The 230,686-nt window shown below is 36.9% G+C and carries 209 protein-coding genes, 2 tRNA genes and 1 other RNA gene (2 of these 212 running past the window's edge); 114 read left to right on the top strand and 98 right to left on the bottom strand.

Annotation, left to right across the window (positions count from 1 at the left end; all coding sequences use genetic code 11):
- From QGN23_RS09450 to QGN23_RS09400, 11 genes are all read right to left on the bottom strand, one after another.
- On the bottom strand, nt 1–1,230 hold the 5' portion of the coding sequence (locus tag QGN23_RS09450) for a hypothetical protein (RefSeq protein ID WP_282904074.1). 570 nt of this gene lie to the left of the window's left edge; only the first 1,230 of its 1,800 coding nucleotides appear in the window; its start codon is at nt 1,228–1,230; its stop codon lies beyond the left edge, outside the window.
- 1 nt (nt 1,231) lies between these two features.
- Complete coding sequence (locus QGN23_RS09445) at nt 1,232–1,804, bottom strand: LptE family protein (protein ID WP_133439355.1); 573 nt, start codon at nt 1,802–1,804, stop codon at nt 1,232–1,234.
- Nucleotides 1,804–3,075: a sigma-54 interaction domain-containing protein gene (locus QGN23_RS09440; protein WP_282904073.1), complete on the bottom strand. Its 1,272-nt coding sequence runs from the start codon at nt 3,073–3,075 to the stop codon at nt 1,804–1,806. Before QGN23_RS09440 ends, QGN23_RS09445 begins: the two co-directional genes overlap by 1 nt.
- A 26-nt stretch (nt 3,076–3,101) precedes the next feature.
- The gene (locus tag QGN23_RS09435) at nt 3,102–3,311 is read right to left on the bottom strand and encodes a PDDEXK nuclease domain-containing protein (RefSeq protein ID WP_282904072.1); all 210 of its coding nucleotides are present in this window, start codon (nt 3,309–3,311) and stop codon (nt 3,102–3,104) included.
- Between the two features lie 390 nt (nt 3,312–3,701).
- On the bottom strand, nt 3,702–5,135 hold the full coding sequence (miaB, locus tag QGN23_RS09430) for a tRNA (N6-isopentenyl adenosine(37)-C2)-methylthiotransferase MiaB (protein WP_282904071.1): 1,434 nt from the start codon (nt 5,133–5,135) through the stop codon (nt 3,702–3,704).
- Between the two features lie 294 nt (nt 5,136–5,429).
- Nucleotides 5,430–5,921 (bottom strand): energy transducer TonB, encoded by a 492-nt coding sequence (locus QGN23_RS09425; RefSeq protein ID WP_282904070.1) that lies wholly within the window; start codon nt 5,919–5,921, stop codon nt 5,430–5,432.
- A gap of 222 nt (nt 5,922–6,143) precedes the next feature.
- The gene (lysA, locus tag QGN23_RS09420; RefSeq protein ID WP_282904069.1) at nt 6,144–7,343 is read right to left on the bottom strand and encodes a diaminopimelate decarboxylase; all 1,200 of its coding nucleotides are present in this window, start codon (nt 7,341–7,343) and stop codon (nt 6,144–6,146) included.
- Between the two features lie 210 nt (nt 7,344–7,553).
- Complete coding sequence (locus QGN23_RS09415; protein WP_282904068.1) at nt 7,554–8,780, bottom strand: 3'-5' exonuclease; 1,227 nt, start codon at nt 8,778–8,780, stop codon at nt 7,554–7,556.
- Nucleotides 8,781–8,817: 37 nt separating this feature from the next.
- On the bottom strand, nt 8,818–11,607 hold the full coding sequence (locus QGN23_RS09410) for a DUF4236 domain-containing protein (RefSeq protein ID WP_282904067.1): 2,790 nt from the start codon (nt 11,605–11,607) through the stop codon (nt 8,818–8,820).
- A 14-nt stretch (nt 11,608–11,621) separates the two neighbouring features.
- Nucleotides 11,622–12,155 carry a hypothetical protein gene (locus tag QGN23_RS09405; protein WP_282904066.1) on the bottom strand — a complete coding sequence of 178 codons (534 nt, stop codon included), beginning with the start codon at nt 12,153–12,155 and terminating at the stop codon, nt 11,622–11,624.
- Nucleotides 12,156–12,164: 9 nt separating this feature from the next.
- Nucleotides 12,165–13,688, bottom strand: coding sequence for a helicase HerA-like domain-containing protein (locus QGN23_RS09400; protein WP_282904065.1), 1,524 nt, complete (start codon nt 13,686–13,688; stop codon nt 12,165–12,167).
- A 132-nt stretch (nt 13,689–13,820) separates the two neighbouring features.
- Here QGN23_RS09400 and QGN23_RS09395 point away from each other — a divergent pair, with 132 nt between their 5' ends.
- From QGN23_RS09395 to QGN23_RS09330, 14 genes are all read left to right on the top strand, one after another.
- Complete coding sequence (locus tag QGN23_RS09395) at nt 13,821–14,183, top strand: hypothetical protein (RefSeq protein ID WP_282904064.1); 363 nt, start codon at nt 13,821–13,823, stop codon at nt 14,181–14,183.
- Nucleotides 14,184–14,299: 116 nt separating this feature from the next.
- The gene (locus QGN23_RS09390; RefSeq protein WP_282904063.1) at nt 14,300–15,163 is read left to right on the top strand and encodes a hypothetical protein; all 864 of its coding nucleotides are present in this window, start codon (nt 14,300–14,302) and stop codon (nt 15,161–15,163) included.
- 124 nt (nt 15,164–15,287) lie between these two features.
- Nucleotides 15,288–17,279, top strand: coding sequence for a TonB-dependent receptor plug domain-containing protein (locus tag QGN23_RS09385; RefSeq protein ID WP_282904062.1), 1,992 nt, complete (start codon nt 15,288–15,290; stop codon nt 17,277–17,279).
- A gap of 94 nt (nt 17,280–17,373) precedes the next feature.
- Entirely contained in the window at nt 17,374–17,817 is a 444-nt protein-coding gene (locus QGN23_RS09380) for a hypothetical protein (protein ID WP_282904061.1), read from the top strand.
- A 76-nt stretch (nt 17,818–17,893) separates the two neighbouring features.
- Nucleotides 17,894–18,700 (top strand): sulfite exporter TauE/SafE family protein, encoded by an 807-nt coding sequence (locus QGN23_RS09375; RefSeq protein WP_282904060.1) that lies wholly within the window; start codon nt 17,894–17,896, stop codon nt 18,698–18,700.
- Nucleotides 18,697–19,080 (top strand): hypothetical protein, encoded by a 384-nt coding sequence (locus QGN23_RS09370; RefSeq protein WP_282904059.1) that lies wholly within the window; start codon nt 18,697–18,699, stop codon nt 19,078–19,080. The genes QGN23_RS09375 and QGN23_RS09370 overlap by 4 nt, the downstream gene beginning before the upstream one ends.
- A 77-nt stretch (nt 19,081–19,157) precedes the next feature.
- The gene (locus QGN23_RS09365; RefSeq protein ID WP_282906383.1) at nt 19,158–20,567 is read left to right on the top strand and encodes an MBL fold metallo-hydrolase; all 1,410 of its coding nucleotides are present in this window, start codon (nt 19,158–19,160) and stop codon (nt 20,565–20,567) included.
- Nucleotides 20,567–20,941, top strand: coding sequence for a rhodanese-like domain-containing protein (locus QGN23_RS09360; RefSeq protein ID WP_282904058.1), 375 nt, complete (start codon nt 20,567–20,569; stop codon nt 20,939–20,941). The genes QGN23_RS09365 and QGN23_RS09360 overlap by 1 nt, the downstream gene beginning before the upstream one ends.
- The gene (locus tag QGN23_RS09355; RefSeq protein ID WP_282904057.1) at nt 20,938–21,237 is read left to right on the top strand and encodes a cupin domain-containing protein; all 300 of its coding nucleotides are present in this window, start codon (nt 20,938–20,940) and stop codon (nt 21,235–21,237) included. Before QGN23_RS09360 ends, QGN23_RS09355 begins: the two co-directional genes overlap by 4 nt.
- A 17-nt stretch (nt 21,238–21,254) precedes the next feature.
- Entirely contained in the window at nt 21,255–21,866 is a 612-nt protein-coding gene (locus tag QGN23_RS09350) for a methyltransferase domain-containing protein (RefSeq protein ID WP_282904056.1), read from the top strand.
- On the top strand, nt 21,863–22,075 hold the full coding sequence (locus QGN23_RS09345; RefSeq protein WP_282904055.1) for a DUF6132 family protein: 213 nt from the start codon (nt 21,863–21,865) through the stop codon (nt 22,073–22,075). Before QGN23_RS09350 ends, QGN23_RS09345 begins: the two co-directional genes overlap by 4 nt.
- Complete coding sequence (locus tag QGN23_RS09340) at nt 22,068–22,379, top strand: rhodanese-like domain-containing protein (RefSeq protein ID WP_282904054.1); 312 nt, start codon at nt 22,068–22,070, stop codon at nt 22,377–22,379. Before QGN23_RS09345 ends, QGN23_RS09340 begins: the two co-directional genes overlap by 8 nt.
- Nucleotides 22,376–22,576, top strand: coding sequence for a hypothetical protein (locus QGN23_RS09335; RefSeq protein WP_282904053.1), 201 nt, complete (start codon nt 22,376–22,378; stop codon nt 22,574–22,576). Before QGN23_RS09340 ends, QGN23_RS09335 begins: the two co-directional genes overlap by 4 nt.
- 48 nt (nt 22,577–22,624) lie before the next feature.
- A complete protein-coding gene (locus QGN23_RS09330; protein WP_282904052.1) occupies nt 22,625–22,924 on the top strand; it encodes a thioredoxin family protein in 300 nt (99 codons plus the stop codon).
- Between the two features lie 2 nt (nt 22,925–22,926).
- On the opposite strand, the gene QGN23_RS09325 is transcribed toward QGN23_RS09330, so the two are convergent.
- A complete protein-coding gene (locus QGN23_RS09325) occupies nt 22,927–23,685 on the bottom strand; it encodes an amidohydrolase (protein ID WP_282904051.1) in 759 nt (252 codons plus the stop codon).
- Between the two features lie 130 nt (nt 23,686–23,815).
- On the opposite strand from QGN23_RS09325, the gene QGN23_RS09320 reads away from it, so the two are divergent.
- The 3 genes from QGN23_RS09320 (at nt 23,816) to QGN23_RS09310 (ending at nt 25,856) form a co-directional block, all read left to right on the top strand.
- Nucleotides 23,816–24,259: a DUF6646 family protein gene (locus QGN23_RS09320; protein ID WP_282904050.1), complete on the top strand. Its 444-nt coding sequence runs from the start codon at nt 23,816–23,818 to the stop codon at nt 24,257–24,259.
- 111 nt (nt 24,260–24,370) lie between these two features.
- Entirely contained in the window at nt 24,371–25,708 is a 1,338-nt protein-coding gene (rseP, locus tag QGN23_RS09315) for an RIP metalloprotease RseP (RefSeq protein ID WP_282904049.1), read from the top strand.
- Between the two features lie 74 nt (nt 25,709–25,782).
- Nucleotides 25,783–25,856: transfer RNA gene (locus QGN23_RS09310), tRNA-Asn, on the top strand.
- 107 nt (nt 25,857–25,963) lie between these two features.
- Here QGN23_RS09310 and QGN23_RS09305 read toward each other — a convergent pair.
- The 3 genes from QGN23_RS09305 to pepT all read right to left on the bottom strand — a co-directional run bounded on the left by QGN23_RS09305 (nt 25,964) and on the right by pepT (nt 28,735).
- A complete protein-coding gene (locus QGN23_RS09305; protein ID WP_282903905.1) occupies nt 25,964–26,908 on the bottom strand; it encodes an ISAon1 family transposase in 945 nt (314 codons plus the stop codon).
- Between the two features lie 28 nt (nt 26,909–26,936).
- Nucleotides 26,937–27,290: an ISAon1 family transposase N-terminal region protein gene (locus QGN23_RS09300; RefSeq protein ID WP_282903875.1), complete on the bottom strand. Its 354-nt coding sequence runs from the start codon at nt 27,288–27,290 to the stop codon at nt 26,937–26,939.
- Between the two features lie 185 nt (nt 27,291–27,475).
- Complete coding sequence (gene pepT / locus QGN23_RS09295) at nt 27,476–28,735, bottom strand: peptidase T (RefSeq protein ID WP_282904048.1); 1,260 nt, start codon at nt 28,733–28,735, stop codon at nt 27,476–27,478.
- A 186-nt stretch (nt 28,736–28,921) separates the two neighbouring features.
- On the opposite strand from pepT, the gene QGN23_RS09290 reads away from it, so the two are divergent.
- From QGN23_RS09290 to QGN23_RS09280, 3 genes are all read left to right on the top strand, one after another.
- On the top strand, nt 28,922–29,770 hold the full coding sequence (locus tag QGN23_RS09290) for a hydroxymethylglutaryl-CoA lyase (RefSeq protein ID WP_282904047.1): 849 nt from the start codon (nt 28,922–28,924) through the stop codon (nt 29,768–29,770).
- A 29-nt stretch (nt 29,771–29,799) separates the two neighbouring features.
- Nucleotides 29,800–30,207: an OsmC family protein gene (locus tag QGN23_RS09285; protein ID WP_282904046.1), complete on the top strand. Its 408-nt coding sequence runs from the start codon at nt 29,800–29,802 to the stop codon at nt 30,205–30,207.
- 140 nt (nt 30,208–30,347) lie between these two features.
- Nucleotides 30,348–30,752 (top strand): OsmC family protein, encoded by a 405-nt coding sequence (locus QGN23_RS09280; protein WP_282904045.1) that lies wholly within the window; start codon nt 30,348–30,350, stop codon nt 30,750–30,752.
- A 40-nt stretch (nt 30,753–30,792) separates the two neighbouring features.
- Here the strand turns inward: QGN23_RS09280 and QGN23_RS09275 are convergent, their stop codons facing one another.
- The 4 genes from QGN23_RS09275 to QGN23_RS09260 are packed head-to-tail and all read right to left on the bottom strand — an operon-like array spanning nt 30,793 to nt 32,524.
- Nucleotides 30,793–31,119, bottom strand: coding sequence for an SUF system Fe-S cluster assembly protein (locus tag QGN23_RS09275; RefSeq protein WP_133439105.1), 327 nt, complete (start codon nt 31,117–31,119; stop codon nt 30,793–30,795).
- Nucleotides 31,120–31,133: 14 nt separating this feature from the next.
- Nucleotides 31,134–31,832 carry a 3'-5' exonuclease gene (locus QGN23_RS09270; RefSeq protein ID WP_282904044.1) on the bottom strand — a complete coding sequence of 233 codons (699 nt, stop codon included), beginning with the start codon at nt 31,830–31,832 and terminating at the stop codon, nt 31,134–31,136.
- 25 nt (nt 31,833–31,857) lie between these two features.
- Entirely contained in the window at nt 31,858–32,199 is a 342-nt protein-coding gene (locus QGN23_RS09265) for a tRNA-binding protein (RefSeq protein ID WP_282904043.1), read from the bottom strand.
- 13 nt (nt 32,200–32,212) lie between these two features.
- Entirely contained in the window at nt 32,213–32,524 is a 312-nt protein-coding gene (locus QGN23_RS09260; protein ID WP_282904042.1) for a cytochrome C, read from the bottom strand.
- Between the two features lie 236 nt (nt 32,525–32,760).
- Between QGN23_RS09260 and meaB the strand changes: the two genes are divergently transcribed.
- Nucleotides 32,761–33,744, top strand: a complete 984-nt coding sequence (gene meaB, locus QGN23_RS09255; RefSeq protein WP_282904041.1) for a methylmalonyl Co-A mutase-associated GTPase MeaB — start codon at nt 32,761–32,763, stop codon at nt 33,742–33,744.
- Between the two features lies 1 nt (nt 33,745).
- Here the strand turns inward: meaB and QGN23_RS09250 are convergent, their stop codons facing one another.
- On the bottom strand, nt 33,746–34,273 hold the full coding sequence (locus tag QGN23_RS09250) for a DUF4251 domain-containing protein (protein ID WP_282904040.1): 528 nt from the start codon (nt 34,271–34,273) through the stop codon (nt 33,746–33,748).
- A 101-nt stretch (nt 34,274–34,374) separates the two neighbouring features.
- Between QGN23_RS09250 and QGN23_RS09245 the strand changes: the two genes are divergently transcribed.
- Both QGN23_RS09245 and QGN23_RS09240 read left to right on the top strand, forming a co-directional pair.
- Nucleotides 34,375–35,184 carry a M48 family metallopeptidase gene (locus QGN23_RS09245; RefSeq protein ID WP_282904039.1) on the top strand — a complete coding sequence of 270 codons (810 nt, stop codon included), beginning with the start codon at nt 34,375–34,377 and terminating at the stop codon, nt 35,182–35,184.
- 73 nt (nt 35,185–35,257) lie between these two features.
- Complete coding sequence (locus QGN23_RS09240; RefSeq protein ID WP_282904038.1) at nt 35,258–35,584, top strand: hypothetical protein; 327 nt, start codon at nt 35,258–35,260, stop codon at nt 35,582–35,584.
- A 39-nt stretch (nt 35,585–35,623) separates the two neighbouring features.
- On the opposite strand, the gene QGN23_RS09235 is transcribed toward QGN23_RS09240, so the two are convergent.
- The 9 genes from QGN23_RS09235 to lon all read right to left on the bottom strand — a co-directional run bounded on the left by QGN23_RS09235 (nt 35,624) and on the right by lon (nt 46,291).
- The gene (locus tag QGN23_RS09235) at nt 35,624–36,241 is read right to left on the bottom strand and encodes an outer membrane beta-barrel protein (protein ID WP_282904037.1); all 618 of its coding nucleotides are present in this window, start codon (nt 36,239–36,241) and stop codon (nt 35,624–35,626) included.
- Nucleotides 36,234–37,043 (bottom strand): ABC transporter ATP-binding protein, encoded by an 810-nt coding sequence (locus tag QGN23_RS09230; RefSeq protein WP_133439096.1) that lies wholly within the window; start codon nt 37,041–37,043, stop codon nt 36,234–36,236. Before QGN23_RS09230 ends, QGN23_RS09235 begins: the two co-directional genes overlap by 8 nt.
- On the bottom strand, nt 37,043–37,795 hold the full coding sequence (locus QGN23_RS09225; RefSeq protein ID WP_282904036.1) for an MlaE family ABC transporter permease: 753 nt from the start codon (nt 37,793–37,795) through the stop codon (nt 37,043–37,045). Before QGN23_RS09225 ends, QGN23_RS09230 begins: the two co-directional genes overlap by 1 nt.
- A 36-nt stretch (nt 37,796–37,831) precedes the next feature.
- A complete protein-coding gene (locus tag QGN23_RS09220) occupies nt 37,832–39,205 on the bottom strand; it encodes an exopolysaccharide biosynthesis polyprenyl glycosylphosphotransferase (protein ID WP_282904035.1) in 1,374 nt (457 codons plus the stop codon).
- A 34-nt stretch (nt 39,206–39,239) separates the two neighbouring features.
- Nucleotides 39,240–39,872: a 7-carboxy-7-deazaguanine synthase QueE gene (locus tag QGN23_RS09215; protein ID WP_282904034.1), complete on the bottom strand. Its 633-nt coding sequence runs from the start codon at nt 39,870–39,872 to the stop codon at nt 39,240–39,242.
- Nucleotides 39,865–40,749 (bottom strand): bifunctional 5,10-methylenetetrahydrofolate dehydrogenase/5,10-methenyltetrahydrofolate cyclohydrolase, encoded by an 885-nt coding sequence (locus QGN23_RS09210; RefSeq protein WP_282904033.1) that lies wholly within the window; start codon nt 40,747–40,749, stop codon nt 39,865–39,867. The genes QGN23_RS09215 and QGN23_RS09210 overlap by 8 nt, the downstream gene beginning before the upstream one ends.
- Before the next feature lie 29 nt (nt 40,750–40,778).
- Nucleotides 40,779–42,419: a glucose-6-phosphate isomerase gene (gene pgi / locus QGN23_RS09205; RefSeq protein WP_282904032.1), complete on the bottom strand. Its 1,641-nt coding sequence runs from the start codon at nt 42,417–42,419 to the stop codon at nt 40,779–40,781.
- Between the two features lie 281 nt (nt 42,420–42,700).
- Nucleotides 42,701–43,828: an AI-2E family transporter gene (locus QGN23_RS09200; RefSeq protein WP_282904031.1), complete on the bottom strand. Its 1,128-nt coding sequence runs from the start codon at nt 43,826–43,828 to the stop codon at nt 42,701–42,703.
- Nucleotides 43,829–43,885: 57 nt separating this feature from the next.
- Entirely contained in the window at nt 43,886–46,291 is a 2,406-nt protein-coding gene (gene lon, locus QGN23_RS09195) for an endopeptidase La (RefSeq protein WP_282904030.1), read from the bottom strand.
- A gap of 235 nt (nt 46,292–46,526) precedes the next feature.
- On the opposite strand from lon, the gene QGN23_RS09190 reads away from it, so the two are divergent.
- The 10 genes from QGN23_RS09190 (at nt 46,527) to serS (ending at nt 57,033) form a co-directional block, all read left to right on the top strand.
- The gene (locus QGN23_RS09190; protein ID WP_282904029.1) at nt 46,527–48,668 is read left to right on the top strand and encodes a SurA N-terminal domain-containing protein; all 2,142 of its coding nucleotides are present in this window, start codon (nt 46,527–46,529) and stop codon (nt 48,666–48,668) included.
- A 128-nt stretch (nt 48,669–48,796) separates the two neighbouring features.
- Entirely contained in the window at nt 48,797–49,747 is a 951-nt protein-coding gene (locus tag QGN23_RS09185; protein ID WP_282904028.1) for an MlaD family protein, read from the top strand.
- An 11-nt stretch (nt 49,748–49,758) separates the two neighbouring features.
- Nucleotides 49,759–51,087: a (Fe-S)-binding protein gene (locus QGN23_RS09180; RefSeq protein WP_282904027.1), complete on the top strand. Its 1,329-nt coding sequence runs from the start codon at nt 49,759–49,761 to the stop codon at nt 51,085–51,087.
- A 61-nt stretch (nt 51,088–51,148) separates the two neighbouring features.
- Nucleotides 51,149–51,931 (top strand): (Fe-S)-binding protein, encoded by a 783-nt coding sequence (locus QGN23_RS09175; protein WP_282904026.1) that lies wholly within the window; start codon nt 51,149–51,151, stop codon nt 51,929–51,931.
- A complete protein-coding gene (locus QGN23_RS09170) occupies nt 51,931–52,107 on the top strand; it encodes a hypothetical protein (RefSeq protein WP_282904025.1) in 177 nt (58 codons plus the stop codon). The genes QGN23_RS09175 and QGN23_RS09170 overlap by 1 nt, the downstream gene beginning before the upstream one ends.
- A complete protein-coding gene (locus QGN23_RS09165; protein WP_282904024.1) occupies nt 52,097–52,588 on the top strand; it encodes a hypothetical protein in 492 nt (163 codons plus the stop codon). The genes QGN23_RS09170 and QGN23_RS09165 overlap by 11 nt, the downstream gene beginning before the upstream one ends.
- A 99-nt stretch (nt 52,589–52,687) precedes the next feature.
- Nucleotides 52,688–53,812 carry a glycosyltransferase family 4 protein gene (locus tag QGN23_RS09160; RefSeq protein WP_282904023.1) on the top strand — a complete coding sequence of 375 codons (1,125 nt, stop codon included), beginning with the start codon at nt 52,688–52,690 and terminating at the stop codon, nt 53,810–53,812.
- Nucleotides 53,813–53,938: 126 nt separating this feature from the next.
- Entirely contained in the window at nt 53,939–55,186 is a 1,248-nt protein-coding gene (locus QGN23_RS09155) for an oligosaccharide flippase family protein (protein ID WP_282904022.1), read from the top strand.
- 15 nt (nt 55,187–55,201) lie between these two features.
- Nucleotides 55,202–55,696, top strand: a complete 495-nt coding sequence (locus QGN23_RS09150; RefSeq protein ID WP_282904021.1) for a hypothetical protein — start codon at nt 55,202–55,204, stop codon at nt 55,694–55,696.
- A gap of 68 nt (nt 55,697–55,764) precedes the next feature.
- Nucleotides 55,765–57,033 (top strand): serine--tRNA ligase, encoded by a 1,269-nt coding sequence (gene serS, locus QGN23_RS09145; protein WP_282904020.1) that lies wholly within the window; start codon nt 55,765–55,767, stop codon nt 57,031–57,033.
- A gap of 106 nt (nt 57,034–57,139) precedes the next feature.
- Here the strand turns inward: serS and QGN23_RS09140 are convergent, their stop codons facing one another.
- The 8 genes from QGN23_RS09140 to QGN23_RS09105 form a co-directional block, all read right to left on the bottom strand.
- Nucleotides 57,140–57,883: a sulfite exporter TauE/SafE family protein gene (locus tag QGN23_RS09140; protein ID WP_282904019.1), complete on the bottom strand. Its 744-nt coding sequence runs from the start codon at nt 57,881–57,883 to the stop codon at nt 57,140–57,142.
- A complete protein-coding gene (locus QGN23_RS09135; protein WP_282904018.1) occupies nt 57,874–58,329 on the bottom strand; it encodes a FixH family protein in 456 nt (151 codons plus the stop codon). The genes QGN23_RS09140 and QGN23_RS09135 overlap by 10 nt, the downstream gene beginning before the upstream one ends.
- An 8-nt stretch (nt 58,330–58,337) precedes the next feature.
- Nucleotides 58,338–59,786 (bottom strand): cytochrome c oxidase accessory protein CcoG, encoded by a 1,449-nt coding sequence (ccoG, locus tag QGN23_RS09130; protein WP_282904017.1) that lies wholly within the window; start codon nt 59,784–59,786, stop codon nt 58,338–58,340.
- 90 nt (nt 59,787–59,876) lie between these two features.
- The gene (locus tag QGN23_RS09125) at nt 59,877–60,752 is read right to left on the bottom strand and encodes a c-type cytochrome (RefSeq protein ID WP_282904016.1); all 876 of its coding nucleotides are present in this window, start codon (nt 60,750–60,752) and stop codon (nt 59,877–59,879) included.
- A gap of 19 nt (nt 60,753–60,771) precedes the next feature.
- Complete coding sequence (locus QGN23_RS09120; protein WP_133439077.1) at nt 60,772–60,963, bottom strand: cbb3-type cytochrome oxidase subunit 3; 192 nt, start codon at nt 60,961–60,963, stop codon at nt 60,772–60,774.
- Between the two features lie 22 nt (nt 60,964–60,985).
- Nucleotides 60,986–63,265 carry a cytochrome-c oxidase, cbb3-type subunit I gene (ccoN, locus tag QGN23_RS09115; RefSeq protein ID WP_282904015.1) on the bottom strand — a complete coding sequence of 760 codons (2,280 nt, stop codon included), beginning with the start codon at nt 63,263–63,265 and terminating at the stop codon, nt 60,986–60,988.
- A gap of 5 nt (nt 63,266–63,270) precedes the next feature.
- Nucleotides 63,271–63,492 carry a cbb3-type cytochrome oxidase assembly protein CcoS gene (gene ccoS / locus QGN23_RS09110; RefSeq protein WP_133439075.1) on the bottom strand — a complete coding sequence of 74 codons (222 nt, stop codon included), beginning with the start codon at nt 63,490–63,492 and terminating at the stop codon, nt 63,271–63,273.
- A gap of 120 nt (nt 63,493–63,612) precedes the next feature.
- On the bottom strand, nt 63,613–66,000 hold the full coding sequence (locus QGN23_RS09105; RefSeq protein ID WP_282904014.1) for a heavy metal translocating P-type ATPase: 2,388 nt from the start codon (nt 65,998–66,000) through the stop codon (nt 63,613–63,615).
- A 91-nt stretch (nt 66,001–66,091) separates the two neighbouring features.
- Between QGN23_RS09105 and QGN23_RS09100 the strand changes: the two genes are divergently transcribed.
- The 4 genes from QGN23_RS09100 (at nt 66,092) to QGN23_RS09085 (ending at nt 68,958) form a co-directional block, all read left to right on the top strand.
- Nucleotides 66,092–66,805, top strand: a complete 714-nt coding sequence (locus QGN23_RS09100) for a Crp/Fnr family transcriptional regulator (protein ID WP_282904013.1) — start codon at nt 66,092–66,094, stop codon at nt 66,803–66,805.
- Between the two features lie 172 nt (nt 66,806–66,977).
- The gene (gene panB / locus QGN23_RS09095) at nt 66,978–67,793 is read left to right on the top strand and encodes a 3-methyl-2-oxobutanoate hydroxymethyltransferase (protein WP_282904012.1); all 816 of its coding nucleotides are present in this window, start codon (nt 66,978–66,980) and stop codon (nt 67,791–67,793) included.
- Nucleotides 67,774–68,622, top strand: coding sequence for a carboxylesterase family protein (locus QGN23_RS09090; protein ID WP_282904011.1), 849 nt, complete (start codon nt 67,774–67,776; stop codon nt 68,620–68,622). Before panB ends, QGN23_RS09090 begins: the two co-directional genes overlap by 20 nt.
- 3 nt (nt 68,623–68,625) lie before the next feature.
- Nucleotides 68,626–68,958 (top strand): hypothetical protein, encoded by a 333-nt coding sequence (locus QGN23_RS09085; RefSeq protein ID WP_282904010.1) that lies wholly within the window; start codon nt 68,626–68,628, stop codon nt 68,956–68,958.
- A 73-nt stretch (nt 68,959–69,031) separates the two neighbouring features.
- On the opposite strand, the gene QGN23_RS09080 is transcribed toward QGN23_RS09085, so the two are convergent.
- The 9 genes from QGN23_RS09080 to QGN23_RS09040 all read right to left on the bottom strand — a co-directional run bounded on the left by QGN23_RS09080 (nt 69,032) and on the right by QGN23_RS09040 (nt 78,469).
- The gene (locus tag QGN23_RS09080) at nt 69,032–69,490 is read right to left on the bottom strand and encodes a heme-binding domain-containing protein (protein ID WP_282904009.1); all 459 of its coding nucleotides are present in this window, start codon (nt 69,488–69,490) and stop codon (nt 69,032–69,034) included.
- Entirely contained in the window at nt 69,487–71,193 is a 1,707-nt protein-coding gene (locus QGN23_RS09075) for an Ig-like domain-containing domain (protein WP_282904008.1), read from the bottom strand. Before QGN23_RS09075 ends, QGN23_RS09080 begins: the two co-directional genes overlap by 4 nt.
- A gap of 28 nt (nt 71,194–71,221) precedes the next feature.
- Nucleotides 71,222–72,481 carry a serine hydrolase domain-containing protein gene (locus QGN23_RS09070; RefSeq protein WP_282904007.1) on the bottom strand — a complete coding sequence of 420 codons (1,260 nt, stop codon included), beginning with the start codon at nt 72,479–72,481 and terminating at the stop codon, nt 71,222–71,224.
- Between the two features lie 80 nt (nt 72,482–72,561).
- Nucleotides 72,562–73,497 (bottom strand): 2-hydroxyacid dehydrogenase, encoded by a 936-nt coding sequence (locus tag QGN23_RS09065; RefSeq protein WP_282904006.1) that lies wholly within the window; start codon nt 73,495–73,497, stop codon nt 72,562–72,564.
- Between the two features lie 104 nt (nt 73,498–73,601).
- Nucleotides 73,602–74,114: an acyl-CoA thioesterase gene (locus QGN23_RS09060; protein WP_282904005.1), complete on the bottom strand. Its 513-nt coding sequence runs from the start codon at nt 74,112–74,114 to the stop codon at nt 73,602–73,604.
- A complete protein-coding gene (locus QGN23_RS09055; protein WP_282904004.1) occupies nt 74,081–74,845 on the bottom strand; it encodes an HU domain-containing protein in 765 nt (254 codons plus the stop codon). The genes QGN23_RS09060 and QGN23_RS09055 overlap by 34 nt, the downstream gene beginning before the upstream one ends.
- 118 nt (nt 74,846–74,963) lie before the next feature.
- Nucleotides 74,964–77,081: a TonB-dependent receptor gene (locus QGN23_RS09050; protein ID WP_282904003.1), complete on the bottom strand. Its 2,118-nt coding sequence runs from the start codon at nt 77,079–77,081 to the stop codon at nt 74,964–74,966.
- A 221-nt stretch (nt 77,082–77,302) separates the two neighbouring features.
- Complete coding sequence (locus QGN23_RS09045) at nt 77,303–78,061, bottom strand: WG repeat-containing protein (RefSeq protein ID WP_282904002.1); 759 nt, start codon at nt 78,059–78,061, stop codon at nt 77,303–77,305.
- Between the two features lie 33 nt (nt 78,062–78,094).
- On the bottom strand, nt 78,095–78,469 hold the full coding sequence (locus tag QGN23_RS09040; RefSeq protein WP_282904001.1) for a DUF2752 domain-containing protein: 375 nt from the start codon (nt 78,467–78,469) through the stop codon (nt 78,095–78,097).
- A 780-nt stretch (nt 78,470–79,249) separates the two neighbouring features.
- Between QGN23_RS09040 and QGN23_RS09035 the strand changes: the two genes are divergently transcribed.
- Nucleotides 79,250–81,526: an aconitate hydratase gene (locus QGN23_RS09035; protein WP_282904000.1), complete on the top strand. Its 2,277-nt coding sequence runs from the start codon at nt 79,250–79,252 to the stop codon at nt 81,524–81,526.
- Between the two features lie 124 nt (nt 81,527–81,650).
- Nucleotides 81,651–83,843: an outer membrane beta-barrel protein gene (locus QGN23_RS09030; protein WP_282903999.1), complete on the top strand. Its 2,193-nt coding sequence runs from the start codon at nt 81,651–81,653 to the stop codon at nt 83,841–83,843.
- A gap of 187 nt (nt 83,844–84,030) precedes the next feature.
- On the opposite strand, the gene QGN23_RS09025 is transcribed toward QGN23_RS09030, so the two are convergent.
- The 6 genes from QGN23_RS09025 to QGN23_RS09000 all read right to left on the bottom strand — a co-directional run bounded on the left by QGN23_RS09025 (nt 84,031) and on the right by QGN23_RS09000 (nt 89,048).
- Nucleotides 84,031–84,708, bottom strand: a complete 678-nt coding sequence (locus tag QGN23_RS09025; RefSeq protein ID WP_282903998.1) for an RluA family pseudouridine synthase — start codon at nt 84,706–84,708, stop codon at nt 84,031–84,033.
- Between the two features lie 69 nt (nt 84,709–84,777).
- Nucleotides 84,778–85,290: an NUDIX hydrolase gene (locus QGN23_RS09020; protein WP_282903997.1), complete on the bottom strand. Its 513-nt coding sequence runs from the start codon at nt 85,288–85,290 to the stop codon at nt 84,778–84,780.
- On the bottom strand, nt 85,287–86,195 hold the full coding sequence (gene xerD, locus QGN23_RS09015; RefSeq protein WP_282903996.1) for a site-specific tyrosine recombinase XerD: 909 nt from the start codon (nt 86,193–86,195) through the stop codon (nt 85,287–85,289). The genes QGN23_RS09020 and xerD overlap by 4 nt, the downstream gene beginning before the upstream one ends.
- A 23-nt stretch (nt 86,196–86,218) precedes the next feature.
- Nucleotides 86,219–86,644, bottom strand: a complete 426-nt coding sequence (locus tag QGN23_RS09010) for a deoxycytidylate deaminase (RefSeq protein WP_282903995.1) — start codon at nt 86,642–86,644, stop codon at nt 86,219–86,221.
- 34 nt (nt 86,645–86,678) lie between these two features.
- Complete coding sequence (locus tag QGN23_RS09005; protein ID WP_282903994.1) at nt 86,679–87,446, bottom strand: enoyl-CoA hydratase/isomerase family protein; 768 nt, start codon at nt 87,444–87,446, stop codon at nt 86,679–86,681.
- Between the two features lie 111 nt (nt 87,447–87,557).
- On the bottom strand, nt 87,558–89,048 hold the full coding sequence (locus QGN23_RS09000) for a catalase (RefSeq protein WP_282903993.1): 1,491 nt from the start codon (nt 89,046–89,048) through the stop codon (nt 87,558–87,560).
- A gap of 90 nt (nt 89,049–89,138) precedes the next feature.
- Between QGN23_RS09000 and QGN23_RS08995 the strand changes: the two genes are divergently transcribed.
- The 5 genes from QGN23_RS08995 to QGN23_RS08975 all read left to right on the top strand — a co-directional run bounded on the left by QGN23_RS08995 (nt 89,139) and on the right by QGN23_RS08975 (nt 93,789).
- Nucleotides 89,139–90,092 carry a hydrogen peroxide-inducible genes activator gene (locus QGN23_RS08995; RefSeq protein WP_282903992.1) on the top strand — a complete coding sequence of 318 codons (954 nt, stop codon included), beginning with the start codon at nt 89,139–89,141 and terminating at the stop codon, nt 90,090–90,092.
- A 188-nt stretch (nt 90,093–90,280) separates the two neighbouring features.
- A complete protein-coding gene (gene metK, locus QGN23_RS08990) occupies nt 90,281–91,561 on the top strand; it encodes a methionine adenosyltransferase (protein WP_282903991.1) in 1,281 nt (426 codons plus the stop codon).
- Nucleotides 91,562–91,632: 71 nt separating this feature from the next.
- The gene (locus QGN23_RS08985; RefSeq protein ID WP_282903990.1) at nt 91,633–92,124 is read left to right on the top strand and encodes a hypothetical protein; all 492 of its coding nucleotides are present in this window, start codon (nt 91,633–91,635) and stop codon (nt 92,122–92,124) included.
- A 176-nt stretch (nt 92,125–92,300) separates the two neighbouring features.
- Entirely contained in the window at nt 92,301–92,891 is a 591-nt protein-coding gene (locus QGN23_RS08980; protein WP_282903989.1) for an RNA polymerase sigma factor, read from the top strand.
- 202 nt (nt 92,892–93,093) lie between these two features.
- Nucleotides 93,094–93,789 carry a YjjG family noncanonical pyrimidine nucleotidase gene (locus tag QGN23_RS08975; protein ID WP_282903988.1) on the top strand — a complete coding sequence of 232 codons (696 nt, stop codon included), beginning with the start codon at nt 93,094–93,096 and terminating at the stop codon, nt 93,787–93,789.
- A 50-nt stretch (nt 93,790–93,839) separates the two neighbouring features.
- On the opposite strand, the gene trpS is transcribed toward QGN23_RS08975, so the two are convergent.
- From trpS to QGN23_RS08935, 8 genes are all read right to left on the bottom strand, one after another.
- Nucleotides 93,840–94,808: a tryptophan--tRNA ligase gene (trpS, locus tag QGN23_RS08970; protein ID WP_282903987.1), complete on the bottom strand. Its 969-nt coding sequence runs from the start codon at nt 94,806–94,808 to the stop codon at nt 93,840–93,842.
- A gap of 200 nt (nt 94,809–95,008) precedes the next feature.
- Complete coding sequence (locus QGN23_RS08965; protein WP_282903986.1) at nt 95,009–95,647, bottom strand: lipoprotein signal peptidase; 639 nt, start codon at nt 95,645–95,647, stop codon at nt 95,009–95,011.
- Nucleotides 95,647–95,847, bottom strand: coding sequence for a DUF2683 family protein (locus QGN23_RS08960; protein ID WP_282903985.1), 201 nt, complete (start codon nt 95,845–95,847; stop codon nt 95,647–95,649). The genes QGN23_RS08965 and QGN23_RS08960 overlap by 1 nt, the downstream gene beginning before the upstream one ends.
- Before the next feature lie 7 nt (nt 95,848–95,854).
- A complete protein-coding gene (locus tag QGN23_RS08955; protein WP_282903984.1) occupies nt 95,855–96,097 on the bottom strand; it encodes a DUF6576 domain-containing protein in 243 nt (80 codons plus the stop codon).
- 82 nt (nt 96,098–96,179) lie between these two features.
- Entirely contained in the window at nt 96,180–96,560 is a 381-nt protein-coding gene (locus tag QGN23_RS08950; RefSeq protein WP_133439039.1) for a TraR/DksA family transcriptional regulator, read from the bottom strand.
- A 48-nt stretch (nt 96,561–96,608) separates the two neighbouring features.
- Nucleotides 96,609–100,109: an isoleucine--tRNA ligase gene (ileS, locus tag QGN23_RS08945; protein WP_282903983.1), complete on the bottom strand. Its 3,501-nt coding sequence runs from the start codon at nt 100,107–100,109 to the stop codon at nt 96,609–96,611.
- A 92-nt stretch (nt 100,110–100,201) separates the two neighbouring features.
- The gene (locus QGN23_RS08940; RefSeq protein WP_282903982.1) at nt 100,202–101,653 is read right to left on the bottom strand and encodes a sensor histidine kinase; all 1,452 of its coding nucleotides are present in this window, start codon (nt 101,651–101,653) and stop codon (nt 100,202–100,204) included.
- 68 nt (nt 101,654–101,721) lie between these two features.
- Nucleotides 101,722–102,222 carry a DUF2062 domain-containing protein gene (locus tag QGN23_RS08935; RefSeq protein ID WP_282903981.1) on the bottom strand — a complete coding sequence of 167 codons (501 nt, stop codon included), beginning with the start codon at nt 102,220–102,222 and terminating at the stop codon, nt 101,722–101,724.
- Between the two features lie 127 nt (nt 102,223–102,349).
- Between QGN23_RS08935 and topA the strand changes: the two genes are divergently transcribed.
- The 19 genes from topA to QGN23_RS08840 all read left to right on the top strand — a co-directional run bounded on the left by topA (nt 102,350) and on the right by QGN23_RS08840 (nt 126,400).
- Nucleotides 102,350–104,923, top strand: coding sequence for a type I DNA topoisomerase (gene topA / locus QGN23_RS08930; protein WP_282903980.1), 2,574 nt, complete (start codon nt 102,350–102,352; stop codon nt 104,921–104,923).
- Between the two features lie 427 nt (nt 104,924–105,350).
- Entirely contained in the window at nt 105,351–108,458 is a 3,108-nt protein-coding gene (locus tag QGN23_RS08925) for a T9SS type A sorting domain-containing protein (RefSeq protein ID WP_282903979.1), read from the top strand.
- 82 nt (nt 108,459–108,540) lie between these two features.
- Entirely contained in the window at nt 108,541–109,617 is a 1,077-nt protein-coding gene (locus QGN23_RS08920) for a formimidoylglutamase (RefSeq protein WP_282903978.1), read from the top strand.
- Nucleotides 109,618–109,680: 63 nt separating this feature from the next.
- Complete coding sequence (locus QGN23_RS08915) at nt 109,681–111,222, top strand: hypothetical protein (RefSeq protein WP_282903977.1); 1,542 nt, start codon at nt 109,681–109,683, stop codon at nt 111,220–111,222.
- Nucleotides 111,223–111,226: 4 nt separating this feature from the next.
- Complete coding sequence (locus QGN23_RS08910; protein WP_282903976.1) at nt 111,227–112,216, top strand: glycosyltransferase family 2 protein; 990 nt, start codon at nt 111,227–111,229, stop codon at nt 112,214–112,216.
- 40 nt (nt 112,217–112,256) lie between these two features.
- Entirely contained in the window at nt 112,257–113,363 is a 1,107-nt protein-coding gene (locus QGN23_RS08905; RefSeq protein ID WP_282903975.1) for an EpsG family protein, read from the top strand.
- Nucleotides 113,364–113,368: 5 nt separating this feature from the next.
- Nucleotides 113,369–114,490, top strand: coding sequence for a glycosyltransferase family 4 protein (locus QGN23_RS08900; protein ID WP_282903974.1), 1,122 nt, complete (start codon nt 113,369–113,371; stop codon nt 114,488–114,490).
- 113 nt (nt 114,491–114,603) lie between these two features.
- Nucleotides 114,604–115,386: a polysaccharide biosynthesis/export family protein gene (locus QGN23_RS08895; protein ID WP_396127302.1), complete on the top strand. Its 783-nt coding sequence runs from the start codon at nt 114,604–114,606 to the stop codon at nt 115,384–115,386.
- 1 nt (nt 115,387) lies between these two features.
- Entirely contained in the window at nt 115,388–117,874 is a 2,487-nt protein-coding gene (locus QGN23_RS08890; RefSeq protein ID WP_282903972.1) for a polysaccharide biosynthesis tyrosine autokinase, read from the top strand.
- A gap of 155 nt (nt 117,875–118,029) precedes the next feature.
- Nucleotides 118,030–118,950, top strand: a complete 921-nt coding sequence (gene porG / locus QGN23_RS08885; protein ID WP_282903971.1) for a type IX secretion system protein PorG — start codon at nt 118,030–118,032, stop codon at nt 118,948–118,950.
- 3 nt (nt 118,951–118,953) lie between these two features.
- Nucleotides 118,954–119,706, top strand: coding sequence for an isoprenyl transferase (locus QGN23_RS08880; protein WP_282903970.1), 753 nt, complete (start codon nt 118,954–118,956; stop codon nt 119,704–119,706).
- Between the two features lie 28 nt (nt 119,707–119,734).
- Nucleotides 119,735–122,272 (top strand): BamA/OMP85 family outer membrane protein, encoded by a 2,538-nt coding sequence (locus QGN23_RS08875; protein ID WP_282903969.1) that lies wholly within the window; start codon nt 119,735–119,737, stop codon nt 122,270–122,272.
- An 11-nt stretch (nt 122,273–122,283) separates the two neighbouring features.
- Nucleotides 122,284–122,895, top strand: a complete 612-nt coding sequence (locus tag QGN23_RS08870; protein WP_282903968.1) for an OmpH family outer membrane protein — start codon at nt 122,284–122,286, stop codon at nt 122,893–122,895.
- A 71-nt stretch (nt 122,896–122,966) separates the two neighbouring features.
- Nucleotides 122,967–123,461 carry an OmpH family outer membrane protein gene (locus tag QGN23_RS08865; RefSeq protein WP_282903967.1) on the top strand — a complete coding sequence of 165 codons (495 nt, stop codon included), beginning with the start codon at nt 122,967–122,969 and terminating at the stop codon, nt 123,459–123,461.
- A 62-nt stretch (nt 123,462–123,523) separates the two neighbouring features.
- Nucleotides 123,524–124,012, top strand: coding sequence for an acyl-CoA thioesterase (locus tag QGN23_RS08860; protein ID WP_282903966.1), 489 nt, complete (start codon nt 123,524–123,526; stop codon nt 124,010–124,012).
- Complete coding sequence (gene rfbD, locus QGN23_RS08855; protein WP_282903965.1) at nt 124,012–124,881, top strand: dTDP-4-dehydrorhamnose reductase; 870 nt, start codon at nt 124,012–124,014, stop codon at nt 124,879–124,881. The genes QGN23_RS08860 and rfbD overlap by 1 nt, the downstream gene beginning before the upstream one ends.
- Nucleotides 124,878–125,555 (top strand): hypothetical protein, encoded by a 678-nt coding sequence (locus tag QGN23_RS08850; RefSeq protein ID WP_282903964.1) that lies wholly within the window; start codon nt 124,878–124,880, stop codon nt 125,553–125,555. The genes rfbD and QGN23_RS08850 overlap by 4 nt, the downstream gene beginning before the upstream one ends.
- 15 nt (nt 125,556–125,570) lie before the next feature.
- Nucleotides 125,571–126,290, top strand: a complete 720-nt coding sequence (gene bshB1 / locus QGN23_RS08845; RefSeq protein ID WP_282903963.1) for a bacillithiol biosynthesis deacetylase BshB1 — start codon at nt 125,571–125,573, stop codon at nt 126,288–126,290.
- A gap of 34 nt (nt 126,291–126,324) precedes the next feature.
- Nucleotides 126,325–126,400 (top strand) — tRNA-His (locus tag QGN23_RS08840).
- Nucleotides 126,401–126,741: 341 nt separating this feature from the next.
- Here the strand turns inward: QGN23_RS08840 and QGN23_RS08835 are convergent.
- Together QGN23_RS08835 and QGN23_RS08830 are read right to left on the bottom strand one after the other, a co-directional pair.
- Complete coding sequence (locus tag QGN23_RS08835; RefSeq protein WP_282903962.1) at nt 126,742–127,077, bottom strand: DUF3276 family protein; 336 nt, start codon at nt 127,075–127,077, stop codon at nt 126,742–126,744.
- A gap of 113 nt (nt 127,078–127,190) precedes the next feature.
- Entirely contained in the window at nt 127,191–128,852 is a 1,662-nt protein-coding gene (locus tag QGN23_RS08830) for an ABC transporter ATP-binding protein (RefSeq protein ID WP_282903961.1), read from the bottom strand.
- Nucleotides 128,853–129,052: 200 nt separating this feature from the next.
- Here QGN23_RS08830 and nusB point away from each other — a divergent pair, with 200 nt between their 5' ends.
- Genes nusB through yajC form a run of 3 tightly spaced genes read left to right on the top strand, consistent with a single transcriptional unit; the run spans nt 129,053 to nt 130,779 of the window.
- Nucleotides 129,053–129,958 carry a transcription antitermination factor NusB gene (gene nusB / locus QGN23_RS08825; protein ID WP_133439010.1) on the top strand — a complete coding sequence of 302 codons (906 nt, stop codon included), beginning with the start codon at nt 129,053–129,055 and terminating at the stop codon, nt 129,956–129,958.
- Nucleotide 129,959: 1 nt separating this feature from the next.
- Complete coding sequence (locus tag QGN23_RS08820; RefSeq protein WP_282903960.1) at nt 129,960–130,439, top strand: DUF1573 domain-containing protein; 480 nt, start codon at nt 129,960–129,962, stop codon at nt 130,437–130,439.
- Nucleotides 130,440–130,452: 13 nt separating this feature from the next.
- Entirely contained in the window at nt 130,453–130,779 is a 327-nt protein-coding gene (yajC, locus tag QGN23_RS08815; protein ID WP_133439008.1) for a preprotein translocase subunit YajC, read from the top strand.
- Between the two features lie 147 nt (nt 130,780–130,926).
- Here yajC and QGN23_RS08810 read toward each other — a convergent pair whose 3' ends face one another.
- From QGN23_RS08810 to QGN23_RS08795, 4 genes are all read right to left on the bottom strand, one after another.
- Complete coding sequence (locus QGN23_RS08810) at nt 130,927–132,615, bottom strand: putative transporter (RefSeq protein ID WP_282903959.1); 1,689 nt, start codon at nt 132,613–132,615, stop codon at nt 130,927–130,929.
- Nucleotides 132,616–132,720: 105 nt separating this feature from the next.
- Nucleotides 132,721–133,983 carry a DUF2851 family protein gene (locus tag QGN23_RS08805; RefSeq protein ID WP_282903958.1) on the bottom strand — a complete coding sequence of 421 codons (1,263 nt, stop codon included), beginning with the start codon at nt 133,981–133,983 and terminating at the stop codon, nt 132,721–132,723.
- A gap of 59 nt (nt 133,984–134,042) precedes the next feature.
- On the bottom strand, nt 134,043–135,176 hold the full coding sequence (gene bshA / locus QGN23_RS08800; protein ID WP_282903957.1) for an N-acetyl-alpha-D-glucosaminyl L-malate synthase BshA: 1,134 nt from the start codon (nt 135,174–135,176) through the stop codon (nt 134,043–134,045).
- A 47-nt stretch (nt 135,177–135,223) separates the two neighbouring features.
- The gene (locus QGN23_RS08795) at nt 135,224–136,954 is read right to left on the bottom strand and encodes a glycoside hydrolase family 3 protein (protein ID WP_282903956.1); all 1,731 of its coding nucleotides are present in this window, start codon (nt 136,952–136,954) and stop codon (nt 135,224–135,226) included.
- Between the two features lie 109 nt (nt 136,955–137,063).
- Here QGN23_RS08795 and QGN23_RS08790 point away from each other — a divergent pair, with 109 nt between their 5' ends.
- Both QGN23_RS08790 and deoD read left to right on the top strand, forming a co-directional pair.
- Nucleotides 137,064–137,582, top strand: a complete 519-nt coding sequence (locus QGN23_RS08790; RefSeq protein WP_282903955.1) for a hypothetical protein — start codon at nt 137,064–137,066, stop codon at nt 137,580–137,582.
- Nucleotides 137,583–137,733: 151 nt separating this feature from the next.
- The gene (gene deoD, locus QGN23_RS08785; RefSeq protein ID WP_282903954.1) at nt 137,734–138,441 is read left to right on the top strand and encodes a purine-nucleoside phosphorylase; all 708 of its coding nucleotides are present in this window, start codon (nt 137,734–137,736) and stop codon (nt 138,439–138,441) included.
- Nucleotides 138,442–138,445: 4 nt separating this feature from the next.
- Here deoD and ribA read toward each other — a convergent pair whose 3' ends face one another.
- The 9 genes from ribA to QGN23_RS08740 all read right to left on the bottom strand — a co-directional run bounded on the left by ribA (nt 138,446) and on the right by QGN23_RS08740 (nt 145,829).
- Nucleotides 138,446–139,048 carry a GTP cyclohydrolase II gene (gene ribA / locus QGN23_RS08780; RefSeq protein WP_282903953.1) on the bottom strand — a complete coding sequence of 201 codons (603 nt, stop codon included), beginning with the start codon at nt 139,046–139,048 and terminating at the stop codon, nt 138,446–138,448.
- A gap of 11 nt (nt 139,049–139,059) precedes the next feature.
- On the bottom strand, nt 139,060–139,515 hold the full coding sequence (locus QGN23_RS08775; protein WP_282903952.1) for a hypothetical protein: 456 nt from the start codon (nt 139,513–139,515) through the stop codon (nt 139,060–139,062).
- Nucleotides 139,508–140,122 carry a DUF4254 domain-containing protein gene (locus tag QGN23_RS08770; protein WP_282903951.1) on the bottom strand — a complete coding sequence of 205 codons (615 nt, stop codon included), beginning with the start codon at nt 140,120–140,122 and terminating at the stop codon, nt 139,508–139,510. The genes QGN23_RS08775 and QGN23_RS08770 overlap by 8 nt, the downstream gene beginning before the upstream one ends.
- 10 nt (nt 140,123–140,132) lie before the next feature.
- Nucleotides 140,133–140,339 (bottom strand): Sec-independent protein translocase subunit TatA/TatB, encoded by a 207-nt coding sequence (locus QGN23_RS08765; RefSeq protein WP_133438998.1) that lies wholly within the window; start codon nt 140,337–140,339, stop codon nt 140,133–140,135.
- A gap of 34 nt (nt 140,340–140,373) precedes the next feature.
- Nucleotides 140,374–141,957 (bottom strand): peptidoglycan DD-metalloendopeptidase family protein, encoded by a 1,584-nt coding sequence (locus QGN23_RS08760; protein ID WP_282903950.1) that lies wholly within the window; start codon nt 141,955–141,957, stop codon nt 140,374–140,376.
- Nucleotides 141,954–142,748, bottom strand: coding sequence for a DUF4292 domain-containing protein (locus QGN23_RS08755; RefSeq protein ID WP_282903949.1), 795 nt, complete (start codon nt 142,746–142,748; stop codon nt 141,954–141,956). Before QGN23_RS08755 ends, QGN23_RS08760 begins: the two co-directional genes overlap by 4 nt.
- Before the next feature lie 96 nt (nt 142,749–142,844).
- Nucleotides 142,845–143,873 carry a sugar phosphate nucleotidyltransferase gene (locus QGN23_RS08750; protein WP_282903948.1) on the bottom strand — a complete coding sequence of 343 codons (1,029 nt, stop codon included), beginning with the start codon at nt 143,871–143,873 and terminating at the stop codon, nt 142,845–142,847.
- A gap of 71 nt (nt 143,874–143,944) precedes the next feature.
- Nucleotides 143,945–144,376, bottom strand: a complete 432-nt coding sequence (dut, locus tag QGN23_RS08745) for a dUTP diphosphatase (RefSeq protein WP_282903947.1) — start codon at nt 144,374–144,376, stop codon at nt 143,945–143,947.
- A 1-nt stretch (nt 144,377) separates the two neighbouring features.
- A complete protein-coding gene (locus QGN23_RS08740) occupies nt 144,378–145,829 on the bottom strand; it encodes a lipopolysaccharide biosynthesis protein (protein WP_282903946.1) in 1,452 nt (483 codons plus the stop codon).
- Nucleotides 145,830–146,178: 349 nt separating this feature from the next.
- On the opposite strand from QGN23_RS08740, the gene QGN23_RS08735 reads away from it, so the two are divergent.
- From QGN23_RS08735 to QGN23_RS08720, 4 genes are all read left to right on the top strand, one after another.
- Entirely contained in the window at nt 146,179–147,513 is a 1,335-nt protein-coding gene (locus QGN23_RS08735) for a dihydroorotase (protein ID WP_282903945.1), read from the top strand.
- 133 nt (nt 147,514–147,646) lie between these two features.
- Complete coding sequence (locus QGN23_RS08730) at nt 147,647–150,574, top strand: M16 family metallopeptidase (RefSeq protein WP_282903944.1); 2,928 nt, start codon at nt 147,647–147,649, stop codon at nt 150,572–150,574.
- A 413-nt stretch (nt 150,575–150,987) separates the two neighbouring features.
- The gene (locus QGN23_RS08725; protein ID WP_282903943.1) at nt 150,988–151,869 is read left to right on the top strand and encodes an SDR family oxidoreductase; all 882 of its coding nucleotides are present in this window, start codon (nt 150,988–150,990) and stop codon (nt 151,867–151,869) included.
- Nucleotides 151,870–152,010: 141 nt separating this feature from the next.
- The gene (locus QGN23_RS08720) at nt 152,011–152,364 is read left to right on the top strand and encodes a hypothetical protein (protein WP_133438989.1); all 354 of its coding nucleotides are present in this window, start codon (nt 152,011–152,013) and stop codon (nt 152,362–152,364) included.
- A gap of 295 nt (nt 152,365–152,659) precedes the next feature.
- Here QGN23_RS08720 and QGN23_RS08715 read toward each other — a convergent pair whose 3' ends face one another.
- The 6 genes from QGN23_RS08715 to QGN23_RS08690 all read right to left on the bottom strand — a co-directional run bounded on the left by QGN23_RS08715 (nt 152,660) and on the right by QGN23_RS08690 (nt 158,298).
- Complete coding sequence (locus tag QGN23_RS08715; protein WP_282903942.1) at nt 152,660–153,247, bottom strand: serine acetyltransferase; 588 nt, start codon at nt 153,245–153,247, stop codon at nt 152,660–152,662.
- Nucleotides 153,237–154,400, bottom strand: coding sequence for a glycosyltransferase (locus tag QGN23_RS08710; protein ID WP_282903941.1), 1,164 nt, complete (start codon nt 154,398–154,400; stop codon nt 153,237–153,239). Before QGN23_RS08710 ends, QGN23_RS08715 begins: the two co-directional genes overlap by 11 nt.
- A gap of 4 nt (nt 154,401–154,404) precedes the next feature.
- Nucleotides 154,405–154,965 (bottom strand): acyltransferase, encoded by a 561-nt coding sequence (locus tag QGN23_RS08705; protein ID WP_282903940.1) that lies wholly within the window; start codon nt 154,963–154,965, stop codon nt 154,405–154,407.
- Between the two features lie 241 nt (nt 154,966–155,206).
- Nucleotides 155,207–156,346: a glycosyltransferase gene (locus QGN23_RS08700; protein ID WP_282903939.1), complete on the bottom strand. Its 1,140-nt coding sequence runs from the start codon at nt 156,344–156,346 to the stop codon at nt 155,207–155,209.
- Between the two features lie 5 nt (nt 156,347–156,351).
- On the bottom strand, nt 156,352–157,371 hold the full coding sequence (locus QGN23_RS08695) for a glycosyltransferase family protein (RefSeq protein WP_282903938.1): 1,020 nt from the start codon (nt 157,369–157,371) through the stop codon (nt 156,352–156,354).
- Between the two features lie 105 nt (nt 157,372–157,476).
- Entirely contained in the window at nt 157,477–158,298 is an 822-nt protein-coding gene (locus QGN23_RS08690; RefSeq protein ID WP_282903937.1) for a glycosyltransferase family 2 protein, read from the bottom strand.
- Nucleotides 158,299–158,403: 105 nt separating this feature from the next.
- On the opposite strand from QGN23_RS08690, the gene QGN23_RS08685 reads away from it, so the two are divergent.
- Nucleotides 158,404–159,399, top strand: a complete 996-nt coding sequence (locus QGN23_RS08685; RefSeq protein WP_282903936.1) for a glycosyltransferase family 2 protein — start codon at nt 158,404–158,406, stop codon at nt 159,397–159,399.
- Nucleotides 159,400–159,413: 14 nt separating this feature from the next.
- Here QGN23_RS08685 and QGN23_RS08680 read toward each other — a convergent pair whose 3' ends face one another.
- The gene (locus QGN23_RS08680; protein WP_282903935.1) at nt 159,414–160,529 is read right to left on the bottom strand and encodes a glycosyltransferase; all 1,116 of its coding nucleotides are present in this window, start codon (nt 160,527–160,529) and stop codon (nt 159,414–159,416) included.
- 111 nt (nt 160,530–160,640) lie between these two features.
- Here QGN23_RS08680 and QGN23_RS08675 point away from each other — a divergent pair, with 111 nt between their 5' ends.
- Nucleotides 160,641–161,492: a glycosyltransferase family A protein gene (locus tag QGN23_RS08675; RefSeq protein ID WP_282903934.1), complete on the top strand. Its 852-nt coding sequence runs from the start codon at nt 160,641–160,643 to the stop codon at nt 161,490–161,492.
- On the opposite strand, the gene QGN23_RS08670 is transcribed toward QGN23_RS08675, so the two are convergent.
- The 9 genes from QGN23_RS08670 to QGN23_RS08630 are packed head-to-tail and all read right to left on the bottom strand — an operon-like array spanning nt 161,482 to nt 170,566.
- On the bottom strand, nt 161,482–162,642 hold the full coding sequence (locus tag QGN23_RS08670; RefSeq protein WP_282903933.1) for a glycosyltransferase family 4 protein: 1,161 nt from the start codon (nt 162,640–162,642) through the stop codon (nt 161,482–161,484). The genes QGN23_RS08675 and QGN23_RS08670 overlap by 11 nt on opposite strands.
- Before the next feature lie 27 nt (nt 162,643–162,669).
- A complete protein-coding gene (locus QGN23_RS08665) occupies nt 162,670–163,554 on the bottom strand; it encodes a glycosyltransferase (protein ID WP_282903932.1) in 885 nt (294 codons plus the stop codon).
- A gap of 3 nt (nt 163,555–163,557) precedes the next feature.
- Nucleotides 163,558–164,388 carry a glycosyltransferase gene (locus QGN23_RS08660; protein ID WP_282903931.1) on the bottom strand — a complete coding sequence of 277 codons (831 nt, stop codon included), beginning with the start codon at nt 164,386–164,388 and terminating at the stop codon, nt 163,558–163,560.
- Nucleotides 164,388–165,239: a glycosyltransferase family 2 protein gene (locus QGN23_RS08655; protein ID WP_282903930.1), complete on the bottom strand. Its 852-nt coding sequence runs from the start codon at nt 165,237–165,239 to the stop codon at nt 164,388–164,390. Before QGN23_RS08655 ends, QGN23_RS08660 begins: the two co-directional genes overlap by 1 nt.
- The gene (locus QGN23_RS08650) at nt 165,239–166,078 is read right to left on the bottom strand and encodes an FkbM family methyltransferase (protein WP_282903929.1); all 840 of its coding nucleotides are present in this window, start codon (nt 166,076–166,078) and stop codon (nt 165,239–165,241) included. The genes QGN23_RS08655 and QGN23_RS08650 overlap by 1 nt, the downstream gene beginning before the upstream one ends.
- Before the next feature lies 1 nt (nt 166,079).
- Nucleotides 166,080–167,306 carry an ABC transporter ATP-binding protein gene (locus QGN23_RS08645; RefSeq protein WP_282903928.1) on the bottom strand — a complete coding sequence of 409 codons (1,227 nt, stop codon included), beginning with the start codon at nt 167,304–167,306 and terminating at the stop codon, nt 166,080–166,082.
- Nucleotides 167,307–167,362: 56 nt separating this feature from the next.
- A complete protein-coding gene (locus QGN23_RS08640; protein ID WP_282903927.1) occupies nt 167,363–168,211 on the bottom strand; it encodes an ABC transporter permease in 849 nt (282 codons plus the stop codon).
- A gap of 36 nt (nt 168,212–168,247) precedes the next feature.
- Nucleotides 168,248–169,225, bottom strand: a complete 978-nt coding sequence (locus QGN23_RS08635; protein WP_282903926.1) for a hypothetical protein — start codon at nt 169,223–169,225, stop codon at nt 168,248–168,250.
- Nucleotides 169,226–169,255: 30 nt separating this feature from the next.
- Entirely contained in the window at nt 169,256–170,566 is a 1,311-nt protein-coding gene (locus QGN23_RS08630) for a UDP-glucose dehydrogenase family protein (protein ID WP_282903925.1), read from the bottom strand.
- Between the two features lie 188 nt (nt 170,567–170,754).
- On the opposite strand from QGN23_RS08630, the gene rimP reads away from it, so the two are divergent.
- The 21 genes from rimP (at nt 170,755) to QGN23_RS08525 (ending at nt 207,241) form a co-directional block, all read left to right on the top strand.
- Entirely contained in the window at nt 170,755–171,222 is a 468-nt protein-coding gene (gene rimP / locus QGN23_RS08625) for a ribosome assembly cofactor RimP (RefSeq protein ID WP_282903924.1), read from the top strand.
- 108 nt (nt 171,223–171,330) lie between these two features.
- Nucleotides 171,331–172,578, top strand: a complete 1,248-nt coding sequence (gene nusA, locus QGN23_RS08620) for a transcription termination factor NusA (RefSeq protein ID WP_282903923.1) — start codon at nt 171,331–171,333, stop codon at nt 172,576–172,578.
- A gap of 75 nt (nt 172,579–172,653) precedes the next feature.
- Entirely contained in the window at nt 172,654–175,527 is a 2,874-nt protein-coding gene (gene infB / locus QGN23_RS08615; protein WP_282903922.1) for a translation initiation factor IF-2, read from the top strand.
- Nucleotides 175,528–176,345: 818 nt separating this feature from the next.
- Nucleotides 176,346–179,225, top strand: coding sequence for a SusC/RagA family TonB-linked outer membrane protein (locus QGN23_RS08610; RefSeq protein ID WP_282903921.1), 2,880 nt, complete (start codon nt 176,346–176,348; stop codon nt 179,223–179,225).
- A gap of 47 nt (nt 179,226–179,272) precedes the next feature.
- On the top strand, nt 179,273–180,811 hold the full coding sequence (locus QGN23_RS08605; protein WP_317622299.1) for a RagB/SusD family nutrient uptake outer membrane protein: 1,539 nt from the start codon (nt 179,273–179,275) through the stop codon (nt 180,809–180,811).
- A 307-nt stretch (nt 180,812–181,118) separates the two neighbouring features.
- On the top strand, nt 181,119–184,049 hold the full coding sequence (locus QGN23_RS08600) for a SusC/RagA family TonB-linked outer membrane protein (RefSeq protein ID WP_282903919.1): 2,931 nt from the start codon (nt 181,119–181,121) through the stop codon (nt 184,047–184,049).
- A gap of 9 nt (nt 184,050–184,058) precedes the next feature.
- Complete coding sequence (locus tag QGN23_RS08595) at nt 184,059–185,606, top strand: RagB/SusD family nutrient uptake outer membrane protein (protein ID WP_282903918.1); 1,548 nt, start codon at nt 184,059–184,061, stop codon at nt 185,604–185,606.
- 315 nt (nt 185,607–185,921) lie between these two features.
- Nucleotides 185,922–188,732 (top strand): SusC/RagA family TonB-linked outer membrane protein, encoded by a 2,811-nt coding sequence (locus tag QGN23_RS08590; RefSeq protein WP_282903917.1) that lies wholly within the window; start codon nt 185,922–185,924, stop codon nt 188,730–188,732.
- Between the two features lie 18 nt (nt 188,733–188,750).
- Entirely contained in the window at nt 188,751–190,187 is a 1,437-nt protein-coding gene (locus QGN23_RS08585) for a RagB/SusD family nutrient uptake outer membrane protein (protein ID WP_282903916.1), read from the top strand.
- A gap of 455 nt (nt 190,188–190,642) precedes the next feature.
- Nucleotides 190,643–193,507 carry a SusC/RagA family TonB-linked outer membrane protein gene (locus QGN23_RS08580; RefSeq protein WP_282903915.1) on the top strand — a complete coding sequence of 955 codons (2,865 nt, stop codon included), beginning with the start codon at nt 190,643–190,645 and terminating at the stop codon, nt 193,505–193,507.
- An 11-nt stretch (nt 193,508–193,518) separates the two neighbouring features.
- Nucleotides 193,519–194,703, top strand: coding sequence for a RagB/SusD family nutrient uptake outer membrane protein (locus QGN23_RS08575; RefSeq protein WP_282903914.1), 1,185 nt, complete (start codon nt 193,519–193,521; stop codon nt 194,701–194,703).
- Between the two features lie 209 nt (nt 194,704–194,912).
- Complete coding sequence (locus QGN23_RS08570) at nt 194,913–195,215, top strand: hypothetical protein (protein ID WP_282903913.1); 303 nt, start codon at nt 194,913–194,915, stop codon at nt 195,213–195,215.
- Between the two features lie 292 nt (nt 195,216–195,507).
- Nucleotides 195,508–197,436: a putative porin gene (locus tag QGN23_RS08565; protein WP_282903912.1), complete on the top strand. Its 1,929-nt coding sequence runs from the start codon at nt 195,508–195,510 to the stop codon at nt 197,434–197,436.
- 9 nt (nt 197,437–197,445) lie between these two features.
- A complete protein-coding gene (bshC, locus tag QGN23_RS08560) occupies nt 197,446–199,032 on the top strand; it encodes a bacillithiol biosynthesis cysteine-adding enzyme BshC (protein WP_282903911.1) in 1,587 nt (528 codons plus the stop codon).
- Between the two features lie 36 nt (nt 199,033–199,068).
- A complete protein-coding gene (locus QGN23_RS08555) occupies nt 199,069–201,009 on the top strand; it encodes an amino acid ABC transporter substrate-binding protein (protein ID WP_282903910.1) in 1,941 nt (646 codons plus the stop codon).
- A 56-nt stretch (nt 201,010–201,065) separates the two neighbouring features.
- On the top strand, nt 201,066–201,944 hold the full coding sequence (gene fabD / locus QGN23_RS08550; RefSeq protein ID WP_282903909.1) for an ACP S-malonyltransferase: 879 nt from the start codon (nt 201,066–201,068) through the stop codon (nt 201,942–201,944).
- 11 nt (nt 201,945–201,955) lie between these two features.
- The gene (locus QGN23_RS08545) at nt 201,956–202,852 is read left to right on the top strand and encodes a GYDIA family GHMP kinase (RefSeq protein WP_282903908.1); all 897 of its coding nucleotides are present in this window, start codon (nt 201,956–201,958) and stop codon (nt 202,850–202,852) included.
- A gap of 128 nt (nt 202,853–202,980) precedes the next feature.
- Nucleotides 202,981–204,585 (top strand): phosphoenolpyruvate carboxykinase (ATP), encoded by a 1,605-nt coding sequence (pckA, locus tag QGN23_RS08540; protein ID WP_282903907.1) that lies wholly within the window; start codon nt 202,981–202,983, stop codon nt 204,583–204,585.
- A gap of 406 nt (nt 204,586–204,991) precedes the next feature.
- A complete protein-coding gene (locus QGN23_RS08535; RefSeq protein ID WP_282903906.1) occupies nt 204,992–205,648 on the top strand; it encodes a hypothetical protein in 657 nt (218 codons plus the stop codon).
- A 266-nt stretch (nt 205,649–205,914) separates the two neighbouring features.
- Nucleotides 205,915–206,268 carry an ISAon1 family transposase N-terminal region protein gene (locus QGN23_RS08530; protein WP_282903875.1) on the top strand — a complete coding sequence of 118 codons (354 nt, stop codon included), beginning with the start codon at nt 205,915–205,917 and terminating at the stop codon, nt 206,266–206,268.
- Between the two features lie 28 nt (nt 206,269–206,296).
- Complete coding sequence (locus tag QGN23_RS08525) at nt 206,297–207,241, top strand: ISAon1 family transposase (RefSeq protein WP_282903905.1); 945 nt, start codon at nt 206,297–206,299, stop codon at nt 207,239–207,241.
- A 113-nt stretch (nt 207,242–207,354) separates the two neighbouring features.
- On the opposite strand, the gene ssrA is transcribed toward QGN23_RS08525, so the two are convergent.
- Nucleotides 207,355–207,753: a transfer-messenger RNA gene (gene ssrA, locus QGN23_RS08520) on the bottom strand.
- A gap of 456 nt (nt 207,754–208,209) precedes the next feature.
- On the opposite strand from ssrA, the gene QGN23_RS08515 reads away from it, so the two are divergent.
- The 4 genes from QGN23_RS08515 to QGN23_RS08500 all read left to right on the top strand — a co-directional run bounded on the left by QGN23_RS08515 (nt 208,210) and on the right by QGN23_RS08500 (nt 211,381).
- Nucleotides 208,210–209,007, top strand: coding sequence for a hypothetical protein (locus QGN23_RS08515; protein ID WP_282903904.1), 798 nt, complete (start codon nt 208,210–208,212; stop codon nt 209,005–209,007).
- Entirely contained in the window at nt 209,007–209,771 is a 765-nt protein-coding gene (locus QGN23_RS08510) for a carboxypeptidase-like regulatory domain-containing protein (protein ID WP_282903903.1), read from the top strand. The genes QGN23_RS08515 and QGN23_RS08510 overlap by 1 nt, the downstream gene beginning before the upstream one ends.
- Nucleotides 209,768–210,535 carry a carboxypeptidase-like regulatory domain-containing protein gene (locus tag QGN23_RS08505; RefSeq protein WP_282903902.1) on the top strand — a complete coding sequence of 256 codons (768 nt, stop codon included), beginning with the start codon at nt 209,768–209,770 and terminating at the stop codon, nt 210,533–210,535. Before QGN23_RS08510 ends, QGN23_RS08505 begins: the two co-directional genes overlap by 4 nt.
- Nucleotides 210,536–210,649: 114 nt before the next feature.
- Complete coding sequence (locus QGN23_RS08500) at nt 210,650–211,381, top strand: SIMPL domain-containing protein (RefSeq protein WP_282903901.1); 732 nt, start codon at nt 210,650–210,652, stop codon at nt 211,379–211,381.
- Between the two features lie 52 nt (nt 211,382–211,433).
- On the opposite strand, the gene QGN23_RS08495 is transcribed toward QGN23_RS08500, so the two are convergent.
- Nucleotides 211,434–211,946 carry a GNAT family N-acetyltransferase gene (locus tag QGN23_RS08495; RefSeq protein WP_282903900.1) on the bottom strand — a complete coding sequence of 171 codons (513 nt, stop codon included), beginning with the start codon at nt 211,944–211,946 and terminating at the stop codon, nt 211,434–211,436.
- Between the two features lie 42 nt (nt 211,947–211,988).
- Complete coding sequence (locus QGN23_RS08490; RefSeq protein ID WP_133438939.1) at nt 211,989–212,210, bottom strand: PspC family transcriptional regulator; 222 nt, start codon at nt 212,208–212,210, stop codon at nt 211,989–211,991.
- 526 nt (nt 212,211–212,736) lie between these two features.
- Between QGN23_RS08490 and QGN23_RS08485 the strand changes: the two genes are divergently transcribed.
- From QGN23_RS08485 to QGN23_RS08465, 5 genes are all read left to right on the top strand, one after another.
- Nucleotides 212,737–213,267, top strand: a complete 531-nt coding sequence (locus QGN23_RS08485) for a hypothetical protein (protein ID WP_282903899.1) — start codon at nt 212,737–212,739, stop codon at nt 213,265–213,267.
- Nucleotides 213,268–213,365: 98 nt separating this feature from the next.
- Nucleotides 213,366–213,872 carry a hypothetical protein gene (locus QGN23_RS08480; protein WP_282903898.1) on the top strand — a complete coding sequence of 169 codons (507 nt, stop codon included), beginning with the start codon at nt 213,366–213,368 and terminating at the stop codon, nt 213,870–213,872.
- 319 nt (nt 213,873–214,191) lie between these two features.
- On the top strand, nt 214,192–214,485 hold the full coding sequence (locus QGN23_RS08475; RefSeq protein WP_282903897.1) for a type II toxin-antitoxin system HigB family toxin: 294 nt from the start codon (nt 214,192–214,194) through the stop codon (nt 214,483–214,485).
- On the top strand, nt 214,463–214,822 hold the full coding sequence (locus QGN23_RS08470) for a helix-turn-helix domain-containing protein (protein WP_282903896.1): 360 nt from the start codon (nt 214,463–214,465) through the stop codon (nt 214,820–214,822). The genes QGN23_RS08475 and QGN23_RS08470 overlap by 23 nt, the downstream gene beginning before the upstream one ends.
- A gap of 131 nt (nt 214,823–214,953) precedes the next feature.
- Complete coding sequence (locus QGN23_RS08465; RefSeq protein WP_282903895.1) at nt 214,954–215,670, top strand: AAA family ATPase; 717 nt, start codon at nt 214,954–214,956, stop codon at nt 215,668–215,670.
- 84 nt (nt 215,671–215,754) lie between these two features.
- Here the strand turns inward: QGN23_RS08465 and QGN23_RS08460 are convergent, their stop codons facing one another.
- Together QGN23_RS08460 and tilS are read right to left on the bottom strand one after the other, a co-directional pair.
- A complete protein-coding gene (locus QGN23_RS08460) occupies nt 215,755–217,827 on the bottom strand; it encodes a protein-disulfide reductase DsbD family protein (protein WP_282903894.1) in 2,073 nt (690 codons plus the stop codon).
- A gap of 40 nt (nt 217,828–217,867) precedes the next feature.
- The gene (gene tilS / locus QGN23_RS08455) at nt 217,868–219,169 is read right to left on the bottom strand and encodes a tRNA lysidine(34) synthetase TilS (RefSeq protein ID WP_282903893.1); all 1,302 of its coding nucleotides are present in this window, start codon (nt 219,167–219,169) and stop codon (nt 217,868–217,870) included.
- 89 nt (nt 219,170–219,258) lie between these two features.
- Here tilS and QGN23_RS08450 point away from each other — a divergent pair, with 89 nt between their 5' ends.
- The 5 genes from QGN23_RS08450 to QGN23_RS08430 all read left to right on the top strand — a co-directional run bounded on the left by QGN23_RS08450 (nt 219,259) and on the right by QGN23_RS08430 (nt 223,349).
- Nucleotides 219,259–220,095, top strand: coding sequence for an OmpA/MotB family protein (locus QGN23_RS08450; RefSeq protein WP_282903892.1), 837 nt, complete (start codon nt 219,259–219,261; stop codon nt 220,093–220,095).
- Nucleotides 220,096–220,190: 95 nt separating this feature from the next.
- Nucleotides 220,191–220,838, top strand: a complete 648-nt coding sequence (locus QGN23_RS08445) for an O-methyltransferase (protein ID WP_282903891.1) — start codon at nt 220,191–220,193, stop codon at nt 220,836–220,838.
- A 16-nt stretch (nt 220,839–220,854) separates the two neighbouring features.
- Nucleotides 220,855–221,565 (top strand): C40 family peptidase, encoded by a 711-nt coding sequence (locus tag QGN23_RS08440; protein WP_282903890.1) that lies wholly within the window; start codon nt 220,855–220,857, stop codon nt 221,563–221,565.
- Between the two features lie 48 nt (nt 221,566–221,613).
- A complete protein-coding gene (locus QGN23_RS08435) occupies nt 221,614–222,099 on the top strand; it encodes a hypothetical protein (protein WP_282903889.1) in 486 nt (161 codons plus the stop codon).
- Nucleotides 222,099–223,349, top strand: a complete 1,251-nt coding sequence (locus QGN23_RS08430; RefSeq protein WP_282903888.1) for a 3-deoxy-D-manno-octulosonic acid transferase — start codon at nt 222,099–222,101, stop codon at nt 223,347–223,349. Before QGN23_RS08435 ends, QGN23_RS08430 begins: the two co-directional genes overlap by 1 nt.
- A gap of 13 nt (nt 223,350–223,362) precedes the next feature.
- Here the strand turns inward: QGN23_RS08430 and QGN23_RS08425 are convergent, their stop codons facing one another.
- Nucleotides 223,363–223,974, bottom strand: a complete 612-nt coding sequence (locus QGN23_RS08425) for a deoxyuridine 5'-triphosphate nucleotidohydrolase (protein WP_282903887.1) — start codon at nt 223,972–223,974, stop codon at nt 223,363–223,365.
- Nucleotides 223,974–224,726, bottom strand: a complete 753-nt coding sequence (locus QGN23_RS08420; RefSeq protein WP_282903886.1) for a glycosyltransferase family 2 protein — start codon at nt 224,724–224,726, stop codon at nt 223,974–223,976. The genes QGN23_RS08425 and QGN23_RS08420 overlap by 1 nt, the downstream gene beginning before the upstream one ends.
- A gap of 96 nt (nt 224,727–224,822) precedes the next feature.
- On the opposite strand from QGN23_RS08420, the gene leuS reads away from it, so the two are divergent.
- The 5 genes from leuS to QGN23_RS08395 form a co-directional block, all read left to right on the top strand.
- Nucleotides 224,823–227,636, top strand: a complete 2,814-nt coding sequence (leuS, locus tag QGN23_RS08415) for a leucine--tRNA ligase (protein WP_282903885.1) — start codon at nt 224,823–224,825, stop codon at nt 227,634–227,636.
- A 255-nt stretch (nt 227,637–227,891) separates the two neighbouring features.
- Nucleotides 227,892–228,761: a MotA/TolQ/ExbB proton channel family protein gene (locus QGN23_RS08410; protein ID WP_282903884.1), complete on the top strand. Its 870-nt coding sequence runs from the start codon at nt 227,892–227,894 to the stop codon at nt 228,759–228,761.
- Nucleotides 228,762–228,838: 77 nt separating this feature from the next.
- Complete coding sequence (locus tag QGN23_RS08405; protein WP_282903883.1) at nt 228,839–229,441, top strand: ExbD/TolR family protein; 603 nt, start codon at nt 228,839–228,841, stop codon at nt 229,439–229,441.
- Nucleotides 229,442–229,448: 7 nt separating this feature from the next.
- Nucleotides 229,449–230,018: an ExbD/TolR family protein gene (locus tag QGN23_RS08400; protein ID WP_282903882.1), complete on the top strand. Its 570-nt coding sequence runs from the start codon at nt 229,449–229,451 to the stop codon at nt 230,016–230,018.
- A 31-nt stretch (nt 230,019–230,049) separates the two neighbouring features.
- Nucleotides 230,050–230,686: the 5' portion of an energy transducer TonB gene (locus QGN23_RS08395; RefSeq protein ID WP_282903881.1), read on the top strand. Its footprint extends 203 nt past the window's final position; only the first 637 of its 840 coding nucleotides appear in the window; its start codon is at nt 230,050–230,052; its stop codon lies off the right edge, out of view.

The following is a 230,686-nucleotide window of genomic DNA, read 5'->3' as shown; positions in this document are numbered from 1 at the left end:
TGAAATTAAAGCATCGGGAATGTTGGTTGAAAATGACATTGGCTTCCAAACAGGTTTATCTTCTTGAGTGGATCCACTTTCATGTTCAATTATGTTTGGGGAAATTTCAATGGGTTGAATTTCTGTTTTTTCTTTAATTAAAGGTTCTGTTTTTTGAGTGTTTTCTATAGCTGCGCTCTTTTCTTTTTCAGATTCTTCACTATCAGATTCTTCTGTTTTTTCGATTTCAAAACTTTGAGTTTCAGAAAAATTAACTTCGGCGCTTTCGGAAGATTCGTCTTTTGTTTGTGACGAAACTTTCTGCTTTTTCGAGGCTTTCATTTTTTCCTCCACTTCGGCAATCAGGCGTTTCATTTCTTCTTCATGTTTGTTCAAAGCAGGTTTTGCCATTTGCTGAATTTCCGCTTTTTCTTGATTTGAAGCTATTTTGACGTCGGGTAAAAAATCATCTGTAGCATGAAAACTTAACGTACTTGCATCTTCCACGCCGGGTTTTTCCTGCAAAATAAGATCTTCCTCAACAATAATTTCTTTGCTGAAGGATTCAGAATCCGAACTTTCTTCGGATTCCTGAACTTCTTTAGTAATGGTCTTCGGTTCCACTTTAGCATCAGGTAGAAATTCTGCCGTTTCGTGAAAACTAAGTTCAGAAGAGTTTTCAATGATCGCTTTTTCTTCGGAAATAATCTCTTCTTTAATAATAGTTTCTGTGCTGAAAGTTTCGGTATCACTGACTTCGGAAAACTCTTGTTTTTCCGCTGGATTAGTTACAATCTGGCCCGCTTCCAGAGAGGATTCTAAATCGATGGTTTCGGTCTCTCTGTCGAGAAAATCTTCTTCCCCTTCAAATAAAATTCTGTTCAATTCACCATTTACATAAACTGCTTTTGGAGTTTCAGTTACTTTAGATTCAATTTCGGTGAATTTGTTTTTCGGGTCGGTTTCGGTTTCTTTTTGGATTATGGGTTCAGAAATACTTTCAACAGAAGGTTTAGTTTCTGTCACCGCATTAATCAACTGATAAAGAATTTTTTTATCCGTGGTGTAAGCCGCAGTTATGGAAAGTTCATTCGAATAGTTTTCTGGCTGCAGGCGATGCGTCCCTAAAAGGTGCAACGCCCGCAAACTTTGAATATAAGGATGTTTGTTGATCTCACTGCTCAGCAGTTCCAAATCTTTGATTTGAAACTGGTCTGGGTTTTTTGCTAATTCTAAAATTCGTCCGTTCATTTTACCAGTTGGCTACAATATCATTAAAAATTTTATTGATGATCCGCTCATTCACCACTTTAACTTGGGAGGTTTCGATGGTGTTGATATCTAAGTCGCTGCTGAAAACCGCTTCGTCAGAATAAACCCGGTCGAAACTTTTGTTTTCCTCATTAGGAACATGGTTTTCATAGTGTACTTTCACGGTAATGGTCAGTTTATTTTGGGCTGCCTGGATATTTCCACCCGGCGCATTTACCGAACTGGAAATGGTCGTTGGCGTAATGGAGTAATCTGTAATTTCTCCCTCAATTAAAATGTCCGGCTTTTCTTTTGTCCCTTTTAAGGTTGTTCGCTGCAAAAACCTGTTTTGGATCGCTGTGGAAAATTCCTGCGATAAACTGGCATTCATCAAAGGTGCATTATTAGGGAAATCGCGTATTTCAATCGTTTTAGTTTCGGGGCTTAATGATGATCCGGTGAAACTGTAACAACTGGTTAGAAGAGCCAGGGAAAAGGAGCCAAGGAAAAAGAGCCGGATGAAGCGGGTTTTCTCGGCTTGCAATGTAGGTTTTGCTGTTTGAAATCTCTTCATTAGTCTTCTAAATTATATTGTTTAATTTTTCGGTACAGGGTTCTTTGGGAAATTCCCAGTTCATCTGCCGCTTTATTCCGTCTGCCTTTGTGTTTTTCTAAGGCCTTTACAATCAGTTCTCTTTCGTTGTTTTGAAGCGATAAGGAATCTGCTTTTGTTTCTTCAATTTCGATATCTTCTACATCGCTGTATTCTTCCTCTGTTTTTGAAATAATCGGGTTTTGATATTGATTTTGATTTTCGAAATAGAGCATTGAATTCGGATTCTGAACCTGAGTTTCAGGCGTGAAAACACGGTTAATCAGATTTTTTTCCTGATGACTGAAATCGCTGTTTTCACGATTTTTTATCAACTCTGAAGTTAAGGATTTTAAATCATTAAGGTCATTTCGCATGTCGAAAAGGATCTTGTACATAATCTCCCGCTCCGAATTAAAATCGTTTGACGATCGGCCGCTTCCATTTTGGATCACTGCTGGAAGTTGGGTCTGGATCGGAATGTATTCTGCTAACTTCACAGAGTTGACCGTTCTTTCCTGTTCCACAACTGTCATTTGTTCTACCAGATTTCGCAGCTGACGTACATTTCCAGGGAAAGGATAGTTTTCTAAATAATTAATGGCGTCGTCGGTAAGAACCAATTCCGGCATTCTGTATTTTTCCGCAAAATCGATGGCGAATTTTCTGAAAAGCAAGTGGATATCACCTTTTCTTTCACGCAAAGCCGGCATGTCGATTTGTACGGTATTTAATCTGTAATATAAATCTTCGCGGAATCTGCCGTCATTGATGGCGTTCAGCATATTCACGTTGGTTGCGGCTACAATTCTTACATTGGTTTTTTGGACCTGGGAAGAACCCACTTTCATAAACTCGCCACTTTCTAAAACACGTAGAAGACGGACTTGCGTCTGAACAGGCAGTTCGCCCACCTCATCCAGGAAAATAGTTCCGCCATCTGCGACTTCGAAATATCCTTTTCGGGTAGAAGTTGCGCCGGTGAAGGCTCCTTTTTCATGGCCAAATAATTCTGAATCAATGGTTCCTTCCGGTATTGCGCCGCAGTTTACCACGATATATGGTTGGTGTTTCCTTCTGGATTCCCCGTGAATGATTTTAGGAATAAATTCTTTTCCCACACCACTTTCTCCCATTACCAAAACTGAAATGTCTGTTGGCGCAACTTGAATTGCTTTTTGTAATGCCCGATTAAGGACCGGATAATTTCCGATAATTCCAAAGCGTGTCTTTATGGATTGTAAGTCTGTCATTTTTAATAAATTTTAGATGCCTGGCATCAGATTTCAAATGTGTTTTCCTCTAATAATTTTTTCAATGATTCTTTGCTTGGCAAAACGGTTAAGTATTTACTGGCAAATATCTGCTCATTGTTTTCTGGTAATGTATAGCGTACCAAGGCTTCGCTTTTATCTTGACAAAGAATGATTCCTATGGTCTTATTCTCGTCCTCTAATTTTACTTCTCTGTCGTAATAGTTTACGTACATCTGCATCTGCAGTTTGCGGAATTTGCATTTTTTTAAGTTTATTGGAACTTATTTCCTGTAAAATTATTTTTTATTCTAATAATGAATTTACTAATACTATAAAGCTTACTATAAAAGGAAAATTAAAAAGTAACAGAAGGCTTGATGTGACAAATTCTTTTCGATTTTCTATAAAAACTAAAGTCAAAATCAATAAAAAAATTAAAGCTGTCAGATTGATTACTGCATTAAATGCAACAGCAAAAAACCAGAATATCATAAAACTATCTTCTTTATAAAAGCCAAAAAAATAAATAAAGATTCCTAGAATCCAACTTATTGAAAAGTAAATTAATACCGCTTTATTGATTTTAATTTTTTTCGTCATTAAAAAACTTGATGCTGGTAACTCTAAACCGTTTTCCCCAAAAGCGTTCCCTGTGTATTGCCATGAACGAAAACAGTCACAATGTCGCCTAATTTCTGGCCATCGAGTTTATCGAAAACACAAACTGCATTCTGAGAATTTCTGCCTTTCCACTGGTTGGGATTCTTTTTAGAAGTTCCTTCAATCAGAATTTCGTGATTTCGGCCCACATAACCCTGCATTCTTTTTCGGGAAAGTTCACCTTGTAAAGCAATCACTTCTGCCAGTCTTCTTTGTTTAACATCAGCAGGAATATCATCTTCCATTTTTTTCTCTGCCGGAGTTCCCGGTCGTTCAGAATAAGAGAACATATAACCATAATCATATTCTACTTCGCGCATTAAACTTAATGTTAACTGGTGGTCTTCCTCGGTTTCGCCACAGAATCCGATAATCATATCCTGTGAAAATGATACTTCCGGAATCAGCTCTTTTGCTTTATTAATTAAAGCCAAATATTCTGCACGGGTATGTTGACGGTTCATTTTTTCCAGCATTCTATCGCTTCCACTTTGTACCGGAAGGTGAACATATTTGCAGATATTGTCATATTTCGCCATTACCTTAAATACATCTGTGCTCATGTCGTGCGGATTAGAAGTCGAGAATCTTATCCGCATTTGCGGAACTGCTACGGCTACCATTTCCATTAATTGTGCGAAATTAATTGCTGTCAACTGCTGAATTTCAGTAGCTTTTTTAAAGTCTTTTTTAGCGCCGCCTCCAAACCAGAGATACGAATCTACATTTTGTCCGAGAAGCGTAATTTCTTTGTAACCATTGGTCCACAATTCTTTGCATTCTTCGATAATCGAATGTGGATCACGACTGCGCTCACGACCACGTGTAAAAGGAACTACGCAGAACGTGCACATATTATCGCAACCACGGGTAATCGTCACGAAAGCGGTAACGCCGTTTCCGCCTAAACGGACCGGGCTGATATCGGCGTACGTTTCTTCTTTGGATAAAATAACATTGATGGCATCTCGGCCGTCTTCGGTCTCTTTTAATAAGTTTGGTAAATCTCTGTAAGCATCGGGGCCGACAACTAGATCTACCAAATGTTCTTCTTCTAAAAACTTGGTTTTTAATCGTTCGGCCATACAACCTAAAACGCCCACTGTTAAATTGGGTTTTTCTTTCTTCAAATTTTTAAACTGAGAAAGTCGCATCCGAACGGTTTGTTCTGCTTTTTCACGGATTGAACAGGTATTTAATAAAATTAAATCGGCTTCTTCCGGAAGTAAAGTTGTGTTGTAACCTTGCTCGTTCAAAATCGAGGCAACAATTTCCGAATCAGAAAAATTCATCTGGCAGCCGTAGCTTTCCAGAAACAATTTTTTAGAGTTTTGCGGTTTTTCTGCGATGGCAAAGGCTTCCCCTTGTTTGGTTTCGTCTATATATTTTTCTTGCACAGTATAAAATTTTAGATTTTGAATTTGATATTCAAAATAAGAGTGCAAAGATACAAATTTCTGTGACAGAATGGCAGGGTTTGTTCCGCATAGTAATTAACAGAAAACCGATCCGACCCAATATTCTGGATTTATAGCAATTCCATGGAAGAAAGGAGATTTCATTTTTTGTTTACGCAGATTTGGCCATCAGAATCTATAAAAAAACCAAGGTAAATTTCCCGCTGACTCTATATAAACAGAAAAAACTTTGCGGTTACCCACAAAGTTTTTAAAGATATATTTAAATTGTCTTTAAATATCAGCACTTTCTGTGACGAAATTTAATTTAATCCGGATTTTAGAATCTACCGGCACATTATTGCATTTTGAGGGCGTCCAGGTTTTTTTGATTTTTTTGACTGCGAATTTCAAATCACGTAAAAATCCTTCGCTGTTTGCAACTTTCGGCGTGACTTCCAGATTGGTGACTTTTCCATCTTTATCGATATTGAGGTGAAGAAAGAAAATCCCGTTCACCACATAAATTTCTTTATCTACATAAGCCGAAATATATTTGAATAATTCTCTGTTAAAAGCGGCATCACCGCCTTCGAATTGTGCTCTTATAAATTGCGAGTCCTCGGAACAAGAGGTTACTTTGTAGTAATCGTAAGGTTTCTTAATATCAACTCTGAAGAAATTCTTGCTGCTTTCAGAGAAAAAAAAACCTTCCTGCAAATCTTCTATTTCTTGGGCATAAGAAAAAACAGAAGCAAAAATTAAGAGGAAAAATATTTTTTTCATGGTTTGAAATTTTAATAGTGAAAGTTAATTCATTTTTAAAATAAAAACAAAACAAAAGAGATATTAGTTGTTAAAACTGATTGAAATTAGCTGACTTCCCGATTGGCGCTGCCCTTTCAGCTGGCCGGAGCCAAAAAAATCCGACAGAGTATCGGATTTTTGTATAAAGTCGAATGACTGAAATTAGGGAATCAATTTCCGTCAGTTAATTTTGAATGCTTTTTATATAACCTCGATTTGATTTTTCAGCAAATCATCGAATTCTTCTCTTCTTCTGATCAGATGTGCTTTACCATCAAGGAACAGAACTTCTGCAGGTTTTAGGCGGGAATTAAAATTAGAGCTCATTTCAAAACCGTAAGCGCCGGCGTTTCTGAAAACTAAAATATCATTTTCCCGCACTTCATTTAATTTTCTGTCCCAGGCAAAAGTATCGGTTTCACAGATGTTTCCGACAACGGTATAAATTCTTTCCGCTCCTTTTGGATTTGATAAGTTATCGATAATGTGGTGAGAATCGTAAAACATCGGGCGGATTAAATGATTGAATCCTGAATTAATTCCAACAAAAACAGTGGCTGTTGTTTGTTTGATGACGTTTGATTTTACCAAAAAATGACCGCTTGTGCTCACCAGATATTTTCCTGGTTCAAACCACAATTCGAATTTGATTCCGCTTTCTTTATGGTATTCCGCCAGAACTTTTTCTACTTTTTTGCCCAAAGTTTTCACGTCGGTTTCCATATCGCCTTCCTGGTAAGGGACTTTGAAGCCGCTTCCCATATCGATATATTTTAAGTCCGGGAAATGTTCGGCCAGTTCAAACATGATCTCGAGTCCCTGGATAAATACTTCCGGATCTTTAATTTCACTTCCGGTATGCATGTGAAGTCCTTCTATCAAAAGGTTTGTCGATTTCATTACTCTGGTAATGTGACGAAGTTGGTGAATAGAAATTCCAAATTTAGAATCGATATGACCAGTCGATATTTTGTGATTCCCACCTGCATAAATATGCGGATTGATCCTCACAAAAATCGGATAGGTATTTCCGTATTTGGTGCCAAACTGCTCCAGTATTGAAATGTTATCGATATTGATATGAACTTTTAATTTCATCGCTTCTTCGATTTCCAATAAATCGACACAGTTTGGGGTGAAGAGAATATTGTTGTGAGTGAATCCCGCTTTCAAACCTAATTTCACCTCGTTGATCGAAACGCAATCTAAACCGGCTCCTAAATTTTTAATATATTTTAAAATATTAATATTCGTCAAAGCTTTTGCAGCATAAAAAAAGCGCGTGCTTTTATGAAACGATGTGGTTAGTTTTTCGTAATGATTTTTGATGCTTTCTGCGTCATAAACGTAAGTGGGCGTTCCGAATTCCTCGGCGATTTTAATTAAATTTTTATCTGTCATATTATTTATTTTTTACATTAAAAAAAGCAGACCCCAAAAGAGCCTGCTTTACAATATTATTAAAATATCTGCTCTTAATCCACGGAGTTTGCTTTAGAGAAAAACTTTTTCCCCTTAGAAGCATCCTTTTTTATAGATTTTTGAACTTTCATTATTTTGTTTTGTCAAATTTCGGTCAAAATTAAAATTTTTAATTTAATTCTGCGCTATTTATTTTAAAGGAGTTGCAATTATTTCAAAATCACCACGCAAAAGACCTATTTTCAAATCATTTTCCAAATCTAAAGTCGGGAAATCGATGTCAATTTTTAAACTCGATAACTTCTTCAAAGATTCGATTTGGGTATATAATTCGTAAAAACCGTAAGCAATTAATTTTCCTTTTTCAAATTGTAAGAATGATTTTTCGCCAAGAATTCTACCAGTAGAAAGCCAAAGTTGATCTATTTTATTGATGGTTATCAACTCTTTGAGATTTTGAATTTCCTTTAATTCCTTTCTGTTATTAATGAAACTCACGGCTTTTATTCCCTGGGTAAAAGATTTGAATTTCAATAAAGGTTTATCAGTTTTCTGATTATTGATTTTATCGACAAAATATTTATCGTTTTGATGATAAAGACCGAATAGCAAAGATTCTTTCTTTTTCAAACCTTTGGTTCCCATCATTAATTTTGCCAGAATATCATTTCCGGTTAATTCGTATTGAATTTGCTCAACTTCTTCCTGAATCGTTATCCAACGTTTTGATTTGGAGTGGAAAATGTTTTTGGAAGATTTATTGAGATCATCAACGAATTCTGAATAGATGATTTTCCCATCTTGATCCTGAAAATAGAGAATCCCTTTTTCTGCGGGCAAATCTTGCGTTAAGTTTCGGATTTTATTCAGATAAGATTTTGCATTTACCTCATCGTGATGTTGCTGAATGATTTCTGAATCTTTGTCTTTAATCATTAATAATTTAAACAATTCCAAAGTCGCCTTCGCATCTCCAGACGCACGGTGTTGATCAACCAACGGAATTCCTAATGACTTTACCAGTTTTCCCAAATTATAACTTTCGGCCGTGGGAATTAATTTTTTTGCTAAAGGAATCGTATCTATCGTATTGATTTTGAACTCATAACCTAAGCGTTTGAATTCCTGTCGAAGCATTCGGTAATCGAATTCGATATTGTGGCCGACCAAAGTGGTGTGTTCGGTGATTTCTACAATTCTTTTTGCGATCTCATGGAATTTGGGAGCTGTTCTCACCATTTTCGGGGAGATGTGGGTTAACTTCTGAACAAATGGCGTGATATCACTCTCCGGATTGACCAAAGAAATAAATTGGTCGATAATCCGGTGGCCGTCATATTTATATACGGCGATTTCGATGATGCTTTCTTTACGGAAAGGGGCACCGTTACTTTCTATATCTATTACTGAATACATTCTTTATTGATATTTATCAAGAATAATATGTAAAATACTATTCAGGTATATCTTCTTCATTTATTTGTGTTAAAATATCCCTGGTGAGATTTATTTCTTTAGCAATTCTATTTGCTTGATTTTCTAATGTTTTTTCAAAAACATTTCTAACATATCGCCCATTGCCAAATGTCATATCTCTTTGTGAATATGAATTTTCAAATAATAATTTGAGTTTTTCTTTAGCATTATCTGATAAATGATAATCTAATTTTTTACAATTGCTTTCAAATATTTCATATAATTCATCAACATTATAGTCAGGGAATTCGATAAACCTATTAAATCTTGATTTAAAGCCGGGATTCGTGTTTATGAATAACATCATTTCATCGGTGTAGCCAGCTAAAATTACAATTAATTTATCGCGATCGTCTTCTATTCGCTTGATTAAAGTAGCAACTGCTTCTTTGCCAAAATCATCTTTGTTTTCCCCTACCAAAGCATAAGCTTCATCAATAAAAAGAATGCCATCTAAGGCAGAATCTACGGTTTTATTTACTTTTACTGCTGTTTGACCCGAATATTCGGCTATAAGTCCTGACCGATCAGTTTCTACAATATGACCTTTTTTCACAATTCCCAACAGTTTGTAAATTCTTGCCAATAATCGTGCTACTGTTGTTTTTCCTGTGCCAGGATTTCCAGACAAAACCAAGTGATATGAAAGTGCTGTTGATTTAAGTCCAGCATCTTCCCTTGCTTTTTGAACTTTGATAAAATTCATTAGTGAAATAATCTGTTCTTTTACTTCTTTTAATCCAATTAATGAGTTTAGTTCCTGTAAGACATCTTCCAAGGTTTCCGTTTCATTAGATGGATTGATAATTTTTGATTCTGTTGTTTTTGATTCTTGCAAGTCAACCATCGGTTTATGGGTTAATTCAAATATTTCTGTTAACTTTTTTTCTTCGTCAACGGAAACGGTATTGTCGGCCTTAACAATAATGTTTGCGAATTGATATAATACTGTGGCATACTCGTCCAATAAATCAGAATCGTTTACTTTCAATATAATAGGCAAAGCTAAATAATTTTGCTCCTTCACCAAATCGTTAGTTGGATTTGATTTTGAATAGGCTGTAACATGGACAGGATTATCTTTTTTTTCGAAATCGCTCAATATTGTAAGTAATTTATCGACATAATTCGAATTGTAAATATTTAAAAAAGCAGAATGGTTTAATATGAGATTTCCTTTAATATTATCATTTAATAAACTTCCTGTTATTAAAGCTATTCCCCAACTTTCGCTGGTATTTTTCGTTAGAACTTCGCTTGAAATTAATCTGGATATCTTGAGTAAATCATAAATGATTAGGGATTTGATTGATTCGTGAATTTCGCTTTCCTCTTTATCCTCAACTTTAAATAATTCTAAGATGAATTTCTTTTGTCCTAACTTTGAAATAATTTCGAACAAAGTGGGGACGAAGTCTCTAATCAAGTTAAAATAATTTTCAGAAAGAGGATTCAAATTATCAAATTCAGATTTGTTTTGACTATTTATCGGGTGAATAATCTCGCTAACTGTATTTTTTGTACCATTAACAATTGATAAATAATTATTTGCCATTGAGACAAAGTTGGATGCAGACTGTGAGTTACTTATGATGTAAGATGATTTATCATTCCAAATTCTTAATTCGTAATAATTGACACTGTAAATTTTTGGATTATCTGAGTATCTTAAATCCGGGCTCCCATCTTTGTTTTGATGACGATAAAAATGCCCGGTAACTTCACTATCATTAGGTGGGAACTGTTTATCATAATGTATTTTAATTACCCCTTCAACTTTAAAGTCTTTTAATGGAAAAAGTTCAAATTGTGTTGACGATTTCGCTTTTATAACAAATTTAGGATATAAATAATAATGATTTTCTTCGCTATCTGGCAAGATTGGAACCTGAAAATCCCGGGAAATACCACTAAAACTCCCAACAGTAAATCTTATTTCTTTCCGACCACCCGTCAATCCCTGCAAAATAGACGAAAACTCGCCATTGTTAAACCAGATTTTTTCAGATTGGCTCATTACAACAAAGTTATAAACCATTTGCTCGAAAGCCTGTTTCTCCGTGTCATTTAATGTTGCATCAATATTATATTGAGCAGAAAGTTGGTTATTTTCAAGAACTGATATTTCTTTATCTAAAATATCGATCTCCTGTAAAAATTTTTGATTGGTTTTCTTAGCGTTTTTTGCTTGTAAGCTTTTTATTTTTGATAATTTTATTTCAATCTGTTTGCTAATTTGTAAATCATTGATGTAACATTTTAAAATTTCGTTTTTAACTGAATCAGTGGACTTTGCTATTTCTTCTTTTGCAGAGTTTATTAAGGTATCATAAACTAAAAGTTCATTATTTTGTGTTGTAGAGAACAAACTTTTACTGAATAATGCAAGTAAAGAAATAGCAATTATTATGGAAACAGTTCGGCTTAAAAAAACAAGAGTAGGATTTTCAAAATCTACTTTGTATAAGAAAATAAATAAAGCAATTAGCACAATTATGGTAATTATTCCACACCCATTATCCTTTTGAATATTGGTATTCTGTTGTAATTTATTTTGCGGACTTGAAATATTAGGCGGTGTAACGCCGGATATTCTTTGCCGATTATATATTCCTGTTCCCGGAATTCCTGTGTTTAAATATGTCCCGCTTTTGCCAAAAGTAACATTTGCACCTCTAACACCAACTGATGTGCTTATACCACTTTTGCTGAGATTAATTTTTACACCTGGTGCAATTTTGATCCTTCTTCTGAATTGCCATGCCATATCAAATTATATTTTCATCTTAAATTAACAGTATTATCTAAATCATCAAGATGTGCTCCTCGGTCTACTGTTTTTTTTATTTCAGTAACAGATAATTCTTGGTATTGATCATAGCTTAAATCGAAAAGCTCTTGTATGCCAACATTTAAAAGGGCTTCTGTTGAATTTACGACATTATCTTCGTATATTTTATGTAGTTGTCTATTTAAAATTTCTTGTATTTTATCTTTTCTTAAACTATAAAAATCTCCTTCTTTTAATTTAAATATTCTCTTTAATTGTTTTAAATTTTTCAATTCTATATCAGTTAAGATATCATCTATCAAGATGATGTTTATGTAATATAAAAGGAAATCTAGAGACTCTTCTTTAATATCACTACTTCTTTCTACATCATATTTGGCTAAAATAGCGTCTCGTAATTCTATTGTAAATTCATCATTCACGATGCTGTTCGCTATTTCCTTTATATATGGCTGAAATATATTTAAGTCTTTTCTGAAAATTCTTTGAAAATTTTCATCATTAAAGTCGAGTGGTGAATACATATTTGTTTTTTATCTTCTTTTTTTCAAGCCAATCATTCCCATAAAAGCATTGGTTGCTTCTCGCACAATCATTGTCGTAAAGGTTCTTCCAGCCCTTGATTTCATTACAGATTCAAATACTCCCGGTTCTTCTTTTACAGAGCGGGTTGGTTGAGTAGGAGGTGCATTCTGTACAGCCTGTTCCATTCTGCTGGTCAACATTTCGTAAGCGGAATCTTTATTCACGGTTTGCTCATATTTTGCCACCAACGCTGAACGTGATGTTAAATCTGAAACTTCAGCATCGTTCAGGATATCCATTCTTGACTCCGGAGAAATCAGATAAGTATGAACCAATGGTGTTGGAATTCCTTTTTCATCCAGTGCAGTGATAAAAGCTTCACCAATCCCAAGATTCTGGATGAGTTGGTCTGCCTTATAATATTCTGTAATAGGATAGTTTTCAACAGCTTTTGAAATTTCTTTTCTGTCTTTTGCTGTAAATCCGCGGAGTGCATGCTGAATTTTTAATCCAAGCTGCGATAAAACGTTTTCAGGAACATCTCCGGGAATTTGAGTGATAAAATAAATCCCAACCCCTTTGGAACGGATCAGTTTTACCATTGTTTCTATCTGATTCAGCAGTGCTTTGGAGGCTTCATTAAAAATTAAATGCGCTTCATCGATAAACAGTACCAGTTTGGGTTTTCCGGAATCCCCTTCTTCAGGAAAGTTCATATAAATTTCTGCAAACAATGAAAGCATGAATGTTGAAAACAGTTGAGGTTGATTTTGGATATTGCCAACTCTTAGGATGTTTACCACTCCTTTTCCGTCTCTTTGTTTCAGCAAATCTTCAACATCAAAGCTTGGTTCCCCAAAAAACTGCGCAGCTCCCTGTTGCTCCAAAGCTACAATAGAACGGAGAATGGCGCCCAGTGAAGCGGGTGCGATAGATCCGTAATTATTGGATAAATCAGCTTTTCCCTGAGGGTTATCAGTAACGTATTGCAGCACTTTTTTCAAATCATCCAGATCAATTAAAGGCAAACCTTTGTCATCACAATATTTAAAAACGATCGAAATAATGCTTTGTTGCGTGTCATTAAGATTAAGGATTTTCGATAATAAAAGCGGGCCGAATTCGGTAACGGTTGCTCTTAATTTAATTCCTTTTTCTCCTGAAATCGACATGAGTTCTACAGGAAAAGCCTGTGGTTGATACGGTAGTTTTGTCTTGGCATATCTTTCATTAATAATGGCGTTTTCAGTTCCGGGTTCTGCAATACCCGAGAAATCACCTTTAATATCCAGAACCAAAGAGGGGATTCCGGCGTGGGAAAGTTGTTCTGCAAAAACCTGAACTGTTTTTGTTTTTCCGGTTCCTGTGGCACCCGCGATTAATCCGTGGCGGTTGATTGTTTTTAATGGAATGGTTACATCTACTTCGGTCACCACTTCACCGTCGAGCATGGCTTTTCCTAAAGTGATGAATTCGCCTTTTGGGGCATATCTTGTAGAAAGTTCCTGAACGAATTTTGCTTTATCTGCCATCTTTAATATTCTTTGAGAGGTTAAAGATAAAAAATAATAGAGATAAGGAAATGGGTTCGGTGAAAAATTCCCTGATTTAGATGATGAAAATCATTTTTAATTAAGATAAATAAGTCTTAATTTTGACTTGTCATGAAATCCATAATAACAATCATATTATCAATGATCATTTTTGGAGCAAGTTTTCAGAACTCGCTTTTTATGATTGATTATAAGATTAATCAGGATTTCTACGAAATTCACTGTGTCAATAAAGCGAAACCGGAGCTTAGTTGTCACGGAAAATGCCAGATGAAAAAAGAAAGTGAGAAAACCACGAATCCTTTTAACTTGGTAAAATACGCTTTTGAGTTTAATATTTTGCCGTCAGCGCCGGTTGATTATTTTATTGAGAAACAAAATTTCGCACATTCAAAATCTGCGGATTTCATCTACGAAGAACTTTTCATTCCTGAGATTTCTCTGCGTATTTTACCACATCCGCCACAAGTCTAATTTGATTTCTATCGCTAGCTTCTTCTTCTTTTTCAAAATGAAACAGGAGGGGTTTGCCTGTCTCTTTTTAAAAGAGAAAAAATCTTCAGTCAAATTATCACTTAAATTTAAAAGAAATGAAATTTTCATTCAAAACTATACTTGCCTTGTTGGCAATGGCATTCCTTGTAACCTCCTGTAGAACATCTGGTGATGATCCAATCGAACCCACAAATCCTAATACTGAAATAGAGGGTTTATTAAAAATTAAAGAAGTTGCCAACGATACTCATATTATCGAATTGTATTCTAAATCCGGAGCAGCCGGTTTAGGATATAATGATATTAAACTTCGGATTAAAAATAAATCGACCAATCAGTACGAAAAAAATGCTACCATTACCTGGAAACCATTAATGCACATGACCATGATGGCGCATTCCTGCCCGAACTCAAACGTGCAGAAAGTCGCCGCTGATGGGTCTTTGTATTCTGGATATATCGTTTTCCAAATGCCTGGTAACGCGACCGAATATTGGGATTTAAAAATCGATTACACCATTGGGACAAATAATTATACGGCAACTACAGTAATTGATGTTCCTGTTGAAACTAAAAAAACAGTCAACTCTTTTACGGGAAGCGATAATGTAAAATATGTGGTGGCATATATTGAACCGAAATCTCCAAAAGTTGCCATTAATGATATGGTTGTGGGAGTTTGGAAAATGCAGGATATGGAGACTTTCCCTGTTGTAGATGGATATACTGTAAAAGTTGATCCAAGAATGCCCGGAATGGGAAATCACAGTTCACCAAATAATGTGAATGCCACACAAACCGCCGCCGGTAAATTATATAATGGTAAGCTTTCTCTAACCATGACCGGTTACTGGAAAATCAATTTACAGCTGGCGAAGGCAGACGGAACCGTTTTGGCTGGAGAGGAAGTGACCACAACCAATCTTGCCAGTAACATCTTTTTCGACATCGATTTCTAATTATTTATTACAAAAAAATATCATGACTAATTGATTGAAATAATATTGATTAGTCTTGATTTCTCGGATGCTGAACCTTTTTAAAAAAGGTTGAGAGGTATTCTGTTAACCAAAACGCTTTATCATGAAACGAATCCTACTTATGACTATTTTCCTCTTTCTGTTTACCAATAGTTTTGCGCAACAATATTCATCAGATTCTACCAAATCACAACATATTCAGGAAGTCATCGTCATTGGAACATCCAAAATTTCCAGCAAAGAAAATAAACCATTAGGTTCAATTGACGAATACCTGCAAAAATCTGCAAAAGTAGATATGATTAAACGTGGAGCTTATGCGTGGGAACCGCTTATTAATGGCATGCCGACGGAAAGAACTTTAATTACCATTGATGGAATGCGGATTTTCGGTGCGTGTACCGACAAAATGGATCCCATTACTTCTTATATTGAAGTTTCCAATTTAATGGAAGCCAGCATCAGTTCCGGTCAGGAAGGTTCTTGTCACGGAAATACGATCGGTGGGTCCATCGATTTGAAAAGGAATAAAATGATGTTTGGTCAAAAGAAATGGAACTTTAATGTCAACAGTGGATATGAAACGGTCAATCAGCAAAAAATCTTTGGTGCCGGAACCAGTTTTAAGAAAGAAAAATTCTACACTGATGTTAATTTTATGACACGGGATGCGGAGAATTATAAAGCCGGCGGCAATATTGAAATTCCCTATTCACAATTTCGGAAGATTAATATTTCAGGAATTTCCGGAGTAAAACTGGGGGAAAACAAATTATTAGAGGCATCTGTAATTTATGACAAAGCAAATGATGTCGGTTATCCTGCCTTGCCTATGGATGTTTCAGTCGCAGAAGCGTTGATTGCCTCATTGAAATTTCAGATGTTGCCCGAAAGTGATTTCCTGAAAAGTTGGGAAACAAAAGTTTATTTTAATACGATCATGCACAGAATGGATGATACCAAAAGACCCAATGTTGCGATTCACATGGATATGCCGGGTTGGAGCAAAACTTTTGGATATTATTCTCATCTTAAATCGGTTATTAATCAACATCATTTTTTGTTGAATATTAATGGATTTTACAATAAATCTTCCGCAGAAATGACCATGTATCCAGCGGACAAAAGTGAGAAATTAATGTTTATGCTGACTTGGCCAGATGTGAGAACTTTGGCACAGTCATTTTATCTGGAAGATCAAATCAGCCTTAATCAAAATTCAAGCGTGAGATTATCTGCTTCCGTCACCATGCATCAAAATAAAGTAGAAAGTGAATTTGGTTTAAACAGTTTACAGATTTTTTACCCTGAAATGAATGCTGAAAAAAACAGAATTCTGAAAAGTTTCGCAGCCAATTATCAGTTTGATAAAAATGGATTCCAGGCAGGTTTTGGTCTAGGATATGGTGATCGTGCGCCGTCCGTTTCAGAAGGCTACGGATTTTATTTGTTCAATAGTTTTGAGAAATACGATTATATTGGAAATCCGTATTTAAAGAATGAGTCTTCCCTTGAAGCCAATGCATTTATTGGTTTGAAAAAAGAAAAATACAACGCTAAAATTTCATCGTCTTATTTTCATATTTCAGATTATATTGTAGGGAAAATCATTCCTCATCTTGTTCCGATGACCATTGGTGCAAATGGGGTGAAAACTTATACGGCTTTAGATTATGCAACTTTATTTAATGTCAGTTTATCGACAGAGTTGCGGATTGTAGAACCGTTGAAATGGACAACTCAATTCGTTTACACGTGCGGAAAAGATAATGAACAAGGCAATTTACCATTTATGAGTCCATTCAGTTACCAAACCGCCTTGCGCTATGAAAGAAATAAATTTTCTTCGGAAATTTCGGTTTTTGGAAATACAAAATACCGGGATTTTGCACCCCAATATGGAGAATCTGAAACGCCGGATTATGCGGTTGTAAATGCAAATTTAGGCTATTCATTCCCGCTTGGAGACGCTAAAATGCATGCGAAAATTGGCGTGGAGAATATTTTTGACCGGTACTACACCACGTATTCCGATTGGAATAATATCCCGCAACCCGGAAGAAATTTATTTATCAATCTCAATTTTAGTTGGTAGAAAGAAGGGTTTAAACCTGCTAAATGTTGGCTGTTTTACAAAAGAAGTTCCGGGAAAATTTCTGTAAATTTGTTAGATCACAAAATCGGAAATCATGAAAAGAGCAGATATCATCACCATTATTATTGAAGAACAGAAAGTAGTAATAGACAGTTTAAAACAAACAGTGGACCGTTACAAAACTGCCTCTGACATGGATGAAGAGAGCACGCATGATCCGGAAGATTTTTCGCAGCAGACGCAAGCAAAGGATATGCAGCTCCGTTACGAGAAAACGTTGAAAGAAGCGGAACAAAATCTTGCCTTTCTGGAAGGTGAACTTAAGACTTCACACGATAAAATTGAAAGGGGAGCCCTGATAGAAACTGATCAGAGTTTTTTATTCGTTGGAATTTCTGTGCCTGTTTTCAAATTTGAAAATAAAGATGTTATTGCTTTTTCTGACCATGCCCCTGTTTTCCAAAATATAAAAGGAAAAAACAAGGGCGATAGCATAGAAGTTGGCCCAAAATCACTCCAAATTATTGATTTTTGTTAAATGAGTGATTTGCCTTCTGTAACCTGGGTTACTTTTTATGAAAAAATTAAAGAGTATTTTTGCTGAAATTATTTCAATGGAGTTATTAGGATATTTTTCAGCAGTCGTTATTGGTCTCGTGATGGGATTAATTGGTGGTGGCGGAAGTATTTTGAGTGTTCCGGTTTTTGTTTATGTCTTTGGTTTTGATCCAATGACTGCAACTACGCTTTCGCTTTTCGTGGTCGGCGTTACCAGTTTGGTTGGCTCTGCCGGTTTTGTAAAAGAAAGAATGATTGATTTTCAAACGGCTTTCGTTTTTGGGATTCCTTCCGTTTTGGGCGTGCTGTTTTCGAGAAGGCTGGTTCTGCCACATTTGCCCGAATACATTATCAATCGCTGGGGGATTACCATGACCAAAGACATGTTTTTGCTTTTTTTATTCGCAATCCTAATGTTGATCGCTTCTGCTAAGATGATCAGGAAAACCGAAAGACCTTCTGGAAGAAAACAAAACGAAAACAATTACACCTTATTAATATCACAAGGACTTTTAGTCGGAATAATCACAGGTTTAATTGGAGCAGGCGGTGGATTTTTAATTGTACCTGCCTTAGTTATGTTAATCGGATTGCCAATGAAAAGAGCCGTAGGAACTTCGCTTTTTATTATCGCACTGAATTCGCTTCTTGGTTTTCTCAGTACCATGAAGATGGTTGCACACGACTGGACTTTCCTCATTATCTTTTCCTCGTTATCGGTAGCCGGAATTTTTATCGGAATAGTACTGGCCAAGAAAATGGATGGTCGGAAATTAAAACCCCTTTTTGGTTGGCTCGTCCTGTTTATGGGATTATTTATCATTATTAAAGAAATATTTATTAAACAACAAATAGCAATATGAAGAAGTTATTGATTTTTACCTTAGGATTGTTTTTAGTGACAGCGTGTGACAAAGAACAGGCAAAAACCCTAAACACCGCTGAGGTTTCTGCAAAAGATCCGAAAGAAGTGAGTTTGGTGCAGGAAACCACAAAGTTGAAAAATGACAAAGGGGAAGAGATGAACGTTACTTATTTTGCTCAGGGAGATGATATTGCCGTGAAGTTGGAGCAGGACGGTAAAAAAGAAGAGATACTGATTGCAAAAAAAATCAATACCAAAGGGGAGCCTGTTTTCGCCAATGAAAAAATGATGTGGGAAGGAGCTCTTGGCGCCGGAGGAAAACTGACGGATGATCAAGGTAACGCAACACAATATAGGGAAATAGAGGAAATTAACTAAACCTTATTTTTTTTAATTAAGACGAAAATACCTTTACATCTTATTTAAAAAGTGTAAAGTCGAAAAAATTGAATATGATGAAAATAGAGCAAATTTATACAGGATGTCTCGCTCAGGGAGCATACTATATTGTTTCAGAAAATGAGGCCGCAATTATCGATCCGTTACGGGAAACAAAACCTTATACCGACCGGTTAGAAAAAGATGAGGTCAAATTGAAATATATTTTTGAAACCCATTTCCATGCAGATTTTGTTTCGGGGCATGTCGATTTATCCAGAAAAACGGGTGCGCCAATTGTTTACGGACCGACAGCAAATCCAGATTTTGATGCCATCATTGCAGAAGACGGACAGATTTTTGAAATCGGAAAAATTAAGATTAAAGTTTTACATACTCCAGGTCATACCATGGAAAGTTCCACCTATCTTTTGATTGATGAAAACGGAAAAGAAACTGCGATTTTCAGTGGAGACACGCTTTTCTTAGGCGATGTCGGAAGACCCGATCTGGCGCAAAAAGCAGCCAGTATGACTCAGGAAGAACTGGCCGGGATTTTATATGACAGTTTGCAAAATAAGATCATGCCTTTGTCTGATGATATCACAGTTTATCCGGCACATGGCGCCGGTTCTGCCTGTGGCAAAAATATGCAGAAAGAAACAGTTGACACTTTGGGAAATCAGAAGAAAACCAATTATGCACTGAACCAGCCAAACAAGGAATCCTTCGTCAGAGAAGTTCTGGATGGTTTATCTGCGCCGCCAAAGTATTTTGGAATGAATGTCGCTCTGAACAAAGGCGGTTACGAAGATTTTGATGTCATTCTTAAAAAAGGATCGCATCCTGTTTCTGCCCAGGATTTTGAGGCGGTTGCAGAAGATAGCGGAGCATTGATTTTAGATACCAGAAATGCTGCCGGTTTCCATAAAGGATTTGTGCCCAATTCAATCAATATTGGTTTACAGGGCGATTTTGCACCCTGGGTTGGAGCCATGATTTATGATGTAAAACAACCACTTTTATTGGTGACTGATTTGGGAGCCGAAGAAGAGGCAATTACGCGTTTGTCAAGAGTGGGTTTTGATAATGTGATTGGTTATTTGAAAGGCGGTTTTGAATCATGGAAAAATTCCGGAAAAGAAATTGATCAGGTTAACAGAATTTCTGTCCAGACTTTTTCAGAAAAATTCAAAGAAGATGCGAAAATTATCGATGTAAGAAATGAAACCGAATATGCCGCGGAACATGTGAATGAAGCGTACAGCAGACCTTTGGTTGATATCAATGAATGGGCGTCAACGTTGGATAAAGAGGAACATTTCTTTTTGCATTGTGCCGGTGGTTACAGAAGTATGATCGCTGCAAGTATTTTAAATTCCAGAGGGATTAGAAATTTCACAGAAATCGAAGGTGGTTTTAATAAAATTAAAGAAACTAATGTTCCCACAAGTAATTTCGTTTGTCAGACAAAAACTTTCAAATAATGAGTTTAAGAAAGATTTTTATTGTAGCGGTGATTTCAATGATTTCATGGTCCTGTAAAACAGCAGCGCCAGTTTCAGAGGTTTCCCGTGCAGAAATCAAAAAAATGGTCACCAGTTCGGAAACCACTTTGGTTGATGTAAGGATTCCGGAAGAGTTTTCAGAAAAAACAGCCGAAGGCGCAGTTAATATTCCTTTAGCAACGATTGAAGAAAATCTCGATTTTTTCCGAAAGCGAAAGCAAGTGGTACTGTTCTGTAACAGAGGAAGACAAACAGAAGAAGCCATTAAGATTTTAAAAAAGAACGGAATAACCAACGTGTACAGCGGGAAAACTGTTCAGAATATCAATGCAATAAAAAGCGAAAAGAAATGAAAAATATTATAGAAAACATAGAGTTTAGTACAGAGAAAGCAAATGTTTTTCCGATTAAGAAAAGTGATGATATCAAATATTTCGCGGTGGCTCTTGGGAAAGGTGCGGTATTAAAAAAACATATAGCTCCAGTTCCTGCAACCTTGGTGGTTTTAAAGGGTGAAATCAATTTCTTGATTGAGAACGAGGAGATCAAATTGAAACAGTTTGATGTTTATGAAATCCCGGTGAATGTGGAGCATGAAGTTGTGGGTCTTACAGAAGAAAATCTTTTTTCAGTTGCTCAGGAATTATAGTTAAAATATGTCTACCTATGGAAACCTTTTCTGACCTGTCCCACCTCGATAAAAACTATTGGGAAACGCGGTGGCAAAATAAAAAAACCGGTTGGGATATTGGTTTTTCCTCACCTGCAATTGTAGAATATATGCTGCAGTATCAAAATAAGGATGCGAAAATTTTGATTCCCGGTTGTGGAAATGCTTACGAGGTTGAATCACTTTATAATCTTGGCTTTAAAAACATTACCGTTGTTGATATTTCAGCAACAGCAGTTGAAATTTTAAAAGAAAAATACAAAGATACGGAAGGTGTGAAGGTAATTTGCGAAGATTTCTTTAATCATAAAGGAAATTACGATCTAATTATTGAACAGACTTTTTTCTGTGCAATTTCTCCTTTGTTAAGAACTCAGTATGCACAAAAAATGCATTCATTATTAAATGAAAACGGAGGGATAATCGGAGTATTGTTCAATAAAGTTTTTGAGAAAAACGGACCGCCTTTTGGTGGAACTGTTTCGGAATATCAGACTCTTTTCAGCGAAAATTTTGATATTCAAAAAATGGAAGAATGCTATAACAGCATCGAACCCAGAAAAGGAAGCGAAGTTTTCATTAATTTAAAAAAGAAGAAAGTAATATGATATCTGTTTTAAAAAAATATAAAATTACATTGATCGGAATCCTGGTCGGCGGAATTCTGGGTTATGCTTATTATCACTTTATTGGCTGCGAAACGGGAACCTGTGCGATAACATCCAAACCCTTTAACTCAACCGTTTACGGAATGGTGATGGGGTATTTAATGTTTTCGGTATTTCAGAAATCAAAAACAAAACAAGAACATGCTTAATTTTATTAAAAATATTTTTGGGGCCAAAAATGTCGATTATAAACAGCTTTTTATAGCTGGTGCGCAAATAATTGATGTGCGGACTCCTGCTGAATTCAGTAACGGTCATATTAAACAGTCGACGAATATCCCTTTGCAACAACTGCAAAGTGAAATGAAGAAACTGGATTTGAAAAAACCAATCATCACCTGTTGTGCAAGCGGAATGAGAAGCGCTTCTGCCAAAACAATTCTTCAGCAAAATGGTTTCGAAGCGTATAACGGAGGCGGATGGAGTTCTCTTCAGAATAAATTAAACAAATGAAAAGTTTATTTCAGAATTGGACATTAAGCAGATTCCTGTATTTGGCTGGTGGAATATTTTTTGTACTCATCGCAGCAAATGACCGTGTTTGGTTGATGATTCCTTTCGGGCTGTATTTCATGGCGATGGCAATTTTCAAATTGGGTTGTGCTGCCGGCGCTTGTGAAATACCACGAAAAGAGGAAAAAAACATTTAAACTAAAGTTTTAGTTGAGTTATTTTATTAACTATTTTATTTAAAAGTGATGTCACAAAAATTTAAAGAACTTATAGATTCAGAACGTCCTGTATTGATTGATTTTTTTGCCACCTGGTGCGGTCCCTGCAAAGTGCAGTCTTCTGTTTTGACAACTGTTAAAGAAAATATTGGTGATCTGGCCAGAATCGTAAAAATAGATATTGACCAATTTCCTGCGATTGCCGCACAATATAATGTACGTGGAGTTCCTACTTTAGCCGTTTTCAAAAAAGGCGAAATGCTCTGGAAGGAAAGCGGTGTTCATGATGTTAATACTTTGACAGATCTGTTGAAAGGATTTGCTTAGTATTATTTTAATATAAATTCATCACGGTCTGAAAGAAAAGGAAATTTCGTTCTATATTTCTCCAGTTTTTCTGCTTCAAAAATAGCGGATATGATATTGTTATTTGTCGTTGAGGTTTCACCTCCGTCAGCAAAATAGCAATAAGAACTTTCCGGATATTCTAAATCATTGCCATCAGTTCCGATTCTGTTTAAACCAAAAACATAGGCTTGGTTTTCAATTGCTCTGGCTTTTAATAGAGTCTGCCAGCCGTCGATTCTGCTTTTCGGCCAATTGGCAACATATAAGATGGCATCGTAATCATCATTGTTTCTGGAAAAAACAGGAAACCGCAAATCGTAGCAAACCTGCAGCAAAATTCGCCATCCTTTATATTGAACGATCACCCGTTCATTTCCTGAACTGTATTTTTTATCTTCACCGGAGTAAGAAAAAAGATGCCTTTTGTCGTAGAAAAAATATTCGCCATTGGGTTTTACAAAATAAAATCGATTCAGGTATTTTTCATTTTCATATACAGAAGCGCTTCCGCAGACAGCTGTGTTTTTTTCTTTTGCGAAATTTTTCATCCATTGCAGTGTTTCTTCTTTTTGGTCTGCTATTTCCTCAGGCTTCATATAAAAGCCCGTCGAAAACATTTCGGGAAGAATAAAAAGATCTGCGGAGATTTCTTTAAAGGCCAATTCAATTTGCTTAAAATTTTCACTTTTGTTTTTCCAGGCGATATTTAAATTTAACCCACTAACTATTAAATCATTCATGATTGTTATTTTATAAAAAGAACTTCAATATACATATTTTTTCTTAAAAAAAGTTAATAAAATCATAAAGTGGTCCCATTTTTGAATGGTGAAAAGCATTATTATAAATTAACATTAAAATTTTAACATTATGAAAAAGTTATTAGTAGTTTGCTCATTATTCTTTTTAGGACAAATGGCATTTGCGCAAGCATGGCAAGGAAAAGGAGATCAAAAAATCCAGGTAGGATTAAATGGTTGGGGTTACGGAACAGGGATTACTGCAACTTATGATTACGGTTTGTCTAAACTGATTTCAATAGGAGCAGGTGCGAATTTCTTTTTTGATCACAACAATGAAAAATACAGAAATGATGACTTTGGCGTATTTGGGAGATTGAATTTCCACCTACAGGAGCCATTAGGATTGCCATCTAAATGGGATATTTATCCAGGTGTTGACTTAGGTCTTTTGGGTAAAAGTGGAACGTATTTCGGGGCGCATTTAGGAGTTAGATATTTCTTCAACAATAATGTCGGTATTTTCCTTGAAGCAGGGAATAACGGAAGCATCGGGGTTTCTTTCAACTTGTAAGAAATTCAGGCATATAAGACAAAAGGTTCTCATTTTGAGGACCTTTTTTGTTTGGCATACTTTTGATAATTTGTATCTTCGCAAATCTTTAAAATAATTTAAAAATATTCAATGACATTAATACAGTTATTTCAATTTATATTGAGCATCTCAATTCTTGTAATCCTCCACGAACTGGGACATTTCATTCCCGCTAAACTTTTCAAAACAAGAGTTGAAAAATTTTATCTTTTCTTTGATCCATGGTTTTCTTTATTTAAATTAAAATTCCGCGGTACAGAATACGGAATCGGTTGGTTGCCGTTTGGCGGTTATGTGAAAATCGCAGGAATGGTTGACGAAAGTATGGATACCGAGCAATTGAAGCAACCTGCTCAGCCATGGGAATTTCGCAGTAAGCCGGCGTGGCAGCGGTTAATCATCATGATGGGTGGAGTTACCGTGAATTTCTTTTTAGCATGGTTCATCTATTCGTCATTAAGTTATTTTAAAGGGGAAACCTATCACGATAATGCCAAGTTTGAAAACGGAATTTCAGTTTCGGCTGCAGGTCAAAAAATGGGCTTGAAAAACGGAGATCGAATTTTGAAAATCGATGAAAAACCGGCAGAAAGAATGGAGACTTCTACTATTAACATGCTTTTCGCTAATCATGTCACCGTTTTAAGAGAAGGTAAAGAAGTTACTTTTCCTGTAAACGAAGATGGTGTCGCAGATGTATTGGCAGAGAATGAAGCAAAACTGTATTTCGGGCCACGTTATCCTGTGGTTATTGACAGTCTTGCACCGAAAGGCAATGCTGAGTTGGCCGGATTGCTGAAAGGCGACAGAATCGTTGGGATTAATGGCAAGTCGGTGAAATTTTTCGATCAGCTGGCACCTGAACTGTCTAAGTTGAAAAATCAAGAAGTCGTTTTAGACATTGAAAGAAATAATCATCTTGAAAAAGTGAATGTAAAAGTAAGCAGCGAAGGCAAACTTGGATTCGCAAATGACCTGTCAATCGCTCAAAAAGAATTTGAGAAGACACAGGTGAACAGAAAGTATTCTCTTGGCGAAGCAATCCCGAGAGGGTTAACCAGAACGGTTGATGTTTTGACGATGCAGATCAAGCAGTTTAAAATTGTTTTCAACACCAAAACGCAAGGGTATAAAAAAGTTTCCGGACCTATTGGAATTATCAAACAGATGCCTGAGACGATTAATTGGGAGTTTTTCTGGAGCTTTACAGCGATGTTTTCCGTTTGGCTGGCTTTCCTTAATTTGATTCCAATTCCGGGATTAGACGGTGGGCACGTGGTTTTCACACTTTGGGAAATGATCACCGGAAAACCGGTTCCGCAGAAAGTTTTAGAAAATGCACAAATGATTGGCGTGATTTTCCTAATGGGACTCATGGTTCTGATCTTCGGAAACGATATTTTAAAATGGATTACCGGAAAATTTTAAAATATTTTTAAAATTATTTTGGTAGTATAAAAAAAGTTTCTATATTTGCACACGCTTAAAGCAAAGAGCTACACTCCTCTTTAGCTCAGTTGGTTAGAGCATCTGACTGTTAATCAGAGGGTCCTTGGTTCGAGCCCAAGAAGAGGAGCAAAACCATCACAGAAATGTGGTGGTTTTTTTGTGTTTTTACTCCAGAGAATTAGGGTCAAGCTCAAAACGGATCAGGGATCAGGGATCAGTATCAAAACTTGGGGACTACGCAAAAATTTTGGATAATCTGAAAAGGAAAAATGATTTGTCTCTTACCCCTCGAAGTTGTAATCTGAAGTTTTTTATTTTCGCATTAAAAGATTCGGCCGACGCATTGGTGCTTCTTTGGTCAAAATAATTGAGAATGTCATTGTAATGATTCATAATGGTCTTCATGAGTACTGAAAATGATTTAAACCCACATTCTTCTACTTCTTTGAACCAATGTGCTAATTTTAGGATTGCTACAGACTTTTGAATATTTTGATTGTAAATTTTCCTCAGCCCGTCTGATAAATTATACGCTTTTTCTAAATCAGGATAGTGATAGAACAGTATTTGTGCTCTTTCATTTTGTGTTGATGTCCACTTTTCCCTGGTCTTGTAGAGTAAATATCGGCTTCTTGCCAAGAGTTGCTTTCTGGTATCACCATTTTCAAAAATTTCAATTTCAGGAGTTTTCTTCTTTTCTTTTGCTTCTGTCAAACAGTTGTTTTCCAATTCAATGGCTTGCCACCGATGTTGTATCCTGAGGTCTTGCAATGCTTCTGTGGCGAGCTTCTGAACATGAAAACGGTCGATGACCTGAATGGCATTGGGAAAACATCTTTTGGCAATGAGTTTCATTGAACCTGCCATGTCGAGCGTGATCTCTTTAACTTTCTGTCGGAATTTTCTGCTGATTTTCAGAATCTGTTCAATGACTTTATCGCTTTGAGTACCTTTAATAATGGCTACGATGCTTCCTTTTTTGCCTTTCGCTTTCTTGGAAGTAAGAACGGTGTATAATTCCCCGTCTGAAAGAGCGACTTCATCTAAAGAAAGCTGGTCAGAGAGGTTTTCAGTATATAAGATCCAGTCTTCAGCGTGTTGTTTTTGATCCCAGTCTTTAAAATCGCTGATGCTTTTTTTATATTGTCTTTGAAATTTCTTTCCATTTACGCCATACATTTCTGCTATGGTCTTACAGGGAAGCGCTTTAGTATCGGCTGATTTTTTTTAAGAACTCCGCAAAATCATGTGTCATGCGAGTTCCTTTGGCGATGAGATTCCAGTCTCTTTGAATAATGTTTGCGGATTTTACATCCGTCCATCTTCGGCGTTTGATATGCAGTTTCACGGACTTTCCGCGCAGTGGAAAATCATCTACCATTATTTCCGGCAGAAAACCCTTTGACTGCAAAGTAAGAGAAGAAAACTCCTTTGGAATCGTATTTTTTTCTTCAAAATAAAGATGTAGCACTTTACTTACTTCTTCGAATTTCACAATCTCAAAATGGTCAATTAAAAATTCAGGTAATAAAAATTTGAGGACTTCTGTTTCATTTAGCATCTAACAAAATTATTAAATTTATCTTTTCTCCCCAAGTTTTGGGATTGATCCAAAATTTTGGATAATCTGAAAAGGAAAAATAGTGGGGACTTGCTTATTTTTATTCAATGACCAATAGATAGATTTCAACTTATAAAAAAACCACCACTAATCATAGTGATGGCTCTGATAAGGATTGTTCCGGCTTATCTCTTCTTGAAAGCTTTCGCAATGTTCACAATTACTTTCACCGCTTTTTCCATTGATTCCAGGCAAACATATTCATAAGGCCCGTGGAAGTTTAATCCGCCCGCAAAAATGTTCGGACATGGCAATCCCATATAAGAAAGCTGTGCGCCGTCTGTACCGCCCCGTATGGCTTTTATTTTCGGTTCGATATTGGCATCTTTCATTGCCTGTTCAGCAATATCTACAATATGCATTTTCCCCTCAAACTGCTGTTTCATATTGAGGTACTGCTCTTTGATTTCAATTTCGGCAGTTCCGGCTCCAAATTTTTTGTTGAATTCTCCGACGACATCGCTCATGAATTTTTTTCTTGCTTCAAATTTTTCATGATCGTGATCACGAATGATATACTGAATTTTCGCCTCTGAAACTTCAGATTTTAAATCGGTTAAATGATAGAAACCTTCAAATCCTTTTGTAGTAGAGGGAGTTTCGTTTTCAGGAAGCATTTTAATAAATTCTGCTGCAAGTAAAGAAGCATTCACCATTTTCCCGAAAGCATAACCGGGATGCACGCTCAAACCGTGGATTTTCACCACTGCTCCGGCGGCATTGAAATTTTCATATTCCAGTTCTCCAACTTCGCTGCCGTCCATGGTGTAGGCCCATTCTGCGCCGAATTTTTTCACATCAAATTGATGTGCACCTCTTCCGATTTCTTCATCAGGGGTAAATCCGATGGCGATTCGGCTGTGTTTAATTTCCGGGTGTGCCAATAAATATTCCGCCGCGGTAACGATTTCTGCAATGCCTGCTTTATCGTCAGCGCCCAGTAAAGTTGTTCCGTCTGTCGTAATTAATGTTTTGCCAACGTAATCTTTTAATGTTTCAAATTTTGAAGGAGAAAGGGTAAATCCGGTTTCATTATTCAAAACCAAGTCGCCACCGTCGTAATCATCCCAAATTTGCGGTTTCACATTTTCTCCGTTAAAGTCTGGAGAGGTGTCGTAATGCGATATAAATCCGACCACCGGCTCATCATCGTTTTCTAAATTTGAAGGCACATAAGCGTAAATATAGCCGTGCTCATCCATGGAAACATCACTCAGACCCAGGGTTTTCAGTTCTTCAAAAATATATTTGGCAATATCCCACTGTTGCGGCGAGGAAGGCGTTGCTTCACTTTCGGGATCGCTGGTTGAATATATTTTTACATAATTAATAAAACGGTTTTGTAATTTCAGTTTCCAGTCGAGGTTAAAATCTATGGTTATCATAATTGCATATTTTAAACAAAGTTAAAATTTTAGGCCAAGGTTAAGGTAAATATGTTGTATTTATTTTTATCGCTTTTATAATTGAATTTTATTTAAATTATTGATAATCAACTTTGTAAAAGTGTTTAAATTTTAATCAGACCTTTTTTAAAGTTTTGGTATATTTGAGAACATCAAAAAATAGAAATGTTTCTAACTGAATGTCCACGAGATGCAATGCAAGGTTGGGGTGAATTTATCCCGACGCAAAAGAAGATTGACTACATTAATTCGTTAATGGAAGTCGGTTTTGATGTGCTGGATTGCGGCAGCTTTGTTTCCCCGAAAGCAATTCCACAGATGGCCGATTCCGGAACCGTGGTCGATGAGATTGATAAAGGGGTTTCGAATACCAAACTTTCTGTAATTGTTGCCAACTATCGCGGGGCAGAGAAAGCGCTTGCGCATCAAGCGGTAGATATCTTAGGATTTCCTTTTTCTATTTCCGAAACTTTTCAATACCGAAATACCAATAAAAATCAGGAAGAAGCTTTTAATGATATTAAAAAAATAACGCGGGTTTTGGAATCGGATGGCCGGGTTTTAAATGTGTATTTTTCGATGGCCTTCGGGAATCCTTATGGTGAAATCTGGAAAGCGGCTGATGTTGATTATTGGGCGCAAAGATTTAATGAAATAGGAATTAAGAATATACTGCTTTCTGATACCACCGGAACCGGGACTCTGGAACAGATCGCCTTGCTTTTCAAAACCATTCCGGCAAAATATCCTGAAATCGATTTCGGTGGACATTTTCATAACCGTTATGAAGATTCTTACAAAAAATTAAAAGCGGCGTACGATCATGGCTGTCGCAGATTCGATTCTGCAATTAAAGGAATCGGCGGCTGTCCGATGGCGAAAGATGATCTGGTCGGAAATATGCCTACTGAGCAGGTGATTAATTTTATGGCCTTAGAAAAAATCGAGCATTCATTAAATTTACTCAATTTCGAAAGTGCTTATAATAAAGCAAAAGATATTTTTCATTTTTAATTATTTATCTCCATTAAAACTTTTAATTTATGGCAACTTCAAAAGTAACTTACCTTACTGATTTGCGGTGTGAATCCGAGCATCTGCAATCAGGATCAAAAATTTTCACCGATGCTCCCACCGACAATCACGGAAAGGGAGAAGCTTTTTCACCCACGGATCTTTGTGCAACTTCTTTGGTGCAGTGCATGCTGACTACGATTGCGATTTTGGGTAAAGACAGAGGAATTATTATTGACGGTTCTTATGGAGAAATTCAAAAAAATATGAATCCAAAACCGAGAAAAATTGCGGAAATTGTTTGTGACCTGTATTTTAAAGGAAACTTTTCGGATGGTGAAAAGGAGTTTATCAAAGAAACGGCGATGAACTGTCCGGTTGCATTGTCACTGAGTTCTGATGTGATAAAAACAGTCAGTTTTAATTACTCGGCATAGTCTGCTTTTGGATTTCAGTCATTAGGAAAAAGCCTTAATATATAAAAAAATATTTGTTTTTAAGGTCTGATTAATAGCAGGTTATAAATTATAGTTTGTGACGAAACTTTCGTTATCTTTAGGTCAAAATAACACAAACTATGACTTCAACAATTACCTATTTGGGCAACTTTAAAATAGTTTCGCAACATGAGAAATCAGGTGCAACCATTGAAACCTGCGCTCCTTTAAGAGAAGGCGGGACTTCAGAATTATTTTCCCCTTCGGATATTTTCGGAATTTCTTACGGCCAGTCGATGTTAATGGCGGTCGCGGTTTTGGGTGAGCCCAGAGGAATCTTCATTACCGGAGCGACCTGTGAACTGAAAAAATCAACGCATCCCGAACCGAAGAGAATAGGAACGATTTTCTGTATCGTGAGAATTCCTGGAAAGTTTACGGATAAAGAAAAGAAATTTATAGAAGAAACAGCACTGAACTGTCCTGTAGCACTTTCCATACATCCCAATGTTCAGAAAACAGTGATGTTTGAGTTTGAAGGATAAGCCATTAAATAATGAATGCCGGAAATTTCCGGCATTCATTTTAGATCATTCCCAATTCGAACCGGGCTTCTTCGCTCATCATATCTTTGTTCCAGGAAGGTTCAAAGGTGAGTTCCAAATCAACTTCTGTAACATCTTCCACTTCGGTGACGCGCTCTCTGACCTCTGCAGGTAAGCTTTCTGCCACCGGGCAATTGGGTGTTGTCAAAGTCATAATTACTTTTACTTTACCTTCATCAGAGATTTGTACATCATAAATTAATCCTAATTCATAAATATCGACGGGGATTTCTGGATCGTAAACGGTTTTTAGGGCTGTAATAATATTTTCACCGATTTCGGCAATTTTGTCGTCTGTGTATTTCATTTACTTGGGAACATTTAATTTTCACTTTTTTCTAACAGGTCTTCCTGGCGCAACCGCCGGAAAACATTTGCCAAAGTTAAGACATCTTTTTCACAATATGTAACGATTCTAAATAAGTCTTTCTCTATATGGTAAATTGATGCGACCATTGATCCGTCGATATCGTCTTTCGGTGTGGGGATTCCGAAGAGATGCGCCAGTAATTCCAGTGAGATAAAAGATTTATAGTCGCCGAATTTCCAAAGTTCCATCGTGTCTAGATGAGGGATTTCCCAGGGTTTTTTCCCAAACATCTGAAAAGGAACCGGCGGTTGCATTCCATTGATCAAAAACCTTCTGGCAATCCACGGAAAGTCAAACTCTTTTCCGTTGTGGGCACAGAGAATGACGTCGCGAAGTTTTGGTCTGTTAAAAATTTTGCCGAAATCTTCCAGTAATTTCTTTTCGTCATCACCATAAAAACTCTTTACCATCAACTTGCCGGATTTCTCTACTATTCCGACCGAAATACAAATTATTTTACCGAATTCTGCCATAATCCCGCCTCTTTCGCGGTAATATTCTTCTGCGGTAAATTCTTCTTTCCGCTGGAATTTTGTTTTTTTATCCCAAAGAAATTGGTCGGTTTCATCTAAATCCTGCCAGTTTCCAAATTGCGGAACGGTCTCAATATCCAGAAATAATACTTTTTCTAACGGAATATTTTGAATCATAATGTTGGTTTTTTTATTGAAGTTTTCAGCCAATTTTCAGCCCGTTTTTCACCGGTAATGTGGTGGTTAGAATAGTCACTTCTTTATTCTCGCCATAAACGCCCAGGACCAGGCATTCGCTGAAAAAGTTGGCAATTTGTTTTTTAGGAAAATTGACAACAGCGATGATTTGCTTTCCGATAAGGTCTTCTTTTGTATACAAGCCGGAGATTTGAGCTGAAGATTTTTTAATTCCTAAATCGCCAAAATCGATTTCTAACTGATAGGCAGGGTTTTTCGCTCTCTGAAAATCAGAAACAGAAACGATTGTTCCACTTCTTAAATCAATTTTTTCAAAGTCGGTCCAGCTGATTTCTGGTTTAATCATTCAAAAAGCATTTCTATTTTACAGATACGATATAGTCGTAAACCATTTGATGTTGAGCGTCATTCAGCTTTGCTTTCGGAGCCATCGAGTTCATAATTCCCACCCAGTTCTGTGCAGAATGAGCGGTTGGATTGGGTAAGTCATGGCATTTTCCGCATGAATTATCGAAAACGACTTTGCCTTGTGCAAGATATTCCACGGTCATCACTTTTGTTCCTGTAACTGCGGATTTCGGACTGCAGGAACCCATTAATCCTGCCGCCATAAATGCAGCGATTAATAAAGTGTATCCAGTCTGGTTTCTGCTTTGTTTTTGGTTTTTCATTTTATTGATTTAATAGTAATTCATTTCAAAAATAAGTAAAATTCTTATTAGATTTGTTTAAGTCGTAGAAAATTAAGGCAATGTCAATAAATATCAACTTTTATTTGAAATCGGATAGGTATCATTAAAAAGTAATATTCTCCTGTTGGTATTCACATTTAATTAAAGTATTTTCCCGGTTGCTTCTTTCGGCCGTTGCAGAATTTATTTCGTAAAAGAATTGTATTTTTGACTCAATGAAAACCCTTTCTAACCAAGATCTGATAAAAGGAATACAGTCCGGCGACAAACGATTGCTCGGAAAAGCAATCACGTTGGTGGAAAGTAAAAAAGAGGAACACCGCGAGCAAGCAGAAGAACTTTTAAAAGAAATATTGCCTTTTACCGGAAAATCAGTCAGAATAGGAATTACAGGGGTTCCCGGCGCGGGAAAATCGACCTTCATCGAAAGTTTTGGGAAGTTGGCAATAAAACACGGAAAAAGAGTTGCGGTCTTGGCGATTGATCCGAGTTCATCTTTAAATAAAGGGTCTATTTTAGGCGACAAAACCAGAATGGAAGAATTAGCTAAGGAAAAAAATGCCTTCATTCGGCCGAGTCCCACTTCGGGGTTTTTGGGTGGAGTAGCCAATGCGACTTTTGAAACGATGTTGATCTGTGAAGCTGCGGGTTATGATTTTATTTTAATAGAAACCGTGGGTGTTGGTCAAAGTGAAGTTTTGGTTTCCGACATTACCGATGTGTTTTTATTTTTAAAAATTATTGGTGGCGGCGATGAACTACAAGGAATTAAAAGAGGAATTATGGAAATGGTCGATCTTATTTTCATTAATAAAGTGGAAGAAGACAACCGTCTTAAAGCTAAAAACACAAAAGTAGAATTAATGCGCGCTCTTCACTTTTTGCCTTCCAAAGAGAAAAACTGGAAAGTTCCTGTGCTGCTCGGCTCTGCTTTAAACAATAATGGATTGGAAGAAGTTTATGAAAAGATTCAAGAGTTTATTGACTTGAAAATTTCAAATCATTCATTCGGAGAAACCCGAAAGAAACAGGCAGAGAAACGTTTTGACTACTGGGTACAGGAATATATTCTGCAAAAAACGAAGTCGGATAAATCGACAGAAACCTTTTACGAAGAGCATAAAAAAAATGCTTCTGAAATGAAATCAAATCCAAGTACAGAAGCAAAAATTTTTGTTGAGAAATTAATAGGCAGGTAAATTAATTTTTTGCCGGAGTATTCGCAGTAATGTAACCATCATAGGAAATCGGCTGTCTGTCATTGGAATCCATAAAAACGTATGATTTCCCGTTCTGGAAAACCTGCATTGTAATAGTTGCTTTGTTTTGTTGATCGTTTGCGATAATCGTGAAGATAACGCTGCCTTTTTTACCGTCTTTTCTGTTAACTGTAAAATCTTTAGAAGAGAATCTGTAAGAGTTTTTACTGGGATCAAGGTTCGGGGTGTACATTCTGCCGAAATAGGGTAAAGTGACATTTAATTCACCCTTTCTGATTTCAATAGTGTAACCGGGATCTAAATTGAGCATTCGCAATCCATTAGGAAGCGAATTTAAAATATTGATGACCTCTGCGTTGTTAGGGCTTGCACGCTCAGCGACAAAAGTAAACTCATTGGATTGCAGCAGGGAATTAATGTTTGCCGATGAGGTATTATTCTGGGAACTGCATGATAAAGCTAAAGTGAGCGTCAGCAGTGCAAGTGTGATTTTCAGTAAATTTTTCATGTGATTTTTTTTATAAGTATACAAAAATTATGCAATATTAAATATTAAGTCTTCATTTGGAATAAAAATTGTTTTAACTGTTTAAATCAATATATACTAATATGAAGAATATTAACAGAATACTAGGAATCGGTGTCATGTCTGTCATGATGATTGCATGTACAACCAACCCAATCACTGGGCGGAAATCTTTACAATTGGCCAGTAATCAGGAAATTTCTGCCATGGCGCTTCAGCAATATAAGCAGGCATTGTCACAGGCAAAAGTTATTTCAGGAACAACTCAGGCTAAGAGTGTACAGAATGTTGGCTTAAGGATTAAAAATGCTGCAAACAACTATTACCGGGGAATTGGCAGAGAAGCAGATCTTGCGAATTACCAATGGGAATTTAATTTACTCGACGATAAACAAGTTAACGCTTGGTGTATGCCTGGCGGGAAAGTAGCAGTATATACGGGTATTTTGCCTATCACTAAAACTGATGCTGGTTTAGCTGTGGTCTTGGGTCATGAAATTTCTCACGCACTTGCCGGTCACGGAAATGAAAGAATTTCCCAAGCCATGATCGCAGAATATGGAGGCGCCATTCTAGGAAGTACTATTTCCAATGGTCAGTTAGCTTCAATTTTCCAACAGGCTTATCCATTAGGCGCTCAGGTAGCTTTACTGAAATACGGGAGAAGTCAGGAGTTAGAAGCCGATGAAATGGGACTTTATTTAATGAGTATGGCTGGCTATGATCCGAGAGAAGCACAACCTTTCTGGCAAAGAATGGAGGCGGCATCTACAGGAAACAGGCCTCCGGAGTTTTTATCTACTCACCCTAATCCAGATACCAGAAGAGCAGATTTAGAAAAACATATGGCAAAAGCCCTGCAATACTATGCAGCTGCTGGCGGCAAAATTTAACACTTAATTAAATTTATAGTAAACCTTTCCGAAAATTTCTTAAATTTGGAAAGGTTTTTTAATTTATATCGACATGAAAAATTTAACTTTTATAGGATTTCTTTTACTTGGTTTGGCATTTTTGCTGTATTATATTACCCCTCAGTTTTCTGCGGTTAAACTTTTTGAGCCCACTAATTTAATGGGTATTCTTGCAGGCATTGGCATTGGTTTAATAATCGGGGGAATCGTTGGATATATCAGCAAGGGAACAGCATTAAAACAGGAAGAAAAACGGAGAGAATTCAAACAGCTCCGAAAAGAAAAAGAAGATCTGGAAAAGCAGGCTGCAGAATTGGCCAGGCAACAGACCGTAACTTATACAACAACAGAAGAAAACCAAAATCCTCCGAATTATTAATTCAGAGGATTCTTTTTTTTTCTTAAAGTTCAGTTTTTCTTAAAACTCGTACCCTAAACCTACCATGAATAAACTTGGTCGGCTGTCATAACGAATCGTTTCGCTGGTATTGTTATTAATAAAATTTCTTTGGTCGCTGCTGAAAGCACCTTCATATCTCGCATTCACAATCAGTTTTTGAAGTTGAACCTGTGCTCCAAACTGATAACCTACTGTGAAATCTTTGGTGGCATTTTCTTTAAAGTCTTTGAACTGATTATCTGTAGAAAGATTATAAGACGCAACCGGACCTATAAACACTCCTAAGTTGTCTCCTAAAAGCTTATATCCCAAAAGGACAGGTACATCCACACGATTGCTTTTTGCTTCTATAGTAGTAGCGGTAGTACCATTAGGGCTCGGCACATCAATTTCTGATTTAAAAGTAGTGTAATAAATTTCCGGCATTAAAAATAGTGACGCTGGTAAATTAACTTTCGCGGAAAGACCAACATTGAAGCCTGCACTGTTCTTTTTGGAATCATTGTATGTTTTTACGGCACTTTCCCAACTAGGACTGTCGGTTTTGAAAAGTAAGTTGGCTTTTGCTGCAAATTTAATCTGTGCAGAACCCAGAACACTTGCACCAATTAGAACGAAACTGAATAATTTATTCATTAGAATGGGGTTTTGTTATTATATTATCTATTGAGGTTTTTTTGGTCTCTAAGAAATACTCGCGTAATTCCTTAAATAACTCTGATGAATAAACGAAATCGATAAGGTTTTTATTGCCTGCATTGATCAGGATGTCTTTGTTACCTTCCCATTCCTTTATCCCAAGACGGAGATATACAATTTTCTCGCCAATCGTCATCACCGAGTTCATGTCGTGGGAATTAATGATGGTTGTAGTGTTATATTCTTTAGTGATTTCCAAAAGTAGATCATCAATAATATTTGAAGTATAGGGATCCAAACCAGAGTTTGGTTCATCGCAAAAAAGATATTTCGGGTTGTTGACAATTGCTCTTGCGATGGCAACTCTTTTTTGCATTCCTCCGGAAATCTCCGATGGATATTTACGATTGGCTTTTTCCAGATGGACACGGCCAATAACGTCGAAGACTCTTCTTTTCTTTTCTCTGAAAGTCAAATTGGTAAACATATCCAAAGGGAAAGTAATATTCTCTTCCACTGTCATCGAATCGAAAAGTGCGCTTCCCTGAAAGACGGTTCCTATTTCAGACCGAAGCTGCTGTTTTTCGTCCCGTGACATATTATTGATGTTTCTGCCGTCAAATAATATTTCACCGGAAGTTGGTTGGTAAACATTAAGCAAACTCTTTAGAAATACTGTTTTTCCAGAGCCACTCTGACCGATGATGAGGTTTACTTTGCCTGTTTCAAAGGTTGTCGTAATTCCTTTTAATACTTCTACCTGATCAAAACGTTTCTTTAAATCTTTTACTTCTATCATCAGCTGAGGAACATTTGAGTTAATATTAAGTTCATAATAATGATGGCGACAATGGTCCAAACTACTGCCTGCGTACTTGCGCGGCCAACTTCCAGCGAGCCGCCTTTTACATTATAACCAAAATAAGCGGGGATTGTTGCAATTAAAAAAGCAAATACTGCTGTTTTGAAAAATGCGTACCATATAAAATGTTGTGGCATATACATTTGGATTCCGGTGATATAATCTGCTTTACTCCAGTTTCCTGTTGCGGTTCCTGCCAGATATCCTCCCCAAATTCCAAAAACAATACTGATTGCAATGAGTAAAGGGTTGAAAATCACACTGGCTAAAACTTTAGGTAAAATCAAAAAATTAGGAGAATTAACTCCCATAATATCTAAAGCATCAATTTGCTCGGTAACACGCATTGTTCCGATACTTGATGCAATATACGATCCTACTTTACCGGCCAGAATAACAGATATAATGGTTGGTGCAAATTCTAATATCAGAACAACTTTGGTTGCATAACCAATAAAAGAGTTGGGAATCGGAAATGATGATGCATTGAAGTTATTGAACATTTGAATAGCCACAACCGCTCCTACGAACGTGGACGTAAAGAGTACCAGCCCGAAAGAATTTACTCCCAGATCATAAATCTCACGCATAAATAATTTACCAAATATCGAAGCCTTTTGGGGCTTTTTTAATGTTTTCGATAACAGAAAGAAATATGCGCCAACTTGGCTCAACAGATTTTTTAGCATGTTGCAAAATTAGTGTTTTTTATTTTTTATATGGCTTTAATTGGCATTCTTATCTCCACCGACGACTAAAAAAATGGTTTTCAAAATAATAACCAAGTCCAAACTTAACGTCCAGTTTTTTACGTAAAACGCGTCTGCAAGAATTCTTTTTTGCATTTTGAGGTCCACATTTCCTGTATCGCCACGCAATCCGTTTACCTGAGCCATGCCAGTTACACCAGGTCTTACTAAGCTTCTTATGGAATATCTGCCGATTTTTAATTTGTAAAAATCGTCAACCAAAAGCATGTGAGGTCTTGGTCCTACAACTGACATTTCACCTTTTAAAACATTCAGAAATTGCGGCATTTCATCTAAACTGGTCTTTCGGAGAAATTTACCGATTTTGGTTATCCGTCGGTCATTTTCTTCCGTTGTTTTAGTCGTGCATTCACCATTGATATGCATGGTACGGAACTTTATACAATTAAAAACTTCATCATGAAAGCCATACCTTTTTTGGACAAAGAAGACTGGCCCTTTACCATCCAATTTAATTAATATCGCGATAATCGGAAACAGCCAGGTACATACAAATACCAATATTAAAAATGAAAACAGGAGATCAAATGTCCGCTTCAAAGCAACATTCGTTAAATAATCCAAAGGAAATTTAGACCGTACCAATATCGGTTGAGTTTCGGTGTATTCCAAATCATATTGAAAGAAATCGTTTTCTATTACATTGGGAATTAGTGAGATACATACTTTGTGGCCTTCTGCTAAACCATGAACTTCAGCTTCCTGTTTTTTATTGTACTTTTTAAATTCAGTAGAAATGTACATGGTGTGTATTCCATTTTTTTTCCAGAATGCTACCAGTTTTCCAAAATTAAATCGGTCTTCCTCCGGATAATCATAAATTTTGAATCCATAATCTTTTCGTTCGGTTAAAATGTTTTTTAATATTTCTGATGATGAATCACTTGACAGAAACATTATGTTTCGATAGTTAAGACCAAGAGTTCTAATGTATTTTAAAGCAAAAAAAAGCGTTGATTTAATGATGAAAAGGATAAAAAATAGACTTAGCCCGAGTAAAAAACGGTCTTGCTTCAAAAATTCATTATTGCTAACTTTTGCCAATAACATAACACCGAAAATGAAAATAAAGATATGGGTAACAAATCTTTCCAAATAGAGAGTGTATGTAATATTTCTGGCTACGGAGTATAGTTTCGTTCTGCTGCTGAGTAAAATCCAGTAAAAAATAAGCAGGATAATCGATAATATATTTTGCTCTGATGTTTCTTGTGATAAAAGGTGATCATTATTGCGCAGAAAAGAATAGACAAAAACTGTTGCTATCACAAAGACGTCAAGGAGAATAAAGCCGGTTTTGAAATATCTGGAGTATCGGATTCTTTGCATGTCACCTTTTAATTAGAAGTAAATCTAATGTAATTTATGGAATATTCAAATATTTATGTGTTTGTACCGATGCCTGCCATCTTGGATTTGCCAGGATAAAATCGGTGATTTTCGGATATATTTCATCTCTTTTGCTCCATTCACTTTGAAGATAAAGAACGCAGTTTGCAGATACTTTCGCTGCCTGTTCTTCCGCAAATTTCAAATCATTATTATTGAAAATAATCATCTTCAGCTCATTCGCTTTAGCATATATTGCTGGTTTTGGTAAGCCCGTTTTTTTTGGGGAAAGGGTGATCCAGTCCAAAGTTCCACTCATTTCATACGCGCCGGAAGTTTCAATATGAATTTCACAACCGAGCTCTTTCAGTCTGTTGGTTAAGATTTCCAGATTCCACATTAATGGCTCGCCACCGGTTAAAACGATAGTTTTACAAAAACTTGCTGCAGTTTCGGCAATTTCTTCCGTATCCATCAAAGGGTGTAAATTGGGATCCCAGCTTTCTTTCACGTCACACCAGTGACAGCCGACATCGCAGCCTCCGAGTCTGATGAAATAGGCGGCTTTTCCGGTATGGGCACCTTCGCCCTGTAAGGTGTAAAAATGCTCCATCACGGGGAGCATTTTACCTTGTTCTAATAAAATATTTTCTTCTTTTTTAATCATTATATACTGAGGTTTTATAGGCCAAGATGGTGTTTTTCATCAACATGGCTCTCGTCATAGGACCCACTCCGCCTGGAACGGGAGTGATCCAACTTGCTTTTTCTTTGCAACTTTCAAAATCTACATCGCCGACCAACTTGTAGCCTTTTTCAGATTGATCTTCAACACGGGTAATTCCCACATCGATGATGATTGCACCTTCTTTAATCATATCTGCTTTTAAGAAATTGGGATCGCCCAAAGCGGTAATGATGATGTCTGCTTTTTTGGTGAATTCTTCGATATGAGGAGTGTAGGAATGGGTGAGGGTGACTGTTGAATTTCCGGGGAAATCTTTTCTTCCCATCAGGATACTCATCGGCTTTCCTACGATCCTGCTTCTGCCAATCACTACACAGTGTTTGCCTTTTGTGTCGATATGATATCTTTCCAATAAAGTTAAAATCCCAAATGGAGTTGCGGGTAAAAAGGTATCCATTTCCAAAGCCATTTTTCCGAAATTTTCAGGGTGAAAACCATCTACATCTTTTCTTGGATCAATCGCCATGATTATTTTTTCCTGATCAATTTGTTTTGGCAAAGGCAACTGTACAATAAATCCATCCACCTCTTTCGACTTATTGAGTTCATCTATTTTTTCTAAAAGTTCCGCTTCAGAAACCGTGCTTGGAAAATCGATTAGGGAAGATTTGAAACCAACTTCTTTGCAATCCTTGATTTTGTTATTTACATAAGTCATGCTCGCGCCGTTTTTCCCAACCAGAATCGCTACCAAATGTGGTGGACGTTTATTGTGCTGAACAATCTTGTCAACGTCCATTCGGATTTCTTCTTTAATTTCTTTGGAGACTTTCAGTCCATCGAGAATTTGTGCCATTTCGTTTTTACTTTAGATTTATTTTAGATTTACTTTTTCTCGTTGAAATACTGAATCAAACCATTCGTAGAGGAATCGTGAGCGGTAACAGGTTCCGTATTCTTTAATTCAGATAAAATTTCCCCTGCTAAAACTTTCCCTAATTCTACACCGAACTGATCAAAACTGAAGATGTTCCAAATGACGCCCTGAACAAATATTTTATGTTCATATAAGGCGATCAGCTGTCCTAGTGAAAATGGGGTTAATTCATTGATAATTAATGAATTGGTCGGTGTGTTTCCGTGGAAGACCTTATAGTTTACCAGCCGTTGAATTTCTTCTTCTGAAATTCCTGATTTTTCTAATTCTGCTCTTGCTTCTTCTTCGGTTTTTCCGAATGCTAATGCTTCTGTTTGGGCAAAAAAGTTGGCCAATAATTTTTCCTGATGATCAGAAACCACATTACACGATTTTGCATAAGCAATAAAATCAGCCGGAATCAATTCTGTTCCCTGATGAATCAATTGGTAAAAAGCGTGTTGACCGTTGGTGCCTGGTTCTCCCCAAATAATCGGACCGGTTTCATATTCTACAAATTCACCATTTCTATCTACACTTTTTCCATTACTTTCCATATCTCCCTGTTGAAGATATGCCGCAAAACGATCTAAATATTGAGAGTAAGGTAGTATAGCATACGTGCCGGCATCGAAGAAATTACGATACCAAATGCCGAGAAGCCCCATTAATACAGGAACGTTTTCTTTAAAATCTGCGGTTTGAAAATGAATGTCGGTTTCATTGGCACCTTTTAGTAACTGTTCAAAGTTTTCGTAACCGACCGAAAGTACAATGCTTAAGCCAATCGCGCTCCAAAGTGAATATCTTCCGCCAACCCAGTCCCAGAATTCGAAAATGTTTTCTTCGGCGATTCCGAAATTCTTCACTGCCTGGATATTGGTAGAAAGTGCCACAAAATGTTTCGCTACTTCTTCCTGTTTTCCCGATTTCAAAAACCATGATTTCGCAGATTCTGCATTGGTCATCGTTTCCTGAGTCGTAAAAGTTTTAGAAGCGATGATGAAAAGCGTTGTTTCCGGATCTAAATCTTTCAGAACTTCTGCGATGTGGTTTCCATCAACATTAGAAACAAAATGAACATCAAGTCTTGTTTTAAAATGTTTTAATGCTGAACAAACCATCACCGGTCCTAAATCTGAACCACCGATTCCGATATTCACGACATCGGTAATTTCTTTCCCTGAAAAACCTTTGTGTTCTCCGGAAATTACTTTCTCGGAGAAGTTTTTCATCTGGTCCAAAACTCTTTTAATCGCCGGTTTTATATTTTTGCCATCAACTAAAATCGCTTTATCCGAAAAATCCCGTAATGCGGTATGAAGAACTGCCCGTCCTTCAGTCTCATTGATTTTCTCACCGGAAAACATGGCTTCGATTGCAGATGTTAATTCACATTCTTCAGCCAGACTTTGTAAAAGATCAAAGGTCTTCTGATCGATTAAATTTTTAGAAAAATCGAAAAGGTAATCTTCTCTTTTAACCGAAAACTGCTGAAAACGTTCAGGATTATGTTGAAAAAGAGTGCGCAGATCAAAATCATTTTGCGCAAAATGTTGATGGAGACTTTTCCAGGCTGTCGTGTGGGTAGGATTTATTTTGGGTAACATTTTAGAGATTTTAAATTAGAGATTTTAAACTTTGATGTTTTAAAAATAATCGCAAATTTACGGAAAAATAAAACCTCCGAGAAATATCTGGAGGTGAGGTTTTTAGGTTTTAAAAATTAATCCTATCTGTTATTAAATTGTTCTGCAGAAGTAGGTTCTGTAAAACCTTTCGCTTTTAAAATTTGGACTGAAATCAAGCAAAACTGCGATTTTTGAATTGTTTCCCGGAGTTGCAAATAATCAATTTTAAAACTCAATGACCTAATAAACAAGTTCTTAGATTACTCCTTTTCTTCCAAAGTAATATTTTTAGTGATTTTGTATTTTTTACGCGCTTTTTTCACTTTCGTTTCTTCCCCTAAAACTCTGCCCCAGGGTTCTAAACCTTCAACTCTTTCGAAAATAATTTTCAGAATTGCTAAAAAAGGAATACTCAAAAACATACCGGAAATCCCCCACAATTCCTCACCGATTAAAAGGCCGATAAAAGTAAACAGGGCATTGATTTTTACTTTAGAACCTACCACCAAAGGCAGGGTTATATTCCCATCGATCAAATGGATGACCACATAGCCGATCAGGACAAAAAGGGTGTGAGTGCCACCGGTTGCAAAAGAGATCAGACAGGCGATTAAACAAGAGGACAGTATGCCGATGTATGGTATTACATTCAGCAAGCCGGTTAAAACGCCTAAAAGAACTGCGTATTTTACTCCCAAAACGGAAAGCAAAATACTCGTTAAACTGCTGACGATAATAATTTGAATAAATAATCCGGAAATATAATTCTTGATTATTTTTTGAATTTCCACAATTCCTTCATTTACTTTTTCAAAATGTTGGTTTTGAAATACAGAAATAATAAACTGGTATAAAACCCGACGATAGTTCAAGATGAAGATGAAAAATAAGGCACTGAAAAGAAAAAACGCCATCGTTGATGAAAACATGGAAACGGTGAAGCCTAAAATGAGTCCTGTGGAAGAAAGTAATTTTTCTAATGCCTGATTGATATAGCTCATTTGTTTGGCAAAATTGAGATGGAAAGTGTGGGAAACCCAGATTTGTAATTCATTAAATGATCTTGAAACCTGTGCTTTCAAAACGGGAAAATCATTTACAAAATCACTTAACTGCGTGGAGAAAAAATAAACTAATCCCGTTAAAAAAAGAAACATCACCAAAAGAGAGGAAAAGGTAGAAACTGTTCTTGAAAACCGCAGCTTCCTCTCCAAAAAATTGGCAAAAGGAAGAAATAACAAGGCCATTAAAATAGCGAAAAACAGAGGTGCTAAAACGCCTTTGCCGATTTTGGCCAAATATCCTAAAGCCAAAATACTGATGAGCACCAAGGCTAATTTAGCAACAAAAGGGAGTTTAATATCTTTCATATCACAAAATAACGACAAATTTTCTTTTTTTAAATAAAAAACGCTTCAAAATAAATTGAAGCGTTTCATGTTTTTCTATTTTTCAATGGCCAGCTCAATGACTTCACTCATTCGCTGCACGTAATTGATTTTCAGATTTTTAAGATAATCTTTTTTGATTTCTTCCACATCTTTTCGGTTGGCCTCGCAAAGAATGATTTCTTTGATGCCTGCTCTTGCCGCGGCGAGAAGTTTCTCCTTGATTCCACCAACAGGAAGCACTTTTCCGCGCAACGTAATTTCGCCGGTCATCGCCAAATGTGATTTGACTTTCTTATTCTTAAAACTTGACACAATCGACGTCAGCATTGCGATTCCGGCAGAAGGTCCGTCTTTTGGGGTGGCGCCTTCCGGGACGTGAACGTGAATGTTGTTTTTCTGGATGTCTTCGGAAGAAATTCCCAATTCATCATGTTTTGCTTTAATGTATTCCAGCGCGATCGTGGCAGATTCTTTCATGACATTTCCAAGATTTCCGGTCATGGTCAGGTTTCCTTTTCCTTCACTCAGAATACTTTCGATGAAGAGGATGTCGCCGCCAACCTGAGTCCAGGCTAAACCGGTTACAACACCAGGAACTCCGGTGATTTCTGATAAGCTTTTAGGGCGGGGAACTCCTAAGATTTCGTCCACTTTTTCTACTGTTATTTTCGGATCATATTCTTTTTCCATCGCAGTTTGCAAAGCGACCCATCTCGCAATGGAAGCGATTTGTTTTTCTAAACCACGAACGCCGCTTTCCGAAGTGTGCGCATCGATAATATGTTTCAGTTCAGCATTGCCAAGTTTGAATGATTTTACATCTAAACCATTTTCTTCCTGCTGTTTTTTAATGAGATGGCGTTTGGCGATTTCTACTTTTTCTTCTAAAGTATAACCGGCGATTTCGATGATTTCCATTCGGTCAAGAAGTGGTCTTTGAACGGTAGAAAGGGAATTTGCTGTCGCAATAAACATCACTTTTGATAAGTCGTAACCCATTTCTAGGAAATTGTCATAGAACGAATTGTTTTGCTCCGGATCCAGAACTTCTAATAAAGCAGAACTTGGATCGCCATGAATTCCCTGTCCGATTTTATCGATTTCATCCAAAACAATTACAGGATTGGAGGTTCCTGCTTTTTTAATGGATTGAAGGATTCGTCCTGCCATCGCACCGATATAAGTTTTACGGTGGCCACGGATTTCAGATTCATCATGCAGTCCGCCCAAGGAAACCCGCACATATTTTCTGCCCAAAGCATCTGCAATCGATTTTCCCAATGAAGTTTTACCAACTCCCGGAGGACCTACCAAACAGAGAATCGGCGATTTCATATTGTTTTTCAATTTCAGAACCGCCATGTGTTCTAAAATTCTCTTTTTAATATCTTCTAAACCATAATGGGCTTTATCTAAAACTTTTTCGGCCTTAATAATATCAAAAACGTCTTTTGAGTATTTTTCCCAAGGTAATTCGGTGAAGAAATCCAGGTAATTCCGTTGAACATTATAATCTGGAGAATTCGGATTTTGTCTTTGAAGGCGGTTGATTTCTTTTTTGAAATGTTCCTCAACTTCGTCGTTCCATTTTACTTTTTTGGCTTTTTCTAAAAGTTCATCAACATCGGATTCGGGACCGCCGCCCAATTCATCCTGAATAGTTCTGATTTGTTGATTCAGGAAATATTCCCGTTGTTGTTTGTCGAGGTCTTTGGATGTCTTATTGTGAATCTGGCTTCGCAGTTCCAGTTTTCGATATTCATCATGCATCAGAGTGTAGCATTTTTCTGCACGGATCATCAGGCTTTTTTCCTCCAGCAATTTCTGCTTTTGATCTGGTGAGAAATTAGCGTTGGAACAAACGAAGTTTAACAAATCTTCATTATTGGAAATGTTTTTAATCGCAAAATTGGCACCATTCGGAATATTTGGATCGATGTCGATTATTTTCAGCGCCAAGTCTTTTATGTTGTCCAATAACGCTTCGTACTCTTCTTTTTTCTTGCTGGAAGTGTCTTTGAGTTTGGTTATTTCTGCGGTAAAATACGGTTTTGTTCCGGTGTATTCTTTTATTTTAAATCTTTGGAAACCTCTCGTTATGGCGGTGATATTGCCTTCCGGAAGTTTAATGATTTTAAGGATTTTCGCCAATGTTCCCACTTGAAATAAATCACCGGTGGTAGGGTTTTCAATACTGGAATTGTTTTGTGTCAGAATACCTATAAACTCATTATTTCGCTGTGCCTCTTCTAAAAGTTTAATGGACATTTCTCTACCAGCGGTAATAGGAATAATTACTTTGGGAAACATCACCATGTTCCTTACCGGAAGGATTGGAAATACTGTTTGTTCGCTATTTTCTTCCGTATCCAACATATCGGTAATGTTAATTCCTTCTGATATAATACCGAAAGCGTCGTCTAAAATTTCATCAAAGTTGATGTCTTCAAATTCTGTCATAATATTATGGAATGACAAATTGTCATTTTTTATAAATAATTAAAGGTGATTACCCGGATTTCTCTTATATGTACGGGTACTAAAAAGGTTTCCATAAATTGACAAGCATTATGCCAAGCAAAAATTTAGACAAAATTACCACTACATTGCAGACAGTTTTAAATAAGTGTGCAATTTTTTTTCTAATCTGTTAAAAATGTGTATTTTCGCAAACTGATAAAATTATACAAAAAAGATGGCAATTTTAGGACAAATAAGAAACAGACCTTGGCTTTTGATGGGAATTATTGCAGTAGCAATGTTGGCTTTCGTGGTTAACCCGGATAGTATTGAAAAGTTATTTGGCGCAGAGCCAGGTGTTTACGGTAAAGTAAACGGCGAAGAGATTTCTAAAGAAGATTTCGATGATCAACTTTTTATGCTTCAGCAACAAGCGCAACAGCAAGGCCAGCCTACAAAAGGTTTGGAAGAGCAGGCTTGGCAATTGCTGGTACAGTCTAAACTCATCAAACAACAGTTTGAAAAAATGGGTCTGACTTTAACTGAAGATATGTTCTGGAATCAACTGCAGTTTGATCCTATGTTTGCACAGAATAAAGAATTGTTTGACGAGAAAGGTAATTTCAAAGTTCAGGAGATCAAAGGTCAGGTAGAGCAAATGAAAGGAACCAATCTTGAAGCATACAATAACTGGATGAAGACGAGAAAATCTATCGAGTACAGAATGATGGCGAGACAACTTTTCGCTAACGTTACTACCGGGATTACCGCAAGCAAAAAAGAAGCAGAGGAAATCATGAAGCAAAGAGATCAACTTGCAGACATTGATTTTGTAAAAGTGGACTATACAGAATATGCTAAAAAAAATCCGGTTAAAGTAACGACCAATGATTTGGCTGATTATATCAAGAAACATCCGATCCTGTTCAAGAGAGAGGCGAGTAGAAATTTAGGACTTGTGTATTTTCCGGCTGCACCAAGTGCGCAGGATGATAAGGCTACCGAGGCAGATATCAATAAATTATTTACCGAAGGAAATGACCTGAGCGGGAAAGAAAGTTTTCAAAATACAAAAAACGATTCCATGTTTATTGCTTTGAATTCTGATTTGCCGTTTAACCCAAGCTATTTTTCGAAAGATCAGTTACCGATGCCGATTAGAGACAAGGTTGCTGCTGCCAGTGTTGGCGCAACTTTCGGACCTTATAAAGAACAGAATTTCTATGTGGTTTCTAAACTGTTAGATAAAAAACCATCAGATTCTACATTGTCCCGTCATATTTTGGTTAGCTATAAAGGTAATCAAGCAGGCGGAGAAGAAACGAGAACCAAAGAGCAAGCTAAAAAATTGGCAGATTCAATTGGTGCTGTTGTGAAAGCGGATCCATCTAAATTTACAGAATTCTTAAAATATTCTTCTGATCCAGGTTCTGCAGCACAAGGAGGTAGCGTAGGCTGGACTACACCTGCGACACCATTTGTTCCAGAATATTTACATTTCCTGGCAACCAATGGGAAAGGCGCAACTTCGGTTGTAGAAACGCAGTACGGTTACCATATCATCAATATCGAAGATAAGAAATCTGGTGCGATGACTTATAAAGTGGCTAACTTAGTAAAAGCGGTTAAAGCTTCTGATAAAACGGAAAATGAAGTCTATACGAAAGCGACCAAGTTTATTCAGCAGGTTCAGGGGAAAAGCTTCAATGATTTTGCAAACATCGCGAAGAAAAATAATTATAACTTCTCTAATCCTACAGAAGTTGTAAGATTCCAAGGACAACTTCCTGGCTTAGGAACAGACAAAGATGAGGAAATCATCGCTTGGGCGTTTAATAAGAAAAGAGGAAAAGGAGATACCGATATTTTTACGGTTGACGGGACAGGTGATAAAATTATTGCTTATGTAAATGGAGTTCAGGATGCGGGAACAGCCAATCCGGAAGCCGTAAGAGAGCAAATCGAACCGATCGTGAAAAACAAATTGATGGCCAAGCAGATTTCTGATAAAATCAATGCAGCCAAAGCGACAAACTTAGATCAAATCGCGAAACAGTTTGGAGTGACAAAACAATCTGCACAGGTAAATATGCTGAATCCACAGGTTAATGGTGCGATGGAGCCTAAAGTTGCAGGAGCAGCATTTGGAGTTGCGAAAAATAAACTTTCTAATCCTGTCGAAGGAATGACCGGAGTGTATGTAGTTTTGAAAAAAGCGGAAACAACCAATAAACAACCGGGAGACCTTAAACAAATGACTGAAGCTATTGCAAGACAAAGCTCTCAGCAGTTTGGTCAGGCATTATTGAAAAGCTTACAAGACAACGCAAAAATTAAAGATTATAGAATCGAAATTTATAATAAAGTTTCACAATAATGATTTTTAAATAAAATAATTGATAAAAGCGACTGTAAAAGGTCGCTTTTTTTTGTTTTCTGTTTTCTGGCTTCTGTCGGCGGTTTATTTAAAATGTATTATATTTGTTCCCTAAAATTTAAAGAAAAGTGAAATTCACAAAAGAAATAAAAGCAGGACTTATCGCTATTTTAGCAATTATTGGATTCGTATTTTTATTCCAATTTATGAAGGGAAAAAGTCTCTTCACTACCGATAATATCTTTTATGCCAAGTTCGACAATGTTGAAGGGTTAGCGGCTTCTAATCCAGTATCCATAAATGGTTTGAAAGTAGGTCAGGTTGACAAGATCATTCCTGTTACCGAAAAAGACGGCCGGATTCATTTTGTGGTAAAGGTAATAATTGATGATAATTTTGAATTTTCCAAAAAATCAACCTTAGAGATTTTTGAACCTGGTTTGATGTCCGGAAAAGAAATGCGGCTGAATCTGCAGTACGGCAAGCCTATGGCAAAAGATGGCGATACCCTTTCCGGAAGCTTCCAATTATCGATGATGAACAATATTTCGTCTCAGGTAGGTCCTGTAAAAGACCAGTTGCAGACCGTTTTAAAAAGAGTAGATTCATTAACGAATAATGCCAATAAAATTTTTGATGAGCAGAACCGTGCAGAAATTCGGGAATTGCTCAATAATTTAAATAGAACCGTTGCAGCATTCGAAGTAACTTCCAAACAGACCAATTCACTACTTGCAAACAGCGATCCCCGCATACAAAAAGTGCTGGACAATGCCAATCTTGCCACTTTAAGTGCGAAAGCTGCAATCGATAAATATGGTCGGGTAGCAGATGAAGTTGATGTGAAAAAATTAAATAATACCATTGATAAATTAAGTCTTACTGCAGATAAAATGAACGGTATTATTTCTGGCATACAAAACGGTGAAGGAAGTCTTGGTAAACTCACAAAAGATGAGCAACTTTACGATAACCTAAATCAAACTGCCGAAAACATGAATAAATTGGTAGAAGATTTAAAAGCAAATCCAAAAAGATATTTGAATTTCTCGGTTTTCGGGAAAAATAACAAAGACTAAACCCCTTCAATATGCAGTATATTGACAATATTATTTTCTTCATCGCCCTGGTTATAGGGTTTGGCCTTTTTTTTAAAAGTTTGAAGGAAATCTACCGCAACATTCAACTCGGTAAAGAAAGCAACCGCTCTGACCAGAAATCGAAACGGTGGGAAACCATGGCAAAAGTAGCTCTCGGTCAAAGTAAAATGGGAAAAAGGCCTATTGCAGGATTTTTTCACGTGATCGTTTATGTGGGATTTGTTATTATCAATATCGAGCTGCTCGAAATAATTGTTGATGGGATTTTCGGAACCCACCGGTTTTTAGCAGGTATTTTTGGTAATTCTTTATACGGCTCTTTTACGGCGACTTTAGAAATTTTAGCTTTTCTTGTTATCATTGCGGTGGTCGTTTTCTTTATCAGAAGAAATTTCTACGGTGTCAAAAGATTGACGATGAAGGAGCTTTTTGGTTGGCCAAAACATGATGCAAATTGGATTTTAATTATCGAGTTTGCGTTAATGGTTGCATTCTTAACCATGAATTCTTCAGATTGGGTTTTACAACAAAGACAAGTTCTAGCTGCTCATGGCAGTTTCCCGGTTTCTTCAACTTTATTAGGCCCAATTTTTCAAAACTTTGGTGATGGAACTTTAATTTATACAGAAAGGGGAGCGTGGTGGTTTCATTTTATAGGAATTCTATTTTTTATGAATTATCTGTCTTATTCGAAACATCTTCATATCATTTTGGCTTTCCCGAATACGTGGTACGCTAATTTAGAACCGAAAGGAAAATTCAATAATTTAGATTCTGTTACCGCAGAAATTAAGTTGATGATGGATCCCAATGCTGATCCATATGCTGCAGCACCGGATGCAGATCCAAACGCAGTTCCAGAAAAATTTGGAGCAAGTGATATCTTTGATTTAAAACAGGTTCAGCTGCTCAACGCCTATTCCTGTACAGAATGTGGAAGATGTACCGCCGTTTGTCCAGCAAATATTACAGGTAAGAAATTATCTCCGCGTAAAATTATGATGGATACCCGTGACCGAATCGAAGAGGTGGGCAGAAACATTAATAAAAATGGAAAATTCGTAGATGACGGTAAAAAGTTATTAGACGATCATATTCAAAGAGAAGAACTTTGGGCTTGCACCACATGTAATGCTTGCGTAGAAGCCTGTCCGATTCTGATCGATCCGCTTTCTATCATTATTGAGATGCGGAGATTCCTGGTCATGGAGCAATCTGCGGCACCGCAGGAGCTCAATCAGATGATGACCAATATCGAAAACAACGCCGCTCCATGGCAGTACAATCAGGCTGACCGATTGAAGTGGGCAAGCGAATAACAATGTATTAATGTACCAGCATAGCAATTTATTGTTATATTGATAAATGGGTAAACTAATTATGGATTTCACTATAAAAACAATGGCAGAATATGCTGCCGAAGGAAAAATGCCAGAGGTTCTATTTTTTGTAGGCTGTATGGGAAGTTTTGATGACCGCGCAAAGAAAGTCACGAAATCGTTATGTAAAATTTTGCATAAAGTCGGGGTAGAATTTGCCGTATTGGGTCAGGAAGAATCCTGTAACGGAGATCCTGCAAAGCGTGCCGGTAACGAGTTTATCTTTCAGATGATGGCGCACACCAATATCGAAATCATGAACGGATACGGCGTAAAGAAAATTGTTACCGCCTGTCCGCACTGTTTCAATATCATCAAAAATGAATATCCGGGATTGGGCGGGAATTATGAAGTTCTTCATCACACCCAATTCTTAAGAAAATTAATGGAAGAAGGTCGCCTGAAAATTGAAGGCGGTACTTTTAAAGGAAAGAAAATCATCTTCCACGATCCGTGTTATCTCGGACGGGGAAACGGAGAATATGAAGCGCCAAGACAGCTTTTACAAAAATTAGATGCAGAACTGGTGGAAATGAAACGTTGTAAATCCAATGGTTTATGCTGTGGCGCAGGCGGCGCTCAGATGTTTAAAGAACCTGAAAAAGGCAATAAAGACATCAACGTTGAAAGAACAGAAGAAGCATTAGGTGAAAGCCCGAATATTATCGCAACCGGTTGTCCGTTTTGTAATACAATGATGACTGATGGCGTGAAACATTTTAATAATACGGAAGTTTCCGTAAAAGATATCGCCGAACTTTTAGCTGAAGCCGACGATTTATAATGAGAAAGAACATCCCTTATTTTTTGATGATTGCAGGTGCATTTTTATTGGTGCTTAACCTTTGGTCAGCAGATTTCGATACCGATAAAATTAATTTTTGGAGTGCGGGAGCAAGTCTCATGATGATCATTCTGGGATTTATTGAATTAAAAAAGAAGCAGAAAAATGAAAATTGAAGAATCAACCATCGTAGAAACCAATGATTATCGGGTAATTATTTATCCGGCTTCAAGACCTTTTACGGCGAAAGAAAGCAAAGTGATTACCGAGCAATTATATGATTTTTTGGCAACTTGGGCAGCACATGGGAAACCATTGTCGTCTTCCTTTAAAATTGAGAAAAACCAGTTTATCATTGTTTGTGTTGACGAAGAGATAGAAGCGGCCTCGGGCTGTTCAATTGACGCTTTAGGCGTTGTGATGAAAAGGATCGATCAGGAATTTCAACTCGGTTTATTTGACCGTATGAAAGCTTCTTTTGTGGAAAACGGAGAAATTAAAACCATGAAATTACAGGATTTCCGAAGCGGTTTGAAAAATGGCGAACTCTCAACGGACATCGAAGTATTCGATTTTTCTAAAAATACGTATGTTGCTTTTTTAAGCGATTTCCTATTGCCTTTAAGAAGAAGTTGGGCTGGGATTTATGTAGACTAAATATAATCTTAAAAACAAGATGCGAAACCCTTTGAGAATACTTAAAGGGTTTTTTGTTTCTCTTGATTAAAACTGTATTTTTGTGTATTAAGTTAATCGATGCGTTACAAAATTCTTTTTATTTCATCCTGGTTTCCCAATAAACTGGAATCTACCAACGGGAATTTTGTTCAGCGCCATGCGGAGGCGGTTTCCCACCTTCATGATGTGGAAGTTCTTCATTCTATTAGTGATCCAGGTCAGAAGCAAACGTATCTTTTCGATGATCAGACCGTTAATGAAATCAGAACATTAATTGTTTACTATAGAAAATCCAACAATCCTGTTTTAAATTTTTTTCGTCGGATGAAAGCCTATAAAAAGGGATTTTCACGATTGCAAAAACCAGATTTGGTTCACGCAAATGTTCTTCAGAATTCGATGTTGTTTGCAGTTTATTTAAAACGGAAATTTAAAATTCCGTTTGTTGTTACAGAACATTGGTCTGGATTTTTGAAACTGAATAGGAACAAGCTTTCGAAAGCCCAATTTTTTATAGCCAAGATGATCGCAAATAAAGCAGAATTCGTTTTGCCGGTCAGCCAATATCTTTTACATGATTTAAAAGAACTGGGTTTGAAAACTAAGTTTGAGGTTGTTGGAAATGTGGTTGATACCGATTTGTTTAGTTTAAAATCACCAACGAATCAGCATCCATTTAAATTTTTACATATTTCGAACTTGGTCCCACTCAAAAATCCAGATAAGATTATAGGCGCTGCTCTGAAGTTGCGTAATAAATTAGATAATTTTGAATTGCATATCGGTGGAGATGGAGATGTTGGGAAACTCAATAAAATAATCGGGGAAAATAAAGCAGAAAGTTTCATCAAAACCTTTCCGATATTGTCATTAAATGAAGTGGCTGAAAAGATGCGAGAAAGCGATTGTTTTGTTTTGTTCAGCGAGTATGAAAATTTTCCGTGTGTCCTTTTGGAATCACTTTCAACGGGTACGGTCGTCATTGCCACCGGAGTTGGCGGCATTCCCGAAATTATTAATGATAAAAATGGTGTGCTCATTTCTAATTTTGAAAAAGAATTATATGAAGCAATGAAAAAAGTTTTGTTACAGGAAACCAATTTTGATGATCCTAAAAAACACCACGAGTATATAGTAAATTATTTCTCTGTAAAAGAAATTGCCCAAAAGTTTGATGAAATTTATAGGCAAATTTTACGTTGAATTTACAGGTGTTACCCAAAAATTCCGTAATTTGAATTTTTAAAATCCGCCGGAAATTATTGGTAGCAAAGTGAAATATGAAAAGGATTGCAAGGGTAAATAAAAGATAGTTTATTTCAAAAAAGGGTGAAAAGTTTAAGTATTTTTGTTAGCGATTTTTTAAAGAATAAAGGACACCATGTTTTTCTTTCACTTCTTATTGCCAAAATATGCGGTTTTTTAGGATCGCTTTTCATCATCAGAATTTTGCCGGAAAGTGAATTTGGGACCATCAGTATTGTCGCTTCTATATTTTTTATTTTCGTTTCTTTTAGCGGTTTCGGCAGTCATCAAAGTTTGCTGCGTTACGGCTCAATCATACAGAGTGATTCCGAAAAAAAAGTTTTTGCGAACCATCTTCTCAGACAGGGCTTTATCCATCAGCTGATCATAAGTGCCGTTTTTTTGCTTATAAGCATATTCTATATCAACAGGTATGAGGATATTTTGTTTATCTTTTTACTTTTTACCGTTCGGTTGATCGGATTTTATTTTTTGAATCATATTCAGGCAGAATTAAGAGTTTTTGGCAATAACCGGGCTTTTGCACAAGTAAACAACTTCGTGAATGTTTTTGGGGTTATACTTTTACTGTTGCTATCCTATTTCTTTGGCCTTGTTGGTTATCTTTTTGCCGTTGCTTTCACTCCTTTTTTATCTTTAATCTGGTACAAAAAAGAAGATTTTCTAAAGGTGATTGGAGGGATTAATTTCACCAAAAAAGAAATATGGAGTTTCGGTCTTCATGCCGCGGGAACAGCGCTTCTTTCTGATGCTCTTTTTTCCGCAGATGTCTTGTTACTGAGTTTTTTAATGAAAGAAACGGCGGTCGCAAGTTATAAGGTAGGTCTTTTAATTCCCTTTAATATTACTTTTTTGGCTTCTACATTTATGCAGAGTGATTATACGGTTTTAGCTAAAAACAGCAGGAATAAGTTTTTTTTGAAAAATTATATTGCTAATTATTATCGTTTATTTATACCGATTTCAATTGTGATTTTTGTAGTTGGCTTTGTATTTAAAACTGAAGTTTTATCATTTTTTTTCAGTGCAAAATATTCAGGAAGTCAAATGATTTTTGTTATTTTTTTAGCAACGTTTTCTTTCAATATGCTTTTGCGAAACCTTTACGGGAATTTGCTTTCGGCGGTGGGTATGATGAAAATGAACACGGCAGTTTCTTTTTTGAATCTAATATTGTTGCTAATGTTTTCATTCTTTTTTGTAAAAAGATTTGGGATTGAAGGAATGGCAATTAGTTTATGCTTAAGCATGCTCACCGGTGGATTTTTACTGCTGTTTTCCTTTTATCTTTATTGGAAAGATTTAAAATAATTTATCTTTGTATCAATGAAAAATCTGTTTTTTATAACAATGTTGGTGTTTTTTGCTTTGCTTTCCTGCAGAAATGAAGAGGAGGCGGTGCAGAAAATAGATCAGGTCATCCATTTATACATCGATTCTTTGGGTCAGGATATGCTGAATGTGAAGATACCGGGATCTTATATTTCTTCTTCGATGAACGATGTTTATGGATTAACAGATAACGCTCCGGTTTCATTTTCAATTAAAAAAGATGCGGATACCATTAATTATATTGAATATCTCGCTGGTGCAAAACGAATTGGGATCGATTCCTCAGGAAATTCCAAAACGTATGAATCTAAAATAGCTTTACAGCTCACCAAGAAAATTAATAATTCCAACCGGATTACCAATGATACCATGACGGTTCAATATCAATCGACACCGGAACTTTTTCAGGTTTCCAAAATATGGTATAACGGCGTGCTTCAGTTTACTAAAGTTGAAGGTCAGCCAAATACCGTAAAAATCGTCAAATAATCACTAAATTTGCAGTTCATTCTTCTATTGTCAGGAAGAAATTCACAGAAATATACATCAATTAGGATATGTTACAAGTTCAGTTTTTGCGCGATAATAATGAACGCGTTTTAGAAGGTTTACATAAAAGAAATTTCAAACAAACGGAATTGGTCGGTGAGGCGGTTTCTGTAGATGACGAAAGAAAAAAATTGCAGTTCCAGCTGGATCAGAATTTAGCGGAGATGAATACCATTTCCAAAGAAATCGGTCTATTAATGAGGGAAGGTAAAAAAGAGGAGGCCGAAGCTGCTAAATCAAAAACTTCGGAATTTAAAGAAAATGCACAAGATCTTCAACAAAAACTGAAAGCAGCTGAAGCACGTCTTTTAGAAATTCTTTATCTGATCCCTAATATTCCTTACGAAAAAGTAGTGGCCGGAAATGGCGCGGATGATAATGAAATTATTTATCAGTCTCATGATGTTGAAGGTTTGGGCGAAGGCGCGATTCCGCATTGGGAATTGGCAAAAAAATATAATATTATCGATTTTGAACTGGGCGTGAAAATCGCAGGTGCAGGTTTTCCGGTTTATTTGGGGAAAGGGGCAAGATTACAGCGGGCTTTGGTTCAGTATTTTTTAGATAAAAATGTGGATGCCGGATATATGGAAGTGAATCCGCCACACGTGGTGAATGAAGCCTCAGGTTACGGAACCGGGCAGTTGCCGGACAAAGAAGGGCAGATGTATTACATCAATGAAGATAATTTGTACCTGATTCCTACAGCAGAAGTTCCGGTGACGAATATTTACCGTGATGTAATTTTGGATGAAAAAGATCTGCCGATAAAAAACACGGCCTTTTCACAATGTTACCGGAGAGAAGCCGGAAGTTACGGCGCTCATGTTCGGGGATTGAACAGATTGCATCAATTTGAAAAAGTAGAGATTGTTCGTATTGAAAAGCCTGAAAATTCGTATGCAGCTTTAGAAGGAATGGTGGAACATGTGAAATCAATTCTGATGGATCTGGAATTGCCATTTAGAATTTTAAGATTGTGCGGAGGCGATACCGGTTTTGCGGCGGCGATGACGTACGATTTTGAAGTCTGGAGCGCTGCCCAGGAAATGTGGTTAGAAGTTTCATCGGTTTCTAATTTTGAAACTTTCCAAGCAAACCGATTGAAATGCAGATATAAAGGCGACGGCAAAACACAGCTGGTTCATACTTTAAACGGTTCTGCGATGGCTTTACCAAGGATTATGGCAGCCTTGTTAGAAAATAACCAAACAGAGCACGGAATTCAACTTCCGGCTAAAGTTGCAGAATATGCCAAATTTGATTTAATAAATTAGAAATTTTAAAATCTTTACAATAAGTAAAAACCATCGGAATTCCGATGGTTTTTTATGTTTTTTAAAATCTGCTGTAAGTGTTACTTTTAACGGTTTCTCAAAAATATTAATGGCAGCTTTCATGGTTTCCTTTCAAATGGTCAGGAGAATCATTGTGGATAACCTTCATTGCTTCTTTCTTTGGGGAAAGATAAGGAATGCCGACTTCCATACCACGAAGAATAAAAAGTCCTCCTAAAACAATCATCATTACAGGAACGAATTTTAGAATTTTAATTCGAAAGGCAGTGGTCATCAAATTTCCCAGCAGCACCACCATAAACATAAATGGCAATGTTCCTAATCCGAAAAGTCCCATAAATAATGCACTTTGCCAAATTCCACCAGAGACTAAACTCGCAGTTAATGCCATATAAACCATTCCGCAAGGCAGAAGTCCATTGAGAAGTCCGGTTGCAAATCTTGATCGGTAGTCCGCTTTTTGAAGGAGTTTAGATAAATTTAATTTAACCTTTAATAATGAGGAAGTCAGAAAAGGTATTTTGGAGGCAAAATCTTTCCCTCCGAAAGAAAATACCGCCATCAGAATTAAGAGAATCCCAACACCAATAGTTAGGTATTGTTGAAATCCGGCCATTTCAAAACCTTGTCCTATAATTCCTAAAATCGCTCCTAAAATAGAGTAGGTGATGATCCTGCCAAATTGATACGTTAAATTTTGGAGATAGAAATTAGTTGCCTGTTTTCTGGTAAGTCCCAGCGATAATGCAATGGGACCACACATTCCAATACAGTGAAAGCCCGACGCAAATCCCAATCCCAGCGCAGAAATGATAAGTGCTATTTCCATAAAACGTCGTAGTCAACCTGATAAGGTTTTTTATCATGAGACCATTTTATTTTAAGAGTGTAAGGACCTTTAGATATCACTTGTTTTGGGACAAGAATCTCATTATTGGTATCTAAATTAATTTCTTTCTTCACGTCCAGATTGGCATCGTCGGTGCGGAAAAGTTCAAATTTTACATTTTTATTTTCCGGCGCGATTTCGGATGGGAAAGTGATTTTCATTCCTTCTGCAATTTCCTGGTATTTTGGGATTTCAGCCAGATGCTCGGCATTTCTTTTTGCATCGATTACTTCCTGATAAAGCAATTCGTCACCGTAGTAGTCATTTGAAACCAACTCGGAGGTTTGCTGGCCGTAGGTAAACCCAAAAACCATAAACAAAATAAATGCTATAAATGAACCCAGTGCGATAATTACGCCGTGCGCCCACGTTAATTTTTTAAACATATTTTTAATTAAAATTGAATTTTAAATGGTCCTTCGAAACTGGTCTCGAAAGAGTCGAGTAATTTACCTGATGGATCATAAACGCCGATTTTCACTTTTTGTTTCGACAGTTTTATTTCATTTTCAGGAAAACTTAAGTTTACCGTACCTTTTGTTATTTGATCTTTTTTAAGAAGAATTTTTTCCTCACCGCTCAGTCTGATTTTACCGTGTTGCGGTTCGATTACTTTGATGGTCACGATTTGATCTTTTGTAGATTTATTCAGGAAAGTGTAATTGTAGATGTTGGTAATATTACCGTCTCTGACAAAGAATGTAGATCCTGCAGGCTTAATGAATTTGGCCTCCAGTGAACCTCTGTTACCTAAGAGAAATCCTAAGAAACCCACCATTAATATTAAAACAGCCGTATACGCTTTCATTTTGTTGGTGAATTTGAAAGGCACTTCTTTTTCAATCTCATCTTCGGTGGCGTATCGAATAAGACCTTTTGGAAGGCCAACTTTTACCATCACCTCGTCGCAAGCATCGATACAGGCAGTACAGTTGACGCATTCTAATTGCTGACCGTCTCTGATGTCGATTCCGGTTGGGCAAACGACAACACATTGGTTACAGTCGATACAGTCTCCTTTTCCTTCAGCGGAACGGTCTTCGCCTTTTCTCCATTTAGAGCGGTTTTCTCCTCTTTTGAAATCGTAATAAACATTGATGGTTTGTTTGTCGATTAATACGCCCTGTAATCTTCCGTACGGACAAACTAAGGTGCAAACCTGCTCTCTGAACCAGGCAAACGTAAAGTAGAATGCTGCGGTAAATATAATCATCACCAAAAAGCTTGAGAAGTTCTCGAAAGGACCTTTCTGCATGATGTTAAATACTTCTTTATAACCTACGATGTACATGTACATCCAGTGGGTGATAATTAAAGATATTACAAGGAATATAAAATATTTCAAAGCACGTTTTCCTATTTTTTCGGCATTCCATTCCTGGCGGTCTAATTTCATTTGTTTATTGCGGTCACCTTCAACGAGGTAATCTATTTTGCGGAAAATCATTTCCAGGAAAATTGTTTGCGGGCAAATCCAACCACAAAAAATTCTTCCGAAAACTACCGTAAAGAGAATGATAAATACAATGGATGTAATTGCTCCCAATGCAAGAATGAAAAAATCCTGCGGAAAAAAGGGTTGGCCGAGAATGAAAAATTGGCGGTCGAGAATATTAAGGAGTAAAAATGGATTTCCATTAATTTTAATGAACGGAAGTGCAAAAAAAAGTGCGAGTAAAAAAATGGCTACCAAGGTTCTGTAATTGGTGTATCTGCCCTGTGGTTTTCTGGGGAAAACCCATTTCCGTTTTCCAGATTGTTCCATGGTTCCCACGGAATCTCTGAAAGTTTCGGCTTCAACTACCTGTCCTTGTCCGCCTCTGAAATTGTTATCTTCTGACATTTCTTACTTAAATTAAAAAAAACATAATCCGTTACCTTCTTTTGTTAAAGATAACGAATTATGTTTTCATAGTAATTTTGTTTTTAGTTCTTATTTTTCCCAGTTAGCAGGAGTTCCCTGCGGAGCTGCTCCACCTTCTGATACTGTAATAGGAGGTTGTTCCTGGTTGATATGGTAAACATAGGCTGCAACATTTTGAATATCGAAACCGGTAAGTACACCATTTTTTCCCCATGCCTGCATCGCAGTTCCGGTAACTCCGTTTTCTACAATGTGGAAGACATTTTTAAACAATGTTTTTTCCGGTTGGTTGATCCAGGTGTTGTCTGTTAAGTTTGGACCAATTCCTCCTCTTCCTCCTTCGTTGTGACAAGATACACAGTTTGTTTTGAAAACTTCTTCACCTGCTGCGATATTGTCTGGAGTATATACTGCATTTTCTATGGTTGGAGGCGGAGTGTTTTTAACATATTCTGCGATACTTGCGGTCTGCGCTTTATATTCTGCGTCATATTCTACATACTGATGGGCAAAATCCGTGGTGAAATAGGAAATCATATAAACCGCACAATAAGCAACTCCAAAATAGAAAAGGCCTAACCACCATTTTGGCAACTGATTGTCCAACTCCATAATCCCATCGAAACCGTGGTCGATAAGGATGTCTTTTTCTTCGGTGGTAGATTGCTTTTTAAAAGCACTTGCATATAATCCTTTGAGATAAGGTACTTTCTTAGCTGCGATATATTCGCTTTTCTCTGCATCAGTTAATTTTTTGAATTGATCATTTTCGATCAGGTCGCCAATTGCATGCTGAATCATAGCGAGGATTATACTGATTACCACCGTGCCCCAAAAATAGGGAGAAGATAGGAATGCTGATTCCTGCACAAACATATAATACACGACCAATAAAATCGTAAGTATTACGGCAATGTTTACATATACGGGCGTTCTTTGTCTCATAATAGTTTAATTTTTTAAATTAAAGATTTTGATCTTCAATATCATCATCTAAAGGGGCATTGGCTTCTTTATCGTAATGCTTTTTCGGTCGCGAGAAAACATAAAAGATAATACCTAAAAAGAAAATTAAGAATAGAATCATCGATAATGTTTGGTAAAAACCCACATTTTCGCCGTTTGATAAAATGTCTTTTACACTTTGAGGTATCATTATTTAGCTCCTTTTAGATGAATTATTTTGTACTTGCGGTTTGAATTTCAGTTGTTTTGATATCAGTTCCAAGTCTCTGCAAATAGGCAATCAATGCAATGATCTCTTTTTTCTCTAATGGAACAAAATCCGCACCGTCTGCTTTTTTCTTAGCTTCGTAAGCGTTTTTCACGTCTGCTGCTTCCGAGTAGATCTGCTTAACGATGAAACTTGCCTGATTGTCTGCCCATGAATCTGCAGAATCGATTTGTGCTTTGGTGTAAGGTACATCAAATGTGTTCTTCATCAACTCGATTTTAGCAACCATTTGGCTTCTGTCTAAATCTCTTGCAATTAACCATGGGTAACGCGGCATAATCGATCCAGCTGAAGTTACTCTTGGATTCAACATGTGTTTATAATGCCAGGAACTTGGGTTTTTACCGCCTTCTCTATGCAAATCCGGTCCGGTTCTTTTTGATCCCCAAAGGAAAGGTCTGTCATAGATAAATTCACCAGCTTTCGAGTACTGACCGTTTTTACCGTTGAACCGTACAACTTCATCACGGAATGGCCGGATCATTTGGGTGTGACAAGAATTACATCCTTCTCTGATATATAAATCTCTACCTTCTAATTCAAGCGGTGAATAAGGTTTTACCGCTGCAATCGTCGGCACATTTTCTTTAATTAATAACGTAGGTACAATTTCTACAAAACCACCGATGGCTACGGCAACGAAAGATAATATGGTAAGGAGTGTCGGCATACGCTCGATCCAAAGGTGAAGACCTTCTCCTTCTTTTCTTTGATTTGAAATTTTTGCTAATGCAGGAGCCTCAGCAGGAACATTCTTTTGGAATGAACCGTTTCTAACCGTTGCAACAACGTTCACACACATCAGGATAGCTCCGGCAATATAAAGGAACCCACCAACGAATCTCATTTGATAATAAGGGATGATTGCGGTTACAGTATCCAGCCAGTTTTTGTATAATAATGTTCCGTCCGGATTAAATTGTTTCCACATTAAACCTTGGGTAAATCCTGCGATATATAAAGGAACAGCATAGAAAATAATCCCTAAAGTACCTAACCAGAAATGCCAGTTAGCTAATTTTACAGACCATATTTTTGTTCTCCACATAATTGGAATCAGATAATAGATCATACCGAAAGTCATGAAACCATTCCAACCCAGTGCACCAATGTGAACGTGACCAATTACCCAGTCCGTGTAGTGTCCAATTTTATTTAAAGTTTTCGTTGCTAAAATTGGTCCTTCGAAAGTTGCCATACCATAACAGGTAATTGCAACCACAAAGAATTTAAGAATAGGGTTTTCCCGAACTTTATCCCACGCTCCACGAAGGGTTAATAAACCGTTCAGCATTCCACCCCAAGATGGTGCAATCAACATAATCGAGAATCCTGTGGCTAAAGCTTGTGCCCAGCCAGGAATTGCGGTGTATTGCAAGTGGTGAGGACCTGCCCAGATATAAACGAATATCAATGACCAGAAGTGAATAATCGACAGTTTATAAGAGAAGATCGGTCTGTCGGCAGCTTTTGGCAAGAAATAATACATTAATCCTAAAACCGGCGTTGTCAATACGAATGCTACTGCATTGTGACCATACCACCACTGTACAAGAGCATCTTTAACTCCAGCATAAGCGGAGTAAGATTTCCAGCCTGTAAATGATAATGGAACTTCTAAGTTGTTGAAAATATGAAGCATCGCAATCGCAACCCATGTCCCCAAATAAAACCAAATGGCAACATACAGGTGACGGACTCTTCTTTTTATAATCGTTGCAAACATGTTGAATCCGAAAACCAACCAGATCACTAAAATCAAAATATCGATTGGCCATTCGTGCTCTGCGTATTCTTTTGAAGTATTTATACCCATTAAAAAAGTAATAACAACGGATACAATCATCAGCTGCCAGCCCCAGAAATGGATCCAGGAAAGGGTGTCACTGTACATTCTTGTTTTAAGGAGTCGCTGCATAGAGTAGTACGCTCCCGCGAAAAAACCATTACAAACGAATGCAAAAATTACCGCACTGGTATGAAGCATTCTGATACGGCCAAAACCGAGAGCACCGTGGCTGTTGATAAGACCTTGTAGATTTCCACTTCGCAAACTTACAATCGTTGCATCATCTGTTCCGAAAAAGAATTCCGGAAGTTCTGGGTAGAATAACATTAATGCCGCCGTAAGACCTAACAAAAATCCAACAATACCAAATACTATTGTTGCATAAAGGAAGGCTCGCACAATGTTATTGTCATAACTAAACTTCTGTGTTTCCATATATACTAATCACTTTTTTCTTCTGTTCTTTTATCTAATTTCTCTGTTGATTCTGCTTCTTTAGAAACGGGTGAATCTTCTTTAATAATTTCTGAATCCAGCAATATACGGACTGCGGGGGATTCATCATCTTCAAACTGGCCATTTCTCGCACTTATTATAAAAATGATCAAGAAAATTACAGCTAAAGAGACACTGCAAAGAATCATTAAATATAATATATCCATATCTTTTGCAAATTTAGTTTTTAACCGGTTCAAATTTACTTAAAAATTATGATATTCATCATTAAATGTTAAATGTCGTTAATTTAAAATATTTCTAAATAATTGGTCAAAGTAGGTTTATTAATTGATTTTAAAATATTTAGCCGATCGGATCCAGGTCGCCAGTGAAGTAAAGATTACTACGCTGATAGAACTGATAGGCATCAAAATCGCAGCTACTAACGGAGATAAATGCCCCGTAACAGCGAATGACAGCCCGATTACATTGTAAAACAAACTGATTCCAAAAGTGAATTTCACAATTTTTACCGCATCTTTTGATAAATCAAAGTATTTTTTCAGCTCATTTATTTGATTGCCTCCCATAATGACATCAGATGATGGCGTGAAGGAATGTGTGTCATCTGCCACAGCGATTCCTACATTACTTTGTTTTAAAGCTCCAGCGTCATTCAGTCCGTCACCAAGCATCGCTACTTTTTTGTGGTCATCCTGCAGAGCTTTTATGAAATTCAGTTTGTCTTCCGGACTTTGATTAAATTTCATTTTATCTACATTGGGAACCAAATGCTTTAATGAACTTTCTTCTGAAGAATTATCACCACTTAAGATATGAGTTTGATAATCATTTAATTCTGAGAACATATCCGACATATTTTCCCGGTACTCGTTGGTGAAAATATATTTGCCTAAAAACTGACCGTCTCTTGAAATATAAACAGCAGTCTCAAGGTTTTTAGACGGTTGCCCGATAAAACTGGCCGATCCTATTTTATAGTTTTTCCCTCTTACATTACCAATATATCCTTTCCCCGGAGTTTCTGTAAAATGGTCGATTGGAAAATATTCCTCCTCAATTTCCAGGAAATGGTATAAGCTTTTGGACAAGGGATGGTTTGAATTTTTCAATAAACTTTTTAAATTCTTTAAATCAAATTCAGATATTTCTTCACCTTCAAAAAAGACATTTGCTTTTTTATTATGTGTAATCGTTCCTGTTTTGTCGAAAACCAGTGTGTCGATTTTAGCTAATTTCTCAATCGTTAAAGTGTCTTTTACATAAAATTTATTGCGTCCCATAATCCGCATAATATGCCCCAGAGTAAATGGTGCCGACAGTGCCAAAGCACACGGGCAAGCCACAATCAATATTGCAGCAACCACCTGGAACATTTTTTCAAAATCATGTTGACCCCAATAAATCCCAGCAATAAGCGTAATTCCCAAAATGATGAAAGTAAAATATTTACTGAGGTCATTGGTCATTGTATCAAGACCGGTTTCGAACTTCTTGAAGGCTTCTTTATTCCAGAGTTGCGTCAGATAACTTTGATTAACGTTTTTAATGACTTCCAGTTCCAATACAGAACCAACCTGTTTTCCGCCGGCAAAGATTTTGTCGCCCGGTTTTTTCGGTATTGAAGCACTTTCTCCAGTGATGAAACTATTGTCAATATTTCCTTCACCCTGAATTAAAATGGCATCAACCGGAATGATTTCCTGATTACGCACCATAATTCGGTCTCCTATTTTCAGTTCATTCAATAAAATGTTTTGCTGTTTCCCATCGAAATCTACTTTGGTCACAGCGATAGGATAAAAGGATTTATAATCCCGGTCGTAGGATAAAGCACTGTAGGTTCTCTTCTGGAAAAGTTTTCCCAGCAGCATGAAGAATAATAGACCGCATAAAGTATCGAAATATCCGGGACCGTAATCGGTTAAAACTTCATAAATACTTCGGCCATAAAGCATCAGAACTCCCAAAACAATTGGAACATCAATGTTTACGATTTTGTTTTTCAAACCAAACCAGGCAGATTTAAAATAATCTGAAGCAGAATAAAAAACCACAGGTGTTGCTAAAAGAAACATGATGAACCGGAACATGTTTTTGTAGGTGTCCATCCAATAATCGGTGGTGCCCATCACCTGTTCGGCGTATTCCGGATAAGAAAAAAACATTCCGTTCCCAAATGCAAAACCCGCAATGGCTAATTTAACAATTAAAGTTTTATCGAAAGTTTCTTCTTTTTTGTCGGCAGTTTCCAGATTGATGACCGGCTTATATCCAAGATTCATGAGGAATTTAGCGAGTTCACTAAGTTTTAACTCCTGATGATTAAAGGAAATCTGAACATTTTTTCTGGTGAAATTGACCTGCGAATAATTGATATTCCCGTTCAGCGTCTGTAAACTTTCTAAAAGCCAGATACATGACGAACAGTGAATTACAGGAATTTTAAGAGTGACTAAAGAAGTGTTGCCTTCTGAGAAATCGGTTACTTTTGCAAATACTTCCGGGGTGTCTAAATAATCGAATTGTGAAGTGTTATCATCATTTGGCCTGATTCCAGAACTTTTATTCAGTTCATAGAAATTCCCCAAATTATTCATATTCAGAATTTCGTACACCGATTTGCATCCATTACAGCAAAAGGATTTTTCATCGAAGTTGATAAGCTCTTTGTCTGTGGTTTGCCCACAGTGAAAACAGTTTTCTGACAATTTATTTAAAGTTGAAGTGGCAAAATTATGATAAATATATTTGTGTTACGGTTTTAAATATCCTATTTTTGCTGATAAATGTCATGCAATTATGTCGTTAGAGAAACAAACCCTGATCGAAGAGAACTTACAGAAACTATTTAATGATGAATCTTTCAAAGAAATGCTTCCGGCAGAAGATTATGAAAAATACATTTCTGCCAAGCAAATTTTAAAATTTAATAAAGGCGGAATTATTTTCGAAGATGGTGAAATCCCAAACGGAGTTTATTTTTTAAATAAAGGAACTGCAAAGCTTTCTAAACAGGGAGTTTACGGTAAAGATCAAATTCTTAGATTTATTAAAGAAGGCGATTTGATCGGCTACCGTTCCTTACTTTGTGGTGAGGATTTCCAGGCGAAAGCGGAGGCAATGACCGAAGTGGAAGCGACTTTTTTACCGTCTGATTTATTTCTTCAAATGTTGGAAGTAGCGCCAAAGTTTTCATTTGTTATGCTGCAGAAAATCGCCTTCGAATTAGGTGAATCCTCCAATACCGTTACTTTTTTAGCACAAAAGACCGTTCGTGAAAGACTGGCAGAAATCCTGCTTTTATTAGAACAGAAATTAGGAACAGATCCCGAAGGATTTATTAAGATTTCTTTAACAAGAGAAGAAATTGCCAACATCATCGGAACTGCAACTGAAAGCGCAATCCGTTTGATTTCTGAGTTCAAACAGGACAAACTCATTGAAGTGGAAGGCAGAAACATCAAAATCCTGAACCACGAAAAACTAATTAGGTTGGGTCACGTGATCATTTGATAATGTTTTGATTTGCTGATGAGTTAATTCAGGAACTGTTTTTATTAATATTAATGAATTTATTTTCAATATTTTAAATCGGTCTCTCAGTATCGGTCAACCATCGTCACATTATCATATCACCACATTAACATATCATCACCTCATCCTCAACCCATTATCACATACAATTATGTCTGTACATTCAGAAATAAAAAAAATCACCACCGAGACTTTGCGAAAAATGAAATTCGACAAAGAGAAGATCACCATGCTTACCGCATACGATTTCACGACTGCTAAAATGGTGGATGCCGGTGGAATTGATGCAATCCTCATCGGAGATTCTGCAGCCAACGTGATGGCCGGACATGAAACAACACTTCCCATCACGATGGATCAGATGATTTATCATACCCAATGTGTGGTTCGTGGCGTAGACCGTGCTTTGATCGTAGCAGATCTGCCTTTTGGTTCTTACCAGAGTAATTCTGAGAAAGCCCTGGAATCTGCTGTTAGAATGATGAAAGAAGGAGGTGCGCATTCAGTGAAAATTGAAGGGGGAAAAGAAATTGAAGAATCGATTACTAAAATTATTAACGCCGGAATTCCTGTAATGGGACATTTGGGTCTTACGCCGCAGTCGATCTATCAGTTTGGAACGTATAAAGTGAGAGCAAAAGAAGATGCAGAGGCTGAGAAATTAATGAGCGATGCGAAGTTGCTCGAAGAATTAGGTTGCTTTGCGTTGGTTCTGGAAAAGATTCCGGCTGATCTTGCAAAAAGAGTTTCAGAAAGCATTTCAATTCCAACAATTGGAATCGGAGCAGGCGCAGGATGTGACGGGCAGGTTCTTGTTTATCACGATATGGTCGGTATGAACAAGGGTTTTTCGCCAAAATTCTTAAGAAGATATCTTGATTTATATACCGAAATTACGGGCGCAGTTTCCAGTTTTGTGAAAGATGTAAAAACCGGGGATTTTCCTAATGAAAACGAAAGTTATTAAGTTCGCTTTTTTACTCATTTTATTCTGCCTTTTTCAATGCTGTATTTCGCAAAAAACACAGTTTGGAACAAAGACAGAAATTCGCGGTTCTAAAGATTCAGCCCAAAGTATAGGTAGAATTTCATTTATTAAAAGTTTAGATGATTCTGAATTTAAAGAAGGCCAGTTCAGCAATGGAAAAGAATCCTTAAAATACAGAATGCTAAGCCCGGAAAAAATAAAGTTGGAAAAAAAACATCCGCTGATCGTGGTTTTTCATGGCTCCGGCGCAATTGGTACCGACAACAAATCTCAAATGGGAATTTTGTCTAAAATGTGGCTGCTGCCGGAAAACAGAAAGAGATATCCGTCGTTTGTTTTGTCTCCTCAATTTCCAGTCCGTTCTTCCAATTATCACCTGGATGAAAAACTGGGAGTTCCTGTTTCGGAATCGAATGAATATTTGGATCTTCTTTTAAAATCCATCGATTCATTATCAAATTCAAACAATATCGACCGGTCCCGAATTTACGTGATGGGATTTTCAATGGGCGGAGCGACAACTTCGAATGCGATTTCTAAAAGACCGGATCTGTTTGCGGCAGCAATTAATATTTCGGGAATTTCACAATTTGACAATAATGAAAAACTTTTTAGAACACCGATATGGCTTGTTCATGGAAGTTTAGACACGGATAATTTTCCTCACAGTAATTTAAAATTTTACGAAGAGATGAAGGAAAAAGGACAGGTTCTTTTTTGGGAATTCAAAGACAAATATCATAATAATATATTATCTGCGAAACTCGTAGATGCAATGCCACAATGGCTTTTTAATCAGAAAAAATAAACAATGAAAACAAATACAACAACCATTCAGGGAATTTTATCGATCGGTGCTTTAGTTTGTATCCTGGTCGGATTTTTCAATCTTCTTTCACCGGAAATCAATGAATTTCTATACCAGAAATTATTTTACATTTTAATTGGTGCAAGTTTCTTTGTACAGGCTCCGACATTAACCAACAAAAACTTTCTCTATCCGATGTACGCTGCGGCGGGACTTTGCATCATTGGAGCTTTTATCCCGGCTGATTCGCAGTTCGCAGCGATGAAAACGGTTGGTCTTTTCGCTGGTGTTTTAATGTCGATTTTCAGCAGACCAAGAGCGCCGAGACAACAGTAAGCTGATTTCATTTAAAATGGAATTTAAAAAGGACTGATGCAATTGCGTCAGTCCTTTTTACGGTAAAGAAAATCTAGTAATTTTCTGTGTTTAAAATATTTTCAAAGTAATCGATGAGCAGTGTTCTTTCTGCTTTGTTAAGATTTGCTCCCGGATGTTGGGCGATATAACCAGGCATTGGCATGCTGTACACTTTCAGTGCATTAACTGTTTTTTTAAGCATGTCTTTTTTCAAGTCCCGGTTGAAGTTTCCCCATTCAGAAAGATTCAGATAGGTTCTCCCCTCATTCACATGATGTTTTACAGACCAGGAAATCGGTGCGATATAAGCGTATTTAGGATAAACGGTTTCATTGCTGTGGCAGTCGTAACAAGCTGTTTTCAGGAGTTGCTGTACGTTTTTCGGCGTGTTGTAAACCTTTACAAAATCTACTTTTGAATCCACGGGTTTATTGGTTCTGTCAATCGGAATAAACTGTATCAATGCGATAACAATCAGAAACCAATAAAGGATGTTTAAAAAAGTTTTCATTTCGGGCTTGTTATTATTAGAGGTTCTTTGGCTTTAATACTCTTTGGCTTTTCAACGTCTTTTGTGGTTTCTTTTAAAGCATCTTTTGTATTTTCTTTTAAAAGATCCCAGGTTTCACGAATTTCCCAAAGTGGCCTCACCTCTATTTTTTTATCGAAAATATAAACAGGTTCTGCAAAAATGTCTTTTGCAAAATCTGCGGCGTCCCAAAGACCATTTTCATTTTCATCAACTAAAATGCGGAGTTCGTATTTCCCAGGTTTCAGCGACTTGAAATTTATCTGCTTTTCAGTTCCGTATTTTGAATAGGAAACTGCTCCGCTTTCATTGATCAGTTGAATCCAGAATTTCTGCTCAGGTGCGTTTTCTAAAGTAACCGAAAGTTCACCATAGTTTTCAATTTTATCAGATTCAAATTCAAAACGGTATGTTTTTTTAATGGTTTCATAAAACGAAGACAGGGTCTCCTTTGGAATGGTAAGTGAATATTTTTTACCTTCTTTAAAGTTAGATTTAATATGAATTTCAAAAGGATTCTTTTCAGAGATTTCTGCGGTAAAATCCTGTTTAATACTATCAGAAACCAACGACCATTTTTCGGGTTGAATTTTATCTGCGAAATAATTAGAAGTGATCACAAAATCCTGTTGAGGAGGAAGTAAATTTCCGCGGTTATTGGCAATCGACATTTCATTCTTCGTATTTAAATGGTAGAAAAGCGAAACGCTGTCTTTTTTAACGCCGTTATCATAACTGAATTTCAGATTTTCATTGGTCGTTATTCCGATGTTTTGTGCAGCCGCGTCAAACCAAATCATTGCCGAATCTGATTTTGGCAAATGGGTAACTTTATAATTTTTCAGTTTTTCGTTTAATGAAATGATTTTCACATGATCAGGCTGTCCTTCGAAAGTCATCAAAACTCCACCCGGAACTTCTTTCATTTCCATATATTTCAATGGTTTTTTTGAAGGATAAAGATTGATTTTTAAACCGGAAATACTTTTATCTAAAGTAATTTTGTCTTTTAAGAAACCTACCTTTTCTTTTCCGATATCATATACTGAATTGGAGTTGCTGTCTTCAAAAGCTAAAACCCGGTAATTTCCTGGTGCTAAATAGTTGAGTTCAAAGTAGCCGTCCGGATCTGCTTTCGTGATATAATAAGGTTTTTGGCGGTAATCCATCGAATCCTTTTCCTGATAAAGTCCGACGACCAAACTTCCTTCTTCTGCTTTTTTATCTTTATCATTAAAGAGGGTTTTCAGCTCGCCACTGATGTAAAGACTGTCTATTTTAGAACCCGTAGAAAATGCAAAATTATAATAACCGAGAGGATTTCCTTCATTATTATCCACAATCGCGTTTCCGAAATTGAAGTTATAAGTGGTGTTTTCTTTTAAAGTATCTGCCCATTTGATCAGCAGAAATTTATTAGCCATTCCCGAAGGCAGAATTTTGGTAATGTGTTTTAATGGCGGCGAAATAATCAGTTGTTTGTTGATGTCTTTCAGGGTAATGTATTCATCAAAATCGATTCTGAGTTCCCTGATATCGCGTGGGACATTCACTCTCGGACTGTCGATATTGCTTCCGGTAACTTTTGGCGGGATGCTGTCTTTTGCTCCTCCAACCGGCGAGCCGACTCTTGCGCAGGAGTTTAGTAGAAGACTGATGAAAACCAGAAAGAATAATCTTTTCATGAAAGGAATTTGTACAAAATTAAGAAATTTATTCACTGTAGCTGTCATTCGCCTGATTCTGTTTCAGCGTATCGGTTTCATTCAGCATTTTCTGGATTTTTTCCTTTTCATAAGGCAGGTTTTCAAACAACCCAGACAGCGCCAATGCCGAATAAACCCGCGTAGAATATTTGTTGCCAATTGCGATAATGGTCACTTTGGATTTCAATAAATGGGCAAATACAGAATTAGTTCCGTGCCACCAGCCGTTGTGATAGGTGAGTTTTTCATTATTATTAAATATTTTCATGCGGAAACCTAAGCCGTAATTATTGATTCCGGGACGTTCGTTGCTGTAAGGTTCAAAAATTTTTTCTTTTAAATCGGCGCTCAGGAAATCTTTTGAATAAAGGGCTTTTGAAAAATTCAATAAATCTCTTGGTGTGGTGTAAACATTTTTGTCACCGTAAATTAAATCAAGTTGATCGTATGGATAAACTTTTGGACCTCTTTGATAAAAAGATTTCGCAGCAGTTACAGTATCTTTTTCCTGAAAGATATACGAGTTTTTCATTTTTAAAGGGCGAAATATCATTTGTTTCATCGCCTCGGGGAATGTTTTTCCGGTCACTTTTTCGATGATTAAAGCCAGCAGAGCGTAATTAGTGTTACAATACATAAAACCCGTATCTGTATTCCTTGCAAGTTCCGGCTGGTATTGAATCAGCATATTTAAAATATCCTGATTGGTCAGGAATTTTTTTGAAAGTTCTGCCGGTGCCGGTTTTATTTTATCAACGAAGTGTTCGTATTTTGGTAAACCACTTCTTTGACTTAAAAGCGTGAAAACGGTCACTTTCGGATAAGGAAATTTTGGAAAATATTTGGTTAAAGGATCCTCCAGTTTAATTTTACCGGCTTCCACTAATTTTAAGGTTGCCATTGCGGTAAGCGTTTTCGAAATCGAAGCAACATGCAGGGCGACGGTATCGTTAATCGGTTCCTGGTGTTTGTCCTGAGCAAAACCGCGGTAATTTTCGTACAGAATTTCGTCACCTTTGGCAACGATAAATCCGCCCCACAAATCTCCTTTTTCCCAAACATTTTTATAGTAACGGTTGAGTACAGCAGTAATCGAATCTTTGTTCTCTAACTTACGGTCTTTGCGGGTAAAAACATCGTCTAAATCGACATTTCCGTAATTGGGTAAACTGGTTTTGATTTGCGCTTCTTCAGAACTTTCTTTTTTACAGGAGAATAAAACAAGGGTAATTAAAAGAAGGAAAAGGAAGGATTTGGAAAATTTCATTAAAAAAGTTTTGGCTTAAAAATCTCCGCAATATAGGGGATTTTCGTAAAAACAAATAAGACCGAAGTCATAAAGATTTGTTAATGCCCGGAAAACTGAGCCAAAATCTTATCTACAATAACTTGTGCCAGTTTTTGTTTGCTTTGAACCGTCCAACCTGCAATATGAGGCGTCACAATTGCTTTTTCGGATTGGAGCAGAAACTGTAAATCGTCGTTTTCAGTGTCCAGATTTTCGAAAGATGCTTTTTCAAACTCCAAAACATCCAGCGCGGCTCCTTTAACTTTACCGGATTTTAAAGCTTTTACTAAATCGTTCGTTTTTACATTTTTTCCTCTTGCCGTATTGATGAAATAGAAATCTTTTGCCATTTCCGAAATGAATTTCTCATCAATGATATAATGGGTTTCTTTCGTGATCGGAAGGTGAGTGCTAAGAATGTCTGCTTCTTTTTTTAATGTTTCTAAGGAAACCTGCGTTGCAAATTCGTCGCCGATATCGGGTAAAATATCATGAAATATAACGTTGCACCCAAATCCTGAAAACCTTTTTGCGACGGCTTTTCCCATATTTCCATAACCGATAAGACCGACTGTTTTTCCAAGGATTTCATCACCGCGGTTTTCTTCTCTTTTCCAGATTCCATTTTTTACTTCCAGAGAAGAAATAAATAATCTGTGCATTAAAATCAAAAGCATTCCCAAAACGTGTTCCGCAACCGAATCGCGGTTTCCTTCCGGTGAACTGATCAGTTGAATCCCTGATTTTTCCGCAAATTCCACATCGATGTTTTCCATTCCGGCACCGACTCTGGCAATGAATTTCAGATTTTTTGCATGTTCCAGAAAATTTTGATCAATGGGAATTCTGCTTCGGATAATAATTCCGTCGTAATGCCCAATTTTTTTTAAAACATCTTCATAAGCCGATGTAAAATCTTCTTCAAACAAAAATCCTTTTGCAGAAAGCTGTTCTGTAATTAAAGGATGGTTTTTATCGAGGAGCAGGATTTTCATTTTCTTGTGTTTTAGACAGAAATTTCACAAATTATTTACACGGAATACACTGTTTAAGTTTACGCTATTGTGCGTATTTATTGGTGTTAAAGTATTTGTATTTATCAACCAAACAGTTTCCGAAGTTCCACAGAATCTGCAGCTTTCATTCTTCCGGACAGAATTAGGGAAAGTTCCTTTCTGCGCAAGGCCGCATCAAATCTTTGAATTTCTTCTTCGGTTTCCGGGGTCATTTTCGGAATGGGAATAGGGCGGTTGAATTCATCTACAGCCACAAAAGTGTAAATTCCGGAATTGGTATGAATTTTCTTCTGATTGATCGGATCATCCAGCCAAACATCCACATAAATCTCCATGGAAGTTGAAAAAGCGCGGGAAACTTTCGATTCCAAAACCACGATTCCACCTTCTGGTATGGGTTTGTCAAAAGAGACGTGATTTACCGAAGCTGTTACCACACGTCTTTCGCAATGTCTCGCCGCAGAGATGGACGCACACCGGTCCATTTTTGCTAAAAGTTCGCCGCCGAAAAGATTCCGCAGGGAATTCGTTTCGTTTGGCAAAACGATATTGGTCATTATGGTTAGCGATTCTGATGCTGTTTTGGTTTTTTCCATTTAGAGTTTGAATAGGTTTTTGAACTCCATTTTTTAGCTGGAGTTTTTACAGGAGCAATTGCTTTTTGCAAAGAATCATTTTTTATAGAATCCGCAGCCATTTGAACTGTTTTAAGTGAATCTCTTTTTACAGTATCTATTTTAATGGGCGTTGCTTCTTTTTTTGTCGTCTCCTCTTTAAAAGATTTCTTACCGAAAATCATTTCTGGTTGGGTAACTCCGAAATAGGTTAAACCTAAAATACCGATGAGTAAAGGAGTAATCCAGAAAAATGATTTTTTTAATTGATAAGGATTGCCATTTTTCTTCGTGCTGTTCTTAATTTCTGAAATATTAATTTCTTCTAATCCGTAAAAATCGGCAGACAGATTTTCAGCTCTGTTTCCTGAAAAAATCATCTTGCTGTCTTCTAAGAAGAAAGTTCCTAAATGATCTACTTCTACTTTTTGGTCTCTGAGAAGTGTCGCGTTCCAATAATTAAGTTGCTTTTTAATTTCGATTTCAGCATCGATGAGCGGAATGTTTTTTTGCTTTGAAAGATATTGCGCGAAGTCATTTGTGTTTTCTGAAATATCTGTTTTGAATGCTATTTCTGTTCCCGGTGGCAAAATGTTTTTTCCCTCTTGATCCAGCACAGCGTTAATAGTGTGCAAATAAAAAGTTCCAAAACCAGGAATGGAAACATTACCTTGTTTTTTTAGATATTCGAGAAGATGTAAGGAGAAATTCATACTTGGCAAATTTATGTTTTTTGATTCATTTAATCAAAAATAAAAAAAGACTGCCCAAAAAGCAGTCTTCAATCAGGTAATTGCGAAAAAACATGAATAGTGTTTCGTTAACTTTTAATTATTGATATTTAATGCTCACGCCGAATAAGAAATTCGTTCCCGCTTGTGAAAAGTAAAAAGGATTCTGATCATAAACAAATCCATTATTCACATCTTTTTTATTGAAAATATTGTTCACTAATAATTTCAGATCAACTTCAGTTCTTTTTATATTTAAAGTATATTTCGCATTAAAATCGGTTAAGATATAATTATTTAGTTTTAAATTTTCGTTGTTCGTGTTATCTAAGAACTGGCTTCCAACATATTGGTTTTGAAGTCCTAAGCTGAATTTTGATGTTGGTGAATAATTGACCAGGATATTGCCCATGAAATCTGGTGAAAAAGAAATGGGAGTATTTCCTAAACTTTCAAATCCTGTATCAGTTTCATTTTTAAAGTCTTTGTTTTCATTTTTACTTAAAGTGAAATTCCCGGAAATAGTCCACTGTTGTGAAAGTTTTGCCAAAGCACCGACCTCGATTCCCATCCGGTAACTTTTCCCGGAATTCACGCGGATGAATTCACCGATATCATTGATCTGACCGTTTAAAACCAACTGATTCACATAATTCATGTAGTATAAATTGGTAGTAAAAGAAAAGTTTCCAATCGCTTTTTCGATTCCAGCTTCGAAATCGTGAAGTTTTTCAGGTTGGATTTCCGGATTGGCGAAAATGTCGTCCCGATTCGGTTCCCGATGGGCATGAGCGTAAGAAAAGAATAATTTTCCGGAATTGATTTTATAATTCAGGCCCATTTTCGGATTAAAGAATAACCAGTTTTTACTTAATTCGGCGCCTTCATTATCGCCTTGCTGAATGACTTCAGTGTCATAATTAATGTTTCTCAGCTGCAAATCTCCGTACAGTTCAAACTTGTTTAATTTCACAATTGCTTTTGCAAAACCAGCGAATTCGGTTTTTATTCCGTTATTTCTATAATATTCGTGTTCGAAGATTTCAGGAAAATAAACGCCGGAAACGTTTCCGAAATGCTTTCCGAAATATTGGTTTCCAACGATTCCGAAATTTAAGTCGAGATTTTCAAACTTTCCATACAGCGTAGAAACTCCGCCGTAAAAATCATTATCCAGCCATTTTTTACGGATGAAATCTGTTCTTTTAATGGTTTGATTATCAGTGATTAAGTCGGGTAAATTGTATTTCGAAAACTTCGCGTCCTGTTTGTAGTTTTCATAATATCCTTTTCCTTTGGTATAATGAAAAGTCGTCTCAAGATTCCAATGATTGTTAAAATTTTGTTCCCACAATAATTGGTAATGGTTTTGGCGGTAATTATCGGTTTCGTTGTCGTAAAACCCAACAATGTTTTCCCAGTTCGCATCATAAATTGCTCCGGAATAATTAAATTTCGGGTTGGTTTCCCAGGTTGCTTTGTCAATTCCGTTCCAGGCTTGGTAGGTTTTTTCTTTTCCGCCAAAAGCCATGAGTCTGATTTTGGTTTTCTTCTCTTCAAAAAGCGCAGTAAAATTGTAAGAATCCAGATTTGAAAAAGCGCGGTCAATATAACCGTCAGAATGAATGGTGGTATACCTTCCCATTACTGATAACCGGTCTTTCCAGAATTTTCCGCTTCCCACTTCTGCAGAATATTTATAGGTATTAAAAGATCCGTATGAATCATCAGATTTTACATAAAACTGTTCTTCGGGACTTTTGGTAATCACATTGACGCTCGCCCCAAAAGCAGAAACTCCATTTGAAGAAGTCCCGACGCCGCGCTGAATGACGATTTGAGAGGCGGAACTCGTTAAATCTCCAACATTTACAAAAAAGGTTCCCTGAGATTCCGAATCATTGTACGGAACACCGTTCAGCATTACATTGATTGCGGTTCCGCCAACACCACGAATTCTAAATCCGGTATAACCAACGCCGTTTCCGGCATCGGAAGTCGAAATCACAGACATTTGGTTTTTCAGTAAAATCGGTAAATCCTGACCAAGATTTTTTTGTCCCAGATCTTTTTCAACGTTGATGATTTCTTTGGTGACGGGCAGCCGTTTTAGAAAGTTGATACTTTCAATTTCCTTCGTTTTGAGGGAATCCTGCACGGTATTTTGTGCAAAGTAAAATGGACCTGCGAGAAGTCCTAAAAAAATAAATCCTTTCATTCTTTTAATTTTTAAGATTAATTGAATAAAAGGGGCGACTTGCAATGTGCTAATGAGTTAATTTGAAAATATGATGATGTCAAAATCAGTAAATCATCGAATTGTTAAATCAGCTCATCAGCTTTCCCTAAACAGCATTATCTGTTCCAGGTTCATTGGGTATAATCTCAGCTTTTCACAGCACCCCTTTAATTTCTGGGTGTAAACTTACAACTATTTTCTTAATATGCCTTGTTGGCAATATCAATAAAGAAGTAATTTTCGCCGTCTTTGGTCACTTCAAACAAACGGCCGAGTTTCCAGCTGTAGTTTCTTTTGATGTCTTCATATTCAAACGGAATAATGACTTTTCCGGTAACGTCGATAATTCCGAACTGATCATTTTTCACGGCGATGATCATCGGGTTTTTCAGATCATCTCCTTCCAGAATATGAAGGTATTGAAACTGGGGGTAAATGGTGAAGTGCCGGTAATCTGAAGCATCGTGGAATTTGGAATCTTCGATAATTCCGTAAGCTTTATTTAAAATATAGGCATGGAATAACTGCGCTTTAAATTGTTGAGGGCAAATCCCTAAATCCTCCTCTTTAAAGCGATACACTCTTTTTCCGGATTGATCCATTCTGTAATCTTCTCCGTCGAGCCTTACGGAAGCGTACTCTTTCGAACCGAATTTCTGAACTTTACTGTTGGGGGAATTCAAAAGATTGCAGTCTTCGGTGAAAAACCCAACATTGCTGTAAACCGGTGCGATGATGATTTTGCCTTTCTGATTGATAAAACCGGATTTGCCTTCTTTTTTATAAGGAATAAGCGCCGGAATAGAATCGTTGATTTTTATGAGATCTGAATTAACTTTTGGAACTGTCGTTTTTTCAGCAACTGTTTTTTTAAGGTTTGCTTTTGTGTTAACCGATTTTTTCTGTGCAAAAACAACCGTTGAGAAGCTGAATAAAAGTAAAGTGAAAATATTTTTCATTATTAATTGGAAGTAATTTGCAAAAATAGGAATTTATAAATTCCGGAAAATGAAGAACAGGATTATCAACACTAAAACAATTAAAATCGCTTTCTGACCGTACAAAAACTGCCTGGTGTTGGGGAAGCGCTCTTTTAATTTGGTTTGATAAAACAATAAGCCCGTCAAGGCATAAGGTAAAGAAACGACGAGCAAAGGGTTGTAAGCAAAAGCATTTTTAAAGTTCAGGTGCAGTAATTCGTGAGTCGCTCTTTGCGCGCCACAACCGGGACAGCTTAATCCCGTCAAGCTTTTGAAAATACAGTTCGGGAATAGCTGATAATACGCAGGATTGTAAAAATAGTAGAGCAACCCCAGCAAGATTGCGAAGGTGAAATAAATACTGTTTTGAAGGTTTCTACTGACCACTACAATTTTTTAAATCAATTATGAACGGAAAAATACGTTCTTTTTTTGACAGTTGATTTTATTTTTAAAAATAATAAGAGCGGTTGAAATTTATTAAATATCAATTTTGTACCCGAAAAGTGAAACCATATAACTCCCGGATCATATTTTATTCTGCAAATTTTTCGTTTCTAAATCTATTTGTAATTTTATGTAAACAGGCTTTAAGTTTTTTTGTATCTTTACAACTGATCGACAGAAAGGATATTGTATTTTTTTTACTTTCTGTTAAATGTCTCTTTTTTACTTATTAATTTCTTCCAAAGTCTTTGCTGCAAGTGATCCGCGTAGGTTAACCCGTAGTTAACGCGTACTTTCGCCATAGACTCCAGTGGGACTGTTCAGCGTAGCTTTTACCTTCCTTTGGAACAGATCCCGTTATGATGTAATATTGTGATTAGTACACGAAAAAAAATCTATCGCCTATTCAAGATTCAACGAAGTTGGAAGTGATAAAATAAAAGTGTTCAAAAGCAATATGGATAAGGATTACGCTACTGTTGCTCACTATTTGTTTTTAACTTTTTTTGAATTGGACTTTTTAGTTCTTTTACGGTTTAAAATATGTTTTTTGAATTTTTGTTATGTGGGTCATGATACCGTATTAAAACATCAGGATGCTTTCGGAAATAGAAATAGAACATTATATTTATATTTATTCTAAATGAGATTAAAGGACTTATACTTAAAATAATTCGTATTTTTGACTTTCTAAAAAAAGATAATAAAAAACCAACAGATATGACTTTTGACATTGATATGATTAAGGAGGTGTATGCGCGTTATCCGGAAAGGATCGAAGCGGCTCGTAAAGCTGTGGGAAAACCGCTTACCCTTGCAGAGAAAATTCTTTATACCCATCTTTGGGAAGGCAGCGCAACGCAGGCGTACGAGCGTGGAAATTCTTACGTAGATTTCGCACCGGATCGAGTAGCAATGCAGGATGCGACCGCACAGATGGCGTTATTACAATTTATGCAAGCCGGAAAATCAAAAGTTGCTGTTCCTTCTACCGCACACGCTGATCACCTTATTCAGGCAAGAGTAGGTGCTGAAGCCGATTTACAGGATGGTATCAACAAAAACTCAGAAGTATTTAATTTCCTGAGTTCTGTTTGTGATAAATATGGTATTGGTTTTTGGAAACCAGGTGCTGGGATTATTCACCAGGTGGTTTTAGAAAACTATGCATTCCCGGGTGGAATGATGATTGGAACCGACTCACACACAGTAAATGCCGGTGGTTTGGGAATGGTGGCAATTGGTGTTGGTGGCGCAGATGCTGTTGACGTAATGGCTGGAATGGCTTGGGAACTGAAGATGCCGAAATTAATCGGTATCAAATTGACAGGAAAACTAAGCGGTTGGGCTTCCGCAAAAGATATTATTCTAAAAGTGGCCGGGATTCTTACCGTGAAAGGAGGAACAGGCTGTATCGTAGAATATTTCGGTGAAGGCGCCAACTCACTTTCTGCCACCGGAAAAGGAACGATCTGTAATATGGGTGCTGAAATTGGAGCAACCACTTCTACTTTCGGATATGATGATTCCATGAGAAGATATTTAGCTGCAACCGGAAGACAGGATGTCGTAGATGCTGCTGATGTAATCGCTGATCACTTAACCGGAGATGCTGAGGTTTATGCAAACCCTGAACTTTATTTTGACCAGGTTATCGAGATTAATCTGGATGAATTAACGCCACATTTAAACGGACCTTTCACACCGGACTTGGCAACACCTGTTGCTGAATTCCATGAAAAAGCTGTTGCAAACGGCTGGCCAATCGAAGTAGAATGGGCGCTGATCGGTTCATGTACCAACTCTTCTTATGAAGATTTATCAAGAGCGGCTTCTATCGTTGAAGATGCTTTTGCTAAAGGCGTTAAACCAAAAGCGATTTTAGGAATTAACCCAGGTTCTGAGCAAGTGAAATTCACTGCTGAGAGAGATGGTTTCCTGGATTCATTTAGAAAATTCGAAAACGCCAGAATCTTTACCAATGCCTGTGGACCATGTATCGGTCAGTGGGACAGAGAGGGTTCTGATAAAGGAGAGAAAAACTCGATCATCCATTCTTTCAACAGAAACTTCGCGAAAAGAGCAGATGGTAATCCAAATACGCACGCGTTTGTAGCTTCACCGGAAATGGTTGCTGCTGTTGCGATTGCAGGAAGATTAGATTTTAATCCGATTACAGATACTTTAACGAACCAGGCAGGTGAACAGATTAAATTAGACGAGCCGAAAGGTTTTGAATTACCGGAAAAAGGATTTGCGGTTGATGATAATGGTTATCAAGCTCCTTCAGAAGACGGTTCTTCCGTTCAGATTGCGGTAAGCCCGACTTCAGACAGGTTGCAATTATTAGAGCCTTTCCAGCCTTGGGATGGTCAAAATATTACCGGAGCCAAAGTTTTAATTAAAGCTTTCGGAAAATGTACAACCGACCATATTTCTATGGCGGGACCGTGGTTAAAATACCGTGGCCATTTAGATAATATTTCGAACAACATGTTGATTGGAGCAGTCAACGCTTACAATATGGAAACCAATACCGTGAAAAACAGTCTTACAGGCGAATACGGTGAAGTTCCTGCAGTAGCGAGAGCGTATAAAGCTGCGGGCGTTTCAACCATTGTAGTTGGTGATGAAAACTATGGTGAAGGGTCTTCCAGAGAACACGCTGCTATGGAGCCGAGACATCTTGGTGTAAAAGCTGTTTTGGTAAAATCTTTCGCGCGTATTCACGAAACGAATTTGAAGAAACAAGGAATGCTAGGTTTAACGTTTGCTGACAAAGCTGACTATGACAAATTCCAGGAAGATGATACGGTGAACTTCTTAGATTTAGAGCAGTTCGCGCCAGGAAAACCGTTAACTTTAGAATTGGTTCACGCCGACGGCACTAAAGATGTGGTGGTAACGAACCATACTTATAACGCTCAGCAAATCGATTGGTATAAAGCAGGATCTGCATTGAACCTGATCGCTGCTGAAGCTGCAAGAAATGCATAATTAGTTAAGATTACTTATAATAAACCGCTCAAGAAATTGGGCGGTTTTTTTATTTCGTGTTTTAAAATATAAATGATTGTAACTTTTCGGATATATCGTTGTCTAATTGAATAGAAACCTATTTATGACCAAAAAAATTACCGTTGCAGTTATTGCTTTATTGTTTTCCCAACTCTATTTTTCGCAGGAAAAAACGAATTCTCCTACCAAAGAAAAGGAAATAGAAGGCGTTGTTATCACCAAAACTAAAAAAGCCGTTGAACAAAAAGCAGACCGTACCATTTTTGATTTTTCAGAGCAGGAAAGTCTCAATACCGGGAGCGCGATGGAAGGAATTAAAAAACTTCCGGGTTTGGTTGCTACCGATATTGCCGGAATGATGTATCAGGGGAAAATGCTTGCGGTTTATCTGAACGGTCGGCCTTTAAATATTTCAAGTAACGATCTGACTTCTTTTCTGGAAGGAATGCCTGCGAACTCCATTGAAAGAATTGAAGTGATTACGCAGCCGGGTGCAGAATTTCCTGCTTCTTCTGGTGGTGCGATCATGAATATCATTACCAATAAAAACGCTAATAAATATTTAACTGCAACTTATTCTGGGAATTACGCCTTTACGAATGAGGAAAAATTCCGCAGCAGAACCAATAATTCTTTAAGTTTAAACGCCAGAAATAAATATTTCGGCTGGCAACTGAGAGTGGGTCAAAGCTACCGTGAAAGTGAAATGAACAGCAATCAGGATAACCTGGTTTTATCAAATACCGATAGAATTGCGCGCGGAACTTTCGCAAAAGCGGGTGTAACTTTCGATTTGGGCAATGATAAGTTATTATTGAATTATGACGTTTATAGTAACAATAATGATAATGTTACCTTAAGTGACGGTTCCTATTTGCTGTCGGGTAAGGTTTTAAATAAATATACGGCACTGGATGCGGCAAAAACGAATTCACTTCGTCAGGAAGCTGTTATCAGTTATCAAAAAAGATTTGATGATAAGAATAAAAAGTTAGATTTCCAGGCAGGATATACGCGGTCAAACAATGATTTCTATCAAGATAATATTTACAATAATTCAACTTCGTTTGGTAACCAAAGTTATGGAAGGGTGCTCGATAATACTTCTTTAATGCAGGTTTCCAACTTCAAAGTAGATTTTTCGCAGCCGGTTAAAATTTTAGATGAAGGGAAAGTGAGTTTCGGAGGTTTGTATGAAAATCAGATTTTCGATACCGAGAGTAAAGGAATTACCAATCTTGAATATCAAAGAAACACCGCTTCTACTTATCTGGAATTTCAGGCAAAATTGAAAAAATTTGATTTTACTTTAGGAACAAGAGCCGAGAATTATGACATTTCCGGAAAGACGAGATTTAATGATACTAATGGAATATTGCAGGAGGAAGATCTCATTCCTTTTAATAAATTCAAGCTGTTTCCGAATGCAAGTATTCAATATAATCTGATGAATCAGGTTTATCTGGCTTTGAATTATAACAAGAAAATCACCTTGCCGAGCATTTCTGCGCTGAACCCGAATAACAATACCTTTACAGGTCCCAATTCTACCATAACTGGAAATCCTTATTTGCAGCCAACGATCTATGATAATTTCGAAATTAAACTTTCGGCGTTTGATTACGCTTTTATCGGTTATAATGTTTCTTCGATTGACAATCAAGTAGCGCAACTGCTTTCCCGAAAAGGCGATGTTATCGAAAATCAGCAGGTAAATATTCCGAACATGAGAATTCATAATTTTAATGTCGGTATGCCGATTCCATTTATGATTTTCACTAAGCCTTTCGGTGAAATAATGAAGATGAATTTCAATCCTGATAAAATCAATTTTCTTTATGCGTATGCAGGTTATGTGAAGCATGAAATTAAAGAAATAGATCCGAAAGGAATGTGGGTTATAAATTTGATGGCGCAAGTAGTACTTCCTTCTCAAATTAAAATGACTGCGAATTATAATGTCTTATCGAAAAAAGCTGGCTACTATTATTTCGAGTCGGAAAAGCCATTTAATCAAAAATTTGATTTGACCTTCACAAAGAAATTCCTGAATGATAAACTAACTCTTTCGGTTTACGGAAATGATCTGTTCAATACGCAGGTAACTCAACTTCATTCCAGACCATTAGAAGGAGAAAGTGTTTTTCTTTATAATAAAACAGACACAAGAAACTTTGGTTTTTCTGTGAATTATAAAATTCCGACCAAAAATAAACTGGCAAAAGAAGATGCCAATATTTTAAAACAAAATAATCCGAATGACAGTAATGGTGGAGTTGTTCCGCCAGCTCAGTAAGGATTTTTTTACCGCAAAAGAAACAAAAGTATTGGTTTAATAAGGTAGCCAAAAGATGTCAAAAGTGATATAGAATGCCATTTTTGCAACCTGTTGAAGTTCTTTTTCATCAAGTTCCGAAGCGGATCAATTAGCGTCTTTTGTCCCTTTTGCGGTTAAAAAATTCAATGTTTTTTTAGATAATTTATTAATCTTCACAAGCTTTCCAAACCGGATCATTCTGAGGAACGGGCGCGGTGATGGATAGTTTTTCTAAAGTGACAGGATGAATGAATTCCAGCTTTCTCGCATGCAGATGAATGCCGCCATCGGGATTTGAACGTGCCGAACCGTATTTTAAATCGCCTTTAATTGGAACTCCAATTTTCGATAATTGTGCCCGGATCTGATGGTGACGACCGGTTTCCAAATCAACTTCCAGCAACAGAAAATTATCCAGCGTTTTAATGATTTCGTAATTCAGAATTGCTTGTTTTGCCCCTTCGGTCGCTTTTGGAAAAACGGTAGTTTTATTGTTCTTCTCGTTTTTCTGAAGATAATGAACCAGCCTTTGCTGTTGTGGAATCTCAGCTTTGGAAACAACTGCCCAATATGTTTTTTTGATTTCGCGGTTTTTCACCATTTGCGTTAAACGGGAAAGCGCTTTGGAAGTTTTGGCATAAATGACCAGTCCGGAAGTTGGGCGGTCGATCCGGTGAACCAGTCCCAGGAAAACATTTCCAGGTTTATGATCTCTTTTTTTAATGAAATCTTTAATTAATTCAAGCAAAGATAAATCGCCGGTTTTGTCGCCCTGAACGAGTTGCCCTGCTTTTTTATTGATGACTAAAAGATGATTGTCTTCGAAAACGATTTGTTCTTGCATAGTGGGAATTTACGAACAGCAAATTTACGCTAAAAAAACATCGGAACATCGAAGGAGAGAAATGGATAATTAAGAACTGATATATTTTTTGAAAAATGTTTTTTGAGAATCAAAAGCGATATCTTCGATATTTATTTGATTCTTTTTAATCCAAATTGTTTCAGAGATTTCTGATAATTCCAGTGTTAATTCTAATTTTTCCGGGACTTTATATTCGTAAAATAAGTCAATCGTATTATAAAGAATGTTTTTGTATTCATACGTATTTGGTAAACTTGCCAGATATTTTAATTGAGAAATATCAATTTTAATTTTCATTTCTTCAAACAGTTCACGAACGCAGGTCTCTTCGGCACTTTCTTTTGGATCTACAAATCCGCCGGCTAAATCGAGTTTCCCTTTTTTCGGTTCCTGATTTCTTCGGGTAAAAAGAATTTCTTCGCCATGTTTGATGATGACAGCCACTGCTCCTGCCACATTGTGAAACAGAACATAATCGCAATTAGAGCACGTCCATTTTGTTATGCCGTCCCAAATTAAATTTGGTTTCCCACACTTCGGGCAGTATTTTAAATCATTCATTCTGCTTTGTTTCTCGGATGATAATTAAGAATGACATCGCGTAATTCTTCATTTTTTAAATGGGTGTAGATCTCGGTTGTTGTAATACTTGAGTGGCCAAGCATTTCCTGAATGTAGCGCAAATCGGCGCCGTTTTGCAAGAGGTGGGTGGCAAAAGAATGACGGAAAGTGTGTGGTGAAATGCTTTTGCTGATTCCTGCTTTTTCAGTCAATTCTTTGATGATGATAAAGACAATTACTCTGGACATAGCGGATCCACGACTGTTCAGGAATACGATATCTTCATGTTTTTTATTGATTTTACCTTTGGACCGAACCGTATTTATATACTCTTTAATTGAGTTTGAGGTAAATTTTGCCAAAGGAACAAACCGTGATTTGTCTCCTTTTCCTTCAACTTTTAAATAAGATTCTTTAAAATTAATATTGGAGATTTTTAAATCGATGAGTTCAGAAACGCGCAAACCGCAACCGTAGAGAACTTCGATCATGCAGTGATTTCTTCGTCCCAAATCAGTGTTGGTATTGATGGCTCGAATGATTTTTTCTATATCCTCAAAACTCAAAGTATCGGGGAGATAAATTCCCAGTTTCGGCCCTTCCAGTAAAGTTGCGGGGTTGTCATCGCGTACTTCATCTTCGACCAGATATTTAAAGAAAGATTTAATGGACGAGATCCACCTTGCCTGACTTCTTTCACTGAATTTTTTTTTGGAAAGTTGATAAAGGTATTCCTGAATATTTTCGTAAGTGATGGTTAAAGGACCGGTGTTTTCAAGATCGAATTCTGCATAATCCTGGAGTTTTCTGATGTCCCGCATATAAGCGTCGACGGTATTGTCTGAAAAGTTTCTTTCAAATTTTAAAAAAGTTTCGAAGTCTTTAATTTTTTCATCCCAAGTCATCGTGATTTGTGTTTTTGTGTTTTTTATTTTAGGTCATCAAAGGGAACTTGTAAAATTTCAATTCCGTGATTTTTTAGAAATTCAATTCCATCATTATCCTTATAATGATCCACATAGACCAGTTTTTTAATCCCGGCCTGCAGAATGAGTTTACTGCATTCTTTACAGGGCGATAAGGTAAGGTAGAGTGTGGCGTCTTTCGCAGACTGGGTGGAGCGGGCCAATTTCAGTATGGCATTCGCTTCGGCATGCAAAACAAACCAGTGGGTTTCGCCGGCGGCATTTTCACAGCAGTTTTCAAAGCCGGAAGGAGTTCCGTTATAACCGTCTGAAATAATCATGCGGTCTTTCACGATGAGCGCTCCAACTTGCTTGCGTTTGCAGTAGGAGAGTTTGGCCCATTCATTTGCCATTTTTAAATAGGCAATGTCAAATTTGGTTACGATCAAAAATTTATTGTTTTTAAGATTTAGGGAATTGGTTTTAAAAAGAGGGTTTTCTTTTTTCTAAAAAAGCAGCAACTCCTTCTTTTTTATCTTCCATTTCAAAGAGTTCACCAAACGATTTCATTTCAGTTTCGAAACCCTGGACGGTATCATACTGATTGACGGCAGCAATCGCTTTGGAAATTCCCATAGGTGAATTCTGAGCGATGGTATTTGCAAGTTCTTTGGTCTTTGGTAAAAGTTCTTCTAAACTAAAAACTTCGTTAACCAAACCGATTTCTTTTGCCCGTTGTGCCGGAATCATCTTTGCGGAGAAAATTAATTCATTGGCCAGGCCTTTTCCGACTAGTTTTGGTAACCGCTGAGTTCCTCCATAACCCGGGATTAGTCCTAAAGTTACTTCCGGCAATCCTAACCGCGCGTTTTCTGAAGCATACCGAATGTGGCAGGCCATGGCTAATTCTAAACCGCCACCCAAGGCAAAACCATTTACCGCAGCGATAACAGGTTTGTTGAGGTTTTCGATTTTATTAAAAAGAATATGCTGCCCGTTTCTGGACAAATCTTCAGCAGCGGCAGTTCCGAAATCAGAAAACTCTTTGATGTCGGCTCCTGCAACAAAAGATTTTTCACCGCTGCCGGTGATGATCACGGCTCTGTATTGGGAGTCGGCAGAAACTTCGTCTAAAGCCTGGCTCAATTCCAGAATGGTTTTTGCATTGAGTGCATTTAAACTTTGTGGACGGTTAATTGTGATAACCGCAGTTTTTTGGTCCGTTTCTAAAATTATATTTTCGTACGACATTGTAATACCTTGTTAAGTGTTTTAGTACTGTGCAAATTAATGAATTTTTCCCACTTTGGCGGGCTGGGGACAATATTGATTTTTTAAGACAATTTCTTTGGTAATGATTTTCTATTTTGTAGAATGACTCATCATGTTCGAATCAATATTAACCTGTAAAGCCATGGCGATTTTCATTCCCAGTTCGATGTTTGCCCGGAAGAAATGACACAATTGACGATTGATAATTTCATCTCTTTTCGGTCCGGTAATCCCTTTCATCGAAGCTACAATGTTTGAGACCAGATTTTGCCGGTCTGTTTCATTCATTGCTTTGGTGTACAATAATCCCGGTTGGGTATAATGGTCGTCATCATTTTCATTCCGGCTAAAGTTCGCAACATGATTGCTGTCCAGGTCTTCTTCGAAATTTTTATACGCAGATTGTGGTTTGATTTCATCAAAACTGTTGGGGTAGTAGTTGGGTGCATCTTTGTATTGGCTGGAATCGGCCATCGCGCCATCTCTTTGGTAATTGTTCACCGCAAAAGGGCAGCGGTTTACTTCCAGCAAATGGGAGTTTGCGCCAACTCTGTATCGGTGTGCATCCGGGTAAGAAAAAAGACGGCCCTGCAACATTTTGTCCGGAGAAAAACTGATTCCGTTAACTAAATTGCTCGGTGAAAAGGTAGACTGTTCTACATGAGCAAAATAATTGACCGGAATTTCATTCAGTTCCATTTCGCCCACTTCAATTAAAGGGAATTCATCATGGAACCAAACTTTAGTAACATCAAAAGGATTCCAGCGAAATTCTTTGGCCTGCTCACCGGTCATTATCTGGATATACAAGGTCCATTTTGGGAAGTTGCCTTCTTCAATCGCGGTCATTAAATCTTCCTGTGCGAAATCCGGATTTTCTCCCTTCATTTTCACGGCATCATCATGACTGAAATTTTTTATTTCCTGTTTTGTTTTAAAGTGGAACTTCACCCAAACTCTTTCATTCGAATCGTTAATCATTGAAAAAGTGTGAGATCCGAAACCGTGCATGTGCCTATAGCCATAAGGGGTTCCCCGATCCGACATCAATATTAAAACCTGGTGCAGTGATTCCGGATTAAAACTCCAGAAATCCCACATCATCGTTGCGCTTTTTAGATTCGTTTTTGGAATTCGTTTTTGGGTATGAATAAAATCCGGAAATTTTTTAGCGTCTTTAATGAAAAACACCGGCGTATTGTTTCCGACCAAATCCCAATTTCCATCTTCGGTATAAAATTTCACCGCAAAACCTCTTGGGTCTCTTTCTGTATCTGCACTTCCTTTTTCGCCGCCCACGGTAGAAAATCTTGTGAAGATCCGGCAGGAATTTCCCACTTTAGAAAAGAGTTTGGCTTTGGTGAACTGTGAAATATCATGGGTTACGGTAAATTTCCCGTATGCGCCAGTACCTTTTGCGTGTACGACTCTTTCGGGGATCCTTTCCCGGACGAAATGAGCCAAATTTTCCTGTAAGATGAAGTCCTGTAATAAAACCGGTCCTCTTGGGCCTGCTGTTTGGGAATCTTCGTGGTCGTAATAAGCAATTCCGGACGAGTTGGTTAGTTTGCGATCGCTCATATTGTTGATTTTAATAAACCTCAAATTTATTTAAAATTAATTACAATTTGGCAAAATCTAAGTATATTTGACCTAGACTAAATTAACCTCATGAATATTCAGCAACTGGAATACCTTATCGCAGTCGATAAATATAAGCACTTTGGCAATGCCGCTCAAGCCTGTTTCATTACCCAACCAACATTGAGTGCAATGATTCAAAAGTTTGAGGACGAAATGGATGTTAAAATCTTTGACCGCACCACCCATCCCATCAGAACAACGGATGTAGGAATTCACATTATTATAGAGGCAAAAAAGGTGGTGGATGCTATTAACGAGTTAAGAAGTAAGGCGAATCTTCTCAATAATGTTTTGGCGGGCAAACTTAATTTGGGCGTGCTCCCTACCATTTCCGGATTTATTTTACCCACGGAAATTTTTGACTTTCTAAAAACTCATCCTAAAATTGAACTCAATCTTAAGGAGATGACCACCGAGAATATCATTAAAGCCTTGAAAACCGGTGAGCTCGACGCAGGAATTATTTCTACTCCTTACGCCGCTGCCAATGAATTTTATCATGATTTTTTATTTAATGAAGAACTCATGATTTATGCGGCAGATGACAGTACAGTAGAAAAGAAAGACAGCTTCGTGGTTCCGGAAGATATCGATGTGCAGAAAGTGTGGCTTCTGGAAGAAGGAAACTGTCTGAGAACCCAGTTTGAAAACATTTGTGAATTAAAAGAAAATACGGTAAAGCCAAAGAATCTTGAGTTCGTTGCTTCCAATATCAATACATTGGTTCAACTGGTAGATAAATTAGGTGGGATCAGTATTCTCCCGGAGCTTGCTGTAGAACAATTAAGCGATCAGCAGAAAAAGAAAGTAAAAAGATTCAGAGCTCCTTTTCCTTACCGCGAGATTTCGGTAATTTATTATAAACCAACATACAAACAGAAAATTCTAGACGAACTGATTGAGTTTATTGCGGGCTCGTTGAATAGCAAACTTAATTACAACAAAAACCCGGATGAATTTGTCGGAATAAAACCGCAATAATTTTTAACTACAAAATAAATTTTGTGCTTTAATAAATAGTGGCTAAATTTGCACCAATAATTTACCAGAGGAAAAATTTGTACTGATTGCAACCTCATTAAAAAATGCTAAAACCGATTTTCTCTTTTAGTTTCTCTTGCAATCACCTAATTTTCTTCTATTTTTTTAATTAAAAAAACAATAGAAATATGTCTTATTTATTTACCTCTGAGTCGGTATCCGAAGGACACCCAGATAAAGTGGCTGATCAAATATCAGATGCCTTAATCGATAACTTCCTCGCTAATGATCCACAATCAAAAGTGGCTTGTGAGACATTAGTCACCACAGGACAAGTCGTTTTGGCAGGTGAAGTGAAGTCAACTGCTTATCTTGATGTACAGGATATTGCCAGAAGAGTAATTAACGGAATTGGCTATACCAAAGGAGAATACATGTTCGCGGGGGATTCCTGCGGAGTTATTTCCTGTATTCACGAGCAGTCTTCCAATATTAATCAGGGAGTTGACCGTGCTCACGAAAGTGATGATTTCGATACCAAAGCCAATCTGCAGGGAGCGGGGGATCAGGGAATGATGTTCGGTTACGCAACCAACGAGACCGATAACTATATGCCGCTGGCACTTGATCTGGCCCACACGATCCTTAAAGAATTAGCTGTTTTAAGAAGAGAAAACGACGCTGTAAAGTATCTTCGTCCTGATGCAAAATCACAGGTGACCATCGAGTATTCGGATGACCATAAACCGGTTAGGATAGACTCCATCGTGGTTTCTACCCAGCACGATGATTTTGGAAGCGATGAAGCGATGTCGGCAAAAATCGAGAAAGACATGATCGAAATCTTGATTCCGAAAGTGAAAGCGAAACAAAAGAAAGAAATTCAGGATTTATTCAACGATAAGATCAAATACCACATTAACCCGACCGGAAAATTTGTAATCGGTGGACCACACGGTGACACAGGTTTGACGGGTCGAAAAATCATCGTAGATACTTATGGCGGAAAAGGCGCGCACGGTGGTGGTGCTTTCTCCGGAAAAGACCCGTCAAAAGTAGATAGAAGTGCGGCTTATGCGGTTCGTCATATTGCGAAAAACTTAGTTGCAGCAGGAATTGCAGATGAGATTTTGGTACAGGTTTCTTACGCGATCGGTGTTGCTGAACCTTGTGGTTTATATGTTAATACTTATGGAACTTCAAAACTTGGTTTGCATGATGGCGACATTTCAGAAAGAATTCAGAAAATTTTTGATTTAAGACCTTATGCAATTGAGCAGAACCTAAAATTGAGAAATCCGATTTATCAGGAAACCGCTTCGTACGGACACATGGGAAGAGAGCCTTATGTTGCTGATAAAACCTTTAGAAAAGCAACCGGCGAAGAGTTCACCATTAAAGATTTAGAATTCTTTACTTGGGAGAAACTCGACAAAGTTGATGAAATAAAGAAAGAATTTAATCTTTAAAAAATATAAAGAACTGCTTTTTCAGAAATGTTAAAGCAGTTTTTTTTATCTTTATCCCCAATAAATATTTGATGATGGCCAAGAAATCTGTTTTTTCAATACTGTTATTTTTCATGTTTTTCGGTGTTTCGAAAGCCCAATTCACCGTTCACAAAATGGTTCATGCGGGATACGTTTATCAAAATCAAAGTTTTGCAGAACTGGGCGGAAGATTGCTTTTTCTGAAAAATGACGATATGATTTACCGCTTAGGAGTTGCCGGAATGATTGGGAGTGTCAATGGTCAATTTGCTGTCGTACCCAAAATTCAGGGTGATATCTTGCTCAATTTTGCACGGAATGTAGATTTATACCATTCCATTTATTTTTTGGCAGGAGCCGAAGCAACTACGAAATATGTCGCACCAAAAGCAGGAGTCACTTTATTTGGGTTGATTGACTTCAGCGGAGGGTACGCTTTCCCGATTGATCAGGCGGGAATTAACGGAAAAGAGCTGAAAGGATTCAATTTTAATTTTACGATAAACCTACCATTAGTCATGCTTCACGATTTATTGAAATGATTTTTTTGTATTTTTTTATTAATTAGTTAACAGAGTATTAACTTTTTTACTACTTTAGCCAATCACAATAAAGTCCATTTTATAGATCATAAACCTCTATTAGTTTTTTAATATCTGAATTTTAAAAGCCCCAATATAATGGGACATAAATTCCTGAATAAATACAGAATAGAGTTATGGATAATAATACAGACAGTTGGCTGATCTCGAATTTCAAAAACGGTAACGAAAAAGCGCTCGCCGTACTTATTGAAAGACACCAAAAAGAAATTTTCACCTTCATTTTTTATAAAATAATGGACGAAACCCTGGCAAATGATGTTTTCCAGGATACTTTCATGAAAATTATTGTTACGCTGAAAGAAGGCAAATATAACGAAGAAGGCAAATTTGTCTTATGGGCAAAACGCATCGCACACAATCTGGTCATCGATCATTTCCGGCTGAAAGCAAAGCATAACAAAGTCTCAGAAACGTCTTATGATAATGAAGAGTTTTCTATTTTTGATTTGATCGCCGGGAAAGAGGAAAATATTGAAGACCAATTGATCAGCAGGCAAATTCAGGAAGATTTGATGAGGATGCTGGATTATTTGCCGGAGAATCAACAGGAAGTTGTCCGGTTGCGGTTTTTCGACGGGCTGTCTTTTAAAGAAATTGCAGATCAGACCGGTTCCAGTATCAATACCACATTGGGTAGGGTTCGTTACGCCCTCATTAACTTAAGAAAAATTATGGATGAACATCAAATTGTTTTAACCAGATAATAATATTCAAATTTTTTCGTTTTTAAGTTAAACTTTTCGCGTATGAAAAAAATTGACACTTTGAACGAAAAACGATTGACACCCAAGAAACAGACCATTGATTTTTTGCTCCGCTATTCTCAGAGTATTCAGGTAATAAAATTGAAATCAAAAAACCTTATTGTTTCTAAAAACTGATCTTATTTTCTTAAATTTGTGCTGTATGAAAATTCAGCACATTTTTTTTGACCTCGACAATACCCTTTGGGATCACCGCGGAAACGCCTTTTTAACTTTAAAGGAAATTTTCAGAAGACAACAGGTTCGCGATAAATATAATTTAGAGTTCGATGATTTCCACCGGGAATATTTCACCATCAATGAGCGGCTTTGGGAACAGATCCGCGACGGAGAAATAGATAAAGATTATTTGAGAAAACACCGTTTCTATGATTCTTTCCTCTTTTTTGGGATTGATGATTTCGATTTGGCTCAAACCTTTGAAAGTAATTTTCTGGATGAAATCATTAATTATAATGATTTGGTCGAAGGCGCTTTTGAAATTTTAGAATACCTTTATGATAAAGGCTATAAACTGCATATTCTCTCTAATGGTTTTAAAGAAGTTACGCATAAAAAATGTGAACTTTCGGGAATCCAAAATTACTTTCAAACCATAACAAGTGCAGATGAAATCAACATCAGAAAACCACAGCCTGAGATTTACGAGTATGCTTTGAAAAAAGCCGGTGCTTCGGCGGCGGAATCCATCATGATTGGTGACGACTGGATTGCCGATGTAGAAGGCGGAAAATCCTTTGGCTTACAGGTAATTTATTTTGATGTATTCGATGATAAATTTGAAGCAGATGACGTGCAGGTGATCAAGAAATTAATGGAGTTAAAAGAACTTTTATAAAAAGAAAACCTTTCCAAAATCGGAAAGGTTTTTTCTTGGTCTTAATTGAACTAAACTCCAACGCTTTTTCGAACCCGCGCTAATGTTTCCAGAGCAATTACTTTCGTTTTCGCTGCGCCTTCCTGTAGTTTTTCCTCCAGTTCCGGCAAGTTGTTCATATAATACGTGAACAATTCTCTTTCCTTTGCAAATCGGGTTAAAATCAAATTCAGCAATTCTGTTTTGGCGTGACCATACCCGAAATTTCCGGCTAAATATTTTTGTCTTAAAGTTTCGGTTTGTTCAGGGGTTGCAATCAATTCGTACAAAGCAAAAACTTTGTCTGTGGCAGGATCTTTCTGATCTTCCAGAGATTTCGAATCGGTTTCTATTCCCATTACCTGTTTTTTCAGTTCTTTTTCCGGCAGGAAAATATTGATAATATTCCCTCTCGATTTCGACATTTTCTGGCCGTCGGTTCCCGGAACATATTTCGTGTCTTCCTGTAATTTTGCTTGCGGTAAAACGAACACTTCACCCATTTGATGGTTGAATCTCGCACCCATATCACGCGCCATTTCCAGGTGCTGTAACTGGTCTTTTCCTACTGGAACAATTTCCGCGTCGTATAACAGAATATCTGCGGCCATCAATACAGGATAGGTAAATAATCCAGCATTCACATCGTCTAAGCGGTCGGCTTTGTCTTTAAAAGAATGCGCCAGCGTTAATCTTTGGTAAGGAAAAAAACAGGATAAATACCAAGTCAGTTCACAGGTTTCCGGGATGTCACTTTGCCTGTAAAAAAAAGTTTTGTCGGTATCTAAACCACAGGCAAGCCATGCTGCAGCGATTTCGTAGGTATTTTGTTTCAGTTCTGCCGCATTTTTTATCTGTGTTAAAGAGTGTAGATTTGCGATAAACAAAAATGATTCGTTTTCCGGCTTTTTAGATAATTCAATGGCGGGAATAATCGCTCCTAAAAGATTTCCCAAATGCGGTGTTCCGGTTGCCTGTATTCCTGTAAGTATTCTGGACATGTATTTTGATCTAATTTAGGAGCAAAAATACAAAACAAAACCTCTTTTGGCAAACATGGATTTTTGCAGATTATTGGGCTTGCTTTGACTGAGTAAGTTATTCAATCGTATGACTTCCCCCGGAAGGTAATAAAAATTCCCAATACCGTGAGTATCAGGAATGCTGTGACTGTATTTTTAGTAGGTCTCATTTAATCATTTTAAAAATCCAGACCATGTGGTAACGCTTTTTTTCTGAAAATTAATAATAATACTGCGCCTACTGTAATGGCAGAATCTGCCACATTAAAAATGTATTTAAAGAATTCAATATGTCTGCCACCAATTAAGGGAAAAGTTGGAGGAACATGCCAATCGACCAATGGGAAATGAAGCATATCTACGACACAGCCTTTCATAAAGGTAGAATAGCCTTCACTGAAAGGAACGGTTTTAGATATTCCGCCATATTCAATCCATCTGCCGATACTTTCGTCATAAACGGTTCCGCTGTCGAAGATCATTCCGTAGAACATCCCATCGATTAAATTGCCGATCGCGCCGGCGAAAATCATCGCCATGGGAATTAATAAATAATTGCTAGCTCCTTCTTTCAGCCATTTGCTGAAAAGGTAAACCATTCCGCCAATTAAAAATACGCGGATGATGACCAGAAAATATTTTCCAATCAAACCACCGAAGTGAAATCCATAAGCCATCCCCGGATTTTCTACAAAAGTCAATTTGAAACCTGGAAATACAGGAATGCTTTCTCCTAAATTAAAATGCGTTTTGATATAAAATTTTGAAACCTGATCGATTAAAAGAATGATAAAAGTAATTAATGCTATTTTCTTCATTACAAGTCGTTCTTTGGTTTGTCTTTAAAAGTTCTGACAGGTTTTGCGGATTTATCTGACGCTGTTTTTGGTTCAAATTTGGGAGCAGCATTGTGATTTCTGGTGTGAAATTTTTCATATTTAATGCCCATGTCTTTCATCACGCTTTTCAGTGCATTGAGTTCCATTTGATTTTTTGGGTGAACTATAAGTGATTCCATTTTTATTTTATTTTTTTGAAAGTTCGTCGAGTCGTTTTCTGTCTTCAGATGACAAATCATTTAATCCGTTTTTTCCGATTTTGCTTAGGATTTTGTCAATCTCCTTTTCACGGTCTTTTTTTAGAGCATTATACCGATCATCAATGGTGTAGTTTTTCTCCGGATTTGGGCTTATTTTTTCTTTAATCTCTTTTCGGAAGAAATAGATAAAAATCACGACCAGGGCAAGTAAGATGAGTATGGTATTCATGAATGTAAAAGATAAATGCACAAAGTATTCTGTATAGAGAAATACAGCATACTTTGTACATTATTCATGTTACGCGATCGATTTATCGCTGCATATTTTTTGCCTCGATGCTCAAAGTAGCGTGTGGAACAGCCATCAATCTTTCCTTTGGGATTAATTTTCCGGTAACTCTACAGATTCCATAAGTTTTATTTTCAATACGAATCAAAGCGTTTTTTAAGTCACGCACAAATTTTTCCTGTCTTCCGGCCAGGATCGAGTTTTGCTCTTTGCTCAAGGTTTCGGCGCCTTCTTCAAAAGCTTTGAAGGTTGGCGAGGTGTCATCAGTCCCATTATTTTGGTCATTGATGAAACTTTCTCTGATCAGCATTAAATCTTTTTCTGCTTTATCTATTTTTGCCTGAATAATCACTTTAAATTCCTGTAAGTCAGCATCGCTGTACTTTTGTCTGTCTTCTGCCATAGTTGTATTTTTTTTAATAAACCCGTTTCAACAGGTCATCGTGTTTTGTTATTTTTTTTGAACATCTACTTTGAATTTGAGCTCATCGATCTCAATCTCATCAAAATTTGAGAGTGAATTTACAATTTCTATTCTATCTGACAATACTTCTGCTGAAATATATGCCTCATTGTTGATAATTTCTTTTTCGAAAGGATTATTTTCTTCCAGACGTATTGTAATTCTGTCCGTTAAGTCGAATTCTTTATCTTTTCTTAAATTCTGAACTCTGTTGATGAATTCGCGGGCGATTCCTTCCGCTTTTAATTCGTCGGTCAAGGTCAAATCCAGTGCCACGGTTAGTTTTCCTTCACTTGTTACTGTCCAGCCCGGGATATCTTTCGTGAAAATTTCCACATCATCTAATGAAATTTCATACCCTTGAATTTCCATTTTTCCTTCTTTTTCTAAAGTAGAAATTTGTTCGGCCGTAAAACTGGTGATTTCGCCGGCGACCGTTTTCATGTCTTTTCCAAGCCGCGCACCCAAAGTTTTGAAGTTGGGTTTAATCTGCTTTACAATTAAATCAGCAGCTTCATCTGCATTAATCAATTGCAGTTCTTTTACATTCACTTCCTGTTTTACCAGTTCGGAAACGGCTAAAATCTGTGCTTCTGTTTTTTTATCCAAAACCGGAATCATCACTTTTTGAAGGGGCTGTCTTACTTTGATGTTTTCTTTCTTTCTTAATGAAAATACCATCGACGTAATTTGTTGTGCCAGGTGCGTTTTCTCCACCAAATCCTGATCGATCAAACTTTCATTCGCTTTCGGGAAATCGGTTAAGTGAATCGATTCTGCTTCATTCTTTCCGGTGATTTTATTCAAATCCTGATACAATTGATCCATAAAGAACGGAGCAATCGGCGCTGAAATTTTAGCAACTGTTTCTAAACAGATATACAGCGTTTGATAGGCGGAAATTTTATCTTCAGAATAATCGCCTTTCCAGAATCTTCTTCGGCAAAGTCTTACATACCAGTTGCTTAAGTTGTCATTAACAAAATTATTAATGGCTCTCGCTACTTTTGTAGGTTCGTAATCTTCATAGAAAGCGGTGACCTCTTGGACCAATAAATTAAGTTCTGATAAAATCCATCGGTCGATTTCTGGGCGGTTTTCTACGTCTTTTTCAGCATAAGTAAATCCGTCAACATTCGCATAAAGAGCGAAGAATGAATACGTGTTATATAAAGTTCCGAAGAATTTTCGACGCACTTCGTCAATTCCTTCTAAATCGAATTTAAGGTTTTCCCAAGGATTTGCATTTGCAATCATATACCAACGCGTAGCATCGGGACCGTATTTTTCTAAAGTGGAAAATGGATCAACGGCATTGCCTAAACGTTTCGACATTTTTTGGCCGTTTTTGTCCAGAACCAAACCATTTGACATTACATTTTTGTACGCTACCGAATCAAAAACTGACGTTGCGATCGCATGCAAAGTGTAAAACCAACCTCTTGTCTGGTCAACTCCTTCAGCGATAAAATCTGCCGGGAAAGCTTTTCTTTCGTCGATCATTTCCTTGTTTTCAAAAGGATAATGCAGTTGCGCATAAGGCATTGAACCTGAATCAAACCAAACATCAATTAAGTCAGATTCACGATTCATCGGTTTTCCTGAGGCTGAAACCAGAATGATTTCGTCCACAATGTTTTTATGCAAATCTATAGTTGCATAATTCTCTTTCGACATATTTCCAACTTCGAACGCAGCAAAAGGATTTTCGGTCATGAAACCAGCATCCATTGATTTCTGAATTTCTGCCATCAGTTCTTCCACAGATCCGATGATGATTTCTTCTTTTAAATCTTCGGTTCTCCAGATCGGCAACGGAATTCCCCAATATCTTGATCGGGAAAGATTCCAGTCGTTTACATTGACGAGCCAGTTTGCAAATCTACCTTCACCGGTTGATTTCGGTTTCCAGTTGATAGTTTCATTCAACGCAACCAAACGGTCTTTCACAGCGGTCATTTTCACAAACCAGGAGTCTAGAGGATAATATAAAACCGGTTTGTCGGTTCTCCAGCAATGCGGATAACTGTGTACGTATTTTTCTACTTTAAAGGCTTTGTTTTCTGTTTTTAAAAGAATCGCCAATTCTACATCCCAGGATTTTTCAGGAGCAGTTCCATCATCGTAATATTCATTTTTAATGAATTTTCCTGCAAATAATTCCGGAGTATTTCCTCCTTTTACAAAACGGCCCTGCAAATCGACCAAAGGAACGAGATTATCGTTCTCATCTTTGATTAACATTGGCGAGATCCCGTTTTCTTTGGCAACACGGGCATCATCTGCACCGAAAGTTGGCGCGATATGAACGATTCCGGTTCCGTCTTCTGTCGTTACGAAATCTCCGATAATCACACGGAAAGCTTTGTCAGCATCTTCGGCAGGTAAAAACCATGGAATCAACTGTTCGTATTCGGTTCCGGCTAAATCTGCACCGGTAAATTCCTTTAAAATTTGATAAGGGATCGTTTTGTTTTCGGGACGGTAGTTCGCGAAATCCTCGGGGGTTCCTTCAAAATATTTTTTACCGAAATTCTTTTGTAAAAGCACACTCGCTAAAACAACAGTAATGGGTTCAAAAGTATATTGGTTCAAAGTTTTCACCAGAATATATTCGATATCTCTCCCAACTGCAAGAGCAGTGTTTGAAGGTAAAGTCCACGGTGTTGTAGTCCAGGCAAGGAAATAAACATCAGATTGAATTTTCTCAGTATCAAACTCTTCCCAATGCAATGCTCCTCCGCAGGTGTTTTCTGCTATTTCAGAATGTTCTGTATTGGAATCAGGGTAAGCGATTGCGGATAATTTTTTCCAAGTTTCGCCCGCGTTTTCCGGTGCTTTTTTCAGTTTAAACTGTGCTACCACGGTTGTATCAGAAACATCGCGATACGTTCCCGGCTGATTTAGTTCATGAGAAGACAAACCTGTTCCTGCTGCCGGAGAATACGGTTGGATGGTATATCCTTTATACATTAATTTTTTGTCGTAAAGTTGCTTTAAAAGCCACCAGACAGTTTCCATGTATTTCGGTTCGTATGTGATATACGGATCTTCTAAATCTACCCAATAACCGATTTTTTCGGTAAGATCATTCCATACATCGGTATAGCGCATTACTGCATTTCTACAGGCCTGGTTGTAATCTTCAACAGAAATTTTCTTGCCGATATCTTCTTTCGTAATTCCCAGTTCTTTTTCTACGCCCAGTTCAATAGGCAAACCATGGGTATCCCAACCTGCTTTCCGGAAAACCTGGTTTCCGTTTTGGGTTTGGTAGCGGCAGAAAATATCTTTTAGCGCTCTCGCCATAACGTGGTGAATTCCAGGCATTCCGTTAGCCGAAGGTGGTCCTTCGTAAAATACATATTCAGGCTTGCCATCGCGGATTTCGACAGATTTTTTAAAAGTCTGGTTCTTTTCCCAAAACTGGGAAATGTTCTCGGCAATGGTGGTTAAATCGAGATTTTTATATTCGGTAAACTTCTTCATTTTCAAACAGTTCAATAAGAATTATTCTAATTAATTAAGGTTGCGAATATAATGATTTTCTCGGAATTATGAGGTACGGAATGCGCTAAAGATTATGGAATGGGGATTTCTAAAACCACCATGGTTCCTGTAGGTTGATCATTTTTGTGCAAATCGTAGTATTTAATTTTATACGATTCAGATCCGAAATAGTTTTTCAGCATTTCATCGGCTATTTTAGTTCCTAATGATTTGCTCGAATTGTTACGTCGATTTCGGTTTTTTGCAGCCTCTTTTCTCCCAACTCCATTATCACTGATCTGAATTTCGAGATGTTGGTTTTTGCGCAAAACATCGATATTTATTTTTTTGTCTTCCAGAGTGGCAACACCATGTAAGATTGCGTTTTCGATGAACGTTTGCAAAACCATTGGCGGTAGTTTTATTTTTTCGGAATTTATTTGTTCATCAATGACAATGTTGAAATCAATTTTTTTAGTAAATCTTAAATTTTCAATATCTACATACACTTTAATCGTGTGCAACTCCTGGTCTAAAGTGAATTCTTTCACGGTGGAAGAAACCAGAATTGTCCGGATGATTTGCGAAAACTTGGTGAGGTAGTTCACTGCATTTTCGGTGTCGTGTTCTAGAATGTAATATTTAATTGAATTAAGAGCATTGAAAATAAAGTGAGGGTTCATCTGATTTTGCAGAATGGAAAGTTTCAGGACAGAAATTTCCTGCTGGTATTTGATGCGTTCATTTTCTACCAAAAGTCTTTTCTGGTGTTGCAGATTTATTTTGTCCTTTAATTCTTCATTTTTCTTCATTTCCTCAATCAGGGTTTTATTAAAAGCAACCTTTTCATGATAGGTGATTCTTTGTCTGTGCCCTAACGCAAGTGAAAACGCAATATTTTCGACCATTAACCCGGAAAAATAAATGAAGTCACCCATTCTTACCGTTAAATTCAAAAAGGGTAATCCGCGAATCGAACGTTCTCCTATTAGGGAGCAAATGAATAAAATAATTCCTCCAAAAATAATATAATACTTAAGTTTGTTTTTAACCTTGGTAAGAATATAAAAGGAAATTACCGTGTGAACCGCTATCAGATAAGGAAATATTCTTTTAAAAGAATCAAAATAAAAATCTGAAATACCAGACTTCAGGATAAGAAAAGTAACTGTCGCGATTGTTATTAAAATAAAAACAGGATACACAATGATGTTATGCCATTCTTTGCTCCGTTTTTTTACACTTAAAAACTGAACGAAAAATAAGAAATAAAGACAGTTGAAAATGATAGTGAAAAACTGTTTCGACCGAAAATCAAGATTGAAATATTTTGAAAGGTCAGACAGAAAGCCACTTTCAGCTGCCGGCATATAGGCTAAAAATGAAAAAAAAGTGTAGAAACTGTAGAGAAGATAAGATTTGTCGCGGTTTTGAAAAAAAAGCACCAAATGGTAAACTGAAAGTAAAAGTAATCCGCCCAGAACAGCATATAATATGCTGCCGTAAGTATCTCGCTCAATAATAGTGTTGAATACTTGTGACATAGTTGTTTACCAAGGTTATTGCAAAAGTATGTATTTTAAATTTCTGTTATCAATTAGCTTAAGAATTTTTAAGTTTTTTTTACATCATTTTTTGGCTGCGGATTAAATCTTTCAAGAATGAAATACGACAGAAAGCCTAAAATCAGAGCGCAGCTTACCGATAAAATAAAGCTCCCTATAATATATTGTGTTAAATTATTTTTGATAAATTCAAAATCGAAACTTTGATTTTTTAAACTGGTGGTGTTGCTCACAAAAGGAGCACCGACCATCATCGACAGAAATATGACTAACGGAATCAAAGGAGGGAAGGTAACTTGGGCTGACATAAAAGTCAGCAGCTTGTTCAGTTTAAAATAAACAGATAAAGTAATTGCCAGAAAAGAATGCAGGCCCCAAAATGGCGAGAGCCCAATAAAGACGCCCAATGCAATAGATTTTGCTTTGGTTTCATTGCTGCCGGTGCTTTCTAAAACATTTTCCTTTAAGAATTTTTTGAGTCCTTTTTTGCGGAAATAGCGGTAGAAAACCTTTTGACTTTGAATGGTATTTTGAATGAATTTTTTCAAAAGCGGTTTCTGTTTACCACAAATGTAAGGGTTTTGATTCTTTTTTATTTCGAAAGTAAAAACGGTGAAATAAAAGTGAAAAACGCAGTATTAAAAAAAAACTTCTACTTTTGCAAAAATTTCGAGGATGTCAAAAAACTTAGTGATTGTAGAATCACCGGCAAAAGCCAAAACGATTCAAAAATATTTAGGGAAAGATTTTGAGGTGAAATCAAGTTTCGGCCATATCCGGGATCTGCCTAAAAAAGGAATGGGAATCGACCTGGAAACTTTTACACCCGATTATGAAGTTTCTGCAGATAAAAAGAAACTGGTAACCGAACTGAAAGCCGCAGTGAAAAAAGCAGACATTGTTTGGTTGGCTTCCGATGAAGACCGGGAAGGGGAAGCTATCGCCTGGCATCTGGCGCAGGAATTAAAATTGAAGGAAGAAAATACCAGAAGAATTGTCTTTCACGAAATTACAAAAAATGCGATTTTAAAAGCGATTGAGAATCCCAGAACAATCGATCAGAATTTGGTCAATGCGCAGCAGGCCAGAAGAATTCTCGACAGAATTGTAGGTTTTGAAATGTCGCCGGTCCTTTGGAAAAAAGTAAAAACCGGACTTTCCGCAGGGCGCGTTCAATCCGTTGCCGTGCGTTTGGTGGTAGAAAGAGAATTGGAAATAAGAGGTTTTCAACCGAAATCTACTTTTAAACTCGAAGGTATTTTTCTTAATAATTCTAAACAGGAAATCACCGCAAAACTCAAGAAAGATTTTGTACAGGAAAAAGAAGCAGAAGATTTTTTAAATCAATGTCAAAATACGGATTTTAAAGTTTTAAATGTTGAGACAAAACCGGGAACCCGTACCGCATCTGCACCTTTTACAACGTCAACTTTACAGCAGGAAGCCAGTAACAGACTAGGTTACGGTGTAACTGCTACGATGAGAGTTGCTCAAAGATTGTACGAAGAAGGATATATTACTTATATGAGAACCGATTCCGTGAATCTTTCTCAGGAAGCGATTAACGGAGCAAAAGCCCAGATTCTTTCTGAATATGGCGAACAATATTCGAATCCAAGAAATTACACCACCAAATCAGCCACGGCACAGGAAGCTCACGAAGCAATCCGTCCGACCGATTTTTCAGTGAAAACGATTGGTGATGTGCAATTGAATAAATTATATCAGTTAATTTATAAAAGAACTTTAGCGTCTCAAATGACGAATGCTAAAATCGAGAAAACAGTTATTGAAATTGGGGATGCAAAACTTCCGCAGCATTTTGAAGCACAAGGTGAAGTGATTGTTTTCGATGGTTTTCTTAAAGCTTATGGTATTGTAAAAGCTGAAGATGACGATGAAGAAAACAACGAAAAATTATTGCCGAAAGTTTCTGTTGGTGAAGCTTTAGATTATAAAAAAATAGAAGCGACCGAGAAATTTTCCCGTCCTTCAGCAAGATATACCGAGGCCGGTTTGGTTAAGAAATTAGAAGAACTCGGTATCGGAAGGCCGTCAACGTATGCGCCGACCATTCAAACGATTCAGAATCGAGAATATGTGGATAAGAGAGAAATCATTCCACAGGAGCGGGAAATTTTGAAGATGACTTTGGGAAAAACCAATCTTAAAAAAGAAGTATTGACCGAAAAGTTTGGCGGAGATAAAAATAAATTCGTTCCCACTGATATCGGGGAAGTAGTTAATGAATTCCTGACCCAGAATTTTGCAGAAATCCTCGATTATGGATTTACAGCAAAAGTAGAGCAGGATTTTGACCATATCGCAAATGGCGAAGAAAAATGGAAAGATGTTTTACAGGGTTTTTACAAAGATTTTCACCCGAGAATTGCTGATGTAGAAGAAAATGCGGATCGTGCAAACGGTGAAAGAATTTTAGGAGTAGATCCAAAATCCGGAAAAAATGTGTTGACCAGAATCGGCAGATTTGGACCCATGGTGCAGATTGGCGAACAGGACGACGAGGAAAAACCAATTTTCGCAAGTTTGATGGCGACCCAGAATATCGCAACCATTACTTTAGAAGAAGCTTTGGAACTGTTCAAAATCCCTTTTGACTTAAATGAGTTCGAAGGTCAAACGGTAACGATTGGCGTGGGAAGATTTGGGCCTTATGTAAAATGGGGCGATGCTTTCATCAGTATTCCTAAAGGTGAAGACGCGCTTTCAATAACCCAGGAAAGAGCAGAAGAAATCATCAATGAAAAGAAACTCGCCGACGCACCGATTGCGACTTATAAAGGAGAACCGGTCACCAAAGGGACAGGAAGGTTTGGTCCTTTTATTAAATTTCAATCAATGTTCATCAATGTTCCGAAGCGCTATGATTTTGAAAATCTGTCACAAAGTGATATCAATGAATTGATTGAAGCGAAATTGGAAAAAGAAGCGAACCGCTATATTCAACAGTGGGAAGCAGAAAAAATTTCTATAGAAAATGCGAGATGGGGTCCCATTGTAAAACTTGGAAAAAACATTTTTAAAATCCCTAAAAATAAAAAAGACGAAAAATTTACGGCCGAAGAACTGGCTGAAGTTTCTTTGGAAGAAGTGAAAAACTGGATAACCGCACAGGATAAAAATGCTTTTAAAGAGAAACCTAAAAAAGCGGCTGCGAAAAAACCTGCTGCTAAAAAGCCGGTTGCTAAAAAAGCTCCTGTAAAAAAAGCAGCACCGAAAAAGAAATAAACAGTACTTTTTTTTAAAAATTGGAATCTTCAAATGCTTGTCATTTGAAGATTTTTTTTGTTTTAAAAAGTTTTTTGAGTGTTCTCCTGATTTTTTGGGACTTAAAAATGAATTTCAATTGCAAAATTTGCGTCAAAATCCACCGTTTTGATGATAATTAATTTAAACACAGGTCTTTAAATGCGGTTTTAAGTTTGGTTTCTGAAAGGTTTTGTTCTCTGAAAAAGTACGATTGCACCAAACTGAGCGATGGAATATTAAAAAATGAGCCCATTTAATAAAATTTAAACACCGTTTCTTTTTGAAAAAAGTGGGCATTTGTATTGAAATCTTATTAAATTTGGCTCGGCACAAATACGAAAAAAACCAACACAAAACACACAAAGGATGTTAAAGAAATTATAATAATTCTATAATTTTTTTACATATGATTAAGTATCAACTATTAATTTATTGTTTTTTCGCAAGTTTTCTCTATTCTCAAACTTCAAATGGAGGAAAGGCGCCCAATAGTTACATTTACGATTTAGAGCTTGCAAATGCCAATAATTATGGCGGGATAAAAATTCCCGTATTAAAAGCCTATGAAATTTGGGCTAATTATGAGTATTTAAAAACGAATGGTGCTCCCAGTCCGATCCCTGCAGGAGCGCAAACCGCCTCTTTGTATTGGGAAGATGTACCCGGATTGGTAGAAAATGTAAGTATTGAAAGGGGCTCAAAACCGTCTGATTCGAAAATTATTGTAGAAATTAATAAAGGAAGAGGCAAGGGAAATGCAGTGGTCGCCTTCAAAGTGAATGGAACAATTTATTGGAGCTGGCATATTTGGGTAACCGATAATCCCGAAAATGGAGTGACCTATACGCAAGGATTTGAAACTGATATTGATGGAAAACTAATTACTGTTCAGTATATGGATCGTAATCTGGGTGCAACCAGCAACAGTTTTTTAGACAATCAGTGGCAGAAGTCGGGTGGATTAATGTATGAATGGGGAAGAAAAGATCCTTTTCCACCGCTGGTGTACAAAGACGCCAACTTCTACGAAATTTCCGGGGAAGTAGGTGTTTTAAAACACCCTGGGATTGATCCGGTGAACACAATACCGGTGGCGGTGAGGCCATTTAATGAAATTGAAAAAAACATTCAATATTCAGTAAATAATCCCATTACCTATATCGTGAATACTGATGCGAATGGCAACTGGTTTTCCAGCAGCAGGTATAAAGTTGCAGGAGCAAGTCCGGATTATAAGACCTGGGATTTGTGGTCAGACAATGCAAAAGGCGGAAACAGCAATGCAAGCAGTTCTGATACCGCTTTAAAAAAGGAAAGCAGTTCCTATGAATTGAAATCAGAATTGGATCCCTGTCCGAATGGCTGGAGAATCCCGTCTTACTATGGAAGGGAGACGATGAATAATAATCTCTCTTTTTTCGGAAGAAAAAACAGCGGTGCAAATGATGACATAGATGTGGCTGCGCGACAAATTTCTCCAAATTCTGTTAATGCCCGGTTAGATGGTATGAAAGTGTATCCTGGTTTAGGAATGGATTTCAGTAATGCGCAGGGTGGAGTGCGTAATTTAGGGCTAGTGTCGGTTTCAGGCGGCTATGTTTATTATCCCAATTCGGTCTCGCCCAATGCGCCTGTAGGAATTGTGTTTCAGGATAATGCCGCAAATGGAGGAATCTGGAGTGCTACTTATGCTTACGACGGAGCAAGATTGTTTTCTATGATCTCGGATCCGATGCGTAACAACACAGCCGTTGGCCTTCATGAGATTTATGTGAATCAAACCAATCCTACAAAATCCGGAAATGCAGTAAAATGCATGAGAGATCCCAATATGTCAAAAATCGGTGATTTTGCAACCCAATATTATGCCTCTCAAAAAGAAGACTATCGGGTAGGATTAGATCATCCGAACTCATATATTGTCATTAATGAAAGAAATATTGAGATTCCAATTAATAAAGCATTTTCTGTTTATAACCAATACCTTTCTGACCAGGGAATGTTACCGACGGATAATTTACAGGCGAAAGTGCTTTGGACCACTAATAAAAATTTAATTTCCGGAATTACACTTAAACCCAATCCGGCAGATTTAAGAAGCTCGGTGATTGCTGTTAATACAGTGCCTGGCGAAACCGGAAATGCCGTGATCTCTCTTCATAATGGTGATGTAAACAGTCCTGCGCTTTGGAGCTGGCATATTTGGGCTACCAGTGATGATCCCACTGCGAAACCGATTGCTTATCTTACGGAAACTCCGGCGCCGACTTCTTATAATTTTGTGAATCCAACCGCAAGCAAATCGCCTCCGATGCTCACCGTTTTTATGGACAGGAATTTAGGAGCAGAAAGTAATGCTTTGGAATCAGGAAAAGCAAATGGCCTACATTACCAGTGGGGGAGAAAAGATCCACTGCCTTTATTTCAGGAAGGGAATCCAAAAGTAATTTATACTTCCTCCGATAACGGTTCGAACTTGAAGCCTGGGGATGCTTTTAAAGGAATGCTTCTTAGTTATAATGAAACCGGTGCCGATGATTATCTGAATTCCCAAACCGTTGCTTACGAAAATTATGGATCTAAAAATTCCAGGAAACATAAGAAAACAGCGGAAAATATTCTTTATTCAGTTCAAAATCCTTTGCGTTTTTTATATCATTCGGGTATTGGAAAAATTTATGATGGTGGAAATCATTACAGCAATGATTTAACAAAAGTGAGAGACTGGGTTTCAGATGAAAGAGCTGCTGCAGATAATAGATGGGGACACGCCGATAAAAAATCACCGTTTGATCCATGCCCTGAAGGATGGCGGGTGCCCGATGTTACTTTAACCAACCTTTATACAGGATCCAAAGGTAATTCACCGTGGTTCAACGGTTACCAGAAAGATGCTTACGGAAAAGCGGGTGTTATCCAGGATCAGTGGCACGATCTCGCCAATTATTACTCAGGAACTGTGGCCGGAAATAACGGCTGGAAATTTGAAAACGCGCTCTTCCCAATTGGGAATTTCCCTAAAGATGGAATTCGTGGCGAACTTGGCGAAAATAAAATATCATTTGACCGATCCGGCGTTTGGACCGCTTCTATGGCGGATTACAATACAGGATATGCGCTTGCGATGCAGTTTCAGGGAACTAAAATGCAAACCGGTACTGCTGTTTACCCACAGGCAGGAATGTCTGTTCGATGCGCCAAAGATGAAAAAAGATTGCTGGGAGTGCCGACCTCTCACGTTAATGGAGGAGCAGTCCTGAATTCGGAGGAAGTTGTAATTCCAACGGACAGCAAGCCTGTAGATCTGTATCCCAATCCATTTAAAGATCAATTTACTATTAACAGTAAAGATGCACAGTTTGTAGAATTGTATGATCTAAGCGGTAAATTAGTATTGAAAACAAAAGTAGAAAACGGAAGCGTAAGAGCAGGAAATTTACTGAAAGGAATTTACATTGTTAAAATTATTATGAAGGATCAGTCTTTCATTACCAAGAAAATAATCAAGCAATAGTTATTATTTAATTTTTAAATAGAGGCATCACCGTTTGGTGGTGCTTTTTTGTTATTTTTGTTCAAAATCAATAATTCCTACTATGAACCTCGAAGATATTCTCCTTCCGGCCAAAGCGATAAAAACCGAAAAATGGCAACTCGGAAACATTATTTCTAATGAAATACAAGAAAACGGGATCGTGCTTATCTTTTGCTCAGATTACCGTGGAATTGAAAATGGCGCTGCAGAAATTCTTGATTTCAAACAGGTTAGAAAAGAACTTTATCAATTGTCTAAACTGGATTTTGAAGTTCCGGTTTGTGATTTGGGAGATCTGATTTCCGGAAGGTCTCATCAGGACACGCATTATGTTTTGCAGGAAGTTTTGTCGATGTGTCATCAAAAAAATGCGATTCCGGTTGTTGTTGGCGGCAGCAACGATCTGGCTTTTTCGCTTTTTTCTGCCTTGAGTTTTCATCAGAAAAACAGTAATTATACTCAGATTTCCAATCTCGTTTCTTTGTCAAATGAGGGTGAGGAATTAACGGAGAAAAATTTTCTTTCTAAAATTTTAAGTTCCAAAACTTTCGATATTAAAAATTATCACCATCTGGGCTATCAGAAACATCTGAATGAAATGGATTCGGTGAAACTGATGAAAGAAGTAGACTTCGATGTCGTTCGTTTAGCGGAATTAATGAACAGTACCGAAAAGACAGAGCCGTTTTTCCGTCGCGCAGATTTGGTGACTTTAAACTGTGACGCGGTAGAAAGTCTAGGCGACGGCTTTTCTGTAAATCCGCAAGTCAACGGTTTAAATAAAAGAGAAATCTGCGCTTATATGAAAGAAACCGGTCTGAGCCAGAACTTAAAATCGGCGGGCATCTTTAATTATAACGCCAATTCACGGTACTTTCTGAATCATCAACTTTTAGCACAAATGATTTGGCACCTCATCGAAGGAATTAATATTCAGAAATCTCATCCGGTTGAAAGAACGTTTGAAACCTTTTGGCTGATGATTGATGACCGGAAATATGCGTTCCAGCGGGAGACTTTCAGCGATCTGTGGTATTTTGGTGATGAGGAGAAAGAAGAAAATTTAATTCCGTGCTCGCTGTCGGATTATGAAGCCGCAAAAAGAGGAATGATAAACCCCCGTTTTCTAAGAAATTAACCCGGTTCCGGACAGATGATGCGGATAGATTAAAATACTTATTTTAGCTTTTTAAACACACCAATGAAAATAATTCTATCCAAGATTCTTAATGCCCCTTTTTTGCTTATTCTTCTTGCTGTTTTGGTGAAAATTCCTTTGCTTTTTACCGGGAATATTCAGGAAGATTCATTTATTACGTGGCGGGTTGCGAGAAATTTTGTGGAATATGGAGTCATTGGTTTTAATGGTGATGAAAAAATTTCGGCTTCTACCACGCACTTATATGTTTTTGTAACGGCGTTTTTCCAGTTGATTTTTGGCGAAAGATTTATTGATCCTCTGCTTGTTTTTAGTGGAATTCTGTTTGCGGCCGGCTCATGGTGGCTGGCGAAAATTCTTTTTCCCGATGAGGTGATGAAGCGTGGCTTTTTTGTTTTATTACTCAATATCATACCGCCTGCCTTAACCGCTTCTTTCCTCGGAATGGAGTATGGTATTTTGTTTTTCCTTTATAATGGACTGATTTATTTCGGACTTTATAAAAATAAAAAATGGGCATATTTCCTCTTTCCGGTTCTTCTGCTTTGGACCAGAATGGATGCCGTTATTTTTCTTGGGATTTTCTTTTTAGCAGATTTCTATCTTAAAAGAAAGATTAACTTTATTTATATTTTAGGCGGAGTCATAGGAGTTGCGACGGTGGTTGGCTTTAATTATCTCTATTTCGGCGAAATTGTAAATCATACCATTACGGCTAAAAAAATCGCCTATAAAAATTTAATGCAGAATAACAGTATTGAATTTTTGCTTTATCAATGGGCATATTATGGTGGTCTGATTAAGAAATACGGATTGTTCAGCTTTTTGCTTTTCGTTGCCTTCCTTGTCTTTTTGACTTATGCGGTTTTTAAAATTATTAAAAACAAAAAAGTCGGAAATGTAACTTCCAAAGTAATATTAGTTTCGGTTCTTGTTTTTGCGCTGGCGAAAATTACCATTTTTTCTTTATTTAAAGCATACTTCGACTGGTATTACTGGATTCCGCGGGTTTTTCTTTTTGTGGTAATCCTGTATTATTTTTTGACTGTTAATACCTGGAAAAAGAAAAGTGTTCTTCTGGGGATTTCTATTTTATTTGTTGGGTTGTATGTTTTTCAAATGCTGCAGTCCTACACGGTTGGTTATATGGAAAGACGGCAGAGGATGACCATTGCAGCAGATATTAATAAAGATAAAGTAGGTATTGAAAAATCGATTTTGTTGGAGCCGGCCGGTATTATTCCTTTCTATACGGGACTTTATACCTATGATGAGGTCGGACTGGTGAATGCCAGAATCAATGATGAAATGCTGAAGGATGAAGAATACTGGTGGATGAATTCAGTCGAAAAGTTTCATCCCGATTATATTCTGACCATTGCGAAAAAGCCTGGAGATATCAGCAGTTTTTATAAAATGAAGCCGGAAAACAGGGAAAAGTTTGATCATGATTACGAACTTGTAAAAACATATCCTATCGCAAGAATTCACGATAATGCGCCAGCAGTGCTAAAATGGATTTATCAAATAAGACCGATCGGTAAAGATTATTTTCTCTATAAAAAACGTTCTGAAAAACAATAAGTAGATGCCAAAAATTTCGATAATTGTTCCGGTGTATCAAGTGGAGAAATACCTTAGAAAATGTTTGGATTCTTTGGTTAATCAGACTTTGGAGGATATCGAGATTTTGGTTGTAAATGATGGAAGTCCGGATAATTCGCAAAATATTATTAATGAATTTAAGGACAAATTTCCTTTAAAAATAAAGGCTTTCATCAAAGAAAATGGCGGTTTGAGCGATGCCCGGAATTTTGGATTAGATAAAGCAACAGGCGAATTTATCGGTTTTGTAGACAGTGATGATGAGGTTTCGAAAACGATGTTTGAAGAAATGTATTCTTTAGCCAAAAAGCATGACGCAGAAATGGTGATTTGCAATCTGCAGAAAGTTGATCAGCACGGAAAGATCACTCAGAAACTGACGCAGATTCCCAATATGCCTGAGAAAATAGATCTTCGGGAAAATTTTTCCGTTTTTTCAGATCTTTCTTATTTTGCCTGTAATAAAATTTTCAAAAGAGAACTTTTTGAAAACAGCAGATTTAAAAAAGGGGTTCATTTTGAGGATATTCAGTTGATTCCACAATTATTACTAAAATGCAAAACGATTGCACAAACGCAGAATTACCATTATCAATATTTAGAACGAGCCGATTCGATTACAAAAACACATACGAAGCGGGGACTGGATATTTTGAAAGCGGTAGAAGCGGTGAATGCAGCTTTTGAAAAATCACAGTATGCAGATAAAAAGATAGAACTTAAGAATTTTAATATTCTGGAAGGCGTTTATTCCTATCTGGCCTATCTGGCTTTTGTGAAAGAAGAAGGCGCTTACCGGGAGATGGAAAAAGCACTGAAGACCTTTATTGAAAAGCATCATATTTCGAAGAAAGAAATATTAATCTATCAACGATTCGAAAAGAATTATCTCTTATCTTTGTCTTTGAAGAAAAAAATTTATTATTTCCATTTTTTTATAGGACTCCATCAGGTCATGAGGAAATTAATGTAAAAACAGAACTTTATTGATGCCAATTCTACATCCTATTTTTATGATCATTTTTCTCTTTCTTGCAGTTGCGAGTTATTGGGAGATTTTCAGGTTAGAGAAGAAGCAGAGCATTTTTGTTTGGATCGCAGGAATCTTGATTGTTGTGGCTGTAGGTTTCCGGCTCAATGCCGGCGCGGATTACCCGGTATACAAAATGCTTTTCTCGGGCTTTGCAATATATACCTCTTATGGAGATGTTTTAGACAAGGCGCTTTTTCGCCCCAATTCCGAGGAAATAGAATGGATTTTTGTCCTGATTAATAAACTGGTCTTCGATTTCGGAATGCCGTTTTATGTCGTAACACTGATTATGGCGGTTATCGCGGTGAGTTTAAAATTCTCTGCAATTTATGAGAACGTTGCTTTTCCCGCCTTAGCTTTACTGTTTTACTTTATGCCCATCATGTTTTTTGAAGATTCAGGACAGATGCGACAGGGATTAGGAATTGCTGTCTGCGTCGCCTCTTTCAAATTTATCAAAGAACGGAATCTGATTCTTTTTTTACTCTGCATGTACATTGCACTGGGTTTCCATAAAACATCGATTGTGTTTTTGCCGGCTTACTGGATTGTAAAAATACCGATGAACAGCAAAAGAATTTTTTGGGTATTAATCATTGCGCTTTTATCCTCCCCTTTAGAACTCTACCGATTGGGCGGAGGTTTGTTCAGTTTCCTCGCTCCAGACGATCTTTCAAATGCTTATACCGGTTATTTAGATGACCACTACTACGGGACTGAAGTAGAAGCAGGTTTGAATGATATTGTCAAGTTAATATTTATCGGAATTTTAATTAAATTTGATAAGAAAGGCTGCCAGGAGGTTTTGTGGTATGAATACATGAGGAACTTAGCGGTCTTTGGTCTGGCTCTTTTTTATTTTTTCAGATCAAATGAAATATTTGCGGTGAGGCTTCCCGGAGCTTATATGTTTTTTGTGACCATGTTTTGCATGACTAGCCTTGTGTACGCGACCAAAGGCAGAACTCGGCAAATCCTTTATTTGGGATTTATGACCTACTTTGTTGCCATGTTTTTCTATTTTGGCAAAGGAAACGGGGACAAAGGAAGTTTCTCATCAGATAAATATACGAACGCACTTTGGTAACTACGATGAATGATATAATTAAAGATGGTTTAGCGAATTTGGGAATTTCCCTGTTTTATGCAAAGTTACTGCTGGGCTTGCTGTTTTCTTTTATGCTGACCTTTTTCTCTATTCCTACCATTGTGAAGATTTCTAAAAGAAAAAACCTGATGGATGAACCGGGAGCCAGAAGTTCTCATCTCCGGAAAATACCCAATCTTGGTGGAGTCGCCATTTTTTATTCTTTGGCGGTATGTGCCTCTATTTTTGCATTTGAACTTTTTGAACTCTATAAATTTTTATTCGCGTCGCTGGTCATTTTGCTGTATATCGGGGTGATGGATGACGTCGTGGTAATGCGGGCTTACAAGAAACTGCTGGCACAAGTTGTCGTCACTTCATTAATGGTTCTTGGCTCTGATGTAAGGGTGAGAAGCTTTTTTGGTTTATTCGGAATCTACGAACTGAGCTATACTTTCAGTGTTATTTTCAGTATCTTCACTTTTATATCTTTAATTAATGCCTTTAATTTAATTGATGGTATTGATGGTTTATCAGGCGGGTATTCAATTATTTGCAGTGCTTTATTTGGAATTAGCTATTTTCGCTTAGGGGAATTTAATTATCCGTTAGTGGTGTTGTCTGCGGTAATTATCGGTTCGGTGCTCGGTTTTTTATATTATAATCTTTCTGATTTCAGAAATAATAAGGTTTTTATGGGGGATACGGGTTCGATGATTTTAGGCTTTTTATTGGCCTTTACTGCAATTTGCTTTATCGATATTTTCATTGATAAGAAATTACCGGATGTACCGAGATATTTCCTCCAAAGTGCGCCTGCGGTTACGGTAGCTATTTTAATTCTTCCGATTGTTGATACCTTGAATGTAATTTTTATCCGTTTATTTAAAAAACAGTCTATTTTTATTGCGGATAAAAACCATATTCACCACGCGCTTTTGAAGCTGGGTTTAACACACCGGCGGTCTTCTTTTTACATTTTAGTATATTATTTATTCGTGGTTATGGTTGCTTATTTTTTAAGACATATTAATGTGAATGTCTTACTGCTTGTGATCTTAACCATTGGGTTTATAGGCGCATATATCCCGCATGTCATTTTATATACAAAAGAAAAAAACCATTAATTATTTGTTAATTTGCAAACTACATACCTACGATGAAAATACTTAAAACAGCTTTATTGATGCTTCTGCCTTTTTTCCTTTTTTCGTGCATTTCAAGTAAAGATGTACGGTATATGCAACCTAACGAAAGTTTGGTCATTAATGAAGAAGGTTTGGTTCCCTATAATATTCCTGTTTACAGGATTACCAAAAATGATATTTTAACGCTCAATATTGTTACCACGCCGCAAGGTGATGCTGCACAATTCTATTCGGCACTGAATGCGTCGCCGCCGAACGGAGCGCAGGCTGGCATCGCAGGATCAGCAAGCATGAATATTTCTAATCAGGCATCTGGGCAGGGTGGTAATACAACCATCTATTTTAACGGGCTGAAAGTAGATTCTAATGGAGACGTTAACATTTTCGGAATCGGTTACATCAAAGCAGAAGGACGGACAGTGGAGGAGATGACCAAAGAAATTCAGGATAAAGTAAATGAGAATTTTGTAGCAGGCAAATCTGAAGCGAGACTTAATATTGACGGTATTACGTATTATATTTTAGGAGATGTAGAAACCATAGGAGTAGGCGGCGAGAAAAAAGCACATAAAAATACATTAACAATCACCGAAGCATTAGCAATTAACGGAGGTTTGAACAGAACCGTTGACCGAACGAATGTTGTTATTCATAGAAAGTTACCGGAAGGAATTAAAAGAGCCAAAATAGATTTAACCCGCGAAGATGTAATGAATTCTCCCTACTATTGGGTACAGAATGGTGATGAAATATTTCTGAATACCCGGTCTAAAAACCTGAATGGATTTGGCAAAGATCCTATTCAGACATTGACTACCGGGGTTTCCCTGGTTACTACCGCACTCACGATTTACTTAATCTTTACAAAACTTTAAGATGATTCCCGGAAAAGAAAATACAGGTGAGACTGCAGTCCATGATAAAATCGGGTCATTTGCAATTTTTGATATCGAACATTTTATCCGAAAAGTACTGAGAAACTGGTACTGGTTTTTTCTGATGGCTGCTTTAGGATATGGGATTTCGGTGGTATACAGCAAGTATTACGCACAGCGGGTTTATGCCTCAAATCTGTCTTTAAGTATCTCCAATAATTCAGCAAGTTATTTCACTCCCAATCAGTCGATTAATTTCATCTGGGGACAAACCGGTAATCAGGATGGAGTATATCTGAAAAAGATGTTGCTTTCCAGATCACACAATGAGTATTTGGTAAAACAACTTGACTTGTACGCTAATTACACAACAAAAGGGCTCATCAAACAAACCTACCTTGATAAATATGATTCACCGGTTTTCTTTGAGATTGATAAATCATATCCCCAACAGGTAAATTATCCCATAACAATTATTCCTAAAGGAAGAGATCAGTTTGAAATTGAATTGCCAAAGGAAGGCGAATCGAATTCGGTGTATTCCTACGAAACAGAGGGTTTCAAAACCATACCGAAATACCAAAGACCGGCAAATAAAATCATCGCGCTGAATCAGTGGTACACGTCGCCGAATCTTAAATTCAAATTGGTGAAAAACCCACATCCAAGCGAAATTGTATTCGACAATATTATCGTATCGCTGACCACGGTTAATAGTGCGGTTAATAATTTGGTGAGCACCATTACCGTTGACTTCGATAAAGAAATCAATACCATCATGATCATCGGTAAAAAAGGATTTAACCTGAATGGTACGGTTAATTTTCTCAATACATCGGTTGATGAACTTCAGAAAAAAAGATTAATCGACAGAAATGTCGTCGATAAAAATACCGAAAAGTATCTGCTGGATAACCTCGGCAATATCCGTAAAAAATTAGATTCCAGCGCGACGGTTTTAAACCACATGAAAGTTTCAGAAGGGTTGTATAACATCAAGGATCGGGACGAGAAATCATTAGAAAATATAAAAAATCTTGATGCCAGGAAAGCGGATTTCCTCACAAGGATCCATTCTTTAAACAGTATTAAAAATTCTTTGGAATCGCAGAATTTGGATCGGATGATCAGTACCAATACTGCCGGAGTAGAAGATGGTGTTTTCAACGCAACGGTTTCAGAACTGAAAGCCTTATATACAAAGCGGCGGGAACTTGCCTTGATCTATACACCAAATTCGGAGCCGATGCGGGAAATTAACCGATTGATTAATGAAGCGAAAACAAATTCCAACGGGTCGCTCCGAAACTATTATAATACCTATCTTAATGAAATTTCGAAAATAGACCGTGAAATCGCCAGAGCAAATATTGATCTGGTCTCGTACCCCGAAAAAGAACGCAGGTACATGGATGCCGAAAGAGGATATAACATGATTGAAGCGACTTATAACACGCTGCTTAACAAGCAAAATGAGACGCAGATCAGAGTTGCTACCAATAAATCCGATATCAATGTGATCGATCCTGCTAAAAATCTGGGACAAGGACCTATCGCACCGGATATTGCCAAAACCACCTACACCATTATCGGCGGACTGCTGGTTTTGCCTTTGCTTATTTTGGGTCTCGGACAACTGCTGGACAGCAGAATAAGAAATATCAAAGAATTATTGCAGGCGACAAAAATCCCGCTTTTAGGTGTTATTGGGAGAAGCAATCATGATAATAATCTGACCGTTTTAGAACAGCCCCGGTCTTCCATTTCCGAAGCGTTCCGGGGAATCAGAGCGAATCTTAGATTTTTACACAAAGAAGATAATCAGTCCAAAGTTATTCTGGTAACCTCATCAATCGGCGGCGAAGGAAAAACGTATGTTTCGATTAATATTGCTTCTGTAATGGCTTTAAGTGGCAAGAAAACAATTCTTTTGGGCATGGATCTAAGAAAGCCTAAAATTTTTGGCGATTTTAAAATTAATAACCACTACGGAATCTCTAACTACTTAACTGGCGAAGTGGAAATGGATAAAATCATTAACAAAACTTCTATCCCGGATCTTGATGTGGCGACCTCGGGCCCGATTCCGCCAAATCCGTCCGAACTTTTAATGAGTAAGCGCAATATTGAATTTATAAAAGAATTAAGAAATCACTATGATTTTATTGTTATCGATTCGCCACCGGTAGGCTTGGTTGCAGATTCTTTTGAACTGATGCAGCTCGCAGATGCCAGTATTTATGTTGTAAGACACGAATATACGGAAAAGCACATGGTGAAAATGATTACAGAAAAGTATCATCACCATGAAGTACAGAACCTTGGTTTGGTTTACAACGATTATCAGGCGGACAATACTTACGGTTACGGCTATGGTTACGGCTACGGTTATGGCTATGGTTACTTCGAAGAAGATGCTCATTATGAGGAGCCAACCCTGATCAGAATTAGAAATAAAATTAATAAGATAATAGGAAAAACTAAATAAATAAACCTTTCTGTTTAGAGGGTTATTGAGTTGTAAAATCATAAAAACTAAAATCCATCGTTTTCAAATAAAGAAATTATGCTTTTTTGAGGTTATTTAACTAAAAATTAAGAATTTCCTTACGGTAAAAATGTTTTATATTTGCAAAATTATTTATGAAAATTGATGTACAGTCATTCATGCAGAAAAAAGTGATCTACACGCTCATCGCATTGTTTTTTATTTCAGTTGGCTACAAAGGTCAGCGTCATGAAGTAGGAGTGCAACTGGGGATGAGTAATTTGGTTGGGGATATCGGGCGGACCAATTATATTTTACAGAAACCTGTATTTAGTAATATTGCCGATTACGGGATTCCCTTCTATGGAGGTATACTTTACCGGATGAATTTTAATCCTTATCAAACGGTAAGGTTAAATTTAGGCTACAGTCATATTCAGTTTATTGATGCTCTAGCAAAGGAACAATACCGGCGAAACAGAAAGCTGTGGGGAACCAATTCAATTGTAGAGGCAGACCTGGTTTTCGAGTATAATTTTTTTCCGGTAAATGATGAGCAGAAGAGTTTATTAAGTCCGTACATTTTCGGAGGTCTGGGAGCCATGCTTGCCAATACCCCACAACTGATTGTAGAAAATGATTTTAACAGAACGTCTGGAGCGGCCAAGGCACCGGATCCAAATAATCCTAATGATTTTGTAACCAATACAACTTACAGTTCAGGAAAGAAATTAACCATGGCTATTCCTTTTGGAGTGGGCTTGAAATATAAATTTAATTATAACTGGGCTTTATTTGGTGAGTTCATGTTTAGGCCTACATTTTCAGACGCTGTTGATTATAGTGTGATTGATGAAAAAAGTGTAAAAGTAACTTATAATAAAGATATTTTAGCAGCAGGAAGTAGTAGCAAGTCTCTTTTGCAGGAAGCTCCTTATAGGGAAATTGCAGAAGCCAGAGTAGCTGAAATTCTTAAAGCCAGACAAATAGGAAATATTAATTCTAAAGATTGGGTGAACTCCGTTTCAATAGGTTTAAGTTATTCATTCGGTAGACCACCATGTTATTGTGATTAAAAAATGCAGTCGATAAAAGAAAAATTAAATCCGGATCATCTCCCAAAACATGTTGCCATCATTATGGATGGGAACGGCAGATGGGCAAAATCCCGCGGGAAGGAAAGAACCTTCGGGCACAAGCACGCGATCCAGGCAGTGAGAAATGCAGTGAATGCGTGTAACGAAATTAATATTCCTTACCTTACACTCTACACCTTTTCTTCTGAGAATTGGAACAGGCCTCAGGATGAGGTGAGCACGCTGATGAGTTTGATCTCTGAAACGCTGCTTTTGGAAGCAGAAGATATATTTAGCAAAGGTCTGCGAATGCACATCATTGGCGATATTAAAAAACTGCCGCCATTGGTTCAGGAGCAATTAATGCAACTGGTAGAAATCACCAAAAATAATGATCGGGGAAATCTTATTTTGGCTTTAAGCTATGGTTCACAGAAGGAGATTTTGAATGCCGTAAAGCAGATAAGTGCCGAGGTGAAAAGTGGTCAGCTAAATGCGGAAGATATCACCGAAGAAGTTTTTGAAAATCATTTATATACCAAAGATTTGCCGCCAGTTGATTTATTAATCAGAACCAGTGGCGAAGTGAGAATCAGTAACTTTCTGCTCTGGCAAATAGCTTATGCAGAACTGCAGTTTTTAGATATTCTTTGGCCGGATTTCGGTAAAGAAGATTTCTTCAAATGCATTTATGATTATCAGAACAAAGAAAGACGATTCGGTAAAACAAGCGAGCAGCTTGACGAACAAATATAGAAATAAGAAATAGTTAGCAAGATAAAAAATGAAGTTTAAATTCTTACCCATCATCATGTTTGTGGCATCAGCCCATTTTTATGGACAGATTACGCCCCAGCAACCCACCCAGGAAAACAATCCTGTTCACGCTCAAGACGAAGCCGGAACTTATATCCTGAAAGACATTGTCGTAGATGGTGTAAAAAAATATACGCCCGCTCAGATTTTAAGATTTACAGGTCTTAATAAAAACGAGAGCGTAGAAATTCCTGGTCAAAAAATCAGCAACGCGATTAAAAAACTTTGGGAAACTCAGTCTTTTTCGGAAGTCGAAGTATATGTCGAAAGCATCGAAGGTGACCAGGTCGTTTTGCGTTTTAATCTTCAGGATTTAAAAGATCTGGGAGAAGTTAAATTTAAAGGCAAAGGAATTGGAAAATCGAAAAGTGAAAAACTGGCGAAAGACAATAACCTGAAGCCGGGAACAAAAATCACTCAGAATTTAGTGTCAACGCTTAAAACCAATATCCCGCAAGAGTATATTAAAAAAGGGTTTGCCGATGCTAAAGTGACGATCCAAGACCAGGTAAACGCAGGCGATCCTAATTTGGTAGATTGGACAATCACTGTTGATAAAGGCAGAAAAATTAAAATCAGCCATATCGAATTTGAAGGCAACGAAAGCGTTTCTGATAATAAACTTCGCAAGAACGGATTTAAAGATACCAAACAAAAAAGTTTGAGTATCAAAGGAATTCTAAAACCTTCTAAATTCATCCAGGAAAAATATGAAGATGATAAAGGTAACTTGATCAACTATTACCGATCTTTAGGTTTCCGAGATGCACAAATCGTTTCTGATTCCGTGTGGAGAAATCAAAAAGATCAGTTTGAAATTAACGTAAAACTTGCCGAAGGTAAAAAATACTATATCGGAGATGTTAATTTCTTAGGAAATACCGCATTCTCTACCGATTATTTACAAAAAATATTGGGTTACAAAACAGGCGATATTTATGACGCTGTTGGGTTCAACAAAAAAGTTGGCGAAGACGGTGGTAAAGAAGATGATTCTGACATCAAGTCCATTTACATGAATAATGGCTATCTGTTCTCTAATGTAACCCCAATTGAAAAATCTGTAAAAGGAGATTCCATTAACCTTGAAATTAGAATTAATGAAGGTGAAAAAGCAACCTGGAACCGTGTCACCTGGAGTGGAAATACCACAACACATGACCACGTAATTCTTCGTTCATTAAGAACCAAACCGGGAAGTTTATTTGCTAAAAGCGATATAAAAAGAACTTATTTTGACTTGGCAGGAATGCAGTTTTTTGATCCACAGCAAGTGGGTCAGCAAATTACACCAAACCCACAGGATAATACGGTAGATGTACACTGGACTTTAGTGGAAAAAGGTTCATCGCAGGTTCAGCTGCAGGCCGGGTATGGTGGAGGTTCATTTATCGGAACTTTAGGACTTACTTTTAATAACTTCTCACTGAAAAACTTTTTGAAATTTAAAGATTTCAAACCTGTTCCACAGGGAGACGGACAAACTTTATCTATTCAGGCGCAGGCAGGGCAGTTCTTCCAGAATTATGGAATTTCATTTACCGAACCATGGTTATTTGGAACAAAACCTACTGCGTTATCAGTCGGAGTTAATCAGTCTTTAGTCCGTTATTCAGATCAGTTTGGAGCGACCCAAAAATTAAATATTTTCTCGGCAAGTGCCGGTTTAAACAGACTGTTAAGATGGCCGGATGATTATTTCTCTTTGTACACTGGGATTCAGTATCAGAGTTATGATTTCCAAAACTATCCTTTTCAGTTCGGGAATACGACCGAATATTACGGATCTGCGAAGAATTTTAGTTTGAATATTGGATTAAGCAGAAACTCTGCTGGTTTAGATCCAATATTCCCGACTCAAGGGTCGAATATTGAAGCATCTGTGAAATTTACGCCGCCATATTCACTCTTTAGCAATAAAGATTATTCAAGTATGGCAGCGATTGACAAGTATAAATGGTTAGAGTTTTATAAAGTTAAAATGAAAGCCGATATTTATAATACCGTTGTAGGGAAAATGGTGTTAAGAAGTACCGCTGAAATGGGATTCTTAAACGGATATAATAAAGAACTGGGAGCGCCGCCATTTGAGAGATTCTACGTCGGAGGAACCGGACTTTTCGGAGGAAGATATGACGGAAGAGAATTGGTGCCGCTTCGTGGATATGAAAATGCTTCTTCCACAGGAGGAACCATCGATGATGTTACGCCTTACGGTGGAGCAACCATTTATAACAGATTTGCTTTGGAATTGCGTTACCCGATATCAATGAATCAAACCGCGAAGATTTATGCACTTTCTTTCTTAGAAGGAGGAAATGCGTATAACTCGTTCGGAAGTTATAATCCTTTCCAGTTGAAGCGTTCTGCCGGTGTAGGTATTAGAGTTTATATGGGAGCTTTCGGATTGATCGGATTTGATTTCGCGTACGGATTTGATAAAACTCTTATGGGAACTGAGCCTTCAGGTTGGAAAACACACTTCCTGATGAACCAGTCATTATAAATTTAGTAAAAATGAAAAAGTTTCTATTGTTATTCATTCCTCTTCTGTGTTTTGCAGCCTTTGCAAATGCCCAGAAAATCGGAGTTGTTGATACGGATTACATTCTCAGTAAATTGCCTCAGTACAAAGAAGCAGAAACGCGGTTGAATGAGCAGATTACCAATTGGCAAAATGAAATTCAAACTTTGCAGACAGAATTTGAAAAGAAAAAAACAACCCTTGAAAATGAAAAAGTTCTTCTCATCGGTGATCAGTTAAAACTTCGTCAAAAAGAAGTTGATGATTTGGATAAGAAGATTAAAGGAATGATCAATAATCGTTTCGGGTCGATGGGAGAAATCAATAATGCGAGATCGAACTTGACCAAGCCGTTTCAGGATCTCATTTGGGGAGCAATCAAGACTGTTTCAGAGAAAAATACTTTGGGCATAGTTCTTGATAAAAGCAATAACATCAGTGTGATTTTTCTTGATAAAAGATATGATTATACAGATAAAGTGTTAGATTTGCTGCTGAAAAATTCCCCCGCGAAAAATACAGAAACTGAGGCTAAGCCAGCGAAAAGAAATCTGATGGAGGAGAGAACTGAAAAGATAAGAGTAATGAAAGCCAAAGGTAATTAAAGCTTTAGGTAAAGAAGCAAAACAATAAAAGTAATTAACAAACCAAACTATAAATTTATTTAACCTCAATTATGAAAAAATTAAGTGTATTATTTGCAGCAGTAATGATGTTTGCAACCGTAGGAGTTGCAAAAGCGCAGAAAGTTGCAAGTATGGATTATGAAGCTGTATTAGCTGTAATGCCAGAAACTAAGAAAATGACGACTGATCTGGAAACTTTTAGTAAAACTAAAGGTGATGAAATAAATAAGCAAGCAGAAGCATTTCAAAAAGAAGTTCAACAATATCAAGCTGAAGGAGCTAAATTGAGCGAAGCCCAAAGACAGGCTAAAGAAGGTGAACTTCAGAAAAAACAACAAAACCTACAGCAGATTCAAACTACTGCTCAAAGCGATTTAGCGCAAAAAAGAGACACCGCGATTAAGCCAATTATCGAAAAATTGAACAAAGCAGTAGAAAAAGTAGCTAAAGCAAACGGTTATGAGTTTATTATTGATGCAGGTGCATTGATTTATAAAGGTGGACCAGACGCGACCGCTGCAGTAAAGAAAGAATTAGGACTTTAAGAGATTATTTTATTATCCTAAACCATCCCATTTATCCGGGATGGTTTTTTTAATTTTGTACCATGCAAAAAGAAATTTCAAATCTGTCAAAAATTCGGTTTAGCGACTGTGATCCGATCGGCCATCTCAATAATGTGAAATATTTGGAATACATGCTCAACGCCAGAGAAGATCATGTAGAAGCCGGTTATGGATTTACCTATGAAGAATATACCAGAAGAACCGGTTGTACCTGGATTACGATTCAAAATGAAATCGCCTATTTAAAAGAAGTTCGGTATAATGCAAAAGTCCTTATTTCCAGCAAAACCATTGAAGTGGGTGACCGTCTTTCCAAAGTTGAAATTTTAATGAAAAGTGCAGACGGTAAAACCATTCACTGTCTTTTGTGGGTGACCGTGATTTATTTCAATATGAAAACACGGAAATCTGATGTACATCCGGAAGATACCAGACGGCTATTTGAAAAGTTTCTGGTCGATTTAGAAGAAAAAGACTTCAAAAGTCGCGCATCCTATTTTAGAAAACAAAACAAAAAGGCAAATCTATAATGAAGAAAATACTTGTAATTGGCAGCAATGGACAATTAGGAAACTGTTTTAAAAAATTAGCACCAGATTTTGAAAATCAGTTTGAATTCAGATTCGCTGACTCTCAAGAATTAAATATTACCGACCAAGGTGCAGTTGAAGATTTTTTTGAAGACTATAAACCTGATTTTTGTATTAATGCTGCGGCTTATACGGCAGTAGATTTAGCTGAGAAAGAAGCTGAAAAAGCTTTTGCAGTGAATGCTGACGGAGTCGCAAATGTAGCACAAGCCTGTAAAACATCGAGAACTGTTTTGATTCATTTTTCGACCGATTATGTTTTTGATGGTGAAAGCAATATTTCTTACTCAGAAGATAATTTCACCAATCCACAAGGGGTTTACGGAGCTTCTAAACTGAAGGGTGAAGAACTTGCGCTTGAGAATAATCCGAGAACAATTGTGATCAGAACTTCCTGGCTGTATTCTGAGTTTAATAAAAACTTTGTAAAAACGATGTTGAATCTCTTTTCAACGAAAGATGAATTGGGAATTGTTGCAGATCAGTTTGGCCAGCCGACGAATGCGAATGATTTAGCAGAAGCTGTGATGAAAATTATTCTGTCAGATCCGAAAATTTTCGGGATCTTCCAGTTTTCAAATTATCCCGAAACCAATTGGTTTGAATTTGCCTCTAAGATTGCGGAATTTTCAAACTCCGGGATTAAACTGAAAGCCATTACCACCGAAGAATTTCCAACGCCTGCGAAACGGCCGAAACGGAGCACGATGGCTTTGGACAAAATAGAAAAGGTGTACCGGATCGAACCCATTCACTGGGAACATTCCCTACAAGATTGTATCGAAACTTTAGCAACAACTCACGAATGAAAAAATTCCTCTTTTTATATTTAATAACTTTGTCACCGTTCTTTTTTGCACAAAATGTGGTGCTGAACAAAGTGGTAAAATCTCATCCTAACGGTGATAAGGTTTTTTATAAAATAAATCCCCAGTCGACTCCTTCAGAATATTTGGGAGAAGTTGAAGTTCAGGGCTTTTCAGATAACGACGCCAACGTATTTGGCATGATCTATAAAAAAGCAAAAGAGATCGGAGCGAACGCTTTTTCCTACCAGCCTTTTGAAGAGATTGACGGAACTTTATCTAAATTCAATCCGATTCATTACAAATTAAGTCTGTATTATGTTTCAGCTTCAGATTTTCCTAAAGAAGACAACATGGTGTATTTTATTTCATCGCCTTATACCAAACAAACTATTTCCATTAATAATAAAAAAATGGTTTTTGAACCAAGGACTTATACCGAATTAAAATTGGCGCCGGGAGAAGTTTATACCATATCGACCCGGAAACTTTTAGGATCCAGTATAAAAATTGGAGCGCAGCAAAACCAACCGGTTCAATATTTCCAACTTTCCGGTCTTTCAGTAAATTCGAATGAAAACGGAAAACCGGGAATTAATTTGAAATCCGGAGATATCATCAGACTCGAGCGATCTTACGGACAGTTTTTGACCACCATCTATCAGAATTTTAAATAATGATATTCTAGCGATATGAAAGTAGATATTTTAGCAATAGGAGCGCATCCTGACGATGTAGAATTGGGATGCGGCGGAACTTTAGCAAAACTGATTTCAGAAGGTAAAACGGTTGCTATCGTTGATTTAACCGAAGGTGAACTCGGAACTCGTGGAACCAATATCACGAGAGCAGAGGAAGCTGGAAACGCCTCAAAGATTTTGGGGATTTCTCACCGTACGAATCTGAAAATGAAAGATGGTTTTCTTTTGAATACAGAAGAGTACCAAATGCAGATTGTGAAAATGATCCGTAAATTTCAGCCTGAAATCGTATTGGCCAATGCCATCGACGACCGGCATCCAGATCATGCCAAAGCAGCAAAATTGGTTTCTGACGCTTGTTTTCTTTCAGGGCTCGTCAAAATAGAAACCAGTTTAGAAAATGAAAATCAGAAAGCGTGGCGCCCGAAACATATTTTCCATTATATTCAGTGGAAGCATATTACGCCGGATTTCGTGGTTGATATTTCAGATTTCATGCCGAAGAAAATGGAAGCCTGTCTTGCTTTCAAAACCCAGTTTTACGATCCGAATTCGGATGAGCCGATGACACCGATTGCTTCCAAAGACTTCCTGGAAAGCCTCACTTACCGGGCTCAGGACTTGGGTCGGCTCTCCGGAGTGGCCTTTGCAGAGGGATTTACCACAGAAAAGTTGATTGCTTTCAAAAATTTTGACGGAATAATTTTGTAGTATATCGAAAAGTATTATATTTGCAACCTCAAACGGTGATTGTAGCTCAGTTGGTTAGAGCGCCGGATTGTGGTTCCGGAGGTCGGGGGTTCGAGACCCCTCATTCACCCAAGTTAAAACGCATTGATTATCAATGCGTTTTTTCGTTTATGGTCTTTTCCGTCTTTTCCTTTCTATGGTGACCAAACCGCAACCATCTTCCCGGCAACCCCTACTGTATGCTGACCTTATACTGGCTGTATGCTGACTTTTGTGGTCATTTCACTTTTATGAAATGCAGTGCAGATCTGGCACTTACTTTACAGCTTCTGCAGGTCTAGATGGATTTCAGGCACTTGACATTCTTCAAAATTAAATATTTCTATTTTTCTCTCCTTTGGGTTTGATCCATTAGAATCAAAAAAAGCATTTAATTGTAATTAAATGCTTTTTTTCTTTTATCGAAGTCTGATTAAATTTCTTCGTCTGATTCAATCGTAAATGATTTCGTTTTGAAATCCTTGTCGTGTCTTTCAGAAATTACATCTTCGCCTTTTTGACCGATGATGAAATCTGTTGAATCTTTAAACATTTCTTCGAAACTTTTAAAATCTTCTTTGTACAGATAAATTTTATGTTTTTCGAATGTTGCTTCTCCATTTTCACCAAAGTTCTTTTTGCTTTCGGTAATCGTTAAATAATAATCTCCCGCTTTGGTTTCTCGCACATCAAAGAAATAAGTTCTTCTTCCTGCCTTCAATACCTTGGTGAAAATTTCATTTTCATGGCGTTCCTTGTAATCACTCATTTGTAGCTATTTTTCAAATCTTGTGTAACAAATATAAAAGATTTCTTTTAATTGTGGAATTTATTTTTAATTATTTACGAAAAAAAGTGGCTTATCAATAAAGAAACCATCACTTAATTCAGATTTTCATTTTCTATCGGGGTGAGGTTCAGGATTTTATCCGAGCGTTTAGCGCTGCTTTCCCGGTGCGTAATAATGATGGAGGTACAGTTGTGAATTTCATTTTCAATATTTTGAAGGATATTTTCTTCGGTTTCTGTATCCAAAGCCGATAATGAATCATCAAAAATCAAAACAGACGGTTCCTTAATTAACGCTCTTGCAATACAGATCCGCTGTTTCTGTCCGCCGGAAAGCATCACACCGCGTTCGCCAACCATCGTTTTGTACTGATCTTTGAACTCTACGATGTTTTTGTGAACATCTGCTTTTTTTGAGTATTTTTCGACCAACTGATGAGAAGGTTTGTCGATGGCGAATCCAATATTGTTTTCAATGGTGTCTGAAAAAAGAAAACTTTCCTGCGGAATATAGCCGATGAATTTTCGGTAGTTTTCTAAATTGTGGTCTTTTAAATTTTTTCCGTCGATAAGAATTTCTCCTTCTGTAGGATCGATTAACCGACAAAGTAAAAGGGCAATAGTTGATTTGCCACTTCCGGTTTTTCCCATAATTGCTAATGATTTACCGGCTTCAATTTTGAAACTTAAATTTTCCAGGGCTTTAATTCCGGTATTTGGGTAAACGTAAGAAACATTTCGAAATTCGATATCTCCTTTTATCGGATACACTTCATTATTGGTATTAATGATGTCGGTTTTCATATCGAGAAATTCATTGATTCTCGCCATCGATGCTTCTGCCCTTTGATTCACAGATGTTACCCAACCGACCATAGAAAAAGGAAAAATTAAGATATTGATGTACAGAAAGAAATCTGCAATCTTGCCGACCGAGAGTTCATTCGCCATGTATTTCTGCCCGCCGATTAACAGAATGACCACATTTAATAAGCCGATGACAAACAGGATAATGGTAAAGAAATAGGCTTCTGTTTTGGCAAGATCAAGCGATTTATCCTGATAATCTTTTACTTTGGTGCCGTAACTTTTTTCGATGTAACTTTCTTTTGCAAAGAATTTCACCACCCGAATTCCCGAAAAACTGTCCTGTACAAAAGTTGAAATCGCAGACTGGCTCTTCTGCATAATTTTCGATTTTTTATTGATAATCGAACTTACTTTGTAAATGAGAAAAGAAAGAACAGGCAACGGCAGAAGAGACCACAAAGTCATTTCTACATTCGTATTGAGCATATAAACACTCGTAATGATCAACAGGATCAGTAAATTGACGACGTACATTACTCCCGGCCCGAGATACATTCTTACGGCAACAACATCTTCACTCAAGCGGTTCATCAGATCACCGATGGTTGTTCTCTTGAAGTCGGTTAACGATAATTCCTGATAATGATTGTAGATTTTATTTTTCAGTTCATATTCGATTTCTCTGGACGCAACAATGATGGTTTGGCGCATCATAAAAGTGAAAAATCCCGTCAGTAATGAAGAACCTACGATAATCGCAACATAAATTAAAACCTGCTTATTAAAACCTAAACTGTTAGTGTTTGATATTTCATCCACGGATTTTCCTACGAACTGTACTTTAAATATATTGAAAAAATTACTGGCAATAATGAATAGAAAACCATAAAACAACAGGTTTTTATGTTTCCAGAAATAGGGATTAAGGGTTTTCAGTGCGTTCATAAATCATAAGGTTTTTAGCGGTTTGCTTGCCTAGAAACCTCTGCAAAAATAAGAAATTGAAAATTGATATTTTGTCGTAGTTGAGAAAAAACGGATGCTTGGGTATGATCGGAACAGATTATTGTTTGGTATAAATTACATCTTATAAGTCTCAACTTGGAACAATTTTATTATCTTTGCACCCTAAAAAGCTCTTTGAAATGTTAGGAAGAAGACAAATCCGTGAAAAGGTAGTAGAATCGCTGTATTCATATTATCAAAATCCCATTAAATTCGATGTGTTAGAGAAAAACATGTTCTCAGAAATCGATAAAATCTATCATCTTTACATTTACCAACTTAATTTTTTGGTGGCGCTGAAAGATCTGGCAGAACGGCAAATCGAAATCGGTAAGAATAAGTATATTCAAACTGATAAAGAAACCAATCCCAACCAAAAATTCATCAACAATCAGGTTTTAATTAAATTAGAAGAAAATGACGAGCGCCTTTCTTTTACTTCTAAAAATCAGGATTTAAAATGGGATATCTATGATGAATTGCTGGTGAAGACGTTTCAGAGAATGTCGGCCGGTAAAAGATATCAGGATTTTATGAAAGAAGAAGGACATTCTTTCGAAGCTGACCAGAAATTTATCGGGAAATTATTTTTAAGGTATATCGCTGAAAACGATGATTTTCATGACCATCTTGAAGGAAAAGAATTGAGTTGGGCAGATGATTTCCATATCGCCAATTCGATGATGCAGAAAACCATTGGTTTTTTTAAAGAAAATGAACCGAGCCATACTTTAATTAAAATGATTAAAGATGAAGAGGACCGTGAATTCGCCCGTAAACTCTTAAAACAATCCCTGAACCATTGGGAAGAAAATGAGAAAAAACTGGAAGGAAGATTAGATAACTGGGAGCTGGACCGTGTGGCTTTAATGGATAAAATCATTCTGATTGCAGCTATTACGGAACTCGATTATTTCCCATTAACGCCGGGAAGAGTTATTATTAATGAATATATCGAAATTTCTAAAGTGTTTTCAACCGACCGTTCCAACATTTTCATCAATGGGATTTTAGATAAATACACCAAAGATTTAAACAGAAGTTAATATGAAAAATTTTATTAAAATAGCACCACTTGTTGTGGCTTTAGCTTTAGTAAGTTGTAAAAAAGACCAGAGCGCAGATCAACTCGTTATCGAGCAGGGAACTGCTCAGGTGGCTGAACCGAATATCGATTCTCAAGAGGATATGGTGAAAGAAGCACAGTCTAAACCTTTAACCAACATTGCACTTTCTGAAGCGCAGTTTGATTTCGGAAAAATTAAAAAAGGAGAACATAAAGAACACACCTACGAAGTGACCAATACCGGAAAAAATCCCCTGATTATTTCTCAGGTAAAACCGGGTTGCGGATGTACCGTTCCTGATTATACCAAAGAGCCGATTCTTCCGGGACAAAAAGGAAAAATTACTTTGAAATTCGATTCTTCTAATTTCGACGGACTCGTTAACAAACAGGCAGAAATATATGCAAATGTAGAAAAAGCACCGATTGTGATTGGCTTTTCTGCAGATATTCAACCATAATTAAATTAATATAATGATAACAATATTTTTACAGGCCGCAGCACCGGAAGGTTCTATGATGCCGACCATGATCATGATGGGACTGATGTTCGTCGGGTTTTATTTCCTGATGATCCGTCCGCAAATGAAAAAATCGAAGCAGGAAAAAAACTTTCAGTCTGAATTAAAAGTAGGAAGCAGAGTAGTTACTACTTCTGGAATGCACGGTAGAATAGCACAAATTCAGGAAGATGGTGTTATTATCGAAACCCTTTCCGGAAAATTGAAGTTTGAAAAAGCAGCGATTTCAAGAGAATTTACACAACAGCGTTTCCCGGATAACGCTTCGGAAACTAAATAATATTTCGAAAGAACTATTTATAAAGCAATCTCAGTGAGGTTGCTTTTTTTTGTTTTTCGGGCAAAAAAAGTTTACTGAAACAGAGTTCAATAAACTTTTAATATAGTCAAGTCGTCAATGATTAAATGACTACTCAATTTCTTTAATTTAACTAAAGAAAAGAATCAGTAAACTCGCTACAAATATCCTGAAAATCGTTACTAAAGGATAAACCTGAGCGTAAGTTTGAATGGGGATATCGGAATCTAAATAATTCGTGCTGAAGGAAAGTGCCGCCGGATCGGTATAACTTCCGCTCATAATGCCAGCCAATTGAAGAAAGTTGATTTTCATAATAAACCGGCCGATAATGACCATTAAAATCAATGGAATAAAGGTAATTGCACAGCCATACAATAACCAGAGCCAACCATGATACTGAATAAAATTATCATAGAAACCGTCCCCTGCATGAATGCCTACCGCCGCAAAGAAAAGACAGATCCCAAAGTCTTTCATGAAATAAGTAGCGCCGGTATTAATATAAGAATGGATGAACGCAATCCCTCCATAACGAGATATCAAAAGCGCAACAATCAGCGGTCCGGCAGCGAATCCTAATTTAATAGGCACCGGTAAACTTGGTATGACAATCGGAATAGAACCCAAAATGACGCCTAATAATAATCCGCCGAATAAGGATAAAAAATCCGGTTCCAATAATTTCTTTTCAGAGTTTCCGATGATTTTTGCAACTTCTTCGATGCCTTCTTTAGAACCGATAACGCGTAATTTATCTCCGTAAAACAGTTCCAGGGAAGGTCGCGGCAGAATTTCTTTCCCTGCCCGGAAAACCCGTGTAACCTTTAAATCGAACGTGTTGTATAGATCAAGCTCCGAGAGTTTTTTATGAATTATTTTCGGATTGGTAACGAAAATGTTTTTCTTCAGAATCTGTTTATCAGACTCGATGAACAAATCCGACGACGGTCGGCCAACGGTTGCGATGAAATCGTCAAGATCTTTTTCTAAACCTACCAACATCAGCACATCCCGGTCATGCAGTTGAACATCCATGGTCGGAGACTGTACGACAATGGTTCCGCTGTGTTTTAATCGTGAAATAACAATTTCTCTACCGAACTCTTTGATCGTTTGGTGCAGGGTTTTTCCAAAATAATACGGATTGGTAATCCGGACTTTCTTATGAACCAAAGGCAGCTCCCGGTTAATTTTTGATTTCCGGAATTTCTTCATTTCTTCATCCGGATTGATTTTTAATAAAAGTTTAGAGATGATAATGGTCGCTATAATTCCGAAAACTCCCAGCGGATAAGTAATCGCGTAACCAATGGTGGGGTCACCGAATTTCTTATCCGGGAACGAATTTGTAATTTCTTCGATCGTGTTTTTAGCGGCTCCTAATCCGGGCGTGTTGGTTACCGAACCACTCATGATTCCTACTAAATCTTCTATTTTGAGGCCGGTGAGATAAAAGAGACCTACGGTAATAATACCGCCAAGAAGAACACAGGAAACAGCCAGAATATTAAACTTTAAACCTTCATTTTTGAAAGACGAGAAAAAGGAAGGTCCGACCTGTAAACCAATTCCGTAAACAAAAAGGATTAAACCGAAGTCACGGATGAAATCTAAAATCCCGGGCTGAATCCGGTAGCCGAAATGTCCCAAAATTAATCCCGTAAACATCACTGCCGAAACACCGAAAGTAATCTTCCCTAATTTTAATCTTCCAAAAAAAACACCGGTTCCGATGGCGAGCATTATGGCAACAATAGATTGCGTTACCGTTGGGATTTCGCCCGGTAATAAAAGTAATTTTAACCAATCAAACATCTTCTCTATTTTTAGTTTATTAACAAAATTACTGTTAATAATCCGCAATAGGGAATGCCTTGAAATGAAATCTATCAGCATTTGGAAGTTAGCCGAGTAAGTTGGTTAAGCGTTCATTAACCGAATTCCAATACTGCAGCGTAAACATTCTTTTTTCTCGCAAAAGTTTCTGTGATGGAAAAGAAGAGATTGGGTTTCAAGAGCGCTTTTTGGTTTTACTTTTAAAGTTTTCCACTGATTGATAATGGTGTTTTTCTCCGCTGCAATACTTTGGTAAATGGTCAGAATTTCATCAGGAATATTTTCATCGGTGTTTTTATGATAGGTGTATTTTAACGGTAGAACGGCATTAATCAGCACTAATTCAACGAAATCTTTAGTTAAAGTTTTTTTGCCTTTTACAGGCGATATTTTCCCAAAATTAAATCGGTTGTCCCAATATTCACTGGCTTCAACTTTCTGAAAGAGTTGATGAATATCTTCAATGTTTTTGGCGTTGATAAGTTTCGAAAATAGATTTTGGTTTTGATGGTATAAAGAAGCCAATTGCGAAAGCCGGACCGTCGGGAAATTCGGAGGCCGGAGTTTTGAAAATTTCGGATGTATATAGAAATCGGGTAATTGATATTTAACTTTTAAAAATTCAAATTCCCGTTTCCAAATTTTGCATTGTTCATCACTTGGTTTATCGAGCCAGCCACAGATGCCGAAGAAAAGAGCTTCCAGCTGCGTTTGATTTTGCCTTGTTTTACTGAAGATTTTATAGTCGATGCTCTCTGCCAGTTGTTTGAAAATAAGCGCATTTACTTTTAAGCCGAAAGCGTAAGCCAGTTGCTGAAATAATATTGCTTCATAATTATTCTGATGTTGTTTTAATGATTCCTCAATTTCAATGGATTTCGCATCTAATTTTTTCAGTAAAGTTTCTTCATGAAAATGAAGAGGGAAATTTTTAGAATTAAAAATGTTTTCGCACGGAATAAATTGGGTTTCCTGTAACAGCGTTTCATATTTTGCAAGCACATTTTCATCGATATAGCCTTTCAGTTCCAAGGTTGGAATCGTCTTGTTTTTGAATTCTTCTATCTCAACATCATTGATGAAAACGACGTGGGCGATGATGTTTTCAAACTCGGGATTGCCCGAATGTTTGTGGAAAATCCAATCCGATGATTTTACATGGAGCTCTATGTTTCCTGCGATAACTAAACCGTTCGTTTTTATTTTTGCAAAAAGAAAATCCGGTCCCGAGTCGAAATTCCACCTTCCGAAGTCTAAGATCTCGAGATCGTTTCCTTCCACATCTTTAAAGTCAAAACTGTTGAAAATTTTGAAATTCCACAAGTATTGAAGCAGTTTTTCGTTCATGTCAGAAAACTTTAGTTACAAAGTAACAAAGCAAATTCTGAATAAAAAAGGTGAAATAACTATTTTTGAAAACGGTGCATCGTTTCGGCATACATTTTCTCGTAAATCGGCAAGATGTTTTTCAGGTCAAATTTAAGGGCCTGTTCTTTGGCATTTTTTTTCATTTTCGCCAACAAAACCTCGTCACTCAAGAGTTTTATGGTGTAGTTGCTCATCGCTTCTACGTTGCCGATCTCAGCGAGATAACCGGTTTCTCCCTGAATGTTCACTTCGGGGATTCCGCCCGCATTAGAACTGATCACCGGCGTTTCTGCGGCCATTGCTTCCAGCGCGGCCAAACCGAAACTTTCCTGTTCCGACGGAAGTAAAAATACATCTGAAAGTTGCAGAATTTTATATAAATCATTTACTTTTCCGAGCAGGCGAACTTTTCCAATTAAATCCGGATGGTCTTCTAAAAACTCATTCACAATTTCCATGTCCGGACCTTCACCAATGATAATCAGTTTTGATTTTATTTTTGCATTGACATTCTTGAAAATCTGTAAAACGTCCTGCACGCGCTTCACCGGACGAAGATTGGAAACATGAATCAAAATCTTTTCATCTTTCGTTGCAAAATGGTTGCGCTGACAGATATTATCATGTTTAAATTCAGTGTTATCGATAAAATTGGTGATCACCTGAATTTCTTTGGTGATTTTAAATAACTGTAAAGTGTCTTTTTTTAAACTTTCGGAAACGCAGGTTATCGTATCTGACTGATTGATAGAGAATTCTACCGCGTGTTTGTAACTTGGATGTTGTCCTACCAAAGTGATATCCGTTCCGTGAAGGGTCGTAACCAGAGGAACGTCTTTTCCTTCTTCTTTCAACATTTGTTTTGCGGTAAACGCTGCATAAGCATAAGGAATTGCGTAATGCGCATGCAGTAAATCCAGTTTATACAAATTCACCACCCGGTAAATCATGGACGAAAGCGCAATATCATAAGGTTGATATTGAAAAAGCGGATACGTCTGAACATTTACTTTATGAAAAAAAATATTGGGATTGGTAATATCTAATCTTGCCGGCAGCGCTGAACTTATAAAATGTACTTCATAGCCTTTATCAGCGAGCGCCATACCAAGTTCTGTAGCAACGATGCCGCTTCCACCGTAAGTTGGATAACAGAGAATTCCGATTTTCATTTGATTTATTTTTTTTTAAATTGAAATTACTCAATTCTGTTTTTTTATTAATTTTTTAAAGGCAAGTCGATTCTGGAAGAGGAATTGAGTTCTAAACCCATTCCTGCTTTTAAACGATCATTCACCAAAACCGGAAGTTTTCCCCAGATTTTTGTTTGTCCCGAAAATGCTTTTGCAGTGGCGGTCATCGCATCATCATTGTTTTCATAAGAAACCAAAACGGTAGAGATTTTAGAAATATCAACATCTTTTAAAGCATAAGCAGAACCGAAAACATTTAAGATTACATTTTGATTTTTACTTAAATCTGCCAGAATTTTTTTGCTTTCCGCTGATATTGTATAGGGTTTGTAAGCCGACGAGTTGTCTTTATGAAAGCCCACAATTACTTTCGAATTGGCAGGAATTGTAGAAATTTCCGTCGCTTTTTTTACAATGATGGTATTGTTTAAATTTAACTGATCCAGAAAAGTCTGGTAAGGAGCTTCTTCTAAAGGGACATAATAGTACGTTTCTCTGCAATTCAACGGAAGCATTTTTTTATCATCTTTTATTAAAGTCAAAGCGTTGGAATACATTTTCTGAACGATTTCGGAATGCGTGGCATTGTTTAAATCTTCATTAATGTTGGCCGGATTTCTCGGTTCATATTGAGTTAAACCCAGGTAATATTTTGTCAGTAAAATTTTCTTTACACTTTCTTCAACTCTTTGCTGTGGAATTTCTCCTTTATCAATCGCTTGCTGAATCAGTCTTTTTCCGGTGGCAACATCCTGGGAAAATAACATAATATCATTTCCTGCTTCGAAAGCCATTGCATCTAATTCGCCGGCTTTAAATTTGTTGGCAACTGCACCCATATTCAAGGCGTCTGTAATAATTAAACCTTTGTAACCCAGTTGCTCTTTTAAAATTCCGGTTATGATATTTTTAGAAATAGAAGCCGGAACTCCTTTCTTTTTTTCGAAGGCAGGAATGTAAAGATGAGCGACCATAACGCCACCAATTCCTTTATCCATCAACGCTTTGAACGGAGCGAGTTCTATCTCATTTAATCTTTTAAGAGAATGCGAAACTACGGGAAGATCCAGGTGGGAATCCTGGTCGGTATCACCATGTCCGGGGAAATGTTTGATGGCCGCTAAAATAGTGTTGTTTTGTAATCCGTTGGAATAGGCTAAAGCAGAACTGATAACATTTGAAACTTCTGAACCGAAACTTCTGTTTCCGATAATAGGATTATTGGGATTTGTATTCACATCCACAACCGGCGCGAAATCCCAGTTGATGCCCATTCTTTTGCAATCTTCAGCGATTTTGGCAGCCATTTCTGTAATGAGATTTTTGTCCTGAATCGCACCGAGCGTCATTGCCCAAGGGAATTTATGTGCTGCAGCAATTCTTTGATAAACGCCCCATTCTGCATCCATCCCAATCATTAAAGGGATTTTTGTTTTTTGCTGGAATTCATTCACCAAATTAATTTCCCGTGCAGCATCATCCTGCATCAGAATCAGCCCGCCGATTTTATCATTGATGATGATATTTCTTACGTTATTGATATAATCTTCTCCTTTATTGGTGTACAGTGCCACAATAAAAAGCTGTCCCAGTTTTTCGTCTTGCGAGAGCGATTCGTAGGTTTTTTCTACCCACTGATTCGCTTTTTGTATTTCTGCCGGTGAAATGTTTCCTGGTTGATATTGTGCATTTGCAAAATGGTTAAAGCATAAGAATGCTATTATAAAAAAAAAGGCTTTTATCTTGATGTTTTTCATTCTATAAGAAATAATGGAAACAAAAATACAATTTTTAATTTTTAAAACGTATTTTCTAATGGCATACAAATTGACTGACAAAACATATTAATCTTTAAACCCTTTCAAAATGAAAAACTATTTAACCTTAGTGCTGATTGCAATATTTAGCATAGTAGCAGTTAGCTGTGACAACAGAAACGATGATGTACTCGTAAATGACAATGATACTTTTTCAGTCGTATTGGATATCAATAATGTGAATTTTTCGTTTGATGCTCAAAATGGATATTTCATCAGCAGATCATTCACAAAGCCATTGTTTAATACAGATGTTGTTTTGATTTACAGAAAAACCGGAACTGCATCGGATGGTTCTCCGGTTTGGCAATCTATTCCAAGAACAATTTTTTTAAGCAACGGAAATGAATTGGATTATGATTTTGACTTTACTAAAAATGATATAATGATTTATGCCAATGGCAATTATGATATTGCTACAACTCCCCAATATTTGAACGCTCAGACTTTCCGAGTAGTTTTGGTACCAGCTTCTTCGGGAGCAAAAAATGCTAAAGTAGATTATTCTGATTATAACAGTGTGATCAGTTATTTTAAAATTGATGATTCTAAAGTAACGAATCTGTAGATTTTATATCATTAAAATTAACTTGAACCACAGTTTTTGCTGTGGTTTTTTTGTGCTAAAAGTCAGGTTTAGAGTGTTGGTTTGGATTCCTGTAATCGGTGATTTTTTAGTAACTTTATCACTTCAATAATTAATCAAAAACAAATACATAATGAGTGTTCACATTGCAGCTAAAAAAGGAGAAATTGCTAAAACGGTTTTACAGCCAGGTGATCCTTTAAGAGCAAAATACATCGCCGATAATTTCTTAACGGATGTGAAATTGGTAAGTAAAACCAGAAATGTTTTTTATTTCACAGGACTTTACAAAGGGAAAGAAGTTTCTGTAGGAGCCAGTGGTATGGGAATCCCAAGCATCGGGATTTATTCCTATGAGCTGTTTACCGAATTTGACGTCGATACGATTATCCGAATAGGAACCTGTGGAGCATACACTACCGATCTGAAAGTTTATGATCTGTTAAATGTTGAACATGCGGCGAGTGAATCTACTTATGCAAAGTTTGCCTGGGAAATCGAAGAAGATTTATTGTCTCACCAAGGCAGCACTTTCGGATTAATCAATGATTCTGCGAAAGCATTATCTTTAAATTTAAAAGCAACAAATATTCACACCAGTGATATTTTCTACAGAAAAAATCCGGCGCTTCCAGAGATTGCCTCAAAATATAACTGTACGGCAGTTGAAATGGAGGCCTTTGCACTTTTCGCTAATGCACAATATTTGGGTAAAAATGCGGCAACAATTCTAACGGTTTCAGATGTGATTCCTACGGGAGATCAGATTTCTGCCGATCAGCGGGAAACAGCGTTGACACCAATGATTGAGTTGGCTTTAGAAACAGCCATTAAAATGTAAATAATTAATAGGCGGTATTTTCATCATCCAGAAGATGACCGAAATAATCTTTTTTAGTTTTTAAATAAGCTTCACTTTCCTTTGTAGAGTCCATCTGCAAAGGAATTCTTTTATTCAGACGAATGCTGCTGTCCGTTACAAATTTTAATTTTTGCGGATTATTCGTTAAAAGATTAATTTCCTTAACATTTAGAATTTTTAGAATTTCTATCGCAACACCAAAATTTCTGTCATCAGCCGGAAGACCAAGTTCTAAGTTGGCTTCTACCGTATCGAAACCCTTCTCCTGTAAAGCATAAGCTTTCAGCTTATTGATGATACCTATGTTTCTTCCTTCCTGTCTTAAATAGATGATAATGCCACCGTTTTTGTGCATGAAGCTCATTGCGGCATCTAATTGTTGGCCACACTCGCATTTCTTGGAATGAAATACTTCGCCGGTGATACATTCGGAATGGAAACGTACATTAATAGGCTGTGTAAAATCAGTGTTTTTGGCAATAATTGCCATATGAGGCATCCAATCTTGGTCAGATTCAGAAAATGCAATCATACGGAATTCCCCGTACTCTGTCGGAACGTTTGATTCTGCTTGAATTTTTAACATGGATTTTGTTGCTATTTTGAGGGCGTAGATGTGGAATCTTTTGAAATGTTGCTTTCCAGAAAGGTCATATTGGTTTTAATTCTTACCAGGTACCGGTTGAGAACCTGATCGTCGTCTTTATTCAAATATTTCCTGAGAATCTGAAGGTTTTTGTAAGATTTTTCGAAATTGCGCTGCGCTCTATTTCGTCCGTTGATATTATAGGCATCTATAGCACCGATATAATCTTTTAGATAATATTTGAGTTTCGCTACTTCAGCGTTTACGGTATCATTTCTAAACTTTGGAAATGATGCGATCAGATTGGTAATTTCAGCTGAATAAACGATGAGATTTTTTCTGTCACCATAAGAGTACATTTCCTCCGGAACACTCACTGCACCAATTGGGGAAAGATTGATCTTCTCCGCAGAACAGGATAAAGCGAGCATTAATAATACAATGTAGCCAAAGTTCAGTTTACGCATTTTTTACATTTTGATAAAGGATCGGATTAAGACTTTCATCATTGTACATTTTCATTTGTTTATACACTTTCATCTTAATATTGCCGTTCTCTATATCAAAAAGCAATTGGTCAATTGCTTCAGAAAGATCTTTTTGCTGTTCCAGTAAAGTATTTAATTTTACGGAACAATTTTTTCTGTGCTCATCACTTGCAGACTCACGTTGAGCTTCAAGTCTCATATGATAGACTTTTAATGCTAAAATTGACAGGCGATCCACTGCCCAGGCAGGAGTCTCCGAATTAATTTTAGCGTCAACATTTGGTGAAATATTCCTGTACTTCTCCAGAAACCAACTGTCGATATACTCCACCAAATCAGTTCTTTTCTGGTTGGAGGAGTCTATTGTTCTCTTTAATTTTAAAGCTTCAGTTGGATCGATGTTTTCATCACGAATTATGTCTTCCAAATGCCATTGAACGGTATCAATCCAGTTCTTTGCATACAAAAGGTGTTCCAAACTATCTTTTGAATAGGGATTATTTACCGGAGTATCTACATTATCAGTAATATGATAGTCAATTATCGATTGATTGAAGACCTTCCAGGCAGTTTCTGTAAAATTCATTAAGTCTAATTTAAGGGGTCGTAGAGCTGGAATTGCTTTTTGGCTCTTCAGTTTTTTTAGAGTCTTCTTCTTTCACCGCATCTTTAAATTCTTTGATACCAGAACCTAATCCTCTCATCATTTCCGGGATTTTTTTACCACCGAAAAAAACCAAAATAATGATTCCGACGATTAATAAATGTTGCCAGGAAAGTGCCAATATTGTAAGTGTATTCATTTTTTAAAATTTTGTACAAAGTTATATTATTTTTTTAATTCACCCAACCTAAGGGATCAACCGGACTGCTGCCATTCCATATCTGGAAATCTAAGGTATAACTGCCGTCGAAATCTTCGCCGATTACCCCGATAGATGTTCCTGCAGAGACTTGCTGGTTTGCCGAAGCCATTGTGCTGGAGAGGTTTGCATAGATGGTAAAGTAATCACCATGTTTGACAATGACGGTTTTGGATCCGTCTGCAGACGCCACCACACGGGAAACGGTTCCGGGAGCTACACATTTTGCAACTGTTCCTTTTGATACAGCAATCTTGATACCGTTGTTTTCTTCTACAATATTTTTAAAAACGGGGTGAGGCTGTCTTCCGAAACGGTGGGTGATAGTGCCATAGGCGGGCATTCCCATTTTTCCGCGGTTCGCGGCAAAGTTATTTCCTACGGCTGTTGTAACCCCATAATTAGTCATTACTTTTGTTTCTGCCGCTTTCTTTTCATCATCGTTTTTCTTCACCATAGTCGCTTCTGCTGCTCTGGCAGTAGATGCTCTGTCGGCAGCGGCTTTTGCGTTTGCTGCAGCTTCGGCAGCGTCTTTTGCTGCGGCCAATCTTCTTGCTTCTGCTTTTTCCGCATCCGCTGCTTTTTTAGAATCCTCTGTTTTTTTTGCATCAGCCAAAGCGGCTAGTTTTGCTTTTTCTGCTTCGTCTGCTGCTTTTCTTTCAGAGATTTCTTTCAGTTTTCTTGCTTCTTCATCTGCTTTCTTTTTTTCCAAAGCCAAGGCTTCCATTCGTGCTTTGTTCTCCGCTTCGATTTTTGCCTTTTCTTTTTCAGCAGCGATTTTTGCTACCCGTATTTTTTCAGCTTCTGCCTTTCTGTTTTCCTCTTCTTTTGCTTTTGCAATTCTTATCTCATCGGCAATAATTGATCGGATCTGACCTTCCAGCTGTTTAGATTCGGCCTGCTTTTGTTTCAGTTCAGCGGTAAGCTGAACTTCGTTTTTCTTAAATTCTTCTAAGAGCGACTGTTTTGTTTTTTTCTCAGCTTCAATGGTCAACAAATCTTTTTGCTGATTGGTAAGAATCATTTCTTTGTCCTTTACAGATTTCTGTTTTAAGGTGATGTTCTCCTGAAGAACCTTAGCTGCAGTGGAAATTTCTGCCGCTTTTTTATCCTGATAATCTGAGTAATCTTTTAAATATTGAATTCTTCTGAGCGCTTCGCCTAAATTTTTAGAGGATAAAATAAAAGTTACTTTATTTTGTGCCCCTTTATTTTTATAGGCTTTAACGAGAACTTCTGCATAGTTTTTTCTCAATACCGCAAGTTCCCGATTTTGGCGGTTAATTTCTAATTGGCGAAGGTAAATTTCATCCTCAATCAATCGTTTTTCCTTTTGGGTGTTGGTATATACTTTTTCGCGAAGTCCAATTTTCTTTTCGACTTCGTTTAAGTAAACAACGGAAAGTTTTGATTGTTGTTGGGTTTTTGCCAAGTTGGCATTGATGGACGAAATTTGTTTTTTAAGTTCCGCATTTTGCTTTTGAAGTTGTTCTTTTTTCTGCCCAGAAAAAAAAGCGAACAGAAAAATTCCTATTAAAAAGCTTATTCTTTTGATCATTTAATCTCAGTTTTCGTATAATTATTGGGAACGGAATAAGGTGCTTCCATTTTCAAACTCTCAAATTTCGTATTTTCCAGTAAGATCTGGCTGTTTTTTGACCCTTTTATTATTATTTTAACATTTTTTGGAAGTTTCATGTTTTCAAAATTCTCCCAGTTAGAATAGGAAACTTCGAGTTGATCCGGTGCGTCTATTTTTTGCAAAGAAACATTCTCCAAGTCCATTTCGTTATTATAAGTCAATGCAGCCGAATATTGCGAAATCTTCCCATTGGTCTGGAAGCTTAGATTTTTCTCAGAAGTCAAAAGGTAACCTTGTGCGTTTTTGGTAAGTTTAAAGTCTTTGTCGGTAACGGGAATAAAAGTTTTACCTAACAGTAGATTCTGTAAAGCACCATAATCGATGAAATTAACATTCAACAGTGAATTTAAGTAAGAAAAATCGGATTCAATATAGGTCTTGTTCCATTTTTCATATCCTTTGATTCCTTGAGGAGTTGCAATTGCTCTTCCTACATTTAAAAATATTGCAACCATATTGATCCAAACTTTTTGATCTTTTTCAATATAAATGGTCGCGTCTAATGGAGGAATAAATTTACCTGTTTCTGCGATAATCCGGGAGTTGATTTTCAATTGCTGAAAATCTGTCTTTTCATTAATTTTGCTGAAAAAATTAGCGCTTGAAGCAACCGGCGCAGTGGTGCTGATTGGATTTTCAACAGCCATTTTTGTTTTACAGGAAATCAGCGTGATCATGAATGCAGATGCAAGGATGTATTTTTTCATTTGAATTTTATTTAAACTTTCGGGAAAGTTTACAATATTAACGCCAAACCACACAAATTGTTTCGTGTGGCTGATGGCGAATCAGTTTGATATGGTTTAAAGATTTTTATGGTTCGAAAGAAAATCCAGAACAGAAAAGTCTCCCAAAGAGATCTCGCGGGCAACACCATAGTATTCTGCCGAATTTCCGATCATAGAATTGCTTAGATTTCCGTGGTCGATCATGGTGTTTTCCTGAATCAGAGAATTGTCAATATTCGAGTTGATAATCTTCGTGTTGTTTCCTATAGAAACCCTCGGTCCAATTTTGGAGTTGGAGATTTCTACATTTTCACCGATGAAACACGGTGGGATAATCATACAGTTGTCAATTTTTGCAGAAGCAGGAAATTGCGAAACATTTTCTCTTTCGTATTCCAAAACTTTTCCATTGGTATCCACGGTTGCATTTTTATTTCCGCAATCCATCCAGTCATCAACTTTGCCTAATGAAAACTTTGCTCCTTTTTGGCGAAGATTTTCTAAAGCGGTTGTCAGTTGATATTCACCGCCCTGTTTAATATCATTATCCATGATATAATTAATTTCGCTCATAAGTTTTTCAGCAGAATTGAAATAATAAATTCCAATAATGGCCAGATCCGAAACATATGTTGTCGGTTTTTCTACGAAATCAGTAATGAACCCGTAATCGTCTAATTTTACGACGCCAAATGCAGAAGGATCTTCTACTTTTTTCACCCAAATTACACCATCTGAATTTTTATCTAATTTGAAATCTGCTTTAAACAAAGTGTCCGCAAAAGCAACGACTACATTGCCCTGCATTGACTGTTCCGCACATTTAATTGCGTGCGCCGTTCCCAGTGGTTCATCTTGCGTGTAAACGGTTCCTTTTGCTCCTAGACTTTCTGCAATCTGAATTAAAGATGCTTCAACTTCTGCTCCGAAATCTCCAATGATAAAAGCGATTTCGTCGATTTTTTCGCCGGCTACTTTTGTAATATCTTCAACCAAACGTTGAACAATGGGCTTGCCTGCAATTGGGATTAATGGTTTCGGAACGGTTAAAGTATGTGGTCTTAATCTGGAACCACGACCAGCCATAGGAACGATAATTTTCATAGTTTGTATGTTTTTTTTGTCTGATTTTTTATGATTGAAATCAATTTATAGAAAGAGACTTTTTTAATTATTTATAATTGGGTACTTCCGAATCCTCCAGCTCCACGATCGGTTTCACTGATTTCAGCAACTTCCTGCCATTCTGCGGTTTCATATTTGGCAATTACCATTTGAGCAATCCGGTCACCATTATTTATTTTGAAATCTTCGGTTGACAAATTTACTAAAATAACCCCAATTTCTCCGCGGTAATCCGCGTCGATGGTTCCGGGCGCATTCAATACCGTAATTCCATTTTTTATAGATAATCCACTTCTCGGTCTGATCTGTGCTTCAAAACCTTCGCTGAGTTCCAGAAACAGTCCGGTGGGAATTAACTTTCTTTCTAACGATTTTAAAGTGATGCCTTCTTCCAAATTAGCGTACAGATCCATTCCCGCAGAAAGTGCTGTCTGGTATTTTGGTAAAGGATGTTGTGATTTATTGATGATTTTTATTTTCATATTAAGCTTTTCTTATTTTTTTTAAAGTTTCTTTTTCCACATAAAAAACAATGGCTAAAAATACTAATAATAATGAATTTCCTATGAGTAAATTGCCGCCGAGTACATAATAAGAGAGAAGAGAGAAGAAAATGCTTAAACTCAAATATCCCATTATTTTTTTCATGTGATAAGGAATCGGATAAAAATATTGACCAAGGAAATACGAGACCGTCATCATCGAGAAATAGCTTAAAAAAGTTCCCCATGTTGAAGCCCAATATCCGTAAGACGGGATAAAATACACATTCACCGCAACTGTTACGGCGGCTCCTAAAACCGAAATATAAGCACCAAAAATTGTCTTGTCAGAAAGTTTATACCAAACTGACATGTTCAGATAAATCCCCAGAAAAACAGCGGCAATCAAAACAATTGGCACAATTGATATTCCTGCATTATAAGCAGGATTTGCGAGATATAATTTCGCAAGCCAATCTAAATTAACGCACAAAGCCAGCAGAATAATGCAGTTTACAATAACGAACATATCCATCAGTTTCGCATAAGCTTGTCCTGAGTTTTCATTTTTAGCATGGGAAAAAAAGAAAGGTTCAATTCCCAAAAGATACGCTTGCCGGAACAAGGTAAGGAAAGTTACGATTTTACAAACTGCTCCGTAAATTGCCATTTGTTCGGTGTTGGTTCCGTCCGGTAAAAGGTATTTCAAAAACTGGCGATCCATCGTTTCATTAATCACTCCCGCTAAACCGGCAATCGTAATTGGCCAGGAATATGCCATCATTTTTTTCCAAAGATTCCAACTGAAAGAAGCAATTCGAACCGCTTTAATTTCCTGAAAAAGAAGAAGAAAAGTAACCGCACTCGCAACCAAATTTGCTACGAAAACATAACCAATTCCAAAGTTTTTATTATAACTGAAGCCCAAAATTCCATTCTCGCCAAGTTTTGGTAAAATCACGATGAAGAATAAAACCAATAAAAAATTGATAATTCCATTGATAATTTTAATTAAAGCGAATTTTTTCGGCCTTCCTGTTTTTCTTAAAATGACAAATGGCATCGTAGAAAGTCCATCTAAACCAAGCACAAAAAGCATCATGGTTAAAAGATTGATCTGATCTGGTGTTTTGAAGGCGATTGCTAAATCCTGCCGGAAAATATAACAGAAAATCATAAATAAAAATGAGGCTCCGACGACACTTAACGTAGAAGTAGAAATTAATTTCTGCGTATCGTCCTCTTTTTCGGCAAACCTGAAAAACGTAGTTTCCATACCGTGAGAAAGCAAAACAATGATGATTCCGGCCACCGAATAAAAATCGATAAACGGCGCCAATGACTGCGGACCAAATGCGTGAGTGACAAAAGGACTGATGATGAATGGGAATAATCTGATAATAACAGTACTAAGACCATAAATCGCAGTTTGTCCCAATAATTTTTTATACAAAATTTATGAATTTCTGCAAATATAATTAAATAGATTTGAGCTGAAAACATTTCAAATTTCGGATTGCCTTAAATGCATTAAGTTTTTTTGCCACGAATACACGAATCTATATTACTTTGTTTAAATGGATTACCGATTTTTAATTTAAAGAATAAAGAATAAAGAATAAAGAATAAAGAATAAAATAAAAGATATTCGTGAATTCGTGGCTTTGATTCTTTCCATAATTTTAATTTATTTGAAATGAAGAGGAAGCATTTATTAATCGTTTTTAAATATTAAATTTGTGAAGCTGATTTCCGAAAACGAATCTTAATTTCCCCAACCACTAAATCTCCCTTCCTGCAAAATGAAAATTTTAATTAAAAACGCCAAAATCGTCAATGAAAATCAAATTTTTGAAAGTGACATTCTCATCGAAAATGATTTGATTTCTAAAATCGGAAAAAATATTTCTGAAGAAAACGTGGATCAAATCATTGAAGCTTCTGGAAAATATCTTCTCCCGGGAATTATTGATGATCAGGTGCATTTTCGCGAACCGGGTTTAACCTGGAAAGGCGATATCGAAAGCGAATCCAGAGCCGCAATTACGGGCGGAATTACGAGTTTTATGGAGCAGCCGAATACCGTTCCAAATGCGGTAACTCAAGAGTTATTAGAAGATAAATATAAAATTGCCGCTGAAAAATCATTTGCCAATTATTCATTTTTAATGGGCGGAACGAATGATAATTTGGAAGAAGTTCTGAAAACCAATCCGCGAAATGTGGCGGGAATAAAATTATTCCTCGGTTCATCCACCGGAAATATGTTGGTTGATAATCCTGAAACTTTAGAAAAGATATTCAGCAGTACGAAAATGCTGATCGCCGTTCATTGCGAAGATGAAGCGACCATCAGAAAAAATACCGAAATCTTTAAAGAAAAATATGGCGAAGATATTCCTGTAACTGCCCATCATTTAATCCGAAGCGAAGAAGCGTGTTTTATTTCTTCCTCAAAAGCGGTTGAGCTGGCAAAAAAAACCGGAGCGAGACTGCATATTTTCCATGTTTCTACGGCAAAAGAAACCGAACTATTTAGAAATGATATTCCTTTAAAAGAGAAAAAAATAACGGCTGAAGTTTGTGTTCATCATCTCACTTTTACTAATGAAGATTACGAAACCAAAGGAAATTTCATCAAATGGAATCCTGCGGTAAAAACTCAAAAAGATAAAGACGGTTTGTGGGAAGCGCTTCTGGATGATAGAATTGATGTGATTGCGACCGATCACGCGCCGCATACTTTAGAGGAAAAATCGCAAAAATATTTAAAAGCACCTTCCGGCGGACCTTTGGTACAGCACGCTTTAAATCTCATGCTCGAAAACTTTAAAAACGATAAAATTTCTTTAGAAAAAATCGTCGAAAAGATGTGTCATAATCCGGCCATTCTTTTCCAGATTGAAAAGCGGGGATTTATTAAAGAAGGATATAAAGCTGATTTGGTTTTGGTTGATTTGAACCAAAGTTACACGGTTTCCAAAGAAAACATTTTATACAAATGCGGATGGAGTCCTTTTGAAGGAACCACTTTTCATTCCAGAATCACGCACACTTTTGTCAATGGATTTCTGGCTTTCGAAAACGGAAAAGTTTCTGGAGAAAAGCATGGCGAAAGATTGCTTTTTGAAAGGTAATTCTTTTCAATCCGAAAAAAGTTGAGCCTGAGGTTTGTTAAATATAGTCACTCCGAAAAACTTTTTACTATAATTTTACACATTCTTGAAACAATTTGGAAATAATTTCGTCTAATCTCATAAAATATAATCTATGTTTAAAAAATTCACTTTAGTTCTTGCTGCTTTGCTGATTTCCATGCAGATTTTTGCACAGAATCAGTTTCAGTGGAAAGAAGCATCAGGAAACGGATACACGTATAAATACGTGACCAATGATCCCATGAATGCCAGATTTTACACCTTGAAAAATGGCTTGACAGTTGTTTTAAGTCCAACAAAAAAAGATCCGCGAATTCAGGCGTACGTTGCCGTGAAAGCCGGAAGTAAAACCGATCCGCGAACCAATACCGGTTTAGCGCATTATCTGGAACACATGCTTTTCAAAGGAACTGACAAATACGGTTCTCTGGACTGGGCAAAAGAAAAACCGCAGTTGGATAAAATTGATGCGCTGTATGAGCAATATAACAAAACCAAAGATGCGGATCAAAGAAAAGCAATCTATAAGAAAATCGATTCCGTTTCCGGTGTTGCGAGTAAATTTGCGATCGCGAATGAATACGATAAAATGATGACTTCCATGGGAGCGCAGGGAACAAACGCGTTTACGAGTTTCGAACAAACCGTATATACCGATGACGTTCCGAGCAGTTCTCTGGATAAATATCTGGCGGTTCAGGGCGAGAGATTCCGAAATCCTGTTTTAAGAATTTTCCATACCGAATTGGAAGCGGTTTATGAAGAGAAAAACAGAAGTTTAGACAGCGATGGCAGTAAAGTTTTCGAAACTCTTTTTTCTGAATTATTCAAAAATCACAATTACGGACAGCAAACCACGATTGGGACTGTAGAAGATTTGAAAAACCCTTCATTGGTAGAAATCAGGAAATATTTCAACAATTATTATGTACCCAATAATATGGGTGTGATTTTATCCGGAGATTTTAATCCAGATGAAGTAATTGCGAAAGTGGATAAAGCTTTTTCAAATATGAAATTTAAGGAAGTTCCAAAATACACTTTCATTCCGGAAACGCCGATTGCGAAACCAATCGTCAAAGAAATTACCGGTCCGGATGCCGAAAATTTAACCATTGGTTTCAGATTGCCGGGAAATAAAGACAAAGATGTTTTGATCGCCGATTTGGTTGGGCAAATTTTAACCAACGGAAAAGCAGGTTTATTGGATCTTAACTTGGTGAAAAAACAGAAACTGTTGCGCGCTTCAGCTTCTACATTTACATTGATCGATTACGGAATTCTATATCTGAATGCGGCACCAACCAACGGACAAAGTCTGGAAGAAGTGAAAACTCTGGTTTTGGGTGAAATCGATAATCTGAAAAAAGGAAACTTCGATGACAGTTTGATAACTTCCATTATTAATAATATTAAAAAGGGTAAAATCTACGAATCAGAAAAATATGGCGACCGTGCTAGTGCTTTGATGGATGCGTTTACTTCTGAACTGAACTGGAGAGATCAGGTTGCTTATGTGAATGATTTATCTAAGATTACGAAAGCAGATATCGTAGGTTTTGCGAACAAATATTTAGGTGAAAATTATGTCGCCATTTTGAAAAGAAAAGGCGAGTCTACTCAGACCGTTAAGATCGAAAAACCACAGATTACACCGGTGGAAACCAATGCGGATTTGCAGTCTGATTTTGTGAAAAAGGTTGCAAATATGCCGAATTCTCCGTCAGCGCCTGTGTTTTTAGATTATAACAAAGATATTCAGAAAGCAAAAGTAGGAAAAGCTGAAATATTGTATGTTCCCAATAAAGACAATCAGATTTTCCGTTTGAAATACCGCTATAAACTGGGTTCTCTAAACGATTTGAAACAGCCGCTGGCCTCGCAGTATCTTCAGTTTTTGGGCACCGATAAAATGTCTGCCGAAGAAATTTCTAAAGCATTTTACAAGATCGCGTGTAGTTTCGATGTTTCGACAGGCGAAGAATATACCACGGTTTCTATTGAAGGTTTACAGGAAAATTTCGATCAGGCAGTGAAATTATATGAAGATTTAATTCAAAATGTAAAAGCCGACGATGCTGCATTAAAAGGATTAAAAGAAAGAATCGCAAAATCGAGAAAAGATGTGAAAGCCAATAAAGGTGCTATTCTTCAGGGTTTAACGAGTTATGCTATTTACGGGAAAGACAATAAATTTAATAATGTTCTTTCCGATTCCGACTTGGCTTCTGTAACTTCTGCGGAGTTGGTCAACAGAATTAAAAATCTGAATAACTATGAGCAAACCGTGATTTATTATGGACCGGTTTCCATTAAAGATTTAGAAAACAAACTGAAAACCGCACATCAGATTCCTGCAAAGTTTGCAGTAGCTTCTCCTGCAAAAGTTTTCAATCAAACAGCACAAACCAAAAACCAGGTTCTCTTTACCGATTACGAAATGGTTCAGGCAGAAACACGATGGATCAGAAATACCGAAAATTTTGACTCTAATAAAAATACCATTATCAAAGTCTTTAACAATTACTTTGGCGGTGGAATGGGCTCCATTGTTTTCCAGACGATTAGAGAGAGCAAGGCATTGGCCTACAGTACTTACGGTGTTTATGTGCAGCCACAGAAAAAAGATCAGGAATATTATATGATGAGTTATGTCGGAAGCCAGGCTGATAAATTTAATGATGCGACCACGGCGATGAACGAACTTTTAACCACAATGCCTAATTTGCCTGTCAATTTAGATTTGGCAAGAATTCAGGTTAGAAAAGATATTCAGACCGAAAGAATTACCGAAGACAAAATCATCTTCAATTATCTTGCGGCACAACAGTTAGGTTTGACCGAAGATCCTAGAAAAAAAATCTACGATTCTGTAGATAAAATCAATATGCAGGATTTGAAGAATTTCCATCAGACCCATTTTTCAGGGAAACCTTACACCTACGCCATCGTAGCGTCAGAGAAAAAAGTTCCTTTAAAAGATATGGAGAAACTGGGCGAAGTAAAGAAAATTTCTCTCGAAGACCTTTTTGGATATTAAACGAACTAAATAATTGATAAACTTAAAAACTGCTTCAAAATTGGAGCAGTTTTTTTTTATTTTTTTTGGGCGCCTTTTTCCGTCCTAAGTTTATCCTGAGCCTGTCGAAGGATTCCCGCTTTTTTACAGGATTTTTCCTTGCTGATGCCAACGCCAAAATCCTGTAAAAAGAGCTCCACTCAGTCCGGGGCGCAGATTCCGCGGTTTTTCAAAGCCCGTTTCCAAAACCAGGTTTACGTTCCACGACTTTCGATATTTCGCAAAGCGCTGTTAGAGCTTCAAGCTCTAACAGCGCTTTACCAACATTCTTTTCGGTGCCCGCTTCGTTCGCGCCTAAAACCTTTTATCCTCCGCATAATTGTTCGTAACTTTCTTCCGGCAATTTCTCTTAAATTTACAAAAACAATAAAATTATGAACTTATACACTCAGCCGATGCTCAAAGAAGATGCATTAAAAGATAAAGTAGCAGTCGTAACCGGCGGCGGAAGCGGACTTGGAAAAGCAATGACCAAATATTTCCTTCAGTTAGGAGCCAAAGTAGTGATTACATCAAGAAATTTAGAAAAACTCCAGGCCACTGCAAAAGAACTCGAAGATGAAACCGGCGGAAAAGTATTGTGTGTGGCGTGTGACGTCAGAAACTGGGAGGAGGTTGAAGCCATGAAAGATGCTGCTGTGAAAGAATTCGGGCAAATCGATATTCTTTTAAATAACGCGGCCGGAAATTTCATTTCACCTACCGAGCGGTTAACGCACTCCGCATTCGATTCCATTTTGGATATTGTTTTGAAAGGAACAAAAAACTGCACCCTTTCCATCGGAAAATACTGGATCGATAACAAAATCCCGGGAACCGTTTTAAATATTGTCACAACTTATGCCTGGACAGGTTCTGCGTACGTTGTTCCGTCCGCTTGTGCAAAAGCCGGGGTTTTGGCTATGACCAGAAGTTTAGCGGTAGAATGGGCCAAATACGGAATCCGTTTCAATGCTATTGCACCAGGACCATTTCCAACCAAAGGCGCTTGGGATAGATTACTGCCCGGAAACTTGCAGGAAAAATTCGATATGCGCAAAAAAGTTCCGTTGAGAAGAGTGGGAGAGCATCAGGAATTAGCGAATCTGGCGGCCTATCTGGTTTCAGATTATTCCGCTTATATGAACGGTGAGGTCGTAACCATCGATGGTGGCGAATGGTTGCAGGGAGCCGGAGAATTCAATATGCTCGAAGAAATTCCGCAGGAAATGTGGGATATGTTGGAGGCGATGATTAAAGCGAAAAAATCAAATTAGCAATGTTTTGGAGGGTAATTTAAGTTTTATAACCATATAAAATATCTTTTTTAAAGTTGTTTTTGTGTAGTTTTAACATTGTTATTTGTGGTTAAAGGCTTTTTATAAAGAAAATAAATTTTAAATCAAATGATTATGAGAATGTCAATTATCCTGGTTGTTGTGTTGCTAGCCCTTTCGAGTTGTTATTCTTACCGTAATTTTCAGAATATACCAACAGAAAGTGGAGGGATTTATAAGATAACAGATGAACATAAAAGAATTAGTAAAATACAGCTTATTGAAATTAGGCAGGATTCGCTGGTTGTTTTAAAAAACAGTAAACAGTTTACCATCGCAAATAGCGAATTTACCAACCCGAAAAAACGAAAGTTTTCAGCTGCTAAAACAGCTGCTTTATATGTTGGAGGTTCGGTTGTAGTGGGAACCGTTATCATTGCGGCAGTTTTAGGAAATGCGTTTAAACATATGGGGACTATTCAGTCGCCACCTTAAGTTCTGCAATAAATGCAGTTAGTTAGCAAAGGAATAGATAAGTTAAACCCATCATTTGTAACAATGTTGGGTTTTTTTTAAACCTATTATCAAAATCACTCACATGAATCTTAAGCTTTTCAAACCACTAGTTGCCCTGGCGGTTGTAGTTTCTCTGAATTTCTCTGCACAAAATGACGCGCCAAAGTACAGTTGTACTTAAGCATTTAAACCATATTTCTATTTAAATGATGGTATAGAAACCGCTCTGCAAGCGGATAGCTTGGTCACCATTATTGACTTGTGGTGAAAAATTCTAGGAAATTTTGTTATTGATATAGCCGGATGTGGCGTTTTCTTTCATTGAAAAAGTGGCGGGATTTCCTATTACAACTGAGTTTGTTGGCACATCGAAATTTACATAAGCGTTCGGAGCAATCAGAACATTATTGCCGATTTTGATGTTCCCAACAATCACAGCATTGGGACCGATCCAGACTTCGTTTCCGATTTCGGGGACGCCTTCATTTTTACCGCGGTTCGCCTGCGCAATCGTAACGCCTTGAGCAATATTGCAGTTTTTGCCGATTTTCACTTTCGGATTGATGACCAAAGTTCCCCAGTGACCAAGATATAATCCTTCGCCGATTTGGGTTTCCGGATAGATTTGGAAGCCATATTTAATTTGATAATGTCTTAAAATCAAACGCCAGATTTTCCCTAAAAAAGTATTTTTCGGATATTTTTGGGTAGTTCTTAAAAGATAAATAAAATGCAGATTGGGGCTGAAACATTTCATCCAAATTTGAAATGTAGAAAGCCATTTTCCGCTTTCGCGATAGAAATCTTTTTGAAGGGTAGTTTTTTCAGACATTAGAACAAAGATAAAAGATTTATAATTCATCCATAATTTTGATGATCGCATTGACCGAATTTTCTAAGTTGAAAGGCATTTCATAATTTTCCAGTTGTGCAGAATACGCCTTAAAATCTTCAGGGTTCTGAAGCGCTTTTTTCATACCTTCATAAATTCCGTCTTCTGAATTTTCTACGATTAATCCGAGTTTTCCGTCTTCCAACATCTCCCGGACACCGGAAACGTCTGTCGCAATAATTTTCTTTTTTAAAGTAATGGCTTCCAACAAAACCGTCGGGAAACCTTCATATCTCGAGCTTAAAATATAATAATCAGCCTCTTTAAAATAAGGATAAGGATTATCGGTAAACCCCAAAAGAGTAGCGGTTTCACAAACGCCTAGTTCTTCTTTTAGTTTTTTGATGTTTTCAAAATCATAACCATCGCCCAGAATGAGAATTTTGTGGCTAAATCCTTCATCCAATAGTCGTTTGTGAACTTTCAGCAACCGGTCAAATCCTTTTTGAGGGAAAACTGTTCCGACTGAAAGGAAAACCGGTGCTTTTTTTTCAGTTTCTTCTTCCTGCTTCCAACTTCCAACTGCTGATTTTACCAAAATTTCCTCTGTATCCAGTGGGTTGTAGATTCTTACAATTTTCTGTTTTTCTTTTGCTGTCGTCGCTAAATTTTCGAAATCGTGCTGTATTTTTTCGGAAATGACCATTATTTTATCGAATGAGAAAAACTTCCGGATTTCTTGATCGGTATAATGATGGAATTCGGTTTTCTTTAAATCATTATGAATCCAAATCATTTTTTTGGAAGATTTCAGGGGTGAATTCAGTATTTCGTCCCGCATTCCATGGATGGCTGCAAACTCAATATCGTATTTTTTCTTTTTTAAAATAAACTGGTAAAGCAGTTTTGGAAACCTTTTCAAAACCTTTTGATATGCAACACGGAATGCTTTCACCGGTAAATCCTGAAGTCGGTTGGTGGTAATCATTTCGCCTTTATTCAGATACAAAACAGTAATCCAGCTTGGGACTTCGGCGAGATATTTTCCCGAATATAAATTTAATAAAAGATCGATCTCATATTTATCTTTTGGCAGATTTTTCAGGAAAGTCACCAATACTTTTTCTGCGCCACCGTGACGGAGAGAGCCAATTCTGATGAGGATTTTCTTTTTTGCAACCACAGAATTATTTTACTGGTTTGTACGTATGCGGTAAATTTTCTTTAATATAAGCATCTAAATTTGGACGGATTTTTTCCAGTTCTCTCGGATAAATCACGTTGTTTTTTAAGGCTTTATCGCCGTATTCTTCAACAGTACAAATGAATTTTGCAGGAACTCCGGCAAAAACCGAGTTGGGTGGAGTTGATGAATTCAAAACTGAACCGGCTCCCAAAATACAATTGTCGCCCATTTCAACACCGGGAAGAATGGTGCAGTTATTTCCAATGAAACAGTTTTTGCCAATTTTTATCCGACCGAAATTTCTGGCATCCCGGTATTTTTCCATAGAACGAATCACATACATTGCGCCATCGTGATTGATGAAAGTACAGTTTGCAGTAATTTTTGTGCGGTTACCGATTTCTATTAAATACGGTTCTGACCCAAATTTTGGCGCTTCGATAAAAATTACGTCTTCTCCGACTTTCAATCCGCGGGATTTGCAGATTTCGATGTATGCTTTGTCGCGAAGTCTTTTAAAGACGTCTTCAACTTTTAGAATAATTCGGTAGAGTAAATTCATCTGCTGGTTTTTTGCTGCCATAGCAAATATACTGAGTTTTTTTGTGAGAATATACTTTGGAAATTTTGGAAAACATAGGTTTAAATGTACGCTTTATGAAATTCTTACAAGATGGCCATCGAAAATATTAATACGAAAATGCTTTGATGAGAAAATTGAAAACTTTAGGATATTTACGGGAAAAACCGAACTTATTTAAATAATAATTCGTGATAAGTACTATGAATAGGGCAACTTATGATTATTTAAAAAGATCATTTAATTGATCATAAGTGTTTTGATTTCTTTTGATAATTTTTTGTTTAGAATTGCTGTTCTCAGTAATAGACTTTTTCTCATTTAAAACTTTTTTCATTGCGGTGTAAACATTCTCAGCTCCAGGTGAAAATAATGCCCCGTTATCCTCAGATGCTATAATTTCAGGAATTCCTCCGACATTGGTAGATAAAACGTAAGTGTCCAGCAACAGTGCTTCTGCGACTACAAGGCCGTAACCTTCACTATAAGATGGTAAAATAAAACTGGATGCTGTTTTTATATAAAAATAGGGATTTTGTTGATAGCCACCCAAAATAAAACTATCTGCCACGTTATTATCTTGAATTATTTTTTCTAATTCCACTCGCTGATTTCCCTCACCAATTAACAACGTTTTAATAGGATATCCTTCTTTTATGAGACGAATGTGTGCTGACAGCAAATCCTTAAAACCTTTTTGATGAAACAATCTGCCAACAGAAACGAAATCAATTTTACCGAAATCCTGTTGAGTCTGCTGTGATTTTTCCAGGATTTCATTTATTGGCATTAGATTATAAATAACCTGTGAATTATTTAAAACAACGCCCCAAGTCTTTTCGATACTGTTTTTAGAAAAGTGAGAAACAAAAACACCTGTATCAAATTGCGTCATTTGCTGCACGAACCGGTTGTTTTCTGCAACGGTAAAACCGGAATTTCTTAAATCACCATGAAACCAAAATATCTTTTTACTTTTCAGATTCGGACTGTTCAAAATATCATCAAACATATAATGACTGAATGCTACTTCAAAATCTAAATTTAAAAGTTGATGTTTTCTGTAAAATGCTTTTGGATTTTTTTGAAACCGAAAATACTTTAATCTTCGCGAACTCTTTTGCAATAGATAGATAGTTGTGTTTTTAGAGAAATTTTGGGTGCCTTTTCCAATACTCAAAACCCTTATTCCTTCAGGAACTCTATCCAGAAAATCGCCCTGTTTATAATTTAACAATAAAGTAATTTCATACTTTGACTGATCCAGATGATTTAAAATGGCAAGCAATACATTCTCGATTCCGCCCATCTCCAATGAACGGTGGCGAAATAAAATTTTCTTTTTAGGTATCTTTTGTTCCATTCGGTTTAGTCTACGATCGCCCCTAAGCTTCGGTATAAATCTTTAAATTGTGCAACCCACTTTTGAAATTCTTCGATATTGATTTTCTTATCTAAAAATTTCTCAAAGTAACTTAAACTGAAATCCTGCGGGAAATTTTGCATCACATCAAAAGATTCATTAAGCCAAGCTTCGTTTATTAAGTGATTAAAGTAATTGACATCAAAATCAAAATCAGATTTGTGGTAAGAGTTCGTTGCCGATGACTGAAAGGTTGTTTTCATACATTCTTCCCGGATCATCGCAACCATGTTGAGATTCTTTTTATGTTCATGAAACCAAACCGCCGCATTTCGCAACTGCATTTTCTCGTCGACTCTTCCGTGCACGTCTTTCCAAACGTATAACCAATAGTCTTTTTGCCAGACTCCCATCAAAATAGAATTCAGTTGCCAATATTTTTGTTGGGTAAGGTGGTCTACTAAACCCAAGCGATAAAGGAGTGAGAAAAATTTGAATTTATTGTGCATAAACAAATCCATCACCCAACGGTTGGAAGTGAATAGTTTCTTCGGATAGGAACGGTTTAAATGTTCTGATATCGCCGATGTATCCAGTTCTTTAAAAGCATCTGTATTTCCATGCCAGCCCAGTTTTACCAAAGCCATTTCATGATTTTTCATCTGAGTGGTTATTTCCTCAAGATCAACTGGCTTTGTAAACCAAACATCATCTTCGGTGACCAAAACGAAATCGGTCGCATTTTTTACGGCATCGATCCACAATTGAGTGGGAATCTGAAAACCATCTATTTCTTTTCCGGTTTCTAAGTTTTCTTGAACGATCTTAACTTTTTGATGATATTGCCCGGATCGTTGAATGTTGACTTCTGGATATTTCGCTTTGATTTTATTCAAATATTTTTCTGGCGTTCCATCATCCAGGATATTCACTTTATAATTTCCCTTCACAAATCGATGAATGCTGGCTAAACAACGGTCCAGATAAAACGGGCGGTTAAAGGATTTGATGAGGATGGTTATCATTTGTGATGATGAATATTTATGCGAATATAATTAATAAAAGTGCATTTTTACGCGATAATCAATACCGGACGGCAGGTATTTGCTTTAAGTTAAAATGAAAAATGATCACTGTAAAAGCGCGGTTATTTTTCTTTTCACTTTAGCGGCAAATGTGTTTTCTTTTTCAAATATAATTTTTGATAAATCACTATTTTCTGTTAAAATAATATTTCCAATTTTTGTAATATTCCTTCTTTTACAAGCCTCCTTCAACATCTCATTCCAGCTTTTGTGAACTTTTTCCGTTTTGGATTTGTTCTGGGAAATTCCTTTATCGTGTAATCTGTAAAAATATAAGGGTTTAGGGATATAAACCAAATCACCAACTTCGTACATTTTTAAATACAGATCAAAATCTTCAGAAGCTGTAAGATTTGGATTGATGCCAGCGGTTTTAAGGTAGGATTCTTTCCGGAAAGTGAAAAAATGGGAAATTTCATTATTAATGTTAAAGAAAAGTGGCTTTCCATTGATCACCTTTTTGGTTCTTGCGTACACCTTTTGTGGACGAAGCATGTTATCACATAACATGATTTGTGAATAAGTTCCTACAATTTTGGGATTGGCCAGATAACCTTTAATACTTAATTCCAATGCGTCTTCGGTTACAGCATCGTCAGGATCTATGAAACCGCAAATTTCGCCACTGGCCATTTCTACACATTTTCTTTTCGTAAAGCCAACGCCTTTGTTTGTTTCATTTTCGAAAATTTTCACTCTCGGATCTTCAGCGGTATACGTTTTTATCTTTTCTAAAGAATTATCGGTGGAGTAATCATCAACAATGATGATTTCGAAATTTTGATAGGTTTGGTTCAGAACGCTTTTATAGAAATCTTTAAAATATTCAAAATTATTATAATGCGCTACAAGTATGGAGAATAACATATAAAATTTTTAAATACAGCAGATCTGCCGGTGTTTCCTTTTTTTTTCAACATTTCAAAGATATGAATTTACGAATTATTAAGTATTTTTGAAAAAATGAAATTGATGAATCCTTTAGTCACCATATCCATACCACTTTATAAGTGTGTCGATTTTCTGGAAAGATGTCTGGATTCAGTTCTGGCACAGACTTACTCTAATATCGAAGTGACTTTGATCAATGACAATACTCCTGATAAAAGCGTACAGATTGCAGAGGATTTTATTGCAGAACACCAACTTGAAACATGGAAAATTATTCATTTAGAAAGAAATTCGGGTTTATCAGTTGTAAGAAACAAAGGGATTGATACCGCAAAGGGAAGGTATCTGTTTTTTTTGGACAGTGATGATACCATCACGCCAGATTGCATCATGAAACTGGTAGAGGTTGGAGAACGTACCGGAGCAGAAATGGTCGTTTCGCAAATCGAATGTGAGCAGTTTAAAACTGGACATAAACATTTCTGCATGGGCCAGTTGAATCACTTAGAAACCATCTTCGGAAATGCGCAGGTATTTGAAGCATTTGCGGAGGGTAAAATATTGAGTTCAGCGGTCAATAAACTATTTATTGTAAGTTATTTGCAGAAGGAAAAAATTTACTTCGTGCCCGGGTTATTCGCCCAAGATGAACTTTGGACCTTTCAGCTCACTTTAAAAATAAATTCAGTGGCTTTTCAAAAGGATATTACCTACACTTATTATTTACATGATAAGTCCGTAATCCATAACCGTGATAAGCGAAACTTTGATAATTGGTTTACCATCGGCCGGTACATCGATGATGAGTATAAGAAGGAAACGGACAGGGCCCGGAAAAATTTAATTCTTAAGTATTTGATTCATTACAAATCCTTAACGCTTCAGATGAATTGGAAGGCACAGAAAAATGAAGAACTTTGGAAAGAGAGTTATACGAACTATAAAATGCTTTCAAGCCTTTCTTTGCGCGATTATTTATCACGAGACTATTCCAGTGGTTCGAAGAAATTGAATTTATTCAATCAACTTCCTACTGAGTTAGGATTTATGGTTTTTAAATGGCGTTATGAACGGTAAATAAAGTCAGGCTTCTAATCTAATTTCTGCAACACTTTTCTAATTTTGGCAATATTCTTCTCATTGCTCATCATCTCTAAATAATCCTTTTTAATTCTTTTTGAAAAGCCCTCCAAAATATCTCGATTATCGTAAAGATAAATTATTGCGTTGGCCATTTCATCAATATCACGATTGATAAAAAGGCCGTTAACTTTATCTTGAATCACCATCGATGGCAGTCCAATAAACGTGGAAACCGAAGGAATATCTGAAAGACTCGCTTCACAAAACATCGTAGGAGCGCCGTCGCCACTCGAGGCAATTACGGCAAGATCCACATCGTTATAGAATTCGATCATTTCTTCGTAAGATGCATTGAAAGAAGTTTTTAACCGAACTTTTCTGCCGGTTTCCAGAACTTTTTTTACAGCAGGTTCGATAACTTCAAAAAAACCTTTCACCTCACGGTGCGGATTTCCGGTCCAGCCTAAGGTAAATACTTCAGTTTTGATTTTAGTTCTACCAAAGAATTCTTCTTTATAAATGCCCAAAGCGAACTCTAAATTTTCAGTATATTCCTGATATGCACGAATGAGATTGTCATTGGCAAGCAAAAGAAAATCGTATGACTTTAAATATTTATTAAAAAACTCTTCCCGAGAAAGCGAATTGACGTGAGTTTTAGTTTTTAAATCGTTTTCGGGTCCGAGATGAGGAAAGGAATCATTGAAAATCCCAATCAGATTTTTTCGGCCTTTAAATGGAATTTCCGCAACGTACTGAAAAAAATACGCCATCGAAACCAGATAATCGAAATTTAAGATTTCAACCTTCTTTGTCTCATCACTAAAAGGCGTTACGAGCGATTTTGTATATTTTGGAAAAGAGTAATTTCCGGAAGAATCGATAAACTGAACTTTTTTATTATGATTGGAAAATGTTCGGTGTAGTTTAAAGCGGATTTTAGAAATGGTATTCAGAAGAGTAATCTTAATCCGACTCATTTTCGGCAGTTCTTTGATACGGTAAATGTCATTACAAACATAATAACAGTCGTATTCATCGGCCAATTTTGAAGACCATGATTTTACCATAAAATAGAAAGCCCAATCTTTTATATCGACTTCAAAAAGTATTTTTTTCTTCATTAATGGAAATTATGCTGAAAGTTACAATTTTTAGGCATAATGGTGTTTTAGGAGTTAATTTTAATGATTCGTAATATTTTTATGTAATTTTGGCTTAATTACAAAACACAGATGTTATTTACTGTTTTTACCCCAACTTACAATCGAAGTCACTTGCTCAACCGGCTTTTTCAAAGTTTATCGAAACAAACCGTTCGTAATTTTGAATGGCTGATTATTGACGACGGTTCTACTGATAAAACAGAAGAAGTGGTTACTCAATTTATTTCGCAAGCCGATTTTCCGGTTCGATATATTAAACAAAAAAATCAGGGAAAGCATATTGCCATTAATACCGCTTTGGAAAAGGCAGTCGGGAAATGGTATTTACCGATTGACAGCGATGATTTTGTCATAAATAACTGTCTTGAAGTTTGCGGAGAACTGGCGCTCGAAACGGATAATAATGAATTTGGAGGCTTTACTTTTATTCATGCTCCAGAAGAAATGTACGGTAAGGAATTTCAAAATGGCGTAAAAAAATGGACGGAGTATAACAGCTATCAATGGGATTTTGCCGGGGAAATGGTTTATGTTTTGAAAATGGAAGTGATCAGAAAATATCCATTTCCTGTTTTTGAGAATGAGAAGTTTTGCCAGGAAAGCGTACAGCTCATTCCGATTATTAAAAACCATAAGATTCTTTTTACAGATTATATTTTAGCTTTCGGGGAATATCTGGAAGATGGTTTAAGTCAAAATCTGTATCAGCGTTTATTGGATAATCCGAATTATGCGATGTTCGCTTTTAAAACGAAACTGATGGTTGCAAAATTTTGGGAAGAGAAAATGCAGTTGACGAAAAACTATTGGGATATTGCGCTGAAGACCAATCAACCGATTTTTAAAACCTTTCTGAATTTCCCGTTTTTATTAAATCTGAATTATTTTAAAGACCGAATTCTGGAAAAACTTAAAGTTTAGTTTTAGTTTTTTTTAAAAGAAATTCTATAATTTGAGCGATTTTCTCACCCCAAACCGTCCAGTTCAATTCATTCTCATATTGAGTTCTCGCATTATAAGAAAGTGTTTTTATCTTTTCCGGATCACGAAGTAAGAGCTCAATTGCATCAGCATATTGTTCAGCCTTTGCTTGTAAAGGTAAAAGAATTCCGGTTTTTCCAGATTCTACAACTGCGCTCACGCCGCCTGTATCGGTGGAGATTACAGGCAAGCCGTAACTCGCTGCTTCACAAAAAGAAATCGGTGTGCAATCTGCTCTTGTCGGCATGAACATAAAATGAGAATTTTGCAGAAAATCAAAAATCTGTTGTGCTTCCTGCGGATTATTTTTGTTTAAAAAAGGAATCACATTCATCGCTTCAGGATCTGAAACAGGCGGAGTGCATCCCACAACCTGAAGTTTTACAGGATAATTTCTTTCCCGTAAAATTTTGATGGTATCTAAAGCGATTTGACCGCCTTTCCGTTCCCATTCAACACCTAAAAAAAGGAACGTGATTTCGCCGTGATACTCTTTTTCTGAAATTTTTTCCGGCGCGGTAGAATTTGACCCGAATTTAATCACACTGACTTTCTCCGCTGGAACCTTATAGAAATTCACCGAATGTTTTGCCGCCCAACTTGACGAAAACACCAGCGCATCAGCTTTTTGAAATGCTGATTTTTCTAAAAATACGGTGGTCTTTTTTGATAGCCAGCCAAATCCGCTCATGCCGCCGTAATAATTTAAAAGTTGGTGAAAAGTAGCGTCATTCAAATAAAGAATTGGTTTTTTTGTTTTCAAAAAAGCAATATCAGCAATGGTCGTTGGGGCAAAGATCAGATCTGCATCGGATTTTTTTAAATTTTTCTGAAGTTTTCGGGAAGCTGAAAAAGCTTTCAGGATAAAATGATTGCGGTTGAATCCGCGGTTAAATATTTTTTTATGAAGATTTTCAACGGTCAGAAAAAGCTGAGATTCTAAAGAGGTGAATCGGTTTACGGGAATCCATTCTACTTCAAAACCCTGCGCCAAAAAAGCTTGGTACATTTGATAAATAGTTCCCGACCAGATTTTCTTATCGGTTGGTGAACCACTGCAAAGAAATGCGATTTTGGTTTTTTTTGTCATTTTTAGAATAATAGAAAATGATAGCAGTTACTTTTTTAACCAGGAATAAATAAAGATTCGGTTCCGCAAAAGCCAAGGTAGAAATTTTAAAGCAAGGAGCAATTTATTCTCCTTTAATAATTGAGTAAAATTAAGTTCTGATCTTGCGAAAATTTGCCAGTCAGATGATTTTTTAATTTCTCCGCCGTAATATTTACCGATAATCTCATCCAGTTTATTGTGCTTCAAATCACGTTTAAAATTGATTTTGCCAGCAGAAAGTCCGGCTTCATGTCTTCTGTATGCTGACATTTTATTTGGAATTCCCCGAAGTTTGCCGACAGTTGAGGCGGCTAAAAACAAAACCGTATCGAAATATTGTAGATCTGATTTCTGCAAAGTGGCTTTTTTGGCTTCAGACTGTAAAACTTCTGCACGCATCATCACTGTGGCGGTATGCACGATCCAGTGTTTGTAAATTTCTGCCGCCGAATATTCCCGGTCTTCAACTTTAGAAAATAAGGTTCCATTAATTCTTACATCATCAGAAATATTCACTGCAGTGTGGAAGCAAAGACTGTAATCTGGATTGGAGCGAAGGAAATCTAATTGGATCTGAAGTTTTTCCTGATCAGTCCAATAATCATCACCTTCGCAAAAAGCCAAATAGGCACCAGTTACTTTTCCAAGGGCAAAATAGAAATTGGACGTAGCTCCAATATTTTGATCGTGTTGAAAAAATTTCACCTCAAAATTTTCGGGAACGGAACGGATGATTTCATGAATAACCTGTGAGGTTTCGTCGGTCGAATGGTCGTCGCAAATAATCAATTCTACTTGTGAATCTATCTTTTGCATAAAAATCCCCGCCAGATTTTTCCGGATAAATTTTGCGTGGTTGTAGGTGAGTATAATGATGGAGATTTTGGTCATGATTTAACTTAAAATTTCCTTTAAAATTATTTTGTATGATGTGATCAATCCTCGCAAACCAATTTTAGAAAATTTTGAATATTTCAGCAATAAGAATATTATATTTTTTTTTGGGAAATCAAATTCTTTAAGGTAGGCGAAAAACTTCAGGAAAGAATAAAGTTCCTTTTTCTTAATGACTAATTGGGTGTTAGGAACAGTATAGAATTGGCGACAAAAAATCATTTTATCCATCCAGTCCTTATCTAATGTTTGCACCGCGTATGAAAAATGTGCTATTTTAATTTTTGAAGTTACCATATTTTGATAGTAATGAGCTACATTAATAGAAAATTCAATATCGTACGCATGATATCCGGAAAGATGTTCATTAAATTTAAACTTTTCAAAAACGGTTATGGTAGTTGCCATAAATACACCGTCTATGACCGTTACTTTTTTATCTTCAAGAAGATTATAATCACCGATTAATTTTCCGTGTTCATATTGGGTATAGTGGCTGAAGTTGTTTTCATATAAATCCCACCATGCAAACGGGACATTAGGCACGTAATCGCTCCCTAAAACGCCGATAATTCCAGCGTTTTTCTGTTTTAGACTTTCAATCAGAACAATACCCCAATTCTTTGTCCGAAATTCTACGTCTTCGTGAAGAAATAACAGATTATCATAAATTGCAGCTGATGCTCCTTTGTTATAAGCTTCAAAAATTCCCATAAGATTTGGATTATCAATCTTAATCAATTCGTAAGGTATACCGCAGGTTTCGGCGATATTCTTTTCCAGAGCTGTAAATAGTGCAGGCTGGTAGGATGAGACAATAATAGATAGCATCAGATTGGCATTTTTCCCCTGATATTTTTCAGCAAAGGGAATTTGTTGTAGTAATAACCGAGTATCGCACGGCGGCTAAGATATATAAAGAATTTTTTGATAATAATATCATTTAGCTTTTCGTGCTCATTCACATGCTTTTGCCAGTTTCGAATGGTCGTTTGATCTGGGTGGACACGAAATTTTACTAGTTTTTGTGCGGTTATAACTAATTTGTACTTTTCTAGCAGCCTTAAATTATATTCCAAATCCAATAGCTGCTTAAGTTTTCTATTGTGTTCACCCGTTCGGAGGAAGGCTTTTTTGCTGACAAAGCTGGCAACCGGTTCTCCGGCAAAATTGCGACTTAAATATCCCCGATCCGAACTTAAATATTTGAGATCTTCTTTTTTGAAGGTGTAATAATCATTGAAGTTTAGAAAAATATCCTTTTGCAAATCTGCGATTACTGACAGATGAGATATGTCCGTACCCAATTCATCTATTATTGTACGTTTGCAGAAAAAAACCTCCTCGCCGGTCTGCTTGTGAAGCTTAATAAATTCTTCCAGACAATTTGGTTCTAAGATATCGTCCTGAAATAAAAATTTGATCCACTTTCCATTTGCTTTATCAATGCAGTTATCCCAATTAGCGCCAATTCCGGCCGGTTGGTGAGAATAAATAAAGACGGGGAATGGACTCGAATTTTTAAAATCTTCAGCAATTTGAAGCGTTTCATCAGCAGATTCGTCATCCGAAATAATGACTTCAATGTTTTTATACGTTTGCCATGACACCGAGTCGAGAGCTTCCTGAAGAAAGCGCGCGCCATTGTAGGTCGGGATGCAAATGGAAACCAGTTTGTTCATTATATTCTTCTACAAAAAATGTTAAGTTGCATGTCAAATGATATAGGCGATTCTTGTATAAATGGGTATTGCACGAGCTCGATGTTAGCATTTTCAATGTAGTATCTAAAACCGACTTTTGAAATCAATTCCAAAATATTGTGCAGATTTTGGGCGTCATCTTTCATTCCGTGATATTCCAAAAACAAATGCTTCACGTTGCAGAGTTCTTTTTCTATGTCAAAAATCAATACATTTTCTGCACCTTCAATATCTATTTTAAGGAAATCTACAGGTTCTTGCAGATGTTTTTTTAAATCGATCGCCTGTACTTTGATGATGTTGTTTTTTTTGCCAAAATCAACGACCGATGATCCGGCTAAAGCACCTTCCGAGAAAAAAGAAAGTTCAGTATCCTCTGTCCAGACTGCCTGTTTATTGATAACAACATCGTTAAGTTTATAGTTTACGTGAATGTTTTCCTTTAAAATATTAAATATTTTTTCGTCCGGTTCGAATGCTAAAATTCTTGATTGAGGGAAAAGCTTTTTAAAATACAGAATGCTCAAACCAATATTTGCCCCGCAGTCTATAATATAAGGGTTTTCTGTATTTGATTCAAATCTGTAGACTTCTTCTTCGAAAAGTTCTTCTACGGAATGAATAAATGATGGACCATGAGAGAATCGGAATGTTCTCCCAAAAAAAACAGCTTCGCCTTCAGTAAATTCAGGATAATGCAGTGCTTTATTCTTTTCAAAAGGAGAAAGTCCTGTTTTAGAATTTTCTATAAACAGAATATTTTCTTTATAGCGCTCATTTTTATAGAGCTGGTGTAATTTTTTTAATTTTTTAATCATTTTATTCCCAGTTATATCTTCCGAAAACAGACCCATAATCATATTCACCATGTTTTGATAAATAAGAATCCGGATCGGTGACTACAAATTTACAAACATCTTCCGCCACATCGAGCTGAGCAATTTTCGGCTGGTTAATAAATGCGTGAATGGAGTATTTTCCTCTCACTAAAGTATTCGGTTCAATTGTTAGGGTCATTAAATCAGTTACAGATTCCCGTTCACAGGAGAATACTCTTCGTTTTCTGGAGTCCAGTATCGTAACGAAAAAACTGCAGTTAGGTACATTTTCATTAATGCCGATCTGGAATTTAAAATGGATGGGTTCATTGTAAAGATACTGTTTGCTTACCGCTCCATTGTCCTTCGTTACCAGAATTTCTTTAATGAACATTTTCTTGCCCGAATTGTTTTTATTATTCAGATAGATAACGTCATCATTGTCAGCATTAAGGTAAGTAGTCACTGTTTCTCTTATATTGCCTTTGTATTCAACCAAACCTTGATTAAGCAATATGCCGGTTTTGCAGATTTGAGAAACCGCGTTGAGGTCATGGCTTACAAACAAAACCGTTCGGCCTTCTCCTTTGCTCACATCGCCCATTTTTCCCAAACATTTCTTCTGGAATTCTGCGTCACCAACTGCAAGTACTTCATCTACAATTAAAATCTCAGATTCCAAATGTGCGGCAACGGCAAACGCCAAACGGACATACATTCCGGATGAATATCTTTTTACGGGCGTGTCGATATATCTTTCAACGCCGGAGAAATCTACGATCTCATCGAATTTACGTTTGATCTCTTTTGTCGTCATTCCCAGGATTGCACCATTTAGATAAATGTTTTCTCGGCCCGTCATTTCCGGGTGAAATCCTGTGCCGACTTCTAATAAAGAAGCAATTCTTCCGTTGGTGAAAATTTTCCCTGTCGTCGGTTTGGTGACTTTACTTAACAACTTTAATAATGTTGATTTTCCTGCGCCGTTCCTACCGATAATCCCCACAGCGTCGCCTTGTTCGATTTCAAAATTAATATCCCGCAAAGACCAAACATAGTCGCTTTCTCCTTTGGAAGCTCGGTCATTGGCTTCTCCGATCTTTAGATAGGGATTTTCTTTTCCCCGGATCTGATGCCAGAAACGGTTGAGGTCATGGGATAACGTTCCCGTTCCCACTTGTCCGAGCCGGTATTGTTTTGATATGTTTTCTGCCTTTAGTGCGAGCATTTCTTTTAATTTAATTTTTATTCAACAGGGCTCTTTAAACTTTTACCTTGGTTCTTTTAAACCGTATCCATAAAACTTTTTTCGACTTTATTAAAGACAACTGTTCCGATTGCCAGTAAAATAAAAATAATAACAGTACTGATGACCAGCATCCACGCGGAGAAATCGCCTACGCCTAACCAGGCATATTTGAAACATTCAAAAATCCCCGAAAGCGGATTGTAATAAGCGATTGTTCTCAATTTTTCAGGAAGAGCCGAAAGTGGATAAATTACAGGAGTCACGTACATAAACAGACTTACGCCAAAACTCAATAACATCTGTACATCCCGGTATTTGGTGGTCAAAGAAGAAAAAATCATTCCCATTCCCAATGCAAATGCAGCCATTAGTATAATTAAAAGCGGCGTTGCTAAAATCCAGATATTCGGGTGAACTTCCCCTTTAAAATAAAAATATAAAAATGCAGCGATAAAAAGTAACATCTGCACCCCAAAACGCATGAGGTTTGAAATCACAATCGATAGAGGCATCACCAGTCTGGGAAAATACACTTTGCCGAATATTGCGGCGTTGCCGGTAAATACAGTAGAAGTTCCCGTTAAACATGCTGAAAAATAGTTCCAAAGGGTGACTCCCGCCAGATAGAATAAAATTTTGGGAGCGCCATCGGTAGAAAGATTGGCAATGTTTCCAAAAACCACTAAGTAAACAATCGTGGTAAATACAGGATTGATGAAAAACCAAACAGGTCCTAAAACCGTTTGCTTAAAACTTGAGATGAAATCCCTTTTCACAAACATATACACCAAATCTTTGTACCGCCAAACTTCCGCAAGCTTCAGGTCGAATAAAGAGTGGCTGGATTCAATAGTTTCCGTCCATTGCTGTTGATTTTCGCTCATTTGTGTTTGATAAGTTTTTATCAAAAATAAGATAAATTAATGAATTGTAGCAAGTTCTGTCCTGCTTAGTAATAAAGAGGTTATCAAAAGTGGAATATATAAGCGAATTTCATATAATATTCCCGTGTAGAAACACAATAGTAAGTACGGAAAAGAAAGCAGGTGGAATAAAAGAATCAGCTTTACCGCTTTTTGATCTTTGGCCAGTAATATGGGAAGTGTAAAAAACACCAGCCAAAATAATAATCCTAAAATGTTTTTAGGCTGCGTTAAATTCTGAACGAATAAATTTCCATCATTCGTACTGAAATTGTCACTCATCAATCGGAGTCCGAAATACACGCCGATAAATGCAGTTCCCAAAACTGCAACTGGTAAAAAGGTTTCTTTTCTCATCCCAAATTTTGAATATAATAAGGTGGCGGCCAACGAAAGGGATAAGGCTGAAGATTCCCTGTTAAAAGTGGAGATAATGATGATCGCAATTAAAAGGATCAGTTTTGAAACGGATTGTTTTTCTAAATATTGAATTAAGAAATAAAAGAAAAGCAATATAAAAAAGTAACTCGAAATATCGTACGGAACCACCACGAATTGCGATAGCGCAATGCTGAATATCGCCACCGCAGTGATGAGGATTCTTTCAGAATTGGTCGCTATAAAGTTTTTCGATTCGGTAATTAAAGTTAATATAATTGCTGATAAGATAATGAAGAAAGTATTGAGAAGGTAAAAAGACAGATACATTTGTGGTTCAGAATCGGCGCTCAGAAATTTTAACTTGAATATTTTATAATCAATATTTAAAGTTGATAAAAAATCATAAATCCAAACTAAAAAATATCCGCTTAAAATCCTGTACTGGTAAATTCCGGAATGAAACTGTTCCTGAAAACTCTGGTAAGTAAAAATTTTGGAAGAGTAGATATTCGCGAATCCAAAATACACAAAACTGTTAACTGTGAAAGCCAACAGAACTGCAAATATAATTTTTGAAAGTAAATTTAATTTCAAATTGGATTGCTTTTTGTTTTTTTAAAAACTTTATCTTAAAGTTTTTCTACCGATAGATTTGTAGAAAAACCCTTTATCTTCCACCTGTTCCAGCGCAAACATATTCCGTCCGTCGAAGATCGCTTTATTTTTCATCTTCTGCGCCATCAGTTCGAAATTGGGGTTTTTGAACTCACTCCATTCTGTAGCGATCAAAAGACAGTCTGCGCCTTCCAGAGCAGAGTACATATCTTTAGCATAAGAAATTTGATCTCCAAGAATCTGGCGTACATTATCTTCGGCAATAGAATCGTAAGCGGTGATTTCGGCACCTTTTTCCAGAAGAATTTTGATGTTGTCTAAAGAAGATGCTTCCCGGATATCGTCGGTATTTGCTTTAAAAGCCAGCCCCCAAAGCGCGATTTTTTTTCCTTTTATATTTCCTTTAAAATACTTTTCAATTTCGGAAGCCAGAATTATTTTTTGATTCTGATTCACTGCTTCCGTCGCTTCTAAAATCTGGAAATCAAAGCCTTCCTGCTTTCCGGATTTAATCAGTGCTTTCACATCTTTCGGAAAACAACTTCCGCCATAACCGATTCCCGGAAAAAGAAACCGATGGCCGATCCGGTCATCAGAACCCATTCCTAAACGGACTTTGTCGACATCGGCACCTACTTTTTCGCAATAGTTGGCGATTTCATTCATGAAAGTAATCTTTACGGCCAGAAAAGAATTCGCGGCATATTTGGTTAGTTCCGAAGATTTCTCATCCATAAAAATAATAGGAATTCCGGTATTGGTAAACGGCTGATAAATTTTCGCCATCACTTCCTGAGCCTTCTCAGATTCACTTCCTACGATCACGCGCGCAGGATTCATAGAGTCTTCTACGGCAAATCCTTCCCGTAGAAATTCCGGATTAGAAACCACATCGAATGGTATTTTTGTTTTAGCAGCAATAGTTTCGCGAACTTTATCCGCAGTTCCCACCGGAACGGTCGATTTATTCACGATTACTTTGTAGTCCGTCATCATTTCACCAATTTGGTTGGCTACAGAAATCACATAAGAAAGATCGGCAGAACCGTCTTCTCCCGGTGGAGTCGGTAAAGCGAGATAAATGACTTTGCTTTTATCTAGGGCTTCTTTAATGTCGGTGGTAAAAAATAATCGTTGTGCCTGAATATTTCTAAGGAACATTTCTTCGAGACCCGGCTCATAAATAGGAACGGTTCCCTGTTTCATGCGCTCTACTTTTTTGGCATCGATATCCACACAGTAAACCGTGTTTCCCAATTCTGCCAGAGTAGTTCCGGTAACCAGGCCTACATAACCTGTTCCAACGATCGTAATATTCACAATGCAAGTTTTTTTATTGCTGCAAATATAAGAATTAATCGTTTCTCTGGTGTTTATTGCGCTTTCAATAAAATGTAATTATTTTGATATTTTATTTAAAATGTGTATATTTGCAAAAGATTTACGGAAATTATAATGAAAAGGCCTTCGGAAGAGAGCCTTTTTTCGTAAGAGTATTTTAGAAAAATATGGAGTTTAAAGCGCAAATAGGACAACTATTAAACGATTTTTTAGCAGAAAGAGAAGATCTTTTTCTGATTGATATCAAATTTTCTGTGGCCGATCATATTCGGGTAATCTTAGACGGTGATCATGGAGTTACGCTTCAGGACTGTCTAGATGCAAGTCGTGCGATTGAATTTAATATGGATCGTGATGAGCATGATTTTTCTATGGAAGTAATGAGCGCGGGATTAAGTGAACCACTTAATATGCCAAGGCAGTACCGTAAAAACATTGGCAGGTCTCTGGAGTTGTTAATGAATGATTCTTCGGAAATTGAAGGTGAGTTAACGAAAGTGGAGGAAGATAAAATTACCTTGGTTCTAAAATACCGAAAACCAAAAGAAATAGGAAAGGGAAAAGTAGATGTAGTTGAAGAAAGAGAGATCCCTTATTCCGATATCAAAAAAGCACTTGTTGCGATAAAGTTCTAAAAACAAAAGAGTGATAATTTAATAATTAGGCACTCTTTTATGATAAATTGAATTAAATTTAAAGGGTAAAAAACTTTACATTTCAAACCTTAAACAAAACATAGATAAATGGACGGTTTAGCATTGATTGAAGCATTTGGCGATTTCAAAGAAGACAAAAACATCAGCAAGATTGATCTGATGGCGATTATCGAAGACTCATTGAAAACTTTACTGAGAAAAAGATTCGACTCTGATGATCATTTTGATGTCATTGTAAATCCAGATAAAGGAGATTTTCAGATATTTTTAAATAAAACGATTGTAGCAGACGAAATGTCTGAAGATGATGATCTGGAAATAGAAATCTCAGAAGCAAAAAAAATAGATCCAACTTTTGACGTCGGTGAAGATTTTACCGTAGAAATTCCTATCGAACAATTAGGAAGAAGAAGTATTCTTACGCTGAAACAAATTTTAGCGACCAAACTTCAGGAACATAACAATGCGGTTTTATACGATCAGTTTAGAGATAAAATCGGTGAAATCGTAATTGGTGAAGTACACCATATTCGTCACAAACATGTAATTTTGTTAGATGATGAAGAAAATGAATTCATTTTGCCAAAAGAAAATCAAATCCCTTCGGACTTCTTTAAAAAAGGAGAAAGCGTTCGTGCGATTGTAGAAAGTGTTGATTTTAAAGGTTCAAAACCACAGATTATCGTATCCAGAACGGCACCAAGATTTTTGGAGAAATTACTGGAAATGGAAATTCCGGAAATTCAGGATGGTACCATTATTTTGAAGAAAGTAGTTCGTATTCCTGGTGAGAAAGCCAAAATCGCGGTAGATGCTTACGATGACAGAATCGACCCGGTGGGAGCTTGTGTTGGAGTAAAAGGCTCTAGAATTCACGGCGTTGTCAGAGAGTTGAAAAACGAAAACATCGATGTGATTCAATGGTCAAAAAACCCTGAGATCATGGTGAAAAGAGCCTTAGGAAATATTACCATTAATAAAATTGAGATCAACGAAGAAACGAATTATGCGTTGGTTTACACACCGGTTGAAGAAATTTCGAGAGTGATCGGTAAGCAAGGACAAAACATCAGATTAGCTTCCTGGTTAAGCGGTTACGACATTGATGTGTACCGGGAAACAAGTGAAGATGATGATGTTGAATTAAGAGAGTTCGCAGGATCCGGCGAAGGAGATATCGAACAGTGGATTATCGACGAGTTCCGGAAAGTAGGTTTGAATACCGCAAAAAGTGTTCTGGATAAAGAAACCGACGCGTTGGTTAATTTAACAGATTTAGAAGAAGAAACCATTGCGGAAGTAAAACGCATCCTGAAAGAAGAGTTAGAAGACTAAAAAATTCTAAATACTGTATCTAAAGTTAAAATAGGTTAACTTTGCCAAAAATTAAAATAAAAGTATAAAGTATACATGCCAAAAATTAGATTAAATAAAGCGGTTAAGGAATTTAATATTTCGATGACGAGACTTGTAGAATTTCTACATGCCAAAGGAATCGAGGTAGAAAGTAACCCGAACGCTCAATTGGAAGAATCGGCATATTCTGCATTAGAAGCTGAGTTCCGCAAAGACGGGGAACAAAGAAAAGCTTCTCATGAGGTGGTGATCGCTAAAGTTCCGGAAGAAAAACTGGAAATTGAGCCATCACAACCTGAGGTAATAAGAGCCAAAGCAAGTCTTAGACCTGAAACCCGAATTTTAGGTAAAATAGACTTAGATCAAAAGAAATCCGAAGTGAAGAAAGAGCAGCCAGCTCCACCTGCGGAAGAGCCAAAACCTGTGGTTGAAAAAGCACCTGTTTCTGAAAAAGCACCTGTTTCTGAAAAACAGGAATTTAAGGTTTTGGATAAAATTGATTTGTCGAAAATTGAAGGCCATAAGCCAAGATCGTCCAAGAACGATCAATCCAAAAAACCGGAGACCATCGCGGAAAAAGCACCTGTAGAAAAAGTACAGGAAGCACCCGCTGTGCCTACAGTGGTAGAAACTCCAGCGCCGCCAGCCGTAGAAATTCCGAAACCGGAAGCGGTGACACCGCCTGAATCCGATAAAATAGAAACAGTTTATAAAAAGTTGGAAGGGGTGAAAATCCTGAAACAAACTGTTGATTTATCACAGTTTAATAAACCAAAACCTTCAGCAAATTCAGCAGCGGCCAAAAAGAAAAGAAAGCGTATTGAAAAGCCGAATCCTACGGGCGGGGCAACTCAACAGGGAACGCAAGGAAATCGACCTCCTGGTCAAGGACAAGGCAACCGCCCTCCTGGTCAAGGTGGAAATCGTCCGCCTGGTCAAGGTGGAGGCAACCGTCCTGGATATCAAGGTGGTGGTGCCAACAGAGGCCCTGTAAGAAGAGGCCCTGTAATGCCGGTCGAACTGACTGACGAGCAAGTTAAAAATCAAATTAAGGAAACTTTAGAAAAACTGACCAGCAAGGCAGGGAAAAATAAAGGAGCCAAATATAGAAAAGAGAAAAGAGTTTATAGAAGAGAACAGGATGAGCGTCAGGATGAAATCGATGCTGCAGACAGAACTCTGAAAATAACTGAATTTATTACGGTAGGTGAATTGGCTTCATTAATGAATGTGAGTCCGACGGAAGTAATTTCAGCTTGTTTCTCTCTAGGAGTAATGGTAACAATGAATCAGCGTTTAGAAGCAGACACTTTATTGCTTGTTGCTGATGAATTCGGATACACCATTGAATTCTCTGATGCTGATGTAGAAGAATCTGCATTGGAAGAAGATACCGATACTGCGGAAGATCTAATAACTAGAGCTCCAATCGTTACCGTAATGGGACACGTAGATCACGGTAAAACTTCATTACTTGATTATATTAGAAAAACAAATGTAATCGCTGGTGAATCTGGTGGAATTACACAGCATATTGGTGCTTACAATGTGAAACTGGAGAACGGTCAGAGAATTACATTCTTGGATACGCCAGGTCACGAGGCATTTACCGCGATGAGAGCGAGAGGGGCGCAAGTCACCGATATTGCAATCATTGTAATCGCAGCAGATGATGATGTGATGCCACAAACGAAAGAAGCAATTTCTCACGCACAAGCGGCGGGAGTTCCTATGATTATTGCGATCAATAAAGTGGATAAACCGAACTCTAACCCAGACAATATCCGCCAGCAACTTTCTGCAATGAATGTTTTGGTAGAAGAATGGGGTGGTAATGTTCAATCGCAAGAGGTATCTGCCAAGTTTGGTAACAATATGGACGCTCTTTTAGAGAAAGTATTATTGCAGGCTGAATTATTAGAATTAAAAGCCAACCCAAATAAAAATGCAAGTGGTGTCGTAATCGAGGCTTCTTTGGATAAAGGGAGAGGATATATTTCTACGATTCTAGTACAGGCTGGAACATTGAAAGTAGGTGATTATGTACTTGCAGGAAAAAATCACGGTAAAGTAAAAGCGTTGCTTGATGAAAGAGGGAAACCGATGGAAGAAGCAGGACCTTCAATGCCGGTTACGGTATTGGGATTAGATGGCGCACCAACTGCCGGAGATCGTTTCCGGGTGTTTGCAGATGAAAGAGAAGCGAAAACAATTGCGACCAAAAGAGAGCAGTTGCAGCGTGAGCAATCCGTTAGAACCAAGAAACACGTAACGTTAGACGAATTAGGAAGACGTATCGCGTTAGGAGACTTCAAAGAATTGAACATTATCCTTAAAGGTGACGTGGATGGTTCTGTAGAAGCACTTTCGGATCAACTTCAAAGTTTATCTACCGAGGAAATCAGTGTGAAAATTATTCACCAGGGAGTTGGACAGATTACTGAATCAGATGTCTTGTTAGCAGCAGCTTCAGATGCAATTATGATCGGCTTTAATGTTAGAGCAGGTGTTAATGCAAAAGAGTTGGCTGACAAAGAAGAAATCGAAATCAGAACCTACTCAATTATCTACAAAGCCATTGACGAGGTAAAAGAAGCAATGGAAGGAATGCTTTCGCCAGAAATTAAAGAACAGGTAATCGGTAACGTAGAAATCCGTGAAGTGTTCAAAATTTCGAAAGTAGGATCTATTGCAGGATGTATGGTTCTTACCGGAAAAGTAACCCGAAATTCGAAAATTCGATTGTTGCGCGATGGTATCGTAAAATTCGATGGAGAACTGGAAAGTTTGAAACGTTTCAAAGACGATGTAAAAGAAGTAACCAAAGGCTACGAATGTGGTCTGAATATTAAAGGCTACAATGATATTGAAGTTGGCGATATTCTGGAAGTTTACGAAGAAATTTCCGTAAAGAAAAAATTAAAGTAATTCTTTAAATATAATTAAAACCTGCTAGTTTAGCAGGTTTTTTTGTTTTTATGAAGATGTTTTACAGATCGTAAAGAAACTTTTAAAGCCCCAAACTATCTTTTAATAATCTCAGCTCTTTTTATTTACCTTAGGTAATTTTAAACGGTGCATTTACTCAGAAAAAGGATTGCTATGACATGTCATAAATTTTTACATCAGCATTTATGTATTAACTTGTACAGTTATTTCAGGACGGGTAAATCAAAACGTTGCTTGATGGATGCTTGATGGATGCTTGATGGATGCTTCATGGATAGTTCATGAGGAGTTCATGAGAACGATGCTAAAAAACTAAGGTAAAAAGTTAGCTTTTCAACTCTTCAAAAGAATCCTCTGAGTATTTAAAGTGCTGTATTTTACTATTTTATTTTTTTCGAAGGATCCCTATTCCAATATATATACTGTTCTTAAAAGGTGCATAATATTCAGCTTCTCTGATAATTATTATTTTCAATTTATCATTGATGTCTTATTATTGGTGTGAAATTCAAATTAAAACCTAAGTATTTTATTCTTTTTTACAATAAAATCACATTATTGATGGTTAATTATTTAGAATCAATATAGATTAGCGTTTAGTGCAGTGTTTTTGAACTGCTAAAAATTAATATTTTTTAGTTAAAATCCAATATAAGTTGCGTTATCTGTTGCTTATTTATTAAAATGATGTTTTATAGGTTGTTGATTTCAGTTATTGTGATAAAATTTATAAATTGGTGTTGCTGGCGTTAAATTTTATTAACATATTTGTCAATTAAATATTAAAATATGTTAATATGAATGTGAAATTAAGAATTTTGACCGCAGGTGTTTTGTTTTTTACAGGACAGGCGTTAGTGGCACAGCAGGACTCAACTAAAACTCAAAATATTGAGGAGGTTGTTGTAGTCGGCTATGGGACCCAAAAGAAAGCAGATGTAACTTCCTCCATTACAACTGTGAAAGGAAGTGATATCGCCAATTTGAATACTCCTACGTTCGAAGCGCAATTAGCGGGTAGGGCATCTGGCGTACAGGTGGTAAGTAGCTCAGGTGATATTGGTAGAGCGCCAACAGTACGTATTCGAGGGGTGAATACGATATCGTCAGGTACATCGCCATTATATGTTGTCGATGGAGTTCCTATTTTTGCCGGCAATACCGGTGGCGGCAATACTTACACCAATGCCTTGGCGGACATTAATCCGGCTGATATTGAGTCAATGACCGTGCTGAAAGATGGCGCAGCAACTGCAATTTATGGCTCTCGTGCCGCTAATGGAGTTGTCCTGATTACTACGAAAAAAGGGAAAAACGGAAAATTTACGGTATCGTATAATAACATGTTCAGTGTAGCAAGTGTAGTAAAGAAATTGGATCTATTGGAGACTCCTGACTTCTTGACAATTTCTAATGAAAAAGCAAAAGCAGCTGGAACAGTATGGGCTAAAGGCAGCGATTATAATACTGATTGGCAAAAAGCGGTGCTTAGAACAGGTACGCAAACTGATCATTTCTTGTCGATGACAGGTGGGCTCGGAAAGGGTAACTATTACGCTTCTCTAGGATATACAAAGCAGGAAGGGGTGATTATCCCAAATGCAATGGAGAGAATTTCACTGAGAATGAACGCCGATCAAAAGGTTACAGATTGGTTTAAACTCAGTACCAATTTTGCCTACTCGGAAACATCTTATAAAGGATTGAATAATGGATATAATTCAATTTCCGGAGCAATGTTCAGTGCAGTTCGACAATTGCCTAATACACCGATATATGATGCCAAAAAACCTACTGGTTATAATATCTATACGCAAGGCACCGTAAGCAGAGTTGGTCAGTGGGATAACTTAATCCCAATTACCAGTGATCTTACAAACATCGCCTATGTGGTGAATAATAATAAATACACTTCTGATCTTTCCCGATTTATTGGGAGTATAGCGGGAGATGTGAAAATTACTGACTGGTTAGATTACAAACTGCAAGTAAGTAAAGACCGTTCTGTCACTACAGGGTTTCTTTATTGGAACAGGGTTCACGGTGACGGTTTTTCAAGAGGAGGGTATATCGATAATAATTACCTGAACCTTGATCGGTGGAATATTCAAAATATCCTGAATTTTAACAAAACATTTGGATCACATAACTTAAATGTCGTATTGGTTAATGAATACCAAAAACAGAAAACAAACAGTTTTTTTGCTGATGGCCAGGGATTGTCCTCTGATTTCTTTGGTGATGTAGGGGTGATTTCCGGTTCATATGCAACTCAATATTCTGGCGGAGGTGCCACAGAAAATGGTCTAATTTCCTATGCTGCAAGATTAAGCTATAGTTTCGCGAATAAATACTTTGTTCAGGGAACAATTAGAAGAGATGGTTTGTCTTCTTTGCCAACGGCGAATAAATGGGGTAATTTCCCAGGAGTTTCCCTCGGGTGGACGGTTTCAAATGAAGGTTTTATGAAGGATCTTAACACGCTTTCTGAATTGAAACTGAGAGCATCTTATGGAAAAGTGGGAAATACCGATATCGGAAATTATCCATATTTAGGGTTGTATAATAGTTTTAAATATGCTGATTATAATGGTATTGGCTACTCGCAGGCAGGGAACGATCAGCTTAAATGGGAAACAAATACCAAGAAAAACTTAGGTGCAGACTTTGGATTATTGAAAAACAGAATTACTTTTAGTGCTGATTATTTTGTTAACGAGAATGACGGGTTAATTCTTGCAGTGCCATTATCTCCTTCTTTGGGGGTTCCAGGCAATTCTGTCAATAAAAATATTGGAAGTATGGAGAATCGTGGTTTCGAATTTTCCGCAAACGCTGATATCTTAAAAAATGAAAATCTGAAATGGAGTATTGGAGGTAATTTGACCTTAATGAATAATAAAGTTACAGGTTTGGTGGATGGTAAGGATATCATCCAATCCCAAAACGGCGAAACTGCTTATCTTATCAGAGAAGGAGAATCATTAAGATCCCTTTATGGATATAAATATTGGGGAGTGAATGCGGCTAACGGTAATCCGGTGTATTATAAAGCTGATGGTTCTTTGGTGCAGGCGAACATTGCCAATCAGGGCTATTATTTATTTGATCCTACCAATCCGGGTAATCTGGGGGCGGCTTCTTCATTGACAAATGATGATAGACAAATATTAGGGAATACACTTCCAACCTATTTTGGTTCTGTGAATACGGCATTACAATATAAGAGATTTGACTTTAGTGTAATGGCGAGATTTAGTGGAGGAAATAATATTTTTAATGTTACAAGAAGAGAATTGCTCAATCAGGACTTTTATAACAACGGATCTGAAATCTTAGGAAGATGGCAAAGTGCCAGCAATCCTGGAGATGGTTGGACTCCGAAATTACATGGGGGTAGAGGAAATTTCATTAATTTAAATGGGCAGGCTACTTCTAGATTTGTGGAGAAGGGTGACTTCGTGAAAATTGATAACATTACCCTCGGTTATTCCTTAGATCCTGCGATGCTGTCCAGTATTAATCTAACTAAGTTTAGGATTTATGGGGTTGTGCAGAATGCAATAATGTTTACCAATTATAAAGGGATTGATCCTGAGATGGAAAATCTGGGAATGGATTATAATGCAGTACCAAGACAAAGAACAATTTCCTTCGGAATTAATGCAACTTTCTAAAAATTATTAATATGAATATCAAAAATATCAAAACAAAAAAGTATTTTTTGTCACTGGCAGTTGCTGCGTTCACGCTCACCGGCTGTAACAGGGAGAATATTATGGAACTTGCACCTCATAATCAAATTAGTGAAGAGGTGGCTTTCAGCTCCAAAGAAAATATCATCCTCTCGGTGAATGGGATGTATCAGGCAGCGGCAATCGGGCAGTATAATAACGCAAATCCATCATCCGCGGGTAGGGGTTATCCTTTTGGTGCCGCTTATTTTCAGCAAAATGACATGCGGGGCGAAGATATGGTGAATACAGCTTCTTTCTATGCGATAACTTATACCGGGACTTGGGATCCTTCGGGCGCACTAAATACCGTTTACTACTGGGTAGATACTTACCGATTGGTTAATAGGGCTAACCTTGTGATTGAAGGTGTTACCAAGGCTATCCAGAATGGAGTTATCCCGGAAGCAGAAGGAAATGATTATATCGGACAAGCTTTGTTTTTTAGAGCATTCAGTCATTACGAATTGCTTAACTTCTTTGCCCGGCCGTATAAACATACGGCAGATGCATCGCATCTTGGAGTTCCTTATAGGTTGAAAGCAAGTAACTCTCTACCCACTATTGAAGAGAATGCGAGCCTTCCAAGAGGAACTGTAGCCGCGAATTACACGCAGCTTTTAGCAGATTTAGATAAGGCAGAAACTTTGATGACTTCTAAGGCTGCAAGATCTGCTAAAAATGCCATTGTATACGCAACGAAAGAGGCGGCCATTGCATTAAAAACCAGGGTGTATTTAAGCAAAGCAGATTATCCGAAAGTTATTGTAGAGGCGAATAAGCTAGACGGTCTTTATACATTAACAGCCGATCCAAACACTCCGTTTGCGAACAACTATGGGAATTCCGAAAGTATTTTTTCTCTAGAAAATTCTGCAACTAATAATCCAGATGTTAATGGTGCTTTGGCTTCTATGTATAATGGTAGAAGTTTAATAGCAATTAGTCCTGTCATCTGGAATCAACCTACCTGGTTAGCGACAGATAAGAGAAGATCTGCAACTATGGTTAGAAATGCAGCTGGTGTACTATTTACTGCTAAATATAAAGATACCGGTACGCTTACAGATGCTTCACCGCTTCTAAGATATTCAGAAGTTCTTTTGAACAAAGCAGAGGCTAAGGCAAGAATTGGAGATGCTTCTTATTTAGTAGACTTAAATACAGTAAGAAACAGATCCTTAGCTTCTCCTTCTACGGAACAATATACCTCTTTCGCAAATTTGACAGCCGGTATTAATGCAATCTTGATGGAGAGAAGGATTGAGTTTTTAGCAGAAGGTCTTCGCTGGAATACTATTCACAGATTACAGCAAGATAATCTGACTCCTACCTCTGGAATTCCTGCGAAATATAGAAATGGGCAGAATCCAACTGCAGCAGATTATATAATAGGAGTTCCATATGTTTATAAATCTACTGATGTGCCTGCGATTCCTTATAGTGATCATAGGTATGTATGGCCAATCCCAACCTTGGAAACAAGTGCTAATCCGGTTTTGGCTGCACAGCAAAATCCAGGTTATTAATTAAAGTCAGATTTTGATAAGAATATCAAATGTATTTTTTCAAAGAGAACCGCCAGCAATGGCGGTTTTTTGTTTATAATTATTCTAAATAATGTTTTTTTAAAATATTACATTATTAAAAAAGCAAGGTTGCAGGGATTGAAAATTATTTAAAGCGTGTGATTTTTGAATAATTAATACATAATATGTTTTTTAACGTTAAAATATTCATGTAAACAAACAGTATTATAGTAAAAAATGAAATTCAGTATTGTTTATGTTAAAACTAGTTAACATATTTGCAGCTTAAATATTAAAATGTGTTAATATGAATGTGAGATTAAGAATTTTGACCGCAGGTGTTTTGTTTTTTACAGGACAAGCGGTAATGGCACAAAAAGATTCAACTAAAACTCAGAATATTGAGGAGGTTGTAGTTGTGGCATATGGTACCCAGAAAAAATCTACTTTAACAGGGGCAAACGTACAGGTTGGGGCGAAAAAAATTGAAGATCGGCCAATTTCAAATGTTCTTCAAGCTTTAGATGGAGCAGGAGCCGGTATTCAAATTGCTGCTGGTTCAGGGCAGCCAGGTGATGGGCCCACTATAAGGATTAGAGGAGCAGGCTCTTATTTAGCCTCAAACGAACCTTTAATTGTGGTGGATGGGATCCCTTTTCCAGGGAATTTAAACTCTATTAACCCGAATGATATTGAAAGTCTCAATGTATTGAAAGATGCAGCATCTACTTCACTTTATGGTTCTTCTGCAGCGAATGGGGTGATTTTGGTAACGACTAAAAAAGGTAAAAAGAATTCGTCCAGAATTACTCTAAATACCAGTACGGGAATTATCAGCAGATTTGTGCCAGAATATGATCGTGTGGGGCCATCTGATTATTATACTTTAGCTTGGGAGTCTATGAGGAATGGTAGATTTACAGCGAGACCGCAGGATGGTTTGGCCGCTGCCAATACCTATGCTTCTGCCAACTTAATCGCGGGAAATCTTAAAACAAATGTTTATAATGTTCCTGATGCTCAATTAGTGGTAAATGGAGTGTTTAATCCAAATGCTCAGTTGAAATATAATGATTTCGATTGGGGTAAAGCTCTTATGGGAGTAGGAATCAGACAAGAACATAATGTGGCTTTTTCTGGAGGAACCGATAACAGTACTTTCTATAGCTCTCTAAATTATTTGAAAGAGGAGGGGTATGTAATCAAGTCAGATTTCGAAAGAATTGGACTTCGTTTAAATGCAGACTCGCAAGTAAAATCATGGTTGAAAATAGGAACGAGCTTAAATGGTACGATAACAAGCGGATCTAACGCGGTAGATGGTGTTAATAATAATGCTGCTTTCATTAATCCATACAGATGGACCAGAACAATGGGGCCGATTTATAGTCCATACCAACATGATCCAGTAACTGGTGAAAGGTTATATGATGCATCTGGAAACGTATTATATGATGCGGGAGGAATGAGAGGGGCAGATGCTGCTTCCGGGAGAAATGTCGTATGGGAAACTTTATTAAATGACAATACCACCAATGCTTACAATTTGCAGTCTAACGTTTTTGCGGAATTTAAACTTCTTCCGGAATTGACTTTCAGAACAAATGCAGCTTATAACTTCAGAGGCACACTGAATAAAACTTATGCCAATATTTTTATCGGAGACGCGATTGGGGTAGGTTCTGCGGGTAGAACTGCTTATTTTAGAAGAGATTTTACTTGGAATCAAGTTTTAACTTATAGCAAAACATTCGGTGATCATAGCCTTACAGCGCTTGCTGGTCACGAAAACATAGAATATAAATATGATTATTTATACGGTTATAAAAGAAATCAGGTAGTACAAGGAATTTTTGATTTATCAAACTTTGTAGATAATACCTCAATCGAATCATCTTTCCCAAGAAGAAGTAAGGAAGGTTGGTTTGGTAGACTAAATTATGATTATAAAGAAAAATACCTATTAGAAGGTTCGATTAGATGGGATGGTTCATCTAGATTTGCATCAGATGTTAGGTGGCAGTCTTTCTGGTCAGCGGGTGCTGGTTGGGTGATTTCAAAAGAGAATTTCTTGAGTAATGTGAAAGCTATTAATTTCTTAAAGCTAAGAGGATCATATGGTGAAGTTGGTAATGATGCTTTGGATGCGAATATTGCTTACAAAAGTTTATTTACTTTAGGAATTAACAATGGAAATGAGCCAGGGGTTCTATTAACGAGAGTTGCTGATGAGTTGATTAGCTGGGAGACTAAAGCACAGTCAGATGTGGCTCTAGAGTTTGAACTTCTTAATAGAAGAGTGAGAGGAACGGTTGAATATTACAGCTCTGAAACAAAAGATGTCCTTTTCCCAACCAAATTACCATTTAGCGCGGGAGTTCCGGATAATGAAATTGAAACCAATATTGGTAACATGACTAACAAAGGTTATGAGATTTCACTTTCTGCTGATGTAATAAAAAACAAGAATGTACGATGGACAGTGGATGCTACTTTTAATAGTTACAAAAACGTAGTAAATAAGTTATCTCAGGAGTCATTTATTTCAGGAACGAAAAAAATTATGGCTGGAAAAGATTTGTATGCTTTCTGGTTAAGAACTTGGGCAGGAGTTGATCCAACAGATGGTCAGGGATTATTCTTATTAGATCAGGAAAAATTCGATGCCAATGCTGCAGATGTAAGAACAGTAGATGGAAAACTTGTTACTACTAACCAAAATAAAGCACTCTACGAATATCAAGGTTCCGCAATTCCTGATTTTTATGGAAACGTATCCACTACTCTAAGTGTAAAAAACTGGGAATTGTCAGCAGCATTTAACTATCAGTCTGGAGGGAAGATTTATGATACCAATTATGCTAACTTAATGACTGCCTACCCGCAAGGTGGCGCTCTTCACGCAGATATCTTAGACCGATGGACTACACCTGGTCAAATTACAAATGTGCCAGTGCTGAACTCATCACTCACTACAGGTCCGGGCGCTGCCTCTTCCAGATGGCTGATTGATGCAAGTTATGTTATGTTAAGAAATGCGACTTTAGGATATAACTTTAACAAGGATGTTGTGAAATCAGTTGGTATTAACAGTTTAAAACTGTTCGTTAGTGGTGAAAATCTTTGGATGAGTAGTAAGAGAGAAGGATTAGAGCCTTACCAATCTTTCAATGGTACAACATCTAATAGATACTCTCCTTCCAGAATTATTACTTTTGGTCTAAGTACAACTTTTTAAAATTAAAAAATGAAATTTTTCAATAAAAAAACAATATTTTTCACCGCGGCTTCTGTCGTTTTAAGCATGGTTTCATCATGCGACAGAGATTATTTGGAAACAAGTCCGACGGATGCGGTGAGTCAAGAAGGGGCAACTCAAAGCGTTGCTAACCTGAAAACAATCATCAATGGAATGCATAGAAATATGTATTACAGACAAAACAGCAGTCAGGGGCAAAATGGTGCTACCGGTATCATGATGTACATGGAGGTAATGGGTGAGGATTTAATTTTCCCTGCTACCGGTCCTAACTGGTATATCAGCACACTAAGATGGCAGGATAATGCCAATGCAAACTCTGGCAATTTATTCTATCCTTATGATTTTTATTATGGACAGATCAGAACTGCAAACATTGTTTTGAAGGCAACACCTGTGGTAGTTGGAGATCAGGCTGACAAGGATAAGTTGATGGGTGAGGCTTATGCATTCCGTGCAATGTCTTACTATATGCTTACTCAGATTTATGGTAAAAGATATGTGCCAGGAGGTGCTAATACTCAATTGGGGGTGCCTTTAAGATTAGACGACGGTTATGACCCGATTCCAAGATCGACCGTGGAAGAGAATTACACCTCAATCAATAATGATTTAATAAAAGCATTTACGTTGCTAAATGGTAAGAGTAGATCAGATAAATCGCATTTTAATGCCAATGTAGTTAAAGGATTGATGGCAAGAGTAGCTTTAACTCAAGGGAAATATGCGGAAGCTGCGACTTATGCGAAAGATGCACGAGCAGGTTTTGCTTTGATGGATAATGCTACTTATAAATCAGGATTTAATAACTATAACGTCTCTGAGTGGATTTGGGGTTACAAACCTCTTGATTCTACGTCTGATTATTTTGGAAACTTCATGGGATATATGTCTAGAAACTACAATTCTTCACAAATTCGTCAAGCTCCAAAAGTAGTAAACAACCTGCTGTTTAATAAATTTGCAGCAACAGATGTTAGAACTCAGGTAATTGATCCAACAGGGAAACACTTAAGTCTTTTTTGGGAGGAGAAAAATGGTGTTCAAGTGATAAAGGATGCATTTAAAGCTTACACATTAGTTCCTTACACATCTCAGAAATTTTTATCTGTGAATGCATCTGGATCTGTTGATTATAGCGTGAGTTTAGGTGATATTCCATTCATGAGAGCTGCAGAAATGTACTTGATTGAAGCAGAAGCTTTGGCTAGAGATAATAAAGAGGCACAATCCAAAATTGTTTTTAACGAATTCGAGAAAAATAGAAATCCATCTTATGTTGGCGCTACAACAACCGGTCAGGCTTATATCGATGAGATTCTTAATAGCAGAAGACTGGAACTTTGGGGTGAAGGGTTTAGATTCTTAGATCTCAAAAGATTGAACTTGCCGTTAGACAGAACTGGCACCAATCAGGTCTCTGTTGTAACAAACAACTTGTTGACTGTTCCGGCAGGAGATAAAAGATGGACTTGGTTGATCCCACAAGGAGAAATTGATGCTTCTAAAGGATTGGTTAAGCAGAATGATTTATAAAAGCTAATCTGAAAGATGCAGTAAATCATCAATAAAATTTTTACAACAAAGAAACCGTCATTTATGGCGGTTTCTTTGTTTGTAAGTATTCTAAATAATATTTTTTTTGAAATATTACATTATTAAAAAGGTAAGGCTGCAGGGGTTAAAAATTATTTAAAGCGTGTGATTTTTGAATAATTAATACATAATATGTTTTTTAATTTTAAAATATTCATGTAAATGAACAGAATTATAGCAGAAAATGAAATTCGCTATTGCTCATGTTAAAACTAATTAACATATTTGCAACTTAAATATTAAAAATGTGTTAATATGAATGTGAAATTAAGAATTCTAAGTGCCGGAGTTTGCTTCTTTATCGGAAGCCAAACACTAATGGCTCAAAAAGACTCTATTAAAACCCAAAATATAGAAGAGGTAGTAATGGTGGGTTTTGGGCAAAAGAAATCAGTGAAAGAGTTGACAGGTTCTGTCGGTACCATCAAACAAGATGCTATTAAGGATATTCCTGTAGCATCTGTAGATAAGATGTTACAAGGTAGGGTATCTGGTGTACAGACAGGTAATGCTTCGGGACAGCCGGGAGGGTTTGCAAGTGTAAGAGTTAGAGGAATCGCTTCAGTAAATGGAGGAGTGAGTCCTATTTATATCGTAGATGGTGTTAGGGTTACTAGTGGTGATTTAACGCGAGGCGCTATTACTGCAAATGCTTTGGCAAATATTAATAGCGATGATATTGAAAGTATCAATGTACTGAAAGATGCTTCTTCTACTGCTGTATATGGTGCAGATGCTGGCGCTGGTGTAATTGTAATTACAACAAAATCGGGAAAAAAAGGAAAACCAAAAATTTCTTTAAATTTTGAGCAGGGAACTAACTCTAGAGCAGTCGAAGGGTTGAAAGGATTAACTACAGATCAATATAGAAGAGTTCTTAGCTATGCTTTCGGTAATTATTATGGAGAAACTCCTGAACAAATTACTGCCGAAATTATCAATGGTGACCTAGGAGCTGCTCCCAAATATATTTTTACTTCCCCTTATAATACGGATTGGAGAGATGTAACAAGCAGGACTGCTTACCAAAATTCTGTCAATGCTTCTATTAGCGGAGGGAATGATAAATTGACTTATTACAATTCTGCAAATTACTTTTTACAGGAAAGTGAATTGAAAGGTTCTGATTTTAAGAGACTTGGATTTACATCGAAGGTAGATTATCAGGCTACTGACCGATTTAAAATAGGGACAGATCTTCAAATGTCTTATGGTAAAATCAATACATTGCCTAATGGTGGGGGATTTGCAAATCCAATATTATTTGAAGTATTTGGTCGTCCTACAGATCCAGGATTTAATCCAGATGGTAGTTATTACCTAGGTGTGAATGGTAGATTAAGTAACAACTTATTTAATCCAGGTTATCTTGCCGAGCATAATTATTTCAGAGCTGAAACTTCTAAAATGTTTGGTAATATTTACGGAGAGTATAAAATTGTGAAGAACCTTAATTATCGTATTAGTTTTGGAACAGAATATATTAATGTAGAAAATAACAGTTATTACAATCCTATTCACGGAGATGGATATGGTGTAAATGGTAGAAAAACTGAATCTATTGAAAGATTCTTTAACTGGAATTTACAGAATGTCTTAGATTATAACTTCAAAATTGGAGAGAAAAATAAATTTGATGTACGATTAATTCAGGAATCATACCAAAGACAGAATCATGCTGTAGGAGCTGGTGCAACCGTAGTAGGTTCTCCTAATCTTCAATCATTATCTAACTTTATTAAACCTGCCTCTTTTTTAGGAGAGAAAGGGAAATCTTCCAGAACAGGTTATGCAGCTGTGTTTAATTATGACTATGACAAATTTTTCTTATTAGACGCTTCGGTAAGAAGAGATGCACTTTCTAATTTTACACCAGGTCAAAAATGGGGTACTTTCTACTCAGTAGGAGCAGGTGTTGATATTGCAAGATTGGACGTTGTTAAAAATATGGATGTAATTTCTCAAATGAAATTTAGAGCTTCTTATGGTAAAGTAGGTAATACTATTGGTAGTACTCCATATTCATTATTTTACTATACAACCAATTATAACGATTTGCCAGCAGCGTCATACAACTATGTTTACAACCCTGACTTGAAATGGGAAACTGTAAAGCCACTGAGTGTAGGTATTGATATGGGCTTCCTTAATGATAGAATTACTTTAACTGCTGAATATTACAATAAGAAAACCGACGATTTGGTATTTAGCGTTCCTTTATCACTATCACAAGGTTTATCTGTAATGGATGTAAATGTAGGTTCACTTCTTAATAAAGGATATGAATTTACTTTGAATGCAGATATTATTAGAAAAGATGACTTTAAATTAAGTATCGGAGGTAACTTCAGTACGCTAGATAATAGTATTACTAAGCTTTACGGTGGTCAGGATATCATTACTGGAAGTACAATTTTGCGTGAAGGTGAAGGTGTAGGTACTTTCTATATGAGAAAATGGGCAGGTGTAGATGCTGCGAACGGAGATCCACTATGGTACGTAAATGGTGTTGATGGTGAAACGACCAATAAATATGCGAATGCACAATTAGCAGTTCAAGGAAATTCGTTCTCCAAAGTTTATGGAGGTGGTAACTTGAATGTAATGTATCATGGCTTCTCATTATCTGTATTGGGAACTTACGGATTTGGTGGTAAAGTATTGAACGATTGGGGTCAATATACACAATCTGATGGGCAGTATACTTATTCATATGCTGGTTCTCAGGATGCTATGGATTTCTGGACTCCTGAAAATCCTAATGCAGCTAATCCGAAACCTGTTTATAATAATGCAAATTCTTCAAACAGAGTTTCAACTAGATTCTTAGCGAAAACTGATTATCTAAGATTAAGTAATATTAGAATTGGATATAAATTTGATGGCAATCTTCTTAAAAGTAGTGGTTTAGCTGGGTTTGAAGTTTATGCACAGGGAAATAATATTTTGACTCATACTTATGACAAAAATTTAAGATTTGACCCTGAAAATAACCTTAACGCTGGTAACAATTTAAACCTTCCGATACAGAAAACTTATTCAGTAGGTTTTAATTTACAATTTTAATTAATTTAAAGAAAAATAATGAAAAATACATTTTTAAAAATAGGATTAGGTGTTCTTTTGGCAGCAACCGCACTTAATTCATGTAGAGACGAATTTGTTGATTCGCAGTTCTTTCAATCAGTTCAGCAGTCACCTTTAAATTCAATAGAGGAATTGGAATCTTTCGTAAGAGGGCAGTATACTACAATGAGATCGTCATCTTATTATGGGGGTGATTTTCTTATGATTCCAGAAGTTAGAAGCGATAATATGTATTCCGACTTTGCAAATGGTGCAGGATATTACCAAACTGTTGCTTCGTATTCAATGGTTTCAAGTGACCAGTATGCGACTAACCCATATCAGGCGATGTATACGGTTTTAGCAAAGTCAAATATCATCATTAATAATCAACCTTCCGGAGCCCTAACATGGAAAGCTTCTCAGGACCCTGCTGCTATTCTTCAGAAAAGTGATTATTTGAAAGGTCAGGCTTATGCTATCAGAGCATTGGTGCTTTTTGACGCTTTGAGGCTTTTCGGTCAGGAATATGCTGGTGGATTATTAGGTGTTGTTGTTCCGACAAAATATGACCCTACTAGTCTTCAGACTAGGTCTACAGTAGCAGCTACAAGAAGTCAAATAGAAGCTGATTTTGATAAAGCAGTTACTTTAATGGCTCCTGCTGCTCTTAACTTGTATGGTGACAAAACTACCGTGAATCTTCTATCTGTTAAAGGACTAATGTCACGTTATTATATTTATAAAGGAGATTTTGCGAAGGTGAGAACGTTAGTGAATGATGTGGTAACTTCTGGTAGATATTCTGTGGTAGGACCAAATGATTATGCGAGAAGTTTTACGCAGGCGAACGCAGCGCAGAACTCTATGTTTGAACTTTCTGTAGGTTCTCTTGCTGATTTAGGAACAACATCAATAGCTTACAAATTACTTCCAGCTCCTAATGGTTATGGTAATATGAAGGTTCTTACAGCAATGAGAGCTAATTATTCTGCTAATGATGTTAGAAGAGATGGTATTACCACTGCTAACGTTTTAAATGGGAAGTATTTAAACGGATTTGATAATATTCACGTTTTGAGATATGAAGAAGTTCTTCTCAATGGAGCGGAGGCTGAATTACAGCCTGGGGGTTCTACTGTTAATGCTTTAAAATATTATAATTTGATTCTTGCTAACAGATTTAAAGCTTCAACAGCAATTCCTGTATTTGTTCCTGCGGTAGCAGTTACTTTGGATGATATCTATATGGAAAGAAGAAAAGAACTTATTGGTGAAGGTTTCGGTTATTGGGATCTTTTAAGATTAGGTAAGCCGGTAACTCAAAGAAGTAGCTCAGGTGTCGCAGGAACGGTTAGAACAGTAGGTAATAACTTACTAGCTTTCCCAATTCCTAGAGCGGAGCTGAATGTTCCGGGCACATTGGTAGTTCCTAATCCAGGATATGCAAACTAAATCAGATAATTAAAAAACGAAGGAGTGGCCTCAAATAAAATTTGAGAAGGCTTTTATACGAATCTTAGATTTTTTTCAGCACGAAACCGCCAGCAATGGCGGTTTCTTTGTTTTAAATGGCGAAATATATCTACTTGAAAGGGTTGTAGTTAGTAGGACTTCGGAAGTTTGCTGTTCAGATAAAAAATCTTTTTTTGAGGTATTTTACCATAATGAAATTAAGTTTTTTAAAATAATTGCGTATTTTATTTTTCACAATCAAATTTAAATAACGTTAGGTTATTGTAAATTATTAATGCGTTTTATTGGGTATACTAAATCATGTTGGTTAATGTATTGGGTTAAGTGTAATTTTATTGATTATGTAAAATGTTGTTAATCACATGTCTAGCTTGTTTATCCTAAATATAATTAACATATTTGCACCTTAAATATTAAAAAGTGTTAATATGACAATGAAGTTAAGAGTTTTAACCGTAGGTGTTCTGTTTTTTACAGGCCAAGCGGTAATGGCGCAGAAAGATACGCTAAAGACGCACAATATTGATGAGGTTGTACTTGTTGGATATGGAGCGCAAAAGAAGTCCGATGTTACTGGCGCAATTGCAACAGTAAAGAGCGATGTTTTACAAGAACAGCCAGTTGCTTCAGTTGAGCAGGCTCTCCAGGGAAAGGCTTCTGGAGTTCAGGTGGTAAGTACAGGTGGTAGAGCTGGTAATAATACCAAAATTAGTATTAGAGGAAATGGATCATTAAGTGCTTCCAATAATCCTTTGTTTATTATAGATGGCGTTCCACAGGAAAACTTAGGGAATTTATCTCCTGAAGATATTGTAAGTATGCAGATCTTAAAAGATGCAGCATCAAGCGCAATTTATGGATCGCGTGCGTCTAATGGTGTTGTTATTGTAGAAACCAAGTCGGGGAAATATAATAGCAAACCTTCGGTAACTTTCAATACTTCTTATGGTATTCAGGAAATTATTAAAAGACCTGATTTGTTAAACGGAGATCAGTATAAGCAAGTTCATGATGTTGCAAGACAAAATTACTTGAATGACATTGCGAACGGAACATTGTCTAATCCTGCAGCCGGTTCTGTAGGTCAATCAGCATTGAATAATCCAATGGCGGCTACGGGCATCAATACAAACTGGTTGGATCAAGTTCTTAGAACTGGAGCAATTACGAATAACCAAATTGGTTTTACCGCAGGTAATGAAAATTCTAAAGTGTATTTGTCACTTTCAAACGTAAGTCAGGAAGGTATTATCAATAAAGATGAATATCAAGTGACCAGAGTAAGATTGAATGTTGAGCAAAAGATGTCAGATAAATTTAAAATCGGCATTAACTCATATTATACTCAGTCAGATGCGACGCCAATCGTTGATGATAATAATACGTATCAACCATATAGCAATGCCGTTGTAGCTGCCCCAAACAAAGCTCCATATACTGCGGACGGCAAGATCAACAGGAATATGAGTACTAATAATCCGCTATTTGCTTTCGAAAGAGTTGTAAGTGATAAATGGCAGAGAGTTGGAGCTAACTTTTTTGCAACCTATAATCCGATAAAGGATTTAACTTTAAAAACTTCCATCAGCGGGAATCTTTCTGTGAACAGATACAACAGATATGATGCACCCAATACTAGAAGAGGTGAAAATGCCGGAGTTCCATGGGGGTATGGTTATTACAGTACGCAGAATAATAGAGACTATCTAATTGAAAATACCGCAACATATAATAAGAAATTTGCTGATGGTAAATTGAATGTAAATGTTATTGCTGGACAGTCATTTCAGAACTGGCAATATGAAGACTCTTATGTACAAGGTGAAAACTTTCCGTCAAGTAACCTACAATGGTTGGTTTCTGCAGCCACCATTAATGGAGGTAGAGCATATATGAATGAAATGTCTCTGGCATCTTTCTTCGGTAGAGCACAGTTTAGTTGGGATAACCGATATAACTTAATGTTATCAACAAGATATGATGGTTCCTCAAAATTTGCGAAAGGAAATAAGTGGGGTAACTTCCCGGCAGCATCAATTGGTTGGACAGCATCTAATGAAGCTTTCTTCAATGTTCCTGTAATTAATGAACTTAAGTTTAGAGCTTCTTATGGTTTTACCGGTAATCAAACAGGAATTCCGTTCTCAGCTGGTTTGCCTCTGATTAGTAGTGGACAAAATCACAACCAAAATCCGGGAATGGCGGTTACGGATTTGTTTAATCCAACGTTGAAATGGGAAAAAGGGGAATCTATGGATGTGGGTATGGATTTATCAATGTTTAACAGAAGAATGAACTTATCTGTTGACTTATACGATAAAACAACCAATGATCTTTTATATAGAGTACCTGTGAATCAAGAAACAGGTTATCTTAATATGCTAAGCAATATTGGTTCTATCAATAATAAAGGAATAGAAGTTACTTTAGATACGAAATTGATCAAAGGAGATAAGTTTACTTGGGATTTGGGAGCTAACTTTTCTTACAATAAAAATGTTGTAGAGTCTATTGGTACAAAAACAGGGCAGTTTTCTACAGGATTTGCATCTATTGTAAAAGAAGGTGAGCCTTTAGGATCATTCTACTTAATTGAAGCTTTAGGAGTTGCAAATGAAAAGTATGAGTACAAAGATAAAAACGGAAAAGTAACGAAAGTTGTTCAGGCTGGAGATATGATTTACAATGATATCAACGGTGATGGTATCATTGACAGTAATGACAGAAAGGTATTCAACGGAGGGATTGCGCCAATGTATGGTGGTATTAGTACCAGAATATCTTATGGTATGATTGATTTATCTGCGAATGCGCAATATTCTATTGGGAAAAAAGTGTACGCAATGTATAAAGAAGATCAAGTAGGAGGTGCTGCAGTGGGATATCCGTCGTTTTCAGAGAACATGCTGACAGAGCAAATGAATTACTGGACTCCTGAAAACATGAATACTAATGTACCAAGACCACACTATGCGAGTGTAATTTCTGCTTGGAATAATCAAAGATCAACTAGATTTCTAGAAGATGCAGATTACCTTAGAATTACAGATATTACTTTAGGAGTAAACCTTTCTAAAGAACAATTAGGGTTTATCAAATCAATGAGAGTTTATGCTCAAGTTAGAAATCCTTTTACCTTCACAAAATACTCAGGTGTTGACCCCGAAACTTATTATGTAGATCAGTCACTAAGCGGTAGTCAGACAGCGGCAGATACTTCTAAGATTTCATCAGGTGTAGACATGAACGGTATTCCTAATGTGAAAGTATACAGTTTAGGAATGAATATTAACTTCTAAGAATTAAAACAATGAAAAAACTAAGTATATTATTATTTGCATGCAGTTTATTTTTAACCTCATGTAACAGAGCGTTGGAAGCGGAATCTGTTGCGTCACTTGATGCAAACTCAACACTTTCGACAGAGGATGTTGACAAATTATTGACAGGAGCTTATAAAAGAATTATGGAGCCGAGTGGTTATCCTTATTTCAGCATTATGGCTACTGAAGTTATGGCAGACAATTATAAGCCGGTTAAATTTCAATTCATTCAGCTTCAGTATTTATTCGAACATGTAGTACCTCCGGGAGATATTTTATTAAGTTATTATTATAAAGACTTTTATACAGCGATCTCAAGAGCGAATACTATTATTAAAGTACCTTCTTCTTCAGCTTCACAAATTGGTAAAGCTAAATATGTAAGAGCGCTTTCATACTTAAGACTTTATGACTTGTATGAAGGAGTTCCTATTGTTGATGAAAATACGGCTCCTGGTCCCATTGCAGTAAGCTCAGGTGCGGACGTGTTAGATTTTATTATTGCAGATTTAAAAGCAGCAAAAGGAAGTATTGAGCCATTCAATGCATCTAACGCTTCTTTAGTTCAGTTAACACCAACCAAGGAAGCTGCTCAAGCTCTTTTGGCCAGAGTTTTAAGAATAAAAGGAGATATTAACGCTGCAGGTGTAGAAGCTGAGGAACTGATTAAAAGTGGAAAATTTAGCATTGCTAATAATCCTAAAGAGAATGCATCGGAAGTGATTTTAAAATTCGCTGGTAATAAAGCTGAAGAGAATGGATCTTGGGGATGGATAATGAGTTACGATGCCAGCACATGGAACTGTTTCGCGGCTTCAGATGATTTGTTAGCTTTGTTAGGAGCAAATGACACGAGAAAAACCATGTTCGATATCGCAGAAGCACCATCTACTGGAGGTTTTGTTTTCTCCAATAAATATAGTCCAAATGATGACTCTGACCTCTTAATTTCTAGAATTCCCGAAATGTATTTAATTTCTGCAGAGGCGGGAAATAAAAATAGATTAGCAGAATTACAGAATGTAAGAAAATCAAATCTTTCATTAGATAATGAGAGAAGAGTTGAGTTATCTTTCGAATGGGTAAGATGGCAAGACTTGAAACTTAAAGGTGAAAAATATAAATTACCTTTCCCTCAAGGAGCAATGGATGCTAATGATTTATTGCATTAATTAATGATAATTGACTTTTATGTCAATTGTAAGACTAATCAGAATAGAAATCTTTCTATTCTGATTTTTTTTTAAGCTTCATTATGTAGAAAATCCTGGCAGTTTATTACGCCAACAAAGAAGAAGGTTTAAAAATTGAATTCAAAGATGTAAAGAGAACCTACCAAATTCTTAACTATTCCTTCGACTCCAAAAGTAGATTTGGATACTTGATTCTGCTCGCTGAGAATCCAAAATATTCTTTATACAAAAGAGAAAAAGTGGAATTATTAAAAGGCGAGAAAAGCCCAAATGCCTATAGTAAAGATGCGAATGATTATTATGCAAAAGAAAGAGATCTGTATTTGGTCAAGAAAGAAAATGAATTCTTTAAATTTCCTAAAAACAGCAAAGAGTTCATTGCGCGGTTTGAAACCGATGGACCGAAATTTGAAAAATTTGTTAAAGGTAATAAACTGATATTCTCTAAAGAAAACGATATGATCAAAATGATGGAATTTCTTAATCAGTAGGATTACTGTTCAAAAATAAGACCAGGATTTTGCAGTGGCCACTGAAAAAACACCACTTTTTTGAACGGTCTTATCTAGCAGTTATTTGCGAAAACAATGTTATATTTGCCATGAGAGGGAGGGGTTTTGTTATGCAACTCAATGATACTTTGAGATACTAAACTTTACCCTCTTTTTTTTACCTTTTTTTCAAAATGTTCAGGACGCTATTGGTTTCAGTATATTGATTATCAAAATCACCTCCCTTTTTTATTTCCTTATATTTCTTACATTTGTACACCAAACAAATAGAATGAGATTCATCCTTTTCTGCATATTTCTTTTTTGCTATAACCTTGATGCACAGATTGTCAACAAAACCGACGCTAATCGTGTGAAACCCGGCGACACCTTAGTTATCGATTCGGGCTTCAAAGATTCACTGAAAATTTTTAAACCAACCATTTACGATTATACCTACAGAACGCAGTTTTCTGAGAAGAAAATCTTTGATACGGTTTTTACCCACGACAAAACTTTTATATTTTCCCAATACAACAACCGGGATAATTTCGGCAAAGTTCAGTTCGCCAATGTCGGTTCAGGATTTAATCCTTTGGTATTTGAAGTAGACACCGAGCAAAACCTGTCGCTGCTTCCCACCAATAAATCTTATTTTATTAAAGGAATTAAGGAGATACGTTACTATGATGTAAAAACACCAACCGCCGCATTTATTTATCATAATTCGGTGCGGAATGGCGCGGTACTGCAATCCACCTACACCCAGAATATTGGCAAAGAATTCAACTTTGCCGTAGAATATACCGGACTTCGCTCACAAGGCCATTATTTAAACTCCTTGGCTTCCAATAATGAAGTCCTGTTTTCCGGACACTACCTTTCTAAAAACGGGAAATACGAAGCCTTTGCGCATTTTATTCATCAGAATGTCAACAATCAGGAGAATGGTGGAATCGCCGATCTGGATTTGTTTCTCAATGGAAATTCTGATTTTAACAACCGCGAAAATCTTCAGGTTAACCTGAGCGGTTCCAATTCACAGTTTGCTTACCGACGGTATTATTTCAGCCATGAATTCAAACCTTTCAATTCCGAAAAGTTTCCGTTTAAAATCCGGCATACCATTTTCAGTCAGACGAATAAATATTATTACAATCAATCTTCGCCGGAGCGCTATTACTTCAGCGATCCTTCGGAATTGTTTGATTATCCAGCCTCTTCAAAAAAATATTCAACAAATTTGAGCAATACGGTAAGCATCCTGTTTGATAAAGAAAACTTTAAGTTAGATGCAGGAGTTCGCCATCAAATGATCAAACTGGGAGTTGGTACGGCTTTTCCGGCTGCTTTGGGTTTTCCTCAGGAACTTTCGGAAAACAGAATTGGTGCCGTTGGAAATTTGGTGGTGAAACTTTGGGATAAAATAGCACTAAATTCAAATCTGGAATTCTCCACCGGAAAAGAATTCGGCAGTTTTGTCCGTTCTCAAAACGTGGTTCGGTTTGAACCCATTCCCGATTATTTTGTAAATGCTAAAGTGAACTTTCAGTCGGCTTCACCAAGTTTTAATTTGCTGCTCAATCCTTCGGTTTATAAAAAATTTAATTATTATTTTGCAGACCCGAAAAATCAAAGCATTACCGAAATTGGTGGTGACCTGAATTTAAAATGGTTTAAAAGCAGCGTTTTTGCCAATTATTTCAGAATCGATAATTATGCTTATTTGAATGCAGAAGCGCTGCCACAGCAGAGTTCTTCCTCAGTGAATATTTCACAGATCGGTGGCGAAGCAACATTTTCTTATGGTAAATTCCATCTCAATCCGAAAGTGCTTTTCCAAGGTGCCATCGGAAACAAAGATCTTTTGCCGATGCCTAATTTCGTAGGAAGAGCCAATCTTTTTTACCAAACCAAAGCCTTTAAAAACGCTGCCGAAATTCAAGCCGGAGTTAAAGTTTATTATTTTTCCAAGTTTGCCTCGCGTGAATTTTTCCCGGTGTTGAATGAATTTATTTTGCCTAATGAAAATTCGTACGCGATTGGTGGCCAGCCAATTGCCGATGTTTATTTTAATATGAAAGTGAAAAGAATGTTTTTCTTCATCGAAGCGCAGCACCTCAATACTACCTTTATGAAGAATAAGTCATTTACCGCACCTTATTATCCGTTGTATGATTTCCGGTTGAATCTTGGAATCGTATGGTATCTTTTTAGCTAATAAGAAATTTTGAAAAAATTAACCAACATCCCGTTTGTAGAAATTGAAAGCATCCCTTTGTTGATCAAAGATTTTCTGACGCAAAAAATTCCCGGCTTCGAAGCAAAGTTTTTTAACCTCGAAAATATCGAAAAACAGGTTCACATAAAACGCCAGTCTTTTTCCGAAGACAAAAGAAAAGTACTTTGTGAGGTTTTGCAGAATCAATATGCAGATTTTGAGCAATCAGAAAATCAGCAATCCAATCTCGAGAAGTTAGAGTTATCAGAAACTTTTACGGTAACCACGGGGCATCAGCTGAATCTTTTTACAGGACCCGTTTTCTTCATTTATAAAATTTTGCAGACGATAAAACTGGCTGAGTTTTTAAATGAAAAGTTTCAGACTACCTATTTTGTTCCCCTTTTTTGGCTGGCTTCGGAAGATCATGATTTCGAAGAAATTAATCATTTCAAAACAGAAAATCATTATTACGAAACCAAGGCAAAGTCAGGTGGCGCAGTCGGCAGAATTACGGTGGAAGATGACTTTTTCATTTCTCAATTTGAAGAAGAATTTAAAGATTCGGTTTTCGGGACTGAACTGATTTTATTGTTAAAGCGCGCTTATAAAAAGGGAAATACGCTTTCACAAGCAACCAGAATAATTGTACATGAGCTTTTTGCGGATTATGGTTTATTGATTATCGATGGAGATGGAGCGAAATTGAAAACGGAAATGAAGACGCTTTTCAAAAACGAATTAGTCCATCAGGATTTATTTGAAACCACAAAAAATACCGTTGATTTCTTAAGCGAAAAATACGGGAAAGTACAGGTCAATCCGCGCGAAATCAATCTGTTTTATCTTTCAGAAACACGGGACAGGATTGCTTTTGAACAGGACCAATTTGTTCTCGCTGATAAAGACAGATCTTTTAGTAAAGAGGAAATTTTAAACGAATTAGAAAATCATCCGGAACGGTTCAGTCCGAATGCTTTGATGCGACCGGTTTATCAGGAAACCATTTTGCCGAATATTGCCTACATCGGGGGGAATGCTGAAATCATGTATTGGCTGGAACTGCGGGATTATTTTGGAAAACTCGGTCTTCCTTTCCCTATCCTTATTCCAAGAAATTCAATGTTGATGATTGCTGAAAAAACGGTTTCAAAGGCTGAAAACTTAGATGTAAAAATTAATGATTTTTTCAAAAATTTTGCAGCCGTTACCAATCATATTTTATTAAACGACAATGAAATTCTACCCCTGTTAAATCAACAGGAAACACAATTAAAAGACCAGTTCGTCCGTTTGAAAGCAAAAGCAGGATCAACGGAGAAAACCTTTGCGAATCTCGTGGAAGCAGAACAAACCCGACAGTTGAAATCTTTTGACCGAATGAGAAAAAGACTGCTGCGTGCCGAGAAAATCAAACAAAGTGAAAAACTCGAGCGCTTAGAAAATTTATTTCTCAAGATCCATCCGGGAAACACCTGGCAGGAAAGAACTTATAATTTCTCTGTCTTTTACTCAGACTTTGGCAATGAGTGGCTTCATAATTGTTATGACGCATTGGAGGTTGAAAACTCAGAATTAATAATTTTTACTATTTAATTTTAAAGCAGTATTTTTGTAAATATTTTCTACAAGATGATCAAAAAGTTTTTTATTTTAGCTGGTCTCACAGCAATAGCAGGTTTGTCTGCCCAGAAAACCCATACTGTGGTGAAGGGAGATACTCCTTATAATATCGCGAAAAGATACAGCATGACCGTTGATGATTTGGTGAAATTAAATCCCAGTTCAAAAGACGGTAAAGTGTCGGTTGGCGATATTTTGCTGATCAACAGGTCGGCCGCAACTGCCGTTTCTACACCGCAAAAAGCTGCATCATCTGTCGGTAAATTAGGAAAAATTATCCTAAAACCGAAGCAAACCGTTTACGGAATTACCAAGCAATATCAGATTTCCGAAACGGAGTTAAGAAACTTGAATCCTGAACTGGATTCCCACCTGAAAATCGGTGACGAAGTAACTTTACCATTAGCCAATATTCAGAAATTTGGTGACGCTCAACAAGCTGCTGTTGCAGTAGCTGCACCTGCAAAAACGGTTTCACAACCAGATCCCGAACCTGCAAAAACACCTGCAGCCGTGACAGTTGAGGTAAAAGACGAAAACGCTTATACCGTTCAGCCAAAAGACAATTACTATAAATTATCCCGCAAATTTAATTTAAATCAAAAAGAACTTTTCGCACTGAATCCAGGTTTAGAAGAAAAGGGACTGCAGCCTGGTGATGTTATTCAGGTAAAAGGAATGGGATCTTCTGAGCAAGCGAAGTCAGAAGTACAAACGGTGGCCGTTTCACAGAGTGCTTCCCCGTCCACTTATTCTACAACATCGGTTGCAGATGATTATGTAACGTATACCGTTCAGGCAGGCGATACCGTATTCGGGATTTTAAATAAATTCGGAATCACGCTGGATGATTTATTGTCTTTGAACCCGAACTTATCGCAAGGTTTGAAATCCGGAATGGTTTTGAAAATTAAGAAATTGGATTCTGCCTATGTTAAGAAATCCGGAAATGCGCTGAATGTGGTAATTATGCTTCCTTTTGGTTTTGACAGCAATGATTCGAAATACAGAACTTTGTCTCTGGACTTTCTGGCCGGCGCAAAATTAGCCATTGAACAAAATACAAAAAGCGGTAAAAATCTGGATATCAAGATAATTGATGCCGGAAGCGAGAAAAGTTTTATAAATTCTTTAACGCAGATCAATAGAGATAATACTGATTTAATTATCGGCCCGTTTTTTAAGTCAAATGTTTTGCAGGTTCTGGATTATGTTAAAAGCAGCAAAATACCTGTGGTAGCACCTTTCGCCAATTCAGAAGATCTGTTGTCTTACCAGAATCTGATTATTATTGAAACCAGTGATTTCGTGTATGCAGACCGGATTGTGAAGGAAGTAAAAGATGCCTTCTCCGATCAGAAAATCTATATCGTTGCAGACGCAGATCAAACCTATGCAAAGTATCTGGAAACCAATCTGAAAAAGAATTTAAAAAACGCAAATGTTATTTTGGTAAAATCGGCCGCCGATATTCAGCCTGATCAAAATATGATGACCGGTAAACCCGCGCCTGTTATTGCCATTTTAGCAAATAAAAATGATGAAGCCGGAGATGCATTTGCCAACAGAATGATTGTTCTTTCCAAAGAAGTCGTTGGACTGAAATCTTTCAGCATGTACTATTCTCCAATGTTTGAGAAAAAGGTAGATGAATTGAGCCAAAGTAATCTGGTGTATTTAATGGACCGGAAAATAGATACCGACGGCGTTTTCGAAAAACAAATTCTGGAAGCTTACAAAAAGAAATATTGTAAAACTCCTTCAAAATACGCGGTCATCGGGTTTGATGTCGTCAATGATATGTTGAGCCGCGAGAATAAAAAAGGAGAAATTTTCAAACAAATGAATAAAGTGCAAACACAGTTGGCTACAAAGTTTGAATTTGAAAAGACAAAAAACGGAGCATACGTCAACAAAGGATACCGCGTGATACGGCTGATTCCTAATTAATAAAAAACACTGGTGATAAAAATTATTTTAAGCCAAATATATCTGTAAATAACTTTATGAAAGCACTTGTATTTCCTGGACAAGGTTCACAATATGTCGGGATGGGAAAAGAATTATATGAATCCCGTAAAGACATCAAGGATTTGATGGATTCCGCCAATAAAATTTTAGGATTCGATATTCTTTCGGTCATGTTTAACGGCACAGAAGAAGATCTGAAAAAAACCGAAGTTACGCAGCCTGCGATATTCATCTACTCGGTTGCTGCCCTGAAAACTGCCCTGAACGGTGTCGCACCGGAAATGGTTGCCGGCCATTCTTTGGGCGAATTTTCTGCGTTAGTGGCCAACGGAGTTTTAAGTTTTGAAGACGGTTTGAAGTTGGTTTCTACGCGTGCAAAAGCAATGCAGGAAGCGTGTGACGCCAACCCAAGTTCCATGGCAGCGATCCTCGGTCTTGCTGATGATGTTGTAGAAAGAATCTGCGAAGAAACTCCCGGAATCGTGGTTCCTGCCAATTACAACTGTCCTGGACAATTGGTGATTTCAGGCGAAACCGCAGCGGTAGAACTGGCTTGCCAAAACATGAAAAATGCGGGTGCAAAACGCGCCTTAATGCTTCCTGTAAACGGCGCTTTTCACTCTCCTTTGATGCAGCCCGCACAGGAAAAATTAGCTGAAGCCATTCACAATACCAAGTTCTATAAGCCGACAATGCCGGTTTACCAAAACATCACTACAACCGCAGTGACTGATCCTGAAGAAATTAAACTTAATCTGATCGCACAGTTAACGGGACCGGTAAAATGGACTCAGTCTGTACAGAATATGATTCAGAGAGGGGCGACTTCTTTCGTGGAAGTGGGTCCTGGAAAAACTTTGCAGGGATTAATTAAAAAAATTAATAATACCGTAGAAGTTTCTTCTGCCATTTAAAAAATACGGGTATGATTTTTTCCCATGGAAAATTATTGCTCACCTCTGAATATGTCGTCCTCGATGGCGCCTTGGCTCTTGCTCTTCCTACAAAATGGGGGCAGGAGTTTTTTGTTTCAGAAAACCCCGATGGAAAATCTTTAGTTCATTGGACAGCACTTCATCAGGGGAAACCTTGGTTGAAGTTGACGATGAATTATCGTACTGGAACCATTCTCAATACGAATATTCCCGGGTCAGCGGAATTTATTTTAAAGGTTTTAATGAAAGTTAAAGCACTTTCCGATTCTCAATTAAAAAGTGACACTTCTTATTCAATAAAGACGGATTTACAGTTTCCTGCGAATTTCGGTTTGGGGAGCAGTTCTACTTTAATGAATAATTTGGCGCAATGGGCAGCAGTCGACGCTTTCAGACTCAATGAATCCTGTTTGGGAGGAAGCGGTTATGATATTGCTGTGGCACAGGAAAAGTCTGCGATTCTCTACCAAAATCAACCTGAAAGGATTATTCAGAAAATCGATTTTGATCCCGTTTTTAAAAAGGATTTAATTTTCATTCATCTCAATCAAAAGCAAAACAGCCGGGAAGGCATTAATCTCTATCGGTCCAGAGAAAAATCAGCTGAACTCATTGAAGAATTTTCGCAAATTACCCGTCAGGTTTTAGAAGCGAAGTCTTTAGAAAATTTTTCAGAATTAATGGTTCTTCACGAAAATAAATTAAGTGATTTCCTCGGAATTGAAACGGTAAAAGAAAAACATTTCGAAAACTGCCCAAGTTTCGTGAAAAGTTTAGGAGCTTGGGGAGGAGATTTTGTGATGAGTTCAAAGTTTTTAGGTTTTGAGGATTATTTTCGGGGAAAGGGTTTTTCCACTGTCTTTGCGTATGAGGATTTAATTTACTGAAAATCAAGTATTTATCAATTTTAAAATTTCTTGCAGATTCTGATGAATATCATTATTTTTAAAACATCATTAAACCTATTAATGATTAAATTTGTGTTGTAATAAAAAATCAGAAATATAAAGACATTATGAAGAACATTAAAATCATCCAACAACTCCATAATCTCGGGATTACCGGTTACGAAGAAGTATCTTACAATCCGAGCTACGAAGAATTGTACACTGCGGAAATGTCCTGCAAAAATGCGGGTTTCGAAAAAGGTGCAGTGACCAAATCTGGGGCTGTGGCTGTAAAAACCGGTGTCTTTACCGGCCGTTCACCGAAAGACCGTTTTATTGTAAAAGATGATGTAAGCAAAGATACCATTCATTGGGATGGTAAAGTCAACTTGCCAACCACTCCGGAAATTTTTGAAAGTTGTAAAAATTTGGTTTTAAAGCAATTGTCTTCATCAAAAAAAATATATGTGGTTGATGCATTTTGCGGGACCAATCCGGATACAAGACTGAAAGTCCGTTTCATTATGGAGGTTGCATGGCAGGCTCATTTCGTGACCAATATGTTCATCCGTCCTTCTAACTTTGAATTAGAAAATTTCGGCGAGCCGGATTTCATCGTGATGAACGGTTCTAAAACAACCAATCCAAACTGGAAAGAGCAGGGATTGAATTCTGAGAATTTCGTAATGTTCAATCTTACCGACAGGATACAGATTATCGGTGGAACATGGTACGGCGGAGAAATGAAGAAAGGAATGTTTGCCATTATGAACTATTACCTTCCATTAAAAGGAATGGCATCGATGCACTGTTCTGCAAATGTGGGTGAAGAAGGAGATGTTGCTTTGTTCTTCGGTCTTTCAGGAACCGGTAAAACGACGCTTTCTGCAGATCCAAAAAGATATTTGATTGGTGACGATGAGCATGGCTGGGATGACAACGGAGTTTTCAATTTCGAAGGCGGTTGTTATGCAAAAGTAATCGATCTTTCAGAAGAAAAAGAACCGGATATTTTCAAAGCAATCAGAAGAGATTCTTTGTTAGAAAATGTGGTCGTTAATGAATACGGAGAGGCGGATTACACTGATAATTCAATTACCGAAAACACCAGAGTTTCATATCCGATTTATCATATCAGTAAAATTGTATTACCGTCAAAAGCGGGACATGCCAAAAAAATTGTTTATCTGTCAGCAGACGCGTTCGGAGTATTGCCTCCGGTTTCTGTATTAGATGAAGATCAGGCACAATATCATTTCCTTTGTGGATATACCTCAAAATTAGCAGGCACCGAAAGAGGGATTACAGAACCGGAACCATCATTCTCGCCGGCATTTGGTGAGGCATTTTTAACATTGCACCCGACCATGTATTCTAAAACCTTAATCGGGAAAATGAAAGAACACGGTGCGAAAGCTTATTTGGTAAACACCGGCTGGAACGGAACTGGAAAAAGAATCTCTTTGAAAGACACCCGTGCAATCATCGATGCTATTATTGATGGATCAATCGACAATGCAGGAAAAATAACAATTCCTGTAATGAATTTGCAAATCCCTACTGCATTGCCAAATGTTTCAGAAGGAATCCTTGACCCAAGATCAACTTACGCAAGCGCTTCTGAATGGGAGGTTAAAGCGAAAGATCTGGCAGCACGTTACATCAAAAACTTCGAACAATATTGTGATAATGATGAAGCGAGAAGATTAGTAGACGCAGGACCTCAGTTGTAAGAATTGCTGTTTTAATATATGGATTCCCTTAACTTTTGTTGAGGGAATTTTTTTTATCAAAATCCTTTTTTTTATATAGTCGTTAGCATTTGCGGATAGCTTTAAACAACTGCGGAGCCAATAAGTTGGGTTCCCGATTTTCTCTGCTGATTGGTAGTTGAAATTTCGAGCAATTATAATTTCAGATTTTGTTTCTGGTAATTAAGTGGTAAATCTTTTCCATAAGTTTATTAAGACGACCGGAATGGAGGATGGGGTCAATTCTTGCTCTTATTTAAACCACAAATAAAAATTTAAACTAATGAAATATCTATAAAAATATCGGAAATATAAAAAGAGAAAATGCTCTAAAAAGTCATTATTTAGTAAAATTAATAATTTATATTTGTGGTATAAAAATTTAAAAATGAAAAATTTATTTACAATCCTAGGTTTGGTTATGGCTTTTAATGCCTTTGGGCAGAATATACCAAGTTCTTCAGAATTACAATATAGAAGTGTTTATTTATATCCAAATATGGATAAGGTTGTTCAGGGAACACCTTATATTTACCCCGACTATGTGCTTGGTAGAGTCGAAGGTTTTCCAGAATCATATAAGATGCGCTACAATGCTAATATAGATGAGATTAATTTTAAAAAAGGAGATCAGGATTTAGCACTCTTAAAAGATAAACCGTACGGTACTGTTAATTTCAAAGAAACTAATGAGATTATAAAATTAGAACAGTATATCTATAAAAATAATACGATACTTGGTTATTTATTTGTAGTTGCAGACAAAGATAATTTGAAGATCTTTAAAAAATCTACTATTAGTTATTCGCCTTTTGTTGCTGCGAAAAACTCTTATGATATTGATAAGCCAGCTGCTTATAAAAAACTGCCTGATGTTTATTTTATAAAAAAAGGTAATGGTGAAATAGTGGAAATGCCTTCGAACAAAAATAAATTAATAGACATGTTCCCTGAGAAGAAAGAAGCTGTAAATCAGTATTTTAAAAATAATAAAGTGAATTTATCGGACGGTAAGGATTTAAAAAAATTAGCAGAAATTTTATAATACTTTATTGTCTTCTCATTTAAAAACCGGCAGCAGTTTAGGCCATGCGGAATAGCTCGCTTACGGAAGCATGCGCAACATGATTTACAAAGAGTCATTGATTGTAGGCGACCAAAATATTTATTATCTGCTCGCTGTAATAAAGTATTGCTCGTGTTATTTTAGTCCTATTCTTAAAAGTTCTGAATGTTCATAGTGTTTCAGAGAAGAACAAGGGATCAATCCCAAAACTTGGGGAGAAAAGATAAATTTAATAATTTTGTTAGATGCTAAATGAAACAGAAGTCCTCAAATTTTTATTACCTGAATTTTTAATTGACCATTTTGAGATTGTGAAATTCGAAGAAGTAAGTAAAGTGCTACATCTTTATTTTGAAGAAAAAAATACGATTCCAAAGGAGTTTTCTTCTCTTACTTTGCAGTCAAAGGGTTTTCTGCCGGAAATAATGGTAGATGATTTTCCACTGCGCGGAAAGTCCGTGAAACTGCATATCAAACGCCGAAGATGGACGGATGTAAAATCCGCAAACATTATTCAAAGAGACTGGAATCTCATCGCCAAAGGAACTCGCATGACACATGATTTTGCGGAGTTCTTAAAAAAAATCAGCCGATACTAAAGCGCTTCCCTGTAAGACCATAGCAGAAATGTATGGCGTAAATGGAAAGAAATTTCAAAGACAATATAAAAAAAGCATCAGCGATTTTAAAGACTGGGATCAAAAACAACACGCTGAAGACTGGATCTTATATACTGAAAACCTCTCTGACCAGCTTTCTTTAGATGAAGTCGCTCTTTCAGACGGGGAATTATACACCGTTCTTACTTCCAAGAAAGCGAAAGGCAAAAAAGGAAGCATCGTAGCCATTATTAAAGGTACTCAAAGCGATAAAGTCATTGAACAGATTCTGAAAATCAGCAGAAAATTCCGACAGAAAGTTAAAGAGATCACGCTCGACATGGCAGGTTCAATGAAACTCATTGCCAAAAGATGTTTTCCCAATGCCATTCAGGTCATCGACCGTTTTCATGTTCAGAAGCTCGCCACAGAAGCATTGCAAGACCTCAGGATACAACATCGGTGGCAAGCCATTGAATTGGAAAACAACTGTTTGACAGAAGCAAAAGAAAAGAAGAAAACTCCTGAAATTGAAATTTTTGAAAATGGTGATACCAGAAAGCAACTCTTGGCAAGAAGCCGATATTTACTCTACAAGACCAGGGAAAAGTGGACATCAACACAAAATGAAAGAGCACAAATACTGTTCTATCACTATCCTGATTTAGAAAAAGCGTATAATTTATCAGACGGGCTGAGGAAAATTTACAATCAAAATATTCAAAAGTCTGTAGCAATCCTAAAATTAGCACATTGGTTCAAAGAAGTAGAAGAATGTGGGTTTAAATCATTTTCAGTACTCATGAAGACCATTATGAATCATTACAATGACATTCTCAATTATTTTGACCAAAGAAGCACCAATGCGTCGGCCGAATCTTTTAATGCGAAAATAAAAAACTTCAGATTACAACTTCGAGGGGTAAGAGACAAATCATTTTTCCTTTTCAGATTATCCAAAATTTTTGCGTAGTCCCCAAGTTTTGATACTGATCCAGAACAAGTATCAAATGACTTATATGGATGTCAGGTTATTTTGATTTCACAAAAATAACTCACTGATTTTCAGTGAGTTATTTTTGTGAAAAGTGGAGTTGGAGGGATTCGAACCCTCGTCCAAACAAGCAACACATAAGACTTCTACATGCTTATTCTGCAATTGATTTTCGACTGAAAACAGAGCACAGACACCCAATTTTCAACTTAACTTCTTTGGTTTTCGATCCTGAGCCGAAGTTTCTCAGAACTTATTTCCGCATTGCTATGCCTCGAAATCAAACGCCGCAGAACGAAGCATTTGAGAGACATCTTGCCTCCTTACTATCTTCAGGAGAGCGCTGAATCCTACTGTAATTCGGATTAAGCTGCAAGAGCAAACTCTTGGTCGCCAGTTAAAATTTTGTGACAAGGGATTAAAGAGATCGCGTCACGGTTCTCTGCATGCAACCTTACCCATTGATCTTGCTGTCGAAACCAGTCAACCCCAATGTTTATAAGACTGCAAAGATAAGCAAAATTTATTCCAAAATTGTATTATTTTTTATATGTATCCTCCATTCTGAATGGAGGATGTGGGACTTTCCCGCACAGTTAGCTCGAACTTCCGGCGCCTTTTATTTTCCTCACCCCAATTCATTTCGAAGCAGAGGGAGCCACGAAAAAAAAGATCAGCAATCTTTTTAGGAAAGTAGAAGCCTTTCTTCGCAAATTTTTTTTATCGAATTCTAGCAGCTAGTTGTGCATCCAATCTCCAAACTTGTCCTGGAATTAATCCTGTTTCGAAAATTGTGAAAAAATTTCATTATAAATTTTAACAAAAAAGAATTCCACAATTTCTAAAAAAATCATAAAACCCGTTAAAGCGGGTTAAAATTTCCTCTATCTGAAAATAAAAACATCAAACCAACTACATATCAGATTACTTTTACTAAAATATACGGAATGAAAACAAAACTACTTTTTCTTTTATTTTTCACTTGTTCAGTGACGGTCTTTGCGCAAGAATATATTATTGGAAAAGTAAGTTCCGAATTCGATACCGCTTTGCAAAGTGTTGTTATTTTCAATACACGGACCGATGAAAAAGTGTTATCCGATAAAGACGGAAATTTCATGATTGCCGCCAAACGAACCGATGAACTCCGTTTTATAAAAAGTGGTTACGACAGAAACTCTTCTAAAATTTCAGCGCAGAATTTCCTTGCACCTTTAAATATTATCCTGACAAAATCACCTTACGAGATTGCAGAAATTGACCTGACTTTTCAGGCAACCGGAAATTTAAAAAAAGATAGTAAAGCTTTAGATCCGCCAAAGAAAGTGGTCGCTTTAAATTCAGATATGAAATCATATATGAGGACACCGCCGACAGAAGTTGCGCCGAAACTTTCTACTCCATCCGCTTTTGCCGCGCCGAATTATAATGCAGGACAGGTAAATGTTTTAGGGATTGCCTCTGCGGTATTCGGATTAGTCAGGAAGGCAAAAAATCCACCTGTAACCACAGCGAATTATGCGGAAACCCAGGAGTTTTATCGCCGCGTAAAAAACACCCTTGATCTAAGTTTCTATACTTCCCGAGGTTGGGACGAAGAACAAATTGACCACTTTCTCATCTATGCCGATCAAAATTATTCCTTGGCAAAACGGTACCGAAAGAATTTCGATGTTTCCGCCATCGATATGCTCATGAAATTAGCCTACAAAGAATATATCAAAACCCACAAAGTAGGTTCTTAATGGTTCGAATTATTTTATTGTTTGCTCTCTGCTTTTCTGCCTCGCTATTTTCTCAGCAAGTTTCGGGAACGGTAACCGATGAAGAGAAAAGCCCACTTCCTGCAGTTTTGGTTTTTAATATGAAAACCGAACAGAAAACCTATACGAATCTCAATGGTGAATTTACAATCGAAGCTTCTGTAAATAGTGAACTGCGATTTATTCGTCAGGGTTTTGAGCGGCGTTCTAAAGTAATACGGGAGCGGGATTTTACCAATCCTCTTATAGTTTCTATTCTCAGGATTCCGGGAGAAATTGAAGAGGTGAAAATTGCCTATAAACCAATAGGAGATTTAAATAAAGACCTCAAAAATTATGGCGATACAAAATCTGTGAAAAAATTAAAAGGGGAGACCGCAAAGTATATCCGTTCAGAATCTACAGAAGAAGTTTTAGCCCCAAAATCTGGCGAATTTGTTCAGCCAGTCGGACAGGGTTTTTTTATCGGAGGACCCAATTCACAATGGGATGATGTAGATTTTATGCAATTTCTCATCGAAAATTTGGGAAATGATTTTTTTACAGACGATTTACAACTCAACCCATCAGAAATCCAGCCTTTTATTTACTATGTTTTTCAAAACTTTGAGAGAAGAGAAGTCTTGTTTCGTGGTATTTGCACGCAATATGATCTTTCCAGATTTATCAAAGAAGCGATCAGTAAATTAGAAGTTTATCGCAAAAATTTACCGAATGTACCACCCAAAAAAAAGAAAAATAAATGAGGAGAATCTTCGGTATTTTTTGTTTAATATTTTCTTTTTCATCGCTGGTTGCTCAGCAAGTTTCGGGAACGGTAACCGATGAAGAGAAAAACCCACTTCCTGCAGTTTTGGTTTTTAATATGAAAACCGAGAAAAAAGGATACACAGATCTCAACGGTCAATTTACGATTGACGCCGCTGCAAATGATGAATTACGGTTCATCCGACAGGGTTTTCAACGAGGTTCTAGAATCGTGAATTCCCCAGATTTTTATGCTCCATTTACAATCGCCATTATTCGGAGCATTCAGGAAATTGAAGAAGTGAAAATTCCGCCTGTTCGATTGACCGGTGATTTGAATCGAGATGCGGGAAATTTAAGCAAATTTGATAAAGTCGCACAGCTTCAAAGAGAAATCGGCGTTCCGGGACCGCCCGAAAAACCAAGAGAAACACCACCTCCGACACTTGAAAAAGTTGGGATTTTGGCTTTTGCTGCAAGTAATTTAAATCTTAATACTTTATACAAAAATATTTCCGGCGATGGCAGAAGAATGCGACAGCTATATAAGTATGAAGATCTTCAGGATAATATTTCATGGATCAGGGGAAAAGTAGGCGATGAATATTTTATCAAAATGGAAATTCCTGGCGAAAAGATAGCAGAATTCCTTCAGTTTTCAATCGGTATTAAACCTGAAATCAATAAATATATCAAAGCAGGAAATCTCTCAAAAGTACTTTTTATCATAGAAGAAACGCTTCCGCAATATTTAAACAGATAAGCAAACGAGGATTGTTGCCTTAAAATGCTTTTTTTATGCTGAGTTATTTTGTGAAAAAGTAAAATAATTTATTCCTACCTTTAAACTTCATTAAAATCATAAAAACACTTCGTAATGAATAAAAATATTATCGCCATCGCCATTGCGGCAGCAGGTTTCATCATCGGTCTTGCATTTTTAGGCAGCGCCATTAAAAATAGAAATAGAGCGGATAATACCATTTCTGTTACCGGATTGGGAAGTAATAAATTTACCTCAGACCTTATTACCTGGAGTGGCAATTTTTCCCGTAACAGTTTCGAATTGAAATCCGCTTACGACGAATTGGCAAACGATAAAAAGATCATTGAAAATTATTTGGTGTCCAAAGGAATTCCGAAAGATAAGATGGTTTTTTCGGCGGTAGATATTCAGAAACAATTCACGTATACCAATGATTCTAATGGATCCAGTCATCAGACTTTTGCAGGTTACCAACTTTCACAAACTGTTTCTATCAACAGCAAAGAGGTGGCGAAAATCGAAAATCTTTCCCGAAACATTACCGAGATTATCAATTTAGGAATCGAATTTACTTCTTCTCCACCGAATTATTTCTATACTAAATTAGCAGACGTAAAACAGCAGATGATTGCCGATGCAACAAAAGATGCCAAACAGCGCGCAGAAAAAATTGCCGAAAATTCCGGTTCAAAATTGGGACATTTGAAAAAAGCTACGATGGGTGTTACTCAAATCACCGCTCCTAATTCCACAGAAGAATATTCTTACGGCGGAACTTTCAATACTTCGGCCAAAGACAAGGAGGCGAGTATTACAATTAAGCTGGAATATGAGGTTGATTAATGTTTTATTTTGCTAAAGTTGTATTTCTACAAAAAGCTTTATCAAAACTTTTTCACAATTGATAAACTTTAGAATGCAGTTCTTCTTCAATATCCTTCACGTTTTCCACGGCAAAATTACTCAGCAAAAATAAATTGATTGAATTCTTGCCAATCCCGTAACTCGGTTGGATATAATCCTCCGAAATAATCGAGAAACCGTTTCTGATGTAAAAATTAATCCTTCTTTCTGCCATTTCACCTAAAGACTTCGGTTCAGATTCTAAAACGATATTGCCAAATTTTTCCTTTAATTTTGCCAAAATCTGCGAACCTAATTTCAGATTACGATATTCTTCAAAGACTTCGAAATGTTCTAAAAAACTGGCGTTTTCTAGTTTCCAAAGAATTAAATAACCGACAGAATCATTATCGTTCTTTACCGCGAAAATAAAACAGTCGGGATTTTTTAATAAGGCGAGAAATTGTTCCTGATCTCTTCGTTCGTCTTCCGGAAAAGTACTTTCGTAAGCAGAATAAATCCTGGAAAGTTTTTTACGCGTTTGCAATTCTTCAAGCCAAATCATCGTATTCGTTTCATTTGTGAAAATTCGTGGGATTCGTATTGTTTATAAATCAAAAACGTTTGGCCGTCGGGTGATAAACATATCCTTAATCCAAAGGGTAAAGGCTAAACCTAAATAAATGAGAAAGAAAACGCCCGCAGTTGCAAAAGTGGAATAGATAAAAAATACCCGAAGTTTAGAAACAGGAATTCCCAGTTTGGCGCCCATTCTTGTGAGTACTCCAAACCATTGTCTTTCCATTTTATGTCTTAAATTATTCAGCATTTTTTTTATTGACTACAAAGATAATTATTTTTAGCGACTGTCTGAATTTTAGCAGCGGTAAGATTAAATGAAAGTGAGGAAGTAACAGCGTTTTTATGAAAAGATTTAGGAATGGTGATTTCTGGTAAGATAAAAGATTGTTTGAATTGATTTCAAACCTTTGCGAGTGCGATTTCGTAGCTTTATCGTAATCTTGGTGATGATGGTTTTTCTAAAAATTCAATCCCATATCCAAAATTAATAGTAATACGAATACCTTTCTATCGGTCAAATGTTTCGGTTTTATTATGGAACAATTTTGGCTCGTTGTTTTATTAATTCGTCGAAAAAATCAACGCAAATAATATGGTTCTGACTTCAATTTTCCTCGGCAGGTTTTGATTCTAATGAAAGACAATTGTTGAATCATATCGATGAAAAGTACGATCAACATTAGAAAAAAGAGATTTTAACCAAATTAAAAATATAATGGGAAAAACTATCTTTCCCAAAAACGCTCTTTCACGAATCTTTAAAATAAAAATCAATGAAAAAATTACTTGCAATCCTTCCATTAATAATTATGTCGTGTCAGAAAAAAGAAGTGGTATCGGAAAACACCGTAAATAAAGATTCTGTCATTCTTTCAGAGCAAAAAACCATTCATAATAAAATGGATTCTGCTGCGAACGGAATTGTGTCTATTGACGAAAACAACGCTTTAAAAGAGTCATTCAAAACAGAAAGAACGGTTGACGGGAATAAAATTATACAGACCATTAATGCTGATCAACTTCCAATACTGCTTTCCGATGAATTCACCACTGAAGATGAGGAGATGGTTGTGAAAATCCGGGATTTTAACCGAAGCCAACTCGCCGGAAAAATAACTCCGGAAAATTCTGATATGAACATCCGTTTTAACCAAATTAAATTGGCGAACGGTGATTATGACGGCCCTTTCGGCAGAGACATAAAATATGATATCAAAGGAAAAGGAGAAATCTGGCTCATCATTGGGAAAAGCAATATGGTGTCCGGTGAAGCCAAAGGAAAATTCACCTTAAATTTAGAATAATCACTTTCAAAATATTTTCCGTTTACCGTTAAGATTTTGTTAAAAGAAAGACTTGGTACAATTTCTGGATATGAGAAATCAATTAAATTACTACAGTTATGAAAAATATTTTTTTATCAGCGATTGTTGCCACTGCGACTCTTGCTAGTTGTTCCACTGTTTCTTCGATTTTGCAGAATACCTTTCCGTATAATGCAACGGTTTTGGTCACTTCGCGATCTCCGGCAAACACCACATTATCCAGTGTTTCTGCGGCACAAAGTATTAATCAGTTAACGGGATCGGGAGCCAATGTAAAAGATATCCGCGTTTCAAATGCCACCCTTTCTGTGAATTCAAATACCAGTGTCGGACTATTCAAATCGGTAAAAGTGTATCTTTCTAATAATGGCAGCAATGAAGTGTTGGTTGCCTCACGGGAAGATATTCCGGATAACGTTGGAAGTTCTCTTTCCCTGGATGTAAGCACATCGGCTACTTTAGACCGTATGATGAAATCGGGCAGCGTTCAGCAGCGGTTGGTGTATGTCTTAAAGCAATCGCCGACTTCAGATATTTCAGTGAAAACTTCGATTGGATTCAGCAGTCTTCCGATTACAAATTAATTTGTTTTTTAGGAGCAACAGGATTTTTACTACTTATGAAATTCGGTCCGGCTTTCACGGCTCGCTTTTTCCTGCGGTTCAGGAACCGCAGAAAAAGAGCTCAGACAAACCCGTTCAATCCGGGCTAGAATAACATTCAGTTATATTTTCAAAATAACCGGCATTTTTGTGTTGGTTATTTTTTTTTGGTAAATTTCTGGCCAGATAAAAATGCAGTTTATCGATATAAATTTCTCCGTTATAAAGTTTATATTTTAGTTGTTACCATATTGGTTACGTTTTTGTATATTTGTTGATGCGCATAATAGCAATTAAGACTTTGAAAAAATTCCGGGAAGATTTTCCACAAGCTGAGCAGGCTTTGTTGTCATGGCATAGAGAAGTCGAAATAGCGAATTGGAAAAGTCCAAATGATTTAAAAAATCAATACAGGAACGCTTCTGTTCTGAATGAAAAAAGAGTGGTTTTTAATATTAATGGCAATTCATATCGTTTAATTGTGGACATAGAATATCGCTTACAAATTGTTTTCATAGTTTGGTTCGGTACCCACAAAAGCTATGATAAAATAGATGCAAAAAAAGTAAATTATGATGAAGCCAATAAAAAGTGAAAAACAATACGATGAAGCTCTAAAAAGAATCTATGCACTAATGCAAGAAGATATTGTGGCTGAGTCAAAAGATTCTGATGAGTTAGAATTTCTTTCTATTCTGGTTAAAGAATATGAGCGGGAAAACTATCCCGTGGAGAAGCCATTGCCTTTAGATGCAATAAAATTCCGTATGGATCAAATGAATATTACTGAAGCAGATTTGTCTGAGATTTTGGGAGCACGTTCCAGAAAATCTGAAATATTTTCTGGCAAAAGAAAGTTAAGTCTTTCAATGATCAGAAAATTAAAAGAAAAACTAAATATTTCGGCCGATATTCTTATTCAGGAATATTAGAAAAACAGGTAACTCATCTACACGTTCGGTTTATCAAAAAGAATATTTCCTAAAATTATTTTTTGCGAAAGTTTATTCTGTTAGCTCATAGAAATGTTCTTCCCTAAATTTGCACTTAGAAATAAGCAATCATGAATGTATTCGACCTTATTATCAATGACAGAGAAGCCGTTTCTTTAGAAGATGTTTTTCTGAATAAATACAATCACCAAAATATTCAGCAACTCATCAAAGAATACCGATATGTTGACGAACTCACCCAATACGGTTTGCCGGTGAATAACAAAATTCTCCTGCAGGGACATTCCGGCTGCGGAAAAACCACGACCGCAAAAGCCATCGCTCACGCACTTGGGAAGCCGGTCATGATTTTAAACCTGAGCAATGTAGTCTGTTCCAGAATTGGGGAGACTTCACAGAATCTTAAACAGGTTTTCGATAAAGCTGCCCGGGAAAAAGCAGTTCTTTTCCTGGATGAATTCGACCAAATCGGTAAGGAGAGAGGAAGCGATGATAAAGATGTCGGCGAAATGCGAAGACTGGTCAATACAATTATTCAGCTCATCGATTATTATCCGGCCAATGCTCTGCTTATCGCCGCTACCAATCACGCCGAAATTATCGATATTGCTTTGTTGAGAAGATTTCAGCTCCGAATTAATTTCGAAATGCCGAACGATTCTGTTTTGGACTCTTACTATGAAAAGCTTTTGAGACCTTTTCCCGAACATCTGAAAAATTTTGACCGATTGTATCATGTTTCCTTTGCCGAAGCGAAAGATTATGCTTTTACGAATATAAAGGCTTTACTGATTGCGAAATTAGAAAAGGAAGAAAAACCACTTTAATAAAAAAAATAACCGACAATCACTGCCGGTTACTTTTATATCAAGACTAAAGGTCTATTATCTATTCTCTCTTCGTCTATAAGTCTATTTTTTCTTCGTCTTAAAATATGCAATCCCACATTCCAGGAAGGCTTTGAAATCCTCTTTCGGCATATATCCGGAAACAGGTGTGTTGATTACTTTTCCGTCAGGAGTTACCAAAACATAATGCGGCTGCGAATTATTATTAAAGTTGATCTGCTGGAACAAACTCCATTTATCACCAATCGTTTTCACTTTTTTCTTTTGTCCGTTCCCCATGTCAACTGAGGTTTGCTCGCTTTCTGGAAGCGCTTCTTTATCATCAACATATAAAGAGGCTAATATTACTTCGTTTTGCAAAATCGGTAAAATATCTGGTTCGCTCCAGACGAATTCCTCCATTTTACGGCAGTTTTCGCAACCGTAACCTGTAAAGTCGATTAACAAAGGTTTGTTTTCTTTTTTCGCAATTTCGATGGCTTTGAAATAATCATGTTCCGGATGCATTCCTAAAATTCCGTCTTTTTCATCATGGAGATAACTCACATTGATTGGAGGCAAAATCCCACTTAGGTATTGCAACTTCGGTCTTTCTCCCGGGAATAATCCCTGAATTAAATAAATGATAAATCCGATTCCTAAAACGCCGATCACTTTTCTGGTCATCGAAATTTTAGCTTTTTTATCATCATGTGGAAATTTGATTTTCCCGAATAAATAAAGAACTAAACCGATTGAAATCAGAATCCAGATCACAATAAATAATTCTCTTTTCAGGAAGAATGTTTTGGAAACCAAATCTGCTTTTGATAAGAATTTTAAAGCTAAGCCTAATTCGATGAAGCCTAAAACAACTTTCACCGTATTCATCCAGCCTCCCGATTTTGGTAAACTTTGCAAAGCCTGTGGAAACAAAGCCAGCAATCCAAAAACAATTGCCCATGAAAATCCAAATCCTGCAAGTGCAAAAGTCAGTAACATCGGAATATTTGCCGAACCGGTAAGCGAACTTCCCAATAAACTTCCTAAAATGGGTCCTGTACATGAAAATGAAACGATGACCAAAGTTAAAGCCATGAAGAAGATTCCGATAATTCCGCCGGCATCTTCTGCTTTCGAAGATTTATTGGCAATCGAACTTGGCAACGTTAGGTCATAGTAGCCGAAGAAACTTCCGGCGAAAAACAGAAAGATGATGAAGAACACAATATTCAACCAAACACTTGTGGAAATTTGATTGAAAACATTTCCGGCAATTCCGTCAATAATATGAAACGGCACACTTAATAAAACAAAAATCAAGAGGATGAAAAATCCGTAAATAAAGGCATCTCTTTTTCCTTTTGCTTTGTCTTTTGAACCTTTAGTAAAGAAAGAAACAGTTAATGGAATCATTGGAAAAACGCACGGCGTCAACAATGCGATTAATCCTCCGAAGAATCCTAATAACAAATACGTCCAGAAATTTTCTGAGTTTCTTTCCTGAACAATTCCACAATCTGTTTGCGGATTTGCGAAATCAATAGAGGCTACTTTTAAACCTTCCTGAACTGCTGGAATTGGAGTGGTAATTGTTGTTTCCTGAATTTCAGTAGTTTGGATGCTGTCTTTATTTTTGCCGGTAATGGTAGTAGCGATGATTTCTTCGGTCGTACTTACTGTTTCGGTCGCCGCAATGGGAGTGATTTTTTGCTCAAATTCTAAAGTGTTCGGCGCAAGACATACGCGGTCGTTGCAGGTTTGATAGGTTATTTCTGCAACGATATTTGCAGGTTTTCCATTGTTTTTAAGTGCAAATTTCTGTTTGAATAAAACCTTGTCAGAATAATAAACGATTTGAGCGCCGAAAGCTTCCGAAAATTCATCGTGCTTTTTACCTACTTCTACGACTTTCCCGATGAGGTTGATCCCGTCTTTGGAACTGAGTTTCATTTCGGTAGGAATCCCGGAATCCGGCGGTAAATCTTTGGAGTAAATATGCCAGTTTTTATCGATTGTGGCGGTTAAAACGGCTTCATATTCATTATTTGGTAATGAGTTAATTTGGTATTTGAATTTTACAGGATCTTTTATTTGTGCGCTAATTCCTTGAAAAAGGAAAAGGACGATGAGGATAAACCAATTTTTAAATTTCATTTTTCACTTTACTTTTTCGGTCCGTTTGCTTTGCCGAACACTATGATTTTACTTTTATGATTTCTGGGCTTTCTTTGGATGCTGCAAATCTTCGGTCCTGGCGCAACGGGAGCACTCCTAAAATATGATCTTCTCCATCGCACAAAAGCCAGATTTTTTGCTGGGCTAAAATAGGGATTTTTTCATCCTTAAAAAATTTTGAGATCTTCTTTTTGCCTATCATTCCGATTGGATGGAATAAATCGCCTTCCTTTTTTCGTCTTAACTTTAAAGGAAATAGGATTTTTGCAGCATTAAATTTCCAGTCCAATTTCCCAAATTCATTAATTTCTGAAAGAACCGGGTCGGGAATCAGGATTTGGTTTTCATCATTTAAAGTCAAAATAATTTCTTCCTTATCCAATGTTTCTATTTCATTTACAATCTTTTTTAAAATTAAGATTTCACGGTCGATGACAAGCTGATATTCACTGGAAATAAATTTCTTACCGGTTTTTGCTTTTCGGATTTTTTCAATTTCTTTACTATCATTAAAGCCATATTTCCGCAGAATTTCAAACCGGACAAAATCACTTTGATTAAAAAAGAGATCTTTCTTCATTATTAAATAATCCTCCTGATGAATGATAATTTCTTTTTCGATTTCTGAAATTTGTTCTTCAATGAAATTTTTGGATTGATTGAGATATGAAATGCTCTTTCCAAAGTTTTCCAGAAAATTTTCATTGACTTGCAGCAGTTGTGGCACGGTTTCGTTTCGGATTTTATTCCTTAAGTAATCATTTTTTTGATTGGATAAATCTTCCCGGAATTCAATCTTGTTTTCTTTAGCAAAATCATAAATTTCTTGTTTAGAAAAACCAAGAAGAGGACGTAAAATATTATGGTCATTCGCAGGAATTCCACTTAATCCTTTAATTCCGGATGCTTTTGAAAGATTGATGATGAAAGTTTCGAGTTGATCATTCAGATGATGTGCGGTGACAATAAAGTCCAGTTTTTGATCCTGTTGAATTTTTCGAAAGAAATCATACCGAATATTTCTCGCCCAATCCTGTATCGAATTTTTGGGCCGGTTGTCTTTTTCGGAAACTTCATAAAGATGAAAAGGAATAGTGTGCTTTTTACAAAATTCCTGTACTAACTTTTGATCTTCATCAGAATCGCTTCCGCGCAGTTTATAGTTAATATGAGCGACTTGAAATTTCAAATCCGACAATCTAAATAAATGGAGCAACACCATAGAATCAGCGCCACCACTAACTGCAAGTAGAAAATATGCATTCCTGTAATCAGCGGAGAGTTCATGTAAAGCGTGCTGAAAAGTCTTTGGGTTAATCAATTTTTAAGGATTTTTTAAGGAATATTTAGCAAAGATAATTCTTCTGTTCAAAATGAATTCTCTATTTTTGAACGAACAAAAAGATTATTATGAATATTGGAAAAATAGGAGCCGTTTTGGGAATGGCAGTATTGATGACTTCTTGTGTAAGCAAGAAGCAGTTTGATGCATTGAATACAAATTACAACCAGTGTATTACCAATGTTGGTGAGAGACAACGTGAGATTCAGGATTTGAAAGGTATTAATTCCGGTCTGGCAAGCGAAAATGCTTTGTTAAAAGGACAAAACGATGCTTTGAAATCTTCCCTCGATGCGTGTTTATCAAATAGTGGAAAAGGTTCTGCGAACATTGATAAATTAATTGGAGAGATTAATTCTTCTAATAAATACATCAAACAGTTGATTTCTACCAATTCTAAAAACGACAGTTTAAACCTGGCCTTGTCAAACAAACTGAAACGTTCTTTGGATAATATCGCAGATAACGATGTTCAGGTGAAGGTTTTAAAAGGAGTGGTTATGATTTCTCTGTCTGACAATATGTTGTACAAAACGGGAGATTATAACATTTTACCTGCCGCACAGGATGTGTTAGGAAAAGTAGCGAAAGTGATTAATGATTATGATACTTATTCTGTATTGATCGAAGGAAATACGGATAATGTTCCATTAAGTTCTAATAATTTACCAAAAGATAACTGGGATTTATCAGCGTTGAGAGCAACATCAATGGCGAAAGTTCTTCAGACAAAATTTGGTGTAAATCCAGCGAGAATTACGGCTGGCGGACGAAGCGAGTATAACCCGAAAACCACCAACGCATCTGTTTCCGGAAGAGCGGAGAACAGAAGAACAGAAATTATCATCATGCCTAAATTAGATGAATTTATGAAGTTAATGGATATTGCTCCAGTAAAAAACTAAATAAATTTCAGGATATATTTTTAGCGCTGTTAGAGCTTCAAGCTCTAGCAGCGCTTTTATTTTAAATGCTTAAATTTGAATTAAATTAATACCCAATGAGTTTTTTTGAAGAAAATTGTCCCGAAATGGACCGCTATTTAGAGAGCCACACCTCGGCAGAGCCCGATATTCTGAAAAGGTTACGAAAAGAAACTTTTCAGAAAACTACGCAGCCCCACATGATTTCCGGTTATTTGCAGGGAAGGTTTCTGGCGCTTTTGTCGAAGATGTTGCAGCCGAAAAACATTCTGGAAATCGGAACTTTTACCGGTTATGCGACTTTGTGTCTGGCAGAAGGTTTATCACCGGAGGGAAAAATAACCACTTTAGATATTAATGAAGAATTGGCTTATTTACCGAGAAAATATTTTAATGAAAGTGAATTTGCCGGTCAGATCGATTTTCAGTTAAAAGATGCCAAAGTTTTTTTGGAAGAAACGGATGCCATTTTCGATTTCGTTTTCATCGATGCTGACAAAGAAAATTATGTGGAATATTTTAATTTAATAAAGCAAAAAATAAAATCAGGTGCGGTTATTTTGTTTGACAATGTTTTGTGGTATGGAAAGGTTTTAGAAGAACATCCAAAACAAAAATCAACTCAAATAATAAAAGAACTGAATGACATGGTTTCAAAAGATGAGAATTTCGAAAATGTTATTTTACCTTTGCGGGACGGACTTCACTTAATCAGAAAAAAATAAAACTTTAGGAATAACGATGAACAAAGGAATTTGTACGGTTTCGGTGGCGGCAATTCGCGCTGAACAATCTCATCAGTCAGAAATGACTTCGCAGCTTCTTTACGGCGAGACGTTTGATATTCTTGAAAGTACAGGAAAGTTCGTCAAAGTTAAAATGGATTTTGATGGTTATGAAGGTTGGATTGATGCACAGCAGATTTCTGATATTTCCGAGGAATATTTCCTTCAAAGAAAAACGGAACTGGTTCTGAATACCGTTCAGATGTATAACACTTCGCAAGGGGCAATCTTATTGTCGATAGGAAGTGAAGTGAATTCTGATAATGCAAAACCTTCATTTTTAAAGGTCGAAACTATTTCGGAAACGGCTAAGCAATTTCTAAATGTGCCTTATCTCTGGCGTGGCAGAAGTTTTTTCGGTACCGATTGTAGCGGATTTGTACAGCTTATTTATAAAGTTCACGGAATTTCCCTTCCAAGAGAAGCTCAGCACCAATCGGAAATAGGAGAGGTTTTAAGTTTCGTAGAAGAAAGTAAACCCGGAGATTTAGCCTTTTTTGAAAATGCTGAAGGAAAAATTTCTCATGTTGGAATGATGCTCGATAATCAGGAAATAATTCATGCCTACGGAAAAGTAAGAATCGATTCGCTGGATTCCACCGGAATTTTTAATAAAGAATTGAATAAACACACGCATAAACTTCGGTTTTTGCGCAGTATTTTTTAAAAAAAATATAATTCTTAATTTAGGGCTCGCTATTTATTTTTAATCATCATGAAAAAACTACCCTTTTATCTGCAAATTATCGCTTTTTGTCTGTTGATTTTCATCTGGGATTATATTTTTATGAATTTTCGAAGTTTGCCTGTGTCAGTTCCTGTGCATTTAGGGTGGGATGAAAAACCGAGCTTTTTTGTGCCTCGGATACTGATCTGGCTTTTTGCAGCAGTTGCTTCTTTTATTTATTTACTGAATTTTTACCTCACGAAAATCATCAATTCTCTTTTATTGAAAATGCCTAATAACAATAAAAAGGAGACCCGAAAGGCAGAGAGAACGCTGAGCGTTTTTCAGCTGATAATCATGTTGCTTTTAACGGTCATTACTTACGAATGTATCTCTATTGGATTAGGCGAAAATGATGCTTTAAGCCCAATTAACAATTATCTAATCGTTGTTCTTTTTTTAGGAGTAATCACCATGGTGATTTATTCTGTTCGGATTGCTAAAAGAACCGGTTCGCAAAACCTTACCCATTAATGTTTTTTTACAACCTTTTCATCCGTTTGCTGATTTCCTTCATGAGAATTGGAGCCGTTTTTAATTATAAATTAAAGAAAGGTTTGGCTGGAAGAAGGCAGAGTTGTGATCTGGTGAAGGCTAAGTTTTCTCCTGAAGATCAGGTAATCTGGATGCATGCCGCGAGTTTGGGAGAATACGAACAGGGACTTCCTGTCCTGGAAAAACTGAAGGATCAATATCCTGATCATAAAATTTTAATTACCTTTTTCTCACCATCGGGTTACGAGAACGTCATTAAAAAAGATACAGTTGCCGACGTGGTTTGTTATCTTCCGTTTGATACTGAGAAATGGGTGAAAGAGTTTACTTCAAATTTTAAAACAGCTATTTTCTTTACCGTAAAATATGATTATTGGTATCATCTTTTAGATGAACTGAAAAAGCAGGGAGCAGAAATATACGTTGTCTCGGCGTTGTTTTATGAAACACAAATTTTCTTTAAAGCCTATGGAGGTTGGTTTGCAAAACAGCTGAAAAAAAATGTGGATTTCTTTTTTCATCAAACCAGACATTCAACTGCGCTGGCAAAAGGAATTGGCTTGAGGAATTCTATGACCACAGGAGATACCCGGTACGACAGGGTTCGCAAGCTGCGTGAGAGAGATAATTCAGTGGATTTTATCACGGAGTTTACACAAGGTCACAAAACGATTGTTTTTGGAAGTTCCTGGGAAGCGGAAGAACGGCTGGCAGAAATTATCGCTTCAAAAAATAAAGACGTGAAGTTAATTATCGCACCTCACGATTTAAAAAGGGTCGCTCATTTGAAAACATTATTTCCGGCGGCAATTCTTTATTCCCAGATTACAGACAAAGAATCTGTACGTTTCTTAAATGTAAAAGTGCTGATTATCGATTGTATCGGATTGCTTTCCAAATTATATTCTTATGGTGATTTAGCGGTAGTTGGCGGTGGTTTTCATTCAAAAGGGCTTCACAATATTTTAGAAGCAGCCACTTTCGGAATTCCTGTTTTCTTTGGAAATCAATACACGAAAAATCCGGAAGCTGACGAACTCATCGCCAGAAATGGTGGGCAATCTTTTGAAGACGAATTTTTTGCTGCTCCTTATTTACTAGGTTTATTAAAAGATGATGCCGGTTTAAAAAAGATGGGAAATAATGCCCGGAATTTTATTGAAGAACAGCCGGTTGCTTCAGAAATTATCCTTGAACAAATTGTGAAAAAGCATCAGCTTAAACAGTAGCGTAAAATTTTTCTCAGCGCAATAATCCTTCTGCCTTGATTCCTTTCAGAATTAAATCAATTTGGTCAGGAATGTTTTCCGGATCGAACCAACTTAGAAATAGTCCGTTGTGTAAAGTGAGATCTTCCAGGCTTTTATTTTTTACAATTTGCTGATGAACCTCTTCAAAAATTTCCCGTAAATCTAAATAATAATCAGGATCTAATTTTTTAGTTAAAACGAAAGAGCGGAAAATTTTATTGAGGAGATAAATGTATAATTTGTAATGATCACCGGTTTTTGGGGCGTGTTTTAATGTTTCACTCACTAATAAAAGCGTTAAAGAAACTTCGCCGAATTTATCCGTCGTAATTTTTACATGTTCCGTTATTTTTGCACTCACTTTTCGAATTGCGGGCAGGAAATATTTGGTTCGTCCGAATTTTTTCGCAGCAATTGAAACTTCTTCTTTAACTAAAGCCTCCATTTGATTCCGTTTATCATCTGCCGTTTCCGGATCGATTAATTCGAAATAAAGCCGATGTGATAAAATCCTATCTTTTTTCAGCAAACGAATAATCAATTTATCTTTTTCCTGAGAGGTAAAATTTGAAATTGCCTCTTTAAATTCTTTCGAATATTCCATTAATTAAAAAATTTAGAGTATTTCATAAAACCATTTAACGCCCAATTTGCAGTATAATACCAGGATTTTAGGGTAGAAAAATGCATATAATCTTTATACACCAGATATTGGTCTTTCATGATATTGGTCTTTTTTCTGGAAATGCTGCTTGCGTGCATTCTGTATTTGGCCATCGTTTTCGGAAGCGGTTTCCCGACTGGGATTTTTTTTAATAAATTCAGCCACATCACGTGATCTTCCCGTTTGCTTCCGGCCGGAAAAAATTCTTTGCCCACTCTTTCAGAGTCGTACATTGAACTTAATAAAGATAAGCGACAGGTTTTTAACAGGTTATCAAAAGTAACCTCTTTGTCCGCTTGAAAATCTGCTATTTTAGGATTCAAATTCTTATCACATCTCGCATAATTGGAATAGGCGAGTTCGGCTTTTTCTTTTTTCATAAAAGAAACCATTTCCTCTAAAAAGTTCGGTTCCCAATAATCATCAGCATCTAAAAAAGTAATGAATTTTCCTGTGGCTTTTTCTAAAGATAAATTTCGGGCAGGACCCGCGCCACCATTTCTTTTTGCGACGGTTAGGATAATTCGGGAATCATTAATTTCCTTAATCATTTTCACAGAATCATCCGATGAACCATCATCTGTAATCAGCCATTCCCAATCAGTAAATTTTTGATTAAGCACTGACTGAATGGTTTCTTCTAAGAAATTTGCAGAATTATAGCACGGTGTAATGATGGAAACTTCGGGCATAGTGTTTTAAAGTTTAATGTTCAAATTTACGATAATTAGTTTCATTCAGAAATTCATTTCAAAACCTTAAATTTGTGACTTAATTAAAATCAAGAAATGTTTTACGACCATCAATCCATCGACAAAAAGTGGCAGAAATTCTGGGAAGAAAATCAAACCTATAAAACTGAAAACGCAACCGATAGACCGAAATTTTATGTTTTGGATATGTTTCCGTATCCTTCCGGTGCGGGTTTACATGTTGGGCATCCGCTGGGTTACATCGCTTCAGACATTTATGCGAGATATAAAAGGCATCAGGGGTTTAATGTTTTACATCCGATTGGCTATGATTCCTTTGGGCTTCCGGCGGAACAATACGCCATTCAAACCGGTCAGCATCCTGCGGTAACCACAGAAGAAAATATTACGCGGTACGAACAGCAAATGCGTAAAATTGGTTTTTCATTTGACTGGAGCAGAGAAGTGAGAACTTCAGATTCCTCTTTTTATAAATGGACGCAATGGATTTTTATTCAGCTTTTTGATTCCTGGTATAATAAAACGAGTGATAAAGCGGAACCGATTTCAGGATTGATTTATCATTTTGAAAACCACGGGACTCAAAATTTATCAGCGGTTCAAAACGATCAATTAAATTTCACTGCAGAAGAGTGGAAAAGTGCTTCTGAGTTGGATCAACAAGATATTCTGTTAAACTACCGTTTAGCTTATCGTGCAGAAACAACTGTAAATTGGTGTCCTGGTTTAGGAACTGTTTTAGCCAATGATGAGGTAAAAGACGGAAAATCTGAACGTGGTGGTTTCCCTGTTTTCCAAAAGAAAATGATGCAATGGAGCATGAGAATCACGGCTTATTCTGAAAGATTACTGCAAGGTTTAAATAATTTGGATTGGCCACAACCTTTGAAAGATGCTCAGGAATACTGGATCGGAAAATCCCAGGGAGCGCAGGTGACTTTCGATGTTGAAGATTCGGTTGAAAAGATCTCCGTTTTCACAACACGTCCCGATACTATTTTTGGAGCAACGTTCATGGTTTTGGCGCCCGAAAATCCTTTGGTTAAAAGCTTAACGATAGAAGGTCAAAAAGAAGAGGTTGAAAATTATATCGAACAGACTTCCAAGAAAACGGAGCGAGACCGTATGTCCGACGTGAAGAATGTGAGTGGTGCTTTCACCGGAAGCTATGCTTTGAATCCATTTACCAATCAGGAAATGCCGGTTTATATTTCCGATTATGTGTTGATGGGTTACGGAACAGGCGCGGTAATGGCGGTTCCTGCTCATGACGAGCGCGATCACCGTTTTGCAAAGAAATTCGATTTGACAATCATTAATGTTATTGAAAACAATAATGACATTCAGGAAGAGTCTTTTGATTCGAAAGATTCAGTTTGTGTGAATTCTGAATTTTTGAATGGATTAAAATATGATGACGCTAAATCATTAATTATCACTGAAATTGAAAAGAGAAATATCGGTCATGGTACAACCAATTACCGACAGCGCGATGCGATTTTTTCCCGCCAGAGATATTGGGGAGAACCGGTTCCTGTTTATTATAAAGAGGGAATGCCGTACACTTTGCCAATTTCAGCATTGCCGTTGGAATTGCCTGAAGTTGAGAAATATCTTCCAACTGAAGATGGCGATCCACCTTTAGGAAATGCTAAAAATTTCGCATGGGATGAGCTTAATGGAAAGGTAGTATCTACAGAATTAATAGATGATCAAACTGTTTTCCCTTTGGAATTATCCACGATGCCAGGTTGGGCAGGAAGTTCCTGGTATTTCTTAAGATATATGGATCCTAAAAACGAAGAAGTCTTTACCAATAAGAATCTTTCAGATTATTGGGGACAGGTCGATTTATATATTGGAGGAAGCGAACACGCCACCGGACATTTACTGTATTCCCGTTTCTGGAATATGTTTATGAAAGACCGTGGTTACATTAACCATGATGAACCGTTTAAAAAACTCATCAATCAGGGAATGATTTTGGGTATGAGTGCGTATGTTTTAAGAATTGACCGAACAAACCAATATGTTTCTAAAAGTTTAGCAAAAGATTATCAGGTTCAAAAAATACATGTTGACGTTTCTTTATTAAAAGGAGGAACTGATGAGCTGGATACGGAGGAATTCAAAAAATGGCGTCCAGAATACGCTGATGCTGAATTTATCTTAGAAGACGGAAAATACATCACAGAGCGCGAGGTCGAAAAAATGTCGAAATCGAAATACAACGTCGTAAATCCAGATGATATTTGTGACGAATATGGCGCAGACTGTTTGCGTTTGTATGAAATGTTCCTTGGTCCTTTGGAGCAGTCAAAACCATGGAATACACAAGGCTTAAGTGGAGTTTATGGTTTTTTGAAAAAATTCTATAACCTTTATTTTAATGGAGATGATTTTGAAGTTTCAGAGGATGAACCAACGAAACAGGAATATAAAATCCTGCATACTTTAATTAAAAAAGTGGTGACGGATATTGATAATTTCTCATTTAATACTTCAGTTTCGCAGTTTATGATTGCGGTAAACGAATTGCAAAAGCTGAAAACCAATAAAAGGAATATCCTGGAATCTTTAGCAATTATTGTTTCTCCATATGCGCCACATATTGCAGAAGAGTTATGGAGCAAATTAGGACATACCGAGTCGATCGAGTTTGCGCCTTTCCCCAAATTTGAAGAAAAGCATTTGGTAGAAGATGAAATCGAATATCCGGTGAGTTTTAATGGTAAGATGAGATTTAAATTAAGTCTTTCCGCAGAGTTATCAATACCTGAAATTCAGGAAATAGTTTTAGCTGATAATCGGACAATGGAACAATTACAGGGAAATAATCCAAAAAAAGTAATCATTGTACCGAAAAAAATAATTAATATTGTTCTCTGAAAATAAATAATGAAAAATATTTTTATGGTGCAATCATAAAAAAGTGCATGTAATTTGTGTGATTTTTTAAAGGTATTTTTGAAATTGAAAATTATAACCATTTTTTAATTCAATTATTATTAATAATTCAATGTTAATGTATCATAACATTACATAAAATTAAATTTAATGACCCTTAAAGACTTGCATTATTAAATATTTTAACTTTATTTTACAACTCGAAAATTTAAAATAACAATTATAATTTAGTTTAGTATGGAAATGAATGTTTCAAACAACGAGGAGCAAGTAGTTGCTAAAAAATTAGGTGGTTTAAATCCAGCGTTAATAATCCCTGTTCTTATCTTGATAGGAGTCGCTATTTACATCTTTGTATTAGGTAACCCAGGTAATTTTAAAGCTGACCCAAGGCTTGATGGTCTTTCATCTGTAGCTTTTTCAGGTTTAGATACCAAAGAATTACACCCAGGTAATGGTTTTATGGGAGTTATTTACATGGGAGGACCAATCGTACCTATTCTTATTTCTTTTATGATTATCGTAATCGTATTCTCAATCGAGCGTGCTTTAGTGTTAGGTAAAGCAACAGGAAAAGGAAATATTGATAATTTTGTATTAACAGTAAGAAGATTATTGAATCAAAACAAAGTTGAGGAAGCAATCGAAGAATGCGACAGACAGGAAGGGTCGATCGGAAATGTAGTGAAAGAGGGATTAACCACTTACAAAGCATTATCCAATGATACTACCATGAACAAAGAGCAGAAAATGGTAGCTCTTAACAAATCGATCGAAGAGGCTACAACTCTTGAAATGCCAATGTTAGAAAAAAACATGATGATTCTTTCTACCTTAGGTACAGTAGCAACTTTGGTAGCACTATTGGGAACGGTAATCGGGATGATTAAAGCATTTAGCGCACTAGGTTCTGGTGGAGGTACTCCGGATTCTGCTGCATTATCAATCGGTATTTCTGAAGCGTTAGTAAATACTGCTTTAGGTATTGGTACATCTGCGGTTGCAATTGTTCTTTATAACTATTTTACTTCTAAGATTGACGGATTAACGTTCAAAATTGACGAAATCGCAATGTCAATCCAGCAGTCATTTGCCGAATTCCACTAAGAATTCAGCAATGATAGAGATGATTTGAATTTCGAAAAATCTCAAAAAAACAGAAGTTTAATAAAAAATAATTTACAATGGCGAGAGTCAAACCAAAAAGACATAATATAAGGGTAGATATGACGGCGATGACCGACGTATCGTTTCTACTCCTTACATTCTTTATCCTCACGGCTCAGTTTGCAAAACCTGATATCGAGACGATAACCACGCCATCTTCTATATCTGAAAAACTTCTTCCAGATGCGAGTTTAATGACTATTTTGAGCACACAGGACGGAAGATTCTATTTCACACCAGTTGAAAACGGAACCGAGCGAATTGCTCTATTGGATAAAATGGGAGAGAAGTATGGTATGAAATTTACTGACCCGGAAAAAGTTGCTTTTTCTAATGTGCAGTCAATTGGAGTTCCGATGAATCAACTTAAAGGATTCTTGGATCTTTCAGAGGAAGACCGTAAAGCTTTTAAAAGCAAAACGGGAATCCCTATGGATAGTACAAATAAACAATTACTGGATTGGGTACAACAAAGTTTAGCCATTAACCCTGATTACAAACTAGCAATCAAAGGGGATGTGGACACACAGTATCCTAAAGTTAAATCTTTATTTGAAGGATTGAGAGATATTGATTTCTTGAAATTCTGGTTAATAACAAGTCAGGAAGTGGCAAAATAATTAAGAAATGGCAGATGTACAAGTAAAAGACAACAGCGGGAAAGGCGGAAAGGTACGCTCGAAAAAGCAAGTGCCCCACGTAGATTTAACTCCCATGGTGGATTTGGCGTTCCTTTTGATTACATTCTTTATGTTAGTTACCACTTTTAACAAACCGAATGTGATGGATTTAGGTCTTCCGGCAAAACCGAAAGAAAACCAAAAACCACCTGATACAGAAATTGACTTATCCAACTCTATTTCAATAATTTTAGGGAAAGACAATAAAATTTTCTATCACCAGTTATCAAAAGACGAGCTAACAGAAGCAAATCTTAATGAAACTACTTTCGATAGAGAAGGGATTACAAAAGTAATCGAGCAGGCAAAAGCCAGAGCAAAAGATCCAGCCAAATTTACGGTGATCATTAAGCCAACGGACGATGCAGTATATAAAAATTTCGTAGATATGCTAGATGAAATGGCCATTACCAAAAATGAAATATACGGTATTACCGATATTAAACCTTGGGAAGAAGCTATTTATGAGAAAAAAGTAGGGCAATCCAAAACTGCTCCTGCTAAACCTACCAACTAGAAGATACGTTTAATATTTAAAAGACAGAATAATGGCAGATGAACACACTTACAATACGACTCCTACCCTGGATGAGATTGTATTTGAAAACAGAAATAAAGCGTATGGTGCATTTGATTTAAGAACAAGCTATAGATCAGTCCTTACAAAAGCTTTCATCTTCGGAACGGTTTTATTCCTTGTTTGCGCAATTACCCCATTTGTAATTATGAAAATAAAACAAATGAATGCGAAAGAAACAACAGAAGTAAATGCCAATTTAATTGACATTCTTCCGGAACAGGAGCAAATTATAGAAACACCCAACGAACCGCCGCCACCCCCACCGCCGCCACCAAAAGAAGAACCTAAAATTGAGGTCATTCAGAACGTAGTGCCGGAACCGGTAAAAGCGCCTAAGGTAGAGACTCCACCGCCGCCAATTTCAAAACAGTTGGAAACAACTACAGGAGTTGTGGCTCAGGAAGGAGTGAAAGCTCCAGCTTATGCACCGCCACCGCCACCTCCATCAACAGGAAAGGTGCAGTCGGTAGAAGTGAAACCACAGGTTTCAGAACAGCAGATTTATACAGAAGTAGAGCAGTTAGCTGAATTCCCTGGTGGAATTAATAAGTTTAGATCTAGTGTTCAAAACAATTTTGACACGGGAGCAATGGAAGGTGATGAAG

It is taken from the genome of Chryseobacterium gotjawalense, assembly GCF_030012525.1.
Taxonomy (GTDB): domain Bacteria; phylum Bacteroidota; class Bacteroidia; order Flavobacteriales; family Weeksellaceae; genus Kaistella; species Kaistella gotjawalense.
The sequence above is the reverse complement of the archived record's forward strand: the minus strand, read 5'-3'. Positions and strand labels throughout refer to the sequence as shown.

Coding starts and splice junctions, on each gene's coding strand:
- QGN23_RS08910 (WP_282903976.1), top strand. CDS start 111,227: ATGCCAAAAATTTCGATAATTGTTCCGGTGTATCAAGTGGAGAAATAC.
- QGN23_RS08895 (WP_396127302.1), top strand. CDS start 114,604: ATGCAACCTAACGAAAGTTTGGTCATTAATGAAGAAGGTTTGGTTCCC.
- QGN23_RS09440 (WP_282904073.1), bottom strand. CDS start 3,075: ATGACAGACTTACAATCCATAAAGACACGCTTTGGAATTATCGGAAAT.
- QGN23_RS08465 (WP_282903895.1), top strand. CDS start 214,954: ATGAATGTATTCGACCTTATTATCAATGACAGAGAAGCCGTTTCTTTA.
- QGN23_RS08750 (WP_282903948.1), bottom strand. CDS start 143,873: ATGAAAATTATCGTTCCTATGGCTGGTCGTGGTTCCAGATTAAGACCA.
- QGN23_RS08410 (WP_282903884.1), top strand. CDS start 227,892: ATGGAAATGAATGTTTCAAACAACGAGGAGCAAGTAGTTGCTAAAAAA.
- QGN23_RS09415 (WP_282904068.1), bottom strand. CDS start 8,780: ATGTATTCAGTAATAGATATAGAAAGTAACGGTGCCCCTTTCCGTAAA.
- QGN23_RS08420 (WP_282903886.1), bottom strand. CDS start 224,726: ATGCCCGAAGTTTCCATCATTACACCGTGCTATAATTCTGCAAATTTC.
- QGN23_RS09275 (WP_133439105.1), bottom strand. CDS start 31,119: ATGAAATACACAGACGACAAAATTGCCGAAATCGGTGAAAATATTATT.
- porG (WP_282903971.1), top strand. CDS start 118,030: ATGAAAATTGATGTACAGTCATTCATGCAGAAAAAAGTGATCTACACG.
- QGN23_RS09290 (WP_282904047.1), top strand. CDS start 28,922: ATGTTTCTAACTGAATGTCCACGAGATGCAATGCAAGGTTGGGGTGAA.
- QGN23_RS08985 (WP_282903990.1), top strand. CDS start 91,633: ATGATGGCCAAGAAATCTGTTTTTTCAATACTGTTATTTTTCATGTTT.
- QGN23_RS08505 (WP_282903902.1), top strand. CDS start 209,768: ATGAGGAGAATCTTCGGTATTTTTTGTTTAATATTTTCTTTTTCATCG.
- QGN23_RS08805 (WP_282903958.1), bottom strand. CDS start 133,983: ATGAACGAAAAACTGCTTCAATACTTGTGGAATTTCAAAATTTTCAAC.
- QGN23_RS08600 (WP_282903919.1), top strand. CDS start 181,119: ATGAATGTGAGATTAAGAATTTTGACCGCAGGTGTTTTGTTTTTTACA.
- QGN23_RS09005 (WP_282903994.1), bottom strand. CDS start 87,446: ATGTCGTACGAAAATATAATTTTAGAAACGGACCAAAAAACTGCGGTT.
- fabD (WP_282903909.1), top strand. CDS start 201,066: ATGAAAGCACTTGTATTTCCTGGACAAGGTTCACAATATGTCGGGATG.
- QGN23_RS08950 (WP_133439039.1), bottom strand. CDS start 96,560: ATGGCAGAAGACAGACAAAAGTACAGCGATGCTGACTTACAGGAATTT.
- QGN23_RS08435 (WP_282903889.1), top strand. CDS start 221,614: ATGAAAAAACTACCCTTTTATCTGCAAATTATCGCTTTTTGTCTGTTG.
- QGN23_RS08900 (WP_282903974.1), top strand. CDS start 113,369: ATGAATGATATAATTAAAGATGGTTTAGCGAATTTGGGAATTTCCCTG.
- QGN23_RS08765 (WP_133438998.1), bottom strand. CDS start 140,339: ATGAATACACTTACAATATTGGCACTTTCCTGGCAACATTTATTAATC.
- QGN23_RS08530 (WP_282903875.1), top strand. CDS start 205,915: ATGCTAAATGAAACAGAAGTCCTCAAATTTTTATTACCTGAATTTTTA.
- QGN23_RS08470 (WP_282903896.1), top strand. CDS start 214,463: ATGATGAAGCCAATAAAAAGTGAAAAACAATACGATGAAGCTCTAAAA.
- QGN23_RS08650 (WP_282903929.1), bottom strand. CDS start 166,078: ATGATTAAAAAATTAAAAAAATTACACCAGCTCTATAAAAATGAGCGC.
- QGN23_RS08660 (WP_282903931.1), bottom strand. CDS start 164,388: ATGCTATCTATTATTGTCTCATCCTACCAGCCTGCACTATTTACAGCT.
- QGN23_RS09135 (WP_282904018.1), bottom strand. CDS start 58,329: ATGTTTAAAAAATTAACGTGGGCGCACGGCGTAATTATCGCACTGGGT.
- pepT (WP_282904048.1), bottom strand. CDS start 28,735: ATGATAACCATAGATTTTAACCTCGACTGGAAACTGAAATTACAAAAC.
- QGN23_RS08870 (WP_282903968.1), top strand. CDS start 122,284: ATGAAAAAGTTTCTATTGTTATTCATTCCTCTTCTGTGTTTTGCAGCC.
- QGN23_RS08810 (WP_282903959.1), bottom strand. CDS start 132,615: ATGTTTGATTGGTTAAAATTACTTTTATTACCGGGCGAAATCCCAACG.
- QGN23_RS09345 (WP_282904055.1), top strand. CDS start 21,863: ATGATATCTGTTTTAAAAAAATATAAAATTACATTGATCGGAATCCTG.
- serS (WP_282904020.1), top strand. CDS start 55,765: ATGTTACAAGTTCAGTTTTTGCGCGATAATAATGAACGCGTTTTAGAA.
- QGN23_RS09350 (WP_282904056.1), top strand. CDS start 21,255: ATGGAAACCTTTTCTGACCTGTCCCACCTCGATAAAAACTATTGGGAA.
- nusB (WP_133439010.1), top strand. CDS start 129,053: ATGTTAGGAAGAAGACAAATCCGTGAAAAGGTAGTAGAATCGCTGTAT.
- QGN23_RS08720 (WP_133438989.1), top strand. CDS start 152,011: ATGTCAATTATCCTGGTTGTTGTGTTGCTAGCCCTTTCGAGTTGTTAT.
- deoD (WP_282903954.1), top strand. CDS start 137,734: ATGAGTGTTCACATTGCAGCTAAAAAAGGAGAAATTGCTAAAACGGTT.
- QGN23_RS09235 (WP_282904037.1), bottom strand. CDS start 36,241: ATGAATAAATTATTCAGTTTCGTTCTAATTGGTGCAAGTGTTCTGGGT.
- rimP (WP_282903924.1), top strand. CDS start 170,755: ATGGAGTTTAAAGCGCAAATAGGACAACTATTAAACGATTTTTTAGCA.
- QGN23_RS08860 (WP_282903966.1), top strand. CDS start 123,524: ATGCAAAAAGAAATTTCAAATCTGTCAAAAATTCGGTTTAGCGACTGT.
- QGN23_RS09300 (WP_282903875.1), bottom strand. CDS start 27,290: ATGCTAAATGAAACAGAAGTCCTCAAATTTTTATTACCTGAATTTTTA.
- QGN23_RS08925 (WP_282903979.1), top strand. CDS start 105,351: ATGATTAAGTATCAACTATTAATTTATTGTTTTTTCGCAAGTTTTCTC.
- QGN23_RS08690 (WP_282903937.1), bottom strand. CDS start 158,298: ATGTTATTCTCCATACTTGTAGCGCATTATAATAATTTTGAATATTTT.
- QGN23_RS08610 (WP_282903921.1), top strand. CDS start 176,346: ATGAATGTGAAATTAAGAATTTTGACCGCAGGTGTTTTGTTTTTTACA.
- QGN23_RS09400 (WP_282904065.1), bottom strand. CDS start 13,688: ATGGCAGATAAAGCAAAATTCGTTCAGGAACTTTCTACAAGATATGCC.
- QGN23_RS09355 (WP_282904057.1), top strand. CDS start 20,938: ATGAAAAATATTATAGAAAACATAGAGTTTAGTACAGAGAAAGCAAAT.
- QGN23_RS08440 (WP_282903890.1), top strand. CDS start 220,855: ATGAACAAAGGAATTTGTACGGTTTCGGTGGCGGCAATTCGCGCTGAA.
- rseP (WP_282904049.1), top strand. CDS start 24,371: ATGACATTAATACAGTTATTTCAATTTATATTGAGCATCTCAATTCTT.
- QGN23_RS08975 (WP_282903988.1), top strand. CDS start 93,094: ATGAAAATTCAGCACATTTTTTTTGACCTCGACAATACCCTTTGGGAT.
- QGN23_RS09160 (WP_282904023.1), top strand. CDS start 52,688: ATGCGTTACAAAATTCTTTTTATTTCATCCTGGTTTCCCAATAAACTG.
- QGN23_RS09055 (WP_282904004.1), bottom strand. CDS start 74,845: ATGAATTTCTCCTTACATCTTCTCGAATATCTAAAAAAACAAGGTAAT.
- QGN23_RS09330 (WP_282904052.1), top strand. CDS start 22,625: ATGTCACAAAAATTTAAAGAACTTATAGATTCAGAACGTCCTGTATTG.
- QGN23_RS08495 (WP_282903900.1), bottom strand. CDS start 211,946: ATGATTTGGCTTGAAGAATTGCAAACGCGTAAAAAACTTTCCAGGATT.
- QGN23_RS09325 (WP_282904051.1), bottom strand. CDS start 23,685: ATGAATGATTTAATAGTTAGTGGGTTAAATTTAAATATCGCCTGGAAA.
- QGN23_RS09180 (WP_282904027.1), top strand. CDS start 49,759: ATGCAGTATATTGACAATATTATTTTCTTCATCGCCCTGGTTATAGGG.
- ribA (WP_282903953.1), bottom strand. CDS start 139,048: ATGTTAAAAATTCAAGCAGAATCAAACGTTCCGACAGAGTACGGGGAA.
- QGN23_RS09435 (WP_282904072.1), bottom strand. CDS start 3,311: ATGTACGTAAACTATTACGACAGAGAAGTAAAATTAGAGGACGAGAAT.
- QGN23_RS08450 (WP_282903892.1), top strand. CDS start 219,259: ATGAATATTGGAAAAATAGGAGCCGTTTTGGGAATGGCAGTATTGATG.
- QGN23_RS08715 (WP_282903942.1), bottom strand. CDS start 153,247: ATGAATTATAAATCTTTTATCTTTGTTCTAATGTCTGAAAAAACTACC.
- QGN23_RS09385 (WP_282904062.1), top strand. CDS start 15,288: ATGAAACGAATCCTACTTATGACTATTTTCCTCTTTCTGTTTACCAAT.
- QGN23_RS09320 (WP_282904050.1), top strand. CDS start 23,816: ATGAAAAAGTTATTAGTAGTTTGCTCATTATTCTTTTTAGGACAAATG.
- QGN23_RS09030 (WP_282903999.1), top strand. CDS start 81,651: ATGACCAAAAAAATTACCGTTGCAGTTATTGCTTTATTGTTTTCCCAA.
- QGN23_RS08585 (WP_282903916.1), top strand. CDS start 188,751: ATGAAAAATACATTTTTAAAAATAGGATTAGGTGTTCTTTTGGCAGCA.
- QGN23_RS08500 (WP_282903901.1), top strand. CDS start 210,650: ATGAATAAAAATATTATCGCCATCGCCATTGCGGCAGCAGGTTTCATC.
- QGN23_RS09150 (WP_282904021.1), top strand. CDS start 55,202: ATGAAAAATCTGTTTTTTATAACAATGTTGGTGTTTTTTGCTTTGCTT.
- QGN23_RS09120 (WP_133439077.1), bottom strand. CDS start 60,963: ATGATACCTCAAAGTGTAAAAGACATTTTATCAAACGGCGAAAATGTG.
- QGN23_RS08980 (WP_282903989.1), top strand. CDS start 92,301: ATGGATAATAATACAGACAGTTGGCTGATCTCGAATTTCAAAAACGGT.
- QGN23_RS09070 (WP_282904007.1), bottom strand. CDS start 72,481: ATGAAATTTTCCAAATCCTTCCTTTTCCTTCTTTTAATTACCCTTGTT.
- QGN23_RS09210 (WP_282904033.1), bottom strand. CDS start 40,749: ATGGCACAAATTCTCGATGGACTGAAAGTCTCCAAAGAAATTAAAGAA.
- bshA (WP_282903957.1), bottom strand. CDS start 135,176: ATGAAAATCGGAATTCTCTGTTATCCAACTTACGGTGGAAGCGGCATC.
- QGN23_RS08700 (WP_282903939.1), bottom strand. CDS start 156,346: ATGGAACAAAAGATACCTAAAAAGAAAATTTTATTTCGCCACCGTTCA.
- QGN23_RS08955 (WP_282903984.1), bottom strand. CDS start 96,097: ATGAATACCATACTCATCTTACTTGCCCTGGTCGTGATTTTTATCTAT.
- QGN23_RS08920 (WP_282903978.1), top strand. CDS start 108,541: ATGAACCTCGAAGATATTCTCCTTCCGGCCAAAGCGATAAAAACCGAA.
- QGN23_RS08480 (WP_282903898.1), top strand. CDS start 213,366: ATGAAAAATATTTTTTTATCAGCGATTGTTGCCACTGCGACTCTTGCT.
- QGN23_RS09060 (WP_282904005.1), bottom strand. CDS start 74,114: ATGGAAAAAACCAAAACAGCATCAGAATCGCTAACCATAATGACCAAT.
- QGN23_RS08640 (WP_282903927.1), bottom strand. CDS start 168,211: ATGAGCGAAAATCAACAGCAATGGACGGAAACTATTGAATCCAGCCAC.
- QGN23_RS08705 (WP_282903940.1), bottom strand. CDS start 154,965: ATGAATTTACTCTACCGAATTATTCTAAAAGTTGAAGACGTCTTTAAA.
- meaB (WP_282904041.1), top strand. CDS start 32,761: ATGAAAACCCTTTCTAACCAAGATCTGATAAAAGGAATACAGTCCGGC.
- QGN23_RS09090 (WP_282904011.1), top strand. CDS start 67,774: ATGAAAACGAAAGTTATTAAGTTCGCTTTTTTACTCATTTTATTCTGC.
- QGN23_RS08770 (WP_282903951.1), bottom strand. CDS start 140,122: ATGAATTTTACAGAAACTGCCTGGAAGGTCTTCAATCAATCGATAATT.
- QGN23_RS09305 (WP_282903905.1), bottom strand. CDS start 26,908: ATGTATGGCGTAAATGGAAAGAAATTTCAAAGACAATATAAAAAAAGC.
- QGN23_RS08965 (WP_282903986.1), bottom strand. CDS start 95,647: ATGAAGAAAATAGCATTAATTACTTTTATCATTCTTTTAATCGATCAG.
- QGN23_RS08565 (WP_282903912.1), top strand. CDS start 195,508: ATGAGATTCATCCTTTTCTGCATATTTCTTTTTTGCTATAACCTTGAT.
- QGN23_RS08430 (WP_282903888.1), top strand. CDS start 222,099: ATGTTTTTTTACAACCTTTTCATCCGTTTGCTGATTTCCTTCATGAGA.
- infB (WP_282903922.1), top strand. CDS start 172,654: ATGCCAAAAATTAGATTAAATAAAGCGGTTAAGGAATTTAATATTTCG.
- QGN23_RS09390 (WP_282904063.1), top strand. CDS start 14,300: ATGAAATTTTCATTCAAAACTATACTTGCCTTGTTGGCAATGGCATTC.
- QGN23_RS09045 (WP_282904002.1), bottom strand. CDS start 78,061: ATGAAAAATATTTTCACTTTACTTTTATTCAGCTTCTCAACGGTTGTT.
- QGN23_RS09125 (WP_282904016.1), bottom strand. CDS start 60,752: ATGAGACAAAGAACGCCCGTATATGTAAACATTGCCGTAATACTTACG.
- pckA (WP_282903907.1), top strand. CDS start 202,981: ATGAAGAACATTAAAATCATCCAACAACTCCATAATCTCGGGATTACC.
- topA (WP_282903980.1), top strand. CDS start 102,350: ATGTCAAAAAACTTAGTGATTGTAGAATCACCGGCAAAAGCCAAAACG.
- QGN23_RS08525 (WP_282903905.1), top strand. CDS start 206,297: ATGTATGGCGTAAATGGAAAGAAATTTCAAAGACAATATAAAAAAAGC.
- ileS (WP_282903983.1), bottom strand. CDS start 100,109: ATGAAGAAGTTTACCGAATATAAAAATCTCGATTTAACCACCATTGCC.
- QGN23_RS08790 (WP_282903955.1), top strand. CDS start 137,064: ATGAAAAACTATTTAACCTTAGTGCTGATTGCAATATTTAGCATAGTA.
- lon (WP_282904030.1), bottom strand. CDS start 46,291: ATGACAGAATTTGAAGACATCAACTTTGATGAAATTTTAGACGACGCT.
- QGN23_RS08680 (WP_282903935.1), bottom strand. CDS start 160,529: ATGAAGAAAAAAATACTTTTTGAAGTCGATATAAAAGATTGGGCTTTC.
- QGN23_RS08880 (WP_282903970.1), top strand. CDS start 118,954: ATGCAGTCGATAAAAGAAAAATTAAATCCGGATCATCTCCCAAAACAT.
- QGN23_RS09370 (WP_282904059.1), top strand. CDS start 18,697: ATGAAGAAGTTATTGATTTTTACCTTAGGATTGTTTTTAGTGACAGCG.
- QGN23_RS09285 (WP_282904046.1), top strand. CDS start 29,800: ATGGCAACTTCAAAAGTAACTTACCTTACTGATTTGCGGTGTGAATCC.
- QGN23_RS08865 (WP_282903967.1), top strand. CDS start 122,967: ATGAAAAAATTAAGTGTATTATTTGCAGCAGTAATGATGTTTGCAACC.
- QGN23_RS08665 (WP_282903932.1), bottom strand. CDS start 163,554: ATGACCAAAATCTCCATCATTATACTCACCTACAACCACGCAAAATTT.
- QGN23_RS09260 (WP_282904042.1), bottom strand. CDS start 32,524: ATGAAAAACCAAAAACAAAGCAGAAACCAGACTGGATACACTTTATTA.
- ccoS (WP_133439075.1), bottom strand. CDS start 63,492: ATGGATATATTATATTTAATGATTCTTTGCAGTGTCTCTTTAGCTGTA.
- QGN23_RS08890 (WP_282903972.1), top strand. CDS start 115,388: ATGATTCCCGGAAAAGAAAATACAGGTGAGACTGCAGTCCATGATAAA.
- QGN23_RS08775 (WP_282903952.1), bottom strand. CDS start 139,515: ATGCGTAAACTGAACTTTGGCTACATTGTATTATTAATGCTCGCTTTA.
- QGN23_RS08850 (WP_282903964.1), top strand. CDS start 124,878: ATGAAAAAATTCCTCTTTTTATATTTAATAACTTTGTCACCGTTCTTT.
- QGN23_RS09100 (WP_282904013.1), top strand. CDS start 66,092: ATGTCGTTAGAGAAACAAACCCTGATCGAAGAGAACTTACAGAAACTA.
- QGN23_RS08400 (WP_282903882.1), top strand. CDS start 229,449: ATGGCAGATGTACAAGTAAAAGACAACAGCGGGAAAGGCGGAAAGGTA.
- QGN23_RS08695 (WP_282903938.1), bottom strand. CDS start 157,371: ATGATAACCATCCTCATCAAATCCTTTAACCGCCCGTTTTATCTGGAC.
- QGN23_RS08795 (WP_282903956.1), bottom strand. CDS start 136,954: ATGAAAAACATCAAGATAAAAGCCTTTTTTTTTATAATAGCATTCTTA.
- QGN23_RS09020 (WP_282903997.1), bottom strand. CDS start 85,290: ATGAATGATTTAAAATACTGCCCGAAGTGTGGGAAACCAAATTTAATT.
- QGN23_RS09240 (WP_282904038.1), top strand. CDS start 35,258: ATGAAAAATTTAACTTTTATAGGATTTCTTTTACTTGGTTTGGCATTT.
- QGN23_RS09085 (WP_282904010.1), top strand. CDS start 68,626: ATGAAAACAAATACAACAACCATTCAGGGAATTTTATCGATCGGTGCT.
- QGN23_RS09250 (WP_282904040.1), bottom strand. CDS start 34,273: ATGAAAAATTTACTGAAAATCACACTTGCACTGCTGACGCTCACTTTA.
- QGN23_RS08755 (WP_282903949.1), bottom strand. CDS start 142,748: ATGAAAAAATACATCCTTGCATCTGCATTCATGATCACGCTGATTTCC.
- QGN23_RS09375 (WP_282904060.1), top strand. CDS start 17,894: ATGGAGTTATTAGGATATTTTTCAGCAGTCGTTATTGGTCTCGTGATG.
- bshB1 (WP_282903963.1), top strand. CDS start 125,571: ATGAAAGTAGATATTTTAGCAATAGGAGCGCATCCTGACGATGTAGAA.
- QGN23_RS08725 (WP_282903943.1), top strand. CDS start 150,988: ATGAACTTATACACTCAGCCGATGCTCAAAGAAGATGCATTAAAAGAT.
- QGN23_RS08820 (WP_282903960.1), top strand. CDS start 129,960: ATGAAAAATTTTATTAAAATAGCACCACTTGTTGTGGCTTTAGCTTTA.
- QGN23_RS08760 (WP_282903950.1), bottom strand. CDS start 141,957: ATGATCAAAAGAATAAGCTTTTTAATAGGAATTTTTCTGTTCGCTTTT.
- QGN23_RS09220 (WP_282904035.1), bottom strand. CDS start 39,205: ATGCAAAGAATCCGATACTCCAGATATTTCAAAACCGGCTTTATTCTC.
- QGN23_RS08485 (WP_282903899.1), top strand. CDS start 212,737: ATGAAAAAATTACTTGCAATCCTTCCATTAATAATTATGTCGTGTCAG.
- QGN23_RS08835 (WP_282903962.1), bottom strand. CDS start 127,077: ATGAGTGATTACAAGGAACGCCATGAAAATGAAATTTTCACCAAGGTA.
- QGN23_RS09050 (WP_282904003.1), bottom strand. CDS start 77,081: ATGAAAGGATTTATTTTTTTAGGACTTCTCGCAGGTCCATTTTACTTT.
- QGN23_RS08535 (WP_282903906.1), top strand. CDS start 204,992: ATGAAAAATTTATTTACAATCCTAGGTTTGGTTATGGCTTTTAATGCC.
- panB (WP_282904012.1), top strand. CDS start 66,978: ATGTCTGTACATTCAGAAATAAAAAAAATCACCACCGAGACTTTGCGA.
- QGN23_RS08670 (WP_282903933.1), bottom strand. CDS start 162,642: ATGACAAAAAAAACCAAAATCGCATTTCTTTGCAGTGGTTCACCAACC.
- ccoN (WP_282904015.1), bottom strand. CDS start 63,265: ATGGAAACACAGAAGTTTAGTTATGACAATAACATTGTGCGAGCCTTC.
- ccoG (WP_282904017.1), bottom strand. CDS start 59,786: ATGTCAGAAGATAACAATTTCAGAGGCGGACAAGGACAGGTAGTTGAA.
- QGN23_RS09080 (WP_282904009.1), bottom strand. CDS start 69,490: ATGAAAACTTTTTTAAACATCCTTTATTGGTTTCTGATTGTTATCGCA.
- QGN23_RS08875 (WP_282903969.1), top strand. CDS start 119,735: ATGAAGTTTAAATTCTTACCCATCATCATGTTTGTGGCATCAGCCCAT.
- QGN23_RS08580 (WP_282903915.1), top strand. CDS start 190,643: ATGAAGTTAAGAGTTTTAACCGTAGGTGTTCTGTTTTTTACAGGCCAA.
- QGN23_RS09075 (WP_282904008.1), bottom strand. CDS start 71,193: ATGAAAAGATTATTCTTTCTGGTTTTCATCAGTCTTCTACTAAACTCC.
- QGN23_RS08830 (WP_282903961.1), bottom strand. CDS start 128,852: ATGAACGCACTGAAAACCCTTAATCCCTATTTCTGGAAACATAAAAAC.
- QGN23_RS08645 (WP_282903928.1), bottom strand. CDS start 167,306: ATGCTCGCACTAAAGGCAGAAAACATATCAAAACAATACCGGCTCGGA.
- leuS (WP_282903885.1), top strand. CDS start 224,823: ATGTTTTACGACCATCAATCCATCGACAAAAAGTGGCAGAAATTCTGG.
- QGN23_RS08675 (WP_282903934.1), top strand. CDS start 160,641: ATGTTATTTACTGTTTTTACCCCAACTTACAATCGAAGTCACTTGCTC.
- QGN23_RS09445 (WP_133439355.1), bottom strand. CDS start 1,804: ATGAAGAGATTTCAAACAGCAAAACCTACATTGCAAGCCGAGAAAACC.
- QGN23_RS09245 (WP_282904039.1), top strand. CDS start 34,375: ATGAAGAATATTAACAGAATACTAGGAATCGGTGTCATGTCTGTCATG.
- QGN23_RS09215 (WP_282904034.1), bottom strand. CDS start 39,872: ATGATTAAAAAAGAAGAAAATATTTTATTAGAACAAGGTAAAATGCTC.
- QGN23_RS09365 (WP_282906383.1), top strand. CDS start 19,158: ATGAAAATAGAGCAAATTTATACAGGATGTCTCGCTCAGGGAGCATAC.
- QGN23_RS09230 (WP_133439096.1), bottom strand. CDS start 37,043: ATGATAGAAGTAAAAGATTTAAAGAAACGTTTTGATCAGGTAGAAGTA.
- QGN23_RS09270 (WP_282904044.1), bottom strand. CDS start 31,832: ATGATTCAAAATATTCCGTTAGAAAAAGTATTATTTCTGGATATTGAG.
- QGN23_RS09380 (WP_282904061.1), top strand. CDS start 17,374: ATGAAAAGAGCAGATATCATCACCATTATTATTGAAGAACAGAAAGTA.
- QGN23_RS09340 (WP_282904054.1), top strand. CDS start 22,068: ATGCTTAATTTTATTAAAAATATTTTTGGGGCCAAAAATGTCGATTAT.
- metK (WP_282903991.1), top strand. CDS start 90,281: ATGTCTTATTTATTTACCTCTGAGTCGGTATCCGAAGGACACCCAGAT.
- QGN23_RS09175 (WP_282904026.1), top strand. CDS start 51,149: ATGGATTTCACTATAAAAACAATGGCAGAATATGCTGCCGAAGGAAAA.
- QGN23_RS09425 (WP_282904070.1), bottom strand. CDS start 5,921: ATGAAAAAAATATTTTTCCTCTTAATTTTTGCTTCTGTTTTTTCTTAT.
- QGN23_RS08555 (WP_282903910.1), top strand. CDS start 199,069: ATGATCAAAAAGTTTTTTATTTTAGCTGGTCTCACAGCAATAGCAGGT.
- pgi (WP_282904032.1), bottom strand. CDS start 42,419: ATGTTACCCAAAATAAATCCTACCCACACGACAGCCTGGAAAAGTCTC.
- QGN23_RS08995 (WP_282903992.1), top strand. CDS start 89,139: ATGAATATTCAGCAACTGGAATACCTTATCGCAGTCGATAAATATAAG.
- xerD (WP_282903996.1), bottom strand. CDS start 86,195: ATGACTTGGGATGAAAAAATTAAAGACTTCGAAACTTTTTTAAAATTT.
- QGN23_RS08460 (WP_282903894.1), bottom strand. CDS start 217,827: ATGAAATTTAAAAATTGGTTTATCCTCATCGTCCTTTTCCTTTTTCAA.
- QGN23_RS09280 (WP_282904045.1), top strand. CDS start 30,348: ATGACTTCAACAATTACCTATTTGGGCAACTTTAAAATAGTTTCGCAA.
- QGN23_RS09405 (WP_282904066.1), bottom strand. CDS start 12,155: ATGTATTCACCACTCGACTTTAATGATGAAAATTTTCAAAGAATTTTC.
- QGN23_RS09395 (WP_282904064.1), top strand. CDS start 13,821: ATGAAATCCATAATAACAATCATATTATCAATGATCATTTTTGGAGCA.
- QGN23_RS08515 (WP_282903904.1), top strand. CDS start 208,210: ATGAAAACAAAACTACTTTTTCTTTTATTTTTCACTTGTTCAGTGACG.
- QGN23_RS08655 (WP_282903930.1), bottom strand. CDS start 165,239: ATGAACAAACTGGTTTCCATTTGCATCCCGACCTACAATGGCGCGCGC.
- QGN23_RS08730 (WP_282903944.1), top strand. CDS start 147,647: ATGTTTAAAAAATTCACTTTAGTTCTTGCTGCTTTGCTGATTTCCATG.
- dut (WP_282903947.1), bottom strand. CDS start 144,376: ATGAAAATAAAAATCATCAATAAATCACAACATCCTTTACCAAAATAC.
- QGN23_RS09360 (WP_282904058.1), top strand. CDS start 20,567: ATGAGTTTAAGAAAGATTTTTATTGTAGCGGTGATTTCAATGATTTCA.
- QGN23_RS08575 (WP_282903914.1), top strand. CDS start 193,519: ATGAAAAAACTAAGTATATTATTATTTGCATGCAGTTTATTTTTAACC.
- QGN23_RS08940 (WP_282903982.1), bottom strand. CDS start 101,653: ATGTCACAAGTATTCAACACTATTATTGAGCGAGATACTTACGGCAGC.
- QGN23_RS08510 (WP_282903903.1), top strand. CDS start 209,007: ATGGTTCGAATTATTTTATTGTTTGCTCTCTGCTTTTCTGCCTCGCTA.
- QGN23_RS08590 (WP_282903917.1), top strand. CDS start 185,922: ATGAATGTGAAATTAAGAATTCTAAGTGCCGGAGTTTGCTTCTTTATC.
- QGN23_RS08445 (WP_282903891.1), top strand. CDS start 220,191: ATGAGTTTTTTTGAAGAAAATTGTCCCGAAATGGACCGCTATTTAGAG.
- QGN23_RS09165 (WP_282904024.1), top strand. CDS start 52,097: ATGAAAATTGAAGAATCAACCATCGTAGAAACCAATGATTATCGGGTA.
- QGN23_RS08915 (WP_282903977.1), top strand. CDS start 109,681: ATGAAAATAATTCTATCCAAGATTCTTAATGCCCCTTTTTTGCTTATT.
- QGN23_RS09035 (WP_282904000.1), top strand. CDS start 79,250: ATGACTTTTGACATTGATATGATTAAGGAGGTGTATGCGCGTTATCCG.
- QGN23_RS08735 (WP_282903945.1), top strand. CDS start 146,179: ATGAAAATTTTAATTAAAAACGCCAAAATCGTCAATGAAAATCAAATT.
- QGN23_RS09225 (WP_282904036.1), bottom strand. CDS start 37,795: ATGCTAAAAAATCTGTTGAGCCAAGTTGGCGCATATTTCTTTCTGTTA.
- nusA (WP_282903923.1), top strand. CDS start 171,331: ATGGACGGTTTAGCATTGATTGAAGCATTTGGCGATTTCAAAGAAGAC.
- lysA (WP_282904069.1), bottom strand. CDS start 7,343: ATGACAGATAAAAATTTAATTAAAATCGCCGAGGAATTCGGAACGCCC.
- QGN23_RS08960 (WP_282903985.1), bottom strand. CDS start 95,847: ATGGAATCACTTATAGTTCACCCAAAAAATCAAATGGAACTCAATGCA.
- yajC (WP_133439008.1), top strand. CDS start 130,453: ATGATAACAATATTTTTACAGGCCGCAGCACCGGAAGGTTCTATGATG.
- QGN23_RS08545 (WP_282903908.1), top strand. CDS start 201,956: ATGATTTTTTCCCATGGAAAATTATTGCTCACCTCTGAATATGTCGTC.
- QGN23_RS09065 (WP_282904006.1), bottom strand. CDS start 73,497: ATGAAAATCCTGCTCCTCGATAAAAACCATCCTTTAATTACAGAACAG.
- QGN23_RS08685 (WP_282903936.1), top strand. CDS start 158,404: ATGAATCCTTTAGTCACCATATCCATACCACTTTATAAGTGTGTCGAT.
- rfbD (WP_282903965.1), top strand. CDS start 124,012: ATGAAGAAAATACTTGTAATTGGCAGCAATGGACAATTAGGAAACTGT.
- QGN23_RS09190 (WP_282904029.1), top strand. CDS start 46,527: ATGGCAATTTTAGGACAAATAAGAAACAGACCTTGGCTTTTGATGGGA.
- QGN23_RS08905 (WP_282903975.1), top strand. CDS start 112,257: ATGATCATTTTTCTCTTTCTTGCAGTTGCGAGTTATTGGGAGATTTTC.
- QGN23_RS09025 (WP_282903998.1), bottom strand. CDS start 84,708: ATGCAAGAACAAATCGTTTTCGAAGACAATCATCTTTTAGTCATCAAT.
- QGN23_RS09170 (WP_282904025.1), top strand. CDS start 51,931: ATGAGAAAGAACATCCCTTATTTTTTGATGATTGCAGGTGCATTTTTA.
- QGN23_RS09265 (WP_282904043.1), bottom strand. CDS start 32,199: ATGATTAAACCAGAAATCAGCTGGACCGACTTTGAAAAAATTGATTTA.
- trpS (WP_282903987.1), bottom strand. CDS start 94,808: ATGTCCAGAATACTTACAGGAATACAGGCAACCGGAACACCGCATTTG.
- QGN23_RS08490 (WP_133438939.1), bottom strand. CDS start 212,210: ATGCTGAATAATTTAAGACATAAAATGGAAAGACAATGGTTTGGAGTA.
- QGN23_RS08595 (WP_282903918.1), top strand. CDS start 184,059: ATGAAATTTTTCAATAAAAAAACAATATTTTTCACCGCGGCTTCTGTC.
- QGN23_RS09335 (WP_282904053.1), top strand. CDS start 22,376: ATGAAAAGTTTATTTCAGAATTGGACATTAAGCAGATTCCTGTATTTG.
- QGN23_RS09140 (WP_282904019.1), bottom strand. CDS start 57,883: ATGGAAATAGCACTTATCATTTCTGCGCTGGGATTGGGATTTGCGTCG.
- QGN23_RS09410 (WP_282904067.1), bottom strand. CDS start 11,607: ATGGCATGGCAATTCAGAAGAAGGATCAAAATTGCACCAGGTGTAAAA.
- QGN23_RS08425 (WP_282903887.1), bottom strand. CDS start 223,974: ATGGAATATTCGAAAGAATTTAAAGAGGCAATTTCAAATTTTACCTCT.
- QGN23_RS09000 (WP_282903993.1), bottom strand. CDS start 89,048: ATGAGCGATCGCAAACTAACCAACTCGTCCGGAATTGCTTATTACGAC.
- QGN23_RS08405 (WP_282903883.1), top strand. CDS start 228,839: ATGGCGAGAGTCAAACCAAAAAGACATAATATAAGGGTAGATATGACG.